At 61.4% G+C, this 225,038-nt stretch carries 211 protein-coding genes, 4 tRNA genes and 2 pseudogenes (2 of these 217 only partly in view); 111 read left to right on the top strand and 106 right to left on the bottom strand.

Annotated features, from left to right (window positions below; all coding sequences use genetic code 11):
- Positions 1-1,056: the beginning of a DEAD/DEAH box helicase gene (locus tag CKW24_RS06430; RefSeq protein ID WP_095166199.1), read on the bottom strand. 3,291 nt of this gene lie to the left of the window's left edge; 1,056 of the gene's 4,347 nt are visible here — the first part of the coding sequence; it begins with the start codon at positions 1,054-1,056; its stop codon lies beyond the left edge, outside the window.
- A gap of 221 nt (positions 1,057-1,277) precedes the next feature.
- Between CKW24_RS06430 and CKW24_RS06435 the strand changes: the two genes are divergently transcribed.
- On the top strand, positions 1,278-2,162 hold the full coding sequence (locus tag CKW24_RS06435; protein ID WP_095166201.1) for a sugar nucleotide-binding protein: 885 nt from the start codon (positions 1,278-1,280) through the stop codon (positions 2,160-2,162).
- Positions 2,155-3,084, top strand: a complete 930-nt coding sequence (locus tag CKW24_RS06440; protein WP_095166203.1) for an NAD-dependent epimerase/dehydratase family protein — start codon at positions 2,155-2,157, stop codon at positions 3,082-3,084. Before CKW24_RS06435 ends, CKW24_RS06440 begins: the two co-directional genes overlap by 8 nt.
- A 60-nt stretch (positions 3,085-3,144) precedes the next feature.
- On the opposite strand, the gene CKW24_RS06445 is transcribed toward CKW24_RS06440, so the two are convergent.
- The 5 genes from CKW24_RS06445 to CKW24_RS06465 form a co-directional block, all read right to left on the bottom strand.
- Positions 3,145-3,843: an OmpW family protein gene (locus CKW24_RS06445; RefSeq protein ID WP_095166205.1), complete on the bottom strand. Its 699-nt coding sequence runs from the start codon at positions 3,841-3,843 to the stop codon at positions 3,145-3,147.
- 184 nt (positions 3,844-4,027) lie between these two features.
- Entirely contained in the window at positions 4,028-4,546 is a 519-nt protein-coding gene (locus tag CKW24_RS06450) for a DUF3299 domain-containing protein (RefSeq protein WP_095166207.1), read from the bottom strand.
- Between the two features lie 9 nt (positions 4,547-4,555).
- Positions 4,556-5,821 (bottom strand): ABC transporter permease, encoded by a 1,266-nt coding sequence (locus CKW24_RS06455; RefSeq protein WP_095166209.1) that lies wholly within the window; start codon positions 5,819-5,821, stop codon positions 4,556-4,558.
- A 1-nt stretch (position 5,822) separates the two neighbouring features.
- Positions 5,823-6,533 carry an ABC transporter ATP-binding protein gene (locus CKW24_RS06460; RefSeq protein ID WP_095166211.1) on the bottom strand — a complete coding sequence of 237 codons (711 nt, stop codon included), beginning with the start codon at positions 6,531-6,533 and terminating at the stop codon, positions 5,823-5,825.
- A gap of 130 nt (positions 6,534-6,663) precedes the next feature.
- The gene (locus CKW24_RS06465; RefSeq protein ID WP_095166213.1) at positions 6,664-7,275 is read right to left on the bottom strand and encodes a DUF2796 domain-containing protein; all 612 of its coding nucleotides are present in this window, start codon (positions 7,273-7,275) and stop codon (positions 6,664-6,666) included.
- 133 nt (positions 7,276-7,408) lie between these two features.
- Here CKW24_RS06465 and CKW24_RS06470 point away from each other — a divergent pair, with 133 nt between their 5' ends.
- Positions 7,409-7,768: a hypothetical protein gene (locus CKW24_RS06470; RefSeq protein ID WP_095166215.1), complete on the top strand. Its 360-nt coding sequence runs from the start codon at positions 7,409-7,411 to the stop codon at positions 7,766-7,768.
- 55 nt (positions 7,769-7,823) lie between these two features.
- Here CKW24_RS06470 and trxA read toward each other — a convergent pair whose 3' ends face one another.
- The 3 genes from trxA to CKW24_RS06485 form a co-directional block, all read right to left on the bottom strand.
- Positions 7,824-8,696, bottom strand: a complete 873-nt coding sequence (trxA, locus tag CKW24_RS06475; RefSeq protein ID WP_095166217.1) for a thioredoxin — start codon at positions 8,694-8,696, stop codon at positions 7,824-7,826.
- 74 nt (positions 8,697-8,770) lie between these two features.
- The gene (locus tag CKW24_RS06480) at positions 8,771-9,436 is read right to left on the bottom strand and encodes a methyltransferase (protein ID WP_095166219.1); all 666 of its coding nucleotides are present in this window, start codon (positions 9,434-9,436) and stop codon (positions 8,771-8,773) included.
- Positions 9,433-9,897 carry a YbaY family lipoprotein gene (locus CKW24_RS06485; RefSeq protein WP_095166615.1) on the bottom strand — a complete coding sequence of 155 codons (465 nt, stop codon included), beginning with the start codon at positions 9,895-9,897 and terminating at the stop codon, positions 9,433-9,435. Before CKW24_RS06485 ends, CKW24_RS06480 begins: the two co-directional genes overlap by 4 nt.
- A 128-nt stretch (positions 9,898-10,025) precedes the next feature.
- Here CKW24_RS06485 and nrdR point away from each other — a divergent pair, with 128 nt between their 5' ends.
- The 12 genes from nrdR (at position 10,026) to CKW24_RS06545 (ending at position 18,724) form a co-directional block, all read left to right on the top strand.
- The gene (gene nrdR / locus CKW24_RS06490; RefSeq protein WP_162530215.1) at positions 10,026-10,490 is read left to right on the top strand and encodes a transcriptional regulator NrdR; all 465 of its coding nucleotides are present in this window, start codon (positions 10,026-10,028) and stop codon (positions 10,488-10,490) included.
- Positions 10,487-11,620 carry a bifunctional diaminohydroxyphosphoribosylaminopyrimidine deaminase/5-amino-6-(5-phosphoribosylamino)uracil reductase RibD gene (ribD, locus tag CKW24_RS06495; protein WP_095166221.1) on the top strand — a complete coding sequence of 378 codons (1,134 nt, stop codon included), beginning with the start codon at positions 10,487-10,489 and terminating at the stop codon, positions 11,618-11,620. Before nrdR ends, ribD begins: the two co-directional genes overlap by 4 nt.
- A gap of 44 nt (positions 11,621-11,664) precedes the next feature.
- On the top strand, positions 11,665-12,330 hold the full coding sequence (locus CKW24_RS06500) for a riboflavin synthase (protein ID WP_095166222.1): 666 nt from the start codon (positions 11,665-11,667) through the stop codon (positions 12,328-12,330).
- 31 nt (positions 12,331-12,361) lie between these two features.
- Positions 12,362-13,453 (top strand): bifunctional 3,4-dihydroxy-2-butanone-4-phosphate synthase/GTP cyclohydrolase II, encoded by a 1,092-nt coding sequence (gene ribBA / locus CKW24_RS06505; protein ID WP_095166224.1) that lies wholly within the window; start codon positions 12,362-12,364, stop codon positions 13,451-13,453.
- 91 nt (positions 13,454-13,544) lie between these two features.
- Positions 13,545-14,021 carry a 6,7-dimethyl-8-ribityllumazine synthase gene (ribE, locus tag CKW24_RS06510; RefSeq protein ID WP_003228649.1) on the top strand — a complete coding sequence of 159 codons (477 nt, stop codon included), beginning with the start codon at positions 13,545-13,547 and terminating at the stop codon, positions 14,019-14,021.
- Complete coding sequence (gene nusB, locus CKW24_RS06515; protein ID WP_056728930.1) at positions 14,018-14,518, top strand: transcription antitermination factor NusB; 501 nt, start codon at positions 14,018-14,020, stop codon at positions 14,516-14,518. The genes ribE and nusB overlap by 4 nt, the downstream gene beginning before the upstream one ends.
- 24 nt (positions 14,519-14,542) lie before the next feature.
- On the top strand, positions 14,543-15,508 hold the full coding sequence (gene thiL, locus CKW24_RS06520) for a thiamine-phosphate kinase (RefSeq protein WP_095166226.1): 966 nt from the start codon (positions 14,543-14,545) through the stop codon (positions 15,506-15,508).
- Positions 15,505-16,008 (top strand): phosphatidylglycerophosphatase A, encoded by a 504-nt coding sequence (locus tag CKW24_RS06525; protein ID WP_095166229.1) that lies wholly within the window; start codon positions 15,505-15,507, stop codon positions 16,006-16,008. The genes thiL and CKW24_RS06525 overlap by 4 nt, the downstream gene beginning before the upstream one ends.
- 23 nt (positions 16,009-16,031) lie before the next feature.
- Entirely contained in the window at positions 16,032-16,787 is a 756-nt protein-coding gene (locus CKW24_RS06530) for an ABC transporter substrate-binding protein (protein ID WP_095166231.1), read from the top strand.
- 109 nt (positions 16,788-16,896) lie between these two features.
- Entirely contained in the window at positions 16,897-17,514 is a 618-nt protein-coding gene (ribA, locus tag CKW24_RS06535; protein WP_027617724.1) for a GTP cyclohydrolase II, read from the top strand.
- The gene (locus CKW24_RS06540; protein WP_095166232.1) at positions 17,511-17,930 is read left to right on the top strand and encodes an MFS transporter; all 420 of its coding nucleotides are present in this window, start codon (positions 17,511-17,513) and stop codon (positions 17,928-17,930) included. Before ribA ends, CKW24_RS06540 begins: the two co-directional genes overlap by 4 nt.
- Positions 17,930-18,724 (top strand): cobalamin-binding protein, encoded by a 795-nt coding sequence (locus CKW24_RS06545; protein WP_095166234.1) that lies wholly within the window; start codon positions 17,930-17,932, stop codon positions 18,722-18,724. Before CKW24_RS06540 ends, CKW24_RS06545 begins: the two co-directional genes overlap by 1 nt.
- Before the next feature lie 41 nt (positions 18,725-18,765).
- Here CKW24_RS06545 and CKW24_RS06550 read toward each other — a convergent pair whose 3' ends face one another.
- The 6 genes from CKW24_RS06550 to CKW24_RS06575 all read right to left on the bottom strand — a co-directional run bounded on the left by CKW24_RS06550 (position 18,766) and on the right by CKW24_RS06575 (position 26,286).
- A complete protein-coding gene (locus tag CKW24_RS06550; RefSeq protein WP_095166236.1) occupies positions 18,766-20,664 on the bottom strand; it encodes a TonB-dependent receptor domain-containing protein in 1,899 nt (632 codons plus the stop codon).
- 159 nt (positions 20,665-20,823) lie between these two features.
- The gene (gene dxs / locus CKW24_RS06555; protein WP_095166238.1) at positions 20,824-22,722 is read right to left on the bottom strand and encodes a 1-deoxy-D-xylulose-5-phosphate synthase; all 1,899 of its coding nucleotides are present in this window, start codon (positions 22,720-22,722) and stop codon (positions 20,824-20,826) included.
- 99 nt (positions 22,723-22,821) lie between these two features.
- Positions 22,822-23,709 carry a (2E,6E)-farnesyl diphosphate synthase gene (ispA, locus tag CKW24_RS06560; protein WP_095166240.1) on the bottom strand — a complete coding sequence of 296 codons (888 nt, stop codon included), beginning with the start codon at positions 23,707-23,709 and terminating at the stop codon, positions 22,822-22,824.
- Positions 23,706-23,948, bottom strand: a complete 243-nt coding sequence (locus tag CKW24_RS06565; protein WP_095166242.1) for an exodeoxyribonuclease VII small subunit — start codon at positions 23,946-23,948, stop codon at positions 23,706-23,708. The genes ispA and CKW24_RS06565 overlap by 4 nt, the downstream gene beginning before the upstream one ends.
- 143 nt (positions 23,949-24,091) lie before the next feature.
- Complete coding sequence (locus CKW24_RS06570; protein WP_095166244.1) at positions 24,092-25,282, bottom strand: diguanylate cyclase; 1,191 nt, start codon at positions 25,280-25,282, stop codon at positions 24,092-24,094.
- Positions 25,283-25,344: 62 nt separating this feature from the next.
- Positions 25,345-26,286: a LysR family transcriptional regulator gene (locus CKW24_RS06575; protein ID WP_237234944.1), complete on the bottom strand. Its 942-nt coding sequence runs from the start codon at positions 26,284-26,286 to the stop codon at positions 25,345-25,347.
- 87 nt (positions 26,287-26,373) lie between these two features.
- Between CKW24_RS06575 and CKW24_RS06580 the strand changes: the two genes are divergently transcribed.
- The 4 genes from CKW24_RS06580 (at position 26,374) to CKW24_RS06595 (ending at position 36,174) form a co-directional block, all read left to right on the top strand.
- A complete protein-coding gene (locus CKW24_RS06580) occupies positions 26,374-27,699 on the top strand; it encodes an MFS transporter (RefSeq protein ID WP_095166248.1) in 1,326 nt (441 codons plus the stop codon).
- Positions 27,700-27,730: 31 nt separating this feature from the next.
- Entirely contained in the window at positions 27,731-28,714 is a 984-nt protein-coding gene (locus CKW24_RS06585; protein ID WP_095166250.1) for a carbon-nitrogen hydrolase family protein, read from the top strand.
- Between the two features lie 581 nt (positions 28,715-29,295).
- Positions 29,296-35,040, top strand: a complete 5,745-nt coding sequence (gene hhe, locus CKW24_RS06590) for a DUF4011 domain-containing anti-phage protein Hhe (protein ID WP_256585407.1) — start codon at positions 29,296-29,298, stop codon at positions 35,038-35,040.
- 45 nt (positions 35,041-35,085) lie between these two features.
- Positions 35,086-36,174, top strand: a complete 1,089-nt coding sequence (locus CKW24_RS06595) for a DUF4236 domain-containing protein (protein WP_095166252.1) — start codon at positions 35,086-35,088, stop codon at positions 36,172-36,174.
- A 448-nt stretch (positions 36,175-36,622) separates the two neighbouring features.
- Here the strand turns inward: CKW24_RS06595 and CKW24_RS06600 are convergent, their stop codons facing one another.
- From CKW24_RS06600 to CKW24_RS06640, 9 genes are all read right to left on the bottom strand, one after another.
- Positions 36,623-37,372, bottom strand: coding sequence for a S24 family peptidase (locus CKW24_RS06600; RefSeq protein WP_095166253.1), 750 nt, complete (start codon positions 37,370-37,372; stop codon positions 36,623-36,625).
- Between the two features lie 227 nt (positions 37,373-37,599).
- Complete coding sequence (gene ppa, locus CKW24_RS06605) at positions 37,600-38,127, bottom strand: inorganic diphosphatase (RefSeq protein WP_095166255.1); 528 nt, start codon at positions 38,125-38,127, stop codon at positions 37,600-37,602.
- Positions 38,128-38,238: 111 nt separating this feature from the next.
- A complete protein-coding gene (locus CKW24_RS06610; RefSeq protein ID WP_095166257.1) occupies positions 38,239-39,051 on the bottom strand; it encodes a zinc-dependent peptidase in 813 nt (270 codons plus the stop codon).
- 6 nt (positions 39,052-39,057) lie between these two features.
- Positions 39,058-39,714, bottom strand: coding sequence for a DedA family protein (locus CKW24_RS06615; protein WP_095166259.1), 657 nt, complete (start codon positions 39,712-39,714; stop codon positions 39,058-39,060).
- A gap of 284 nt (positions 39,715-39,998) precedes the next feature.
- On the bottom strand, positions 39,999-40,460 hold the full coding sequence (locus CKW24_RS06620) for an N-acetyltransferase (RefSeq protein ID WP_095166261.1): 462 nt from the start codon (positions 40,458-40,460) through the stop codon (positions 39,999-40,001).
- A gap of 130 nt (positions 40,461-40,590) precedes the next feature.
- Positions 40,591-41,415, bottom strand: a complete 825-nt coding sequence (gene eutC, locus CKW24_RS06625) for an ethanolamine ammonia-lyase subunit EutC (RefSeq protein WP_095166619.1) — start codon at positions 41,413-41,415, stop codon at positions 40,591-40,593.
- Positions 41,416-41,426: 11 nt separating this feature from the next.
- On the bottom strand, positions 41,427-42,821 hold the full coding sequence (locus CKW24_RS06630; protein WP_095166263.1) for an ethanolamine ammonia-lyase subunit EutB: 1,395 nt from the start codon (positions 42,819-42,821) through the stop codon (positions 41,427-41,429).
- 98 nt (positions 42,822-42,919) lie between these two features.
- Positions 42,920-44,200, bottom strand: a complete 1,281-nt coding sequence (gene eutH, locus CKW24_RS06635) for an ethanolamine utilization protein EutH (RefSeq protein ID WP_095166265.1) — start codon at positions 44,198-44,200, stop codon at positions 42,920-42,922.
- A gap of 187 nt (positions 44,201-44,387) precedes the next feature.
- Positions 44,388-45,908: an aldehyde dehydrogenase family protein gene (locus CKW24_RS06640; RefSeq protein WP_095166267.1), complete on the bottom strand. Its 1,521-nt coding sequence runs from the start codon at positions 45,906-45,908 to the stop codon at positions 44,388-44,390.
- Between the two features lie 358 nt (positions 45,909-46,266).
- Between CKW24_RS06640 and CKW24_RS06645 the strand changes: the two genes are divergently transcribed.
- Positions 46,267-48,177, top strand: coding sequence for a sigma-54-dependent Fis family transcriptional regulator (locus CKW24_RS06645; protein WP_095166269.1), 1,911 nt, complete (start codon positions 46,267-46,269; stop codon positions 48,175-48,177).
- 23 nt (positions 48,178-48,200) lie between these two features.
- Here the strand turns inward: CKW24_RS06645 and CKW24_RS06650 are convergent, their stop codons facing one another.
- Positions 48,201-49,325 (bottom strand): molecular chaperone DnaJ, encoded by a 1,125-nt coding sequence (locus CKW24_RS06650; protein ID WP_095166271.1) that lies wholly within the window; start codon positions 49,323-49,325, stop codon positions 48,201-48,203.
- Between the two features lie 190 nt (positions 49,326-49,515).
- On the opposite strand from CKW24_RS06650, the gene mpl reads away from it, so the two are divergent.
- From mpl to CKW24_RS06665, 3 genes are read left to right on the top strand one after another with little or no spacing between them, the layout of a single operon-like run.
- Positions 49,516-50,865 (top strand): UDP-N-acetylmuramate:L-alanyl-gamma-D-glutamyl-meso-diaminopimelate ligase, encoded by a 1,350-nt coding sequence (gene mpl, locus CKW24_RS06655; RefSeq protein ID WP_095166273.1) that lies wholly within the window; start codon positions 49,516-49,518, stop codon positions 50,863-50,865.
- Positions 50,862-51,494 carry a flavin prenyltransferase UbiX gene (ubiX, locus tag CKW24_RS06660; RefSeq protein ID WP_095166275.1) on the top strand — a complete coding sequence of 211 codons (633 nt, stop codon included), beginning with the start codon at positions 50,862-50,864 and terminating at the stop codon, positions 51,492-51,494. The genes mpl and ubiX overlap by 4 nt, the downstream gene beginning before the upstream one ends.
- Positions 51,487-51,771, top strand: coding sequence for a YceK/YidQ family lipoprotein (locus tag CKW24_RS06665; protein ID WP_095166277.1), 285 nt, complete (start codon positions 51,487-51,489; stop codon positions 51,769-51,771). Before ubiX ends, CKW24_RS06665 begins: the two co-directional genes overlap by 8 nt.
- A gap of 7 nt (positions 51,772-51,778) precedes the next feature.
- Here the strand turns inward: CKW24_RS06665 and CKW24_RS06670 are convergent, their stop codons facing one another.
- From CKW24_RS06670 to CKW24_RS06680, 3 genes are all read right to left on the bottom strand, one after another.
- The gene (locus tag CKW24_RS06670; RefSeq protein WP_095166279.1) at positions 51,779-52,420 is read right to left on the bottom strand and encodes an oxidoreductase; all 642 of its coding nucleotides are present in this window, start codon (positions 52,418-52,420) and stop codon (positions 51,779-51,781) included.
- Between the two features lie 27 nt (positions 52,421-52,447).
- A complete protein-coding gene (locus CKW24_RS06675; RefSeq protein WP_095166281.1) occupies positions 52,448-54,166 on the bottom strand; it encodes a C13 family peptidase in 1,719 nt (572 codons plus the stop codon).
- Positions 54,167-54,269: 103 nt separating this feature from the next.
- Positions 54,270-54,725, bottom strand: coding sequence for a MaoC family dehydratase (locus tag CKW24_RS06680; RefSeq protein WP_095166283.1), 456 nt, complete (start codon positions 54,723-54,725; stop codon positions 54,270-54,272).
- Between the two features lie 183 nt (positions 54,726-54,908).
- Here CKW24_RS06680 and CKW24_RS06685 point away from each other — a divergent pair, with 183 nt between their 5' ends.
- Genes CKW24_RS06685 through CKW24_RS06695 form a run of 3 tightly spaced genes read left to right on the top strand, consistent with a single transcriptional unit; the run spans position 54,909 to position 56,585 of the window.
- On the top strand, positions 54,909-55,271 hold the full coding sequence (locus tag CKW24_RS06685) for a CidA/LrgA family protein (RefSeq protein ID WP_095166285.1): 363 nt from the start codon (positions 54,909-54,911) through the stop codon (positions 55,269-55,271).
- Positions 55,268-55,984: an LrgB family protein gene (locus CKW24_RS06690; protein WP_095166287.1), complete on the top strand. Its 717-nt coding sequence runs from the start codon at positions 55,268-55,270 to the stop codon at positions 55,982-55,984. Before CKW24_RS06685 ends, CKW24_RS06690 begins: the two co-directional genes overlap by 4 nt.
- 10 nt (positions 55,985-55,994) lie before the next feature.
- Complete coding sequence (locus tag CKW24_RS06695; protein ID WP_095166289.1) at positions 55,995-56,585, top strand: LON peptidase substrate-binding domain-containing protein; 591 nt, start codon at positions 55,995-55,997, stop codon at positions 56,583-56,585.
- Positions 56,586-56,592: 7 nt separating this feature from the next.
- Here CKW24_RS06695 and CKW24_RS06700 read toward each other — a convergent pair whose 3' ends face one another.
- Both CKW24_RS06700 and CKW24_RS06705 read right to left on the bottom strand, forming a co-directional pair.
- Positions 56,593-57,909 carry a bifunctional DedA family/phosphatase PAP2 family protein gene (locus tag CKW24_RS06700; protein WP_095166290.1) on the bottom strand — a complete coding sequence of 439 codons (1,317 nt, stop codon included), beginning with the start codon at positions 57,907-57,909 and terminating at the stop codon, positions 56,593-56,595.
- Between the two features lie 43 nt (positions 57,910-57,952).
- Positions 57,953-58,636 carry a DNA-3-methyladenine glycosylase gene (locus CKW24_RS06705; protein WP_095166292.1) on the bottom strand — a complete coding sequence of 228 codons (684 nt, stop codon included), beginning with the start codon at positions 58,634-58,636 and terminating at the stop codon, positions 57,953-57,955.
- A 187-nt stretch (positions 58,637-58,823) separates the two neighbouring features.
- On the opposite strand from CKW24_RS06705, the gene CKW24_RS06710 reads away from it, so the two are divergent.
- From CKW24_RS06710 to CKW24_RS06770, 13 genes are all read left to right on the top strand, one after another.
- A complete protein-coding gene (locus CKW24_RS06710; RefSeq protein WP_095166294.1) occupies positions 58,824-60,095 on the top strand; it encodes a glutamate-5-semialdehyde dehydrogenase in 1,272 nt (423 codons plus the stop codon).
- Complete coding sequence (gene nadD, locus CKW24_RS06715) at positions 60,064-60,786, top strand: nicotinate-nucleotide adenylyltransferase (RefSeq protein WP_095166296.1); 723 nt, start codon at positions 60,064-60,066, stop codon at positions 60,784-60,786. The genes CKW24_RS06710 and nadD overlap by 32 nt, the downstream gene beginning before the upstream one ends.
- A 73-nt stretch (positions 60,787-60,859) precedes the next feature.
- A complete protein-coding gene (gene rsfS, locus CKW24_RS06720) occupies positions 60,860-61,354 on the top strand; it encodes a ribosome silencing factor (protein WP_095166298.1) in 495 nt (164 codons plus the stop codon).
- A gap of 9 nt (positions 61,355-61,363) precedes the next feature.
- Positions 61,364-61,831 (top strand): 23S rRNA (pseudouridine(1915)-N(3))-methyltransferase RlmH, encoded by a 468-nt coding sequence (gene rlmH, locus CKW24_RS06725; RefSeq protein WP_003185785.1) that lies wholly within the window; start codon positions 61,364-61,366, stop codon positions 61,829-61,831.
- 10 nt (positions 61,832-61,841) lie between these two features.
- Positions 61,842-63,737: a penicillin-binding protein 2 gene (gene mrdA, locus CKW24_RS06730; RefSeq protein WP_095166300.1), complete on the top strand. Its 1,896-nt coding sequence runs from the start codon at positions 61,842-61,844 to the stop codon at positions 63,735-63,737.
- Between the two features lie 31 nt (positions 63,738-63,768).
- Entirely contained in the window at positions 63,769-64,872 is a 1,104-nt protein-coding gene (gene rodA / locus CKW24_RS06735; protein ID WP_162530240.1) for a rod shape-determining protein RodA, read from the top strand.
- Positions 64,873-64,889: 17 nt separating this feature from the next.
- Positions 64,890-65,900, top strand: a complete 1,011-nt coding sequence (gene mltB, locus CKW24_RS06740) for a lytic murein transglycosylase B (RefSeq protein ID WP_095166304.1) — start codon at positions 64,890-64,892, stop codon at positions 65,898-65,900.
- A 56-nt stretch (positions 65,901-65,956) separates the two neighbouring features.
- Positions 65,957-66,913 carry a septal ring lytic transglycosylase RlpA family protein gene (locus CKW24_RS06745; protein ID WP_371917574.1) on the top strand — a complete coding sequence of 319 codons (957 nt, stop codon included), beginning with the start codon at positions 65,957-65,959 and terminating at the stop codon, positions 66,911-66,913.
- A 194-nt stretch (positions 66,914-67,107) separates the two neighbouring features.
- Positions 67,108-68,265, top strand: coding sequence for a D-alanyl-D-alanine carboxypeptidase family protein (locus CKW24_RS06750; RefSeq protein ID WP_095166309.1), 1,158 nt, complete (start codon positions 67,108-67,110; stop codon positions 68,263-68,265).
- Between the two features lie 80 nt (positions 68,266-68,345).
- A complete protein-coding gene (locus CKW24_RS06755; protein ID WP_008152827.1) occupies positions 68,346-68,621 on the top strand; it encodes a DUF493 domain-containing protein in 276 nt (91 codons plus the stop codon).
- Positions 68,621-69,268, top strand: a complete 648-nt coding sequence (gene lipB, locus CKW24_RS06760; protein ID WP_095166311.1) for a lipoyl(octanoyl) transferase LipB — start codon at positions 68,621-68,623, stop codon at positions 69,266-69,268. The genes CKW24_RS06755 and lipB overlap by 1 nt, the downstream gene beginning before the upstream one ends.
- 1 nt (position 69,269) lies before the next feature.
- Positions 69,270-70,292: a lipoyl synthase gene (gene lipA, locus CKW24_RS06765; protein ID WP_095166313.1), complete on the top strand. Its 1,023-nt coding sequence runs from the start codon at positions 69,270-69,272 to the stop codon at positions 70,290-70,292.
- A gap of 82 nt (positions 70,293-70,374) precedes the next feature.
- Positions 70,375-71,325: an LD-carboxypeptidase gene (locus tag CKW24_RS06770; protein WP_095166314.1), complete on the top strand. Its 951-nt coding sequence runs from the start codon at positions 70,375-70,377 to the stop codon at positions 71,323-71,325.
- A 115-nt stretch (positions 71,326-71,440) separates the two neighbouring features.
- On the opposite strand, the gene CKW24_RS06775 is transcribed toward CKW24_RS06770, so the two are convergent.
- From CKW24_RS06775 to leuS, 5 genes are all read right to left on the bottom strand, one after another.
- A complete protein-coding gene (locus tag CKW24_RS06775) occupies positions 71,441-72,763 on the bottom strand; it encodes a lytic murein transglycosylase (protein ID WP_095166316.1) in 1,323 nt (440 codons plus the stop codon).
- A gap of 61 nt (positions 72,764-72,824) precedes the next feature.
- The gene (gene arfA / locus CKW24_RS06780; protein ID WP_095166318.1) at positions 72,825-72,980 is read right to left on the bottom strand and encodes an alternative ribosome rescue factor ArfA; all 156 of its coding nucleotides are present in this window, start codon (positions 72,978-72,980) and stop codon (positions 72,825-72,827) included.
- A 142-nt stretch (positions 72,981-73,122) separates the two neighbouring features.
- The gene (gene holA / locus CKW24_RS06785) at positions 73,123-74,160 is read right to left on the bottom strand and encodes a DNA polymerase III subunit delta (protein ID WP_095166320.1); all 1,038 of its coding nucleotides are present in this window, start codon (positions 74,158-74,160) and stop codon (positions 73,123-73,125) included.
- Between the two features lie 39 nt (positions 74,161-74,199).
- Positions 74,200-74,805 carry an LPS assembly lipoprotein LptE gene (gene lptE, locus CKW24_RS06790; protein ID WP_095166322.1) on the bottom strand — a complete coding sequence of 202 codons (606 nt, stop codon included), beginning with the start codon at positions 74,803-74,805 and terminating at the stop codon, positions 74,200-74,202.
- 87 nt (positions 74,806-74,892) lie between these two features.
- On the bottom strand, positions 74,893-77,499 hold the full coding sequence (gene leuS, locus CKW24_RS06795) for a leucine--tRNA ligase (protein ID WP_095166324.1): 2,607 nt from the start codon (positions 77,497-77,499) through the stop codon (positions 74,893-74,895).
- 271 nt (positions 77,500-77,770) lie between these two features.
- Here leuS and CKW24_RS06800 point away from each other — a divergent pair, with 271 nt between their 5' ends.
- Both CKW24_RS06800 and CKW24_RS06805 read left to right on the top strand, forming a co-directional pair.
- The gene (locus CKW24_RS06800) at positions 77,771-78,091 is read left to right on the top strand and encodes a hypothetical protein (protein WP_095166326.1); all 321 of its coding nucleotides are present in this window, start codon (positions 77,771-77,773) and stop codon (positions 78,089-78,091) included.
- A 136-nt stretch (positions 78,092-78,227) separates the two neighbouring features.
- Entirely contained in the window at positions 78,228-78,995 is a 768-nt protein-coding gene (locus tag CKW24_RS06805) for a YdcF family protein (protein ID WP_095166328.1), read from the top strand.
- A 62-nt stretch (positions 78,996-79,057) separates the two neighbouring features.
- Here the strand turns inward: CKW24_RS06805 and lnt are convergent, their stop codons facing one another.
- From lnt to miaB, 5 genes are all read right to left on the bottom strand, one after another.
- Complete coding sequence (gene lnt, locus CKW24_RS06810) at positions 79,058-80,581, bottom strand: apolipoprotein N-acyltransferase (RefSeq protein ID WP_095166330.1); 1,524 nt, start codon at positions 80,579-80,581, stop codon at positions 79,058-79,060.
- A 15-nt stretch (positions 80,582-80,596) separates the two neighbouring features.
- On the bottom strand, positions 80,597-81,436 hold the full coding sequence (locus CKW24_RS06815) for an HlyC/CorC family transporter (protein ID WP_016773041.1): 840 nt from the start codon (positions 81,434-81,436) through the stop codon (positions 80,597-80,599).
- Between the two features lie 5 nt (positions 81,437-81,441).
- Positions 81,442-81,936 (bottom strand): rRNA maturation RNase YbeY, encoded by a 495-nt coding sequence (gene ybeY, locus CKW24_RS06820; protein ID WP_095166332.1) that lies wholly within the window; start codon positions 81,934-81,936, stop codon positions 81,442-81,444.
- Positions 81,929-82,933 carry a PhoH family protein gene (locus CKW24_RS06825; RefSeq protein ID WP_095166621.1) on the bottom strand — a complete coding sequence of 335 codons (1,005 nt, stop codon included), beginning with the start codon at positions 82,931-82,933 and terminating at the stop codon, positions 81,929-81,931. The genes ybeY and CKW24_RS06825 overlap by 8 nt, the downstream gene beginning before the upstream one ends.
- A gap of 222 nt (positions 82,934-83,155) precedes the next feature.
- Positions 83,156-84,484 carry a tRNA (N6-isopentenyl adenosine(37)-C2)-methylthiotransferase MiaB gene (gene miaB / locus CKW24_RS06830; protein WP_095166623.1) on the bottom strand — a complete coding sequence of 443 codons (1,329 nt, stop codon included), beginning with the start codon at positions 84,482-84,484 and terminating at the stop codon, positions 83,156-83,158.
- A 135-nt stretch (positions 84,485-84,619) separates the two neighbouring features.
- Here miaB and CKW24_RS06835 point away from each other — a divergent pair, with 135 nt between their 5' ends.
- Positions 84,620-84,949, top strand: coding sequence for a DUF1820 family protein (locus CKW24_RS06835; RefSeq protein WP_003185742.1), 330 nt, complete (start codon positions 84,620-84,622; stop codon positions 84,947-84,949).
- 118 nt (positions 84,950-85,067) lie between these two features.
- Here the strand turns inward: CKW24_RS06835 and CKW24_RS06840 are convergent, their stop codons facing one another.
- The 4 genes from CKW24_RS06840 to CKW24_RS06855 form a co-directional block, all read right to left on the bottom strand.
- Positions 85,068-85,622, bottom strand: coding sequence for a tetratricopeptide repeat protein (locus CKW24_RS06840; protein ID WP_095166334.1), 555 nt, complete (start codon positions 85,620-85,622; stop codon positions 85,068-85,070).
- Between the two features lie 224 nt (positions 85,623-85,846).
- Positions 85,847-87,130: a glutamate-1-semialdehyde 2,1-aminomutase gene (gene hemL / locus CKW24_RS06845; RefSeq protein ID WP_095166336.1), complete on the bottom strand. Its 1,284-nt coding sequence runs from the start codon at positions 87,128-87,130 to the stop codon at positions 85,847-85,849.
- A gap of 18 nt (positions 87,131-87,148) precedes the next feature.
- Entirely contained in the window at positions 87,149-87,772 is a 624-nt protein-coding gene (gene thiE / locus CKW24_RS06850) for a thiamine phosphate synthase (RefSeq protein WP_095166338.1), read from the bottom strand.
- 18 nt (positions 87,773-87,790) lie between these two features.
- Positions 87,791-88,588: a hydroxymethylpyrimidine/phosphomethylpyrimidine kinase gene (locus CKW24_RS06855; protein ID WP_095166340.1), complete on the bottom strand. Its 798-nt coding sequence runs from the start codon at positions 88,586-88,588 to the stop codon at positions 87,791-87,793.
- 325 nt (positions 88,589-88,913) lie between these two features.
- On the opposite strand from CKW24_RS06855, the gene CKW24_RS06860 reads away from it, so the two are divergent.
- The 4 genes from CKW24_RS06860 to CKW24_RS06880 all read left to right on the top strand — a co-directional run bounded on the left by CKW24_RS06860 (position 88,914) and on the right by CKW24_RS06880 (position 95,392).
- Positions 88,914-91,295, top strand: coding sequence for a hybrid sensor histidine kinase/response regulator (locus tag CKW24_RS06860; protein WP_095166353.1), 2,382 nt, complete (start codon positions 88,914-88,916; stop codon positions 91,293-91,295).
- A gap of 73 nt (positions 91,296-91,368) precedes the next feature.
- Positions 91,369-93,018, top strand: coding sequence for an acyl-CoA dehydrogenase family protein (locus CKW24_RS06865; protein ID WP_095166355.1), 1,650 nt, complete (start codon positions 91,369-91,371; stop codon positions 93,016-93,018).
- Between the two features lie 176 nt (positions 93,019-93,194).
- On the top strand, positions 93,195-94,694 hold the full coding sequence (gene amn / locus CKW24_RS06875; RefSeq protein ID WP_162530213.1) for an AMP nucleosidase: 1,500 nt from the start codon (positions 93,195-93,197) through the stop codon (positions 94,692-94,694).
- A gap of 131 nt (positions 94,695-94,825) precedes the next feature.
- Positions 94,826-95,392, top strand: coding sequence for a pseudouridine synthase (locus tag CKW24_RS06880; protein WP_177440606.1), 567 nt, complete (start codon positions 94,826-94,828; stop codon positions 95,390-95,392).
- Here CKW24_RS06880 and CKW24_RS06885 read toward each other — a convergent pair.
- The 4 genes from CKW24_RS06885 to CKW24_RS06900 all read right to left on the bottom strand — a co-directional run bounded on the left by CKW24_RS06885 (position 95,387) and on the right by CKW24_RS06900 (position 97,944).
- Positions 95,387-95,596, bottom strand: a complete 210-nt coding sequence (locus CKW24_RS06885; protein WP_095166363.1) for a DUF2788 domain-containing protein — start codon at positions 95,594-95,596, stop codon at positions 95,387-95,389. The genes CKW24_RS06880 and CKW24_RS06885 overlap by 6 nt on opposite strands.
- Positions 95,597-95,731: 135 nt before the next feature.
- Positions 95,732-96,211, bottom strand: coding sequence for an Lrp/AsnC family transcriptional regulator (locus tag CKW24_RS06890; RefSeq protein ID WP_095166364.1), 480 nt, complete (start codon positions 96,209-96,211; stop codon positions 95,732-95,734).
- A gap of 391 nt (positions 96,212-96,602) precedes the next feature.
- Positions 96,603-97,496, bottom strand: coding sequence for a cation diffusion facilitator family transporter (locus tag CKW24_RS06895; RefSeq protein WP_095166366.1), 894 nt, complete (start codon positions 97,494-97,496; stop codon positions 96,603-96,605).
- Positions 97,497-97,524: 28 nt separating this feature from the next.
- Positions 97,525-97,944 carry a polyribonucleotide nucleotidyltransferase gene (locus CKW24_RS06900; protein ID WP_095166375.1) on the bottom strand — a complete coding sequence of 140 codons (420 nt, stop codon included), beginning with the start codon at positions 97,942-97,944 and terminating at the stop codon, positions 97,525-97,527.
- A 109-nt stretch (positions 97,945-98,053) separates the two neighbouring features.
- Between CKW24_RS06900 and hrpB the strand changes: the two genes are divergently transcribed.
- On the top strand, positions 98,054-100,588 hold the full coding sequence (gene hrpB / locus CKW24_RS06905) for an ATP-dependent helicase HrpB (RefSeq protein WP_095166377.1): 2,535 nt from the start codon (positions 98,054-98,056) through the stop codon (positions 100,586-100,588).
- 147 nt (positions 100,589-100,735) lie between these two features.
- On the opposite strand, the gene CKW24_RS06910 is transcribed toward hrpB, so the two are convergent.
- The gene (locus CKW24_RS06910; RefSeq protein ID WP_095166379.1) at positions 100,736-101,815 is read right to left on the bottom strand and encodes an endonuclease/exonuclease/phosphatase family protein; all 1,080 of its coding nucleotides are present in this window, start codon (positions 101,813-101,815) and stop codon (positions 100,736-100,738) included.
- 75 nt (positions 101,816-101,890) lie between these two features.
- Positions 101,891-102,565, bottom strand: a complete 675-nt coding sequence (locus CKW24_RS06915) for a YciC family protein (protein ID WP_095166381.1) — start codon at positions 102,563-102,565, stop codon at positions 101,891-101,893.
- 178 nt (positions 102,566-102,743) lie between these two features.
- Between CKW24_RS06915 and CKW24_RS06920 the strand changes: the two genes are divergently transcribed.
- The 3 genes from CKW24_RS06920 to CKW24_RS06930 all read left to right on the top strand — a co-directional run bounded on the left by CKW24_RS06920 (position 102,744) and on the right by CKW24_RS06930 (position 104,760).
- On the top strand, positions 102,744-103,508 hold the full coding sequence (locus tag CKW24_RS06920; RefSeq protein ID WP_095166383.1) for a DUF2076 domain-containing protein: 765 nt from the start codon (positions 102,744-102,746) through the stop codon (positions 103,506-103,508).
- A 138-nt stretch (positions 103,509-103,646) separates the two neighbouring features.
- Complete coding sequence (locus CKW24_RS06925) at positions 103,647-104,126, top strand: NYN domain-containing protein (RefSeq protein WP_095166385.1); 480 nt, start codon at positions 103,647-103,649, stop codon at positions 104,124-104,126.
- 22 nt (positions 104,127-104,148) lie between these two features.
- Positions 104,149-104,760, top strand: a complete 612-nt coding sequence (locus CKW24_RS06930; RefSeq protein WP_095166387.1) for a PolC-type DNA polymerase III — start codon at positions 104,149-104,151, stop codon at positions 104,758-104,760.
- Between the two features lie 23 nt (positions 104,761-104,783).
- Here CKW24_RS06930 and CKW24_RS06935 read toward each other — a convergent pair whose 3' ends face one another.
- A complete protein-coding gene (locus CKW24_RS06935) occupies positions 104,784-105,245 on the bottom strand; it encodes an Lrp/AsnC family transcriptional regulator (protein WP_095166389.1) in 462 nt (153 codons plus the stop codon).
- Between the two features lie 160 nt (positions 105,246-105,405).
- Between CKW24_RS06935 and yedA the strand changes: the two genes are divergently transcribed.
- Entirely contained in the window at positions 105,406-106,296 is an 891-nt protein-coding gene (gene yedA, locus CKW24_RS06940) for a drug/metabolite exporter YedA (RefSeq protein ID WP_095166390.1), read from the top strand.
- A 58-nt stretch (positions 106,297-106,354) separates the two neighbouring features.
- Positions 106,355-107,683: a DEAD/DEAH box helicase gene (locus CKW24_RS06945; RefSeq protein ID WP_095166392.1), complete on the top strand. Its 1,329-nt coding sequence runs from the start codon at positions 106,355-106,357 to the stop codon at positions 107,681-107,683.
- 76 nt (positions 107,684-107,759) lie between these two features.
- On the opposite strand, the gene CKW24_RS06950 is transcribed toward CKW24_RS06945, so the two are convergent.
- Together CKW24_RS06950 and CKW24_RS06955 are read right to left on the bottom strand one after the other, a co-directional pair.
- Positions 107,760-109,007: a TIGR03862 family flavoprotein gene (locus CKW24_RS06950; RefSeq protein ID WP_095166394.1), complete on the bottom strand. Its 1,248-nt coding sequence runs from the start codon at positions 109,005-109,007 to the stop codon at positions 107,760-107,762.
- A gap of 312 nt (positions 109,008-109,319) precedes the next feature.
- Positions 109,320-110,240 carry a histone deacetylase gene (locus CKW24_RS06955; RefSeq protein ID WP_095166396.1) on the bottom strand — a complete coding sequence of 307 codons (921 nt, stop codon included), beginning with the start codon at positions 110,238-110,240 and terminating at the stop codon, positions 109,320-109,322.
- 81 nt (positions 110,241-110,321) lie between these two features.
- On the opposite strand from CKW24_RS06955, the gene CKW24_RS06960 reads away from it, so the two are divergent.
- The 3 genes from CKW24_RS06960 (at position 110,322) to CKW24_RS06970 (ending at position 112,457) form a co-directional block, all read left to right on the top strand.
- A complete protein-coding gene (locus CKW24_RS06960) occupies positions 110,322-110,891 on the top strand; it encodes a GNAT family N-acetyltransferase (protein ID WP_095166398.1) in 570 nt (189 codons plus the stop codon).
- Positions 110,892-110,997: 106 nt separating this feature from the next.
- A complete protein-coding gene (tesB, locus tag CKW24_RS06965; protein WP_095166400.1) occupies positions 110,998-111,867 on the top strand; it encodes an acyl-CoA thioesterase II in 870 nt (289 codons plus the stop codon).
- Positions 111,864-112,457: an HAD family hydrolase gene (locus tag CKW24_RS06970; protein WP_095166402.1), complete on the top strand. Its 594-nt coding sequence runs from the start codon at positions 111,864-111,866 to the stop codon at positions 112,455-112,457. Before tesB ends, CKW24_RS06970 begins: the two co-directional genes overlap by 4 nt.
- An 86-nt stretch (positions 112,458-112,543) precedes the next feature.
- Here CKW24_RS06970 and CKW24_RS06975 read toward each other — a convergent pair whose 3' ends face one another.
- Together CKW24_RS06975 and CKW24_RS06980 are read right to left on the bottom strand one after the other, a co-directional pair.
- On the bottom strand, positions 112,544-113,434 hold the full coding sequence (locus CKW24_RS06975) for a neutral zinc metallopeptidase (protein ID WP_095166404.1): 891 nt from the start codon (positions 113,432-113,434) through the stop codon (positions 112,544-112,546).
- Between the two features lie 121 nt (positions 113,435-113,555).
- Positions 113,556-114,407, bottom strand: coding sequence for a neutral zinc metallopeptidase (locus CKW24_RS06980; RefSeq protein WP_095166406.1), 852 nt, complete (start codon positions 114,405-114,407; stop codon positions 113,556-113,558).
- Positions 114,408-114,642: 235 nt separating this feature from the next.
- On the opposite strand from CKW24_RS06980, the gene CKW24_RS06985 reads away from it, so the two are divergent.
- The 3 genes from CKW24_RS06985 to CKW24_RS06995 all read left to right on the top strand — a co-directional run bounded on the left by CKW24_RS06985 (position 114,643) and on the right by CKW24_RS06995 (position 116,428).
- The gene (locus CKW24_RS06985; RefSeq protein WP_095166408.1) at positions 114,643-115,320 is read left to right on the top strand and encodes a TetR/AcrR family transcriptional regulator; all 678 of its coding nucleotides are present in this window, start codon (positions 114,643-114,645) and stop codon (positions 115,318-115,320) included.
- Between the two features lie 239 nt (positions 115,321-115,559).
- Complete coding sequence (locus CKW24_RS06990) at positions 115,560-115,988, top strand: DUF4160 domain-containing protein (RefSeq protein WP_095166410.1); 429 nt, start codon at positions 115,560-115,562, stop codon at positions 115,986-115,988.
- Entirely contained in the window at positions 115,985-116,428 is a 444-nt protein-coding gene (locus CKW24_RS06995) for a DUF2442 domain-containing protein (protein WP_095166412.1), read from the top strand. The genes CKW24_RS06990 and CKW24_RS06995 overlap by 4 nt, the downstream gene beginning before the upstream one ends.
- Positions 116,429-116,483: 55 nt before the next feature.
- Here CKW24_RS06995 and trmA read toward each other — a convergent pair whose 3' ends face one another.
- Together trmA and CKW24_RS07005 are read right to left on the bottom strand one after the other, a co-directional pair.
- The gene (gene trmA / locus CKW24_RS07000) at positions 116,484-117,563 is read right to left on the bottom strand and encodes a tRNA (uridine(54)-C5)-methyltransferase TrmA (protein ID WP_095166414.1); all 1,080 of its coding nucleotides are present in this window, start codon (positions 117,561-117,563) and stop codon (positions 116,484-116,486) included.
- Complete coding sequence (locus CKW24_RS07005) at positions 117,560-118,855, bottom strand: NCS2 family permease (protein ID WP_095166416.1); 1,296 nt, start codon at positions 118,853-118,855, stop codon at positions 117,560-117,562. Before CKW24_RS07005 ends, trmA begins: the two co-directional genes overlap by 4 nt.
- A 204-nt stretch (positions 118,856-119,059) precedes the next feature.
- Here CKW24_RS07005 and CKW24_RS07010 point away from each other — a divergent pair, with 204 nt between their 5' ends.
- Positions 119,060-119,518 carry a DUF4879 domain-containing protein gene (locus CKW24_RS07010; RefSeq protein ID WP_095166418.1) on the top strand — a complete coding sequence of 153 codons (459 nt, stop codon included), beginning with the start codon at positions 119,060-119,062 and terminating at the stop codon, positions 119,516-119,518.
- Between the two features lie 80 nt (positions 119,519-119,598).
- Positions 119,599-120,150, top strand: a complete 552-nt coding sequence (locus CKW24_RS07015) for a DJ-1 family glyoxalase III (protein WP_095166420.1) — start codon at positions 119,599-119,601, stop codon at positions 120,148-120,150.
- Here CKW24_RS07015 and CKW24_RS07020 read toward each other — a convergent pair.
- The gene (locus CKW24_RS07020; RefSeq protein ID WP_256585411.1) at positions 120,116-121,399 is read right to left on the bottom strand and encodes an MFS transporter; all 1,284 of its coding nucleotides are present in this window, start codon (positions 121,397-121,399) and stop codon (positions 120,116-120,118) included. The genes CKW24_RS07015 and CKW24_RS07020 overlap by 35 nt on opposite strands.
- 338 nt (positions 121,400-121,737) lie before the next feature.
- Between CKW24_RS07020 and CKW24_RS07025 the strand changes: the two genes are divergently transcribed.
- Genes CKW24_RS07025 through CKW24_RS07035 form a run of 3 tightly spaced genes read left to right on the top strand, consistent with a single transcriptional unit; the run spans position 121,738 to position 124,410 of the window.
- Positions 121,738-123,177 (top strand): cytochrome ubiquinol oxidase subunit I, encoded by a 1,440-nt coding sequence (locus CKW24_RS07025; protein WP_095166422.1) that lies wholly within the window; start codon positions 121,738-121,740, stop codon positions 123,175-123,177.
- Positions 123,178-123,180: 3 nt separating this feature from the next.
- Positions 123,181-124,188, top strand: coding sequence for a cytochrome d ubiquinol oxidase subunit II (gene cydB / locus CKW24_RS07030; protein WP_095166424.1), 1,008 nt, complete (start codon positions 123,181-123,183; stop codon positions 124,186-124,188).
- 54 nt (positions 124,189-124,242) lie between these two features.
- Positions 124,243-124,410 carry a DUF2474 domain-containing protein gene (locus CKW24_RS07035; RefSeq protein ID WP_095166426.1) on the top strand — a complete coding sequence of 56 codons (168 nt, stop codon included), beginning with the start codon at positions 124,243-124,245 and terminating at the stop codon, positions 124,408-124,410.
- Positions 124,411-124,483: 73 nt separating this feature from the next.
- Here the strand turns inward: CKW24_RS07035 and CKW24_RS07040 are convergent, their stop codons facing one another.
- On the bottom strand, positions 124,484-125,608 hold the full coding sequence (locus tag CKW24_RS07040; RefSeq protein WP_095166427.1) for a methyltransferase: 1,125 nt from the start codon (positions 125,606-125,608) through the stop codon (positions 124,484-124,486).
- Positions 125,609-125,808: 200 nt separating this feature from the next.
- Positions 125,809-126,525: an autoinducer binding domain-containing protein gene (locus tag CKW24_RS07045; RefSeq protein ID WP_095166429.1), complete on the bottom strand. Its 717-nt coding sequence runs from the start codon at positions 126,523-126,525 to the stop codon at positions 125,809-125,811.
- A 359-nt stretch (positions 126,526-126,884) separates the two neighbouring features.
- Here CKW24_RS07045 and CKW24_RS07050 point away from each other — a divergent pair, with 359 nt between their 5' ends.
- Positions 126,885-127,661 carry a ferredoxin--NADP reductase gene (locus tag CKW24_RS07050; RefSeq protein WP_095166431.1) on the top strand — a complete coding sequence of 259 codons (777 nt, stop codon included), beginning with the start codon at positions 126,885-126,887 and terminating at the stop codon, positions 127,659-127,661.
- A 46-nt stretch (positions 127,662-127,707) separates the two neighbouring features.
- Here CKW24_RS07050 and mscL read toward each other — a convergent pair whose 3' ends face one another.
- A complete protein-coding gene (mscL, locus tag CKW24_RS07055) occupies positions 127,708-128,121 on the bottom strand; it encodes a large-conductance mechanosensitive channel protein MscL (RefSeq protein ID WP_095166433.1) in 414 nt (137 codons plus the stop codon).
- Between the two features lie 694 nt (positions 128,122-128,815).
- Between mscL and radA the strand changes: the two genes are divergently transcribed.
- Positions 128,816-130,183 carry a DNA repair protein RadA gene (radA, locus tag CKW24_RS07060; RefSeq protein ID WP_095166434.1) on the top strand — a complete coding sequence of 456 codons (1,368 nt, stop codon included), beginning with the start codon at positions 128,816-128,818 and terminating at the stop codon, positions 130,181-130,183.
- A gap of 9 nt (positions 130,184-130,192) precedes the next feature.
- Here the strand turns inward: radA and CKW24_RS07065 are convergent, their stop codons facing one another.
- Complete coding sequence (locus CKW24_RS07065; protein ID WP_095166436.1) at positions 130,193-130,561, bottom strand: PilZ domain-containing protein; 369 nt, start codon at positions 130,559-130,561, stop codon at positions 130,193-130,195.
- A 159-nt stretch (positions 130,562-130,720) separates the two neighbouring features.
- Between CKW24_RS07065 and CKW24_RS07070 the strand changes: the two genes are divergently transcribed.
- The 3 genes from CKW24_RS07070 (at position 130,721) to yjiA (ending at position 134,076) form a co-directional block, all read left to right on the top strand.
- Positions 130,721-132,787 (top strand): carbon starvation CstA family protein, encoded by a 2,067-nt coding sequence (locus CKW24_RS07070; RefSeq protein ID WP_095166437.1) that lies wholly within the window; start codon positions 130,721-130,723, stop codon positions 132,785-132,787.
- Positions 132,788-132,802: 15 nt separating this feature from the next.
- Entirely contained in the window at positions 132,803-133,000 is a 198-nt protein-coding gene (locus tag CKW24_RS07075) for a YbdD/YjiX family protein (protein WP_028620750.1), read from the top strand.
- Positions 133,001-133,104: 104 nt separating this feature from the next.
- Positions 133,105-134,076: a GTPase gene (gene yjiA / locus CKW24_RS07080; protein WP_095166439.1), complete on the top strand. Its 972-nt coding sequence runs from the start codon at positions 133,105-133,107 to the stop codon at positions 134,074-134,076.
- Positions 134,077-134,103: 27 nt separating this feature from the next.
- On the opposite strand, the gene CKW24_RS07085 is transcribed toward yjiA, so the two are convergent.
- The 6 genes from CKW24_RS07085 to CKW24_RS07110 all read right to left on the bottom strand — a co-directional run bounded on the left by CKW24_RS07085 (position 134,104) and on the right by CKW24_RS07110 (position 143,356).
- Complete coding sequence (locus tag CKW24_RS07085) at positions 134,104-134,796, bottom strand: GntR family transcriptional regulator (protein ID WP_095166441.1); 693 nt, start codon at positions 134,794-134,796, stop codon at positions 134,104-134,106.
- 42 nt (positions 134,797-134,838) lie between these two features.
- Positions 134,839-135,543, bottom strand: a complete 705-nt coding sequence (locus CKW24_RS07090; RefSeq protein ID WP_095166443.1) for a FadR/GntR family transcriptional regulator — start codon at positions 135,541-135,543, stop codon at positions 134,839-134,841.
- Positions 135,544-135,610: 67 nt separating this feature from the next.
- Complete coding sequence (locus CKW24_RS07095) at positions 135,611-136,924, bottom strand: C4-dicarboxylate transporter DctA (protein ID WP_095166445.1); 1,314 nt, start codon at positions 136,922-136,924, stop codon at positions 135,611-135,613.
- A gap of 287 nt (positions 136,925-137,211) precedes the next feature.
- Positions 137,212-137,793 carry a hypothetical protein gene (locus tag CKW24_RS07100; protein WP_095166447.1) on the bottom strand — a complete coding sequence of 194 codons (582 nt, stop codon included), beginning with the start codon at positions 137,791-137,793 and terminating at the stop codon, positions 137,212-137,214.
- A 206-nt stretch (positions 137,794-137,999) separates the two neighbouring features.
- A complete protein-coding gene (gene glyA / locus CKW24_RS07105; protein WP_095166449.1) occupies positions 138,000-139,253 on the bottom strand; it encodes a serine hydroxymethyltransferase in 1,254 nt (417 codons plus the stop codon).
- A 254-nt stretch (positions 139,254-139,507) separates the two neighbouring features.
- The gene (locus CKW24_RS07110) at positions 139,508-143,356 is read right to left on the bottom strand and encodes a bifunctional diguanylate cyclase/phosphodiesterase (RefSeq protein ID WP_095166462.1); all 3,849 of its coding nucleotides are present in this window, start codon (positions 143,354-143,356) and stop codon (positions 139,508-139,510) included.
- Positions 143,357-143,639: 283 nt separating this feature from the next.
- On the opposite strand from CKW24_RS07110, the gene ettA reads away from it, so the two are divergent.
- Positions 143,640-145,304, top strand: coding sequence for an energy-dependent translational throttle protein EttA (gene ettA, locus CKW24_RS07115; protein WP_095166464.1), 1,665 nt, complete (start codon positions 143,640-143,642; stop codon positions 145,302-145,304).
- A 264-nt stretch (positions 145,305-145,568) separates the two neighbouring features.
- Positions 145,569-146,906, top strand: a complete 1,338-nt coding sequence (gene gdhA, locus CKW24_RS07120) for an NADP-specific glutamate dehydrogenase (protein WP_095166466.1) — start codon at positions 145,569-145,571, stop codon at positions 146,904-146,906.
- On the opposite strand, the gene CKW24_RS07125 is transcribed toward gdhA, so the two are convergent.
- The 4 genes from CKW24_RS07125 to CKW24_RS07140 all read right to left on the bottom strand — a co-directional run bounded on the left by CKW24_RS07125 (position 146,903) and on the right by CKW24_RS07140 (position 150,333).
- The gene (locus tag CKW24_RS07125) at positions 146,903-147,397 is read right to left on the bottom strand and encodes a GreA/GreB family elongation factor (RefSeq protein WP_095166468.1); all 495 of its coding nucleotides are present in this window, start codon (positions 147,395-147,397) and stop codon (positions 146,903-146,905) included. The genes gdhA and CKW24_RS07125 overlap by 4 nt on opposite strands.
- A gap of 135 nt (positions 147,398-147,532) precedes the next feature.
- Positions 147,533-147,838, bottom strand: a complete 306-nt coding sequence (locus tag CKW24_RS07130; RefSeq protein WP_095166470.1) for a chorismate mutase — start codon at positions 147,836-147,838, stop codon at positions 147,533-147,535.
- A gap of 60 nt (positions 147,839-147,898) precedes the next feature.
- Positions 147,899-149,752: a DUF4105 domain-containing protein gene (locus tag CKW24_RS07135; protein WP_095166472.1), complete on the bottom strand. Its 1,854-nt coding sequence runs from the start codon at positions 149,750-149,752 to the stop codon at positions 147,899-147,901.
- A 92-nt stretch (positions 149,753-149,844) separates the two neighbouring features.
- The gene (locus CKW24_RS07140; protein ID WP_095166474.1) at positions 149,845-150,333 is read right to left on the bottom strand and encodes a DUF3015 domain-containing protein; all 489 of its coding nucleotides are present in this window, start codon (positions 150,331-150,333) and stop codon (positions 149,845-149,847) included.
- 277 nt (positions 150,334-150,610) lie between these two features.
- Between CKW24_RS07140 and CKW24_RS07145 the strand changes: the two genes are divergently transcribed.
- Together CKW24_RS07145 and CKW24_RS07150 are read left to right on the top strand one after the other, a co-directional pair.
- The gene (locus CKW24_RS07145) at positions 150,611-153,049 is read left to right on the top strand and encodes a Lon protease family protein (RefSeq protein WP_095166476.1); all 2,439 of its coding nucleotides are present in this window, start codon (positions 150,611-150,613) and stop codon (positions 153,047-153,049) included.
- A 265-nt stretch (positions 153,050-153,314) separates the two neighbouring features.
- A complete protein-coding gene (locus CKW24_RS07150) occupies positions 153,315-153,656 on the top strand; it encodes a hypothetical protein (protein ID WP_095166481.1) in 342 nt (113 codons plus the stop codon).
- Positions 153,657-153,658: 2 nt separating this feature from the next.
- Here CKW24_RS07150 and CKW24_RS07155 read toward each other — a convergent pair whose 3' ends face one another.
- On the bottom strand, positions 153,659-155,488 hold the full coding sequence (locus CKW24_RS07155; RefSeq protein ID WP_095166483.1) for a hypothetical protein: 1,830 nt from the start codon (positions 155,486-155,488) through the stop codon (positions 153,659-153,661).
- A gap of 157 nt (positions 155,489-155,645) precedes the next feature.
- Between CKW24_RS07155 and CKW24_RS07160 the strand changes: the two genes are divergently transcribed.
- From CKW24_RS07160 to CKW24_RS07170, 3 genes are all read left to right on the top strand, one after another.
- Positions 155,646-156,134 (top strand): TIGR00645 family protein, encoded by a 489-nt coding sequence (locus CKW24_RS07160; protein WP_095166485.1) that lies wholly within the window; start codon positions 155,646-155,648, stop codon positions 156,132-156,134.
- Positions 156,135-156,244: 110 nt separating this feature from the next.
- Positions 156,245-156,547 (top strand): DUF6482 family protein, encoded by a 303-nt coding sequence (locus CKW24_RS07165; RefSeq protein WP_095166487.1) that lies wholly within the window; start codon positions 156,245-156,247, stop codon positions 156,545-156,547.
- Positions 156,548-156,676: 129 nt separating this feature from the next.
- Positions 156,677-157,294, top strand: a complete 618-nt coding sequence (locus CKW24_RS07170) for an FKBP-type peptidyl-prolyl cis-trans isomerase (protein WP_095166489.1) — start codon at positions 156,677-156,679, stop codon at positions 157,292-157,294.
- 83 nt (positions 157,295-157,377) lie between these two features.
- Here the strand turns inward: CKW24_RS07170 and CKW24_RS07175 are convergent, their stop codons facing one another.
- The 3 genes from CKW24_RS07175 to CKW24_RS07185 all read right to left on the bottom strand — a co-directional run bounded on the left by CKW24_RS07175 (position 157,378) and on the right by CKW24_RS07185 (position 159,335).
- Entirely contained in the window at positions 157,378-157,635 is a 258-nt protein-coding gene (locus CKW24_RS07175; RefSeq protein WP_095166625.1) for a hypothetical protein, read from the bottom strand.
- Between the two features lie 204 nt (positions 157,636-157,839).
- On the bottom strand, positions 157,840-158,181 hold the full coding sequence (locus tag CKW24_RS07180; RefSeq protein ID WP_027617845.1) for a zinc ribbon domain-containing protein YjdM: 342 nt from the start codon (positions 158,179-158,181) through the stop codon (positions 157,840-157,842).
- 185 nt (positions 158,182-158,366) lie between these two features.
- Positions 158,367-159,335, bottom strand: a complete 969-nt coding sequence (locus tag CKW24_RS07185; RefSeq protein ID WP_095166627.1) for a polyprenyl synthetase family protein — start codon at positions 159,333-159,335, stop codon at positions 158,367-158,369.
- A gap of 240 nt (positions 159,336-159,575) precedes the next feature.
- Here CKW24_RS07185 and rplU point away from each other — a divergent pair, with 240 nt between their 5' ends.
- The 5 genes from rplU (at position 159,576) to CKW24_RS07210 (ending at position 163,337) form a co-directional block, all read left to right on the top strand.
- A complete protein-coding gene (gene rplU / locus CKW24_RS07190; RefSeq protein WP_003176051.1) occupies positions 159,576-159,890 on the top strand; it encodes a 50S ribosomal protein L21 in 315 nt (104 codons plus the stop codon).
- A 35-nt stretch (positions 159,891-159,925) separates the two neighbouring features.
- Positions 159,926-160,201: a 50S ribosomal protein L27 gene (rpmA, locus tag CKW24_RS07195; RefSeq protein ID WP_093419745.1), complete on the top strand. Its 276-nt coding sequence runs from the start codon at positions 159,926-159,928 to the stop codon at positions 160,199-160,201.
- 193 nt (positions 160,202-160,394) lie between these two features.
- Positions 160,395-161,618: an Obg family GTPase CgtA gene (cgtA, locus tag CKW24_RS07200; protein WP_095166490.1), complete on the top strand. Its 1,224-nt coding sequence runs from the start codon at positions 160,395-160,397 to the stop codon at positions 161,616-161,618.
- 123 nt (positions 161,619-161,741) lie between these two features.
- A complete protein-coding gene (gene proB / locus CKW24_RS07205) occupies positions 161,742-162,860 on the top strand; it encodes a glutamate 5-kinase (RefSeq protein WP_095166492.1) in 1,119 nt (372 codons plus the stop codon).
- Between the two features lie 15 nt (positions 162,861-162,875).
- Positions 162,876-163,337: a CreA family protein gene (locus CKW24_RS07210; RefSeq protein WP_095166494.1), complete on the top strand. Its 462-nt coding sequence runs from the start codon at positions 162,876-162,878 to the stop codon at positions 163,335-163,337.
- A gap of 117 nt (positions 163,338-163,454) precedes the next feature.
- On the opposite strand, the gene rpsT is transcribed toward CKW24_RS07210, so the two are convergent.
- On the bottom strand, positions 163,455-163,733 hold the full coding sequence (gene rpsT / locus CKW24_RS07215) for a 30S ribosomal protein S20 (protein WP_003185593.1): 279 nt from the start codon (positions 163,731-163,733) through the stop codon (positions 163,455-163,457).
- 252 nt (positions 163,734-163,985) lie between these two features.
- Between rpsT and murJ the strand changes: the two genes are divergently transcribed.
- The 6 genes from murJ to ispH all read left to right on the top strand — a co-directional run bounded on the left by murJ (position 163,986) and on the right by ispH (position 171,487).
- Positions 163,986-165,524, top strand: coding sequence for a murein biosynthesis integral membrane protein MurJ (gene murJ, locus CKW24_RS07220; RefSeq protein ID WP_095166496.1), 1,539 nt, complete (start codon positions 163,986-163,988; stop codon positions 165,522-165,524).
- Positions 165,525-165,653: 129 nt separating this feature from the next.
- Complete coding sequence (gene ribF, locus CKW24_RS07225) at positions 165,654-166,592, top strand: bifunctional riboflavin kinase/FAD synthetase (RefSeq protein WP_095166498.1); 939 nt, start codon at positions 165,654-165,656, stop codon at positions 166,590-166,592.
- Positions 166,593-166,605: 13 nt separating this feature from the next.
- The gene (gene ileS, locus CKW24_RS07230; RefSeq protein ID WP_095166500.1) at positions 166,606-169,437 is read left to right on the top strand and encodes an isoleucine--tRNA ligase; all 2,832 of its coding nucleotides are present in this window, start codon (positions 166,606-166,608) and stop codon (positions 169,435-169,437) included.
- Positions 169,430-169,942, top strand: a complete 513-nt coding sequence (lspA, locus tag CKW24_RS07235) for a signal peptidase II (protein ID WP_095166502.1) — start codon at positions 169,430-169,432, stop codon at positions 169,940-169,942. Before ileS ends, lspA begins: the two co-directional genes overlap by 8 nt.
- A gap of 7 nt (positions 169,943-169,949) precedes the next feature.
- A complete protein-coding gene (fkpB, locus tag CKW24_RS07240) occupies positions 169,950-170,387 on the top strand; it encodes an FKBP-type peptidyl-prolyl cis-trans isomerase (RefSeq protein WP_174244638.1) in 438 nt (145 codons plus the stop codon).
- A 152-nt stretch (positions 170,388-170,539) separates the two neighbouring features.
- A complete protein-coding gene (gene ispH / locus CKW24_RS07245) occupies positions 170,540-171,487 on the top strand; it encodes a 4-hydroxy-3-methylbut-2-enyl diphosphate reductase (protein WP_095166506.1) in 948 nt (315 codons plus the stop codon).
- Here ispH and CKW24_RS07250 read toward each other — a convergent pair.
- On the bottom strand, positions 171,464-172,003 hold the full coding sequence (locus tag CKW24_RS07250) for a GspH/FimT family pseudopilin (RefSeq protein ID WP_095166507.1): 540 nt from the start codon (positions 172,001-172,003) through the stop codon (positions 171,464-171,466). The two genes, ispH and CKW24_RS07250, sit on opposite strands and share 24 nt — an antisense overlap.
- A 211-nt stretch (positions 172,004-172,214) precedes the next feature.
- On the opposite strand from CKW24_RS07250, the gene pilV reads away from it, so the two are divergent.
- The 5 genes and pseudogenes from pilV to thiO all read left to right on the top strand — a co-directional run bounded on the left by pilV (position 172,215) and on the right by thiO (position 175,558).
- Entirely contained in the window at positions 172,215-172,664 is a 450-nt protein-coding gene (gene pilV / locus CKW24_RS07255; RefSeq protein ID WP_371917573.1) for a type IV pilus modification protein PilV, read from the top strand.
- On the top strand, positions 172,661-173,365 hold the full coding sequence (locus CKW24_RS07260) for a PilW family protein (protein ID WP_095166511.1): 705 nt from the start codon (positions 172,661-172,663) through the stop codon (positions 173,363-173,365). The genes pilV and CKW24_RS07260 overlap by 4 nt, the downstream gene beginning before the upstream one ends.
- Positions 173,366-173,374: 9 nt before the next feature.
- Positions 173,375-173,842 (top strand): annotated as a pseudogene (locus tag CKW24_RS07265) (PilX N-terminal domain-containing pilus assembly protein); the annotation flags it as partial.
- Between the two features lie 156 nt (positions 173,843-173,998).
- Positions 173,999-174,400 (top strand): type IV pilin protein, encoded by a 402-nt coding sequence (locus tag CKW24_RS07270; protein WP_095166512.1) that lies wholly within the window; start codon positions 173,999-174,001, stop codon positions 174,398-174,400.
- A 57-nt stretch (positions 174,401-174,457) separates the two neighbouring features.
- The gene (gene thiO, locus CKW24_RS07275; RefSeq protein ID WP_095166514.1) at positions 174,458-175,558 is read left to right on the top strand and encodes a glycine oxidase ThiO; all 1,101 of its coding nucleotides are present in this window, start codon (positions 174,458-174,460) and stop codon (positions 175,556-175,558) included.
- A gap of 9 nt (positions 175,559-175,567) precedes the next feature.
- Here thiO and CKW24_RS07280 read toward each other — a convergent pair.
- From CKW24_RS07280 to CKW24_RS07290, 3 genes and pseudogenes are all read right to left on the bottom strand, one after another.
- Positions 175,568-176,521: pseudogene (locus CKW24_RS07280) on the bottom strand (sigma-54 interaction domain-containing protein); the annotation flags it as partial.
- Between the two features lie 103 nt (positions 176,522-176,624).
- Positions 176,625-176,861 (bottom strand): PP0621 family protein, encoded by a 237-nt coding sequence (locus CKW24_RS07285; protein ID WP_095166631.1) that lies wholly within the window; start codon positions 176,859-176,861, stop codon positions 176,625-176,627.
- Positions 176,862-176,985: 124 nt separating this feature from the next.
- On the bottom strand, positions 176,986-178,002 hold the full coding sequence (locus tag CKW24_RS07290; protein WP_095166515.1) for an outer membrane protein assembly factor BamD: 1,017 nt from the start codon (positions 178,000-178,002) through the stop codon (positions 176,986-176,988).
- 151 nt (positions 178,003-178,153) lie between these two features.
- Between CKW24_RS07290 and rluD the strand changes: the two genes are divergently transcribed.
- The 7 genes from rluD (at position 178,154) to CKW24_RS07325 (ending at position 183,248) form a co-directional block, all read left to right on the top strand.
- Entirely contained in the window at positions 178,154-179,116 is a 963-nt protein-coding gene (gene rluD / locus CKW24_RS07295; RefSeq protein ID WP_095166517.1) for a 23S rRNA pseudouridine(1911/1915/1917) synthase RluD, read from the top strand.
- Positions 179,113-179,838 carry a peptidoglycan editing factor PgeF gene (gene pgeF / locus CKW24_RS07300; RefSeq protein WP_095166519.1) on the top strand — a complete coding sequence of 242 codons (726 nt, stop codon included), beginning with the start codon at positions 179,113-179,115 and terminating at the stop codon, positions 179,836-179,838. Before rluD ends, pgeF begins: the two co-directional genes overlap by 4 nt.
- A gap of 130 nt (positions 179,839-179,968) precedes the next feature.
- On the top strand, positions 179,969-182,533 hold the full coding sequence (gene clpB / locus CKW24_RS07305; RefSeq protein WP_095166521.1) for an ATP-dependent chaperone ClpB: 2,565 nt from the start codon (positions 179,969-179,971) through the stop codon (positions 182,531-182,533).
- 299 nt (positions 182,534-182,832) lie between these two features.
- Positions 182,833-182,908 (top strand) — tRNA-Asn (locus CKW24_RS07310).
- A gap of 9 nt (positions 182,909-182,917) precedes the next feature.
- Positions 182,918-182,994, top strand: a tRNA-Pro gene (locus tag CKW24_RS07315).
- 5 nt (positions 182,995-182,999) lie between these two features.
- Positions 183,000-183,075 (top strand) — tRNA-Lys (locus tag CKW24_RS07320).
- 96 nt (positions 183,076-183,171) lie between these two features.
- Positions 183,172-183,248, top strand: a tRNA-Pro gene (locus CKW24_RS07325).
- Positions 183,249-183,418: 170 nt separating this feature from the next.
- Here CKW24_RS07325 and CKW24_RS07330 read toward each other — a convergent pair.
- The 5 genes from CKW24_RS07330 to CKW24_RS07350 all read right to left on the bottom strand — a co-directional run bounded on the left by CKW24_RS07330 (position 183,419) and on the right by CKW24_RS07350 (position 188,946).
- Complete coding sequence (locus CKW24_RS07330; RefSeq protein ID WP_095166523.1) at positions 183,419-184,717, bottom strand: NAD(P)/FAD-dependent oxidoreductase; 1,299 nt, start codon at positions 184,715-184,717, stop codon at positions 183,419-183,421.
- A gap of 60 nt (positions 184,718-184,777) precedes the next feature.
- Complete coding sequence (locus CKW24_RS07335; RefSeq protein WP_095166525.1) at positions 184,778-184,951, bottom strand: DUF3094 domain-containing protein; 174 nt, start codon at positions 184,949-184,951, stop codon at positions 184,778-184,780.
- A gap of 63 nt (positions 184,952-185,014) precedes the next feature.
- Complete coding sequence (locus tag CKW24_RS07340) at positions 185,015-185,545, bottom strand: MOSC domain-containing protein (protein WP_095166527.1); 531 nt, start codon at positions 185,543-185,545, stop codon at positions 185,015-185,017.
- On the bottom strand, positions 185,542-186,168 hold the full coding sequence (locus CKW24_RS07345) for a DUF1780 domain-containing protein (RefSeq protein ID WP_095166529.1): 627 nt from the start codon (positions 186,166-186,168) through the stop codon (positions 185,542-185,544). Before CKW24_RS07345 ends, CKW24_RS07340 begins: the two co-directional genes overlap by 4 nt.
- A gap of 126 nt (positions 186,169-186,294) precedes the next feature.
- Positions 186,295-188,946 (bottom strand): autotransporter outer membrane beta-barrel domain-containing protein, encoded by a 2,652-nt coding sequence (locus CKW24_RS07350; RefSeq protein WP_095166531.1) that lies wholly within the window; start codon positions 188,944-188,946, stop codon positions 186,295-186,297.
- Between the two features lie 352 nt (positions 188,947-189,298).
- On the opposite strand from CKW24_RS07350, the gene CKW24_RS07355 reads away from it, so the two are divergent.
- The 3 genes from CKW24_RS07355 to CKW24_RS07365 all read left to right on the top strand — a co-directional run bounded on the left by CKW24_RS07355 (position 189,299) and on the right by CKW24_RS07365 (position 193,227).
- Positions 189,299-190,642, top strand: coding sequence for an aromatic acid/H+ symport family MFS transporter (locus tag CKW24_RS07355; RefSeq protein ID WP_095166533.1), 1,344 nt, complete (start codon positions 189,299-189,301; stop codon positions 190,640-190,642).
- Positions 190,643-190,645: 3 nt separating this feature from the next.
- Positions 190,646-191,857 (top strand): benzoate/H(+) symporter BenE family transporter, encoded by a 1,212-nt coding sequence (locus tag CKW24_RS07360; RefSeq protein WP_095166535.1) that lies wholly within the window; start codon positions 190,646-190,648, stop codon positions 191,855-191,857.
- A 101-nt stretch (positions 191,858-191,958) separates the two neighbouring features.
- Positions 191,959-193,227 (top strand): OprD family porin, encoded by a 1,269-nt coding sequence (locus CKW24_RS07365; protein ID WP_095166537.1) that lies wholly within the window; start codon positions 191,959-191,961, stop codon positions 193,225-193,227.
- Here the strand turns inward: CKW24_RS07365 and CKW24_RS07370 are convergent.
- Positions 193,222-193,461 carry a DUF2790 domain-containing protein gene (locus tag CKW24_RS07370; RefSeq protein WP_095166538.1) on the bottom strand — a complete coding sequence of 80 codons (240 nt, stop codon included), beginning with the start codon at positions 193,459-193,461 and terminating at the stop codon, positions 193,222-193,224. The two genes, CKW24_RS07365 and CKW24_RS07370, sit on opposite strands and share 6 nt — an antisense overlap.
- Before the next feature lie 230 nt (positions 193,462-193,691).
- On the opposite strand from CKW24_RS07370, the gene CKW24_RS07375 reads away from it, so the two are divergent.
- Positions 193,692-194,378 (top strand): energy-coupling factor ABC transporter permease, encoded by a 687-nt coding sequence (locus tag CKW24_RS07375; protein ID WP_095166540.1) that lies wholly within the window; start codon positions 193,692-193,694, stop codon positions 194,376-194,378.
- Positions 194,379-194,441: 63 nt separating this feature from the next.
- The gene (locus CKW24_RS07380) at positions 194,442-194,657 is read left to right on the top strand and encodes a hypothetical protein (RefSeq protein ID WP_095166542.1); all 216 of its coding nucleotides are present in this window, start codon (positions 194,442-194,444) and stop codon (positions 194,655-194,657) included.
- Here CKW24_RS07380 and yacG read toward each other — a convergent pair.
- Genes yacG through CKW24_RS07400 form a run of 4 tightly spaced genes read right to left on the bottom strand, consistent with a single transcriptional unit; the run spans position 194,654 to position 197,563 of the window.
- Positions 194,654-194,854, bottom strand: a complete 201-nt coding sequence (yacG, locus tag CKW24_RS07385) for a DNA gyrase inhibitor YacG (protein WP_095166544.1) — start codon at positions 194,852-194,854, stop codon at positions 194,654-194,656. The two genes, CKW24_RS07380 and yacG, sit on opposite strands and share 4 nt — an antisense overlap.
- A complete protein-coding gene (coaE, locus tag CKW24_RS07390) occupies positions 194,851-195,474 on the bottom strand; it encodes a dephospho-CoA kinase (protein ID WP_095166546.1) in 624 nt (207 codons plus the stop codon). Before coaE ends, yacG begins: the two co-directional genes overlap by 4 nt.
- Positions 195,471-196,343 (bottom strand): A24 family peptidase, encoded by an 873-nt coding sequence (locus tag CKW24_RS07395; RefSeq protein WP_095166548.1) that lies wholly within the window; start codon positions 196,341-196,343, stop codon positions 195,471-195,473. Before CKW24_RS07395 ends, coaE begins: the two co-directional genes overlap by 4 nt.
- 2 nt (positions 196,344-196,345) lie before the next feature.
- Entirely contained in the window at positions 196,346-197,563 is a 1,218-nt protein-coding gene (locus tag CKW24_RS07400; RefSeq protein WP_095166550.1) for a type II secretion system F family protein, read from the bottom strand.
- A 266-nt stretch (positions 197,564-197,829) separates the two neighbouring features.
- Here CKW24_RS07400 and CKW24_RS07405 point away from each other — a divergent pair, with 266 nt between their 5' ends.
- Together CKW24_RS07405 and CKW24_RS07410 are read left to right on the top strand one after the other, a co-directional pair.
- Entirely contained in the window at positions 197,830-198,246 is a 417-nt protein-coding gene (locus CKW24_RS07405) for a pilin (RefSeq protein WP_095166551.1), read from the top strand.
- Positions 198,247-198,439: 193 nt separating this feature from the next.
- Positions 198,440-198,796, top strand: a complete 357-nt coding sequence (locus tag CKW24_RS07410; protein WP_095166553.1) for a BON domain-containing protein — start codon at positions 198,440-198,442, stop codon at positions 198,794-198,796.
- 172 nt (positions 198,797-198,968) lie between these two features.
- On the opposite strand, the gene CKW24_RS07415 is transcribed toward CKW24_RS07410, so the two are convergent.
- The 14 genes from CKW24_RS07415 to dksA form a co-directional block, all read right to left on the bottom strand.
- Positions 198,969-201,917, bottom strand: coding sequence for a DUF748 domain-containing protein (locus tag CKW24_RS07415; RefSeq protein ID WP_095166555.1), 2,949 nt, complete (start codon positions 201,915-201,917; stop codon positions 198,969-198,971).
- A 93-nt stretch (positions 201,918-202,010) separates the two neighbouring features.
- Positions 202,011-203,027 (bottom strand): class I SAM-dependent rRNA methyltransferase, encoded by a 1,017-nt coding sequence (locus CKW24_RS07420; RefSeq protein ID WP_095166557.1) that lies wholly within the window; start codon positions 203,025-203,027, stop codon positions 202,011-202,013.
- Positions 203,028-203,113: 86 nt separating this feature from the next.
- Positions 203,114-203,983 (bottom strand): oxygenase MpaB family protein, encoded by an 870-nt coding sequence (locus CKW24_RS07425; RefSeq protein ID WP_095166559.1) that lies wholly within the window; start codon positions 203,981-203,983, stop codon positions 203,114-203,116.
- A 54-nt stretch (positions 203,984-204,037) separates the two neighbouring features.
- Positions 204,038-205,975 carry an acetate--CoA ligase gene (gene acs / locus CKW24_RS07430; RefSeq protein ID WP_095166561.1) on the bottom strand — a complete coding sequence of 646 codons (1,938 nt, stop codon included), beginning with the start codon at positions 205,973-205,975 and terminating at the stop codon, positions 204,038-204,040.
- Positions 205,976-206,104: 129 nt separating this feature from the next.
- Positions 206,105-207,769: a glucose-6-phosphate isomerase gene (gene pgi / locus CKW24_RS07435; RefSeq protein WP_095166563.1), complete on the bottom strand. Its 1,665-nt coding sequence runs from the start codon at positions 207,767-207,769 to the stop codon at positions 206,105-206,107.
- A gap of 265 nt (positions 207,770-208,034) precedes the next feature.
- Positions 208,035-208,895, bottom strand: coding sequence for a pantoate--beta-alanine ligase (panC, locus tag CKW24_RS07440; protein WP_095166565.1), 861 nt, complete (start codon positions 208,893-208,895; stop codon positions 208,035-208,037).
- Complete coding sequence (panB, locus tag CKW24_RS07445) at positions 208,892-209,692, bottom strand: 3-methyl-2-oxobutanoate hydroxymethyltransferase (protein ID WP_095166567.1); 801 nt, start codon at positions 209,690-209,692, stop codon at positions 208,892-208,894. The genes panC and panB overlap by 4 nt, the downstream gene beginning before the upstream one ends.
- 245 nt (positions 209,693-209,937) lie before the next feature.
- Positions 209,938-210,426: a 2-amino-4-hydroxy-6-hydroxymethyldihydropteridine diphosphokinase gene (gene folK / locus CKW24_RS07450; RefSeq protein ID WP_095166569.1), complete on the bottom strand. Its 489-nt coding sequence runs from the start codon at positions 210,424-210,426 to the stop codon at positions 209,938-209,940.
- A 4-nt stretch (positions 210,427-210,430) separates the two neighbouring features.
- On the bottom strand, positions 210,431-211,834 hold the full coding sequence (locus CKW24_RS07455; protein WP_095166571.1) for a polynucleotide adenylyltransferase PcnB: 1,404 nt from the start codon (positions 211,832-211,834) through the stop codon (positions 210,431-210,433).
- A gap of 765 nt (positions 211,835-212,599) precedes the next feature.
- Positions 212,600-214,036 carry a sigma-54 dependent transcriptional regulator gene (locus CKW24_RS07460; RefSeq protein ID WP_095166573.1) on the bottom strand — a complete coding sequence of 479 codons (1,437 nt, stop codon included), beginning with the start codon at positions 214,034-214,036 and terminating at the stop codon, positions 212,600-212,602.
- A gap of 22 nt (positions 214,037-214,058) precedes the next feature.
- Positions 214,059-217,013, bottom strand: a complete 2,955-nt coding sequence (locus CKW24_RS07465; protein ID WP_162530212.1) for a sensor histidine kinase — start codon at positions 217,011-217,013, stop codon at positions 214,059-214,061.
- Entirely contained in the window at positions 216,997-217,173 is a 177-nt protein-coding gene (locus tag CKW24_RS07470; RefSeq protein ID WP_003176118.1) for a hypothetical protein, read from the bottom strand. The genes CKW24_RS07465 and CKW24_RS07470 overlap by 17 nt, the downstream gene beginning before the upstream one ends.
- Before the next feature lie 77 nt (positions 217,174-217,250).
- A complete protein-coding gene (gene gluQRS, locus CKW24_RS07475; RefSeq protein ID WP_095166577.1) occupies positions 217,251-218,147 on the bottom strand; it encodes a tRNA glutamyl-Q(34) synthetase GluQRS in 897 nt (298 codons plus the stop codon).
- A gap of 192 nt (positions 218,148-218,339) precedes the next feature.
- On the bottom strand, positions 218,340-218,783 hold the full coding sequence (gene dksA / locus CKW24_RS07480; RefSeq protein WP_095166579.1) for an RNA polymerase-binding protein DksA: 444 nt from the start codon (positions 218,781-218,783) through the stop codon (positions 218,340-218,342).
- Positions 218,784-219,116: 333 nt separating this feature from the next.
- On the opposite strand from dksA, the gene CKW24_RS07485 reads away from it, so the two are divergent.
- Positions 219,117-220,289 (top strand): pyridoxal phosphate-dependent aminotransferase, encoded by a 1,173-nt coding sequence (locus tag CKW24_RS07485; RefSeq protein WP_095166581.1) that lies wholly within the window; start codon positions 219,117-219,119, stop codon positions 220,287-220,289.
- Positions 220,289-221,002 carry a DNA/RNA nuclease SfsA gene (gene sfsA / locus CKW24_RS07490; protein ID WP_095166583.1) on the top strand — a complete coding sequence of 238 codons (714 nt, stop codon included), beginning with the start codon at positions 220,289-220,291 and terminating at the stop codon, positions 221,000-221,002. The genes CKW24_RS07485 and sfsA overlap by 1 nt, the downstream gene beginning before the upstream one ends.
- On the opposite strand, the gene CKW24_RS07495 is transcribed toward sfsA, so the two are convergent.
- A complete protein-coding gene (locus tag CKW24_RS07495; protein WP_095166585.1) occupies positions 220,999-221,316 on the bottom strand; it encodes a Rieske (2Fe-2S) protein in 318 nt (105 codons plus the stop codon). The genes sfsA and CKW24_RS07495 overlap by 4 nt on opposite strands.
- A 184-nt stretch (positions 221,317-221,500) precedes the next feature.
- On the opposite strand from CKW24_RS07495, the gene CKW24_RS07500 reads away from it, so the two are divergent.
- The 4 genes in view from CKW24_RS07500 to CKW24_RS07515 are tightly spaced (at most 50 nt apart) and all read left to right on the top strand, a layout consistent with a single transcriptional unit that may run on beyond the window.
- Entirely contained in the window at positions 221,501-222,388 is an 888-nt protein-coding gene (locus CKW24_RS07500; RefSeq protein ID WP_095166587.1) for a hemin ABC transporter substrate-binding protein, read from the top strand.
- Positions 222,389-222,438: 50 nt separating this feature from the next.
- Positions 222,439-223,422 carry an iron ABC transporter permease gene (locus tag CKW24_RS07505; protein ID WP_162530239.1) on the top strand — a complete coding sequence of 328 codons (984 nt, stop codon included), beginning with the start codon at positions 222,439-222,441 and terminating at the stop codon, positions 223,420-223,422.
- On the top strand, positions 223,422-224,189 hold the full coding sequence (locus CKW24_RS07510) for a heme ABC transporter ATP-binding protein (RefSeq protein WP_095166591.1): 768 nt from the start codon (positions 223,422-223,424) through the stop codon (positions 224,187-224,189). The genes CKW24_RS07505 and CKW24_RS07510 overlap by 1 nt, the downstream gene beginning before the upstream one ends.
- Before the next feature lie 9 nt (positions 224,190-224,198).
- Positions 224,199-225,038 carry the 5' portion of a ChaN family lipoprotein gene (locus CKW24_RS07515; RefSeq protein WP_095166594.1) on the top strand. It continues 12 nt past the right edge of the window, so 840 of the gene's 852 nt are visible here — the first part of the coding sequence; the start codon lies at positions 224,199-224,201; its stop codon lies off the right edge, out of view.

Consider the following 225,038-nt stretch of genomic DNA (forward strand, 5'->3'; position numbering starts at 1 on the left):
GCAGACCAGTTCGACGTCGCCGATGTCGATCCCCAGTTCCAGCGACGCAGTGGCGATCAGCACCTGCAGCTCGCCGCGCTTGAGTCGTTGCTCGGCATCCAGGCGAAACTCCTTGGCCAGGCTGCCGTGGTGCGCGGCCACCGCGTGCTTGCCCAGGCGTTCGCTGAGGTGGCGGCTCAAGCGTTCGGCCAGGCGCCGGGTGTTGACGAAGACCAGGGTGGTGCGGTGCTCGCGGGCGAGGGTGGCGATGCGCTCATAGACCAGCTCCCAGACATCGTTGGCCATCACTGCCGACAACGGCACGGGCGGCACTTCGATGTCCAGGTCCCGGGGGCGGGCGTGGCCGATGTCGACGATGTCACAGGGGCGTCCAGTGCCCACCAGGAATCGCGACACCGCGTCGATGGGCTTTTGCGTGGCAGACAGGCCGATGCGCAGCAGCGGCTCGCGGCACAACGCCTGCAAGCGCTCCAGGCTCAGGGCCAGGTGGCTGCCGCGCTTGCTGGCGGCCATGGCGTGGATTTCATCGACGATCACCGTGCGGGTGCTGGCGAGCATTCGTCGGCCCGAGTCGGAGCCGAGCAGCACGTAGAGCGATTCCGGGGTGGTCACCAGAATGTGCGGCGCGCTTTTACGCATCGCCGTGCGCTCCTTTTGCGGGGTATCGCCGGTGCGCACCGCGGTACTGATCTGCAATTCAGGCAGTCCCTGCTGTTGCAGTTGCGCAGTGATGCCGGCCAGCGGGGTCTGCAGGTTGAGCTGGATGTCGTTGGACAGCGCCTTGAGGGGCGAGACGTAGACCACCCGGGTTTCGTCAGGCAACTCGCCGGCCAGGGCCAGGCCTTGCCGGACCAGGTCGTCGATGACCGCCAGAAACGCGGTGAGGGTCTTGCCGGAGCCGGTGGGCGCGGCAATCAGGGTCGAGCGGCGCTGGCGGATCAAGGGCCACGCGCGCGCCTGGGCGGCAGTGACCGTCGCGAAGGTGCTGCTGAACCAGGCGCTGACGGCGGGGTGAAAGCCGTCGAGGACGCTGTCGGCGGACTCGGGGAGATTCATGGGCTCAGTTATGCGACGGCCCGGCCCAAGTTGCAAGTGCGCGCGCAGTGCGGCCCAGCGCTGCCCCTGGCTGCGACTGCAAAGGCTGCGGTTGGCAGTTTATAAGTGACGGTTGCGTATTAAACCCGCAAAATGTAACGATTCCGGCAACTCTCAACGACAACGCCTGCGGGCGCTGTCGCTACACTCATCGTTTCAAACAGACTGGGCCTGCTGACTCTATGCGAATGCGCCTTATGTTACTGGGTGGCGGAAATGCCCTTGGGCAGGCGCTGATTCGCCTCGGTGCGGAGGAAGACATCGGTTTCCTCGCCCCCCGTCCACCGCAAGACGGCTGGGATGCCGCGAGCCTGACCCAACTGCTCGACGACACTCGCCCGGACGCGCTGATCAACCTCGCCTACTACTTCGACTGGTTCCAGGCCGAGCAGGTGCCCGAGGCGCGCCTGGCCGGGCAGGAACGAGCAGTCGAGCGCCTGGCGGAATTGTGCCAGCACCACAACATCGTCCTGCTCCAGCCTTCCAGCTATCGAGTGTTCGATGGCTCGCGGGCCACTGCCTACAGTGAAAAGGACGAACCGGTGCCACTGGGCCTGCGTGGCCAGGCGTTGTGGCGCATCGAGCAGAGCGTGCGCGCAACCTGCCCGCAACACGTGATGCTGCGGTTTGGCTGGTTACTCGATGACAGTGCCGATGGCGCACTGGGACGCTTCCTGGCACGTGCCGAACAGCCTGAAGAGCTGCTGATGGCCGATGACCGACGGGGCAACCCAACCCCGGTGGACGACGCCGCACGGGTGATCATTTCGGTGCTCAAGCAACTCGATTGCGCGGCGCCGCTGTGGGGCACCTATCACTACGCCGGACACGAGGCGACCACGCCGCTGGCGCTGGGCCAGGCCATTTTGACCGAGGCCCGCAGCCTGCATCCGCTGGCCATCGAAGCACCGACTGCGCAGGCCCATGCCGCGCGCCCGGATGCCGCCGAAGAGCCGCAACACGCGGTCCTGGCCTGCAAGAAAATTCTGCACACCTTCGGGATCAAGCCGCGCGCCTGGCGTGCCGCGCTCCCGGGCTTACTGGATAGGTTTTATCGTCATGGCTGAAGGCCCTGTATTAATCACCGGCGGTGCCGGTTTCATTGGCTCGCACCTCGCCGACGCCCTGCTTGCCAAGGGCTACTCGGTGCGTGTGCTCGATGACCTGTCCACCGGCAAGCGCAGCAACCTGCAACTGGACGATCCACGTATCGAGTTGATCGAAGGCGACGTCGCCGATGCTGCCCTGGTGGCCAAGGTGATGGTCGGTTGTTGTGCCGTGGCGCACCTGGCTGCCGTGGCTTCCGTGCAGGCCTCGGTGGACGATCCGGTGCGTACGCACCAGAGCAATTTCATTGGCACCCTGAACGTCTGTGAAGCCATGCGCCAGGCTGGGATCAAGCGTGTGCTGTTTGCCTCGAGTGCGGCGATCTATGGCAACAATGGCGAAGGCCAGTCGATCGACGAAGACACCGCCAAGGCGCCGCTCACGCCCTACGCTTCGGACAAGCTGGCGGGTGAGTACTACCTCGATTTCTACCGCCGCCAGCATGGCCTGGAGCCCGCGGTGTTTCGCTTCTTCAACATCTTCGGCCCGCGCCAGGATCCGTCGTCGCCGTACTCCGGGGTGATCAGCATTTTCAGCGAGCGCGCGGTCAAGGGGCTGCCGATCACCGTGTTCGGCGATGGCGAGCAGACCCGTGATTTTGTCTATGTCGAAGACTTGGTAGACCTGCTGGTGCAGGCTATCGAAGCGCCTACGCTGGAAGTCGGTGCGGTCAACGTCGGCTGGAACCAGGCCACCACCCTCAAGCAAATGCTCCAGGCGTTGCGCGAAGTGGTTGGCGACTTGCCGCCGATCACCTACGGCCCGGCCCGTTCGGGCGATATCCGCCATTCGCGGGCGAACAACCAGCGCCTGCTGCAGCGCTTCACCTTCCCCGAGCAAACGCCAATGAGCGTCGGTCTGGCCCGCCTGCTGGGTCGCTAGGGGTTTTACGAGAACAAAAAAGGCGCCTGATTAGAGGCGCCTTTTTTTTGCGGGTGTGGCTTAGAACTTGTAGCCCAGGCCAACCATGTAGACCCATGGGTCCACATCGATGTCGACCTTGGCGCGGGTGCCTGGCGCGACAGCGTTGTTATCCACATAACCGGTGGTGTCGATGTCGATGTAGCGCACCTGGCCGTTGATCATGATGTTGTCGGTCAGCATGTAGTCGGCACCGACCTGCCATGCCACGCCCCAGGTGTTTTTCGCCCGGAAGTTGTCGAAGCCGTTGGCGCTGGCCTGGCTGCCGACGTGTTCGTCATAGATCCAGGTGTAGTTGATGCCCGCGCCCACGTAGGGTTGGAACACCGATTTGTGATCCAGCGGGTAGTACACCAGGCTCAGGGTCGGCGGCAGGTGCTTCAAGGAGCCGAGCTTGCCGTTGGCCGCAGGGAGTGCGGTGCCTTTGAGTTTGACGTCATGCTCGAACGGCGTTGCCGCCAGCAGCTCGATCCCCAGGTTGTTGGTGATCATGTACGCGAAGTTCAGGCCCAATTGCGTGTCGCTGCTCATTGTCGCCTTGCCGCCCAGGTCGGTACCCGCCAGCGGGCCGCGATCGACCTTGACGCTGGAGCTGTCGGCCTTCGGATTAACGGTGATGGCACCGGCCCGGACGATGATGTCGCCGGCTTCGTGGGCTTGGGCGGACGGGGCTGCAAGCGCGAATGCAATGAGGGAAGCGCTAAGCAATGACTTGTGCATGGGGGCTCCAAGGGACAATTTGAATTCTATATCCCATTTTATGGAGGGATCCGACCTGGGACGTTGACGCAGCTCAATGAAAGCGTGATGGCGCATTAAGATCGTTGCTCGGATGAGCGGTCGTCGTCAGCGCCGGCTTGAGCGTAGACGCAAGTTCAGGTCAGTCCATGAAAACTTCGCAGTTTCACTCCTGCAATTCGTACACGTAGATCTTCTGGGCATCCATCTGGTACCCGGCATCCGCCAGTTCGCTGGTGGAGGCTTTGACCTGCATTGCGCCTTCAATCCAGTACGGCTGGTACAACTCTTCGAGCTTGACCCCGATCTCGCTCCGGACATGCACGATCTGGTTCGACGGCGGTGGGGGCACGTGGATGCAGGCGCCGAAATACGGCACTAGCAAAAACTCGGTGGTGCGTCCTGCCTCATTGACCTCCAGCGGTACGATGTAGCCGGGCAACCGAATGGCCTGGCCGTCGAGGGTCTGCACCACCGGTGCGTTGGGCAGGTCCTGCCGGGCGGCCGGCGCTGACTCGGCCGACAAGGCGTCGCTCATCTGCGACAGGTCGTGCAGCGGTTTCATGTTCGGCACTTCGGCGGGCGCGTCCGGCGGAATCATCTCCGACCAGGTCAGGTCCCTGGGTTCGGCCGCCCACAGGGGCAGGGCGACCAGCATCAACAGCGCAAGCAGAGCGCGGGGCATTTTACGTCCTCATAAACGGATCGACAGACCGTCGGCCAGCGATTGCCGGTAGGCCCGCCAGGCAGGCACGCTGCCCATCAGCAGCGCGGCAAGCAGGATGCCACCGAGCAGCGTCCATTCATACTCGCTTGGCCAGGACAACGGCAGAAACAGGCCGTAGTTGGACTGCACGTAACCTTGCGCCAGGGCGATGCACAGGTACAGCAGGCCGAGGCCGGCGATCACCCCCGACAGCGCCAGCGCAAAGGCCTCCAGCACCAGCAGCGTGGCGATATGCCAGGGCCTGGCGCCGACCGAACGCAGGATCGCCATTTCTCGTCGGCGTTCGTTGAGGCTGGTGAGGATCGCCGTGAGCATGCCGATCAAGCCGGTCAGCACCACGAACAGTGACACCACGAACAGCGCTTTTTCAGCGGTGCCCATCAGGCTCCAGAGTTCCTGCAAGGCCACGCCCGGCAGGATCGCCAGCATTGGTTCGCCACGAAATTCATTGATCTCGCGTTGCAGGGAGAAGGTCGCGATCTTGCTGTTGAGGCCGAGCATGAACGCAGTGATGGCCTGGGGCGTGAGGTCCATGTTGCGCGCCTGGTCGGCGCTGATCCGGCCATCGCCACGCGCCGGCACGCCGTTGTGCCAATCGACATGGATCGCCTCCATGCCCCCGAGGCTGATGTGCAGCGTGCGGTCCACCGGGGTGCCAGTGCGCTTGAGGATGCCGACCACGGTGAAGGGCTTGTCGTCATGCTTGACCAGGCTGATCACCGCCACGCCGTGGGCCAGTACCAGTTGGTCGCCGAGTTTGTAGTGCAGCGCGTCGGCCACTTCCGCGCCCAGTACCACCTCGAACGGATCCGTGGCAAAGGCCCGGCCGCTGGCCAGTTGCAGGTGTTGCTGGCGCCCGTATTGGTAATGCTGGAAGTAGGCGTCAGTGGTGCCCATCACCCGATAGCCGCGATGGGAGTCGCCAAGGGAAATCGGGATTGCCCATTTCACCTTGGGGTTATTGGCGAAGTGCTCGAAGCTGTCCCAGCGGATGTTGTTGGTGGCATTGCCGATACGAAACACCGAGTACAGCAGCAGGTTCACCGAACCGGAGCGGGCGCCGACGATCAGGTCCGTGCCGCTGATGGTGCTGGCGAAACTGGCGCGGGCTTCGGTGCGCACGCGTTCCACGGCCAGCAGCAGGCAGACCGACAGGGCGATGGCGAGGGCCGTGAGGATGGCGGTGAAGCGGCGGTTAGCCAGGCTGGCCATGGCTAGACGGAACAGATACATCTCAGACCTCTGTGGGCGTGGCGGCGCGATTGAGTTCGGCCAGCGACAGGTGACGATCGAACAGCGGCGCCAGGCTCTGGTCGTGGCTGACGAACAACAGGCTGGAACCGGCTTCCCGGCATTCGGCGAACAGCAGGCGGATGAAGGCCTCGCGGGCATCGTAGTCGAGGGCCGAGGTCGGCTCGTCGGCGATCACCAGTTCCGGCTGGCCGATCAGTGCGCGGGCAGCGGCGACGCGTTGCTGTTGGCCAATCGACAGGGAGTCGGCCCGTCGACCAAGCAGGCCTGGATCCTTGAGCCCCAGGTGCGCCAGCAACGTCGCGGCGGCGCTGTCGACGCTGCCATGACGCTGGATCGCGCGGTTGGCACGCACGCTGGAGAAGTGGCAGGGCAACTCGACGTTTTCGCGCACCGAGAGAAACGGCAGCAGGTTGAACTGCTGGAAGATGTAGCCCGTGTGGTCGACCCGAAAACGATCCCGGGCACCGGCCGAGAGGTCCGTCAGTTCTTGCCCGAGCAAACGGATGCTGCCGCGATTGGGCTTCTGCACGCCGCCGAGCAGGCCCAGCAGGGTGGTCTTGCCGCTGCCACTGGGGCCTTTGAGAAACAGGGTTTCACCGGCCTCCAGGCGAAACGCCGGGATGTCCAGCAAGGGCGGGTGACCGGGCCAATGGAAGCCCAGGTCGGTCAGTTCGATGAGTGCTTGGGTCATGTGAAACCGGTCTGCTTGGTGGTGAACCCCTGTAGGAGCGAGCCTGCTCGCGATGGTGTATCAGTCGATACCAAAGTATCTGACACTCCATCGCGAGCAGGCTCGCTCCTACAGGGGATCTTCGGTGGATTCAGAATTTAAGCGCAGCCGCCTTGGCCGTCACCTCGACCCCTTGCTGGCCGTTGGGGCTGATGAGTTGTACCTGAATTTTCTGGGTGGCGGGGAAGGTCTTGAACACCTGGGCCAGGTCCAGGCTCTTCAGCGCATCCGGTTGGCTGCAGGTGAACTGGTAATGCGCGTGGATTTCGCTGTGGTCATGGTGGTGTTCATGACCCTCGGCGTCCTTGGCGTCTGCGTGGTCGTGGTCGTGGTCGTGGTCATCGTCGGCGTCCGGTTTGTCACCGAACAGCGGGCTGTTCAGCTCCTGCTGGCTGAGCACGCAGTTGGCGGCCTGCGGCAGGCTGAACAGCACCAGCGGCTGCTCCAGTTGTGCCCGTACCGCGGCAACCTTGGCCTTGTCTGCCGGCGTGCTGGCGGCGTGTTCGAAGCCCACCAGGTTCATCGCCGGGCTGTCCAGTTCCAGTTCCAGGGTTTGGCCATCCAGCGCCGCGTTCAAGCGCCCGACGCCATGTTCGTGGGCACCGAGGCTGGCGTGTTGATGATCATGATCATGTTCGTCGGCCGCCTGGGCGATGGCCAGCGGCAACAGGGCAAACGGCAAAGCGAGGAGCAGACGGCGCATGGAAAGTCTCCGGGGCGGAAGTTAACTGTTTTGTTATGTGATCTTATAACAATATCGGCGGGAGTTTGACTGCATGCTTGGCGTTGCGCAAGACGCGTGGGAGCATGTTCGTCATAAACCTGAGGAAAGCCCAATGTTGCGCATACGTGGAAGCATCGGCGACTGGCCGGTGGACTTGACCCTGGAGCTCGATGATGGCGATTGGGCGAAACTTGGCGCGCAGTTGCAGGTGAGCAAGGTCGACGGCGTAGAGCCCGCCGCCAGCGTTGCGGCGAAACCGGCCAATCCGGACGACGCCCAGTGGCAGTTGGCCAAGGCGTTACTGCGCAAGTCCGGGCAACTGAGTGGGCCGGATCTGCTCGAGCAACTGGAAGGACTGACCGGCAGCGCGGCGGCCGGCAAGCGCTTGTTGGTGCGCTTGCGCCACTGCGCCGAGGTCAAGGTGCTAAGCGGCGGCGATACACCGCTCTATAGCTGGATAGAACCGTCGTAGGCGCATGGTTTCCACGCGGCCAAGCTCGCTCCTACAGGGTTGCGCTTGATGCGGATCAGTACAGCGCAGCGAACAACTTGCGGCGGTAGGTGGTGACCAGCGGGTGATCGTTGCCCAGCAGCTCAAACACCTGTAGCAGGGTCTTGTGCGGCAAGCCTTCGCTGTAGCTGCGGTTGCGGATGAACAGCTTGAGCAGCGAGTCCAGCGCCGGGTCGTATTGCTGGCGGGCCAGTTGCTGGATTGCCAATTGATAGACCGCTTCGTCGTCCTGTGGATTCTGTGCCAGGCGCGCTTTCAGGTCGGCCACATCCGGCAGGTCCGCCGCCTGGCCGAGGAACTGGATCTGCGCCTTGGCGCCCGCCAGTGCGGCCTTGTGCTCATCGCTCTTGACCGCATCCAGCACGGCTTGGGCTTCGCCAAGCTCGCCGCGTTCGGTCAGGCAGCGGGCATACAGGATCAGTGCACCGGCGTGGCTGTTGTCTTCCCCCAGCAGCACTTTGAGCGCGGCCTCGGCCTCGGCAAAGCGGCCCTCGTCGAACAACCCCTGAGCCTGTTCGAACGGATCGGCCGCGGGTGGCGGTGGCATCTGTACATGGGGTTCGAGCAGTGCGCGCACCGCGGATTCGGGTTGCGCGCCGGCAAAGCCGTCCACCGGCTGACCGTCCTTGAACAGCACCACGGTCGGCAGGCTGCGAATGCCGAAGCGTGCCACGACGTCTGGCTCGGCATCACAATTGACCTTGGCCAGCAGCAACTCGCCCTGATAGCTCTCGGCGATGGTTTGCAGCATCGGCATCAGCGCCTTGCACGGTGCACACCATTCAGCCCAGAAATCCACCAGCACGGGCTTGTGGAACGAGTTCTCGATCACCGACTGCTCGAAATCAGCGGTGGTGGCGTCGAAGATGTACGGCGTGTCTTGACTCATGGGGTATCTCGAAAAAACGTGGATGGGGCAACTATAAAGCTTGGTGGGGTTGGCCGAAAGCGCAGGCAGCCGGGTCAATCCGTAACGCAGCGGGCAGTATGGTACAGGCTCACATGGCGAAACTCTTCAGGCTCGGCCAGGTCGGGCAAGGTCATGGCCTCGAGCATCTCCAGCCGCCGGTAGAGCGGATGCGAGAAGTCGCGCACCCGTGAGTCGGCGACCAGGGCTTCGCGGCCTCGGCTGAGGAATGCGTCGAGCAGCGGCAGGTTGGCGCGGTCATACAGCACGTCAGCCACCAGGATCAGGTCGAAACGATCGGCCTCGGCGAAAAAGTCCGTTGAATAGCTGAGTTCAACCCCATTGAGCCGGGCATTGGCCCGGCAGGCGGCGAGTGCCAGGGGATCGAGGTCGCAGGCCACCACTTCGAGGGCACCGGCCTTGACCGCCGCAATCCCCGCCACCCCGGAACCGGCACCGAAATCCAGCACCCGCTTGCCAGCGACCCACTGTGGGTGGGCGGCCAGGTAGCGCGCCACTGCCAGGCCGCTGGCCCAGCAGAAACTCCAGTACGGCGGTTCATGCAGGATCCGTCGGGTTTCTTCCGGGCTGAAGGCACGGTCCATGTTGTCGCCGTCGATCAGCCACAGTTGCAGCTCGGTATCCGGCAGCGGGCAGGGCACCAGTTGCGCATCGCCGAGCAGTTCACTCAGGGCGTGTTGCAGGTCGAGCGGTGCAGTCATGGTGCTTTGACGAATTGCAATTGCCCCAGAGCCTGGGAAGTCGGCTGGAAAATTCGTTGCGAGGGCAGGTGCAGGATCAGTTGTCCGGATTGGCTGGCGCGCCCGCGCAGCTCGACCCGCGCACCGGCGGGAAAGGCTTCGGGGTTGAAGCGCAGGTGAAACGGCAGGGCCTGGTTGTTGCCGACCAGATTGGCGCTGGCCAGCAACTGCTGCGGACGCGAACGCTCGTCGACCACCAGCAGCGCCAGTTCGACTTCGGCCCCCGCTGGCACACCCTGCAACGAACCGCTCAGTTCGCGCTGGTAAGCCGGCAGTGGACCCTGGTCGGCGGACGCCTGGGCCTTCTTCTGGGCCATCTGCGGCGCGGGGCCGGATGCCGGTTCTGCGGGCTTGGGCGCATCACTGCTACAGGCCACCAGCAGGCTGACGAAACTGAGTAAAACAAGCGGTCGTAGCGGCATTTGCGGCTCCAGCGAGGTGAAATCCATGGATCAAGCACTATAGCCCGTCTGTATACCGTAAACCCTATGGCTTGTCTTGCCACCGGGATGCGCTACCATGGCCCTCCCTTTTTTTGTTGCCTGCCACCATGCACTGTCCCTTCTGCGGTGCCAACGACACCAAGGTCATCGACTCCCGTCTGGTCGCCGAGGGCGAACAGGTGCGCCGCCGGCGTGAATGCCTGGCCTGCGGCGAACGTTTCACGACGTTCGAGACCGCCGAACTGGTGTTGCCGCGCCTGATCAAAACCGACGGCAGCCGCCAGCCGTTCGATGAAGAAAAACTTCGCGCCGGCATGCAGCGCGCCCTGGAAAAACGTCCAGTGAGCGTCGAGCGCCTGGAATCCTCCCTGGTGCACATCAAGCACAAACTGCGGGCAACCGGCGAGCGCGAAGTCAAATCGCTGGTGGTCGGTGAGCTGGTGATGGCCGAGCTGCAGAAGCTTGATGAAGTCGCCTACATTCGTTTCGCTTCGGTGTATCGCCGCTTTCAGGACCTCAACGAGTTCCGCGAAGAGATCGATCGCCTGGCCCGAGAACCGGTCAAACCATGACGATGTCCACTGAGCAAGCGATCCTCGACGCCCACTACATGGCGCGCGCGCTGGAACTGGCACGCAAGGGCCACTACAGCACCCACCCCAATCCGCGGGTCGGTTGCGTGATCGTGCGTGACGGGCAGGTCGTCGGCGAAGGCTGGCATGTGCGCACCGGCGAGCCGCATGCCGAAGTCCACGCCTTGCGCGCCGCCGGCGAGCAGGCGCGGGGCGCGACCGCCTACGTCACGCTCGAACCCTGCAGCCATCACGGCCGCACGCCACCGTGCGCCGATGGGTTGGTCACGGCGGGGGTAGCGCGCGTCGTTGCCGCCATGCAGGACCCCAACCCGGAAGTGGCCGGGCGTGGCCTGCAGCGCCTGGAACAGGCCGGCATCGCCACCACCTGCGGCGTGCTCGAAGGCGAGGCGCGCCAGCTCAACCAGGGTTTCCTCAAGCGCATGGAGCACGGCTTGCCGTTCGTGCGGGTCAAGTTGGCCATGAGCCTGGATGGGCGCACCGCCATGGCCAGCGGCGAAAGCCAATGGATTACCGGCCCGGCGGCGCGCTCCGCGGTCCAACGCCTGCGGGCGCAGGCCAGCGTGGTGTTGACGGGGGCCGACACGGTGCTGGCAGACGACGCGCGCCTGACTGTGCGCGCCGATGAGTTGGGGCTGGACGCCGAACAAAGCGCCCTGGCCATGAGCCGTCCACCGTTGCGGGTATTGATCGATGGTCGCCTGCGGGTGCCGCTCGATGCCCCGTTCTTCAAGGCCGGCCCGGCCCTGGTCGCCACCTGTGTAGCCGTGGAAGAGCAGTACGCCAATGGCCCCGAGTGCCTGATCGTGCCGGGTGAAGAGGGTCAGGTCGACCTGCGCAAGCTATTGCTCGAACTGGCCGCCCGCGGCGTCAACGAGGTGCTGGTGGAAGCCGGCCCAAGGCTGGCGGGCGCCTTTGCCCAGCAAGGCCTGGTGGACGAGTACCAGATCTTTGTCGCCGGAAAATTCCTCGGCTCCACGGCGCGGCCATTGCTCGACTGGCCACTGACGCAAATGAAGGATGCGCCGGCACTGAAAATCACTGACATTCGTGCGGTTGGCGATGACTGGCGAGTCACCGCCATTCCCGTGCCGGCCGCAAGCGTATAATTCCCGGCTGCGGCCAAGAAGGTTTTGTTCTCGAGGAGGACTTCATGTTTACCGGCATCATCGAATCCATCGGCAGTATTCGTGCATTGACCCCAAAAGGCGGAGATGTACGGGTTCACGTAGCCACCGGCAAGCTCGACCTGAGCGATGTCAAACTGGGCGACAGCATTGCGGTCAACGGCGTCTGCCTGACGGCCGTCGAGCTGCCAGGCGACGGTTTTGCAGCGGACGTCAGTCGCGAAACCCTCGACTGCACCGCCATGAATGACCTCAAGAGCGGCAGCCCGGTCAACCTGGAAAAAGCCCTGACTCCGACCACCCGCCTGGGTGGCCACCTGGTCAGCGGGCATGTCGACGGCGTCGGCGAAGTGGTCACCCGCACCGAAAACGCCCGGGCCGTGGAGTTCCGCATCCGTGCCCCGAAGGAACTGGCCAAGTACATCGCCCATAAAGGCTCGATCACCGTCGACGGCACCAGCCTGACGGTGAACGCGGTCGATGGCGCCGAATTCCTGCTGACGATCATTCCGCACACCTTGAGCGAAACCATCATGGCTGCCTATCAGCCGGGTCGCCGGGTGAACCTGGAAGTGGACCTGCTGGCCCGTTACCTGGAGCGACTTCTGCTGGGCGACAAGGCCGCGGAGTCGACTGCCGGCGGCACCATCACTGAAAGCTTTCTGGCCGCCAACGGCTACCTCAAATCCTGAAGCTCAAATTTCGAAAGAAGGGGGGTGCCGCGTGGCGCTCAATAGCATCGAAGAACTGGTTGAAGACATCCGCCAAGGCAAGATGGTCATCCTTATGGATGACGAAGACCGCGAGAACGAAGGCGACCTGATCATGGCCGCCGAGTGCTGCCAGGCTGAGCACATCAACTTCATGGCCAAGCACGCCCGTGGCCTGATCTGCATGCCGATGAGTCGCGAGCGCTGCGAACTGCTGAAGCTGCCCCTGATGGCGCCGCGCAACGGTTCCGGCTTTGGCACCAAGTTCACCGTGTCGATCGAAGCCGCCGAAGGCGTGACCACCGGCATCTCCGCCGCCGACCGTGCGCGTACCGTGCAGGCCGCTGCCGCCAAGGACGCCAAGGCTGAAGATATCGTCAGCCCGGGGCACATCTTCCCGCTGATGGCCCAGGCCGGTGGCACTCTGGCCCGTGCCGGCCACACTGAAGCCGCCTGCGACCTGGCGCGCATGGCCGGGTTCGAGCCGAGCGGGGTGATCTGCGAGGTGATGAACGACGACGGCACCATGTCCCGTCGTACCGAACTGGAAGCCTTTGCCGCTGAACACAACATCAAGATCGGCACCATCGCCGACCTGATCCACTACCGGATGATCCACGAACGTACCGTTCAGCGGATTGCCGAGCAGCCACTGGACAGCGAACTGGGCCAATTCAACCTGGTGACCTATCGTGATTCGGTGGAAGGCGACGTACACATGGCCCTGACCCTGGGCACCGTGTGCGCCGAAGAACCGACCCTGGTGCGGGTGCACAACATGGACCCGCTGCGCGACCTGTTGATGGTCAAGCAGCCGGGCCGCTGGAGCCTGCGCGCCGCCATGGCTGCGGTTGCCGAGGCGGGTAGCGGGGTGGTGTTGTTGCTCGGTCACCCGCTCGATGGCGACGTGTTGCTGGCGCATATCCGCGAAACCGCTGACCAGGCGGCGGTGAAAAAACCGACCACCTACAGCATCGTCGGTGCCGGTTCGCAGATCCTGCGCGACCTTGGCGTACGCAAAATGCGCCTGATGTCGGCGCCAATGAAATTTAATGCGATATCCGGTTTCGATCTGGAAGTTGTAGAATACGTGCCCTCCGAATAAAGGCCGGTGTTTTTCCACCCCTTGTTCGCGGTTCAAATATCACTGAGGGACGCGTACTGAACGCGTCCCGGCTCTTTAAGAGATTTGTCGAATGACCCTGAAGACCATCGAAGGTACCTTCATCGCCCCCAAAGGCCGCTACGCCCTGGTTGTTGGCCGTTTCAACAGCTTTGTTGTCGAAAGCCTGGTAAGCGGTGCGGTTGATGCCCTGGTTCGCCATGGCGTGAGCGAAAGCGACATCACCATCATCCGTGCCCCTGGCGCCTTCGAAATCCCGCTGGTTGCGCAGAAAGTCGCCCAGAAAGGCGAGTTCGCGGCAATCATCGCCCTGGGCGCGGTCATTCGTGGCGGTACTCCGCACTTCGAATACGTGGCAGGTGAATGCACCAAGGGCCTGGCCCAGGTGTCCATGGAGTTCGGCGTTCCAGTCGCTTTCGGCGTGCTGACCGTTGATTCCATCGAGCAAGCCATCGAACGTTCCGGCACCAAGGCCGGTAACAAAGGTGCCGAAGCTGCCCTGTCCGCTCTGGAAATGGTCAGCCTGCTGGCGCAGTTGGAGGCCAAGTGATTAGCGACGAAAGCGATCGTTTCAACCCGCGCGATCCAAAGCCTGCGGATGCTGGTAAACCATCGAAGAGCGTCAAGCGCCGCGAAGCCCGTCAGCTCGCGACCCAGGCCCTGTATCAATGGCACATGGCCAAGCAGTCTTTGAACGAGATCGAAGCGCAGTTCCGGGTCGATAACGATTTCAGTGATGTCGATGGCGCCTACTTCCGCGAAATCCTCCACGGGGTTCCGCAGTTCAAGACCGAAATCGACACCGCTCTCACGCCTTGCCTGGACCTGACCATCGACGAGCTCGACCCGGTTGAACTGGCGGTATTGCGCCTGTCCACCTGGGAACTGCTCAAGCGCGTCGACGTGCCGTACCGCGTGGTGATCAACGAAGGCATCGAGCTGGCTAAAGTCTTCGGTTCCACCGATGGCCACAAGTTCGTCAACGGTGTCCTCGACAAGCTGGCCCCGCGCCTGCGTGAAGCTGAAGTGAAGGCGTTCAAGCGCTGATACGCGCTTGAGACAGGATACCTGATGGGCGAGTTTGAGCTGATCCGCAACTACTTCGCCGCTGCGCCCTGTGCGCAGGCGGGCGATGGCGTTGCGCTGGGGATCGGCGACGACTGCGCCTTGCTCGCTGTTCCCGCAGGGGAACAGCTGGCGATCTCCACCGACACGCTGGTGACCGGTGTGCATTTCGCAGATCCCTGCGACCCGTTTTTGCTCGGTCAGCGTTCGCTGGCGGTGGCCGTCAGTGACCTGGCTGCCATGGGCGCCACCCCCGTAGCCTTTACCCTTGCCCTGACCTTGCCGACGGTAACCGCCGATTGGCTGGATGCCTATGCCCGTGGTTTGAACCAGATGGCGCAGAGCTGCGGCGTGCGGCTGGTGGGTGGCGATACCACGCGCGGCCCGCTGAGCCTGACCATGACCGTGTTCGGCCGCGTCCCGGCCGGCCAGGCCCTGACCCGCAGCGGTGCGCAGGTCGGCGACCTGCTGTGTGTTGGCGGCGAGCTGGGCAACGCCGCCGGGGCCTTGCCCCTGGTGCTCGGCCAGCGTACAGCGCCGGCCGCTATCGCCGAACCGTTGCTGGCGCATTACTGGTCGCCACAACCGCAGCTGGCGTTGGGCCAGGCGTTGCGCGGCAAGGCCAGCGCGGCGCTGGATATCTCCGATGGCTTGCTCGCCGACTGCGGGCATATTGCCAAGGCGTCGGCTGTCGGCTTGCTGGTGGAGAATCAGAAACTGCCGCTGTCGGCGGCACTGCTGGGGTTTCTCGGCGAGAATGCGGCCCGGGTGGCAGCGGTCAGCGGCGGTGACGACTACGTACTGGCGTTTACCTTGCCGCCGGCTCATCTGCCGACCCTGTTGGCCGAGGGCTGGCCGATCCACGTGGTCGGCCGGGTCGTGGCCGGGCAGGGCGTAACGCTGCTGGACGCCAATGGGCAGGACATCACCCCGAACATCCGGGGTTATCAACATTTCCAGGAGACACCGTGACAGATCATCCCAAACAGGTTCCGGCAGAGTTTGTGCCGCCATCGGTCTGGCGCAATCCCTGGCATTTCCTGGCCTTCGGCTTTGGCTCGGGCACCTTGCCCAAGGCACCCGGCACCTGGGGCTCGTTAGTTGCGCTACCCTTCATCCCGCTGTGGCAGATGCTGCCCGACTGGGGCTACTGGCTGATGCTGGGCATCACCATGCTGTTCGGCTTCTGGCTCTGCGGCAAGGTTGCCGACGACTTGCGCGTGCACGACCACGAGGGCATTGTCTGGGACGAAATGGTCGGGATGTGGATCACCCTGTGGCTGGTGCCGGAGGGATGGTACTGGTTGTTGGCGGGGTTCCTGATGTTCCGCTTTTTCGACATCCTCAAGCCATGGCCGATTCGCTGGATCGACCGGCATGTGCACGGCGGCATCGGGATCATGCTCGATGACGTGCTGGCGGGGGTCTTTGCCTGGCTGGGGATGCAGGGGCTGGTCTGGTATTTCACCTGAGGGACTGTTCGAGGGGCTAGGGAATGGTGCGGCGCGGTTGCTGGATCCTGCTGTTGGCTATGGTCTGCTCGGTCGCCCGTGCGGTGGAAGTGCCCGCTGTACCTGCGGTAATCCATCTGGCGAGCGAAGACTGGGAAGACTACACCGCTGCCGACGGGCACGGCCTGGCCTGGGACATCTTGCGTGAGGTGTTCGAGCCGGCCGGGGTCAAGCTGGATATCCGCACGGTGCCCTACACCCGCTCGATCGGCCTGGTGCAACTCAAGGAAGTCGATGCCCTGGTCGGGTCCTACCGGGACGAGGCCAAGGGCGTGCTGTACCCGCACTGGAATTTTGACTCCGACCACATCTATGCCCTCGGCCTGGCGAGCAGTCCGGCACCGACCCAGGCCACGCTGGGCAAGTACCGCCTGGCCTGGGTTCGCGGCTATCGCTACGAAAACTACCTGCCCAATGTGCGCCGCTATAACCAGATCGAGCGCCGCACCGGCATTCTGCCGATGCTCCAGCAGGGTCGTGCGGACTATTACATCGACGCCCAGACCGAGGTCGAGGCGGTGCTCAAAGGCGCCGTCGATTCGCAGCAGTTTCGCTATACCCATCTGGCCGAGCTGCCGCTGTTCCTCGGGTTTGCCGATACCTCCCAGGCCAGGTCGCTGATGAAGCTGTATGATCAGCGCATGACCCTGCTGGTCGGCAATGGCGGGCTGAAACCGATTTTCGAACGCTGGAAACAACCGTATCCGTTTGAGGGTAACCTGATGCCCGCCGGCCAGTGATCAAACTATTTGATCGTTATGGCCGATAATTCAGCCTAAGCGTGGTTCGGAACCTGCTGTTACAATGCCGCCTCTGCGAATCTCCAGTACATAGATCAGGAGCACACCGGTGCCTGTCGTTTTTGTTGCCGCTTCCAAGCTGCCAACGCCTTTTGCGCAATTCACCATGCATGGCTTTCTCGATGAGTCCACTGGCCGCGAGCACGTCGTGTTGAGCTTGGGTGATGTGGCCGATGGTGCCCCGGTACTCGGCCGGCTGCACTCCGAGTGCCTGACCGGCGATGCCTTGTTCAGCCAGCGTTGCGACTGCGGCTCACAATTGGAAGCCGCCTTGCAGGCCATCGCCCGCGAAGGCCGTGGCGTGTTGCTGTACTTGCGCCAGGAAGGCCGGGGTATTGGCCTGCTGAACAAAATCCGCGCCTATGAGTTGCAAGATGGCGGTGCCGATACCGTTGAAGCCAACGAGCGCCTGGGTTTTGCCGCTGACCAGCGTGACTACGCCATGTGCCTGCCGATGCTCGAGCACCTGGGCGTCAAATCCCTGCGCCTGATGACCAACAACCCGCGCAAGGTCAAGGCATTGACCGACATGGGCATCGTGGTTGCCGAGCGCGTGCCGTTGCACACCGGCCACAATCCGCACAACAAACTCTACCTGGCGACCAAGGCCAGCAAGCTCGACCACATGATGGGCAACGAGCACCAGGGCGAGGCGGACCGGGCGTGACCCGCGGCCAGGTTCGGCGGCGCCTGTCCGTCAATTGGTGGCAATACTTCGCGCTGGCCCTGCTGCCGTTGCTGGTGATCAATGGCCTGTTTGGCGAGGGTGAAGCCCTGGCTCCGATCCTGGCGATGCCGTTCTTCATCGCCGGCATGGCCTCGATGTTCGTCAGCCTGAAATTTTTCGGTGCCTACAAGCACGGCTTGATCGCCACCCAAAAAGCCCTGGACACCGCCGATGAACCGGCGGCCTGGATCGTCCTGGCCGCTCAGCGCCGCAGCGCCATGCTGGTCGCCTCCCTGCCGGCCTGGATCGGCGCGCTGGCGGTGTTCGTCGGCCTGGAGGCGGTGCCTCTGGTGCTGCTGGGGTTGGCCACTGGCGTGCTGTTCTACCTCTACCGTATTCCGCGTCAACTCGGCTGATGGGGCGCTGGCTGGCGCTGCTGTTGGTCCTCAGTGGCCCAGCGGCCGCCGTGGAGCGAGTAGTCAGCCTGGCACCGTCCCTGTCGGAAATCGTTGTCGAGCTGGACTCGGCCGACCTGCTGGTCGGCGTGCTCGATGCCGGCGAGCGTCCGCCAGCCCTTGAGTCCGTGCCATCGGTGGGCCGTTATGGCCAGTTGGACATGGAACGCCTGCTCAGCCTCAAGCCCGATCTGTTGCTGCTCTGGCCCGGTAGTGTCGGCCCGGCGCAGCGCGAACAACTGAGCCAGCTGGGCATCCCCACCTACGTCGCCGAACCCCACAGCCTCAACCAATTGACTACCCAGATCGAAGACATTGCCCGGCAACTGGGACGAGCCGAACGTGGGCAAGCACTGGCGGCCGACCTGCGTCGGCAATTGGATGGCTTGCGCCAGCGCTACCGGCGCGAGGTGCCGCTGCGGGTGTTCTATCAGGTCTGGGACCAGCCGCTATACACCGTGGGCGGCGGGCAGATCATCAGCGACGCGCTAGAGGTGTGTGGCGCGCGGAATGTGTTCGCCGACCTGCGCCTGCCGGCGCCGCAGGTCAGCATCGAGTCGGTACTGGCGCGTAATCCGCAGGTGATCCTCGCCAGCAGCCAGGCTCAGCTCGATGCCTGGAAAGCCTGGCCACAGGTCACGGCGGTGAGTAGTGGGCAATTACTGCGGGTGACCGACAAAGGCCTGGAGCGGCCGAGCGGGCAGATGATCGAAGCGACGGCGGCGTTGTGCCGGTTGATAGCGCCTGGTCGGTAAGACCGAGGTGCACCTATGGCTGCACCGCCGCTGATCTCAGTTCAGAGCTGCGGCATCCACGTCACTGCGAACATCAACGCCCGGCCTTCCTCGCGATAACCGTACTGCTCGCCTTGGTACTGGTACAGCGCGCGGCTGTAGTCCTTGTCCAGCAGGTTGTCGATTTTCATCTGCAGGGTGACTTGGTGGTTCACCGCCCAACTGCTGCGCAGGCTCAGCAGGCCATAGCCGCCCAGGGGCTGGAGGTTCTTCTCGTCGTCGTAGCTGCTGCTCACCGCTTGCCAGGTCGCCCCCAGTCCGAGCTGGTCGAACTGCCGGTCCAGGTCCAGGTTCAAGGTGCGGCGGGCACGGCGGGCGAGGGTGTGGCCGCTGTCGCGGTCCCGTGGGTCGATGATCGAGACGCCCAGGTTGCTCTGCCAGCCGAACAGCTCCTGCTTGAGGGCGGCCTCGAAGCCGTTGATCCGCGCCGAGGCGACGTTTTCCGGGCGGCTGCCATAGATGATCGCGTCTTCGAGGTCGGTGCGGTAGAGCGAGGCTTCCAGTCGGCTGCTGTCAGTCAGTTGGCTGCGCCATTGCAGTTCGTAGCTCTTTGAGGTTTCAGGCTTCAGGCCCGGGTTGTTGTAGTCCGGGTAGTAAAGGTCGTTGAAGGTCGGCGCCCGGAAACCTTCGCTGTAAGTCAGCAGCAAGTCATTGTCGGCGTTCAGCGGCAGGGTGAAGGTGCCGCTCCAGCTGTTCTGGCTGCCGAACTGTTGATTGTCGTCGCGGCGCAGGCCCAGTTCGGTGGAGAAGTGCTCGGCAGTGAAATGATGCTGAATGAACGCGGCGCGGTTCCAGCGGCTGTCTTCACCTAAAGCGGCGCGCGCGCCGTAGTAGTCAAAGTCGCTGTTGACCCGATCTTCGTACCAGTCACCCCCCAGGATCAGGCTGTTCTGCTCGTTGAGGGTCAGGTCGTTCTGCCAGTTCACGGAGTCGCGGTAGGTGTTGAACACCGAGTCTTCAGTGCTGAGCTTGTCGCGGGTTTGTTCGCGGTTCTCGCTGTGGCCCAGTTCGACGCGCGTCTTCCAGGCGTGGTTGACGCGGGCATCGAAATAGCCGCTGACGCTACTGACGTTGAAATCGCTGTAGGGCTTTTGTTGGTAGCTTTGCCCCGTGCTTGAGTCGTAGCGACCGAACGGGCTATCGAACTCGCTCTTGCCGCGGTTATCCAGCACGTTGAAACCGACTTCCAGGTCGTCACTGAAGCCATGGCTCAGGCTCAGGCTCAGCGCCTGGTTGCGGTAGGCGTCGTGATCGCCATCGCTGGGGTAGGACTGGTGGGTGCGGTCGATCCCGGCGGTTTCATCCAGGCTGGCGCCGAGGTTGAAGCGAGTGTTGGCATCGCCACCGGACAGGCCGAGGCTACGCTCCCAGGTCTGGTTGCTGCCCAACCCCATGTGCAGGCGTGGCTGCAGGCCGGGCTCGGCACTGCGCCGGGTGAAGATCTGAATCACCCCGCCAATCGCATCGCTGCCATAAATCACCGAGCGTGAGCCGCGCAACACTTCCACGCGCTCGACCTGTTCGATGTTGATGTGCTGCAGGTTGCTGTCGCCCGAGGTCGAATTGCCGATGCGCTGGCCGTCGACCAGCACCAGGCTTTGCGCGGATTTGGTGCCACGAATGGAAATCCCCGGCAGGCTGCCGCGCCCGCCCGCCTGGGTGACTTGCACCCCCGGCACCCGGCTCAGCAGGTCGGTGACGCTGGAGGGTTGCAGGCGGTCGATATCCTCGCGGGTGAACACCGTGTTGGCTGCGCTGCTGTCATTGCGGGCTTCGACCTGGCGATTGGCGCTGATCAGGACTTCGGGCAGCTTCAGTGCCTGGTCGCGTTCGAAGGTGTCGGCCAGCAGTGGGCCGGCCGGCAGCAGGGTCAGCGTCATGGCAAGGCGGGAGAGTTTCATTGGCAGTCCATCGGCGTTGGAGCGAGTATAGTTTTGAAAAGCATGAAACCAATGTGGGAGCGAGCTTGCTCGCGATGACGGTCTGTCAGTCAACGAATATGTCGACTGTCAGACCGTCATCGCGAGCAAGCTCGCTCCCACAGGGTTTTGTATGTGTCTTTAGATGTTAAGCAGTTGCAAGCGCTCGCGAATCGAAGCTTCGATTCCCGCCTCATCCAGCCCGCACTCGGCCAGCATTTGCGCCGGTTTGGCGTGTTCGACGTAGCTGTCCGGCAAGCCCAGGTGCAGCATCGACTTGAGGATGTTCTCGCGGGCGAGGAATTCGCTGACCGCACCACCGGCGCCGCCCATGATTGCGTTTTCTTCGATGGTCACCAGCAGCTCGTGGCTGGCGGCAATCTCACGCACCAGCGCTTCATCCAGCGGCTTGACGAAGCGCATGTCGACCACGGTCGCATCCAGGGTCTCGGCGACTTTCAGCGCTTCGGCCAGTTGCACGCCGAACACCAGCAGGGCGACGGTGCTGCCTTGGCGGCGCACCATGCCCTTGCCGATCTCGATCGGCTCCAGGTCTTTGTCGATCGTTGCGTTCGGGCCGTTGCCGCGTGGATACCGGACTGCCGCCGGGCCGTTGTACAGGTGGCCGGTGGTGAGCATCTTGCGCAGTTCGTTCTCGTCGCTTGGGGTCATCACCAGCATCCCGGGGATGCAGCGCAGGAACGACAGGTCGAAGCTGCCGGCGTGGGTCGGACCGTCTTCGCCCACCAGGCCGGCGCGGTCGATGGCGAACAGCACATCGAGGTTCTGCACCGCCACATCATGCACCAGTTGGTCGTAGCCACGCTGCAGGAAGGTCGAGTAGATCGCCACCACCGGTTTTGCGCCTTCGCAGGCCATGCCGGCGGCAAGGGTTACCGCGTGTTGCTCGGCGATCGCCACGTCGAAATAGCGCAGCGGGAAACGTTCGCTGAACGCCACCAGGTCGGAGCCTTCCTTCATCGCCGGGGTAATCCCCACCAGGCGCGGGTCGGCAGCGGCCATGTCGCACAGCCATTCGCCAAACACACCGGAATACTTCGGCCCGCTGGCTTTCTTCGGCGCGGCGGCCGGGGCATCCAGGGGTTCGAGCTTGGTGATGGCGTGGTAGCCGATCGGATCGACTTCCGCCGGGGCGAAACCTTTGCCTTTTTTGGTCACCACATGCAGGAACTGCGGCCCCTTGAGGTCACGCATGTTGCGCAGCGTGGCGATCAGGGTCGGCAGGTCGTGGCCGTCGATCGGCCCAATGTAGTTCCAGCCCAGCTCTTCGAACAGGGTGCCGGGGACCAGCATGCCCTTGGCGTACTCTTCGGTGCGACGGGCGATTTCCCAGGCGCCAGGCAGGCGCGACAGGACCTTTTTGCTGCCCTCGCGCATGCTCGCGTAAGTGCGGCTGGAAAGGATCTTGGCCAGGTAATTGGACAGCCCGCCAACATTGCGCGAGATCGACATGTCGTTGTCGTTGAGGATCACCAGCATGTTGGCGTCGACTTCGGGCGCATGGTTCAGCGCCTCGAAGGCCATGCCAGCGGTCAGGGCGCCGTCGCCGATCACCGCGATGGCCTTGCGATCACTGTTCTGCAGGCGGGCGGCAATGGCCATGCCCAGCGCTGCGCTGATCGAGGTGCTGGAGTGGCCGACGCCAAAGGTGTCGTATTCGCTTTCGGAGCGGCGCGGGAAGGCGGCGATCCCGTCTTTCTGGCGCAGGGTGCCCATGCGCTCACGACGACCGGTGAGAATCTTGTGCGGATAAGCCTGATGACCCACGTCCCACACCAGCCGGTCGTCCGGGGTGTCGAACACGTAATGCAGCGCGATGGTCAGCTCGATCACGCCCAGGCCAGCACCAAAATGCCCACCGGTCTGACCGACCGTGTAGAGCAATTCCAGGCGCAACTCATCGGCCAGGGTTTCCAGCTCGGCTTCGCCTAACCGGCGCAAGCCGTCCGGCGTGTTGGCACGGTCGAGCAGGGGCGTGGTCGGGCGCTTGCGGGGAATCTCATGAAACGTCGTGGGCATCAGGCGAATCGTTATAGGTATAAAAGATGCGGCAGTTTACCTGATGCAGCGCACGCTGCCCACGCAGAGCGCGGAACTTGCTGGGCAGCGTGCACCGGATCAGTTGCGACGGTCGACGATATAGCGGGCCAGATCGCGCAGCGGCTCGGCCGACGCGTCAAACGGTCGCAGCGCGTGCAGGGCCTGATCGCGCAGTTCCAGGGCATAGGCCTTGGCTGCTTCGAGGCCGAGCAGGGCCGGGTAGGTCGGTTTGTCCCGGGCAATATCGGCGCCCTGGCGTTTGCCCAGGGTCTGGGTATCGCTTTCGACGTCGAGAATGTCGTCCTGCACCTGGAACGCCAGGCCGATGGCCTGGGCATAGGTCTGCAGCGCCTTGAGCTCGCTCTTCTCGGCCCGACCACTGGCCAGGGCGCCGAGCTTGACGCTGGCCTCGATCAGCGCGCCGGTCTTGTGCCGATGCATGTATTCCAGGGCTTGCTGGTCGAGCTTGATGCCCACCGAACCGAGGTCGATGGCCTGGCCGCCGACCATGCCGGCCGGGCCTGCCGCCAACGCCAGGGCGCTGACCATTTGCAGGCGGATCTCGGCATCGGCGTTATTCAAGCGCGGGTCGAGCAGGGCGCTGAAAGCCAGGCTCTGCAGGCCGTCACCGGCGAGAATCGCGCAGGCTTCATCGAACTTCTTGTGCGTGGTGGGCTGGCCGCGACGCAGGTCGTCGTCGTCCATGGCCGGCAAATCGTCATGCACCAGCGAGTAAGCGTGGATCAATTCGACCGCACAGGCCGCGCCATTGGCTTGCTCAGCCTCGCCGCCCAAGGCCTGGCAGGCGGCGTAAGCCAGTAGCGGACGCACGCGCTTGCCACCGTTCATCACGCTGTAGCGCATGGCTTCGTACAAGCGCGCGAGCTCCGGGCTCGGCGCGACGAACAGGCTTTCCAACGCGGCGTTGACCCGGGCCTGACTGCTGGCCGAATACGCCGCGATCATTCTGGTTGATCCGCGTCGAAAGGCGCCTCGGCCAGTTCGCCATCGCGCTCCAGCAGCACCTGGACCTTCTGCTCGGCCTGTGCCAGTGCGGCCTGGCAATCGCGGGTCAGGCCGATGCCTTGTTCGAAGGCGGTCAGCGAGTCTTCCAGCGACAGCTCGCCGTTCTCCAGACGCTCAACCAGCGTTTGCAGGTCGGCGAGGGATTGTTCGAAATCCAGTGCAGCTTTTTTGCGGGCCATGGCGGCTATCCAGGTGACATTTGAACCGGCGCGACACTAGCAGATAGGGGGGGGATCAGCAACGCGGAGGCCATTGGAATGGCTTGATGCCGGCCGAGAGCAGGCATTGTCGCCTTCACCTCTAACATGCCTGCTGCGGTTCTTCATCCGGCGACACTTCCACCCTGCACTCGCGCCACGGCCGCCGGCCCCGCGACCTGCACTCGGTTGCGGCCCTTGGCCTTGGCCACGTACAGCGCTTCATCGGCCTGTGAAAGCAGGCGCACCAAGTTGTAGCCAGCCTCAACGCTGGTCACGACGCCAATACTGACGCTGAGCAGGCCCGGTTCAAGTAGCGTGAGCTCGGCAAATGCCTGGCGAATGCGTTCGGCGACCAGTACGGCGTGCTGCAAGTCTGAGTCGCGCAGCACACAGGCAAACTCTTCGCCGCCGATGCGGGCGAAGACATCTGGTTTGCGCAGGTTGGATTGGATGACCCGGGCGAACGCAATCAGGGCCTGGTCGCCGATGTGGTGGCCGAAGGTGTCGTTCAGGCGCTTGAAGTAGTCCAGGTCGCACAGCAGCAGGGCCGCAGGCTGCTCGCGTTGAGCGCAGTCCTTGAGCAGTTGCCCGCCATGCAACATGAAGGCGCGGCGGTTGCCGGCACCGGTGAGGGCATCGCACAGGGCGGCAGCCTTGAAGCGCAGTTCGGCGCGCTCCTTGACCATTGCCAGGGTCACGTAGCCGATGCCGATCACATACAGCATCGACTCGAACAGCATGAACGAGAAAAATCCCACCCCGGTGCCGGCCCCACGCAGTGCCTGATCCAGGGGCAGGCCCAGATCGGTCAGGCTGCGCACGGCATAGAACAGGGTGTGCAGAACGGTGAGGATCAGCGCTGGCAGGTAGGCGACTTCAAGGGTCTTGCGGCCGTGCACAAACTCCAGGATGGTCAATACCCCGTAGCCGGCCGCCAGCACCGAGTAGGCGAACACCCGAACGGGCAGGGAGGCATAGAACACCGGCACCAGGCACAGGCTCAGCCAGATGCCCGCCCCGGCGAGTATCCCCGGCACAGAAGGCGAACGCCCGGTGAACACTCGCATGGCGGTCCAGCTCATCGCTGCGCTCAGCAACAGCACCACATTGCCCAGCACGATGGGCACAGCATCGAAGCCCAGGTCCCGCAGGCTGACCAGCACCATGCCCAGGGCCGCCAGCAGCATCATGGACCCCAGGTAGGCCAGCGAGCGATCGCGGGTCTCGCGCAACCAGGCGTGCACGGTCAACAGCCCCATCAGGATGAATACAAACACCGAGACCACTAAGAGAGTCGGGATGTGCAAGGGCATGTGTGGGGTTCTCGTTGAGTGTTCGCGTGGCAGTGGGGGGGAAGGAGCGGTTGTCGCCAATTCTAAACCGGCGTCAACGACCCCCGCTGCAACTCCTGGGTGGTATCGATAATGAAATTACGCAGCCAGCGGTTGTGCGGGTCGTCGTTGTGTTCCACGTCCCAGACCATGAACACACGAAAGGCCGGGACAAAAATCGGCACCGGGCTGACCGTCAGTCGGGCAATCCGGGCGTAGGACAGCGCCGCAAAGGTCGGCAGGGTGGCGATCACATCGCTGTTGACCAGCGTCGCCAGGGCCCCGGAAAAGTGGGTAAAGGACGCTGAAACCCGGCGCGGGATGCCTTCACTTTCCAGCAGGTCATCGACGAATCCACGGCGGCCATCGAAGGACACTCGCACATGTTCATGGCGCAGGTATTCGTCGCGACTGATAGGACTCTGCAGGTTGAGACGTGGTCCGTCATACAGGCAGGAGTAGGACGAAGAGAACAGCACTTGAGAGGAGTAGTGCGAGGTGACTTCCTTGGGTTCGGAACACAAGACCATGTCGATGGCCGGGTCCGCCAGGGCGTTTTTCCACAGTGAGCTGTTGGTCTGGTGAAAGGCGAAACTCACTGACAGGCCGCGGGCCTTGGCCTCGTTGACCAGCCTGGGCGACAGGTAACTTTCGATGTCGTCCGACAGGGCGATGTTGAACACCCGGTTGGATGACTCGGCGGCAAACTGCGGCTGGCGATCGACAATCGCGCTGACGGCTGTCAGCGCTTCCATCACCTTGGGTGCGATCTCCAGTGCCCGAGGTGTCGGCACCATGCCGGTGCCGGTGCGCAGAAACAGTTCGTCGTGAAACTGTTCGCGCAACCGCTTGAGCGAAGAGCTCACCGCCCCTTGAGTCACGTGCAGCACGGCAGCCGTGCGGGTCACGCTGCGCTCGGTCATCAGGCACTGGAAGATGATTAACAGATTGAGGTCGACCCTACTGATATTAGAAATTCTAATCATGGGTATCTCTAGTATTCGTTTGATTAATTTACCTGCGGATTCTTAATCTCAACCCAGGCAAACACAACAACAATCGAGAACCTCAGCATGCAACAGACGATAGCGCGAACGGATCAACCTGATGGCATAGCGTCATCCAGCGCCGCGACGGAACTGCGCAAACGCGCAGTGGCCGTCGGTATCGGCAACTTCATGGAGTGGTTCGACTTTGCCATCTACGGCTACTTCGCCGCGGTGATCGGCCAGATCTTCTTCCCATCCACCCAGCCCGGCGTCTCGCTGCTGTCGTCGCTGGCGGTGTTCGCCGTGGGGTTTCTCGCCCGGCCATTGGGCGCCGTGGTGCTGGGGCCGATTGGCGACAAGCTGGGGCGACGCGCGGTGCTGATCATCACGGTGTTCGGCATGGGGCTGGCGACCACGCTGATCGGCCTGCTGCCGGACTACGCGAGCATCGGCATTGCCGCGCCGATATTGCTGGTGGCCCTGCGCTTCTTGCAGGGAATGATGGTCGGAGGTGAGTGGTCCAGCGCCGGGATCTACATCGTCGAAAGTGCCCCGGCCAATCGCCGCGCCACCGCTGCCAGCGTGATTACCGGTACGGCCGGCGCAGCATTTCTTTGCGGTACGGCGATTGCGGCGATCATCACCAGTTCAATGTCCGAGGAGGCAGTGGCTCAGTGGGGATGGCGAGTACCGTTCGTTGCCTCCATCGTCATGGCGGGCGTGGCCATGTACATCCGCCGCAAACTGGGTGACACCCCGGTCTACGAGGAGCTTGAACGCAAGCGGGCCAACAACACCCTGGAAACCGTATCCAGCCGGGCCAAATGGCGCGCGTTCGTGATTTCCTTCGCATTCTCTGCCTTGTTCGGCGTGTCGCTGTACTACTTCATCACCTACGCCAACACCCACCTGACGCAAACCGTCGGCCTGAGCAAATCCACGGCCCTGTGGCTGTGCAGCCTGACCCTGGTGATCTACACCTTGCTCAACCCGATTGTCGGGCGCCTCAGCGATCGTTTTGGTCGTCGTCCCTTTGTCCTCGGCGCTGCATTCGGCCTGACCGTGCTGGCCTACCCGGTGTTTCTGTTGATGAACACCGGCCACTACGGGGCAATCCTCCTGGGATTGCTGATCATGGCGCTGCTGGTGGCGATCACGGCGGTAATGGACGTGGTGCTGCTGGTGGAAGTGTTCCCAGCGTCGATCCGCTCTACCGGTGCCGCAGTCGGGCACAACGTGGCGTTGGCCCTGCTGGCTGGCCCGGGCCCGTTCATTGCGGTGGCACTGATCCAGGCCACCCACAACCCGAACATTCCTGCCGTGTACCTGGCCGCCGTGTCGCTGGCCTGCTTCATCGTGCTCTGGTTCCTGCTGCCGGAAACCAAGGACCGCGACATCACTCGTGGTTAATCCCATCTTCTTCTGACACAAGGCAAGGCTCATGTTTAAAGCAGCTGTAGTGCAAGCGTCTTCCATTCCGTTCGAGCCGCAACTGAGCGCCGAAAAAGCGGCCGGCCTGATCCGCCAGGCCGCCGCCCAGGGCGCCACGCTTGCGGTGTTCCCCGAGGCCTTCCTCGGCGGCTACCCCAAGGGCGCCGCCTTCGGCACCGTCATCGGCAGCCGCAATGCCACCGGCCGCGCGCACTTCGAGCGCTACATGGACGGCGCAGTCACCCTCGACGGCCCGGAACTGGCCCGTCTCAGCGAAGTGGCGAATGAAACCGGCCTGCATGTGGTCATGGGCATCATCGAGCGCCTGGGCCGCACGTTGTATTGCACCGCCGTGACCCTGGCCCCGGGCCAAGGCATTGCCGGGTATCACCGCAAACTGATGCCGACCGGCCAGGAGCGGATCATCTGGGGCTTCGGCGATGGCTCGACCATCGCCCCGGTGGACACCCCCTTCGGCCGCCTGGGCAGCGTCATCTGCTGGGAAAACTACATGCCCGCCCTGCGCCAGGCCATGTACGCCCAAGGCACTGAAATCTACTGCGCGCCCACCGCCGACGACCGCCCAACCTGGGCCTCATCGATGGTGCACATCGCCCTCGAAGGCCGGGTCCACGTCCTGTCCGCCTGCCAGGCCATCACCTTGGCCGAATACCCGGCCAGCTACCGCGAAGACTTCAACCTCCAGGCCCAGGACGCCGACTACATCATGCACGGCGGCAGCATGATCGTCAGCCCGACCGGCGAAGTGCTGGCAGGGCCAGTGTTTGACCAGGAAACCATCCTGTATGCGGACATCGATTTGTCCATTGGCCGGGCCAGTAATCTTGATTTTGATGTGTGCGGGCACTATTCGCGGCCGGAGGTGTTTCAGTTGAAGGTGAATACAGCGCCGATGCAGGCGGTGGTGTTTGGGGAAGGGGTGATTTGTGAAGAGAGGGGGGTAACGGGCATTAAAAAGCCGGCTTGTGGTTAGCTTCTTATGTAGTTAATTGAAAATTAATAAATTATATTTTGTATAAAATCTATTGTTCCCCCATTTGTTCACCCACTTTTTGAAGATTTATTTTGATTTTTTTCCGGTAAAGACCGGCCTTTTTGGTCGGTTTTTTTTGTTTGATTGTTGCCCGAATTGAGCTTTGATCGAGCATCGAGAAAACGGTCGAGGAGGTCGAATTGAGAAACGTACTTTCGTGCTTAACTCGAGTTTTGCATTCCGCCTCTGACGGAGCCGTAAGATCAAGGGTTTGGAAATGAGAATCATCCCTAGACCGAGTTTTTCTATAAGTGTAGGGGGATTTACTGACCAATCGTCGAGGAGACGGGGATTTGTGCGGCGTGAAGGCGCTTTGCCTTTACCTTGCTCCGAGTGCTGGATATTGTGACATCCATCAAACTCCAAGCAGACCGCTGTTTCCCAAGGATGGCATCTTGAGCGCACCGAGAAATCGGCAGCGCCCCTACAAAGCCTCTCTTGTTATCGCGGCCAGCTGAAGCTGAGCATCGGTTTACCGTGCCCGGAAAAAACCTATCAGGCAGTTGCCCCAAAAATTAGCGGTGATCGACGTGAACTCAGGCCCTGAATCATTGGCTGTCCAACGGTATGAACTTGTTCTGCAATGGATACTGGAACTGGTCCCCGCAGACGGGACGGCCGTTGGCAACAAGTCACTCAGGGACCGGATCGATCGGCGAGCTGAGCTTCTGAATTTCGCTGTCTCTGAGGAAGAATACTGGAGTCTTCGCGACGAGCTCATTTCCAAGGGACTGCTCAATAAAGGTAGCGGCCGGGGAGGGTCGGTTTATCGGTTCGATACCGAGTCCAAGGGTCATTCAAAGTCCATTGATCCAGCGCCTCTTACCGATTGGGATGACCTTGATACGCCTCCAAGCGAGATACCGGAAAGCCTGGAGAAGCTGAGAAGCAGGCTTCTCGACCTCAGCGCTCGCAATCGGCTGCTGAACTTTTCACATGCGCGCTCCAAACGTTTCGTACGGATTATTGATGAGTTGCCGGATCACCTGTTCGATACCTTGGCAGATGAAAAATCCATGCGATTTGCTGCTGTTCCTGAACCAACGGAAAGGCAGCTACTTACCCACGGCTTTTTGAAGCTGGACGAAAAGACAGGCGCAGTTGTTGAGTTAAAGAAACAGCCCACGGCAGAAGTCTGGGCGCAGATCCTCGGTATAGCGACCAGCTATGAGCTACCACTGCCCCCTGAAACCGGGCAAACAGGTAAGCATTCTGACGACGCGATTCAGACGCTTTATTACCCCGTGGAGATGGAGTCGCGGCTACAGATTCTGTATACCCAGTCGCGATCGGCACTCGAGGAAACGGGTGCGAACATTCTTTATCTCGCGCTCGGGTTCCTGGAGTGGGATGACTCAGTCGCAGGTAAAGACAGCACCCGCCTAGCGCCGCTGATGCTGGTGCCAGTGAATCTGGAGAAAGGCAAACTCAATCCTCAAACCGCGACGTTCGAATACCGCGTACATCCTACTGGCGAAGACATTCTTACCAACCTTTCATTACGGGAAAAGCTTCGCGTCGATTTTGGTATCGCGCTACCGCGGATAACCGACGACAGCACGCCCGAGGAATACTTCGAGCGCATTGTTGAAACGGTGCTGAAGGTTAAACCTGACTGGAAGGTTCATCGTTACGCATCGCTTGGCTTGTTCGAGTTTGGCAAGTTGATGATGTATCTCGACCTTGATCCAGGTCGTTGGAAAGACCAATCGTTGCTGGATCATGGCCTGGTTAAGCGGCTAACAGGGATGGACGGTTTACCGGCCGATTCGACAGGAAAGCAAGGCGCATTTTGCGTCGAGCATTCAATAGACGACATTGAGCAGATTCACCTGCAGTTTCCTCTAATTGATGACGCTGACAGCTCTCAGCACAGCGCATTGATAGACGTGATTCGCGGGGATGATCTTGTGATCGAGGGGCCACCCGGTACAGGGAAGTCTCAGACCATCACCAACATGATTGCTGCGGCACTGGCCCAAGGCAAAAAAGTGTTGTTTGTTGCGGAGAAGCGCGCAGCGCTTGAGGTGGTCAAAACCCGTCTGACAAGGGCAGGGTTAGGCGATTTTTGTCTGGAGCTGCATAGTCATAAGAGTCAAAAGAGCGCTGTTATCGATAGCATCCGGCAACGTATTCAGAACAGCGGTGGCTTTCGCTCGCCCAAGCAGCTGGCGGATCTGATTGCCAACTATGAGCGATTGAAGCAGCAGCTCAACAAGCACGTACATCATCTCCATGCTCAGTTCGAAGAGTCGGGAATGAGTGTTCATGAGGTGCTAATGCAGGCAACGCGCTTGCGTGAGGCGTTGTCGATTAAACCTTCCGACCTGCACCCGGAGTCGGAGGCGCGAATCGATAAAATGCATTTGCAAGAGCAGGCCGGCTTTTATGCACACATCTATCGCCAGACAGCTGAGGAATCTGGCCACGCGGGCAAACTTGAAACGCACCCGTGGTTTGGCAGCACAAAAACGCGTGTGACTGGTGCTGAGCGCTCGGCACTTCTAGAAAATCTCTCCCTGGCTCAGCAGGCGCTGAGTCGTCTAGCGACTCTTCGTCCTCAATTAGCAGAACAGCTACAGGTAGCTGTGCTGGAAACCTACAGCCCAGATCAGTTGCGAGATTTAGCCGCTTCAATTCCGGTACTTGCATTACCTAAAGGTGATGAGGATTGGGATCTGTTAGGACGACTGGATATCGAGTCCTGCGAGGCATTGAAGCTTTGGCTGCAAGGTATGGACTCCTTGTTGGACGAGCAGGGTGTACTAGCTCGATCATTGCGCGCTGATGTTATTGGCTCTGGGCAAGCGATAGCTGCTATCAAAAAAGCCTGCGCGGCCATACGTCTGCATAACGGTGATGAGACCCTGTCACTTAATGTCTTGCTGGATGTGATCGAAGAGGCTGAGGATTTACTGGAGCAGGCTCCACGCGTTCAAAGGCTGATTCAGTTGTTGGCGGAAGGGGCTGCGGTTCAAGGCTTGCGAAGCGATTTTATCGGCATTGAACAAGTGGTGCTCTTTCTACAAATGCTCGCGGCGATGCCCGAGGATTTGGCACCTCTTCGCCACAAACGCTTCGAAGACGAGACCTTGGACGGGTTGCTCGTAGAGTTGGACAGTGACATCCCGGTCATCAAGCAGTTGCAGGAGCAGGCTGCGAGTCATTTCACGCTGGAACGATTGCCTGGTCATACGCGACTGGAAGATTTGAGTCGCGTTCTGGCAGATAAATCACTTTTCCGCTGGTTCAAGGGGCAATGGCGCTCTGCTAAAGCCGAAATCTTGGCCATGGCGCGACCAGGGCTCAAGCTGAACCAGCTTCTGGTGGTCTTGCCTGATGTCATTGCCTATTTGAAAAAGCACAGTCAACTGAATGAAAACAAAGCGTTCACCGAAAAGCTGGGTGAGCATTTCCAAGGACTTGATACTCCGATCGACGCACTCAAGCGCTTGCGGGGTTGGTACAAGCTCTTGCGGGCTGAATGCGGACGTGGATTCGGTGCAAAGGTATGGGTTGCGGAGTACCTGCTTAAGGTCGAAGGGGAACTACTGGCCGGTGTTTCCGGCGATAGCGCGGAACTCGAAACCTACCTGATGGATGTTCTGGATCATCGGCTGGACCTGGAAGAGCTGTTGCCTTTTGACAGGCATGATTTGCGTTCGGAGGATTTGCTCGCTCCACAGGGACTGTATGTTCGCCTTATCAAGGATATCGGAACCCCTCTACGCTCTTTATTACCCGTAGTCAGCGAAGAGAAGCCCACAATGGGGCAACTGCTGCAGTTGATTCAGGCCGTGGAAAGTTGGCAGGCCCGCTCGGCGGCACTGCAAAGCGACACAGTGTTACAAACCTGCTTGCTAGGTGAAGAGCTCCCTCGGGTAGACAACCTTTCAGCGGCTCGACCTCGCTTGACGACCTGGCGGCATACAGTTGCCTTCGTTCAGCCCATTTTGGCGTTGCCGATTCGGGATATTCTCGTTCCGCAGTTGACTGCGTGCACACCAAAGGAAGCCGAGGAGCTGATACTCCATTGGCATCAACAAGGTACAGCGCTCGCGCAAACTGTAGATATCTGGGAGCAGGCACTGGAAGCGTTTTTCCAAAGCGCTGCGGTTATTGCTGATCAGTGGTGGCAGTCCATTGAGAAAGCAGATTTCGAGCCCATGGCCAGTCGTCTGTCCTGGGCCGCTCAGAACCCCGATCTGCTCGACCATTGGTTCGAGTACCGCCGCTTGCGTATGCACCTGGTCGAGGTAGGGTTTGAGAGCGTCGTCGAAGCAATCGAGACGCAAAAGCTGGTTTCTGAGCGTTGCATTGATGCCTGTCTGCTCGGGCTTCTTGACAGCTGGGCATTGAAAATCCTTGAGCTTGACCCCTCTTTGGGTCAGTTTTCGGGCAAAGAACAGGAGGCCATCCGCGCTCGGTTTGCTGATATCGATGAGCAGCTCAAGCATCTTCAACGTGAGCAGGTTTCTTCACGTATTAGTCAGAACAATATTCCTGCCGGAAATAGTCATGGAGCGGTCAGAGACTTTACGCAACTGGCTTTGCTGCAGCGCGAGGCTGAGAAAAAGACACGGCATGTTCCGATCCGCAGCCTGATGAACCGTGCAGCTGAAGCGCTACAAGGCCTCAAACCCTGCTTCATGATGTCGCCAATGGCCGTTGCTCAGTATTTACCAGCTGGGCACGTCGAGTTCGATTTGGTTGTCATGGATGAAGCCTCTCAAATGCGCCCGGAGGAAGCATTGGGTAGCATCGCCCGAGGTAAACAGCTAGTGGTCGTGGGTGACCCGAAACAGCTGCCACCGACGAATTTCTTTTCCCGCAATGGTGGCGATTCTGATACCGATGAAACAGATGCATCATTGGCCGAGGACTCGGAAAGCATTTTGGAAGCAGCCATGCCGCTGTTCAAGCTGCGACGTCTACGTTGGCACTACCGTTCCCGTCACGAGAGCCTGATTGCTTTCTCCAACAAAGCCTTCTATGAAAGCAATTTGGTGGTGTACCCATCACCGCACCGTGAATCAACCGAATTTGGCGTCAAGTTTGTCAGAGTGCCTCGCGGGCGTTTTGTCGAGCAACGCAATATCGAAGAGGCCGAGGTTGTCGCCAAAGCCATCGAGCACCACGTTATTCACCGCCCCGATGAGTCGTTAGGTGTGGTGGCTATGAACGTCAAACAGGCTGATCAAATCGAGCGGATGCTTGAGCATCTGGCCAAACAAAGCCCGCAACTGCAAGTCGCATTGGACCGTAATCAAAGTCAGGATGAGCCACTGTTTATCAAGAACCTGGAAAACGTCCAGGGTGATGAGCGAGATGTTATTTACATCTCCGGCACCTACGGCCCTTTGGAGGTAGGCGGAACCGTCCCTCAGCGCTTTGGCCCGATTAACGGTGCCAGCGGATGGCGACGTTTGAACGTGCTGTATACCCGCTCCAAGAAGCGCATGCAGGTGTTCTCCTCGTTTAGCTCGACCGATGTAGTGGTGACCGGTACTTCCAGCAGAGGCGTGCAGGCACTGCGTGATTTTCTGCATTTCGCTGAGTCCGGTCGCATGCCGCACATCAAAGAGTCTGAACGTGCTCCCGACAGTGATTTCGAAGTGGCTGTCATTGAGATGCTGTCTCGTAATGGCTATCAATGCGAGCCCCAGGTTGGTGTTGCTGGTTTCTTCATTGATCTGGCGGTACGTGATCCAGGGCAGCCCGGTCGCTACCTGATGGGGATTGAATGCGACGGAGCGGCATATCATTCGGCTAAGTCAGCGCGTGACCGTGATCGTCTGCGTCAAAGCGTGTTGGAGCAATTGGGCTGGAATATTCGCCGCATTTGGTCGGTGGACTGGTTCCGTAATGCCCGTGTGCAAATCGAACCCATCCTTCAGGAGCTTGCGCGGTTGCGAACCGAGCCAGCTTTAGAGGTCGAGGGGGGGAGTACGGAATCTGAAGAGGTTTCGATCCAGCAAGTGGCAGATGAGCAGAGCGAGCACGCTGAGCGTATTACCCTTGAGGGTAACTACAGCCTGCGAGAGAAGTTGGTCTGGCTTGAAGAGAATGTGATCCGGCCGAATTTGCCAGAGGTTCCTGTTAACCAGCGGCTATTGAGACCAGCAATGTTGGAAGCATTGCTTGAGTTTCTTCCTGCAGACCGTATCGAATTTCAGCAGATGATTCCTGGGTATTTGCGTAATGGTACCCATGGTGCGGAAGGGCGGTACATCGACGATGTATTGCTTGTGATTGGCGAGCAGTGAGTCAGCGCCTAACAGTGGATGTTCAAGCTGTATCAAGGAATGGTGATGGGATTCTATATTCGTAAGAGCGTCAGAGTAGGGCTGTTTCGTTTCAATCTGTCCCAGCAGGGTGTGGGCGTTTCGGTGGGATTGAAGGGCCTACGCATTGGGACCGGACCTCGAGGCAATTACGTTCATATGGGGAGGGGAGGCCTGTACTACCGGGCTACCGTACCAAGGACCAACGATAAGCCGCCTTTTTTGCCTCACGTTGAAACTACGGTAATACCTGAGGGCACTCACGCCCCTTTAGTCGAGATCGAGTCCGCGGATGCTTCGCAAATCGTGGATTCATCCTCACGTGATTTGCTCGATGAAATGAATGCGAAGCAGGCAAGATGGCGGCTTTGGCCATGGGTTGGTGTCCTAGGAATCTTCGTAGTATTTCTTGGCCTGCGTAATGGTTGGTCCATTGGGACTATGTGGGGTGCGCTTATCCTCGGTTCAGCCCTAACAATTGCCTCTGCAGTACGCGATACGATGGCTAAGACGGTTGTACTGTTTTACGATTTTGACGCCGAGTTGGAAGAAGCTTACGAAGCACTGCACAGCAGTGGCCAGCAGGTTTCGGCAGCAGATGCGGCCTGGCATATCGAGGCCGAAGGCGCCGTTCATGATCGTAAGTATCACGCTGGTGCGAGCAATCTTGTACGTCGGAAAAAAACGACTATTGCTCGGTCTTCACCACCTTATGTAAAAACCAATATAGAAACTATCTCCATGGTTGTTGGGCGCCAAACGCTGCATTTCTTCCCTGACCGTGTATTGATTTATGACGAGAAAAGTGTGGGCGCGGTTAGCTATCGAGAGCTGCAGTTGCAGGTCAATGCGAAGCGGTTTATTGAAAGTGCTTCGCTTCCCAAGGATGCCACGGTAGTCGACAGGACGTGGCAATTTGTTAACAAGAAGGGCGGCCCTGATCGTAGATTCAAAAACAATCGTGAACTCCCTGTTTGTCTTTACGATGAATTGAAGTTGTCTAGCACCACGGGTCTGAATGAGGTCGTACAAATCTCGCGAAATGGTGTGGGAGAGGCTTTTGCCAAGGCGATTCTCGACCTTGCACGGGTTATGCCTTCTGAGCGAGTGAGCTGAGGCAACCTAGTTCCTCGTATTCGTACTCGAGTTTCACGCATGTATGGAATGTTGATTTGGTCAGTAGCTCGCTAACTAATTCCCCCGCTTACGCGTGGAACGCCTCGGATAAAAACGGAAGTCACAGGAACGAAAATAGGCTTAAACCCTTGATCTAGCAAGGCTCTCGCGGTTCTCAGTAGATGAGAATGGCTTTCAAAAAGACATTAAAAAGCCGGCTTGTGGCCGGCTTCTCGGGGACTGGCTTGGTTTATTTTTGGTAAACCGTACCAGCCTTCAAAACGTACACCCGGATCTTGCGTCCGGCTGTGGGACTTGGCGAGAAAGTCATCTGCCTTGTCGGTGCGATCGGACCGGCGCGGGGCGGGTCGATACAAATGTGGGGCGCAGCATACTGATTTTTTTGGGGAATTCCCAGTGCGATGTGTATTGCAGGGCGTTGCGGTGGTCATGCAAAGGGTACTGGCGGGCGCTGTTTGTTGAGGGTGGACCACCAGAACACCCAGCCGAGGACGTCGATATCCTGTTTTTTGATTTGTTCGGCGCTGAAGATTTCGTCCGGATAGCCGCTGCTGTTGTGGCTGCGCAAGCGCAGGGCGCCGCCGGGGAGGCGGTGCAGGTATTTGATGCGCAGCATGCCGGCGTGCTGGAGGGCGTAGATCTGGCCGTCGATGATCTGGGTCAGGCTGCGGTCGATGGCCAGGGTCGAGCCGTCTTCGATTCTCTCCGACATGCTGTCGCCGACCATGGGCACGCAGATGGCGTGGATGGGTTTGACTTCCAGGTTCTCCAGGTAGTGGCGGGGCAGGCGAACGGCTTCGCCGGGGATTGCGACGACATGGGTGTCGCTGGAGCCGAGGGTTTTGGGCAGTTCTTTGTAGAGCGGGAGTTCGATGTCTGGGGAGTCGGCACAGACGTGGTACTGCCCGCGCGACTCTTGGGTGTCCAGTTGGGTGGCAATCGGTTCGCAGGCTTGGCCGATGACGGGATGCTTGGGGCCTTCGCCGTTGATCAGCCATTGGCTGTTGACGCTCAGCAGGCGGGCGATTTCTTCGACGCGGGGGTAGGGCACGCCGCGGATGTACCAGTTGTTGATGTGCTGGGGCTCGACGTTGCAGAAGGTAGCAAACTCCGAGGGGGTGATTTTCACCTCCTTGAGGAGTGCCTTGAAGCGTGGGCCGCATTTGTGTTTTTTCATAAACGCGGATTTTACTCAGTCAACTAACGGTATTGAATAAACAAACCGATCAATTTACGCAGGAATATCTGCTTGTTTTGCAAGAGCTTGTAAGTGAGCGCTAAACGCAACTAAACAACCTTCCAAATTGTATTGATTGGACTGTTATTTGAAGTTTCTATAGATATAAAAAAACCCCGGATAACCGGGGTTTTTCAAGCCGTCAGTGGCGCCAGGCCAATGCCGTCTCAGCCTTTGTAGGCGGCAACCGACTTCATGATTTCAGCGCGCGCAGCTTCGGCGTCGCCCCAACCGTCGATCTTCACCCATTTGCCTTTTTCGAGATCCTTGTAGTTCTCGAAGAAGTGCTTGATCTGTTCCAGCAGCAGGGCTGGCAGGTCGGTGTATTCTTTGATGTCGACATACAGCTGGGACAGCTTGTCGTGTGGCACCGCGATAACTTTGGCATCGCCGCCGCCGTCGTCGGTCATGTGCAGGATGCCAACTGGACGTGCGCGGATGACCGAGCCTGGAGCAACCGGATAAGGGGTTACAACCAGCACGTCGAGGGGGTCGCCATCGTCAGCCAGGGTGTTGGGGATGAAACCGTAGTTGGCCGGGTAGAACATTGGGGTGGCCATGAAACGGTCAACGAACAGGCAATCGCTGTCTTTGTCGATTTCGTATTTGATCGGCGCGTGGTTAGCCGGGATCTCGATCGCGACGTAGATGTCGTTCGGCAGGTCTTTGCCAGCCGGAATCTTGCTGTAGCTCATTGGGCGGTGCCCCCGTTAGTGGCCAAATGACTTGGCCGGATTGACCAAAAAGTGGCGGCGATTATAGGCATATTCCTGAGCCTGTGCCACGTACCAGAAGTCGCGTAGACCTTAGTCGTGTGGTTGATACGCCGGATGTTCGGCTTGCAAATGCGCAAGCCTTGCCAGGGGATCCTGGCGGTAGAACAGCTGCAGTTGCTGATAGACCTGTGGATAACTGCCGTGCAGCAAATCCGGGGCGCTGAAGAAGTATTCGCTGGTGACGGCGAAGAACTCGGCGGGGTTTTCCGCGGCGTAGGGGTCGATCGGCGTGTCGGCATCGGGATTGTGGTCGAGCTGGCGGTTGAGGTCGTCGTAGGCGTGTTGCATCACCTGCGCCCAGTCCGAGACCCGCATGTCACTGTGCAGCGGCGGCAGGCCGTTGGCGTCACCGTTGAGCATGTCGAGCTTGTGCGCCAGTTCGTGGATCACCAGGTTGTAACCTTCCCAGCCACCACTGGCCATCACTCCCGGCCAGGCCAGGATGATCGGCCCTTGCTGCCAGGCTTCACCGCTGTGTTCGCCGTCCCACTCATGCTCCACGCCACTGGCATCGCGATGGCGCTGCGGGCTGAGGAAGTCGTCGGGGTACAGCACGATCTCATGGAAACCCTGGTACCAGTTCAGATCGCCCAGGTGCAGCAGTGGCAACTGGGCCTGGGCGGCAAGCAGCAGGCGTTGTTCCTGGTGCAGTTCGACGCCGGGCAGGCAGGTCAGGTGTTTGTCCTGCAGGAACAGCACGGCCGACTCGCGCAGCCATTGGTCCTCGGCCTCGCTCAGGCCGTCGAGAAAACTCAGGTGCTGACGGACCCGCTGCCAGGTTTCATCGGCAACGGGGTGCTTGGCCAAGGTGCGTTGGCGACGCCAGGTGCTGAGTAGGCCCATGGGCGATCAGCGCGACTGGGCTTTGGAGCTCGAGCCACCGAAGCGGCTGCGGACCAAGCCAATGATCATCGGCACCAGCGACAACAGGATGATGCCTACCACCAGCAGCGACAGGTTCTTCTTGATGAAGGGCACGTTGCCGAAGAAGTAACCCAGGGTCACCAGGCCGCCGACCCAGAGGATGGTGCCGAACACACTGAAGGCGAAAAAACGCGGATAGGGCATCTTGGCGACACCGGCGACGAAGGGCGCAAAGGTCCGGATGATCGGCAGGAAGCGCGCCAGCGTCACGGTCTTGCCGCCGTGCTTTTCATAGAAGTCGTGGGTTTGTTGCAGGTAGTCGCGGCGGAAGATTTTCGAGTTGGGATTACTGAACAGTTTTTCCCCGGCCGTTCGACCGACCACATAGTTGGTACTGTCTCCGAGTATCGCCGCCAGCATCAGCAGGCCTCCCAGCAGCACCGGGTCCATGCCGCCACCGGCGGCGACGGCACCGGCGATGAACAGCAGCGAGTCGCCCGGCAGGAAGGGCATGACCACCAGGCCGGTCTCGCAGAAGATCACCAGGAAAAGAATGGCGTAGATCCATGGCCCGTAGTTGGTGACCAGCATATCGAGGTACACGTCGAGATGCAGGACAAGGTCGATCGGGTTGAAATCCATGGAGGGCACCTGTGTGGCGGCTCGACTCGGCAAGCCTGTGCGGAAAGTCTGAAAAATATGACTACAAGGCCGCGGGCTATTTCTTACGGCCGATAAAGATCGCGATTATACGGACAGCAAAGTGAAAAGCGTGTGGGTTTTGTAGCGAGGGATTACGAAGGCGATGGTGTGAGGATTGCCGGGGGAATTAAGTGCATCGGGTTCAGCCTGGGTTCAGGTTTCAGGGGCGCAACGCACCCCCCGGCGGGAGCTTGCGCCCGCGCCACCTGGAAACGTCACAAATGTCAGAGTTCGTCGCTGATCGGCAAAATGTAGTTCTTGAACTCGCTGTCTTCACGAAAGCCCATGGACTCGTAGGTTTTTTGCGCCACCAGGTTGTCGCTGCTGGTGGACACGCGCATGCGCACGGCCTGGGTTTCCTTGGCCATTTTTTTCGCGGTGCGCATCAGGTTGTCGGCGACCAGTTGGCGGCGGGCGTCTTCGGCGACGTAGATGTCGTTGAGGATCCATACCCGCTTGAGCGACAGGGACGAGAAGCTCGGGTACAGCTGGCAAAAGCCCAGCAGTCGGCCATCGTCGTCATCTGGCAAGGCCAGGTAAATCACCGACTCCTTGCGGCGCAGGCGTTTTTCCAGGAACGCGCGGGAGGAATCCGGATAAGGCAGCGAGCCGTAAAACTCGCGGTACTTGACGAACAGAGGCGTCAGCAGGTCCAGGTGCTCGAGAGTAGCTTGAATAATCCGCATGCTAGAGGCCTCAACTTCAAGTAGATATGACGGCAGTTTCCAGTGGATTTGACGGCAATTGATCCATCACTCGGGCAGCCGTTCGTCGACTCTGCCTCAAAGCGCGACTAAAACGCAATGCGCAGTAGACTCAGGGTTTCTGCGGACCGAGCAGGAAATTGGAGCTGGTTTGTGCGTCGTTTTCTGACTCGATAGTCTGCAGTTGCGCCTCATCTTTCAGGTTGACGCCCGATAGCTGCCGGCGACAGGCCTCGCGCATCAGGTACAGCAGGCGGTGGGCGGCCATGCCGTAGCTCAGGCCCTCGAGGCGGACATTGGAGATGCAGTTGCGGTAGGCGTCCGTCAGGCCGACCTTGGGGTTGTAGGTGAAATACAGGCCGAGGCTGTCGGGCGAGCTGAGGCCGGGGCGTTCGCCGATCAGGATCACCACCATTTTGGCTCCCAGCAACTGGCCGATTTCGTCGGCCACGGCGACCCGACCTTGTTCCACCAGAATCACCGGCGACAGGGACCAACCCTCGGCCTCGGTCTGTTCTTCCATGCGCGCCAGGAAGGGCAGGGTGTGCCGATGTACCGCCAGTGCCGACAGGCCGTCTGCCACCACCACGGCCAGGTCGACCCCGCCTGGGTGGGCCTCGGCATATTCACGCAGGGTTTGCGCCGAGTGCTCGGAGAGTTTACGCCCCAGGTCCGGGCGCTGCAGGTAGCTATGCCGATCGCTGGCGGCGCTGTGCAGCAGCAGGCTGGCGCGTCCGGCTGTGGCCAACTGCGTGCTCAGCCCGGCGTGATCGAAGGGCAGGTGCACGGCGTCACGGGCCTGGGCGTGGGCGTACTGGAAATCCAGTTGGGCACCGGTCGGCATGCTGGTGCCGGAGCGGCCCAGGGCGATGCGCGCGGGGGTCAGGCGGCGCAGTTCCAGCCAGGGGTTCTGCGGGTCGATCGGTGGTTGTTCCATGAGCACCTCTTTCATCCCAGTTGCGCCAGGGCCTGGCGGAAGGCCGGCGGCAGGTTGTTGCCGAACCGGACCTTGCCGTCACCCTGCGTGAAAATACCCATGTTCGCCAACCATGCCTCGAATTCCGGAGCCGGTTTCAGGCCTAGGGTCTGGCGCGCGTAGAGGGCGTCATGGAATGAGGTGGTCTGGTAGTTGAGCATGATGTCGTCGGAGCCGGGGATGCCCATGATGAAGTTGATCCCGGCCACGCCCAGCAGGGTCAGCAGGGTGTCCATGTCGTCCTGGTCGGCTTCGGCGTGGTTGGTGTAGCAGATGTCGCAGCCCATGGGCACGCCGAGCAACTTGCCGCAGAAGTGGTCTTCCAGGCCGGCGCGGATGATCTGCTTGCCGTTGTACAGGTACTCCGGGCCGATGAAGCCGACCACGGTGTTGACCAGGAATGGCTTGAAATGCCGTGCCACGGCATAGGCCCGGGTCTCGCAGGTTTGCTGGTCGAGGCCGAAGTGGGCGTTGGCCGACAGCGCGCTGCCCTGGCCGGTCTCGAAATACATCAGGTTTTGCCCCAGCGTGCCGCGGTTGAGGCTCAGTCCGGCGTCGTAGCCTTCCTGGAGCACGCTCAGGCTAATGCCAAAGCTGGCATTGGCGGCTTCGGTGCCGGCAATCGACTGGAACACCAGGTCCAGGGGCACGCCACGGTTGATCGCCTCGATGGAGGTGGTGACGTGGGTCAGGACGCAGGCCTGGGTCGGTATTTCGTAGCGCTGGATCACCGCGTCGAGCATTTCCAGCATGGCGCAGATCGAGGCGATGCTGTCCGTGGCCGGGTTGATGCCGATCATCGCGTCGCCATTGCCGTACAGCAGGCCGTCGAGAATGCTCGCCGCGATACCGGCCGGCTCGTCGGTGGGGTGGTTGGGTTGCAGCCGGGTCGACAAGCGACCGCGTAGGCCCAGGGTCCCGCGAAAGCGGGTGACTACGCGAATTTTCTGCGCCACCAGCACCAGGTCTTGCACGCGCATGATTTTCGACACGGCCGCGGCCATTTCTGGCGTCAGGCCGGGGGCCAGCGCACGCAGACTGTGTTCGTCGGCGGCGTCGCTGAGCAGCCAGTCGCGAAAGCCGCCGACGGTCAGGTGGCTGACGGTGGCAAAGGCGTTGGCGTCGTGGGTGTCGATGATCAACCGGGTGACTTCATCGGTCTCGTAGGGGATCAGCGCTTCTTGCAGAAAGTGCTTGAGCGGGATATCCGCCAGGGCCATTTGCGCCGCTACCCGCTCACCGTCGTTCTGCGCGGCGACACCGGCCAGGAAGTCTCCGGAGCGTGCCGGGCTGGCTTTGGCCATGACGTCCTTGAGGTCGTCGAAGCGGTAGGTCTGGGCGCCCACGCTATGGGAAAAACTTGCCATTTCAGTCTCCGTTTCAAATAGGACAGTGCGCTGCCCGGGGCCGGCCGTGGCTGAGCATGCCACGCTCGGCGTGGGCAGCGCACTTCAATGCAGCAGACTCAGGCCGTTGCCTTGGTGCCATCGGGGTGCAGGGTTTCCGGCAGCGGCAGGCCCAGGTATTCGCCCTTGGCAATGATCCCGGCGGCGCGGTCCTCGGCTTCCAGTTGCAAGGCCTTGGGTACCGACAGCCAATACGCCAAGCCCACGGCAATGAAACCTGCACTTATCTTGCCAATCAGCACCGGAAGAATAATGGTGGGCTGGAAGTTGGCAGTGAAGGACAGGTGGTCGCCCAGCAGGAAGGCCGCGCACACGCCAAAGGCAATGTTGATCACTTTGTCCTTCGGCGGCATGAAACGCACCAGGCGGAACATGGCCAGGATGTTGGCGATGGTCGCCAGCATGCCGGCACTGCCAACGGCGCTCAGGCCGATCTTGCTGCCCAGGCTTTCCAGTGGCTTGCCCAGGTACTTGCGCAGCAGATAGACCATCGGGAAGGCACCGGCCAGCATGATGCCGATGTAGCCAGCGGTTTCCAGGGCGCGGGTCTGGTCTTCAGCGTCGGCGATGATCGGGTGGAACCCCCAACTGCCGAACACCAGGGTGAATACACCGGTGAAGTACTCGACGATGGAGAACACCAGGACCAGCTTGATCGCTGCATCCAGGGTGCGCCCGAAGATGATGAAGCCCTTGATCATCAGGTCGGGCAGAAAACGCAGGCCCAGGGCCAGGGCCACGACGAAGATCAGGATCGGCAGCAGGTTGGCGAAGATGCTGCCCAGGCCCAGGGCCAATTGATAGGTGGCTTCGCCGTTGGTCGACACCAGGTCGCGCACCAGCGGGTTGCTGAACGCGAGGATGACACTGGCAATCAGCACGCCCAGCGGGATAGTCAGGATGCCCGACATGATGCCCAGGGCCATGTACTTGTGGTCGCGCTTGTCGAGCATCGCCAGGCCCATGGGAATGGAGAACACGATGGTCGCGCCGCCCATGAAACCGGTGATCAGCGCCATGACCAGTGCTTCTTTACTGGCCGCCAGGGCCGAGGCCAGGTGATAACCGCCCATGTCCGAGGCGATGATCATGGTCGCCGCCAGTGCCGGGTCAGCGCCCAGGGAGCTGAAGAACGGGCCGAAGGCTTTTTCGATGACCACTGTCAGGTAGGGGATGGAAGCCATGATCCCCGCCGCCGGCACGAAGATGTGCCCGGTGGCGTGGATGCCTTCCATGAATTCTTTACCAAGTCCTTCATCGCTGTTGTAGATCGCCGCGAAGGCGCCGAGTACGGCGCAGAACATGATGAGATAGAGCACGTAGTTGCCGATCTGATCCATTGCGGTTTCCTTTCTTATTGTTGTTTTCCAGCGCGGACGCTGTGTTTCACCAAAGGCGCGCGGGCTTTTGCGATTTTCTGCTTGCAGCTGTGCGTCCGGCCGCCGAGGGGGGCCGAATGCACTGCATGAAAAAAGAGTCTTGCCGGTACAGGTGAGTCCCGGCGACCGAAGTCGCCGGGAGGTTGGATCAGAAGAAGCCCAGCGGGTTGATGTCGTAGCTCACCAGCAGGTTTTTGGTCTGTTGGTAGTGATCGAGCATCATCTTGTGGGTTTCACGGCCGACGCCGGACTTCTTGTAGCCACCGAACGCGGCGTGTGCCGGGTACAGGTGGTAGCAGTTGGTCCAGACGCGACCGGCCTTGATCGCCCGGCCCATGCGGTAGGCGCGGTTGATGTCGCGGGTCCAGAGACCGGCGCCGAGGCCGAACTCGGTGTCGTTGGCAATGGCCAGGGCTTCGGCTTCATCCTTGAAGGTGGTGATGCTCACCACTGGACCGAAAATTTCTTCCTGGAACACGCGCATTTTGTTGGTGCCCTTGAGCAGGGTCGGCTGGATGTAATAGCCGGTCGCCAGGTTGCCCTCGAGTTTTTCCACCTTGCCACCGGTCAGCAGCTCGGCCCCTTCACCCTTGGCGATTTCCAGGTAGGAGAGAATCTTGTCGAATTGCTGCTCGGACGCCTGGGCGCCGACCATGGTGTCGGTGTCGAGCGGGTCGCCGCGCTTGATTTGCAGGACCTTCTTCATCACGACTTTCATGAAGTCGTCGTAGATCGACTCTTGCACCAGGGCGCGAGACGGGCAGGTGCAGACTTCACCCTGGTTGAAGAACGCCAGCACCAGGCCTTCGGCGGCTTTTTCGATGAACGATTCTTCAGCTTGCATGATGTCGGCGAAGAAGATGTTCGGCGACTTGCCGCCCAGTTCCACGGTCGACGGAATGATGTTTTCGGCGGCGCATTTCATGATGTGCGAGCCGACCGGGGTCGAGCCGGTGAATGCGATCTTGGCGATGCGTTTGCTGGTGGCCAGGGCTTCGCCGGCTTCTTTGCCGAACCCTTGCACCACGTTCAGCACGCCCGGTGGCAGCAGGTCGCCGATCAGTTCCAGCAGCACGCTGATGCCCAGCGGCGTTTGTTCGGCCGGCTTGAGCACCACGCAGTTACCGGCAGCCAGGGCCGGCGCGAGTTTCCAGGCGGCCATCAGGATCGGGAAGTTCCACGGGATGATCTGGCCGACCACGCCCAGCGGTTCGTGGAAGTGATAGGCCGCGGTGTGTTCGTTGATTTCCGCAGAGCTGCCTTCCTGCGCGCGGATGCAGCCGGCGTAGTAGCGGAAGTGATCAGCCGCCAGCGGGATGTCGGCGTTCAGGGTTTCGCGCACGGCCTTGCCGTTGTCCCAGGATTCGGTGATTGCCAGGACTTCGAGGTTTTGCTCGATGCGATCGGCGATTTTCAACAGCACCAGGGAGCGGTCCTGGACCGAGGTCTTGCCCCAGGCATCGGCCGCGGCGTGGGCAGCGTCCAGGGCTTTTTCGATGTCTTCGGCCGTGGAGCGGGGGAATTCGGCAATCGGTTGGCCGTTGACCGGGGAGGTGTTGGTGAAGTACTGGCCTTTGACAGGCGCGACGAACTCGCCGCCGATGTAGTTACCGTATTTGCTTTTGAACGAAACGATAGCGCCTTCAGTACCGGGGTGAGCGTAACGCATGATGAGTGTCTCCTTGGCTTTTGTGCTTATAGGGGAGTACGCGCAATAAGCGCTGGTACAAGCCTAGAGCAAAGGTCGGGCCAGTGCCTTTTGGTGCCTGTAAATCAAGGGTTTGCGCAGTCGGCGGCGGGGCCTTGCTTGCAGGCTGTGCCAGATTCGATACGGGTCGTGTGACACTTTGTACCGTTTGTGGCACAGCGCGTGACCGGTCGGTCTCGCTGGCATTGCAATGCGCGCCGGGCTGGAGGATGCTCGGCTGCATGAGAGGGCGAAGCACTCGCCTGAACCAGGCACAAGATAGGGGACACGGGGGTTACGACCGTTCTGCGGACCTGGCCCTCGGGGAGAACAATAAGAAATGCACAGCAACCATTTAAGTCGCCATGCCCAACAGGTCTTGACCGTCACCCAGGGCAAGAACCAGTTGCACGGTCCGGGCAGCGATCCGTCCATCGCCCGTTCCTGGCTGCGATGCCTGGAGGACTATCATCTCGATCCGGCATTGGCCATCGCGCCCACGGTGCTGGAGCATGGTCGGGTGCTGGAAAGTCGCGAGCGCCTGCAGCAGGTGCTGCAGATTGCCGGCGGAGAAATGAACAGCCTGCATCAGCAACTCAGCGGTGCCGGGCATGCGGTGTTGTTGACCGACGCCCGTGGGGTGATTCTCAACTGTGTCACGGCGTCCACCGAGCGCAAGATCTTCGAGCGCGCCGGCCTGTGGCTCGGCGCCGATTGGAGTGAGGCCTGCGAAGGCACCAACGGAATCGGCACTTGTTTAGTGGAACGCCAGGCGCTGACCATCCACCAGGATGAACACTTTCGCGGCCGCCACACGGGCCTGACCTGTTCGGCCAGCCCGGTGTTCGACCCCCATGGCGAGTTGCTGGCGGTGCTCGACGTTTCCTCGGCGCGCCATGACGTTTCGCGCCAGAGCCAGTTCCACACCATGGCGCTGGTCAATCTCTCGGCGAAAATGATCGAGAGCTGCTACTTCCTGCGCCACTTCGACAACCAGTGGTTGCTGCGCTTTCACCTGCAGGCCGAGTCGGTCGGGTTGTTCAGCGAAGGGCTGTTGGCATTTGACGGGGAAGGGCGCATCAGTGCGGTCAACCAGAGCGCGTTGAACCTGCTGGGGCATATTCGCGGCGGCCTGGTGGGCAAGCCGGTGGAGGCCTTTTTCGACTGTTCGCTGGATCAACTGATGTCTCGCGCCAGCGTCAACGCCAGCGCCAGTTGGCCACTGCGCACCCGCGACGGCCGGGCCTTGTTTGCCCTGTTGCGCGGTCAGCCGCGCAGTGTGCCCGCCCCGGTTGCGCAGGCGCAGAGGGTTGCCGAGCGGCCGCGGTTGGCCGGTATTTGCCTGGGCGATGAAGGTTTGCAGGCGGATTTTCGCAAAGCCCTGCGGGTGTTCGAACGTGATGTGCCGCTGTTGATCAATGGCGAGACCGGTTCAGGCAAAGAGGCCTTTGCCAAGGCCGTGCACCAGGCCAGCCAGCGTGCCGACAAAGCCTTTGTCGCGCTCAATTGCGCGGCCATTCCTGAGAGCCTGATCGAGAGCGAGCTGTTCGGCTATCGCGGCGGCAGTTTCACCGGCGCGCGCAAGGAAGGCATGCGCGGCAAGCTGCAGCAGGCCGATGGCGGGACCTTGTTCCTGGATGAAATCGGCGACATGCCCCTGGCCCTGCAAACCCGCTTGTTACGGGTACTTGAGGACCGGCTGGTGGTGCCGATTGGTGGCGAGCCGCAGGCGGTCAACGTGCGGATCATCAGCGCCACCCACCGTGACTTGCTGGAGCGGGTGCAGGATGGCAGCTTTCGCGAAGACCTGTATTACCGGCTCAATGGCCTGGAGGTAGGCTTGCCGCCCCTGCGTGAGCGCAGTGATAAATCCCAGTTGCTGGACTTTTTGTTGGCCGAAGAGGCGGGTGGCGAGGCGGTGTTGATTGATGCTCCGGCGCGCCAGGCGTTGCTCGGGTTTGCCTGGCCAGGCAACGTGCGGCAGTTGCGCACGGTGCTGCGGACCTTGGCAGCCTTGTGTGAAGAGGGGCGTATTGGTGTCGAAGACTTGCCTGCGATGATTCGCCAGGCTCGTCCGGCATCGAGCAGTGCACCGGCGCCGGTCGAGTTTCCACTCGACGATGCCGAGCGCCTGGCCTTGCTCAATGCCCTGGAACAACAGCGCTGGCACATGACCCATGCGGCCGAACAGTTGGGGGTCAGTCGCAATACCCTCTATAGAAAGCTGCGCAAGCACGGGATAACCCGTTAGGTGTTGGCTGAAGTGACGGCTGTTCAGCGAAAGAACGGGTCGTCGAAAAACAGGTCGTCGTTGAGTGATTTTTCCATTTCGCGCTCATAGTCCCTCTGTGCCTTGAGCCAGGCTTTCAGGTTCTTGGGATCATTCAGCTCTTCGCCGAGCAGAATAAGTTCCTGAATATCACCCAGGACCGAGTCGAGTTGCTGCTGGTAAAAACCAGGCAGGTTCGCCAGTGTCAGTTTGTCGAACGGGTCGAGATTAAGCTGCAGTTTGAATCCTTGCTCCTGATCGAATACTTCCTGTTTTAGTTCATCGAGTTGCTCGGTCAATACGCGGTTGTAATGTTTCAGTCGATCAGCAGTCAGCGTGTTGAGGGTGCTTGCATCGATGTGCTCCAACTCCAGCTGTAGTTGCAGCAGCTCAAGCAGATTGCGCTGGCCATAGGCATGGTTGACGCGCTGCATCAACACGGTTTTGCGCTCGCGCTCGTCGGGGTCGGTTTCTCGGTCTGGGTGCAGGGCGCTGGCCAGTTTGCGGTACACCTCGCGCACGGACTGGCTGGCCTCGGCGGCGGCTGCTTCCTGGCGTAGCTGGTGGGCGTTTTTCTTGCCAGGTTTGTTTGGCTCAGGTTGTTCGCTCTGCAAGCGCTCATTTATTTTTTGCGCGATGTCGTCGGGAGATAGCCCCTGGATATCGTCGTCGAGCTCGACCCCGAACATCTCCTGCAGTCCCAGTTTGAGAAACTCGTTGTCTTCTTCCTCATCGGTATCGAAGTCGCGGCCACTGTGCTGGTTGTACAGCGCTTTCAAGCGCACTTGCTCCTCTTCGCTGCAATTGCCGCTATCAAGCAGGGTGTAGGCTTGGCCGCAAACTTCCTGCGTCAGCGTCTTGCGATCAGTTTTCGAGAGTTTGATTCGCTCGCCCAGGTCGCTCAGAAGTTGCACGAACCCGACCGTGTGTTGATGCAGGATGTCGAGCTGGGGCACGAACTCACTGTGCCAGCGCTGCTCATACAGCGCGGTGGCCGCTTCCCACGCTTGCAGGATCTGCCGTTGTTTGTCGATTTTTTTCACCAGCTCATTGAATTTTCGCTGCCCGGCAGACAATTTTTTGGGACCTTTGTCTGGGGAGATACTCAGGTCGTAGGTGGTTTTGCTCATGGGCGGTCTCCGGCGATCACTCAAGCGTGAGGGATGCCAAGGTTATCAGCGGCATCGGTGTTGTACAGGGTCGCAGGCAGATTCTGAATGTTCAGTCGTTTAATAGGGTGCAGTGACTCGCCCGTTTAAACATCAGGTGCGATTTTTCCCACCCTAGGCTAACCTGCCTCGATGTTTTACGAGGTTGACTATGCACATTCATATCCTGGGTATCTGCGGCACTTTCATGGGCTCGATGGCGGTTCTGGCCAAAGAGCTGGGCCATCGCGTGACCGGCTCCGACGCGAATGTCTATCCGCCGATGAGCACCCAACTGGAGGCTCAGGGCATTGAACTGACGCAGGGTTATGACCCGGCCCAGCTCGACCCGGCCCCGGACCTGGTGGTGATCGGCAATGCCATGTCCCGCGGTAACCCGGCGGTCGAGTACGTCTTGAACAAAGGTTTGCCGTACGTCTCGGGCCCGCAGTGGCTGGCCGACCATGTGCTGCAAGGGCGCTGGGTGCTGGCGGTTGCCGGCACCCATGGCAAGACTACCACCAGCAGCATGCTCGCCTGGGTGCTGGAGCACGCGGGCATGAGCCCGGGCTTCCTGATCGGCGGCGTGCCGCAGAATTTCTCGGTCTCGGCGCGCCTGGGCGACACGCCGTTTTTTGTGATCGAGGCTGACGAATACGACAGCGCCTTCTTCGACAAGCGTTCGAAGTTCGTCCACTACCGCCCGCGCACTGCGATCCTCAACAACCTTGAGTTTGATCACGCAGACATCTTCCCCGATCTGCCAGCGATCGAGCGCCAGTTCCACCACTTGGTGCGCACCATCCCGAGCGAAGGCCTGGTGATTCATCCGACCACTGAGCCGGCGTTGCAGCGGGTCGTCGAGATGGGCTGCTGGACCCCGGTGCAAACCACCGGTGCCGGCGGGCAATGGCAGGTCAAATTGCTCAGCGAAGACGGTTCGAAGTTCGAAGTGCTGTTCGAGGGCGTCGCGCAGGGCGTGGTCGACTGGGACATGACCGGTCAGCACAACGTCGCCAACGCCTTGGCGACCCTGGCGGCAGCACGCCATGTCGGCGTGGTCCCGGCCATGGGCATTGCGGCGCTGAGCGCGTTCAAGAGTGTCAAACGGCGCATGGAAGTCGTGGCCCAGGTCAACGGCATCACCATCTACGACGACTTTGCCCACCATCCGACGGCGATCGCTACCACCCTGGACGGCCTGCGCAAGCGCATTGGCGACGCACCGCTGATTGCCATCATCGAGCCGCGTTCCAACTCCATGAAGCTCGGCGCGCACCGTGACGGACTGCCGGAAAGCGTGGTCGATGCCGACCAGGTGATCTGGTACGCTCCGGCCAACCTGGGCTGGGACCTGGCGGGCACCGTGGCGCTGTGTACGGTGCCGTCGATCGTCAGCGATTCGCTGGACGGCATCATTGCGCGGGTCCAGAGCCAGGCTCAACCGGGCACGCACGTGGTGATCATGAGCAATGGCGGCTTCGGCGGCCTGCACGGCAAGCTGGCCGAGGCGCTTAAATGAACAACGGTCCGGATCGCATCACGCTGGCCATGACGGGCGCTTCAGGCGCCCAGTATGGCTTGCGCCTGCTCGATTGCCTGGTGCGCGAAGACCGTGAGGTGCATTTCCTGATCTCCAAGGCCGCGCAGTTGGTGCTGGCCACCGAGACTGACGTCACGCTGCCGCCCAAGCCGCAGATGATGCAGGCCTTTCTCACCGAATACACCGGTGCGGTCGCCGGGCAGATTCGGGTGTATGGCAAGGAAGACTGGATGTCGCCGGTGGCCTCGGGCTCCGGCTCACCGGCCGCGATGGTGGTGGTGCCCTGTTCGACCGGGACCTTGTCCGCCATCGCCATGGGCGCCTGCAACAACCTGATCGAACGTGCCGCCGACGTGACGTTGAAAGAGCGCCGGCAGTTGATTGTGGTGCCGCGCGAGGCGCCGTATTCGAGCATTCACCTGGAAAACATGCTCAAGCTGTCGAACATGGGCGTGACTATCCTGCCGGCGTCGCCGGGTTTCTATCATCAGCCGCAGACCATCGATGACCTGGTGGATTTTGTCGTGGCGCGGATTCTCAATGTGTTGAACATCCCGCAGGACATGCTGCCGCGCTGGGGCGAACACCATCTGAGCAGTGATGAGTAAGCTGCTGCTGGTGCTGCTGGCCTTGCAACTGGTCGGTTGCGCCAGTGTGCGCACCCTGGATGCGGCGCAACCGGGCGCTCCGGTGGTGTATTCCGGGGCGCGCCTGGACTGGTATGCGCTACAGGGTGGTTGTTGTGCCAAGGATCGATTTGGTGCCGAAGCCCCGAGTTATCCAGGCCTCGACCTGCCGGCCAGTGCCTTGCTCGACACGCTGTTGCTGCCGTTGTCGGTGTTGACGGTGCTTGGGGTCGGGTTTCAGGCGACGGGCGGGTTGTAGCGCAGGGCTACTTGCCCAGCTTGCGCAGTTCGTCCGATTCCACCACCCGTATCCCGTCCTGCTCCTCCAACGCCAGGCGCCACATGGCGCGGGCCAGTTGGCAGGCTTCGATGCCGCGGTATTTACCCGGGATCAGCCTGGACAGCGGGCCGGCGAGTTGCTCGGCCAGGCGTGGCTCAAGACGTTCGCCCAGCAGCAGGGAGGGCCGGCAGATGGTCAGCTGCGGCCAGTCTTGCGCGCGCAGGGCCTGCTCCATTTCCCCTTTGACGCGGTTGTAGAACACCGAGGATTTTGGGTCCGCGCCGATGGCGCTGATTACGATCAGGTGCCGTGCACCCATTTCGCGCGCCCGTTTGGCGAAGGCCACCACCATGTCCAGGTCGACCGCGCGAAATGCCGGTTCCGAACCGGCCTGCTTGATCGTGGTGCCCAGGCAGCAGTAGGCGATGTCTACCCGGCCATTGAGTTGAGGCAGGAACACGGTAGGGTCGCCGACTGGGTTTTCCAGGTGCGGGTGTTCCGCCAGCGGTCGGCGAGAGGGCGCCAGTACGCGACTGATGGTGGGCTCGTTGAGCAACCGGTCGAGCAAATGTTCACCGGTCAGGCCGGTGGCTCCAGCGAGCAGTACGTGCTGAGGCGTCAAGTACATAGTGTTTCTCCCTTGATACTGTTCAGCTTAGTTGCTCTTTGCATCCGTGTTGTTCAACGCCGCATTTTGCAGCGCTTTTCGTGCTTGCTGCTTGCGCAGTGCCTGCCAGCGCGCCAGAACCCCCTTGGGTGCCCAGATCTGTGGTTCAGAAGCTTCGAAGTTGTCTGCCAGTTCCCGTTCGGCAACCGTGGCCTTGGCCAGCTTGAAGGCTTGCTCGAGGTCGTCGGTCTGGTTCAGTGCCTGGGCGAACAGGGCATCGCCGAAGTAAGTGAAGTCCGCTTCCTCGGAGCAGCCGAACGACACCCGGTCAGCCCGCGAGGCGGTCATGACGAGCGTGCGCTCGTCTTTGAGGGCAGGTAGGAAACCTCCGGAGTAGCAGGCGGAAATCACGATGATCTTGTCGCGGTTTTTCAGCGGTGCCAAGACGGCGGCCAACTCATCGGCGGGCAGGTCGGCCAGCTCCATGCGCGGCTGATCGAGTACCAGTTCGTGTTCGTGGGTGCCGTGGCTGGTCAGGTAGATGAACAGCAAGTCTTCCGGACCGCTGCGCTCGGCCAGGGTCAGGGCGGCGCGGCGCAGGTTTTCGCGGGTGGCCATGGGCCGGTCGCCGAGGTGGTCGCGGTGGTTGACCAGGCGGATCTGGCCATAGGCGCCGAAACGGCTGGCCAGCATGTTGCTGACGTAGTCGGACTCGCGCAGGAATACGCTCTGCTTGCCGTCGCCGCCGAGCGTCAGGCTGTACAGCTCGATCGCGGGAGTTGAGGCAGGCACATTGGCCAGCGCTTCATCGAGCAGGCGGCCCTGGGCCAGCAGGCCCAGCTCCAGGGTGTCGGGCAGCAATTTGCCGTCGGCATCACGCACGCGCTGGCCATTGATCCAGTCGCCGCTCTGCACCGTGCCGTCGGTCAGTACCAGCGTGCCGTGGCCCTGATAGCTGTCGTTGTCGAACTGGCCGACGTAGAAGCTGCCATCGGGCAGGTTCAGGCGCCCCTGGCCGGTGAAGCGCCAGTCGCTGAAGTGCCCGAGGTAGTGACTGTTGTCAGCGCCGATCAGTTCGCCCTTGCCGCTGAGCGCGCCTTCCTTGAACTGGCCGATCCACACGTCGCCGTCGGCGTTTTCGTAGCGGCCCTTGCCGTGCAGTTGATTCTGTTTGAAGCCGCCGACATAGCTGTCGCCTTCGGCGCTGTTGAAGCTGCCAATGCCGTCCAGTTGGCTGTTGATGAAGTGGCCGCTGAACTGATTGCCGCTGACATCGCTGCGCTGGCCTTGGCCATTGGGTTTGCCGTGGGCGAACTGGCCCTGGTATTGGCTGCCGTCTTCGAGTTCCAGGCGACCGAGTCCGGAGTACTGGTCGGCCTTGAATTCGCCCCGGTAGGTCATGCCGTTTTCCTTGAGCGTGCCCTCGCCGTCGCGCCGCCCCAGCTTGAAGCCGCCGGTGTAGCTGCTGTCGCTGGTGGTCAGGGCGCCCTGGCCATGGAACAGCCCTTGCTGGAAGGCGCCGCGGTAGACCTCGCCATTGCTGCCGTGCCACTCGCCCTGCCCATGCCATTGGCCTTTGTCGAACTGGCCGGCGTACCAACTGCCGTTCGGGTAGTCGATGCGACCCTGGCCTTGCAGCAGCCCGTCGACCAGGTCGCCCCGATAGCGTCCGCCGTCGGGCAGGCGCGCGTCCGGCGGCAACAGCGATTCGCCGTCGCCACAGGCGGTGAGCAACAGGGTCAATGCGAGGGGTGCAAGTAAGCGCATAGCAGGATCCGGGTGATTAGGCGACCGAGTATGCCGCAGCTATGTGCCTGATAAATAGAGACGCGGTGCGAAACAGCAGTAACTGTTCCGCATCCGGCAGGGGTTACACGAACGCCAGTGACAGGGGTTCGGCGATATAGGCCGGTTTTTCCTGGCCTTCGATTTCCAGGGTGGCGGTGGCCTTGAGCAGCCATTGGCCGGGTTTTTTCTCGGTGACGTCGGTCAGTTCGACCTTGAGCCGGACCCGCGAATCGACTTTCACCGGCTGGATGAAGCGCACGCTGTCGAGGCCGTAGTTGACGACCATTTTCAAGTCCTGGGGCAGGACCATGATGTCTTCCATCAGTTTGGGAATCAGCGACAGCGACAGGAAACCGTGGGCGATGGTGCTACCGAATGGTGTCTGTGCGGCTTTTACCGGGTCAACGTGGATGAACTGAAAGTCGCCCGTGGCTTCAGCGAACAGGTTGATGCGCTCCTGGTCGATGGTGAGCCATTCGGAACGTCCGAGTTCCTTGCCGACATAATTCTTGAGCTCTGCAACGGGTACATAGGGCATTGAGACTCTCCTTGGGTTCATCGGTTTTATAGTTTTTTTGAGGGATCAGGAACCACCTTAGATCATCATGGCCACGGGTGCCGGTCAAGCTTGCATACCATTGGCGAATACCCATGCATAGCAGATGCCATGCTTATAATGGCAGGCCCGTTTTGGGGGGCGAGTTTTGTGGGGGGATGATTCATGTTGCTTCGCGGCCTGACCTGGCTGGTGCTGTTTCAATTGCTCGGCACGGCCATCAACCATTTGTTGTTGCCGGTACTGCCGGGGCCGATTATCGGCCTGCTGCTGTTGCTGGTGTACCTGATCATGCGCGGCGAAGTCGGCGAGCCACTGAGCCTGGCTGCCGGCAGCTTGTTGCGCTATCTACCGTTGCTGCTGGTCCCGCCTGCGGTGGGGGTGATGGTGTATGCCGCGGATATCGCGGCTGACTTCTGGGCGATCGCCGGCGCATTGGTGCTGTCGTTGCTGCTGTCCATGGCCTTTGCCGGGGTGCTGATGCAATGGCTGGTCAAGCGCCAGGCTCGACGGGAGGAGCGCTCATGATGTTTGACTGGCAGGGCGCGGTGGCGGCAGTGATCCATCACCCGTTGTTCGGGATCGGCATTACCCTGGGGGCTTATCAGTTGGTGCTGGCGGCGTTCGAGAAAACCCGCTGGATCTTCCTGCAGCCGGTGCTGGTGTCCATGCTGCTGGTGATTGGCGTATTGCTCACCTGTGGCCTGACCTATGCCGAGTACCGTAAAAGCACGGAAATCCTCAGCATCCTGCTGGGGCCGGCGACGGTGGCCCTGGCGGTGCCGCTGTACCTCAACCTGCGGCGCATTCGCCAACTGTTCTGGCCGATTTTTACTACGCTGGTGGTAGGTGGGGTGGTCGCTACCGGCCTGTGCGTGTTGCTGGGCTGGTGGTTTGGCGCCGAACACATGATTCTGATGACTATGGCACCGAAGTCGGTGACCTCGCCCATTGCCATGCTGGTGGCCGAGCAGATCGGTGGCGTGGCGGCGTTGGCGGCGGTGTTTGTGCTGATCACCGGGGTGATCGGGGCGATTTTCGGCCCGGCGCTGCTCGATCGTCTCGGCGTCCATGGCCCCGAGGCCCGCGGCATGGCCCTGGGCATGACCGCTCATGCGGTGGGCACTTCAGTAGCCCTGCAGGAAAGTGAAGAGTGCGGTGCGTTTGCCGCGTTGGCGATGAGCCTGATGGGTGTGGCCACGGCGGTGTTGTTGCCGTTGGCGGTGTCGATGGTGGTGTAAGGACATGTCTATGAGTCTGGCGCTTTTCCCGCTGAATACGGTGCTGTTTCCCGGCTGTTTCCTTGATCTGCAGATTTTCGAGGCGCGCTACCTGGACATGATCAGCCGCTGCATGAAGCAGGGGGCAGGGTTTGGCGTGGTGTGCATTCTTGAGGGCGAAGAGGTCGGCCTGGCCCCGCAGGGGTATGCACTGGTCGGCTGCGAAGCGCGGATCACCGATTTCAAGCAGCAGGACAACGGCCTGCTGGGAATTCGAGTGCAGGGCGCACGCCGCTTCAATGTGTTGCGCAGCGAAGTGCAGCGCGATCAGCTGACTGTCGCCGAAGTCGAGTGGCTGGACGAGTTGCCCGAGCAGCCCCTGCAGGAAGAAGACGCCGACTTGATGGCCTTGCTCAAGGCGCTGGCCGAGCACCCGATGGTCGAGGCGTTGAACATGGGCACCGACGCCGCAGGCCAGCAGTCACTGGCCAACCAGTTGGCCTACTTGTTGCCATTTTCCGAGCTGGACAAGATCGGGCTGCTGCAGGTCGATGATCCGCAACAACGCCTGGATGCGATCCAGGCGTTGTTGGATGAGCTGCAGGGTGAGTTGTTCGCCTGATATTGCCTCAGTACGCGTAACGCATCATCGCGTGCGGCAGATTCTGCAGGGCGTAGAAGCCGAACAGCGCCACCATCACGGGTAGGATCAACCACCAGATTTTCGCCGGTAGCGGATTGAGCGGCGCCTGGCGCTGGCTCAGCCACAGGCTGGCGGCACACACGCAGGCTGCGAGCATGGCTCCGGCCACCACATCGGTCGGCCAGTGAGCCCCCAGGTAAACCCGCGACAGGGCAATGGCCAGGGCCGGCAGGCAACCGAGCAGCAGCCAGGTCAGGCGCATGCGCTGGGGTTGTCCGCGACCCGCCAGCACGGCCAGGGTTAGGAACAGCGCAAACGAACCTGAGGCATGACCGCTGGGCATGCTGTAGCTGGTCAGTGGGTCGGTCAGGACTTCCGGGCGCATCCGCGCGAACAACTGCTTGGTGGCGGTATTGGCCAGCGCAGTCACCAGCAAGGTGCCGCCGGCGAACAGCAAGTGCCGCCATTGTCGCGTGGCCAGCAGCACCAGGGTCAGCGCCGCGCTGATCACCAGCATGTGCTTGAACTCACCGAGTTGGGTCAGCATCACCGCGAACTCGTCGAGCAGCGGTTTGCGGTGTTCCTGCACCAGGGTCATCAGGCCTTGATCGAAGGCGCCGAGGTGCGAGTAGCCGATAAACAGCCCGCCCAGTATCAACAGGCTCAGGCCGGCGATCAGCAGGGTAGAGCGCCGATGTCCGCGCAGGCCGCTGTTGATACCCAGGCCTACCAGCACCGCGATGCTGCCCACTACCAGCCCGGCCTGGGGCCAGAAACCCTCGGGCAATGGCAAGCGGATAGCCGCCCCGGTGGCCCAGCCCGGCAGCAGATAGGCTACGGCCCAGCCGGCACCTGCCAGCAGGCTGACGGCAAAAAAGCGCGGGAAGGGCATGTCGAACATCCCGGCGACCATTGGCAGCATCGGGCGCAACGGACCGATAAAACGCCCCACCAGCAAGCTGGCGATGCCATAGCGCTGGAAATAGGCTTCGGCACTGCCGATCCACTCTGGGTGGTGGCGCAAGCCCGGCAAGCGCCGGATGTTCTGATGGAAGTGCCGGCCGACGAAATACGACACCACGTCCCCCAGCACACCGCCGAGAAAGCCCAGCAGTAGGGTTTCCCCCAGCGACAGGGCGCCGCTGCCCGCCAGTACCGCAACGGCAAACAACAGGACGGTGCCGGGGACAATCAGGCCGGCAATCGCCAGGCACTCAATGCAGGCCACGATAAATACGGCGGCCGCCAGCCATTGCGGGTTTGCCGTTAACCAAGCGGTCAGGCTATCGAGCCATGGGCCCATAGGTACAACTCCAGGATTGCTGTTGGCCCATCGAGGGCAGGGATCAGATCAGTAAATAGTCGCGGCCTTCGACCTGGCCGCGGCGTAGAGGGTTCCGTGTGCAATAGGGTGCGTAGGCACTGTCGACAAAGCGGTACATCAGGTGCTCATCGCGGCCGTGGGGGATGCCCAGGCGGGTGGTCTGGATCACATGGGTGGGCGGTCGGCCAAGGTCTTCGACAAACAGCACCTCATGGTCAAAGCGCTTGGCGTCCCAGGTCGGTACTTTCAGCCCCAGGGCCTTGCACAGTAGGGTTTGGCCGGCGCAGAGCTTCTGCGAGGGGCGCGGCCGGCCATTCGCATCGGGGTTGTTGAGCAGCATCTGGGCCAGGCTCGCTGGCCCCGAGACCTCGTCGACCCAAGGATAGGCGGACTTGATCAGTACCGCATTGCCGGGCCCGTGGGCGCTGAAGTTCAGGGAGTCGCCACCACGGGCGTAATACATATAGATGTGCCCGCCATCCAGAAACAAAGCCTTACGCTTTTCTGTGTAGCCGAGGGAGGCGTGACTGCCTTTTTCGTCGCAGTAATAGGCTTCTGTTTCAATAATCCGCGCCGAAAGCCACAAATCTCCGATCCGATGGCGGATCACCTTGCCCAGCAATTCGCACGCGAGCAATTGTGCGTCGCGGTTGAAAAAGCTGTCAGGCAGGGCCTTTGGCTGCGTGGGATGGGTCACAATGGTCATGGGCGGCAGCATTCAGAGAGCAAATGTGACGTTATGATAACAACCAGGGCCTTAATCCAGGCTGAAGACTGACTATTTGCTGTCCATTTCGACCATCCGCCCGTCACCGCTGTTAGTCGAGTGACGCGACAGCTATAATCTGCCGCTTTACTCTTTACCACGACCATAGCAAAGACCACTCCAGACTATGACTGAGTCCGTTCTTGACTACATGACCCGCTTGGGTCGCGCTGCGCGCGATGCTTCCCGCGTGATCGGCCGTGCCAGCACTGGGCAGAAAAACCGCGCCCTGCTGGCCGCCGCCAACGCCCTGGATGCCGCGCGTGCCGAGTTGACTGCCGCCAATGAGCTGGACCTGGCCGCTGGCCGGGCCAATGGCCTGGAGCCGGCAATGCTCGAGCGTCTGGCCCTGACCCCCGCACGCATCGATGGCATGATCGTCGGTTTGCGTCAGGTGGCGGCGCTGCCGGACCCGGTAGGCGCGATCCGCGACATGAGTTATCGGCCGTCGGGTATCCAGGTGGGCAAGATGCGCGTCCCCCTGGGCGTGGTCGGGATCATCTACGAATCGCGGCCCAACGTGACCATCGACGCCGCCAGCCTGTGCCTGAAGTCGGGCAATGCGACCATCCTGCGCGGTGGCTCGGAGGCGATTCATTCCAACCGTGCCATTGCCGCCTGCATCCAGCGCGGCCTGGCCGAGGCCGGTCTGCCGGCTGCCGTGGTGCAAGTGGTCGAGACGACGGACCGTGCCGCAGTGGGCGCGCTGATCACCATGCCGGAATACGTCGACGTGATCGTGCCGCGTGGCGGCAAAGGCCTGATCGAACGGGTCAGTCGCGACGCCCGGGTGCCAGTCATCAAGCACCTGGACGGCATTTGCCACGTCTACGTCAGTGCCCACGCCGATTTGGCCAAGGCGCAGCGGATTGCGTTCAACGCCAAGACCTACCGCTACGGCATCTGTGGCGCGATGGAAACCCTGTTGGTCGACCAGGCGGTCGCCAAGGACTTCCTGCCGGCCATGGCTGCCCAGTTCCGCGAAAAAGGCGTCGAACTGCGTGGCTGCGAGCGGACCCGCGCAATCATCGAGGCCGAAGCGGCCACCGAGCAAGACTGGAGCACCGAGTACCTGGCGCCGATCCTGTCGATCCTGGTGGTCGATGGCCTGGACCAGGCCATCGAACACATCAATCATTACGGCTCGCACCATACCGACTCGATCGTCAGCGAACACCAGGGCGACGCCCGGCGTTTTGTGGCTGAAGTCGACTCGGCGTCGGTGATGATCAACACCCCGACCTGCTTTGCCGATGGCTTCGAATACGGATTGGGTGCCGAGATCGGCATTTCTACTGATAAGCTGCACGCCCGCGGCCCGGTGGGTCTCGAAGGTCTGACCTGCGAGAAGTACATCGTGGTCGGTGATGGCCAGTTGCGCGGTCAGGAGCCGGTCTGACTTGGGCGACCTCGAGCCGTCAGCTACAGTGACCCGCCAGGAACCCTGTCCCCGGCGCATTGGCGTACTGGGCGGGACCTTCGACCCGGTGCACATCGGCCATTTGCGCGGTGCGCTGGAAGTGGCCGAGTCGCTGGACCTCGATGAGTTGCGCCTGACGCCCAGCGCCAGGCCACCCCATCGGGGTACGCCGCAGGTGTCGGCGCTCGACCGTCTGGCGATGGTTGAGTGCGCGGTGGCTGGAGTTGCACCCCTGGTGGTGGACGACCGCGAACTCAAACGCGACAAGCCGTCCTACACTATTGACACCCTGGAGCTGATGCGCGCGGAACTCGCCGCCGATGACCAGGTATTTTTACTTTTGGGCTGGGACGCATTTTGCGGCCTGCCCACTTGGCATCGCTGGGAAGAGTTGCTCCAGCATTGCCACATCCTGGTGCTGCAACGCCCGGATGCCGACAGCGAACCGCCGGATGCCTTGCGCAACCTGCTGGCCGCGCGCTCGGTGAGCGACCCGCTGGCCCTCAAAGGGCCGAGTGGACAGATTGCATTCGTCTGGCAGACACCGCTCGCGGTATCCGCCACCCAGATCCGTCAACTGCTGGCCAGCGGTAAGTCGGTACGTTTCCTGGTGCCCGACGCGGTCCTGGCCTACATCGATGCGCATGGACTTTACCGTGCGCCGAACTGAATAGGAGTGCCTCAAGGCACGTGGCAACAACGTGTATTGATGCGCCCGAACATACGAGCAAAACGAGTTTTATATGACTGACAAAGACCAAACCAAAGTAAAGCGTAAAGGCACGTTCAAGAGCGCCCCGCTGCCAGTAGAGGCACACACTGGCGTGATCCTGGCCGGCGAAGAGCTGGTCAAGGTTGCCGTAGCTGCCCTGGAAGACGTCAAGGCCCAGGACATCCAGGTGATCGACGTTCGTGAAAAGCAGAGCATCACCGACTTCATGATCATCGCCACCGGTACCTCCAACCGCCAGATCGGCGCGATGCTGGACAAGGTCCGCGAAGCGGTCAAGGCACAGGGCGTCAAGCCGCTGGGCGAAGAAGGCAAGGGCGACAGCGACTGGGTCCTGCTGGACATGGACGATGTCATCGTGCACATGATGACCGCCTCGGCACGCCAGTTCTACGACCTGGAGCGCCTGTGGGCCGGTGCCGAGCAAAGCCGTTCGGCCAGCGCCGCGCACCACAGCCCGGAAAACACCCATGAGCACTTCACCAAGCTCAACAAAGACCAGCTATAAGGGATCGCTGTGCGACTGCGACTGATCGCCGTCGGTTCACGCATGCCCAAATGGGTGGAAGAAGGTTGGCATGAATATGCCAAGCGTCTTCCGTCCGAGCTGGCGCTGGAACTGGTGGAAATACCGCTCAACACCCGGGGCAAGAATGCTGACGTGGCGCGTTTCATTCGCCAGGAAGGCGAAGCCATGCTGGCCAAGGTCGGGCCGAACGAGCGCATCGTCACCCTCGAAGTCCATGGCAAGCCGTGGAGCACTGAGCAACTGGCGGTAGAGCTCGATCGCTGGCGCCTGGATTCGCGCACGGTGAACTTCATGGTCGGCGGCCCCGAGGGGCTGGCGCCGGAAGTCTGTGCGCGGGCCGACCAGCGCTGGTCGTTATCGCCCTTGACCTTGCCGCACCCGCTGGTGCGGATCCTGATCGGCGAACAGCTGTACCGTGCCTGGACTGTTCTGTCCGGCCACCCTTACCACAAGTAGCTCTGCCCTCATGTCCCAGCCGATCCGCATCAAGGACCACGAAAAAGACGCCCGTCTGGTGCGTGGCCGCGTCGTGTTCGGGGCAATTGCAGTGGTGGTGCTGATCGGCGTGCTGATTGCGCGGCTGTATTTCCTGCAGGTGATCCAGTACGAGTACCACTCGACCCTGTCGGAAAACAACCGTGTCCACGTTCAGCCGATTCCGCCGACGCGCGGCCTGATCTTCGACCGTAATGGCGTGGTGATTGCCGACAACCGGCCCAGCTTCAGCCTGAGCATGACCCGCGAACGTTCCGGCGACTGGCAGCAGGTACTCGATGTAATCGTCGAGGTGCTGCAGCTGACGCCCGAGGACCGGGTGATCTTTGAAAAACGCATGCGCCAGGGACGTCGGCCGTTCGAGCCGGTGCCGATCCTCTTCGAACTGACGGAGGAGCAGATTGCCCGTATTGCGGTCAATCAGTTCCGCCTGCCAGGCGTCGAAGTGGTTGCGCAGTTGGTGCGCCATTACCCCCAGGGCGCGCACTTTGCGCACTCGGTGGGCTACATGGGGCGGATCAACGAAAAAGAGCTCAAGACCCTCGATCCGGTGAACTACAGCGGCACCCATCATATCGGCAAGACCGGTATCGAACGTTTCTACGAACCCCAGTTGCACGGCCAGGTCGGCTACGAAGAAGTCGAGACCAACGCTCGAGGCCGGGTGCTGCGGGTGCTCAAGCGCACCGATCCGATTCCCGGCAAGGACATCGTCCTGAGCCTGGACATCAAGCTGCAAGAGGCGGCGGAAGCGGCGTTGGGTGGCCGTCGTGGTGCGGTGGTGGCGCTGGACCCGAACACTGGCGAAGTACTGGCGATGGTCAGTCAGCCGAGTTTCGACCCGAACCTGTTCGTCACCGGTATCAGCTTCAAGGCCTATGCCGAGTTGCGTGACTCCATCGACCGGCCGCTGTTCAACCGCGTGCTGCGTGGCCTGTATCCACCGGGTTCGACCATCAAGCCGGCGGTGGCGATTGCCGGCCTGGACTCCGGGGTGGTGACGGCCTCCTCGCGGGTGTTCGACCCGGGCTATTACCAGTTGCCCAACTACGATCACAAATACCGTAACTGGAACCGCTCCGGCGACGGTTTTGTCGACCTCGACACGGCGATCATGCGTTCCAACGACACCTATTTCTATGACCTGGCCCACAAGCTGGGGATCGATCGGTTGTCGACCTACATGGGCAAGTTCGGCATCGGCCAGAAGGTCTCGCTGGACATGTTTGAAGAATCGCCGGGGCTGATGCCGTCCCGCGAGTGGAAACGCGCCACCCGCCGCCAGGCCTGGTTCCCGGGGGAAACCCTGATCCTGGGGATTGGCCAGGGTTATATGCAGTCCACCCCGTTGCAGCTGGCCCAGGCCACGGCACTGGTAGCCAGCAAGGGCAAGTGGATTCGTCCGCACCTGGCCAAGACCATCGAAGGCGAAAAGCCGGTGGACGACAACCCGATGCCGGACATCATCCTGCGTGATCCGCTGGACTGGAACCGGGTCAACCATGGCATGCAGCAGGTGATGCACGGTGCTCGCGGCACGGCGCGCAAAGCAGCGATCGGCGCGCAATACCGGATCGCCGGCAAGTCGGGTACCGCCCAGGTGGTCGCGATCAAGCAGGGTGAGAAGTACGACCGCTCCAAGGTGCAGGAGCGCCACCGCGACCACGCCTTGTTTGTCGGGTTCGCGCCAGCCGACAACCCGAAAATCACCGTGTCGGTGATGGTCGAGAACGGCGAGTCCGGCTCCGGCGTCGCTGCGCCGGTGGTCCGTCAAATCATGGACGCCTGGCTCCTGGACCAGGACGGCCGGCTCAAATCCGAGTTCGCCAGCCCCAATACCGCGGAGGCTACGGCCCGTGAAGAGTAATTTTGATCGCATTCTCTCCAGCGAGGATGTGATGCGTCGCCGCGCGACGCTGTTGCAACGCATGCACATCGACGGTCCGCTGCTGATCCTGCTGCTGATTCTCGCGGCCGGCAGCCTGTTCGTACTGTATTCGGCCAGCGGCAAGAGCTGGGACCTGCTGGCCAAGCAGGCCACCTCGTTCGGCATCGGCCTGGTGTCGATGGTCATCATCGCCCAGTTCGAGCCACGTTTCATGGCGCGCTGGGTGCCGCTGGGCTATGTGCTCGGCGTGGTGCTGTTGATCGTGGTCGACATCATGGGCCACAACGCCATGGGGGCGACGCGCTGGATCAACATTCCCGGGGTGATTCGCTTCCAGCCCTCGGAGTTCATGAAGATCATCATGCCGGCGACCATCGCCTGGTACCTGGCCAAGCGCACACTGCCGCCGCAGCTCAAGCACGTCGGGGTCAGCCTGATCCTGATCGGCATCCCGTTCATCCTGATCGTGCGCCAGCCGGACCTTGGTACCTCGCTGCTGATCCTTGCCGGTGGCGCCTTCGTACTGTTCATGGGTGGCCTGCGCTGGCGCTGGATCATCAGCGTGCTGGCGGCCACGGTCCCGGTGGCGATCGCCATGTGGTTCTTTGTCATGCACGACTACCAGAAGCAGCGCGTGCTGACCTTCCTCGACCCGGAGAGCGATCCGCTGGGCACTGGCTGGAACATCATCCAGTCCAAGGCCGCCATCGGCTCCGGCGGAGTATTTGGCAAGGGTTGGCTGCTGGGCACCCAGTCGCACCTGGACTTCCTGCCGGAAAGCCACACCGACTTCATCATCGCGGTGATGGGCGAAGAGTTCGGCCTGGTGGGCATTTGCGCCCTGTTGCTGATCTATCTGCTACTGATTGGCCGCGGCCTGGTGATTACCGCCCAGGCCCAGACACTGTTTGGCAAATTGCTGGCTGGCGCGCTGACCATGACGTTTTTTGTTTACGTTTTCGTCAACATCGGTATGGTCAGTGGCCTGTTGCCGGTGGTGGGGGTGCCGTTGCCGTTCATTAGCTACGGCGGAACTTCGCTGGTGACGCTGCTGTCAGCGTTTGGGGTTTTGATGTCGATCCATACCCATCGTAAGTGGATCGCGCAGGTTTGAATAAGGTGAAGAGTTCAATGCAAGTAATGCGTGGCTGGGCGACTCGATACGCTCCGTGGGTCGGCCTGGTAAGCATCCTTGGCACGGCGCCCATGGCGTTGGCCGGCGAATATGAAGGCTCGCCCCAAGTGGCCGAATTTGTCGGTGAGATGACCCGCGACTATGGTTTTGCCGGCGAACAGCTGATGGGAGTGTTCCGTGAAGCCCAGCGCAAGCAGGCGATTCTCGATGCCATCTCGCGGCCTGCCGAGCGGGTCAAGCAATGGAAGGAATATCGCCCGATGTTCCTCACCGATGCACGAATTGCCCGCGGCGTGGACTTCTGGCGTCAGCATGAGGCAGTGCTGGCCCGTGCCGAGCAGGAATACGGCGTGCCGGCCCAGGTGATTGTCTCGATCATTGGGGTCGAAACCTTCTTTGGCCGCAATACCGGCAACTATCGGGTAATCGATGCCTTGTCGACCTTGGGTTTCGACTACCCTCCACGTGCCGAATTCTTCCGCAAGGAGTTGCGTGAGTTCTTGTTGCTGGCGCGCGAAGAGCAGGTCGATCCACTGACGCTCAAAGGCTCATACGCCGGCGCCATGGGCTTGCCGCAATTCATGCCAAGCAGCTTTCGGGCTTATGCGGTGGATTTCGACGGCGACGGCCACATCAATATCTGGACCAACGCCGACGATGCCATCGGCAGCGTCGCCAGCTATTTCAAGCGTCACGGCTGGGAAGCCGGGCAGCCGGTGGTCAGTCTCGCCGAAGTGCGGGGCGATCAGGTCGACCAGGGCCTGACCACCGGGATCGAACCGACGAAAACCGTCGGGGAGTTGCGAGCGCTGGGCTGGTCGAGTCATGATGCGCTGCGCGACGATATGCCGGTCACCGCGTTTCGTCTGGAAGGCGACAATGGCCCTGAATACTGGATGGGCCTGAAGAATTTTTACGCGATCACGCGTTATAACCGCAGCGTGATGTACGCCATGGCCGTACATCAGTTGTCTGAACAGCTGGTCCAAGCACGGGGCGTCAAGTAATGCCGGCATTGCCAATCCGCAAACCCCTGAAGCTGGTGGCCTTCACCGCGTTGTCGATGCTCATGGTCAGTTGTTCGACCAGCCGTGCGCCGCAACCGCAGAAAGCCCCGCCCGCTGTCCGCGCCACGCCGGGACTGGACATCAACCGGGCTCACAAGGACGGCGCGCCGTGGTGGGATGTCGATGTGTCGCGCATTCCCGACGCCACGCCAACCCTGCACACCGGGTCCTACAAGGCCAACCCCTACACAGTGCTGGGCAAGACTTACTACCCGATGCCCGAGTCCAAGCGTTATGTCGAGACAGGGACGGCGTCCTGGTACGGCACCAAGTTCCATGGCCAGAACACCGCCAATGGCGAGGTCTATGACCTGTACGGCATGAGTGCCGCGCATAAGACCCTGCCGTTGCCTGCCTACGTTCGCGTGACCAACCTGGACAACAAGCGCACGGTGGTGCTGCGGGTCAACGACCGTGGGCCGTTCTATTCCGACCGCATCATCGACCTGTCCTACGCCGCCGCGAAGAAACTCGGTTATGCCGAAACCGGTACCGCGCGGGTCAAGGTCGAAGGCATCGACCCGCAAGAGTGGTGGGCGGCCAAGGGCCGGCCAGCACCGTTGATGCTCAATGAGCCACAGGTCGCGCAAAACAGCGGGCCGGTGATCACCGCATCGACCGGCAAGGTCGAGCAATGGACCCCGCCGCCACAGCAGCACGCGGCAGCGGTCGTGCCGATGCAGATCAACGCTAAAAAAAACGCTTCTGTACCAGCCTCTGGCCAGTATCTGCAGGTGGGCGCGTTCGCCAACCCGGACGCTGCAGAGCTCCTGAGATCGAAGCTCAGCGGGATGGTGAGCGCTCCGGTGTTCATCAGCTCTATCGTGCGCAATCAGCAGACCCTGCACCGGGTTCGCCTGGGGCCTATCGGTTCGCCGGGTGAGATTACGCAAGTGCAAAACAGCGTGCGCCTGGCCAATCTCGGTTCGCCGAGCCTGGTCACGGCCGAGTAAGTAACACCTGATTCAAGGTTCGCTTGCGGTATTGGGGGGTGAACCTGAGTTGTTGGCTCGTAGTACAACAAAAGCCCGGCAAGGGTCAGTGAGTGAACAACTGAACACGCGACAACCCCAAGGCCCGTGCCGCGAAGGTTGTCAGATTAGTTTTGCCCGCGAGGGCAGTTTCCATTAGCGATTTCGAGAGACGGATGAACATCACCACCTTTGCCAAACGCCTGTGCCTGCTAGTCCCGCTGCTCCTCTCGCCGTCCGCTTTCGCGGCCGAGATGATGCCGTCGTCACCACAACTGGCCGCCAAGGCCTACGTGCTCATGGACGCCAGCAGCGGCAACGTGCTGGTCGAGAACAACGGTGACCAGCGTCTGCCGCCAGCCAGCCTGACCAAGCTGATGACCGCGTACATCGCGACCCTGGAAATCCGTCGTGGCCAGATCGGTGAAAACGATCCGGTGACCGTCAGCGAAAACGCCTGGCGTACCGGCGGTTCGCGGATGTTCATCAAGGTCGGTTCGCAGGTGTCGGTCAGCGACCTGCTGCACGGCATCATCATCCAGTCGGGCAACGACGCCAGTGTTGCGCTCGCCGAGCACATCGCCGGCAGCGAAGACGCGTTCGCCGACATGATGAACAAGACTGCCGCTGACCTGGGCATGACCAACAGCCACTTCATGAACCCGACCGGCCTGCCAAACCCAGAGCACTACTCGTCGGCTCATGACATGGCCATCCTGGCACGCGCGATCATCCACGAAGACCCGGCTCACTACGCGATCTACTCGCAGAAAGAGTTCTTCTGGAACGGCATCAAGCAACCTAACCGCAACCTGCTGCTGTGGCGCGACAAGACCGTCGACGGTCTGAAGACCGGTCACACCGACGAAGCCGGCTACTGCCTGGTGTCCTCGGCGGTACGTGATGGAATGCGCCTGGTCTCCGTGGTGTTCGGCACCAACAGCGACACCGCGCGTGCAGCCGAAACCCAGAAGCTGCTGACCTACGGCTTCCGCTTCTTCGAAACCCAGACGTTCTACCAAAAAGGCGCCGAGCTGGCCCAGGCTCCTGTCTGGAAGGGCACCACCAACCAGGTCAAGGCTGGCCTGGCCCAAGACCTGACCATGACTCTGCCGAAAGGCCAGCTGAAGAAGCTCGCTGCCAGCATGACCATGAACCCACAACTGATCGCGCCAATCGCCAAGGGCGACGTGATCGGTAAAGTCGAAGTCAAGCTGGACGACAAGGTGGTGCACAGCGCCGACCTGATCGCGCTGGACGCCGTCGAGGAGGGTGGTATCTTGCGCCGCATGTGGGATAGCATCCGTCTATTCTTCTTCGGCTTGTTCAACTGATTTAGTGTGGACCTGCATGGCCCCGTTCCGACCTGGAGCGGGGCCATGTCCGTTGCCACGGCTTACGAGGCCGTTACGCCATGACAGATACAGAAGTAAAGGCGCCAAAGATCGAATTCCCTTGCGCGGATTACCCGATTAAGGTGATCGGCGATACCGGAGTGGGCTTCAAGGACAAGATCATTGCGATCCTGGAAAAGCACGCCACCGTAGACCACAAGACCCTGGCCGAGCGCCAGAGTACCAATGGCAAGTACACGACCATCCAGCTGCACATCATTGCCACCGGTCAGGAACAGCTCTACGACATCAATAGCGAGCTGCGGGCTACCGGTTTCGTGCACATGGTGCTGTGATGACCGCACCGCTGGGCTTTCGCGAGCTCGGCCAGCTGGCTTACGAGCCGGTCTGGCAGGCCATGCAGCGTTTCACCAACGAGCGTGGCAGCGAGCGTGCCGACGAGATCTGGCTGGTCGAGCATCCGCCGGTGTTCACCCAGGGCCAGGCCGGCAAGGCCGAACACCTGCTGCTGCCGGGGGAAATCCCGGTAGTGCAGGTCGACCGCGGTGGCCAGGTTACCTACCACGGCCCGGGGCAGTTGGTCGCGTACCTGCTGCTGGATGTGCGCAAGCTGGGGTTTGGCGTGCGGGACCTGGTCAGCCGGATGGAGCGCTGCCTGATCGAGTTGCTGGCCAGCTATGGTGTTAGCGCCGTGGCCAAGCCGGATGCACCGGGGGTCTACGTCAACGGTGCAAAGATCGCCTCGCTGGGACTGCGGATCCGCCACGGTTGTTCCTTTCATGGCCTGGCCCTGAACGTGGATATGGACCTTGAGCCGTTCCGACGGATTAACCCCTGTGGCTACGCCGGGCTGGCAATGACTCAGCTGCGTGACCATACAGGGCCGATAGAATTTGCCGAGGTAAGTGCCCGGCTGCGCGCGCAGCTCGTCAAACACCTCGACTATGCTGAGCAGACGACCCTAACGGGCGGAATCGACTGATATGACTACTGATGCAGTGCAAACCATGATCCCGACGCTGGATGTCACCGAGCGTCCGGCCCCGCGTGCCAAGGTTGAAGCCGGCGTTAAGCTGCGCGGCGCCGAGAAGGTTGCACGCATCCCGGTAAAGATCATTCCGACCACCGAACTGCCCAAGAAGCCAGACTGGATTCGCGTGCGTATCCCGGTTTCCCCGGAAGTCGACCGCATCAAGGCCCTGCTGCGCAAACACAAGCTGCACAGTGTCTGTGAAGAGGCCTCCTGCCCGAACCTGGGCGAGTGCTTCTCGGGTGGTACCGCGACCTTCATGATCATGGGCGACATCTGCACCCGTCGTTGCCCGTTCTGCGACGTCGGTCACGGCCGTCCGAAACCACTGGACGTCAATGAGCCGGAAAGCCTGGCCATCGCCATCGCCGACCTGAAACTCAAGTACGTGGTGATCACCTCGGTCGACCGCGACGACTTGCGCGACGGCGGTGCCCAGCACTTTGCCGACTGCATCCGCGAGATCCGCAAGCTGTCGCCGAACGTGCAGCTCGAAACCCTGGTCCCCGACTACCGTGGGCGCATGGACGTGGCGCTGGCCATCACTGCCGCCGAGCCGCCAGATGTGTTCAACCACAACCTGGAAACCGTGCCGCGCCTGTACAAGGCCGCGCGCCCGGGTTCGGACTACCAGTGGTCGTTGACCCTGCTGCAGAAATTCAAGCAGATGATGCCGCACATTCCGACCAAGTCCGGCTTGATGCTGGGCCTGGGCGAAACCGACGAAGAAGTCATCGAAGTCATGAAGCGCATGCGCGAACACGACATCGACATGCTGACCCTGGGCCAGTACCTGCAACCGTCGCGCAGCCACTTGCCGGTGCAGCGTTTTGTGCACCCGGACACCTTCGCCTGGTTCGCCGAGGAAGGTTACAAGATGGGCTTCAAGAACGTCGCTTCCGGCCCGCTGGTGCGTTCCTCGTACCACGCGGACGAGCAGGCCAAGTTGGTCAAGGCCGAGCTGATGTCGTCCTGATCGCTGTGTGAAAGACCAAGGGCCCGCAAGGTTTAGCGCTTTGCGGGCTTTTTTTTAATCGGGTCATAGGGAGGAATCACGGATGACCACTCGCTCTACCGCCATTGTTGCGCCACATACCGCCGTACCGGCGTTACCCGCTGCGGGCCGCATCGCAGTGATTGCGCCAGCAGGTCCGGCGGCCCTGGATACCGAACAGGCGCTGCTCTGGATGCGCACGCGCGGCTACTCGCTGAAGATCTACCCCGGGGTCCTGGAGAAGGACGGTTACCTGGCCGGCAGCGATGAGGTGCGCCTCAATGACCTGCACCAGGCGTTCAGTGACCCGGACATCGACGCGATCCTGTGCCTGCGCGGCGGTTATGGCAGCCCGCGCCTGCTCGACCGGATCGACTACGAGCTGCTGCGCCGGCATGCCAAGCCGTTTGTCGGCTACAGCGACATCACCGCCTTGCACCTGGCGATCAGCCGCTATGCCGGGTTCGTCACCTTTCACGGGCCAATGCTCAATGCCGACCTGCTGGGGGGCAAACAAGCGCCGACCGAGGCGTCGTTGTTCAGCCTGCTCCGAGGGCAACTGACGGCCGGCAGTCGGCTGGCGCACCCGGTGGCCTACCCATTGACGACCATCGAGCCAGGCATCGCCCAGGGGCGACTGCTGGGCGGTAACCTGTCGATGATCGCCGCCACCATGGGTACGCCGTTCGAAATCGACGCCGACGGGATCATTCTGTTCATCGAAGACATCAACGAGCCGCTGTATCGCATCGATCGGTTGCTGACGCACCTGCGCCTGGCCGGCAAACTCAGCCGCTTGCGCGGGGTGCTGGTGGGGGATGTGGCGGGAGTTGAAAGCGATGCCCTGGCACGCCTGGTCAAGCAGACTTTCGCGCCGTTCGCGATTCCGGTACTGGCCGGCTGGCGCAGCGGCCATTGCGACCCGAATCTGAGCTTGCCGATGGGCGCCCTGGTGACGCTGGATGCGGGGGGCAAGAGCCTGGTGCTGGAACAGGATGTGGTGTTCAGGTTGTAGGAGCGAGCTTGCTCGCGATGGGGCCGGTACATTCAGCATCGCTGGCGCCTGACCCACCGCTATCCCTGGCAAGCGGAGCGCCGCCCGGCCCGCTTGCGGCTTGCTCGCGATGTTCTTAACGGCTGCGCAAGGCGTCCAGCAGCTTGTGCGTCGGGTAGCCATCAGCCGGCCAGCCAAACGACTGTTGTGCCGCGCGGATAGCCTTGCGGGTATTGGCGCCGATGATGCCGTCGGGGTTGCCGGCGTCGTAGTTGTGGGTGCTCAGTAGATTCTGCAATTCAATGCGCTCGGAACGGCTCAGCGGCAGGTCATCCTTGGGCCATTCGCCATTGATCCGGCCGCCACCGCTGAAGCGCTGGGACAACAGGTTGACCGCCAGGGCGTAGGACGACGAGTTGTTGTACTTGAGCACTGCGCGGAAGTTATCGAGGATCAGGAACGCCGGGCCACGGTAACCGGCCGGCAGCAGCAAGGCGGCGGACAGTTGCTCGGAGCCGGCTGGCACGCTGGCGCCGGTGGGCAACTTGACGCCCAGCTGTGTCCATTCGGCGACGGTTTTGCGAATCGCTCCGTCAGCCAGCGAGTAGTTGAAGCTGCTCGGCACCTCGACTTCAAAGCCCCACGGCTGGCCTTTCTGCCAGCCAGAGCTTTGCAGGTAGTGAGCGGTGGAGGCCAGCGCATCGGCCGGGCTACCCCAGATGTCGCGGCGCCCGTCGCCATCGAAGTCCACGGCGTGGGTGTTGTAGGTGGTCGGGATGAACTGGGTCTGGCCCATGGCGCCGGCCCAGGAACCGAGCATCTTCTCGGGGGCGATATCACCTTGTTGCAGAATCTGCAGCGCGGCCAGCAATTGCGCGTGGGCAAAGCCCGGGCGCCGGCCTTCGTAGGCCAGGGTCGCGAGCGAGCGGATTACCGACTTGTCGCCCTGGAAGCTGCCGAAGTTGCTTTCCATACCCCAGACGGAAACCAGTACCTGGCGATCGACGCCGTAGCGCTGTTCGATCGCGCCCAGGGTCTCGGCGTATTGCTCCAGCAGCGCCTGGCCGCGGCGCACGCGCAAGGCTGACAGCGCGCCATCGAGGTATTCCCACACCGGGCGAGAGAACTCTGGCTGGCTGCGGTCGGCGCGGATCACGCTCATGTCCGGGGTGACGCCGGCAAAGGCGCGGTCGAACAGGCTCGGGCTGACACCGGCGGCGAGCGCGTCCTTGCGGAAGTTGGCCTGCCATTGCTCGAAGGTCTGGGTCGGCTGGATCTCGAGATTGTCGCCGGTCGGTACCACGGGCGGGACAATGGCCGGGGCAGTCGGGACAGGAACGGTCTGAAGCGGTTGGGCGTCGGCGGCGGTTGGTTTTTCCGCGCAGGCGACAAGCAGAACGAGGCTTGTGGCAGCGATCAGTTGGCGCAGGTGCCAACGACGGGAAATACTAAAGGGCATGCACAGGTCCAGAGAATACGAATCAGGTGCCGACCTTAACATGTCGAGGGGGTGCTGCGCTTCAAGCGGCCAGAAAGTAAGAAGCCTCCCAGCTTTTAGACTGGAAGGCTTCGCGGCGGTAGCTGCCTTTGCCCTTGGCCGGTTGTTCCTGGCGGCTGCGGAACAATGGCTGGGCGACGATGGATTTGGCCTTGTTGGGCCGCTGTTTTCTGCTCATAGGTGGTGTACTCCTGGGGTGGGTGGTGCGGGGCGAATCATCGGCTGAAGTGAGGGAGCTGTCTAGCCCCTACATTATGTAGGACCTTTCGCGCCCGGACGATTTGTAGCCGCTGGCGAAGCCTGCGGCAGCTACTACAAGATTACTCGGCGGGTAGCATCAGGCGCTGGCCGGCCATCAGCAAGGACAGGCGGCTGAGGCTCATCCATGGTGAGCCCGCGGCCTGGCCCTTGATCTGCGCGTCGATGCGTTGCGCTTCGAGCAGCAGTTGCGCCCAACGGGGCGCCGAGTAGCGTTGCAGGGCCTTGCTCATCAGCGGTTTGCGTTTGTCCCAGACCGGTGGTCGGGCCTGGCTGAAGGCTTTGTCCAGCGGCACGCCCTGGCTGTATTGCAGCGACAGGTTGGCCAGCAGGCGTAGCTCGCGGGCCAGGGCCCAGAGAATCACCGGTGGTTCCACGCCCTCACCACGCAAGCCTTCGAGCATGCGCAGGGCGTGGGCGGCTTCACCGTTGAGAATCGCATCGGTGAGCCCGAACACATCGAAGCGCGCGCTATCGGCCACGGCCGCTTGCACCGTTTCGACCGTGATCTGCCCGCCCTCAGCCATCAGCTTGAGCTTTTCGATCTCTTGGGCGGCTGCCAGCAGGTTGCCTTCGACGCGGGCGGCAATCAGTTCAACGGCATCCTGGCTGGCGCTGAGTCCGGCCTGGGACAGGCGTTGACGAATCCACTGCGGCAACTGGTTGGCGTCCACCGGCCAGATCTGCACGAACTGGGTCTGCGCGCCTTCGACCAGGGCCTTGCCCCATTTGGTTTTCTGCGCACTGCCGTCGAGCTTGGGTAGGCTGATCAGCAGCAAGGTGTCTTCGGCCGGACGCGAGCAGTACTCCATCAGGGCCGCGGCACCCTTGTCCCCCGGTTTGCCGGACGGCAAGCGCAGCTCCAGCAGGCGTTTTTCGGCGAACAACGACATGCTGGCGCCGGCTTGCAGCAGCGTGCCCCAGTCAAAGCTGGCATCGGCGCTGAAGACTTGGCGTTCATCAAAACCTTGCTGGCGGGCAGACGAGCGAATGGCGTCGGCGGCTTCCTGGCAGAGCAGCGGGTCATCGCCGCTGATGATGTAGACCGGCGCGAGGGCGCCTTGCAGGTGTTTGGCGAGTTGGGCGGGGGCGAGTTTCATAGGGCGGGGCAAACGGGGCGCACAGGCGCCCCGTAAGACTTACTCGGCAGGGACTTGCAGCGGCGACTGGCGCGGGGTGTTCGCTTCAGTCTGTTGCGCCGCTTCCAGCGCATCGGCTTCGGCCTTGGCGCGGGCGTCTGCGGTCTGCTGCAGTTGATCCAGCTGGGCCGGGGTCAGTTGCTGCAGGCGCAACATCATGCGCTGCACCAGGTCGCGACGTATTTCCTTGCGGGCTTCGTCTTCTTCCTGGACGGAGCCGGTGATGTTGCTGCCATCGTGCATGACAACCTTCTGCACCTGCAGTTTGTCGCTGATCAGCGACAGGTTGTTCTGGCCAACGATCTGGTAGTTCAGCACCGTGGTCAGTTCGTTCTCGGCGGTCCGCCCGGCACCGGAGTAGCTCAGGCTGCGCTGGGTGGTCTGTTCGTCGGTGAACACCAGTTTGTACGGTGCGCCGGCAACCACGTTGACGCCGCTGCTTTGCAATACCTGGCGCATCATGACCACGGTTTCGCCATAGGCGTTACGTGCGCTCAGGTCGAGTTCCTTGATTGCCAGTGCGGTAGTACCGGTGCCGCGCAGCTGGAAACCGCAGGCGCTCAGCAGGACAGCGAGGCCCATCACCAGCAGATTGCGTTTGATCATCTTGTTGCTCCCCTTGAAACCATGTGGGCCGCTATGGCGCCCGAAAGGTTTTGTTCGGTGCCAGGCCGGGCCTGGCACCTGCTCCAATTAGCTGGCGACGATGTTGACCAGTTTCCCGGGTACCACGATCACTTTACGAATGGTCAGGCCGTCGACGAAACGCAGTACGTTTTCGTTGGCGCGCGCCGCAGCTTCGACCTCTTCGCGGGTGGCGCTGGCCGGCATTTCGATCTGGCCACGCAGCTTGCCGTTGACCTGGATAACCAGGGTCAAGCTGTCCTGGACCAGAGCGCTGTCATCCTGCACTGGCCAGCCGGCGTCGATCACAGGATCGGCGTGGCCCAGTTGATGCCACAGCTCGTGGCTGATATGCGGGGTGATCGGAGCCAACAGCAAGGTCACGGTTTCCAGGCCTTCGTGAACCAGGGCGCGATCTTGTGCGGTGCCTTGCGGGGCTTTTTCCAGCACGTTCATCAGCGTCATCACCTGGGCAATGGCAGTGTTGAATTTGTGGTTCTGGCCGACGTCGTGGCTGGCCTGCTTGATGGCCAGGTGGATCGAGCGGCGAATGGCTTTCTGCTCGTCGTTCAGGCTGGCGACGTCCACTTTGCCCGGCAGACCCTGGGTGATGTGCGCTTGCGCCAGGCGCCAGACGCGCTTGAGGAAGCGGTGCGAACCTTCGACGCCGGAGTCGGACCATTCCGCGCTCATGTCCGGTGGCGAGGCAAACATCATGAACAGGCGGCAGGTGTCTGCGCCGAACTGGTCAATCATCGACTGTGGGTCAACGCCGTTGTTCTTCGACTTGGCCATCTTCTCGGTGCCACCGATTTCCACCGGCAGGCCGTCGGCAATCAGCTTGGCGCTGATCACTTTGGCCTTGCTGTCGCGTTCCAGCTCGACGTCCGCCGGGTTGAACCAGGTGTAGGCGCCGTTGGCTTCGCGACGGTAGTACGTCTCGGCGATCACCATGCCCTGGGTCAGCAGGTTCTTGAACGGCTCGTTGGAGCTCACCAGGCCTTCGTCACGCATCAGCTTGTGGAAGAAGCGCGCGTACAGCAGGTGCAGAATGGCGTGTTCGATACCGCCGATGTACTGGTCAACCGGCAACCAGTGGTCGGCCGCGGATTTTTCTACCAGGCCGCCTTCAAAGTGCGGCGAGGCGTAGCGGGCGTAGTACCACGACGACTCGACGAAGGTGTCCATGGTGTCGGTTTCGCGCTTGGCCGGTGCGCCGCATTTCGGGCAGCTGCACTCGTAGAACTCAGGCATGCGCGCCAATGGCGAACCGGCGCCGTCCGGTACCACGTCTTCGGGCAGTACGACCGGCAGTTGATCTTGCGGCACTGGCACGTCACCGCAGGTTTCGCAGTGGATGATCGGGATCGGGCAGCCCCAGTAGCGCTGGCGGCTGATGCCCCAGTCGCGCAGGCGGAACTGGGTGCGCGAGGCGCCCAGTTCTTTCTTGATCAGGGCCACTTCCATGGCGTCGAACGCGCCCTGGAAATCCAGGCCGTCGAATTCGCCAGAGTTGATCAGCGTACCGTGCTCGCCGTAGGCGTCTTGCCACGGGGCCGGGTTGGTTTCGCCGGCGCTGGTACGCACCACCGATTTGACCGGCAGGTTGTACTTGTGGGCGAATTCGAAATCACGCTCGTCGTGGGCCGGCACCGCCATTACCGCGCCATCGCCGTAGTGCATCAGCACATAGTTGGCGACCCAAACCGGGAGTTTTTCACCGGTCAGCGGGTGCTCGACGAACAGGCCGGTCGGCAGGCCCTTTTTCTCCTGGGTGGCGACGTCGGCTTCGGCCACGCTGCCGCCTTTGCATTCAGCGATGAACGCTTGCAGCTCAGGATTGTTTTTTGCAGCCAGCGAAGCCAGGTGGTGCTCGGCGGCCACGGCGACGTAAGTCGCTCCCATCAAAGTGTCCGGACGGGTGGTGAACACTTTCAGGGTGCCGGCTTCGCCGATCGAGTCGACGTTGTACGGGAACTGCACTTCCATCCCGCGGGATTTGCCGATCCAGTTGCGCTGCATGGTCTTGACCTGTTCCGGCCAGCCAGTCAGTTCGTCGAGGCTCTCCAGCAGCTCATCCGCGTAGGCAGTGATCTTGAAGTAGTACATCGGGATTTCGCGCTTTTCGATCAGCGCGCCGGAACGCCAGCCGCGCCCGTCGATTACCTGTTCGTTGGCCAGGACGGTCTGGTCGATCGGGTCCCAGTTCACGGTGCCGTTTTTACGATAGATCACGCCTTTTTCGAACAGGCGAGTGAACAGCCATTGTTCCCAGCGGTAGTAATCGGGCTTGCAGGTGGTCACTTCGCGCGACCAGTCCACCGCCAGGCCCAGGCTGCGCAGCTGGGTCTTCATGTAGGCGATGTTTTCGTAGGTCCACTTGGCCGGTGCGACGTTGTTCTTCATCGCGGCGTTTTCCGCCGGCATGCCGAAGGCGTCCCAACCCATGGGTTGCAGGACGTTCTTGCCGAGCATGCGCTGGTAGCGGGAGATCACATCGCCGATGGTGTAGTTGCGCACGTGCCCCATGTGTAGCTTGCCGCTGGGGTAAGGGAACATCGATAGGCAATAGAAAGTCTCCTTGCCTGGCTGTTCACTGACTTCAAAGGACTTTTGCTCGTCCCAGAATGATTGGGCGGCGGCTTCGATTTCACGGGGCTGATATTGTTCGTGCATGGCTACTTTTTAACTGACTAGGGGTGGCCTAATCCTCTTCAATGCAACGCTGGACCTGGATTGCGCCACATGTGGCGTTTTCGATGCCCAGCCGAGCTGGAAGTGGAGTTACAGGAAGCGCCGTAGCATACATGACCGTACTCGGCCTAGGGAAACCCTGATTGCGCCGCGTTAACCACAGCTGGGGCCGTTGGTCGCGGCGCACAGCCGGTTTGTGCGACGAAGCTAAGCTCTAGTTGGGGAGTAGGTCTTATCTTCAATGAGGTGAGGGATGGTTGAGTCGCAAACAAAAGTTACGCAACCCGAGTTGTACGAAAAACTGATAGATCGTCTGGGGATGGCCCTGGACGCGGTAAAGACCGCCGGGCGGTTGCGTGATGAGCGTCCGCTGGAACTGGAACTTCGCGGGTTGAGCCGCGCAGAGTTCGATCTGATCAAGGCTTATCTGGACCGTAGTGAACGCGAGGCGCATGGAATCTTGTCAACAGCAGTGAAGCACAACGATGCCCCTCGTTCGGCCAAAGTCATCTGGTTGAAAGACAAGGCACCTGGCAGCGACGCGGTAAAGGTCCGGTCCCTGCAGGTCAAGTAAGTGATCAGGTACGTGTTTGTCGCCCCGAGCGGGCACATGAAGTCACCGGTGATGGTTTTTTGATGAAAAGGTCCGTCACCTTGGTTGTCGCTTTACTTCAACCCACTTAGGCTTCGGGCATCTTTGGAGATGCTCGATGCCTTTTCGTTACTTGGTCAAACAACTGCTCATGCCGCCCGGCATTCTTTTGCTGCTGCTGGCGCTAGCCTGGTGGTTTCGCCGTTCCCGGCCGCGTCTGGCAACCCTGTGTTTTGTCCTGGGTGCCGGTGGATTCTGGCTGATGAGCTTGCCGGTAATGGTGCAATGGGGCGCCAAGGCTCTTGAGCGTGAACCGGCGCTGGCGCGCAGTGAGTGGGCGAGCCTGGCCGAGCGCGCGGATGTGATCGTGGTGTTGGGCGCTGGCCGTGAGCGGGGCGACCCGGCCTGGGGTTCCGACCAGCCCACGGGCGTGGCGTTGGAGCGTGAACGCTATGCGGCGCGCCTGGCCAAGGCTTCGGGTTTGCCGGTACTGACCAGTGGCGGCCTGCATTACGGCACGCCGCCGACCGAGGCCAAGCTGATGGCCGATTCGCTGCAGGAAGATTTCGGGGTCACGGTGCGCTGGCAGGAAGGGCGCAGCCGCACGACCTGGGAAAACGCCCAGTTCACCGCCGAACTGCTGCAACCGCTGGGCTTGAAGCGCGTAGTGGTGGTGACCCAGGCCTGGCACATGCCGCGCAGTGTCTGGAGTTTTGAGGCCGCGGGATTGAGCGTGGTGCCGGCGCCAATGGGCTTTTTGGGCAGCGATAACGCCAATGCCGAGCCACTGGGTGGCTGGCTACCGACCTTCAAGTCGATCTGGCGCTCCGGGCAGTTGTTGAATGAGGCGGCGGGGCAGGCGGGGTATGCGTTGTTTTATCGATGACCCGTTGCACCCCTTGCAGGCGTTCGCTGGCAAGCCAGCACCTACAAGGGGCGGGTTCGGTTCTAGACGGTCTTGGCCATTCGGCTGGCCAGCAGTGCCCAGCCAAACAGCAACAGGCAGAGGACGATCAGCGGCCACGAGCGCCATTGCAGGTACGGTGTCAGGTTGTGCATCGGCACCACCTCGCCGTAGAGGATGCCGCGCTCGAATTGCGGGATCTGCACGGTGATCTTGCCGAATGGGTCGATCAGCCCGGTGACGCCATTGTTGGTCGCCCGAATCATCCAGCGCCCGGCTTCCAGCGCGCGCATCTGCGCCATCTGCAGGTGCTGCAGCGGGCCGATGGAGGTGCCGAACCAGGTGTCGTTGCTGATGGTCAGCAGCAGGTCGCTGCGCGCTGACAGGCTCGCGGCAAACTCCGGGTAGACCACTTCGTAGCAGATGAACGGGGCTATCTGGTAGCCCTTGGCTTGCAGCATCGGCTGGTCGGCCGGGCCACGGGCAAAGTCCGACATCGGCAGGTCGAAGAAGGCGATCAGGCCACGCAGCACGTCCTGCAGAGGCACGTATTCACCAAACGGCACCAGCTTTTGCTTGAGGTAGGTGCCGTCACCTTCACCGACCACGGTAATGCCGTTGTAGAAGCGTTTTTCCTGGTGCACCACCTGGCGAATCGGCACACCGGTGATCAGCGCCGAATTCCGCTCGGCAGCAAAGGTGCCCATCATGCTCAGGTAGCCCTCGGCGGACTCCTTGAGTACCGGCACCGCGGTTTCCGGCCAGATCAGCAGGTCGACGCGCTTGGAGCTCAGACTCATGTCGCGGTACAGCGCCAACTGCGAGTTGAGCTGCGCCGGGTCCCACTTCATGCTTTGTTCGACATTGCCTTGAATGGCCGCCACGCTCAGCGGCTCGCCGGACGGGCTGGTCCAGGCGTGGCCCTTGAGTGCGATGCCCGCGGCCCATGGGCCGAACAGCAGCACCACGCCGGCGGCGATGAAACCTGGGCGGCGGTTGCGTAGCAGGCGTGGCGCGTTGCACAGCAGCGCTGCGGTCAGGGCGATGGTGAACGACACCAGCCACATCCCACCCACTGGCGCCAGGCCGGACAGCGGGCCATCGAGCTGGCTGTAGCCGGAATAGAGCCAGGGGAAACCGGTAAGGAACCAGCCGCGGAATGCTTCCTGGGCCACCCACAAGGCAGCAAAGGCCAGGGCATCGGCCAGCGGCGCTTCGTTACGGCGTAGCCAGCGCGCCCAGACCCAGGCGGGCAGGGCGAAGAACCAGGCGATCGCCGCGGTGAACAGCAGCATCAGGAAGCCGGCGAGCAGCATCGAGGCGCCGCCGAAGTGGTGGATGCTGTAGTAGATCCAACTGGTACCGGCGCCGAACAGGCCGAAACCGAAGCACCAGCCGCGCCCCAGTGCCTGGCGCGGGGTCAGATGGCGCAGGCCGGCATAAAACAACCCAGCCGCCAGCAGTGCCAGCGGCCAGATATCGAACGGCGCCAGCGCCAGGGTGGTGATTGCACCGGCCGCCACGGCCAGCAGGTTACCGGGCCAGCCGGGGCGGGTTATCCAGCGCATTTCGATCCTTAGGGGTTACCGGGCGATAGGTGTCAGGCGCAGCAAGTGGATACGACGGCTGTCGGCATTGAGGATGCGAAAGCGATAGGCGCCGATTTCCGTGATTTCGTTGCGTTTTGGCAGATGCCCGAACGCGCTCATCACCAGGCCGCCCACGGTATCGAACTCATCGTCGGAGAATTCGCTGTCGAAGAACTCATTGAAGTTCTCGATCGGCGTCAGGGCCTTGATCAGGAAGTCGCCGCTGGGCAGGGGCTTGATGTAGCTGTCTTCTTCGACATCGTGCTCGTCCTCGATATCGCCGACGATCTGTTCCAGCACGTCTTCGATGGTCACCAGGCCCGCCACTCCGCCGTATTCGTCGATGACGATGGCCATGTGGTTATGGTTGGCGCGGAACTCACGCAGCAGCACATTCAGGCGCTTGGACTCCGGCACGAAAGTGGCCGGGCGCAGCAGGTCCTTGATGTTGAAGCTGTCGCCGTTTTCCTTGAGGATCAACGGCAGCAAGTCCTTGGCCAGCAATACGCCCATCACGTCATCGTGGCTTTCGCCGATCACCGGATAGCGCGAGTGAGCCGAGTCGACCACGGCTGGCAGGAACTCACGGGGAGTCTGGGTCGCCTTGATGCTGACCATCTGCGAGCGCGGCACCATGATGTCGCGCACTTGCAGGTCAGCCACCTGGATGGCGCCTTCGACGATGGCCAGCGCTTCGCTGTCCAGCAACTTGTTCTGATGGGCATCGCGCAGCAGCTCCAGGAGCTCCTGACGGTTCTTCGGCTCGTGGGCAAAAGCCTGGGTGAGCTTACCCAGCCATGACTTCTGCCCGTTGCTCGATCGATCTTCGCTCATAGCGATTACTCTGAATCCTTTGTTGTAACAGTAGGGGATAGTTCGGTTTCGTCGTCTGCGTAAGGGTCCGGATGACCCAGTTCGGCAAGCAACGTTCGTTCCAGTGCTTCCATTTCCTCGGCTTCCTCGTCATCTATATGGTCGTAACCAAGCAGATGCAAGCAGCCGTGAATCACCAGGTGAGCCCAATGGGCGTCCAGCGCCTTGCCTTGCTCGGCGGCTTCACGCTCGACCACGGCCACGCAGATCACCAGATCGCCCAGCAGTGGGATGTCGAGAAACTCGTCGGGCACGTCGGCCGGGAACGACAGGACGTTGGTTGCGTAATCTTTCTGACGCCAGGTGTGATTGAGCTCACGGCCTTCGGCTTCATCGACCAGGCGAATGGTCATTTCCGAGTCGGCCGTGCGCTGGCGCAGGGCCAGCTCGCACCATTGGCGGAATTGGGCTTCGCTGGGGGCGTTGCCCTCGGTGGCAAGCTGCAGGTCAAGCTCAAGCATCGCGGCGGTTGTCCTTCGGGGAGTCGGGTGCAACGCGATTCTCGAAGCGCTCATAGGCTTCGACTATGCGCTGCACCAGCGGATGGCGCACGACGTCTTTGGGCTTGAAGTGGGTAAAGCTGATACCCGGTACGTCCTCGAGCACTTCAATCACGTGGTTGAGCCCGGACTTGGTGCCCTTGGGCAGGTCGACCTGGGTGATGTCACCGGTGATGACCGCCGTGGAGCCGAAGCCGATCCGGGTCAGGAACATCTTCATCTGTTCCACGGTGGTGTTCTGGCTTTCGTCGAGGATGATGAAGCTGTTGTTCAGGGTGCGACCACGCATGTAGGCCAGCGGTGCGACCTCGATGACCTGGCGTTCGATCAGCTTGGCCACGTATTCGAAGCCGAGCATTTCATACAGGGCGTCGTACAGGGGGCGCAGGTACGGGTCGATCTTTTGCGACAGGTCACCCGGCAGGAAACCAAGTTTCTCGCCAGCTTCGACCGCCGGGCGCACCAACAGGATGCGGCGAATCTGCTCGCGCTCCAGGGCATCTACCGCGCAGGCGACAGCCAGGTAGGTCTTGCCGGTACCGGCTGGGCCGATCCCGAAGTTGATATCGTTACCGAGGATTTCCTTCACGTAGCGCTGCTGATTCAAGCCGCGAGGGCGAATCATGCCTTTTTTGGTGCGCAAGGCTACGGCGGGTTCGGCAGGGGCGTGGTTTTCCAGCTCTTCGACGGCCGATTCCTGCAGGAACAGGTGAACCATGTCCGGCGACAGCTCACTACCCTTGGTTTCACGGTAGAGGCGGCGCAGCAGGTTTTCCGCCCAGGTGGTGTGCTTGAGCTCGCCGATCAGTTCGAACTGATTGCCGCGGTTGCGGATCACGATCGCCAGGCGCTGTTCGATCAAGCGCAAATGCTCGTCGAATTGCCCGCACAGATTGGCGAAGCGGTGAGCCTCAAAGGGCTCGAGGATGAAACGATGCGGTTCTATGGGTGCGTTCAAGGTTGTTTTCAGCCGCCCTTGGGCAATTAAGATGAAATCAAGGATAACGCCAGTGGCCTGGGTGCGAAAGCTCTTAAATATCCCAATGTCGAACACCGGACCTTGTAGGAGCCGAGCTTGCTCGCGATGGCGGTCTGGCATTCAACATCTAAGTTGTCTGACCGGGCGCCATCGTCGGAACGCCGCCCGGAGCAAGCTCGGCTCCTACAGTGATCTGCGGTGTTATTGGATCAGCGAACCCCGCAGCGAGTGCGGCTGTGCGGCGTCGATGTGCACGTCGGCGAACTGGCCGATCAGGGTTGGCGTGTCGCAGCGGAAGTTGACGATACGGTTGTTCTCGGTGCGCCCCTGCAGTTCGCCAGGGTCTTTTTTCGAGTAATCGGTGACCAGGATCCGCTGGATCGATCCGACCATTTGTCGGCTAATTTCGAAGCCTTGCTGGTTGAGGCGATGCTGCAGGGCGTTCAGGCGCTGTTTTTTCAGCTCTTCCGGCGTCTCGTCGGCGAGGTCGGCGGCCGGGGTGCCTGGGCGCTGGCTGTAGACGAACGAGTAGGAGAAATCGAAGCCAACGTCTTCGATCAGCTTCATGGTCTGTTCGAAGTCTTTCTCGGTTTCGCCCGGGAAGCCGACGATGAAGTCCGAGCTGATGCAGATGCCCGGTACGGCGGCGCGTAACTTGCGCAGCTTGGACTTGTACTCAAGCGCAGTGTGGTTGCGCTTCATGGCCGAGAGGATCCGGTCCGAACCCGATTGCACCGGCAGGTGCAGGTGCTTGACCAACTCCGGCACGTCGGCGTGGGCCTGGATCAGGCTGTCGGAAAATTCCAGCGGATGGGACGTGGTGTAGCGGATGCGGTCGATGCCATCGACCGCGGCAACCACCCGGATCAACTCGGCCAGGTCTGCCAGGCGCCCATCGTGGGTGGTGCCGCGATAACCGTTGACGTTCTGCCCCAGCAGGGTCACTTCACGCACGCCGTTCTCGGCCAGGTGAATGATCTCGGCGATCACGTCATCGAACGGCCGGCTGACTTCTTCGCCACGGGTATAGGGCACCACGCAGAATGTGCAGTACTTGCTGCAGCCTTCCATCACCGAGACATAGGCGCTCGGGCCGTCGATGCGCGGTTCGGGCAGGTGATCGAATTTTTCGATTTCCGGGAACGAGACATCGACCTGCGGCAGTTTGGTGATCCGCGCGGCGTCGATCATTTCCGGCAGGCGGTGCAGGGTCTGCGGGCCGAAGACCACGTCGACATAGGGCGCGCGGTCGCGGATGGCGGCGCCTTCCTGGCTGGCCACGCAGCCGCCGACGGCGATCACCATCTCCGGGTTGGCCAGCTTCAGCTCACGCCAGCGGCCCAACTGGGAGTACACCCGGTCCTGGGCACGTTCGCGGATCGAGCAGGTGTTGAGCAGAATCACGTCCGCGTCTTCGGCGCGGGCAGTCACTTCCAGGGCCTGGTGTTCACCCAGCAGATCAACCATGCGCGAGCTGTCGTACTCGTTCATCTGGCAACCGTGGGTTTCGATGTAAAGCTTCTTGGCCATGGACGGGGTCATCACGTGATTCAAAGAACCGCGCATTATAGGGAACAAGTCCTCAGGTTCCTACCGTCGTGCGTCCAGCGGCTATGCTATAGTTCGCGCCCTCATTTTTATCCCTCGATGTGTTACCCGCCCACCATGACCAAACGTGAAGCTCCAATCTACAAGGTGATTTTCCTCAACCAGGGCCAGGTGTTCGAAATGTACGCCAAGCAGATCTATCAAAGCGATCTGTGGGGCTTCCTGGAAGTGGAAGAGTTCGTCTTTGGCGAGCGCACGCAAGTGGTCGTCGATCCGAGCGAAGAGAAGCTCAAGGCGCAGTTCGAAGGCGTGGTGCGCAGTTTTGTGCCGATGCATTCGATTGTGCGCATCGACGAGGTCGAGCGCCTGGGCACGCCAAAAATCAGCGAAGCCCGTGGCGCGGTCGGCAATGTCATGCCGTTTCCGATGCCGATGCCTGAGAAGTAAGCCTTAACACCGCGTCGTCTTCATCGCTAGCAGGCTAGCTCCCACAGTGGGTCTTCTGTGAACACACTGTTTGTGAGAGCGAGCCTGCTCGCGATGGGCCAGACAGGTCAGTGAAGGCTTACGGCAGCGGCGAGAACGGCGTACGCCCATCCGCGCTTTGCAGCTCCATCAGGTATTTGCGGAAAATCTGCCCCAGCACCTGGGTGGCGACTTCCAGTTCATCGCGTTGCATGTGCTCGGCGACTTCGTCGGCAGTGTCCAGCGCATCTTCGGCGCCGTTGACCGCAGCCATTTTCAGCACGATATAGGCCTGGACGTTATTGGCGGGCACGCCTTCGCCGTGGAAGAACATGGTGCCGAGTTTGAATTGCGCCTGGGCGTGGCCTTGCAGGGAGGCCTTTTCGAAGTAGCTCAGGGCTTGATTGAGGTCGCGCGGTGCATTTTTACCGTCGTAGTAGAACTCGCCCAACTCGTATTGCGCTTCCGCATCCCCGGCGTCCGACGCTTTCTGGCAGGCTTCAAGGGCCTCCTTCAGGTCTTCAGGCTGGGTATTGAGGGTGCAACGACCCATTGCCGGGATCAACAACGAGTTGCCGCCTGCTTGTGCGTGCGCGAGCAGCGGCTGAAGGAGCAACAGGCAGCCCAATGCAAGGGTGCGGCCGGTGCGGTTCATGGGAATCGACTTACCTCTGAAGGGCGCGCGGACCCATCGAGGGATCCAATAAGCGCGCATTATGAAATAAGCAGGACCTTCCTTACAAAGTCTTTACTCGTTTTTCTGCCGCGCGGGAACTATATCTACCGCTTTTAGCGGCAACTTGGATAGTCGTAGCAGCAAAAAGACAGCAATGTAGGATAAAGCTGACGTCGACCGAGGTCGACGTCAGCGGTTTTGGCTTACTTCAGCGCGGCAAATGCTCGCTCGGCCGCGTCCAGGGTCAACTGCAACTCGGCGTCGCCGTGGGCGATCGAGGTGAAGCCTGCCTCGAAGGCGCTTGGCGCCAGGTACACGCCGCCTTCGAGCATCAGGTGGAAGAAACGCTTGAACAGGTTGGCATCGCTGGCCATGACGTCGTCAAAGGTCACGATGTCGTCGGCGCCACTGAAGTACAGGCCGAACATGCCACCCGCCTGGGTCGTGACGAATGGGATGCCCGCGGCATCGGCACGCTGTTGCAGGCCATCGAGCAGGCGGCTGGTGTAGTCGCTGAGTTCGGCGTGGAAGCCCGGACGGCTGATGAGGCGCAGGGTGGTCAGGCCGGCCGCCATGGCCAGCGGGTTACCCGACAGGGTGCCAGCCTGGTAGACCGGACCCAGCGGGGCAATGTGCGACATGATTTCGCGCTTGCCGCCGAAGCAACCCACCGGCATGCCGCCGCCGATGATCTTGCCGAAGGTGCTCAGGTCTGGAGTCACGCCGTAGTGCGCTTGGGCGCCACCCAATGCCACGCGGAAACCGGTCATCACTTCGTCGAAAATCAGCACCACGCCGTGCTGGTCGCACAGGCTGCGCAGGCCTTCGAGGAAACCCGGAGCCGGCGGTACGCAGTTCATGTTGCCGGCTACCGGCTCGACGATGATGCACGCCACTTCCTGGCCGACTTCGCCGAGCATCTTGGCCACCGCATCGATGTCGTTGAACGGCAGGGTCAGCGTGTGCTTGGCAAAGGCGGCGGGTACACCAGCGGAACTTGGCACGCCTTGGGTCAGCAGGCCCGAGCCGGCCTTGACCAGCAGGCTGTCGGAGTGGCCGTGGTAGCAGCCTTCGAACTTGATGATGCTGTCACGGCCGGTGAAACCACGGGCCAGGCGAATTGCGCTCATGGTCGCTTCGGTGCCGGAGCTGACCATGCGCACCATTTCCATCGACGGCACGATCGAGCAGACCAGGTCGGCCATTTCGGTTTCCATCGCCGTTGGGGCGCCGTAGGACAGGCCGTGTTCCAGTTGCTTGCGCACAGCGTCCAGCACTTCTGGGTGGCTGTGGCCGAGAATCATCGGGCCCCAGGAGCCGACGTAGTCGACATAGCGCTTGTCGTCTTCGTCCGTCACGTAGGCGCCTTCAGCGTGCTTGAAGAACAGCGGGGTGCCGCCCACGCTCTTGAATGCACGTACGGGCGAATTCACGCCGCCGGGAATGTGTTTCTGGGCGTTGGCAAACAGGGTTTCGGAACGAGACATGGTAGGGCTCTCAAAAATTCAGGAATTGAACAATGCGTTGAAGGCGCGCGCGCGGCGGGTCACTTCGCTCGTGCTGTCGGCGCCGAACAGGCCATGCACTACGGCCAGCAGGTCGACCCCATGGGCCACCAGCGGGGCGGCGTTGTCCAGGGTGATACCGCCGATCGCACAGATCGGCAGGTGCAGCCGGGCGCGGGCCTGGTCGAGCAGTTCGAGGCTGCAGGTCGGTGCGCCGGGTTTGGTGTTGGAGTTGAAAAAGCGGCCGAAGGCGACATAACTGGCGCCTTCCTTGGCCGCTTGTTCGGCCAGCTCGATCTGCGCGTGACAGGTCGAGCCGATGATCGCCTGGCGACCCAGCAGTGCCCGGGCCGGGGTCAGCGGGCCATCGGTTTGCCCCAGGTGCACGCCGACGCCCAGGCGTGCGGCCAGTTCGGCGTCGTCGTTGATGATCAACTGGGTCTTGTAGCGCTCGCACAGGCCGCGCAGGGCTTCGGCTTCGCGCAGGCGGCGCGCCTCGTCGGTGCTTTTGTCGCGGTACTGCAGCAAGGTCACGCCACCCTCCAGTGCCGCTTGCACATAGGGCAGGAACTTGCCGGCCAGTAACTGACTGTCGGTAATGGCGTACAGACCACGTAATTTCATCGGGCAAGCCTCATGGCGTTACGAGCAAAAATCCAGCGGCAGGCGGCGCGGAACAAACTGGCCTTTACCCAGTTGTTCGGCGTCACGCAGGGTGCGCCACGTGTAGTCCAGTGCCGACTTCACCGCGCTGGCGAGGTGTTCGCCCTGGGCCAGGCGACCGGCCAGGGCGCTGGCCAGGGTGCATCCGGATCCGTGGTAGCTGCCGGGCAGGCGCTGGCAGGTAAAGGTTTCGCGGTGACCGTCGCGGCTGTAGAGGCGATTGTGTACTTGATGTTCGTCGCCATGCCCACCGGTAATCAGCAAGTGTTTGACGTAGGGCAGGAGTTTTTCTGCGCACTGGTCGGCGCTGCCGTCTGGCAGTTCAGCCAGGATCCGGGCTTCAGGAAGGTTAGGGGTGGCGATGATCGCCAATGGCAGCAGGCGCTCGCGCATGGCGTAGCCGACTTCGTCCTTGCCCAGGCGTCCGCCGCCGCCGGCGCGCAGCACCGGGTCGCAGACCACGGGCAGGTGCGGATGCGCCTGGAGCAGTTCGACCACGGTGTCGACCATTTCCAGTGAGCCGAGCATGCCCAGCTTGACCGCCGCAACCTGCGAGTCGTTGAGGACGGCATTGGCCTGGGCCAGTACCCACTCACGATCGAGGACGCGGAAATCACTGACATTGACGGTGTCTTGCACGGTCAGGGCAGTGACGGCCGGGGCCGCATGACAACCCTGAGCCAGCAGGGCTTCGATATCTGCCTGCAAGCCGGCGCCACCACTTGGGTCGTGGCCGGAGAGACAGAGGACAACGGGGCGAGAGCTGTAGATATTCATGGTGCGCGAGCTTACCACCAAACACGTTTTTTCGGTGCGCCTGGCAGCACGCCAGGACTTGCTGCCAGCCGCGTGGGCTCGTGGCAGCGGCGGGCGGTTAGGGATGATCCTCATAATCTGACTGGATCTTCAGGTATTGACCGCTCTGTTCCGCCGAAAGGCCCGTTCTAGAGCCTTCAAACTAAAAATTTCAATGGTGTTCAAACGCCGCCAGCGGCTATGCTAGAGTGGATCCAAACCAATAACAGGTTGTATCGGTTCGACGTCTGCTCAAAAGGAAATGGGGGGGCTTCCTGACGCACCGGACAGGCCATGCTGGGGCTTTATGCGCTATTTGCTGATGTTGCTGTTGAGTTTGCCCATGTTGGCGAGCGCAGCGGACTTTGATGAGTTCACCCAAAAGCTCCCCTTGGGTCGGATCATGCAGGTGTACGAGGATGTCGCCGGCACTGCGAGCATCAAAGACGTCCAGGCCCAAGCGGCGGCCGGTCATTTCAGCCCCCACCACAAAGCCACCCTGAATGCCGGTTACTCCCGTTCGGTGTTCTGGCTGAAGATCGACCTGCATTACCGCCCGAGCAATCCCGAGGTCCTGCGTACCTGGCTGCTGGAGTTGGCGTACCCACCCCTGGATCACGTCGACCTGTACCTGCCCGATGGCACTGGGAATTATCAGCTCAAGCAGCGCACCGGTGACGCCTTGCCGTTCGCCACCCGGGAAATTCGCCAGAACAACTACCTGTTTGACTTGCCCTTCGTGGCCAATGAACAGAAGACCGTCTACCTGCGCCTGCAAAGCCAGGGTTCGATCCAGGCGCCGCTGGCACTGTGGTCGAGTACGGCCTATCTGGAAGACCAGCCGGTGCGCCTGTATATCCTCGGGCTGATTTACGGGGTCCTGCTGGGGATGCTGGTCTATAACCTGTTCATCTACCTCAGCGTGCGCGACACCAGCTACCTCTATTACATCTTCTATATCGCCTCGTTCGGCCTGTACCAGCTCTCGGTGAACGGTGCGGCGGTGGAGTACTTCTGGCCGAACAACCCTTGGTGGGCCAACGCCTCGACACCGTTTTTCATCGGCTGCGCGGCGCTGTTCGGCAGCCAGTTCGCCCGCAGTTTCCTGCAAACCTCCAGTCACAGTCGCTGGTTCGATCGCCTGCTATTGACGCTGGTGGCCTGCAGCGCGGTGGTGGTCGGCCTGTCGTTGATGACCAGCTATGCCCTGGCCCTGCGCCTGGCCACGGCATTGGCGCTGATCTTCACCGTGGTGATTTTCTCGGCGGGGATTTTCGCCTGGTGGCGCGGCCTGCGGGTAGCACGCTATTTCATCATCGCCTGGTCGGCGTTCCTGCTCGGCGGCATCGTCAATACGCTGATGGTGCTGGGCTACCTGCCTAACGTGTTCCTGACCATGTACGCCAGCCAGATCGGTTCGGCGATTGAGGTCGCATTGCTGTCCCTGGCCCTGGCTGACCGCATCAACACCATGCGCGAGCAGCAGGCACAGACATTGTTCGATGCCGGGCAGAAGCTGGAAGTGTTGAACCAGCAACTGGCCCACAGTAACCAGCTCAAGGATGAGTTCCTGGCGACCCTGACCCACGAACTGCGCACGCCGATGAATGGGGTGATCGGTTCGCTGGAGTTGATGCAGACCGTCGAGATGGATCCGGAGCTGGAGCAGTATCAGCAGACCGCCGCCGGTTCGGCGCGGGACATGATGCGCATGGTCAACGGCATCCTGACCCTGACCGAGCTGCAGGCCGGGCGCCTCAAGGCCTACCCGGAGTCGTTCAGCCTGCGTTCGGTGGTCGATGGCCTGCACCAGCAGTTCGCCGCCAATGCCGCGAGCAAGGCCCTGGATTTCAAGGTTGAGCTGGCCCAGGGCTTGCCCGATCGCCTGCACGGTGACAGCGCCAAGCTGGTGCAGTGCCTGGAGTGCCTGCTGGACAACTCGATCAAGTTCACCCACGTCGGCGGGTTGGCGTTGCGGGTCAGCGGCAAGCCGGCTGAAGCCGGGCGCCAGGCGTTGTCCTTTGCCGTAATCGACACCGGCATCGGCTTTACTGACCTGGGCGAGGCGACCATGTATCAGCGCTTTTTCCAGCTCGACGGTTCCATGACCCGCGAGTACGGCGGCCTGGGAGTGGGGTTGGCGATCTGTCGGCAATTGGTCGAGTTGATCGGCGGGCGCCTGACCCACCGCTCTGAACCTGGGCGTGGCAGCCGGTTTCAGCTGGATGTCGAGTTCGAGGTGGTGACGCTGCCGCCGAGCACCGCTACCGTGCGTCACGGCCAGGACCTGGTGAGCGTGCGCGACCCCCAGGATTGCCGGGTGTTGTTGGTCGACGACGACAGTATCAATCAACTGGTGGTGCGCGGCATGTTGCTCAAGCTCGGCTATCGGGTGCGCAGTGTCGACAGCGCCCCCGCCGCGCTGGAGTGCTTGCGCCGGGAATATTTTGATGCGGTGCTGCTGGACAGTCCGATGCCCGCGCTGGCGGGGCAGACGATGTGCGAGCAGATCCGTGCGCTGCCGGGCTACGCCAATGTTGCGGTGCTGGCTGCGGTGTCCACCACCAGCCTGGACTTCGAGGCCGGGCTGACTGATTGCCTGAGCAAACCGGTGAAATTCGAAGAGTTGCAGGCGGTGCTGCATCGTCGGTTACTTTGCCAGCAGCAAGGTGAAAGCGCCGGTATTTAGGCGTATATGCCACTTTGTCAGGGGGTGGCAGGGTGCTTAACTGAGGGTCTTCGCTGACCCAAGGAGGCCCGCCATGAACCTGCACCAGTTCGCCGAAACCCACGAAGTCACCAATCAGCCACCCTCCCTGGACGGGGTCAACCTGTACCGCGTCGACCTGCCGCTGCAAGAGTGGTCGCGGCGTTTCGGGGCGGGTTGGGCCGAGTCGCGAATCGACGCCTATGGTGCCTTGGCCGGTGGTCCGTTGATGGCCGCGGGGTTCTTGGCCAACCAGAACAAGCCGCTGTTCTGCAGCCATGATCGGTATGGTCATCGCATCGACCTGGTGGAGTTTCACCCGGCTTACCATGAACTGATGCGGGCTGCGGTCGAGCACGGGCTGACGTCCTTGCCCTGGACCGATCCACAGGCCGGCGCCCATGTTGCCCGGGCCTCCATGACGTACCTGCACAGCCAGGCCGAAGCCGGCAGTGGCTGCCCGCTGACCATGACGTTCGCCAGCGTGCCCGCCTTGCGTCTGCAGCCGGACATCGCCCGGCAATGGCTGCCGAAAATCCTCGCCCGCGAGTATGACCCGCGCAATGTCGGCATGGCCCACAAGGCCGGCGTCACGATCGGCATGGCGATGACCGAGAAGCAGGGCGGCACCGACGTGCGGGCCAATACCACCAAGGCGTATCCAGTCGGTGCGGCCGGTCCGGGCCAGGCGTATGAACTGGTGGGCCATAAATGGTTCTGCTCGGCACCGATGTGCGACGCCTTCCTGACCCTGGCCCAGACCGACAAGGGCCTGACCTGCTTCCTGCTGCCGCGCCATCGACCAGATGACACGCGGAACCAGTTCTACATCCAGCGCCTGAAAAACAAACTGGGCAATTGCTCCAATGCGTCCAGTGAAGTCGAGTTTCGTGGGGCGCTGGCGTGGATGATCGGCGAGGAGGGGCGTGGCGTACCGACCATTATCGAAATGGTCGCCATGACCCGTTTTGATTGCATGGTCGGCTCCAGTGCCTTGATGCGCCAGGCGCTGACTCAGGCCAGCCATCACTGCGCCCACCGCCAGGTGGGTGGCAAGTTTCTCAGCGAACAGCCGCTGATGCAGAACGTGCTCGCCGACCTGGCGCTGGAAAGCGAGGCCGCCCTGGCCTTGAGCCTGCGCATGGGGCAGGCGCTGGATCAACTGGATGACTCCCAGGAAGCCAAGTTCGCCCGGCTGGTGACAGCGGTGGGCAAGTACTGGATCTGCAAGCGCGCCCCGGCCATGATCAATGAAGCTGCCGAGTGCATGGGCGGCGCCGGTTATGTCGAGGAAAGCATCCTGCCGCGCCTGTACCGTGAGGCGCCGGTGAACTCGACGTGGGAAGGTTCCGGTAACGTGCAGTGCCTGGACGTGCTGCGTGCCCTGTCCAAAGAGCCCGGAGTGCTCGATGCACTGTTCAGCGAACTGGGCGACGGGCATGGCGACAAACGCCTGGCCACGCACATCCAGCAGTTGCAGGCGGCGTTCAAGGACACCAGCGACATCCAATACCGCGCCCGCCAACTGACCGAGGACATTGCCCTGGGCCTGCAGGCCAAGTTGTTGCTCGAGGCGGGCAATGCCAGCGTCAGCGACGCCTTTATCGCCAGTCGCCTGAACGGTGGAGGCCGGGTTTACGGTGCGTTGCCGCGAGGTGTGGATGTGGAAGCCATCGTCGCCCGTTCGACCCCGCAGCGCTACTGACCACAACAAAGCCCTGTGGGAGCGAGCTTGCTCGCGATTGCGATCAAACATTCAACATCAATGTTGCCTGACACACCGCAATCGCGGGCAAGCCCGCTCCCACAGGATTTCCAGTGTTCCGGAATTGAAGCGTAACCAACACGCCACTGTTCCCGTGAAGCAACGTTGCAGGCAAGATGAAGGCCTGCAAGCCAGAACACAGGAAGCTGATCGTGACCGAAGCCTTTATTGTCGTTCAAACCGCTGAACAAGCCGTGGACCGGCTCGCCGCGCTGCACGAGCGAGCCACTACGGCGTTGAACCAGGCGCTCAAGCGTTATCTGAAAGACCGCATCGAACCCGATGCCGAACAGCGTGCGATGTTCCGCTACCCGGAATTGCGCCTGACCTACCTGTGCCAGGGCGAAGTCCCACAGACCACCCGGGCTTACGCCAAGGTGCAGTTGCCGGGGACCTACAGCGTCACCGTCACCCATCCGGCGGCGTTTCGTAAGTACTTGCTGGAGCAACTGGTGCCCTTGATGCACGACTTCACCGTGACGGTGGAAGTGGGTGTCAGCCAGCAGAATATCCCGTACCCCTATGTGGTCGAGCAGGGCGATGAACTGGCCGGCTCCGGCGTGACCGCCGCGGTGCTGGCGCGGGTGTTCCCGAGCACCGACCTGTCAGCGGCCACCGATGGCATCGCCGACGGCCTGTACGATTGGGAAAATACCGATCCGCTGCCACTGGCCCTGTTCGACGCCGCGCGGGTCGACTTCTCCCTGCGCCGCCTGGTGCACTACACCGGCAGCGACTGGCGGCATGTGCAGCCGTGGATCCTGCTGACCAACTACCATCGTTATGTCGACCAGTTCATCGTCCATGGCCTGGAGCAATTGCGCAGCGACCCGCGCTTTGTGCGCATGGTGCTGCCGGGCAACGTGATCATCGAAAAGAGCATGGATCACGGCGAAGCCTCGGCCATTGCCGCAGGTGTGGTCTGGCACCGTTACCAGATGCCGGCCTACCACTTGCTGGCGTCCGACGGGCATGGCGTGACCCTGGTCAACATTGGTGTCGGTCCGTCCAACGCGAAGAACATCACCGACCACCTGGCTGTGCTGCGTCCGCACTGCTGGCTGATGATCGGGCACTGCGGTGGCCTGCGCCAATCGCAGACGATCGGCGACTACGTGCTGGCCCACGCCTACATGCGGCGCGATGGGATTCTCGACCGGGTGGTGCCGCCGAACATTCCGATCCCGGCGCTGGCCGAAGTGCAAATGGCGCTGCAACAGGCGGCTGCCAACGTCACGGGCGAGAAGGGCGATGACCTGAAAAAACGCCTGCGCACCGGTACCGTGCTGACCTACGACGACCGTAACTGGGAATTGCGTTGGGCCCAGGAACGACCGTTGATCAACCTGTCACGGGCCGTGGCGGTGGACATGGAAAGCGGCACCATCGCCGCCCAGGGTTATCGTCTGCGGGTGCCATATGGCACGTTGCTGTGTGTCTCGGACAAGCCGCTACACAGTGAAATCAAGCTGCCGGGTTCGGCCAACGCTTTTTATGAGCGTGCGGTCAGCCAGCACTTGAAAATCGGCATCGCCGCGGTGGATTTGCTGCGCACCGAGCTCAACTCATTGCACTCGCGCAAACTGCGCAGCTTTGACGAGCCGCCGTTCCGCTGATTGTTATCGTGGTCATTTGACGGTCGGGGCACTAGCATGGGCAGCCCTGACCGTTAGATGTTGTGTTTGCCATGTCCCGTCCTCGTCCTCCTTCCCGTCGCCCAGGTGCTGCCCCTGCAGGCCCGCGCCGCGTGGCCAAAGCGCCGCCGGCTGAACCGAAACTGATTCTGTTCAACAAACCCTTCGATGTGCTGACGCAATTCAGTGATGGCGAAGGGCGGGCGACGCTCAAGGATTACCTCGAGATTCCCGGGATCTACCCGGCCGGCCGCCTGGACCGTGACAGCGAAGGGCTGCTGTTGCTGACCAACGATGGCCAGTTGCAGGCGCGGATTGCCGATCCCAAGCACAAGTTGGCCAAGACCTATTGGGTGCAGGTCGAAGGCGAGCCGACGGCCGAGCAGTTGCAGCGCTTGCGTGACGGTGTCGAGCTAAATGACGGCATGACCTTGCCCGCTGAGGCGCGCCAGCTGGAAGAGCCCGAGTTGTGGCCACGCAACCCGCCGGTACGCTTTCGTAAAAGCGTGCCGACCAGTTGGCTGGAGTTGGTGATTCGGGAGGGGCGTAACCGCCAGGTGCGGCGCATGACCGCGGCAGTGGGCTTGCCGACCTTGCGCCTGGTGCGCGTGCGAATCGGCGACTGGACGCTCGAGGGGCTCGACCAGGGCCAGTGGAAGGAAGTGCCGGCGCGCTTATAAAGTGCCGGATTCGATCAGGCCAATTACCACGCTCTTGATGATGAATGCCGCCACACCCAGGCCCAGCACAAAGAACAGGATGAACGAGCCGAAACGTCCGGCCTTGGATTTCTTTGCCAGGTCCCAGACGATGAAACCCATGAAAATGATCAGGATGCTGACCAGGCCGGTCATCATCCACTCTTCCAACAGTGCAGGATCCATCGAACATCTCCAGCGTGCGCAGGGCAAAAAAGGCCGGGGGAGTATACGCCAAGGGCACGCGGCGGGGCATTGACCTGCGTCGGTGTGCCGCAGCCTTGCGCCCCGTAGGTGCAAGGCTTGCCCGCGATGGCGTACTTAGCCGCGCAAATGGGTCAACGGCAACTCGGTACTGTTCAATACCTGGTTGAGCACGAAGCTGGAGCGCACACTGGTCACCCCTTCAATCCGGGTCAGGTGGCCGAGCAGCAGTTTCTGGTAATGGTCCATGTCCGGCACCACCACCTTGAGCTGGTAGTCGGCGTCCATCCCGGTCACCAGGCTGCACTCCAGTACCTGGGGCAGGGTACGAATGGCGGCCTCGAAATTTTCGAAGCGCTCGGGAGTGTGGCGGTCCATGCCGATCAACACGTAGGCCGTCAGGCTCAAGCCGAGCAGCTTGCGGTCGAGCAAGGCGACCTGGCGGCTGATGTAGCCATCGTCCTCCAGCTGTTTGACCCGCCGCGAACAAGGCGAGGGCGAAAGGCCGATGCGCTCGGCCAGCTCCTGATTGGAGATGCGTGCGTCGCGCTGCAATTCCGCCAAAATGCTCAAGTCGTATCGGTCGAGTTTGCTCATGAAACAGGCCTTTGTCTTAACAATTGCGGTGGATTATCTATCAGGGGTGAAAAATTGCGCAAGTCATGTTTATTTGAGCAATATTCGCAATCCTCTGCCGTGGCCTCAGGCCTATTCTTATTACCAGAATCACTGCCCGGACAAACAGTCCACAGCGGCCCGCCGAATCAGGCCAGCCGCGGCCACCCCTCCCACAGGAGGCGAGTTGGCCCCCGGGCTACACACTGTCCAGAAGACGGAGTGAGGTGAGCCGGCGTCAAAAGCGTCGAGCACGGACTAAGTTCTCAAGGGGAGGCCGACGGGCCTCCCTTTTTTATGTGCGCGAAATAAGGCCAGGCCCGGACAATTGCCTGGGCTCGCGGGACTATCAGGTTCAGTGGTAGCTGTGAGCTTAAAGCTTGCCGCTTGCGGCTGAGCCAATCGGGTCAGCGTGCACCAGCACTTCGGCTCGTGGGTAGGCGGCGTGAATGGCATCGGCCGCCTGGTCGCTGATGCCATGGGCGACGGATAAGGTCAGGTCCCCTGGCAGTTCCAGGTGCAGTTGCACAAACCAGTGGTTGCCCGAGACCCGGGTGCGCAAGTCGTGGGCGCCCAGGACGCCGGGCACGCCACAGGCCAGTTCGAGCATGTGCTGGCTGATCTCGGGCGGCAGTTCCTCGTCCATCAGCACGGTAAAGCTTTCCCGGGCGATCTGTATCGCACTCCACAGGATGTAGGCGGCAATGGCCAGGCCGAACCAGGCGTCCAGTTGATGCCAGCCAAACCCAGCCAGCACCAGGGCAAGCAGGATGCTGCCATTGAGCAGCAGGTCGGAGCGGTAGTGCAGTGAGTCGGCGCGCACCGCATTGGACCCGGTTTCGCGGATAACCCGGTGTTGCAACAGCAGCAATGCCGCCGTCAGGCCGAGGGAAAACACAATCACCCCGATACTGATCCAGGGCGCACCGACCGGCTCCGGATGCTTGAGCCGGTCGAAAGCCTGGAAGGCGATCAGTAACGCACTGCCGCCGATGAACAGCGCCTGGGCCATACCCGCCAGGGACTCGGCCTTGCCATGCCCATAGCGGTGATCGTCGTCCGCCGGGCGCAGGGCGTAGTGCACCGCCAGCAGATTGAGCAGCGAGGTCACGCCGTCGAGTGCCGAGTCCGTCAAGCCGGCGAGCATGCTCACCGACCCGCTTAACCACCAGGCAATGGCCTTGGCGATAATCAGGATGCTGGCCACCGCCACCGAGGCGCGGGTGGCCAGGCGTAACAGGCGAGCGTGTTCCGGGCTGCTGGTCATAGGTGCATCGTTCCTTCGGTGCGCGTCATCAAGCGGCGGGTTGCAACCCTAACGATGCCAGTTGCTGGGCACTGCCCTTGTGCTGGATCAGGCGTGGATCGTCCAGCGGGAAGCTGCGGCCCAACTCGGTTTGCAGGATGGTCTGCAGCTTGGCGTTGTCGACCTGGCCGTCGGCGCCGATCGCTTGCTGGAGTTTTTCCGGGGCCACTTGGGCGGTCTTGCCTGGCTCGAAATAAATCGCCCCGGTAGTGAAGTCCACGGCAAAGGCGATCAGCCCGGGGATCACATAAAACAGCAGGCCCACGGCATCGAGCACGGCAATTGCCGGGTCGATCTTGCCGTCGATCTGGCCACGGCGATCGGGGTAGAAAATCGACCCGCACGCGGTCAGTTGGGTCAGCAGGGTCGCTACCAGCACACCACCAATCAGACGAAACGGAACACGCATAAGAATTCTCCTCGGCAAACTTGAAACGAAACGTCGTCGCTATGAATTAGGACCGTGACGAACGCAAAGCAGTTCGCCGTTATACTCGCCGCTCTGTTTTGGAGCCAGCATGATTTCTTTGCCGATAGATGAAGTTTTACCCGCGCTGCGTGAAGCCCTGGCGACACGCCATGAAGCCGTGCTCGAAGCACCGCCCGGCGCCGGTAAGACCACCCGCGTGCCTTTGGCGCTGCTCAACGAGCCGTGGCTGGCCGGGCAAACCATCCTGATGCTGGAACCGCGCCGGCTGGCGGCGCGCGCAGCGGCCGAGCGCCTGGCCAGTGAGCTGGGGGAGAAAGTCGGGGAAACCGTCGGCTACCGGATCCGCCTGGACAGCAAGGTCGGTCCCACCACCCGTATCGAAGTGGTCACCGAAGGCATCCTCACCCGCCGCTTGCAGGAAGATCCGGCGCTGGAGGGGGTTGGCCTGCTGATTTTCGATGAGTACCACGAGCGCAGCCTGGATGCCGACCTGGCCCTGGCCCTGAGCCTCAATGGCCGGGAGCTGTTTCGCGACGAGCAGCCACTGAAGATTCTGCTGATGTCGGCCACTCTCGAAGGCGAGCGCCTGGCCAGCTTGCTGAATGATGCGCCGATCCTGCGCAGCGAAGGCCGCATGTACCCGGTGGCGATGCGCTGGGGCCGGCCGTTTCAGCCGGGCGAGTTCATCGAGCCACGGTTGGTGCAGACCGTGCTCGAAGCCTTGAATGATGAGGCCGGCAGCCTGTTGGTATTCCTACCCGGACAAGCGGAAATCCGTCGGGTGCACCAGCAATTGGCCGATGCCCTGGGGGAGCGCTCCACGGTGTTGTTGTGCCCGTTGCACGGCGAACTCGACCTGGCAGCGCAGCGGGCGGCCATCGATCCGGCGCCGGCGGGGCAACGCAAAGTGGTGCTGGCGACCAACATCGCCGAGACCAGCCTGACCATTGACGGCGTGCGGGTAGTAATCGATGCCGGGCTGGCGCGGGTGCCGCGTTTCGACCCTGGCAGCGGCATGACACGCCTCGATACCCAGCGGATCTCCCGCGCCAGCGCCACCCAACGTGCCGGTCGTGCCGGACGCCTGGAGCCGGGGGTGTGTTATCGGCTGTGGTCCCAGGACCAGCATGAACAATTGGCAGCCTATGCCAGTGCCGAAATACTCTCGGCGGACCTCGCCGGCCTGGCGTTGCAGTTGGGGCGTTGGGGTGTGACTCCGGGGCAACTGGTGTGGCTCGATGTGCCGCCGGCGGCGGCGTATGCCCAGGCCCAGGACCTGCTCGAACGCTTGGGGGCCCTGCAAGGCTCCTCGCCGCAAGATTGGCAACTGACCCGGCATGGCCAGGCTATGGCCGAACTGCCGGCCCACCCGCGGATTGCCCATTTGTTGCTGCGCGGCCAGGCGCTGGGCCTGGCGAACATGGCCTGCGATGTCGCGGCGTTGCTCGGCGAGCGGGATATTTTGCGCGGCGCCGGTGCCGACCTGCACAGTCGCCTGGTGCTGCTGTCCGGTGAGGAACGGGCTGCCCGGGGCGCCCAGGGTGGTGTGCAGCGGGCTCGGCAACTGGCGCGGCAGTATCGCGGCTATCTGCGTGGCAAACCCGAGCAACCGGTGCCGGACCCGCAACATCCGCGCTGGCTTGGCGCGTTGCTGGCCCTGGCCTACCCGGACCGCGTGGCCCAGCAGCGCCGTGCGGGCGGGGCGGAATATCGCTTGGCCAACGGACGCGCGGCGTTGTTTGCCGAGGCGGACAGCCTGATGAAACAGGGCTGGCTGGTCGTCGCCGATTTGGGCAGTCGCCAGGGGCAACGGGAAGAACGGATCTACCTGGCGGCGGATTTTGACCCGGCGCTGTTCGACTCGGTATTGGCCGAGCAAGTACGCTGCGTCGATCAACTGGATTGGGACGAGCGCGAAGGCGTGCTGCGCGCTGAGCGCCAGCGCAAGGTCGGCGAGTTGGTATTGAGTCGTGAGCCGTTGACCGGCCTGGATGAAGCGGCGCGCAGCCAGGCGCTGGTCAACCTGGTGCGGCGCAAGGGCCTGGAGCTGTTGCCCTGGACCCCGGAGCTGCGGCAATGGCAGGCCCGTGTGGCGCTCTTGCGCCAGCTCGACCTCGATCAGCAGGGCGACAGCAGTTGGCCGGATGTCAGCGACGGCGCGCTGCTCAAGAGCCTGGAACACTGGCTGATGCCTTATCTGGGGCGGGTTTCGCGGCTCAGCCACTTTGCCAACCTGGACCTGTCGAGCATTGTGCATAACTTGCTGCCCTGGCCGTTGCCGCAACGCCTGGATGAGCTGGCGCCCCATCACCTGAGCGTGCCTTCGGGGTCGTCGATCCGCCTGGACTACAGTGAACAGCCACCGATTCTCGCGGTGCGCCTGCAGGAATTGTTTGGCCTGGCCGAGACCCCACGCATTGCCGGTGGCCGGCAGGTGGTCAAGCTGCACCTGCTGTCACCGGCCCGCCGCCCGGTGCAGGTGACCCAGGACCTGGCAAATTTCTGGCGCAGTACCTACGCCGAAGTGAAGAAGGACCTGAAGGGCCGATACCCCAAGCACTACTGGCCCGATGACCCTCTGGTGGCAGAAGCCACGGCGCGGGCCAAACCGCGCAAGTCCTGATGGTTGGGTGGCCGTATGCAACATCTGCGAGCACCCCAACTCACTGTAGGAGCGAGCCTGCTCGCGATGAGGCCGGTCCATTCAACATCGAGAGTGCCTGACAGACCGCCATCGCGAGCAAGCTCGCTCCTACAAAAAAAACCGTGCTTACGGTGTTGCCGGTAGCAGAAACCGCGCAATCACCGGCAAGTGATCGGAAATGCGCAGCGTATCGTCCTGCCGGACCTCGGCTTGCACTCGCTTGAGCCTGGGGCTGTAGAACAGGTAGTCGACCGTCCGGTCCGGGCCGTTGAGGCCAGGGTCGTTGGGATAGTGGGTCAGCCAGCGGGCGCGGTCGATGCCGCTGGCTTCGTTATTGGTCGGGATCATCGGGTACTTGTCCCACAGCGTGTGCAGGGCACTGTCGGCGGTGTAGGGCGTGCGCTGTTCGGGGGGCAGGCGCTGGAACTGGCCCAGGGGCAGCAGGTTGAAATCACCACCGATCAGCCACGGGGTGCCGCGCGCCTCGAACTTGTCCAACACCTTGGCGACCGCCGCGACCTTGTTCTGCAGGCTGTCGTCCGGCTGGCGCACCCAGTCCAGGTGAGTATTGAGCAGCGCCAACTGGCCGCCGTCTCTGAGGGGCAGGTAGCCCACCAGCAAGGCGTTTTTCGGTTGGAACTGGCGACTGATGAAGTTCTGCGGCGGCTCGGGCAGTTGCTGGCGTTCGGCGTGTTCGATCTGGTAGCGGCTCAAGGTCGCCAGTTGCCGGCCGACACTGCCGAAAATATGCAGGTCCGGCACGAAGTCAGCCTTCCAGTCGAACGCCCAGGTACTGCAGGGATAAAGGTCCGCCAGGCGTTCGCGGAGCAGTTTGAGCTGGTCCTGATAGTCGCTGGCCTTGGCCCCGTCATCCAGCTCCTGCAACAGCACTACATCCGGCTGCTCATCGCGGATTACCCGCGCCACTTCATCGAGGCTGAAGGCCATGTCTTCCGGGGTCGGGGATTCGTCGCTGCCCTGGGCCAGGTCGTTCCAGAACACATAACGCTTGCCCGCCAGGTATTGCACGTTCCAGGTCATGACCTTCAGCGCCTGGCCAGGCACCAGCGAGGGCGCCGGGGCGCTGCACTGCACCGTCAGGGGTTCCTTGGCCTCGGGGCGCCAGGTCAGGCTGTAGGTCGAGGCCAGCAACAGGCCTGCCAGAATCAGCAGGCCTAAGAGGGTGTAGCGCAGTAGGCGGGTCATGGGCTCGGCTTATGGCGTTACAAAGTTGGTCCCGAGCATAACTGAGAGCAGGGCCCGAGCCCAAGGGTGCTGCGGTCAGGCATTGCCCTGGGTTTTGTCAGGCGCTTCGCTGATCAGCATGAACAGGCGAAACAGCACCACGCTGGTGAACAGTTGCAGGAAGCTATGGCCACTTTCGATAAGGACCGACAGCACCGGGTTCTGTGGCGACGGATAGAGCGAGACGCTCACCCCCTTGAGCAGCCACAGTGGCCCCATCACACAGAGAATGCACACCAGGATGCGCAGGAAATTGCCTCGGGCCAGGCGCATGCTTTCGCGGATCGCGGCCAACGGCGCCAGGTTGCGCAGTACCAGCAGGTATTCGGCGAACGCCAGCACCACCATCAGCCAAATGCCCGGCAGGAAGTACAGCGACAGCCCCACCAGAATCATCAGGGTGTTGACGGCCGTCAGCAAGGCGAAGCGTGGCCATAGGCTGGCCGAGGCTGCCCACAGGTCGCGGGTGCGCGGTGACTCGCCACGGCTGCGGGCATCGAGAAACAAAATCAGCGCGGCGGTGTACAACGGGTAGACCAGCAGCCCGACAATCACGCTGTAGCCGGGAAACGCCGCGGGTCCCTGGGTGTGGTCGACCAATTGTTGCAGCAGGGCCTCGATCACCACCAGCGGCAGGCACAACGAGACGATGCCGCCCAGGTTGCGCTTGAAGAAATACAAGGAGTCGCGGAGTACGTCTAACGGATTCATCGGTCGCTTTCGCAGGTTGCAAAGTATGGCGACACTGTAACCGATGGGAGCCTTACCTGAACAAAGGTAAACGTTAGGTAAAGCGCATTGAAACAGCTGGCGTCGGCCCCATTACTGCCGGGCACCTGATCCACACGGGATGAGGGCAAAGATTTTTCCGGCAATCTATGAGGTCGCCATGAACAGCGAAGAGCAAACCCTGATCGATGACCTGTTTGCACGGCTGCAACAGGCGCAAACCCAGGCCGAACCGCGCGACGCCCTGGCGCAAGCGCGAATCAACCAGCACCTGGGCCGCCAGCCCGATGCCGGTTATTTCATGACCCAGGCGATCCTGGTGCAAGAGGCGGCGCTCAAGCGCCTCGACGAGCAAAACCAAGCGCTCGCGCAACAGGTTGAGCAATTGCGCAACCAGGTGTTGCAGGCTCAGGCGCAGACCCCGGCAGCGACGCCGAGCGGCAGTGGCGGGTTCCTGTCCAGCCTGTTTGGTGGGCCGCGTGAGCCACAGCCTGGTGCATCCCGCGTAGCGCCGACATCCAGCGGCAATGGTTGGCGTGAGCCCGGACGCTCGGCGCCCAATGCCCAGTCCGGCGCGCAAAATTTCACGGCTGCGGCGCAGAACCCAGGCGCTGCGGCGCAACAGGCGCCGGCGGCTGGCGGCAGCTTCCTCGGTGGCGCCCTGAAGACCGCTGCCGGGGTAGCGGGCGGGGTGATGCTGGCGCAGGGCATCAGCAGCCTGTTCCACAGTAACCAGGCGCCCCAGGAAGTCGTCGAGGTGATCAATCCAGAGCCCGCGCCAGTCAATGACACCGGCACCGGCTGGAGTGACGAACCGCGCATGGCCGGTAACGACAGCTACGGCAACGACCAGGGCGGGTTTGCCGACGCCGGCTACAGCGATGACGGCTCGTCGTTGTTCGGCGACGACGATAGCTTCGTCTGATCCGCCATTCGTCCGGGGCGTTGCGCCGTCCCGGACTGATGATTCGCCCAACCTTCCTTGCGACTGGCATACTGGGCGACTTTTCGGGCCCGGGGTCCGAACAATCGCCTGCGCCTGTGCGCGCCAAGAGGATGTGCGGTGAAGAAGATCGCAGTGTTCGCCGATGTCCAGAACCTCTATTACACCGTGCGCCAGGCCTACGGCTGTCATTTCAACTATGCCGCCTTGTGGGCTGACATCAGCCAGCACGGGCAGATCGTCGAGGCCTATGCCTACGCCATCGATCGCGGTGACAGCAAGCAGCAGCAGTTCCAGCAGATCCTGCGTAACCTCGGTTTCATCGTGAAGCTCAAGCCCTACATCCAGCGTAGCGACGGCTCGGCCAAGGGCGACTGGGACGTGGGTATTACCCTGGATATCATGGACGCCGCCGACCACGTCGACGAAGTGGTGCTGGCCTCCGGTGACGGCGATTTCGACATGCTGCTCGATCGCATCATCAACAAGCACGGGGTGGCCGCCGTTGCCTATGGCGTGCCGGGTCTCACCGCCAATTCGCTGATTCGCGCGGCCACACGCTACGTGCCGATCGAAGGCGCGTTGTTGCTCAAAAACTGATTATTGAACGCAAGGAACAGGTTTGGAACGCATAGCCGTCATCGACTTTGAAACCACCGGAATCTCCCCCAGCAGCAGTTGCCGGGCCACGGAAATCGCCGTGGTGATTCTAGAACAGGGGCGCATCGTCGAGCGTTACCAGAGCCTGATGAATGCCGGCGTGCGCGTGCCGGCATTTATCGAACAACTGACCGGCATCAGCAACGCCATGCTGCGCACCGCACCCAGTGCGCAGCAGGTGATGAACGAGGTCAACGAGTTTGTCGGGACCACGCCACTGCTGGCGCACAACGCAGCATTCGACCAGAAGTTCTGGGACTTCGAGCTGCGGCAGATCAAGCGCACGCGCTTGCAGCACTTTGCCTGCTCGCTGTTGCTGGCCCGCCGCCTGATGCCGGCGGCGCCCAACCACAAGTTGGGTACCCTCACCCGTTTCGCCGGGTTGCCCAACACCGGCCAGGCTCACCGGGCCATGGCCGACGCCGAGATGGCGGCCAACCTTACCGCGCACCTGGCGCAGGAGTTGCGGCACACGCACGGCTTGCGCGAGCTGTCCCATGACCTGCTGCGCAGCTTGCAGAAGGTTCCGGCGGCGAAGATCAACGAGCATCTCAAGCGCCATCGCGGGTTCTGACCTTCCGGGCCACCCCCTAGACCTCATGCGCCGTTTTTCGCGTTGCCTTCCAGTTGCCCCAGGGGGACGCGTTTTTCGAAGGCGCTGGAGAGCACGATCGAGGTCTTGCTGGAGCCGAACCGGGCGACACGATTGATCAAGTCCTCCAACTCGATCATCGAGGCCACCGCGCCACGCATGATCACGCAGGAGTCGCCGGTGACGCGATGGCACTCGGTGAGCTGGGGGATCCTGATCATTTCGTCATAGGCTTTCTGGTTGCCGTGCTGGGTCAGGCGCAACTCGATCAGGCACTGGATCGGCAGGCCGACCTTGGCCAGGTCGACGGTGGCCTGGTAACCGGTGATCACACCGCTGGACTCCAGCTTGGCGACCCGCTCGGCGACGGCGGGCGCCGACAGGTTCACCTTGCGCGCCAATTCGGCGTAGGACGCTCGCCCATTTTCCATGAGGGCACTGAGCAGCATTCGGTCGTATTTATCCATAAACAGGCTCCCTGAACCGCTGACTTTCGAAAGTACGGCTTATAGCTGTTATCTCCGTGTTTTGAAAAGTGTACGGGCCTTATAAACAGGTTTTGTAACTTAAGTTCCGTCCGTCGGCTTTCTAGAATAACGCTCCACTTGTCCTGCCTCAGAGCGTCCCATGCCTGGTCTTCGCCGTTTCCCGTTACCGCTGATTGGAGCCTTTTTTGCGCTGTATGTGATCTGGGGGTCGACCTACCTGGTGATCCGCATCGGCGTCGAGTACTGGCCACCGCTGATGCTGGGGGGCGTGCGCTTTATCATTGCCGGGACCCTGCTGTATGCCTTTCTGCGCTGGCGCGGGGTGCCGGCGCCCACGTGGCAGCAGTGGAAGGCGGCCGCAGCGATCGGGGTGCTGTTGCTCAGTTGTGGTAACGGCGCGGTGACGGTTGCCGAGCATGCGGGCGTGGCCTCGGGCGTGGCGGCATTGGCGGTGGCCACGGTGCCGCTGTTCACCTTGCTCTGCGGCTATTTCTGGGGCGCGCGTAATACCCGCCTGGAGTGGGCGGGGATTGTGCTGGGCCTGATCGGGATCGCCATGCTCAACCTCGGTTCCAATCTGCAGTCCAGCCCCTTGGGTGCGGCGTTGCTGATCTTTGCCGCGGCGGCCTGGGCCTTTGGTTCGGTGTGGAGCAAGCATTTGCCGTTGCCCCATGGAGCGATGGCCAGTGCCGCCGAGATGCTGGTGGGGGGCGTAGTACTGATGATCGCCAGCGCACTGTCCGGCGAACGCCTGCACAGCCTGCCGCCGATCGAAGGTTGGGCAGCGCTGATGTACCTGGTGCTGCTCGGTTCGATCGTCGCGTTCAACGCCTACATGTACCTGCTCAAGCACGTGCGCCCGGCTGCCGCCACCAGCTATGCCTACGTCAACCCGGCCGTGGCGGTGTTGCTGGGGATCGTTTTTGCCGGTGAAACCATTGGCATGGAAGAAGCCCTGGCGATGACGGTGATCATCAGTGCCGTGGTGTTGATCGGCTTGCCGCAGTGGCGTAAGCAGAAACCGCAGTGATTTAAGGTAAACTGCCGCGCATTGCCCACGTGCGCTGATTTTTTCCTACGGTATCCCAATGACTTTCGCCACTCTTGGCCTGATCGAACCCTTGCTGCGCGCCCTTGAGACGCTCGGTTACCAGACCCCGACCCCGGTTCAGGCGCAAGCCATTCCGGCGGTGCTGGCCGGTCGCGACCTGATGGCCGCGGCCCAGACCGGCACCGGCAAGACCGCCGGCTTTGCCGTGCCGCTGTTGCAGTTGCTGGCCATGGAGGGGCCGAAAGTCACCAGTAACTCGGTGCGTGCGCTGATCCTGGTGCCAACTCGCGAGCTGGCCGAACAGGTGCATGAAAGCGTGCGCCAGTACGCCGAGCATCTGCCGTTGAGCACCTACGCGGTGTACGGCGGCGTCAGCATCAACCCGCAGATGATGAAGCTGCGCAAAGGCGTCGACCTGCTGGTGGCGACTCCCGGTCGCCTGCTCGACCTATTCCGCCAGAACGCGCTGAAATTCAATCAGCTGCAGACCCTGGTGCTCGACGAAGCCGACCGCATGCTCGACCTGGGCTTCTCCGAAGAACTGTCGAATATCTACCGGGTGCTGCCGAAAAAGCGCCAGACCTTGCTGTTCTCCGCGACCTTCTCGGATCAGATCCGCCTGCTGGCCGGGCAAATGCTCAATGATCCGCTGAGCATCGAAGTCAGCCCGCGCAACGTTGCTGCCAACACGGTCAAGCAATGGCTCTACACCGTCGACAAGAAGCGCAAGCCAGAGCTGTTCGTGCATTTGCTGCGCAAACAAAAGTGGAAGCAGGTGCTGGTGTTCGCCAAGACCCGTAACGGCGTGGACGCGCTGGTGGAGAAACTCCAGGGCCTGGGCGTCAATGCCGACGGTATTCATGGCGACAAACCCCAGGCGACCCGCCAACGGGCGCTGGATCGTTTCAAGGCCAGCGAAATCCAGATCCTGGTGGCTACTGACGTCGCGGCCCGTGGCCTGGACATCGAAGACCTGCCGCTGGTGGTGAACTTTGATTTGCCGATCGTGGCCGAGGACTACATCCACCGGATCGGCCGTACCGGTCGTGCCGGGGCCACCGGCGAGGCGATTTCGCTGGTGTGTGCCGATGAAGTGAACCTGTTGTCGGCGATCGAGACGCTGACCCGTCAGGCCCTGACTCGCCATATGGAGCAGGACTTCGAACCGGAGCACCGGGTGCCGGACACCGACGCCAGCGGCCAGGTGATCAAGAAGCCGAAAAAGCCGAAGAAGCCCAAGGCTTCCGGTGGTGGCAAACGTAACCTGGGTAAATGGGTGGATAGCGGTGAGACCGTGGCCGATGTGCCGGTCAAGCCGGTGCGCAAAGTGCCGGTATTCAACACCGGGCCGCGCAAGAAGAAGTGAGACGACACTAAGCGGCAAGCTACGAGCTACGAGCTACGAGCTACGAGCCTCGAGCTTCAAGCTCGAAGCTCGAAGCTCACGGCTTGTAGCTGCTCCTCAGCCACTGCACCATCCCCAACCCGGCCGCACGCCCACTGGCGAAACAGGCGGTCAGCAGATAGCCGCCGGTCGGCGCTTCCCAATCGAGCATTTCGCCTGCGCAGAACACGCCGGGCAATGCCTTGAGCATCAATTGTTCATCCATCGCTTCGAACGTCACGCCGCCGGCGCTGCTGATGGCTTCGTCCAAGGGCCTGGCCTTGACCAGTGTCAGCGGCAGCGCCTTGATGGCGTTTGCCAGCGCCAACGGATCGGCGAATGACTCGCTCGGTGTCAGCTCGCGCAGCAGCGCGGCCTTGACGCCATCCAGGCCCAACTGACTGTGTAGATGTTTGGCCATGGAACGGGAGCCGCGCGGCTTGCTCAGCGCTGCGTGGATTTTATCCACAGGGCGCCCGGGCAGTAGATCCAGGTGCACAGTGGCCGACCCCTGCTGCTCAATGGCATCGCGGATCGGCGCGGACAAGGCATAGATCAGGCTGCCCTCAACCCCGGTAGCGGTGATCACGCATTCCCCCAGGCGCGGGACATCGTCATTCAAGCCGATGGCGATGTTTTTCAGCGGCGCGCCGGCAAATTTGCTGAGCATCAACTCACTCCAGGCGGTCACCTCGAACCCGCAGTTGCTCGGTCTCAAAGGCGCCAGGGCGACTCCGCGTTGTTCCAGGGGCAACATCCAGGCGCCATCGGAGCCCAGTCGCGCCCAACTGCCGCCACCGAGTGCCAGTAACAGGGCGTCGGGATTGATCTTCTGTTCGCCGTCCGGATTGGCAATGCGCAGGCTGCCGTCCGGATTCCAGCCTAGCCAGCGATGGCGGGTGTGGATAACTACTCCGCCATCGCGCAGGCGCTTGAGCCAGGCACGCAGCAGCGGGGCGGCTTTCATGTCGGTGGGAAAGACCCGGCCGGAACTGCCGACGAACGTTTCTATCCCCAGGCCGTGAATCCAATCACACAGCGCGGGGGCATCGAAGCCGCGCAACAGCGGGGCGATGTGCGGGGCGCGTGCGGCGTAGCGTGCAAGGAACGCCGGGTAGGCTTCGGAGTGGGTGATGTTCATGCCGCCGACACCGGCCAGCAGGAACTTGCGGCCCACCGACGGCATGGCGTCGTAGAGGTCGACCCTGGCCCCGGCCTGGCTCAGCACCTCGGCGGCCATCAAGCCGGCAGGGCCGCCACCGATGATGGCGACGTGCTGGGGAGGGTGGGCGACGGGTTGGCTCATGGCATGCACTGCGATTCGGCTCGAAAGGCCGCGTATTCTAGCAGCACCACAAGCCCCCCGTAGCAGCTGTCGAGCCCCGCGAGGCTGCGTTCGAGGAGGCAGTCCTCGCCGGGTGCGTTGAGTCTGGCGGCTGCTGCGCAGCCGAACGCAGCCTCGCGGGCTCGGCAGCTGCTACAGGGGCTCGGCGGTTCTAGGGCGTTGGTTGAAAAATGATCAGTGGCTTGTAGGCCATAGTGGACAGGGCTTGCAGGTCCTTTCACTCAGGTTATCCACAGGCCGTTCCACAGGCATTGTGGGTAAAGCATCCACAACTCAATGACAGCCTGATGACTGCCAGACCCGTTGCGCACTGTGATGGAGGATGCCGTGACGCCGAGCCAGGGCCTCACGGTCTTTGCTGTAGCCGCCGCCAATCACGCCCATCACCGCGATGTCGCGGCCCAGGCAGTGGCGCAATACGGCCTCATCGCGGGCGGCGACCCCGGCATCGGTCAGCTTCAGATATCCCAGGGCGTCGTCCTTGTGTACATCGACCCCGGCGTCGTACAGCACCAGGTCCGGCTGGTAGAGCGGCAGCAGGTAGTTGAGCGCGTCATCGACCACCTTGAGGTACTCGGCATCGCCCATGCCCATGGGCAGCGGAATGTCCCAGTCGCTGTCGGCCTTGCGTGCGGGAAAATTCTTTTCGCAATGCAGGGAAACCGTCACCGCGTCCGGGGTATGTTGCAGAATCCGCGCCGTGCCGTCGCCCTGATGCACGTCACAGTCGAAGATCAACACCCGTGAAACCCGTCCGCTTGCCAGCAGGTAATGGCTGATTACCGCCAGGTCGTTGAAGATGCAGAAGCCGGCGGGGTGATCGTAGTGGGCGTGGTGGGTACCGCCCGCCAGGTGGCAGGCCATGCCATGTGCCAGCGCCTGTTCGGCGGCCAGCAGGGAGCCGCCGACCGCCCGCACGGTGCGCCGGGCCAGGGCTTCGTTCCAGGGCAGGCCGAGGCGCCGTTGGTCTTCGCGGGACAACTCGCCGCTCATGTAGCGTTCGATATAGCCGGGGTCGTGGGCCAGGGCCAGTACGTCTGCCGGGCAAATCTGTGGACGCAGCAGGTGCTGGTCCTCGGTCAGGCCACTGTCCACCAAGTGATCGCGCAGCAGTCGGAACTTGTCCATGGGGAAACGATGTTCCGCTGGAAACTCGGGGCTGTAGTCTTCGTGGTAAATCAGCGGCAGGGGCATGGTCGGTTCGTGGCGTGGAGTGACGAAGTGAAGGATCCTACCAGCGATCTAGACTTGTATGCAGGGAAACGGAGGGGAGCGATGGAGCCGATACTGGAACTTGAGAGCGCGCGGCTGCTGATGCGCCAGTGGCGTGATGAGGACTTGCCGGAATTTGCCGCGATGTGCGCCGACCCGCAAGTCATGCGCTACTTCCCGGCACCCTTGAGTCGCCTGGAAAGCGCTGCATTGATCGGGCGAATCCGCGGACATTTTGCTGAGCACGGTTTTGGTCCGTGGGCGCTGCAGCGCAAGGACAATGGTGCATTCATCGGATTTACCGGCTTGGGGGTGGTCGGGTTTGACGCCCCGTTCACCCCAGCCACCGAAATCGCTTGGCGCCTGGCCCGCGAACACTGGGGCCTTGGGTATGCCAGCGAAGCGGCCTGGACCGCTCTGCGCTGCGGCTTTGACCGCTTGCTGCTGGATCAGGTGGTGGCCTTTACCACCGAGGCCAACCTGCCGTCTCAGAAAGTCATGCAGGCCATTGGCATGCACCCTGACCCGGCAGGCGATTTCCAGCATCCCACGCTGCAAGCCGGTCATCCGCTGCGCAGCCACGTGTTGTACCGCATCACCCGTGAGCAATGGTTGGAAACCTTGCATGGATAAGCTGGCCGGGATGTTTACAATGTGCGCAATGTTGGCCCGGGCCAAAACCTGAATCGACCGCCGCAGCCAAGACTGCGCGGCATTGCTCTGTGTGAGGAGAGTCTGAATGAGCCAAGTGCTGGAAGATCTGGTCGACTTGCTGACCCTGGAACCGATCGAAGAGAACCTGTTTCGCGGCCGTAGCCAGGACTTGGGTTTTCGTCAGTTGTTCGGCGGCCAGGTGCTGGGCCAGTCCCTGTCGGCGGCCAGCCAGACCGTTGAAGAAGCGCGTCACGTGCATTCGCTGCACGGTTATTTCCTGCGTCCGGGCGACGCCGGTTTGCCGGTGGTCTACCAGGTGGACCGGGTCCGCGACGGCGGTAGCTTCAGCACCCGCCGGGTGACCGCGATCCAGAAGGGCCAGCCGATCTTCACCTGCAGCGCGTCGTTCCAGTACGACGAAGAGGGCTTCGACCATCAGAGCGCGATGCCCCAGGTGGTCGGTCCGGAAAACCTGCCCTCGGAGCTGGAACTGACCCAGCAACGCGCGCACCTGATCCCCGAACACATGCGCGAAAAACTGCTGTGCGCCAAGCCGATCGAGTTCCGTCCGGTAACCGACAGTGATCCCTACAATCCGCAGCCGGCCGACCCGGTCAAGTACGTCTGGTTTCGCGCCGACGGTGCGCTGGCCGACTCGCCGGCGCTGCACAAGTATCTGCTGGCCTACGCCTCCGACTTCGGCCTGCTGGTCACTTCATTGCTGCCCCACGGCAAATCGGTCTGGCAAAAAGACATGCAGGTTGCCAGCCTCGACCACGCATTGTGGTTCCACGCCGACGTGCGTGCCGATGATTGGCTGCTGTACGCCATGGACAGCCCGTGGGCCGGCAACTCCCGGGGCTTTACTCGCGGCAGCGTGTTCAACCGCGCCGGCAAACTGGTGGCCTCGGTGACCCAGGAAGGCCTGATTCGCCACCGTAAGGATTGGGCATGAGCCTGGCGCAGGTACGCCACTGGGTGTTCGACATGGACGGCACCCTGACGGTGGCCGTGCATGATTTTGCGGCGATTCGCCAGGCCTTGGCGATTCCCCCCGAGCACGACATCCTGACCCATCTCGCGGCGTTGCCCGCCGCCGAAGCCGCGGCCAAGCATGCCTGGCTGCTGGAACACGAACGGGACCTGGCGCTGGGTTCGCAGCCGGCCCCTGGCGCCGTCGAGCTGGTGCGTGAGTTGGCCGGGCGTGGTTATCGCCTGGGCATCCTCACCCGCAATGCGCGGGAACTGGCCCATATCACGCTCCAGGCGATTGGCTTGGCGGACTGCTTTGCGGTCGAGGATGTCCTGGGCCGCGACGATGCGCCGCCCAAGCCCGATCCCGGTGGATTGCTGAAACTGGCCCAGGCCTGGGATGTTGCACCTGGCAATATGGTGATGGTCGGTGACTACCGGTTTGACCTCGATTGCGGTCGTGCGGCGGGCACGCGCACGGTGCTGGTGAATCTACCGGACAATCCATGGCCGGAATTGACCGACTGGCACGCCGTCGACTGTGTGGCGTTGCGCAATTTGCTTGCAGCCTGATCCTCTACGGGCGTTGTGCAAACCTCCATGGAGGATGATCAGCACCCCAGTGACAGAACAAATACCGCCAGCCAGGGTTTTGCCATTCAGAGACTCTTCGCGGCAAAGGTGTCGCATTGATTGATCTGGCCTTGGGCGAAGCCAGTCTTGAACCAGCGCACGCGTTGCGCCGAAGTACCATGGGTAAATGAATCCGGGACCACGCGACCTTGACCCTGTTGCTGCAAACGGTCGTCGCCGATCGCGTTGGCGGCGTTCATCGCTTCTTCTATGTCCCCCGGCTCAAGCCAGTTCAAACGTTTCTGCGCATGGTTGGCCCAGACCCCGGCCAGGCAGTCGGCCTGTAATTCCTGGCGCACCAGCAGCCCGCCATCACCTTCCATGCGTTGTCCTTGCTGGCGCGCAGCCTGGATCTTGGCGGATACCCCGAGCAGGGTCTGCACGTGGTGGCCAACTTCGTGAGCGATGACATACGCCTGGGCGAAGTCGCCGGCCGCGCCGAAACGCTGGGACATTTCCTGGAAGAAGCTCATGTCCAGGTACACCCTTTGATCCGCCGGGCAGTAGAACGGCCCGGTCGCCGCCGAAGCACCGCCGCAGGCCGAGTTGACCCGACCGCTGAACAGCATCAGCTTGGGCGCCGCGTACTGGCGCCCGGCTTGTTGAAAGATCTGGCCCCAGGTGTCTTCGGTGTCACCGAGGATTCGCGCCACAAATTCCGCCTGCTCGTCATTGGCCGGCGGCGCCTTGCGGGTTTGGGTGGTGGCAGGGGCTGACTGTTGGTCCATTTGCCCGGCCAGTTGCCCGAGAATCTGCATCGGGTCCTGCCCGGTGATCCAGCCGATCCCGACGATCAGCACGATGGCCGTCAGGCTCAGCCCCTTGCCCCCGCCAAAACGCATGCCTCCGCCACCACCACCACCCTCACCCCGGGCATCCACCACGTTGTCACTGCGGCGGCCTTTTTTCCATAACATGTGGGAATCCTCTGATTACGCGTGGTGTGAGTGTTGCTGGTGAGTGGGATAGTCGCCAGTCCGGTCGTCAGACGATGTCGGACGAAAGGTAGTATGGCATTCGATGTGCGACGCTGCCGTGCTACAGCGGATTGGCCGAGAAGGTGTCGCACTGTTCGATGCGACCTTGCTCGAAACCGCGCTCGAACCAGCGCACGCGCTGCACAGACGTCCCGTGAGTGAAAGTCTCAGGCATCGGGCCGGTCGTTTGGTTCCCGCGCTGGTAATCGTCGCCGAACACCGCAGCCGCTTCCAGCGCGGCTTGCATATCGCCTGGCTCCAGCCAGTTCAGGCGTTGCTGGGCATGGTGCGCCCAGACGCCCGCCAGGCAGTCGGCCTGCAGTTCGGCGCGCACTTCCAGGCCGTTGTCACCGGCGGTGAGTTGGCCGGCAGCCAGGGCTTCGTCGAAGGGCCGGGATAACCCCAGGCGGGTCTGCACGTGATGCCCGATTTCGTGGGCGATCACATAGGCCTGGGCAAACTCGCCGAAGTTGGGCATCTGCTGGGCCATTTTGCGGAAAAATCCCAAGTCCAGGTACAGCACCTGACTGTCAGGGCAATAGAACGGCCCGACCGCCGACGAGGCGTAACCGCAGGCGGAAGCCACACCCTGCTCGAAGAGGATCATGGTGGGTTCAGGGTAGGGCTGGTCCAGGGTTAGAAACTGGGCTCTCCATGTGTCCTCGGTATCCCCGAGCACGGCGCGCACGAACGCCAGGTCGGGGTCATCGGTGTGTACCGGCGTGACTTCGGTCACGGGGGGCTCTGGCGGGTCAGCCTCCTGGGTGGAAATCAGGCTGCCCAACGCCACAACCCCCGAGAGGGCGACAGCACCGAAGGCGATCCCGAGTTTCTTGCCGGGGGGGAAGCGCTTGGAGGAGGATTTGCGGGTATCCGTAACGTTATCGCTGGGACGGGCTTTGTTCCATAACATGTCGACATTCCTTGTGAGTTGAGCGGCATTCATTGCCTGGTGTCTGCATACACCAGCTATGGCACGGAGGGTGACGGGCAATGTGTAAACGCAGGTGAGCGACAGCGCGGGGGTGCGCCGGGGCAAGTTGTATTGAAATCGTAAGCGGGGGGGCTATAGGTGGTAGCGATGCTTCCTTCGCTGCATCGAGCGGCCCATAATCGCCAGCCTCTGCAGCGTCGGCCACGAGCCCGGAATGAGAATGACCACAGACCTTACCGTAGCGCCCGAAGCGGCAGCGCTCGAGCCGCGCAAGAGTCGCAAGAACAATCCGGAAAAGACCCGCGAGAACATCCTTCAAGAAGCCATTGTCGAGTTCGTCCAGCAGGGGCTGTCCGGGGCGCGAGTGGATGCCATCGCGGAACGAATCCATACCTCCAAGCGCATGATCTATTACTACTTCGGGAGTAAGGAGCAGCTCTACGTCGAGGTGCTGGAGAAACTCTACGGGGATATCCGCAGTACCGAGAATCGCTTGCAACTCGCCGAGCTCGCGCCGCGTGAAGCCATCCAGCGGCTGGTGGAGTTCACCTTCGATCACCATGATCGTAATGTCGATTTCGTGCGCATTGTCAGCATCGAGAATATTCACAACGCCGAGTACGTGAAGCACTCCGAGGCGATCAAGGCGATGAACAGCACCATCCTCGATGCACTGGGGGGGATACTGCGGCGCGGGGTCGTGGAGGGAGTGTTCCGTGACGGACTCAACCCGTTGGACGTGCATCTGCTGATCACCTCGTTCTGTTTCTACCGAGTGTCGAACCGCCACACCGTCGGTGAGATCTTCCAGATCGACCTGCCCGATGCGGCGATCAAGCAGCGTCATCGGCAGATGATCTGTGAGTCGGTGTTGCGCTACCTGCAGGCCTGAGCTGTGGTGAGGGGCTTTGGCTCCGGTATCCGCCCAGGACACCGTTTACCCGAGCGCTGTCCAAGCCCCTGGTGGGCGCAGCAAAGATTGCTTACCCATTTCTCCCCTGCATGGCAGGTGTTATCGCCTAGGCAGAACTAGCCTGAGGTGGGATTTGCCGCGGGTGAAAGATTGCCTTCGGTCGGGATCTCAAGGAGCGGTGGGAAACTTCAGCTCAAAAACCTAACGGATGGGTTAGCATGAAGATATGCAGCTACAAAGGACTGTCGCTGGTGATCATGTTGCGCGATGAGCACTGTCCGCCCCACGTACATGTCGATGGTGGCGCCTGGGGTGCGCGCTTTGTGTTCAGCTTCTGGCACAACGGCGTAGAGCTCCTGGATGTCACCCCGCTATCGCGAAGGCCGCCGCTGGCGGTGTTGGAGGGCCTGCGCCAGACACTCAAACAAGCTGCTCATTTGCGCCGAGCGCGTTGTGTCTGGTGGGTGAAGCTGCATACGACCTGTCTGCGCAATCAGCTGTGGGATAGTCAGGCCAATGAAATGGTGCTGATCAACCGTAACCCCAAGGTGATCCGGCGTATTGCTTCGGCGCGTTATGACCTCAAGGGCAATACAACCCTGATGGAGTTAGTGGGCGCCTGTGAAGGCGTGGAGATTGAATTATGAAAAGGATACAAGCCAAGACCCCTGCGGACCGGCCGCTGACAGAGACGGTCGTGGACGAAGCCATCGAGCGCGGCGAGGTGCGTCGTAGCGGCATTTGCGCCCAGTGCGTGAGCCTTGTGGGGCAACACCTGTCGATCGGCTTCGAGGATGGCAGTGCCGTGCTGCTGCCCGTGCACAATTACCCCGAGTTCACTGGCTTGGACAGCAGCGACTTCGCGGATTTGCAGGTCGGGTTCGGCGGTACGGCGCTCTGCCATGAGCGCAAGGACCTGCAGGTGTCCATCGCCGGACTGATTCTGGCAAGCAAACCGCTGATGGACATGGCCGCCTCGCTCATCGCCAGCCGCAATGGTCGCCAGAGCAGCGCCGCCAAGGCCGACGCTGCCCGTGCCAATGGCCGCAAGGGTGGGCGGCCGCGCAAGGTCGATACGACGCTGTGAGCAGGCACAAAAAAACCGTCCTCGGGACGGCTTTTTTGTGGAGCGTGATCAGCGATCAACGACGGGTCAGCAAGACCCCGGATTCCATGTGGTGGGTCCACGGGAATTGATCGAACAGCGCGCAGCGGGTGATGCGATGAGTGTCGTGCAACTGGGCGATGTTGGCTGCCAAGGTCTCTGGGTTACATGAGATGTACAGGATGTTGTCGAAGCGTCGGGTCAGCTCGCAGGTGTCCGGGTCCATGCCCGCGCGCGGTGGATCGACGAACACGCTGCCGAACGCGTAGCTCTTCAAGTCGATACCGTGCAGGCGACGGAACGGGCGCACTTCGTTCAAGGCTTCGGTCAACTCTTCAGCGGATAGGCGTACCAGGGTGACGTTGTCCACCGCATTTTCGCTGAGGTTGCTCAGCGCAGCATTGACCGAGGTCTTGCTGATTTCGGTTGCCAGCACTTTGCCTACGCGGGTCGCCAGGGGCAGGGTGAAGTTGCCATTGCCGCAATACAGTTCCAGCAGATCGTCCGGGCGCTCGCCCAGGGCGTCATACGCCCAGTTGAGCATCTTCTGGTTCACCGTGCCGTTGGGCTGGGTGAATGCCCCCTCGGGTTGGCGATAGCTGAAGGTACGCCCACCGACTTCGAGTTTCTCGACCACATAATCCTGGCCGATCACTTCGCGCTTACCCTTGGAGCGACCGATCACGCTGACATTCAAGTCGGCAGCCAACTGGCTGGCCGCCGCATGCCAGTGCTCATCGAGCGGGCGGTGGTAGCACAGGGTGATCATCGCGTCGCCCGCCAGGGTGGTCAGGAACTCCACCTGGAACAGCTTGTGGCTCAAGGCTGCGCTGGCTTGCCAGGCGGCCTTGAGCTGCGGCATCAACTGGTTGATGCGCAGGCTGGCGATCGGGAACTCTTCGATCAGGATCGGCGTGCGCTTGTCTTCCTGGGAAAACATTGCGTAGTGCCGCTCGCCGGCTTCGCGCCACAGGCGGAATTCGGCGCGCAGGCGGAAGTTGGCCAGCGGCGAGTCGAACACCGCAGGTTGCGGGGCATCGAACGGGGCCAGCAGGTCGCGCAGGCGCGTGACCTTGTCTTCGAGCTGAGCGGCGTAAGCCTGGGAATCGAATGTCATGCGTTGAACCAACCCAACTTGATCACGAACAGAATGGAGAGAATCACCAGCGCCGGGTTCAGCTCACGGCCACGACCGGACAGCAGTTTGATTGCGGTCCAGGCGATGAAACCGAAGGCAATGCCGTTGGCGATGGAGTAAGTGAAAGGCATCGCCAGGGCGGTGATCACCACGGGCGCAGCCACGGTGATGTCATCCCAGTCTATTTCCGCCAGGCCGGAAGTCATCAGCACGGCGACGAACAGCAGGGCCGGCGCGGTGGCGAAGGCCGGAACGCTGGCAGCCAGTGGCGAGAAGAACAGCGCCAGCAGGAACAGGATGGCCACGACCACGGCGGTGAGGCCGGTCCGGCCGCCGGCGCTGACGCCCGCTGCCGATTCGATGTAGCTGGTGGTGGTCGAGGTGCCCAGCAGGGAACCGGCCATGGCCGCCGTACTGTCGGCGATCAGCGCCCGGCCCATTTTCGGCATGTGGCCGTCCTTGCCCATCAGGCCGGCGCGCTTGGCGACGCCGATCAGGGTGCCGGAGTTGTCGAACAGGTCGACGAACAGGAAGGCGAAGATCACGCTGACCAGACCGATGTCCAGGGCGCCCTTGATGTCCAGTTGCAGGAAGGTCGGCGCCAGGGAGGGTGGCATCGACACTACGCCGCCGAACGGGGTGAACCCCAGGGCGATGGAGGCGATGGTCACGGTCAGGATGCCGATCAGCACTGCACCGCGTACTTTCAGGGCTTCAAGGGCCACGATCAGGGCAAAGCCCAGGGTCGCGAGGATCGGAGCCGGTTGCTTCAAGTCACCGAGGCCGACCATGGTCGCCGGGTTGCTGACCACAATGCCTGCGTTGTGCAGGGCAATCAGGGCCAGGAACAGGCCGATACCGGCGGCAATCGCCGAACGCAGCGGCAGCGGGATACTGTTGATGATCCATTCGCGGATGCGGAAGATCGACAGCAGGAAGAACAGCACCGCCGAAATGAATACCGCACCCAGCGCCACTTGCCAGGTGTGGCCCATGTGCAGGACCACGGTGTAGGTGAAGAAGGCGTTCAGGCCCATGCCCGGTGCCAGCGCGATCGGGTAGTTGGCGATCAGGCCCATCACGGTGGAGCCGATGGCGGCCGCCAGGCAGGTCGCGACAAACACTGCGCCCTTGTCCATGCCTGTCTCGCCGAGGATGCTCGGGTTGACGAACAAAATGTAGGCCATGGCCAGGAAGGTCGTGACGCCCGCAAGAATCTCGGTGCGCACGTTGGTGTTGTGTGCCTTGAGTTGAAACAGCCTTTCCAGCATGTCTGCTCCCCGTGGCGCATCTTGCGCCGTGAATGTATCGACTTGAACAGCAAAGCACAGACCACAGCAGGCGCCCGGGATTTTTCTGTCGGTCGGAAAAAGCCGCGCATCATACCAGCAGCTTGGGGCTATGGCTGCGATCGTCGGCGATGTTTTGCCTTTGAGACGGGTGGGGCATACTGCGCGCTGGTTTCGGGAGTGGTCATGTCTTCTAAAAAACGCGGGTTGGCTCTGGTGGTGGGCGTGTTTGGCGCCTTGTTGTCCGGCATGCAGATGGCCGAGGCGGCTTCCGCACCGCCGTTGAGCGAAATCAAGGTGCTTAAGGTCCAGTCGCCGTCCTGCGGCATGGAGGACATCAGTCCTGGGCAGGCACAAACCAGCTGTGATCACGAAGGGCCGAACATCAAGATCTACGTGCTGGAGGTCGGTTATGGCCGTTCACCCCAGGCCGGGCTGGATGGCGCGGACATCGATGGCGTGCGCACCCGGGTATGTGCCTTTGATAATGGCGACCTGACGGAATGCGCCGGCATGGTCAGCAAGATCGTCGGCTACCTCTATATCTTCGATATGGCCGGCAAGCAGCGTGGCACTTTCACGTTCCGCAATTCATCGATCAACGCGCCGGCCAACACCCTGTCGACCCAGATCTACATCAAGTAATGGGCGCTGGCGTGCGGGGGACTTGAACGCCTGTCAGTAAAGGTGACTACGCTTTAAGGATCACCCTGTGGACACCGACCATGACCTTTAGAGCCCTGATTACCCTTGCCGAGGGCATCGACGACCTGCAAAGCGTCACCCTGATCGACGTGCTGCGCCGGGCGAACGTCGAAGTGGTAGTGGCCAGCATCGAGGCGCGGCGCATGCTGACGTGCGCCCGGGGCACACGCCTGACCGCCGATGCGATGCTGGTGGACGTGCTGGCGCAACCCTTCGACCTGATTGTCCTGCCTGGCGGCGCCGTCGGCGGCAAGCACCTGGCCGCCCATCAGCCGCTGCAGCAATTGCTCAAGGACCAGGCCGCCGCCGGCCGACTGTTCGCCGCCATCGCCGAATCGCCGGCGCTTGCCCTGCAGGCCTTCGGCGTATTGCGCCAACGCCGCATGACCTGCCTGCCGGCCGTCAGTCAGCAACTGCTGGGCTGCACCTTCGTCGATCAGCCGGTGGTGGTCGACGGCAACTGCATTACCGCCCAGGGTTCGGCGGCGGCCCTCCCATTTGCCCTGCAATTGCTGGAGCAACTGTGCGGCAGGGCAGTCAAGCTGGCGGTGGCGCGGGAGTTGCTGGCTTAGCTACGGTCGGCGAATTCTCGGGGGCAGCCACCGGCACATGCATGCGATCACGCTGGGCCAGGGTCGGGAACAGCTTGATCCAGGTGCCGGTGACCAACAGCGTGCCAACTCCGCCCATGACCACCGCTGGCACAGTGCCGAACCAGTGCGCCGTCAGGCCGGATTCGAATTCACCCAACTGGTTCGAAGCGCCGATGAACAAGCCGTTCACGGCGCTGACCCGGCCGCGCATTTCATCCGGGGTTTCCAGTTGCACAAAAGAGGCGCGGATCACCATGCTGATCATGTCCGCCGCCCCCAGCACCACCAGCACCGCCAACGAGAACCAGAATGAGGTCGACAGGCCAAAGGCAATGGTCGCCACGCCGAACACGCCGACGGCGGTAAACATCACCCGTCCGACTTTGCGCTCCACGGCAAACCGCGCCAGCCAGAGTGACATCAGCAGGGCGCCCACTGCCGGTGCCGAGCGCAGCAGCCCCAGGCCCCATGGCCCGGTCAGCAGGATGTCCTTGGCGAACACCGGCAACAGCGCGGTGGCGCCGCCCAGCAGTACCGCGAACAGGTCCAGGGAAATCGCCCCGAGAATGTCCGGGCGACTGCGGATGAAGCGAACGCCGGCCAGCAGTGAATCCAGGGTGGCCTTGCCTTTGTTCAGCGGGGTTTGCCGCGCTGGCAGGTTGAGCATCAGGGTGCAGGCGATGACGTACAAGAGCACCGTCGGCCCATAGACCCAGACGCTGCCAAAGGCGTAGAGCAGGCCGCCCAAGGCCGGGGCGATGATGGTGGCCGACTGTTGCGCCGACTGTGCCGCCGCCACCGCACGCGGGAACAAGGCCGTGGGCACGATGCTGGGGAGCAGGGCCTGGGTGGTGGGCATCTCGAACGAGCGGGCAGCGCCCAGCAGGAAGGCGAGGATGAAGATCAGCTCGCGGGTCACCTGGTCGGTGGCGCTGCCGATGGTCAGGGCCAGGGCGATCAAAGCCTGCAAGGACTGGCAGAGGGCCGCGACCTTGCGCCGGTCATAGCGGTCAGCCACATGCCCGGTGTGCAGCATGAACAGTACCCGCGGAGCGAACTCCACCAGCCCGACCAACCCCAGGTCCAGCACGTTGCCAGTGAGCTGGTAGAGGTTCCAGCCAATGGCCACTGTGAGCATCTGGAAACCGCTGGCGGTGAAAATCCGCGCCAGCCAGAACGCAAGGAAAGGGCGGTGATAGCGTAACAGCAGGGGCTCTGGGCTGGGCATCGGTGGACAGGTCTGGTGGGGAAAAAGCTGAGCCTATCATCAAGTTGTAACTAAAGGTTGCGGCGATCGCCTGGATTGGCGCGCCAGGGTCCTGAGGCAACCTGTCACGCGGCAATAGACCACACGCTCTGTCGCTGAAAATGCGACTACTCTTTGATCGTTGCTTGATCCAGATCAAAGCCCTTGGGGGATTTGTTCTGACGGCCAGATGGCCAGACTCCCTGCGTTGTGATGATTGTAAAAAAAGAACGAATTCGAATTCGCCACACTCCATACCCGTGGGGGCGGTGGGTGCAGGCCACAAGCCTGTAGCCGTTTTACCTGACAGAGGAAGACTTATGTTCGGTTTGGAGGCACTTGATCTCGCCCGAATTCAGTTCGCGTTCACCATCTCATTCCACATTCTGTTCCCGGCGATCACCATCGGCCTGGCGAGTTACCTGGCGGTGCTTGAAGGCCTGTGGCTGAAAACCAACAACAACACCTACCGTGACCTCTACCATTTCTGGTCGAAGATCTTTGCCGTCAACTTCGGCATGGGAGTCGTTTCCGGCCTGGTCATGGCCTACCAGTTCGGTACCAACTGGAGCCGTTTCTCGGACTTCGCGGGCTCCGTCACTGGGCCATTGCTGACCTATGAAGTGCTCACGGCATTCTTCCTCGAAGCCGGTTTCCTCGGCGTCATGCTGTTTGGCTGGAACAAGGTGGGGCGCAAGCTGCACTTCTTCGCCACGATCATGGTGGCGATCGGCACGCTGATCTCGACGTTCTGGATTCTCGCCTCCAACAGCTGGATGCAGACCCCCCAGGGTTACGAAATCATCAACGGCCAGGTCATCCCGGTGGACTGGATTGCGGTGATTTTCAACCCGTCGTTCCCCTATCGCCTGATGCACATGGCCACCGCTGCCTTTGTCGCGACCGCATTCTTCGTCGGTTCGTCGGCAGCCTGGCACCTGCTGCGCGGTCGCGACAACCCGGCGATCCGCACCATGCTGTCGATGGCCATGTGGATGGCGTTGATCGTCGCGCCGATCCAGGCCGTGATCGGTGACTTCCACGGGCTCAACACCCTCAAGCACCAACCGGCGAAAATCGCCGCGATCGAAGGTCACTGGGAAAACCACGGCGACGAACCGACGCCGCTGATCCTGTTCGGCTGGCCGGACATGAAGGAAGAACGGACCAAGTACGCGGTGGAAATTCCGTACCTGGGCAGCCTGATCCTGACCCACTCGCTGGACAAACAGGTGCCGGCGCTCAAGGAATTCCCGCCGGAAGACCGGGCGAACTCGACCATCGTGTTCTGGTCGTTCCGGATCATGGTCGGCCTGGGCATGCTGATGATCTTCACCGGCCTGTGGAGCCTGTGGCTGCGCAAGCGTGACCGGCTGTATTCGAACCGCGCGTTCCTGTACCTGACCCTGTGGATGGGGCCTTCTGGCCTGATCGCAATTCTCGCGGGCTGGTTCACCACGGAAGTCGGGCGCCAACCGTGGGTGATCTACGGGGTGATGCGCACCGCTGATGCCTCCTCCGGGCACAGCGTGGTGCAGATGAGCATTACCCTGGCGCTGTTTGTGGTGGTGTATTTCTCGCTGTTCGGTGTGGGCCTGGGCTACATGATGCGCCTGGTGCGCAAGGGGCCCAAGCTCAATGAAGGGGCCGAACCGAGCCACGGTGGTCCTGGTCAGCAACGCACGCCGGCCCGTCCGCTTTCCGCTGCCGATGACGGCACCGAAGGTGACCACAGCGACAGCCTGAACAAGGGGAATTGAGTCATGGGTATTGATCTTCCACTGATCTGGGCCGTGATTATCATCTTCGGCATCATGATGTACGTGGTCATGGACGGCTTTGACCTGGGGATCGGGATTCTTTTCCCGTTCATCAAGGGCAAAAGCGACCGTGACGTGATGATGAACACCGTCGCCCCGGTCTGGGACGGTAACGAAACCTGGCTGGTACTGGGGGGCGCCGCGTTGTTCGGGGCCTTCCCGCTGGCCTACTCGGTGGTCCTTTCGGCCTTGTACCTGCCGTTGATCCTGATGCTGATCGGGCTGATCTTTCGCGGGGTGGCCTTCGAGTTCCGCTTCAAGGCCAAGGACGACAAGGTGCACGTCTGGGACAAGGCGTTTATCGGTGGCTCGATCACCGCGACCTTCTTCCAGGGCGTGGCCCTCGGTGCGTTTATCGATGGCTTCAAAGTGGTTGACCGACAGTTCGCCGGCGGCTCGCTGGACTGGCTGACGCCTTTCACCCTGTTCTGCGGTGCGGCACTGGTGGTGGCGTACGCGCTGCTGGGGTGCACCTGGTTGATCATGAAGACCGAAGGCAAGCTGCAGGAGCAAATGCACAACCTGGCGCGGCCGCTGGCGTTCGTGGTGTTGGCGGTGATCGGTATCGTCAGTATCTGGACGCCGCTGGCCCATGCCGAGATCGCTGCGCGCTGGTTCACCCTGCCTAACCTGTTCTGGTTCCTGCCGGTGCCGATCCTGGTATTGGTGACCATGTACGGATTACTGCGTGCGGTGGCCCGCAATGCCCACTACACCCCGTTCCTGTTGACCCTGGTGCTGATCTTCCTGGGCTACAGCGGGCTGGGCATCAGCCTGTGGCCGTACATCGTGCCACCGTCGATCACCATCTGGGACGCTGCCGCACCGCCGCAAAGTCAGGGCTTCATGCTGGTCGGCACGCTGTTCATCATTCCGTTCATCCTGGGCTACACCTTCTGGAGCTACTACGTGTTCCGCGGCAAGGTGACCCACGAAGACGGCTACCACTAGGTGCATGACGGCGCCTTGAACGGCGCCGTCTCCCCCCAACCGAGGACCTGTGCAATGGCAGATAAACAATCTTTGCGGGAAATCGAAGAGGCTGAAAAGAAGCCGCTGTGGCATCGGCTTGGCTGGCTGGCCGGGATCTGGGTCGGCAGCGTGCTGGCGCTGTTCGTGGTCGCCAGCCTGATGCGCCTGTTCATGAACGCCGCAGGCTTGAGTACCCACTGAGCACTGAACTTCCCATCCCGTTGCCTTGCGGCGCGGATTTATAACCCTCCGCTGGAGGGTTTTTTTTGGCCGGTTACTTACGTGCTTTGAGGATCACGAATTTTGGCGTGGCTGCGACTTGCTCGACGCCTCGGAACAGCCGCGCCAGTTTGCTGTGATAGCCCAGGTGCCGGTTGCCGACGATGTACAGCGCACCGCCCACTACCAAGGCTTCACGCGCCTGCTGGAACATGCGCCAGGCAAGGAAGTCGCCCACCACCTGTTGCTGGTGGAACGGTGGATTGCACAGCACCACGTCCAGCGACTGCGGCTCTTGCCCGGCCAGGCCATCGCCGGCGCGCACTGTCACCTCGCGCTGACCCAGCGCGGCCTGCCAGTTCTGCTCGGCCGACTGCACGGCCATGAACGACTCGTCGACCAGGGTGTAGTGGGCTTCGGGGTTGTTCAGGGCGCTGGCGATGGCCAGTACGCCGTTGCCGCAACCGAGGTCGGCGACCCGCGCCTGGCCGAGGTTGCTTGGCAGGTGGGGGAGAAACGCGCGAGTCCCGATGTCCAGGCCTTCGCGGCAAAATACGTTGGCGTGATTGAGCAGTTCGATCGCCGGTTGATCGAGGCGATAGCGGGTTGGGTAGGGCGACGCTATCGCCGGCCGGGCGTCCGGGGTTGCGATCAGCAACCGGGCCTTCTTCACCGCCAGCGAGGCCTGCATCGGGCCGACATAACGTTCCAGCAGTTCGCCCGCAGCCCGCGGCAGATGCTTGATCATGGCGGCCGCGATCACTTGCGCGCCGGGCGCGAGTTGCCCCTGCAGGCGAATCAACTGCTCCTCCAGCAAGGCCAGCGTCTTGGGCACACGAATCAGCACCCGATCAAACGGGCCAAGCAAGGGCGCGCTGGCGGGCAACACCGTGACCGCGTCAAACGGCAGGCCATTGCGCACCAGGTTCTTTTCCAGGCCCAGGGCGGCGAGAAACGAGTCACCGCTGCTAGTGAGCAGCACCTTGCCCACCAGGCTTGCCGCCAAGGCGCCAAAGCTGTCGTTGAGCACCAGCACCCGAGTGTTCGCGGCGGGCTGCTGTTCGGCCAGATGATTGAGCAGGTACTCATCCGCGGCATCGAAAGCCTGCAGCGGTTCGTTAGGCTGTTCCGGTTGGCGAATCAGGTCGAGTTGAGCGAAGGGGCTTTCGAGCAGGGGCATGGGGCGGGGACTCTGGATAATCAACGAATGTCCCGCAGGTCTGCAGGGGGTGAGGCTGGCGGGACCGTCTGAGTGGACCGCGGCGCTTGGTTTGGGCGCAGTCACTCAGAACGGAGCAAATGGTACGTTTTTTTCGATGGGAATACTCGTCGGTTTTCCTCGTTGGGCATGGCTCATCCCCGGTACGGTTCGTTCAAGGCTCAGATCATGTGTGATTTGGTGGCCTTCACCACGGCCGAGATTTTGTTGTTCACCCCCAGTTTCTTGATCGAACTGCTGACATGGAAATTTACCGTGCGCTCACTGAGGCTCAGGATGGTGGCAATGTCCGAGGCGGTCTTGCCATCTGCCGACCATTTCAAGACTTCGATCTCGCGCGGCGACAGGTGGGTCACGCTTATGCACGGAGGGTGTTGGCTGGAGAGTTTATGCATCGCCAGGGCGTGCAGCGTGTGACTGATGAAAACCGCATAGCCGAGGTGCTCGTAAAGCTCGAAAGAGCTGACTTGGCAATGACTGCGAGCCAGGCTGAGCATGCTGATGGCTGGGCCGTTTGCGTCATGTGCCGGTTGTGACCAGCCATGCTGCAAACCTTGCTCCTGCAGTGCGCTCCAGAGGGCGGGGGCTTTGGCGAACGTCTTGCGGTTCCAGACAATGGGCAGGATTGAATGGTGGCAATGGGCAACTATCGGATCAATCGAGCTGTAGTGGTTTTTTTCATACTGGGTATTCCAGTCATGGGGGTAGTTGTTCAGGTTGACGCTGTCAAAACGTTGAGCTGTTGTGTGGGAAGTAATTGAAAATGCGCAATATTCATAACCCATGTTATTGAACAGGTTCAGAGCGATTTTGTAGGCGATTTCGATGTTTGATTCGGTTGCCAGTTTTCTGAGTTGTGTTTCCTTCCAGATCTCCATTGAACACTCTCCTGATACCTAACTGCGAAAGTGCTGGGTACGTCCAAAAAACAGCACTTGCTGAGTGTAGGAGATATCCTACCGTAAGCGTGCGACTTTTTTGCTCTTGTAGGGGGTCGCGAAATAATTAATTAGTTATGTGTTGCGCAATCTGGCTTATATTCGGCTGCGTCTGTCTGCTATTTGATATTTAAGTGACTGGATTTGAATGGTTTATTTGTATGTTAAACATAATTGTTTAAGTTATTAACTATCTAGTGGGTAATGTCTAGCTCGTGGGCTAATAACACTACAAATCAACGGTGTTTCTTCCCTTGGCTTTGCGGGACACTGGGGGCATCAGACCTGCGGAGTCCCTCATGAGCGCCAGTGAAGAGAAATTCACCCGTCAGACCTTGCTCGATGTACAGCCATTGACCCCCAGCTTGTTTACCTTGCGCACCACTCGTGACGCGGGTTTTCGGTTTCGGGCGGGGCAGTTTGCGCGCCTGGGTGTAACCAGGGCCGACGGCAGCACGGTGTGGCGAGCCTATTCCATGGTGTCTTCACCCCATGATGAGTATCTCGAGTTCTTCTCAATTGTCGTGCCGGGTGGTGAGTTCACCAGCGAGCTGAGTCGCCTCAACGTCGGCGATACCTTGCTGGTCGACCGGCAGGCTTTTGGGTATCTGACGCTTGATCGTTTTGTCGATGGACGTGATCTGTGGTTGCTGTCCACTGGCACCGGGATCGCGCCATTTCTATCGATCTTGCAGGACTTCGAGGCCTGGGAAAAATTCCAGCGGATCATTCTGGTGTACAGCGTGCGTGAGGCCCGCGAGCTGGCGTATCAGGCATTGATCGCCGGCTTGGCAGAGCGTGAGTATCTGGCGGAGTACGCCCACAAGCTGCAGTTTATTGCCACGGTGACACGTGAACAGCACCCGGGGGCGTTGCAGGGGCGAATCACTCACCTGCTTGAAAATGGTGAGCTGGAGCGGGCCGCGGGGGTGCCGATCACTGCCGAGCATTCGCGGGTGATGCTGTGTGGCAACCCGCAGATGATCGACGAGACGCGTAACCTGTTGAAACGGCGTGACCTGCAATTGAGCCTGAGTCGACGTCCTGGCCAGGTCGCGGTAGAAAACTACTGGTAGAAAAAAACGGCGCCATTGGGCGCCGTTCTGGTTTTCTTCACAGCCCTCAGGGCTTGCTGTTCTGCACCTTGAGCAGGTCGCGGATCTCTCCCAGCAGCTCTTCTTCCTTGGTCGGAACAGGCGGCAGGCTTGGTGCCACGGCCTCTTCGCGCTTCAGGCGGTTGATGGCCTTGACGCCCATGAAGATCGCGAATGCGACGATCACGAAGTCGATGATGCTCTGGATGAATTTACCGTAGGCCAGCACCACGGCCGGAGCGTCGCCCTGTGCCGCTTTCAGGGTGATTGCCAGGTCCCCGAAGTCCACCCCACCGATCAGCAGGCCGATTGGCGGCATGATCAGGTCCCCGACAAACGACGTTACGATCTTGCCGAACGCCGCACCGATGATGATGCCCACGGCCATGTCGACCACATTCCCTTTGACCGCGAAGGCCTTGAACTCACTTATCACGCCCATAGGTTATTCCTTGTTACAGATGAGGTTGGTGAACGCAGTGTAATTCACCAAAACGGGTCTTGCTCGACACAAGTGCTTGCGTTTCACGTCACTATCGACCTGAAAGGTGGCAAGAAGTTTACAAAATGCCATCAACTCCGCACCTGGATGGGCATCGGTGGCCGCTCTGCGTGGTCTTTTGTGCACTGAGATGCGTGGGTCAGTTGGACCTTCTGCCTGTCTTCGACATTGGTCAGTGACTAAGGGGGCTGGTGATAAGGTCGGCCTGAGATTGAGCGGTTAATTGAACTCACTTTTTGAATATTTTTGGTCTGCCTTTGTAAGTTTTGTGTTCCTGGTTGTTAGGTAAATACCCGAATCAAACAAGTGATATCAAGATGAAGGTTTTTTGATATTTGAGTTGTACAAGTGCTGTACTTATTTGAAGGGTTGTACAAGTTTTGGGGTTTGATTGCTTGAGAGAGCTTGTCGAAAAAGGTGTGGTGGTTCTAACTCGGTGACAGCCAAGTAATACGTTTATCACGTTGCTGAAACTTGAGATTGGCGGGTCGTGGTGTTAAACGGGGAATTGAATGGTGGATAGTTTTAACCTTTCTGGTCACGGTGCCTAAGTTGTACATAATAACCATCAGCCTTCTGCCGTACCGAACCTTTCCAGCTGGGTTATCATCGCGGTTTTTTCCCGGGAGTTCAGATGGCCAAGGCAAAACGCATGTACGGCTGCACCGAGTGCGGTTCGACCTTCCCCAAATGGGCGGGCCAATGCGGTGAGTGCGGGGCCTGGAACACCCTGACCGAAACCATGGTCGAGAGTGGCGGTGCCGCCGCTCCCAGCGGGCGTACTGGCTGGGCCGGGCAGCAGGCACAGATCAAGACCCTGGCCGAAGTCAGCGTCGAAGAGATTCCGCGTTTCTCCACCGCTTCCGGTGAGCTCGACCGAGTGCTGGGCGGTGGCCTGGTCGACGGTTCCGTGGTGTTGATCGGCGGTGATCCGGGGATCGGCAAGTCAACCATTCTCCTGCAAACCCTGTGCAACCTGGCCACCCGGATGCCGGCCCTCTATGTCACCGGTGAGGAGTCACAGCAGCAAGTGGCCATGCGTGCCCGACGCCTGGGCTTGCCCCAGGATCAACTGCGGGTCATGACCGAAACCTGTATCGAAACCATCATCGCCACGGCGCGGGTGGAAAAACCCAAGGTCATGGTGATCGACTCGATCCAGACGATTTTCACTGAACAACTGCAGTCGGCACCCGGCGGCGTGTCCCAGGTGCGCGAAAGTGCGGCGCTGTTGGTGCGTTACGCGAAACAAAGCGGCACGGCGATTTTCCTGGTCGGTCATGTGACCAAGGAAGGCGCGCTGGCGGGGCCTAGGGTCCTGGAGCACATGGTCGACACCGTGCTGTATTTCGAAGGCGAGTCCGATGGTCGCCTGCGCCTGTTGCGAGCGGTGAAAAACCGTTTTGGCGCGGTTAACGAACTGGGTGTTTTCGGCATGACCGACAAGGGGCTGAAAGAAGTCTCCAATCCGTCGGCGATTTTCCTTACCCGGGCCCAGGAAGAAGTGCCGGGCAGTGTGGTCATGGCTACGTGGGAAGGTACCCGTCCCATGTTGGTGGAAGTTCAGGCGCTGGTGGACGACAGCCACCTGGCCAATCCGCGCCGGGTGACCCTGGGCCTGGATCAGAACCGGCTGGCCATGTTGCTGGCAGTCCTGCACCGGCATGGTGGTATTCCGACCCACGACCAGGATGTATTCCTCAACGTGGTGGGCGGGGTCAAGGTATTGGAAACCGCTTCGGACCTGGCATTGATGGCCGCCGTGATGTCCAGCCTGCGTAACCGGCCGTTGCCCCACGATCTGCTGGTGTTTGGTGAAGTCGGTTTGTCCGGGGAAGTGCGCCCGGTGCCCAGCGGCCAGGAACGCTTGAAAGAAGCCGCCAAGCACGGCTTCAAGCGCGCGATCGTGCCCAAAGGCAATGCCCCGAAGGAAGCCCCGGCAGGGTTGCGGATCATCGCGGTGACGCGCCTGGAACAAGCCCTCGACGCATTGTTCGAGTAACCCCGGCGCTCAGGTTTCGATCAGGGCACCCAGTTCGCGCTCCAGCTCCTGCGGGTCACCGAGATTGAGTTCGATCAGCCGGCGCAAGCTGCTGACGGACTCCAGGCTGATGTAGCGACAGACAAATCCAAGTTGGTCGTGCTCTTCGTGGGTCAATTGCACGTCCATGCGGATTTCGGTTTCTTCACTCAAGTGAATGTCCACCGAAAAGATCCGGTTGCGATCGCCCAGCCAGGGATCCGGGCGTTGCACCAGCAAGCCCTTGAGCGACAGGTCGAGTAGTTTCACCGGCCAGCGGTGATTGCCCTGGCTCAGTTCGGTTCGGGCGTCGAATGCGATTCGCCGGAAACGACGGCGATTGCCAGCGTGGGTGCTCATGGTGCAGTTCCTCCGCGAATGGGCTGACTATAGACCCGCATCCGTAGGCGCTGCCACTCAAGGCAAGGCTCTAGACCAATGTCGGGGTATGGCCTTTGGCGAAATCGGCGCTAAACTCGGGGTGGCTGTCTCTCAAGTCCACCTGGCTGGAATAAAAAAATGAAAAATAATAATAGCCTGCTACGCCACTTACCCTGGCTGCTGCTGGCAATCGTAGGAGCGTGCGCCCTCGGCGTAGTGGCATTGCGACGGGGTGAGGCGATCAACGCCTTGTGGATTGTGGTCGCGGCAGTGGCCATTTATCTGGTCGCATATCGTTACTACAGCCTGTTCATCGCAACCCATGTGATGCAACTCGACCCACGGCGGGCCACCCCCGCAGTGCTCAACAATGATGGTCTGGACTATGTGCCGACCAACAAACACATTCTGTTCGGTCACCACTTTGCCGCTATTGCCGGTGCTGGCCCGCTGGTCGGCCCGGTGCTGGCAGCGCAGATGGGCTATTTGCCCGGCACGCTGTGGCTGATCGCGGGCGTGGTGCTGGCGGGTGCCGTCCAGGACTTCATGGTCCTGTTCATGTCCACCCGCCGCAACGGCCGTTCCCTGGGTGACATCGTCCGTGAAGAAATGGGCCGCGTCCCTGGCACCATCGCGCTGTTTGGCTGCTTCCTGATCATGATCATCATCCTTGCGGTGCTGGCGCTGATCGTGGTCAAGGCCCTGGCCGAAAGCCCTTGGGGCATTTTCACGGTGATGGCGACCATCCCGATCGCGATGTTCATGGGCCTCTACATGCGCTACGTCCGCCCGGGTCGCATTGGCGAGATCTCGGTGATCGGCGTGTTGCTGCTGCTGGGCTCCATCTGGCTGGGCGGGCAGATTGCCGCGGATCCGGTCTGGGCCAAGGCTTTCACCTTCACCGGGATCGAGATTACCTGGATGCTGGTGGGCTATGGCTTTGTCGCGGCGTCGTTGCCGGTGTGGCTGATTCTGGCGCCTCGTGACTACCTGTCTACCTTCCTCAAGATCGGCACCATCATTGCCCTGGCCATTGGCATCCTGGTGACCATGCCTGAGCTGAAAATGCCGGCGCTGACTCAGTTCATTGATGGCACGGGCCCGGTGTGGAAGGGCGGTCTGTTCCCGTTCCTGTTCATTACCATTGCCTGTGGTGCGGTTTCCGGCTTCCATGCGCTGATCTCTTCGGGCACTACGCCCAAGCTGCTGGATAACGAAACCAACGCCCGCTATATCGGTTACGGCGGCATGCTGATGGAGTCTTTCGTGGCCATCATGGCCATGGTTGCCGCCTCGGTGATCGAGCCAGGCGTGTACTTCGCCATGAATAGCCCGGCAGCCGTGGTTGGCAGTGATGTGGTCAGCGTGGCGCAAACCGTCAGCAGTTGGGGCTTCGCGATTACCCCGGAAGCCCTGCAGGCGGTGGCCAATGACATCGGCGAAACCACCATCCTGGCGCGTGCCGGCGGTGCACCGACCCTGGCGGTCGGTATCGCGCAGATCCTGCACAGTGTCCTGCCTGGTGAAAACACCATGGCATTCTGGTACCACTTTGCCATTCTGTTCGAAGCGCTGTTCATCTTGACGGCGGTGGACGCCGGTACCCGTGCTGGACGATTCATGCTGCAGGACCTGCTCGGGTCTTTTGTTCCGGCCCTCAAGCGTACCGAGTCCTGGACTGCCAACCTGATCGCGACAGCCGGTTGTGTGGCGATGTGGGGCTGGTTGCTGTACCAGGGCGTGGTCGATCCGCTGGGTGGGATCAATACCTTGTGGCCGCTGTTCGGTATCTCCAACCAGATGCTGGCCGGTATTGCGCTGATGCTTGCCACGGTCGTGCTGATCAAAATGAAGCGCCAGCGCTACATCTGGGTCACCATGCTGCCGGCGGTTTGGCTGCTGATCTGCACCACCACCGCAGGCTTCATCAAGCTGTTCGACGCCAACCCGGCGATCGGCTTCCTGTCCCTGGCCAAGAAGTACAGCGATGCCTTGGCTAATGGCCAGGTTCTCGCTCCGGCCAAGAACATTGCGCAGATGGAGCACGTGATCTTCAACGCCTACACCAACGCAACGCTCACCGCGCTGTTCCTGTTCGTGGTCTTCAGTATCCTGTTCTATGCGCTCAAGGTCGGTATTGCCGCCTGGGGCAGCAAGGAACGTACGGATAAAGAATCGCCCTACCAGGCCCTGCCGGATGCGTAAGAGAGGATTGCACCTGTGTTCAATGACCTGAGTCGCCTCGGTAAATACCTCGGTCAGGCCGCGCGCCTGATGGTCGGCATGCCCGACTACGACAATTACGTCGAGCATATGCAAACCAACCACCCGGACAAGCCGGTGATGAGCTACGAGATGTTCTTTCGCGAACGCCAGGAAGCTCGTTACGGCGGCAAGGGTGGGCCCAAGTGCTGTTGAGGCACGAGATGTAGGAGCATGGCTGGCCCGCGATGGCGATCTTTTGAACGCCATCGCGGGCCAGCCTTGCTCCTACAGTTTTATCCGCGTACGGAGATTTTCTTTTGCCTGCCCCCATTCCAGTCACCATCCTCAGCGGCTTTCTTGGCGCGGGTAAAACCACGCTGCTGCGCCACCTGCTCAAGGCCGAGCATGGCCTGAAGATCGCGGTAATCGAAAACGAATTCAGTGATGCCGGTATCGACACCCAATTGTTGGGAGACGAGCCGGTGCAAGTGATGACGCTGTCCAATGGCTGCGTCTGCTGCACTATTCACACCGACCTGACCAAAGCCCTGTACCTGCTGCTCGAGCGCCTGGACAGTGGCGAGCTCACTTTTGATCGCCTGGTGATCGAATGCACCGGCCTGGCCGACCCGGCTCCCGTGGCCCAGACGTTCTTTATCGATGAAGAGTTGCGCGAGCGCTATATCCTCGACGGCATCATCACCCTGGTAGACGCGGCGCACGCCGACGTGCACCTGACCCAGACCATTGCCCAGGCCCAGATCGGTTTTGCCGATCGCCTGCTGGTCAGCAAACGTGATCTGGTGGACGAGGCGACATTCACCGCACTGAGTGAGCGCCTGACCCGGATCAATCGCCGCGCACCGATCCGCCTGGTCGAACACGGCAAGATCGACCTGGCCGAGTTGCTTGATGTGCGCGGCTTCAATCTCAATGCCGACCTCGGTGGCGGAGTCAGCTTGCGCCCGGTGAGCAAGGCACCATCAATCGACCGCATCTCCAGCCTGGTGCTGCGCAGCGATCAGGCGCTGGATATCGACCGGCTCAGCGAGTTCATGAACGAGCTGCTGGAAGCGCACGGCAAACAACTGCTGCGCTACAAAGGCGTGCTGAGTATTGCCGGGGAATCGCGACGCATGGTGTTTCAGGGCGTGCTGAAGCTGTATGGCTTCGATTGGGACACTGAGTGGGCCGAAGGTGAAGCGCGCGAAAGCGTGATCGTGTTCATTGCCGATGATTTGCCGGAAGACAAGATCCGCGCAGGCTTTGCCCGGGTGGCCGCTGCCTGAAGTTGTCAGCCTTGCCCGGGCTGCCGATCACGGGTTGAGCAATAACGCTTGCAGATGATCCAGGTGACGGTTGATCAGGGTTTCAGCCATCCGTGCATCCCCGCGCTCGACGGCCTCGACGAGGGCCAGGTGCGCCTGCCAGGTACCGTCGGCAAGGATCGGCGCCTGCCCCTGAGCCAATGCCAGCGAGGTCAGCGGCACCAGGCGCTCGAGAAACTGTGCCAGGGGGGCATTGCCCGCCACGTCCGCCAATTGCAGGTGAAACTCGCCAGACAGGCGAATGGCTGCCGCCCGCTGGTTCTGCTCCAGACATTGGCGTTCACGTTCGACCCATTGGCGTAACTGCGGCAGGTGCCGGGAGGCTGGCTGCTGGCACGCCAGGCGCACCAGGGTCGTTTCCGCCAATCGCCGGGCGTGGAAGATCTGCCGGGTCTGTTCGGCATCGGGCGCGGCCACCTGGGGGCGATGATTGGGTCGCAGAATCACCACCTGCTGACGGGCCAGGCGCTCCAGGACCTGGCGTATGACACTGCGGCTGACTCCGAAGCGCTGGCCCAGGCTCTCCTCGGTAAAGCGCGGGGCTGGAGCGATGGGGTGTTCGAGAATGGCGTCGAACACCTGGGGATAGACATCGTCGATGCAGCGCAATTGTTCCCGCTGGCGGCGGGGCAGGGTGACAGAAATCGAGAAAGCGGGATTCTTCAAGGCGCAGGAAGTCATGGCCTGTCTCCAGTCCGGTTGCCGATAAGGGGTCTACTGCCGTTATTTGCCCAGGTTGTCGTCCGGGATATTCAATTCAATGCCCATCCGCTGGCCTTCACGAAGGATGTGCCGGCGCATTTCGGCGCTGGCCAGGGCACTGTTCTTGTTGCGGATGGCGCGTACCACCGCTTCGTTTTCCTGCAGTCGCTCGGCCAGGTGTTCGGGTGAGTTGCGCAGCATCTCGGCGCTCTCCTTGAGGGCGTTGCTGGTCTGCTGCACGACGTTCTGGAAGATCGGGTTGCAAGTCAGGGTGAACAGTTCTTCGTGGAACGCGATGTAGGCGTTCATTCCGGCTTCGCTGTCGTTGGCGTCGAGGGCTTCGCGCATGTCCATCAGCGTCAGGCGCAGTTGGCCGATTTCCTTGCTGCTGATGGACTGGGCGACCAGGCCGACAATGAACGGCTCAAGGGTGTAGCGCAGTTGCAGGACATCCTCGAGGCTGGCGCTGGCCACGCCGTTGTCGCTGATGGGCGCCTCGCTGAGGTTGGCTTCCAGTACCACCACGCCTTTGCCGGGCATGGAGCGCACCAGGCCGAGGGTTTCCAGGACGATCACCGCTTCGCGCAGGCTGGGGCGACTGATTCCCAGCTGTTCAGCCAGTTCGCGTTGCCCGGGCAACATCTCGCCCGAGCGCCACTGCCCGCGCGCCAGGGCGCTGCGAAGCTTTTCAACCACTGAATTTACCACTGTCGACGAGGTGATCACTGTTCGCTCCATGAGATTGGCTTGGGTGCTGATTGTTGTGCCTGTCCGGGACAGGCACAAGGCTCGGTCAAAATTCTTGTTGCTGCGCGGTGGTCGCTGATTTGCGTGTCTGGAAGCTGTAGCCCTGCTGGCCGGCCAGGACTTTGTTGGCACGCTGGATATCGATGTCTTTTTCCCAGCGTGCAATGGCCACGGTAGCGACGCAGTTGCCGATCAGGTTGGTCAGTGCCCGGCCGATGCCCATGAACCAGTCGACCGCCAGGACCAGCACCAGGCCGACCACCGGAATGGCCGGGATCGCGGTCAGAGTGGCCGCGAGGATCACCAGCGCCGAGCCGGGAATACCGTGGGCACCCTTGGAGGTGATCAGCGAGACCAGCAGGATGGTCAGCAAATCACTCATGGCCAGCGGAGTACCGGTGGCGTTGGCAATAAATACAATGGCCAGGGTCAGGTAGATCGAGAAGCCGTCGAGGTTGAACGAGTATCCCGTGGGAATCACCAGGCCAACCGTCGAGCTGCCGATGCCCAGGTGCTCGAGCTTGCGCATGATTTGTGGCAGCACGGCGTCGGAAGAGGCCGTGCCCAGGACAATCAGCAGCTCTTCGCGCAGGTACTTGAGGAACGGCATCATCCGCAGGCCGCTCAGGCGCATCACCAGGCCCAGGATCAACGACACGAACGCGAAACAGGTGAGGTAGAACAGGCCGATCAGGCTGCCAAGGTGCTGCAGTGAGTCCAGGCCATATTTACTGGTGGTGAAGGCAATCGCGCCGAACACGCCGATTGGTGCCAGGCGCACGATCATGCCCATGATGCGAAAGATCACATGGCTGAGTTCGTTGATCAGGCGCGAGATCCCTGACGCTGACTCGCCGACCAGGTTCAGCGCACTGCCGAACAGCACCGAGAACAACAGCACCTGCAGGATGTTGTTGTCGGCAAACGCGCCAATCACCGAGGTCGGGATCAGGTCCATGAGGAACTGGGTGGTGGTATGAATGTGCTCGCCGCGCTGGGCGATGTCACCCATATCACTGGCGGAAAGCTGATCCAGATGAATATTCGCGCCGCTGCCGATCCCGGTGCTGAAGGCGAAGACCAGGCCGATCACCAGGGCGATGGTGGTCAGCACTTCGAAGTAGATCACCGATTTCAGGCCAATGCGTCCGACCTTCTTCAGGTCGCCGGCACCGCTGATACCGCTGACCACCACGCAGAACACAATCAGGCCAATGAGCATCTTGATCAGCTTGATGAAACCATCGCCAAGCGGCTTGAGCTGGGCCGAGTATTCGGGAAGGGTAAGCCCGCAGACGATGCCGAGCACCAGTCCGAGAACCACTTGGAGGAAGATTGAACGCGAGCACCATCTGAGCATGGGAGGGATCCTGATCGGTGTCCTGGCTGCCGTGCGCTGTGCGCATCAGATTCAGGACTTAATTATTGTGGTCTTACCGGTATGTCCAGTGCAGGCGCAGTCTAGGCGCTGATTTTGGTAGGTCGCAAGCGAAATTTGCGAAATTGGCATGACCGGTCTTACCAGTTGGGCGCAATACCCCGGCCTTGAGCGGTTACCGGAAATGTTTTTTTTGCAGAGGTTGAGGCTGCCCTGAAAGGCAGCCTGCGGGCCACATGATAAACGTCGCGCTTTCGCTTTGATGTTTTTTAGATGTTGATGTGCGGCTCAAAGGGCGCTTGAGGGACTTTTCTTTCGAGGATGCTGAGGATGAAAGTTATCTTCGAGCGCTCTTCTGTCTTGCCAAGATAAACATAGGGCGAGCCGTTTAACTTAAGTCCACCTACGTAATGCTTTTCTTTTGTCTTGAGTGAGATCGGCGAGTGAGTGTCCGGAAAGTTATCCAGTGTCACGGGTTCGCCTTGAGGGTTGAGCAGTATAAAAGTGGTGGGCTCGTCAGTGTATGTGTTCATGCCTTCGAAAGTATCCAGCGCGTTCTCGGTGATGATCCGATTGTAATACGCTCCGTTATTTTTGATTGTAAGTACGTAGCCGTCAGGGGTATACAGAAAGTGCAGTTTCAAGCTCGTTACCTCACCGATCTGCTCGTTGGGCCGTATGCCGAGTACGTGGGAGTGGTCCAGGGTCTGCGGTTTGCCTGTGTAAAAGCCGCCGCTGAACAGGCGTATCGTGGCCAGCGCCGGTTTGCCATGGAGCACTTCAAGAATATTCACTTTATGGTCAAACATTCTCAGTGTTGCGATAAAGGATTTTTCTATATTGCCATTCATAATCTAGCCCGTTGGTAATTTTATTGGTTGAAGCGGGTTTTAGATTAGGGGGTTTTGTCGATGGCTGGGGGGGTGTGAGTGTTGCAAGAGTTTGGGTGGGTAATGGGTTGATGTGTCTTGCTGGTGTTTGTCGCTCATTAAACTCCAGGCAATAAAAAACCGGTCATCTCTGACCGGTTTTTATGACTGCGATTTAGCGGGGCTGATTAAGCGCCGTATACCGGCAGCTTCTTGCAGATAGCTTTTACTTTTTCACGAACAGCGTCGATTACCGCTTCGTTGTTCAGGTCTGCCAGGATGTCGCAGATCCAGCCGGCCAGTTCCTTGCACTCGGCTTCCTTGAAGCCACGAGTGGTCACAGCCGGGGTGCCGAAGCGCAGGCCGGAGGTGACGAACGGGGAGCGTGGATCGTTCGGTACCGAGTTCTTGTTGACGGTGATGAACGCTTTGCCCAGAGCGGCGTCGGCGTCTTTACCGGAGATTTCCTGCTTGATCAGCGACAGCAGGAACAGGTGGTTTTCAGTACCGCCGGAGACCACGTCAAAACCACGCTCGATGAACACGCTGGCCATGGCCTGGGCGTTTTTCACCACTTGTTGCTGGTAGGTCTTGAACTCAGGCTGCAGTGCTTCCTTGAAGCAGATCGCTTTAGCGGCGATCACGTGCTCCAGCGGACCACCCTGGGCGCCCGGGAATACTGCGGAGTTCAGCTTCTTCTCGATGTCGGCGTTGGCGCGAGCCAGGATCAGGCCGCCACGTGGACCGCGCAGGGTCTTGTGGGTAGTGGTGGTCACTACGTCAGCGAATGGCACCGGGTTCGGGTACACGCCTGCAGCGACCAGACCGGCTACGTGAGCCATGTCGACGAACAGGTAGGCGCCAACCTTGTCAGCGATTTCGCGGAAGCGCGGGAAGTCGAGGATCTGCGAGTAGGCAGAGAAACCGGCGACGATCATTTTTGGCTTGTGCTCGACCGCCAGGCGCTCGACTTCGTCGTAGTCGATCAGGCCGTTGGCGTCGATGCCGTACTGGATGGCGTTGTACAGCTTGCCGGAGGACGAAACGCTGGCACCGTGGGTCAGGTGACCACCGTGGGCCAGGCTCATGCCCAGGATGGTGTCGCCAGCCGACAGCAGGGCCAGGTAAACGGCGCTGTTGGCTTGGGAGCCGGCGTGCGGCTGAACGTTGGCGTAATCGGCGCCGAACAGTTCCTTGGCGCGATCAATTGCCAGTTGCTCAACCACGTCGACGAACTCGCAACCGCCGTAGTAGCGCTTGCCCGGGTAACCTTCGGCGTACTTGTTGGTCAGTACCGAGCCTTGAGCTTCCATCACCGCTGGGCTGGTGTAGTTCTCCGAAGCGATCAGCTCGATGTGTTCTTCCTGGCGCTGAGCTTCTTGCTCCATGGCGGCAAAAAGGTCGGCGTCGTACTTGGCAATGGTCAAATCACGGCTGAACATGGCGGTCCTCAAGGATCGGGTGGGGGCAGAAAAGGGAGGCATTCTAACTCAATGGCTTTTGTCTGGCATATGAAACGACATCATGTCGCAGACAAGTGGGCTTCATGACGGGATCAGCGGTGATCATGCTGGCCCCATCGCGAGCAAGCTCGCTCCCACAGGGGAATTTCGGGGTCCACAAATTTTATGTGCCTCCCCAAATCCTGTGGGAGCGAGCTTGCTCGCGATGAGGCCATCAGCCTCTGTGCAGGACGTCAATCGAGCATGAACAACGCATCATTGCTGAACTGCGCTTCAAACCGCGCCGCCGGCATCGGCCTGCCGAACAGATAACCCTGCACCTCGTCGCAATCATGCTCACGCAGGAATTCCAGTTGCTCATGGGTTTCCACGCCCTCGGCGATCACCGCCAGGTTCAAGCTGTGGGCCATGGCAATGATCGCCCGGGCAATCTGTGCATCCTGCTCGCCAGACGGCAGGCCGTCGACAAAGGTGCGGTCGATTTTCAGTACGTCGATCGGGAACTGCTTGAGGTAGTTAAGCGATGAATAACCGGTGCCGAAGTCGTCGACCGCGATGCTCAGGCCGAGGTTCTTCAGGCCGGCGAGGATCTGCATGGCCTCGCTGACTTCGCGCATCAGGATGCTTTCGGTCAGCTCCAGCTCCAGGCAGGCCGGCGCCAGGCCCGTGTCCTTGAGGATGGTGGCGATGCGGGTGCCGAGCTGGCCATCGGAGAACTGCCGCGCGGAAATGTTCACCGAGACCTTCGGCACGCGCACCTGCGCCTGGTGCCAGCGCTTGAGTTGCTGACAGGCCTCGCGGATCACCCAGTCACCAACGTCCACCACCAGCCCGAGCTCTTCCAGCACCGGAATGAAGTCCCCCGGTGGCACCAGCCCGCGCCGCGGATGCTGCCAGCGCAGCAGGGCTTCAGCCCCGGTCAGGCGCTTGCCATCGCCGCTGAACTGCGGCTGGTAATACAGCACGAATTCATTCTGTTCGAGGGCGTGGCGCAGGTCGCTTTCCAGTTCCAGGCGTTCCAGGGCGCTGGCGTTCATCTCCGCCTGGTAGAACTGGAAGTTGTTCTTGCCGCGCTCCTTGGCGTGGTACATCGCCGTGTCGGCGTTTTTCATCAACTGGCTCAGTTCGTTGCCGTCCTGCGGGCTCAAGGCGATGCCGATACTGGCGGTCACAAAGAACTCACGGCCTTCGAGGACAAACGGCTTCACCAGGCTGGCGAGAATCTGCTCGGCGACATGAATCGCCCGGTTCAGCGCCAGTTCGCGGGTGGTGCGCGGTTGCAGCAGCAGGGTGAACTCGTCGCCACCCATGCGGGCCACGGTGTCATCGTCGTCGACGCAGCCGAGCAGGCGGGTGGCCATGTCCTTGAGCATGCGATCGCCGGCGGCGTGGCCCAGGGAGTCGTTGATCGGCTTGAAGCGGTCCAGGTCAAGGAACATCAGCACCACCCAGGACTTGTGCCGCTGCGCCGTTTGCAAGGCCGTGTGCAGGCGGTCCTGGAACAGGGTGCGGTTGGGCAGGTGGGTCAGGGCATCGTAGTAGGCGAGGCGGTGAATCCGTTGCTCGCTGGCCTTACGCTCGCTGATGTCGCTGAAAAAGCACACGTAGCTGGCCAGGTCGCCCTCGTCATCGAGCACCGCGGTGATGCCGACCCAGGCCGGGTAATGCTCGCCGTTGCGGCGCTTGAGCCAGATTTCACCTTCCCAGCTGCGGTGCTGGTGCAGTTGCTTGAGGATGTAGCCCAGGTGCGCTTCCTGCTGTTCATCGACGGTCAACATGTTCGGCAGTTGATCGAGGACCTGGGACACCGCGTAGCCACTGACCCGGCTGAAGGCGTCGTTGGCCTGGACGATGTAGCCGGCGGGGTCGGTGATCAGGATCGCCGACGTCGAGTGTTCGAAAACCGTGGCGGCCATGCGCAGGTCTTTCTCTGCGCGCCGTTGCTGGCTGATGTCGCGACCGACTCCCAGCACGCCTTCGAAGGCGTCGTGCTCGTCCCACACCAGCACCAGCCGCAACTCGATCGGGATCTTGCGGCCATCGGCGCGCAGGCAGTCGAACAGGAATAGCTGGGTCTGCACCTGGCTGCGCAGTTGTACCAGTTGTTCGGATTGGTTCAGGGCCCGGCTGACGCGGTCCATCAGGCTGTAGATGCCGGTCAGTTGCTGCGGGTTGGCGACGATGGACTGCCAGCCGTTCTGGAAGATCCAGTTCGCGTCATAGCCGAGCACGGCCTGCACCGATGGGCTGACGTAGTTCAGCGCGAGTGTGTTGTTGGTGGAGAAGATCACGTCGCTGATGCTTTCAGCGAGCATGCGGTAGCGCTGCTCACTGTCGCGCAGGGATTCGCTGGCTTCGATCTGATCGGTGATGTCCTTGGCGACGCCGATGATCCGCGTGACCTGCTCGTCGGCATCCCGCGCCAACGCCTGCTCGCGCACTTCGAAGCAGCGCCACTGGCCGTCGCGGTGGCGAAAGCGCAGCGGGCACTGGCGCAACTGGCGATAACCGGCCTGGCGTTGCTCCTCGCGCAGGCGGTGGTAGAGCTCGGCGTCTTCCGGGTGCAGGAGGATTTCCCAGAAGTACTCGCCCATCTGTTGCAGTTCGGACTTGTTGTAGCCCAGGGTCTGCCCCAGGTGGTGGTTGCTGTAGATCATGCGCTGGCTGAGCACATCCTGGACGTACAGGTGATCGGGCACGGTGCGCACCACGTCGGACCAGAAGCTTTCACGCTCCTGTAGCGACAGTTCCACCAGCTTGCGGCTGGTGATGTCGTTGATGCTCAGGATCACCGCGCGGTAGTCCGGTTGTTCCTGGGGCAGGTGCAGGACCAGCCACAGGTGTTGATCCTGGCCCTGGTCATCCTTGAGCTTGATTTCCAGTTCCAACTGGCCCTGCTGGTTGAGCACGGCCTCCAGCAGCGCGGCGCCAATGCTGTTGTCGTCCAGTGGCCGGCCTTCGATCAGCAGTTGCCAGGCCTGCGCGCAGGACTCGACACCGAGCAGGTGCAAGGCCACCTGGTTGACTTCGGTGATGCGCAGTTCCTGCAGCAGTGACTGACGTTGTTCGTGACTGTCCAGGGCGGCACGCAGGGTTTCGCTGTCGTGCACCCGGGTTTTATCGAAGGCGCTGTGGAGTCCCGACAGATCCAGTACGCACAGCGCAACACCGGTGCCATCGAAAATGTCCTGGTAACGCCTGCGGCCCTCATGCAACTGGTGTTGGCGGCGGCGCATGCTCAACAGGGCGATGAACGGCAACAGGGACAGTGCCAGCCCCAGCAGGCATTTACCGATGAAGGCCGGCAGCAGCTCCTCGATCACCCGCTGGCGGTCGAACAGGCCGCGCAGTTGCCAGTCGCTGCTGCTCAGCGGCACGGTCAGCACGGTGTTGGCCTGGTCCTGCGCGGTCAGCAGGCTCGGCTGGGCCGAGGGTCGCAGGTCTTCACGGCTGATGATTTGATGATTGATGCGGTTTTCCACCAGCCACAGCGGACGTAGGGTGCCTTCGCTCTGCTTGGCCAGGCCGGCGAAAAAATTCGGTCGCAGGCGCAGGGCCCAGTAGCCGCGAGTGTTGCCGCTGGCCTGATGCAGCAGCAGGTGCACCACCGAACCGTCATTGGCGTTGCTGAAATAGTGCGCCTGGGCGTGACTGCGCCTGACCAGTTCGTTCAGGTAGTCGGCATCCGGGGTGGTGTTGGCGCTGTCCTTGAGCACTTTGCCCGAGGGGCTGAGCAGCCCCACGCTGAGCAGATCCGGCAGCGACTGCTGCAATTTGCGCAGCAGGGCCTGTTGCTGCTCAGCAGTTTGCGGTTGTTCGACGATCGGTAGCAGATTGAGTGCGATCTGCGCATTCAGCGCCATGTTCAGGCTGACTTGGGCGGCCAGGTCAGCGGTGTAGTCGATGGTGTGCTGGCGCTGGTCTTTCTGGGTTTCGTGCAACTGATCGAGCAACTGCCAGAACAACAGTCCGAGCAACAGCAGCACCAGCATCGCCAAGGCGCCTTTGAGCGTCCCGCGCAGGGGCGATCCGGTCGCAGGGTTCAGTGCGCGCGCGGAGGAAGGCGGAGTGGCATTGGACAATCTGTAATCCTGCGGTGGGGCTGGACTGGCGCGACGTGCACTATAAGCCTGACGCCCGAAGGGCGGCTAGCATGCCTTGAGTTGTGGCAAAGTGCCAGCCCCGTCCGGCTGGACGGGTATGCCACATTGAGGTAGCTTTGCCGGTTACGCAGGGCGTTCCAGCCCCAGACATTCAGGCTTTTTTACGCAAGCAGGCATCGACCCCCGGTCCATGTCCGCGCCGCGCATGGCCTGACACGGGCTTGGCCCGCTTTATTCCACCGTTACTGACGCTAGGTTCTCCATGGCTCAATACGTCTTCACCATGCATCGGCTGGGCAAAGTTGTTCCGCCGAAGCGGGAAATCCTGAAAAACATTTCGCTGTCGTTCTTCCCTGGCGCGAAGATCGGCGTTCTCGGCCTCAACGGTTCGGGTAAGTCCACGCTGCTGAAAATCATGGCCGGCGTCGACACCGAGTTCGAGGGCGAGGCTCGTCCGATGCCGGACCTGAACATCGGCTACCTGCCGCAGGAACCTATCCTGGATCCGACCAAGACCGTGCGTGAAGTGGTCGAGGAAGCAGTCAGCGTGATCAAGAACGCCCAGGCACGCCTGGACGAGGTCTACGCGGCGTACGCTGAAGAAGACGCCGACTTCGACAAACTGGCTGCTGAACAGGCCAAGCTCGAAGCCATCCTGCAAGCCAGCGATGGCCATAACCTGGAACGCCAACTGGAAGTCGCCGCCGATGCGCTGCGCCTGCCGGCCTGGGATGCCAAGGTCGAATTCCTTTCCGGTGGTGAGAAGCGTCGTGTGGCCCTGTGCCGCCTGCTGCTGTCCGCCCCGGACATGTTGCTGCTCGACGAACCAACCAACCACTTGGACGCCGATTCCGTGGCCTGGCTGGAGCACTTCCTGCACGACTTCCCGGGTACCGTGGTAGCGATTACGCACGACCGGTACTTCCTGGACAACGTTGCCGGCTGGATTCTGGAACTTGACCGCGGTGCGGGCATTCCTTACGAAGGCAACTATTCGGGCTGGCTGGAAGCCAAGTCCGATCGTCTGGCGGCCGAATCCAAGCAGCAGTCGGCCCACGAAAAGGCCATGAAAGAAGAACTGGAATGGGTGCGCAAAGGCGCCAAGGCCCGTCAGTCGAAATCCAAGGCTCGCCTGCAACGCTTCGAAGAAATGCAGTCGCAGGAATTCCAGAAGCGCAGCGAAACCAACGAGATCTACATCCCGGCCGGTCCGCGCCTGGGCGACAAGGTCATCGAGTTCAAGAACGTCACCAAGGGCTACGGCGATCGCGTGCTGATCGACAACCTGTCGTTCTCCATGCCTAAAGGCGCCATCGTTGGCGTGATCGGCGGTAACGGTGCGGGTAAATCCACCCTGTTCCGCATGCTGATGGGCAAGGAACAGCCGGATTCGGGCAGCATCGAAGTCGGTGAAACCGTGCAACTGGCGTGTGTGGACCAGAGCCGCGAAGACCTGGACGGCAGCAAGACTGTGTTCCAGCAGATCTCCGACGGTTCCGACCAGATCCGCATCGGCAACTATGAGATCCCGTCGCGCACCTACGTGGGCCGTTTCAACTTCAAGGGCGGCGATCAGCAGAAGTTCGTCAAGGACCTGTCCGGTGGTGAGCGTGGTCGCTTGCACCTGGCCCTGACCCTGAAAGAGGGCGGCAACGTGCTGCTGCTCGACGAACCGTCCAACGACCTCGACGTCGAAACCCTGCGTTCCCTGGAAGAAGCCTTGCTGGACTTCCCGGGCGCCGCCATTGTGATCTCTCACGATCGGTGGTTCCTTGACCGCGTGGCGACGCACATCCTGGCGTACGAAGACGACTCGCAAGCGATCTTCTTCGAAGGTAACTACACCGAGTACGAAGCCGACCGCAAAAAGCGTCTTGGCGAAGCGGCCGCCCAGCCACACCGGGTACGCCACAAAAAACTGGCCTGATTGGTTGGTGGCATGAAATAACGGAGCCTGCGGGCTCCGTTTTTTATGGCGGTCGGTTCGCCAGGGCGCTGTCACTGATGGTGCGAAATGCTGATCTTGGGTCCCTGTTTCTGTGCACAAACGGCGCAAAAATTGGCTTAAGTTATATCCATTGCACCATTTAATTTCATAACTGCGACATTTTGCGCTGTTCCGGTGCTCCTCTCGTTTGTTACAGTCCGGCTCAATCTCTCCCAACGACAATAAATTTGCCGAGACTTTTCCATGATCGAATCCGTCGAATCCTTCCTTGCGCGCCTGAAAAAACGTGACCCTGACCAACCTGAATTCCATCAGGCCGTCGAAGAGGTCCTACGCAGCCTGTGGCCCTTTCTCGAAGCCAATCCCCACTACCTGACTTCCGGCATCCTGGAGCGCATCTGTGAGCCGGAGCGGGCCGTGGTGTTTCGCGTTTCCTGGGTCGACGATCACGGCGCGGTGCAGGTCAATCGCGGATTCCGGATCCAGATGAACAGCGCCATCGGCCCGTACAAGGGCGGCCTGCGTTTCCACCCGTCGGTGAACATGGGCGTGCTGAAGTTCCTGGCCTTCGAGCAAACGTTCAAGAACTCCCTGACTTCACTGCCGATGGGCGGTGGCAAGGGCGGTTCGGACTTCGATCCGAAGGGCAAGAGCGATGCTGAAGTGATGCGCTTCTGCCAGGCCTTCATGAGCGAGCTGTATCGCCATATCGGCTCGGACGTTGACGTTCCAGCCGGCGACATCGGCGTGGGCGCGCGGGAAATCGGCTTCCTGTTCGGCCAATACAAGCGCCTGAGCAACCAGTTCACCAGCGTGTTGACCGGCAAGGGCATGAGCTATGGCGGCAGCCTGATTCGCCCGGAGGCCACCGGTTTTGGTTGCGTGTACTTTGCCGAGGAAATGCTCAAGCGCCGCGGTGAAAAGGTGCAGGGCAAGCGTGTGGCAATCTCCGGCTCCGGCAACGTCGCGCAGTACGCAGCGCGCAAGGTCATGGACCTGGGCGGCCAGGTGATTTCCCTCTCCGACTCCGAAGGTACGCTGTACTGCGAGGGTGGGCTGAGCGAGGAGCAATGGTCGGCGCTGCTGGAGCTGAAAAACGTCAAGCGCGGCCGCATCAGCGAACTGGCCGCACGGTTCGGCCTGGAGTTTCGTGCCGGACAAAGCCCGTGGGACTTGGCGTGTGACATCGCGCTGCCGTGTGCCACGCAGAACGAACTGGACGCCGAGGCTGCGCGCACCTTGCTGCGCAATGGCTGCATCTGTGTCGCCGAAGGGGCGAACATGCCGACTACCCTGGCGGCCGTGGATATCTTCATCGAGGCTGGAATCCTGTTCGCCCCGGGCAAGGCGTCGAACGCCGGCGGTGTCGCGGTCAGTGGCCTGGAAATGTCGCAGAACGCCATGCGCCTGCTGTGGACTGCCGGTGAAGTCGACAGCAAGTTGCACAACATCATGCAGTCGATCCACCACGCATGCGTGCACTACGGCGAAGAAAACGGGCAGATCAACTACGTCAAGGGCGCGAACATCGCCGGTTTCGTCAAAGTCGCCGACGCAATGCTCGCCCAGGGCGTGGTTTAAGCGGCTTCGATGCGGATCACTTCGATCAGTTGATCGCCGGCGGGGCGTTGCCAGAGCACTTCATCATTGAGTTGCGCGCCCAGCAATGCCCGGCCCAGTGGTGAGCTCCAGTTGATCAGGCCCTGGGCGGCAACAGCCTGGTCTTCACCGACCAGTTGCACGCGCCGCTCAGTGCCTTGCTCATCGGCATAGGTCACCCAACTGCCGATCTGCACCTTGTCGGTCGAGGTGGCCGGGGGCACGACCTGAGCGCTTTGCAGGCGTTGGTGGTAGTAGCGCAGGTCGCGCTGCAGATCCGCCAGGCGCTGCTGGTCGGCTAACTCACCGAGGGCCGACTGCGCGCTGTGCAGGGTCTGCAGTTCGGCGACCTTGTCCTGCAACTGGCGCAGGCCGTCGGGGGTGACGTAATTGGGTTGGCTGCTGACCTGGCGCTCGACGGGCTGGTCGGCTTGGGCGGCGGCGTTATCTTCATTGACGAAAGCGCGGCTCATGGCGGTTCTCCCTGTATGGGGTTTAGGCCATGCTCGCAGGCTTTTAGTTTCCTGGGTTGTTCAAAAGCGACCGCACCTCGCCATATTCCAGACTCCGGGCCGCTAAATCTGCAGGGATCCGTAAGAAGCCTGTGATTATTGTGTTGGCGCGCCTGCCAGGCGACTGTGCTCGGTCAGTTCCTGATCGATGAACGCGGCGATCATGGCTCGGTATACCTGTTCGGTCACATTGGGGTGGGCGCCGACTTGCTCGGATAACGCGCGCACCTTGGCGATGACCTGTTCCACCCGTTGCGGCGCTTTGACCGCATCAACGTCTTTCTTGAAGCGGGCCGCCTGCGCCACATAGGCACCACGTTCGGCCAGCAGGGTGACGATCTGCCGGTCCAGGCGATCGATATGGGTGCGTACTTCTTCGAGAGTGTGGCAGTGGACGTCCATGTATTTTCCGTTCGTGTTTTTTGGGGGGCTGGTCAGCGAAGGCATGCGCCTGAAGGCCGCTCAATAGTGATACCACTTCAGCTCCAGCATCACCTCGTTCTGCGCCGATGCGAGGTGGCTGAATTCGCGCTGGGCGCTCAGGCGCAGGCCGAGGTTGCGCGACAGTCCCCACTGCTGGTTCAGGCTCAGGCTACGGCGCACCTCGCCGTTGGTGAAGAAATCGCCGCGGGTTTCCAGGCTCAGGTTGCCCAGCGGGTTGCGCCACAGCAGGCCACTGTTGAATCCGGCCGCCGGCGAGATGAACTCGGCGAAGTCATTGTTGTGTTCGACCCGCACCGTGCCAAGGGCAAACCCCAGCACATCCTCGCCCAATTGCCAGGTACCGCCGGCACCGCCGTTGACATGGCTGACCAGGGTCTCGTCATCGTGCTTGCCCGGCACCCGTTCCAGGCCGCCGGTAACTTGCCAGGACCAGGGTTGCAGGAGCTCGTTGCGTGGCGTCAGGGAGCGGATGGTGGCCAGGTCCAGCTGTTGCAACTGCCACTGGTTGCCCTCGTACTGGCGCAATTTCATCTGCAGGATCTCAATCTGTGCGCCCAGCGGGAAGCTCTCGGCATTGTCGTTGAGGTCGTGATACGCCATGCGCAGGCCATATTCACCGAACGCCTGGTCGCCGCGGGTACCGATACCCGCCTGCCAGGTGCGTGATTGGTGCCCGTCTTCCGGCAGCCCCGGGCGCTCGATGGCTAGCTCCGGTGGTGGATTCTGGTTGATCGCCCGCAGCAGTTCGAAACTGCGTTGCGCTCGTGCCGGGTCGCGCTCCTGGCCATTGGCGCGGTAGCGTTCCAGGCGGTAGGCGGCATCGATGATCAGTGCCTGGCGGTCCCGTGGCAGGGCCTTGCAGGCGGGTGCCTGCAATTGTTGCGGGTCGGCGCTGACCTTCAGCACCCACTGCTGCTCTTCGTCAGACAGTGTTTCGGCGCGGCTGAGCAACTCGCGCTCGCGGGACGGCCGATAGTCGATTTTTTCCACCAGCCCGGCATCTTTCACCGCTTTGACGGTGTCGGTGGGAATGGCCGTCAGCGGGAATTGTTCGGTCAGCTTGAGCCCCGGTCGTGCCACCTGCAGCAGCTCCAGCAGGCGGTAAGAGCAGTTTTCATCGAAGAAGAAATAGTCGAACTGGATCTGCTTCAGTTCCCAGACGTGCTCGACCATGCGCTCGGTTTCGACCTGGGTCAGGTTCAGCCGGTACTCCCACAGGTCGCGGTTCTCCAGGCTGCGGTATTCCGAGAGTTTTTCCTGGTAGGGGACCAGGGCGAACAAGCCCGGGTAGCCGCCCATCAGACCCTTCCAGGCATACAGGATGCTGTTGTCCGAGCCCTCAATGTAGGCACCGAAGTTGATCGCATAGCTGAGCAGGGCAGTGTTGTCGCTTTGTACGCCGGCCTGGTCGATCCGCAACAGCGTGTGGCCGAACATAGAAGACGGGCTGTTGAGGTAGGCCGCAGGGAAAATCATCACCGCACTGTGGGGCGAGACATCCTTGAACCATTGCTTGAATTCGCTGCAGTCCACCGCGGGCAGGTCGTTGAGCTGCAGTTGTGCCTGCAGCCAGCGGGTACGCGCCGGGTAAACGCATTGTGCATGTTGCTGACCGAGGCTGGCCGGGGCATACAGCGCCTGTACGGTGGCCGCCAGTTCGGCATCCGGGTGTTCGGCACCGTCGCGGGCCAGGAAAAATTTGTGGTCGCTGATGTAGCTGCGCCAGCCGCCCAGCTTGGCGGTTTCGTAGTGACCCAGGGAAATCCAGAACGGGTCGTTGGCCAGTTGCTGCAGGCGTTGGTTGTCGAGGTGGGGCGCGGCGGACAGCGGGGCGCAGACAAACAGCGCCAGACAGGCAAGGCGTTTGAGCATGGTGGGCAACTTAAGTCGAAAAAATAAAGACCAAATGCAGTCAGGTCCAAAAAACAAAACCCGCCCCGGTGAGAGGGCGGGTGAGGTCGAGCTTAAGCTGGGGTGGCGTATTTGGCCAGGCGAGTATCGGCCTTGAGTACGGCCAGGGTATTGGTATGCACATCTTCAGCGGTCACGTCAGCCTTGCTGAAGATCTGCTGGAAATGTTCGTGGGTAACGGCGGCGAAGTGCGCACGGTCTTCCGGTGCGACGCCCAGGACCACAGCGTAAGTGGTCAGTGCTTCACCCTGACCCTTGGCCATGTCTTCGGACAGCTCGTTTATCATGCCGTTCATGGCGAACCAGGACTTGCCACCATAGGTCAGCGCAGCGTTGGTCGCGCAGCCGTTGGTGCCGGAGGTCATGCCGAACGTGGCGTTGCCGGAGGTGCCGTTGGTGGTGGAAGCCAGGAAGTGAGCCGGGGTGCCACGCTGACCTTCAAACAGCATGTTGCCCCAACCGCAATCCGGACCGCCTGGCGCCTGCGCCATGGCGTTGAGGGATACAGCGGTGAAGAGAGTACCAAGAAGAATCCGTTTCATAGCTTTGTTCTCTTTATGTGCGTACCAATGGACAGGAGTTCTGAGGCCAATTTGGCATCAGTGGGCCGGTTATTAGTCCAGCCGCGCAGTTTGGAGTTTAGGCAGGTTCCGTGGGTTCCGTGGTTTTTTGGAAAAATATTCCTCAAACCAGTGATTTAGCCGGCGCCTGGGTAGGGTTCGGCGTTTGACTATGCTTTTACCCAAGGCGCGCCTTGCCAGTCAGGTGCAGGCAGCGCCAGAATGCCTCCAACTGCCCCGCCTGATGTAAGGAAGCCCGATGCCTGATCCTGTTGCTGCCAGCTTGCGTCTAGCGCCCGAAGCGCTGACCCGTCCGTTTTCCGCTGAACAGTTCAGCTTCTCTACCACCAATGATCTGGAGCCTTTTCGCGGTGTGCTCGGCCAGGAACGCGCGGTCGAAGCCTTGCAGTTCGGTGTGGCCATGCCACGCCCCGGTTACAACGTGTTTGTCATGGGTGAGCCTGGCACTGGTCGGTTCTCGTTCGTCAAACGCTACCTCAAGGCCGAAGGCAAGCGCCTGCAGACCCCGGCGGACTGGGTCTACGTCAACAATTTCGATGAGCCACGCGAACCCCGCGCCCTGGAGTTGCCCTCGGGCACGGCCGGTGCATTCATCGCCGATATCAATGGCCTGATCGACAACTTACTCGCGACCTTTCCTGCGGTCTTTGAACACCCGTCCTACCAGCAAAAGAAAAGCGCTATCGACCGCGCGTTCAACCAGCGCTACGACCGTGCACTGGATGTGATCGAGCGTCTGGCACTGGAGAAAGAAGTCGCGCTGTACCGCGACAGCACCAATATTGCCTTCACTCCGATGAGTGAGGGCAAGGCGCTGGATGAGGCTGAGTTCGCCCAGTTGCCGGAAGCGGTGCGTGAGCAGTTCCACGAAGATATTTCCGGGCTTGAAGAGCGACTCAACGAGGAGCTCGCCAGCCTGCCGCAGTGGAAGCGTGAATCCAGCAATCAGATGCGTCACCTGAACGAAGAAACCATCACCCTGGCCTTGCAGCCATTGCTTGCGCCGCTGTCGGAAAAGTACGCGGAAAATGCAGCGGTGTGCGGTTACCTGCAGGCGATGCAGGTGTACTTGCTCAAGACCGTGGTCGAGCAACTGGTCGACGACAGCAAGACCGACGCCGTCGCCCGTAAACTGCTGGAGGAGCAATACGCGCCGAGCCTGGTGGTGGGGCATTCGGTCAGTGGCGGTGCGCCGGTGGTGTTTGAACCGCACCCGACCTACGAAAACCTGTTCGGCCGCATCGAGTACAGCACCGATCAGGGCGCGCTCTATACCACCTATCGTCAACTGCGACCCGGTGCCTTGCACCGGGCCAATGGTGGGTTCCTGATCCTGGAAGCGGAAAAAATGCTCAGTGAGCCGTTCGTGTGGGATGCGCTCAAGCGTGCCCTGCAGTCGCGCAAGCTGAAAATGGAATCGCCACTCGGGGAGATGGGCCGCCTGGCCACGGTGACGCTGACGCCGCAACACATTCCGTTGCAGGTCAAGGTGGTCATCATTGGCGCCCGCCAGCTGTACTACACGCTGCAGGACCTGGATCCGGACTTCCAGGAGATGTTCCGGGTGCTGGTGGATTTCGACGAAGACATTCCAATGGTCGACGAGAGCCTGGAGCAGTTCGCCCAGTTGCTCAAGACTCGCACTTCGGAAGAAGGCATGGCCCCGCTGACCGCCGATGCGGTGGCGCGCCTGGCGACTTACAGTGCGCGCCTGGCCGAGCACCAGGGGCGTTTGTCGGCACGCATCGGCGACCTGTTCCAGTTGGTCAGCGAGGCGGACTTCATCCGGCACCTGGCCGGCGACGAAATGACCGACGCCGGGCATATCGAGCGTGCACTCAAGGCCAAGGCCACCCGTACCGGGCGCGTCTCGGCACGGATTCTCGATGACATGCTGGCGGGGATCATCCTGATCGACACCGCTGGCGCGGCCGTGGGCAAGTGCAACGGGCTGACGGTGCTGGAAGTGGGTGACTCGGCCTTCGGCGTTCCGGCGCGGATTTCCGCGACGGTCTACCCGGGTGGCAGTGGCATCGTCGACATTGAGCGTGAGGTCAACCTCGGGCAGCCGATTCACTCCAAGGGCGTGATGATCCTCACCGGTTACCTGGGCAGTCGTTATGCCCAGGAATTCCCGTTGGCGATCTCGGCGAGTATTGCCCTGGAGCAGTCCTACGGTTATGTCGACGGCGACAGTGCGTCGTTGGGCGAGGCATGTACGCTGATCTCGGCCTTGTCGAAGACGCCGCTCAAGCAGTGCTTCGCCATCACCGGCTCGATCAACCAGTTCGGCGAAGTACAGGCAGTGGGTGGGGTCAACGAGAAAATCGAAGGCTTCTTCCGGCTGTGCGAAGCTCGCGGACTGACCGGTGAGCAGGGCGCAATCATCCCGCAGGCCAACGTGGCCACGCTGATGCTCGATGAGAAGGTCCTGGCGGCGGTGCGGGCCGGGCAGTTCCATGTGTATGCGGTGCGCCAGGCCGACGAGGCATTGAGCCTGCTGGTTGGCGAGCCGGCCGGTGAGCCGGACGAGGAGGGCCAGTTCCCTGAGGGCAGCGTCAACGCACGGGTGGTCGAGCGTTTGCGAGTGATCGCGGAAATGATCAGCGAAGAGGACTTGAAGGAGGCCGAGAAAGAACTGGCGCAGGAGGCGCTGGCCGAAGCCAAGCCGGCTTGATCCCAGTCATCTACCCGCTGTAGGAGCAAGGCTTACCCGCGAATGCGTACGAAATGACGCCTTCGTGGGTAAGCCTTGCTCCTTTTTTATGGCGCAGCGAATGACGTCAAAAAACCAACAGCGACCATTCGGCGCTTCGTTACCCTCGGCAACTTGCTGATTCGACTTTTCTTCTATGCTCAGGTCTAGGATATCGACAGCTATCACTGGATCGAGACAGCCTTCGCGTGGAGGCTGAATACCGGATCTATCGAGGGTCGCCGCCATGTCGCGCAACCTCTGCCTTACCCGCCAATGCCTGGGTCTCGTGACCCGGATCGAATGCAGTGTGCGCCCGCTCGCCGGCGATACTGGCATGTGGACCTTGCTGTTTGCTGCCGGCATGGCAGGCGAACAGCCTTCGGCGATCAAGGCCCAAGGCCCGTTTCATGGCCCTTTTGTGGCTGAATCGATACTCGATACCATCGTTGAAAGCCTGACCCTGCATGGTTATCAACTGGCCGACGACCCGCAGATCTGGTGCTTGCACCTGCAAGCCCAGCTACGGGAAATCAACGGCGGCCGGTACCGCAACCAGGATGGTTTCGATTCGACTCCAAGGCATTGACCTCACTCGGCAGGGGTGGGGTTCTGCACCTTGTCGAGCTTGACCTCAAAGCCATACTCGATGGTTTCCAGGTCGGTGCGCTGGTAGCTTTCCAATTGGCTCGGCTGACCATAGAAGTAGTGCACGTCCAGCACTGCGGGGCCCTCTGTGTTGGCGTCATGACTGACCAGCAAAATCTCCTTCAGGTAGTTGCCGCTCGCGTCCTTGGCGAAGAAGCGCCAGTCCTGCGCGGGGAATACTTTCTGGTCGACCAGCAGGGCGTTACCCCTGAGCTCCAGGCCTTTGGGTAATTTGCTGGCGTCGAGGCTGTGCTTTTCAATATCGGCGAGAAACAGTGGCATGGAGCCCACGGCGTAGGCCGGGGTTTCGGGGAACAGGGTCAGGTCGTAGGTGATGGTGGCGTGTAATGGATCGATTTCGAAGGCTTCGGCTGGCAACTCGATGGGAGTGCCACGCAGGCCATTGTCATCCTGGGTGAAGAAGGTCAACGGAGTCGGGCCGGGGCTGAATGAGCTACCGAGCAGTTCATCGTTGAAGCTGCTGGGGTGGTCGAACTGAATGCGCGCGGCACTGGCGTCCTCCACCGACTGGGTGATGCGAATGCTGTTTTTCAGTTGCTGCGCGTCCAGGCTCGCGCCTTTGAGCCAGTTGCCGGCCTGGTCGTCATAGACCACCACGGGCGGGGTGAGGCTTTGAATGGTTTTGTCGGTGGTGTTGCGGTCAAAACGCCTGACGGGCAGATCCAGTTCCTTGCGGGTCACGGTGGCGGCGGAAAAATCCAGCACGTTGACTTCCAGGCTGTCGATGGGGCCATTGAAGTAGACCTTGGTGTAATGATGGCTCTGCTGGCGCTCGAAGGCTTGCAGTTCGTCATTAAGCTGCTTTTCCAGTGCCTCGCTCCAGGCGGTCTGTTTTTGCATCTCGGCCAGTTGGTTTTGATAGAAGGCTATTTGTGCTGAGTCTTCGTTGATCGAGCCGGCGCGTGCGAGGAACTGCCCGGTCTGGTCCCGGGCCTGGACGATCAGTGGATTGAGCGGGGTGTCGCCGACCTCTGGGGCCAGCGCTGCGCGGTTGTCGACCGTGATTTCGGCGTAGTTGTTCTCGAGGCTGTGCAGGGTGACGCTGAGGTTGGCCTCGGTCCGTGTAAGCCCGATGTCCTTTTTGCTCAGGTTGAAGGTCGCGACCTTGTGCGGTGCGATCACTTCGACCTTGCCTTGCAGGGTCAGGGGTTGTGGCTGGCTGCTGTTGGCCACCTCCAGTCCCTCGACAAAGGGGTAGGCGAGGGTCAGGTCATCCGGGGCGGTCAAGCTCGAGCTTGAAGGGCTCAGCTGGATGCCGGGGTCGGTTTCCGACCATTCGGCCTGGAAGGGGATGACCTGCTTGTTGCTAAGAGTGACCGATTGCCATTCCAGGCCGTGGGGGAAGGGAAACTCCGAGGGCATGTTGAAGTTGAACGGGAACACCGGTTGCAGGTCGGTCAGGTAGTCGGAGCTGGCATCCTTGCGCAGGACGATCAGGCCATTGATGTAGGTGTCGACCAGCGCCTGCGGGCTTGCGTAGTGCCGGAGCAACGCCATGGCGTCGTCACCGTACTCGGTTTCGACCGGCTTGGCGGCCAGCTTCTGTTGGGCGCGTTCGAGCAGCAGCAGGGAGCCGCCGAGACTGGATACGGCATCCTTGAGCTTGGGGTCGGTGATGGCGTCCAGTGACTTTTCGAACTGGACGGTCTTGTCTTCAAGGCTTTGCGCAGGCTTTTCGTCCGCGGGCGAGCAGCCGCTGAGCAGCGCCACCAGGCACAGGCCGATCGTCGTCAAGGGTAAGCGCACATCCATTTTCCAGTATTCCCGTACGACGCACGTGGGTGCGAACGCTTTGGACACTAGCAGAAAACCCTCGGTCAGACTTCCAGGTTATGGATTTGCCAGCGGTTTATGGGTGTTTGAGCGGCTGGTATACTCGCCGCCATTTCCAGCCTTGGTGTGAGATTTAATGGAACGCTTTATCGAAAACACAATGTACGCTTCGCGCTGGTTGCTGGCCCCTATCTACTTCGGCCTGTCCCTGGGTTTGCTGGCCCTGGCCCTGAAGTTCTTTCAGGAAGTCTTCCACGTTATCCCCAACGTCTTCTCGATGGCCGAGTCGGACCTGATCCTGGTCCTGCTGTCGCTGATCGACATGGCCCTGGTGGGCGGCCTGCTGGTGATGGTGATGATCTCCGGCTATGAAAACTTCGTGTCCCAGCTGGATATCGATGAATCCAAGGAAAAGCTCAACTGGCTGGGCACCATGGATTCGTCTTCGCTGAAGATGAAAGTCGCGGCCTCGATCGTGGCGATTTCCTCGATCCACTTGCTGCGCATTTTCATGGACGCCAAGAACGTCGATCCCGAGCACCTGAAGTGGTACGTGATCATTCACATGACGTTCGTGATTTCGGCGTTCGCCATGGGCTACCTGGACAAACTGACCAAGCACTGATTACCCCGCAGGTGGTAAACGGACGGGCGGCAGCGTTGTCGGCTTGTGCTTTGGTGCGTCGAGGCTTATCCCTGTAAGGGTCCTGGCTCGCCAATGCACGGGGTGTGCACATGAACCTGCAAGAGTTGAACGCCTATGCCATCGCCGGCAAGGTCGATGAGCTGAACCTGATCTCCATGGAAGGCGGGATCTATCTCCTCGAGGCGCGGATGCACGGCGCGGCCTACCCGCTGAGCGACACCCATGGCCAGATGATGCACCTGCGCTCGGTGGAGCATGCGCGGCAAATGCTCCACGCCTTTCCCAAGTTACCGTTCAATCTGGTTCACACCTCGGTCCACGACGAGATGTGCGGATTGGGCGCCAGTAGCGAGGACAGCCTGAAAGTGCCGATCGCCTTCCGTTCGGCTTGAGGACGCTGGCCCCCTGATCACGGCACGGGCATCTGTGCTAGTCTGCTCGCCCTTTTGGTTCCGGGCGCTCCGGGATGCGCTGTGCACGCACGGCAATGTCTCGGGCCGTCCGCACAGCGGAGCAGTGTCATGTCCGAAGTAAATCTGTCCACCGACGAAACCCGCGTCAGCTACGGCATCGGCCGTCAGCTGGGCGACCAGCTGCGCGACAACCCGCCACCGGGCGTTAGCCTGGACGCAATCCTGGCAGGTCTGACCGACGCTTTCGCCGGTAAGGAAAGCCGCGTTGGCCAGGAAGCCATGTCGGCCAGCTTCAAGGTCATCCGTGAAATCATGCAAGCCGAAGCGGCAGCCAAGGCTGAAGCAGCGGCGGGTGAAGGCCTGGCATTCCTGGCTGAAAACGCCAAGCGTGACGGCATCACCACCCTGGCTTCCGGTCTGCAATTTGAAGTCCTGACTGCCGGTGAAGGCGCCAAGCCATCCCGCGAAGACACCGTGCGTACTCACTACCACGGCACCCTGATCGACGGCACTGTGTTCGACAGCTCCTACGATCGTGGTCAACCTGCAGAATTCCCGGTTGGCGGCGTGATCGCTGGCTGGACCGAAGCCCTGCAACTGATGAACGCAGGCAGCAAATGGCGTCTGTACGTGCCGAGCGAATTGGCTTACGGCGCTCAAGGCGTTGGCAGCATCCCGCCGCACAGCGTTCTGGTATTTGACGTCGAGCTGCTGGACGTTCTGTAATACCCGGCCCGATATGACATCGGGCTAATGTGGGAGCGAGCGCTCGCTTGCGGGCGCTAGCTCCCACAGTTTTTTGTGCTGCATCATATTTCGATCTTGTGCGTCAGATCATGCGTCGGGCGCAATGCCCGGGCATAGCAGAACAGAAACAGGTTGCGCACCAGCTCCTTGAGCACCACCGGTTCGCTGGAGCTCAGGCCATTGAGGTCGAGGTCGCCCTGGTCCTGCAGTTCGCTCAAGGCTTCTTCTTCCAGTACAGCGCAGACTTCCCCGGTTTCCCGATGCAGGATCCTGAGGTAAGGGTGTGGGCGGTCCAGCCATGCATCGATCAAGTAAGTCATGATGCTCATCTCCTTTCTAGTGGTTTGATGAGAATAATTCTTATTCAATTAATAGCAAGTGCCTATTGGCGGTTTCTGCGGATTTTGTGCGCGGGGATTGCTCAGGATCAAAACGGCTGGCGTTTTGCTATTGGGGCGGGAGGAAGGCTTGCGAGGGGGGGGGAGCAGCCATCCCGCGCGGACGCGCGATGGCTTGCAGCAGGCTCAGACTTTTCTGACGAACTCGGATTTGAGTTTCATCGGGCCGATGCCATCGATCTTGCAGTCGATGTCGTGGTCGCCATCGCACAGGCGGATGTTCTTGACCTTGGTGCCGACCTTGACCACCAGCGAGGTGCCCTTGACCTTGAGGTCCTTGATCACGGTGATGGTGTCGCCATCTTGCAGGACGTTGCCGACCGAATCCTTTTTCACAGTTTCATCGGACGCCGCCTCGGCCTCGCCGTTGGCGGACCATTCGTGGGCGCACTCCGGGCAGATCAGTTGGGCGCCGTCTTCGTAGGTGTATTCGCTATTGCATTTCGGGCAGGGTGGCAACGTGCTCACTAAAGCTCCTTGAGTTCAGGATGGCTAAAAAGCGCACATTATATAGGGTTTTAAGCGGGAGAGGGCGATGCAACACCTGTAGGAGCGAGCTTGCTCGCGAAGAACTCAATGACACCACGTTCATTCAGGATGCACGCGTTATCGTTGGCGACCTTCGCGAGCAAGCTCGCTCCTACAGATATCCCTTAGTGCGTGCGGGCGACCGCGAACTCGCTCAGCTCAACCAGGGCATCGCGGTACTCGCTGGCCGGCAGCATTTCCAGGCACTTGATCGCGCGGGCTACATAGTCGCGCGCCAATTGCGCGGTGTATTCCAGCGAGCCTGAGGCCTCCACAGCGGCGCGGATGCTCTCCAGGTCTTCGATGCCGCCTTTCTGGATCGCCTTGCGCACCAGGGCTGCCTGTTCTGGCGTGCCTTCGCGCATGGTGTAGATCAGCGGCAGGGTCGGCTTGCCTTCGGCCAGGTCGTCGCCGACGTTCTTGCCCAGGGTCTCGGCATCGCCGCGATAGTCGAGCAGGTCGTCGACCAGTTGGAATGCCACACCCAGGTGATCACCAAAGGTGCGCAGGGCTTCGCTCTGCTCCGGGGTTGCACCCGCGAGGGCAGCAGCGCTGTGGGTCGAGGCTTCGAAGAGCATCGCGGTCTTGCCGCGAATGACTTCCATGTAGGTTTCTTCGGTGGTGCTGGCGTCGCGCACCTTGGACAGCTGCAGGACTTCGCCTTCGGCGATGATCCGCGTGGCCTGGGAGAGGATCTTCATCACCGGCATGGAGCCCAGTTCGACCATCATCTCGAACGAGCGCGAATACAGGAAGTCGCCGACCAACACGCTCGGGGCATTGCCCCACATGGCGTTGGCAGTCGAGCGGCCACGGCGCATACCGGACATGTCGACCACGTCGTCGTGCAGCAGGGTGGCGGTGTGCAGGAACTCGATAGTGGCTGCCAGCAGGCGCATGTCATCGCCTTCGCGACCCAGGGCCTTGCCGCACAGTAGCACTAATAAAGGACGCAGGCGTTTGCCGCCAGCCGAGGTGATGTAGTCGCCGATTTTCGATACCAGCGGCACTCGGGAAGTCAGCTGCTTCTTGATGATGCCGTCGACGGCGCTAAAATCGTCCGCCACCGCGCGGTAGAAAGCTTGGGGTTGCATCAGCGACAGGTGCTCCATAAGGGTTGCGCGGCATGCTAGGACCCACGCCAGCGGGTGTCAAGGCACGATGGACGGCCCCTTGCAACGCGCTCGTGGCTTGCGTACAATCGCGCACCCTGAACTTCCTGGGCAGCACCTGCCTTACGCAATTGCAAACCGGCCTTCCAGCCTTATGCAGCCATGCCAGCCAATACCTCTTCTTATAAAGAGCTGGGTGAGCAGGATTATCGGAGAAATACCATGTCTTATGCAGTAATCGTTACTGGTGGCAAGCAGTACAAAGTTGCTCCAGGTGAATACCTGAAGATCGAAAAACTGGAAATCGCTACCGGCGAATCCGTTACTTTTGATCGCGTTCTGTTGGTTGCCAATGGCGACGACGTGAATATCGGCGCTCCAGTTGTTGCTGGCGCTACCGTTGTGGCTGAAGTGATCTCCCAAGGTCGTCACGATAAAGTCCGCATCATCAAGTTCCGTCGTCGTAAGCACCACATGAAGCGTATGGGCCACCGCCAGTGGTACACCGAGATCAAAATCACCGGTATTCAGGCTTAATTTCAGCCTAATTCCTCACTAGGAGAATTGAACTCATGGCACACAAAAAAGCTGGTGGTAGTACCCGTAACGGTCGCGACTCAGAAGCCAAACGCCTTGGCGTGAAGATGTATGGCGGCCAGGTTATCATTCCGGGCAACATCATCGTGCGTCAGCGCGGCACCCAATTCCACGCTGGCTACGGCGTTGGCATGGGCAAAGATCACACTCTGTTCGCTAAAATCGACGGCGTGATCAAGTTCGAAGTAAAAGGCGCTTTCAACCGCCGTTACGTGAGCATTGTCCCGAAGACTCCAGTCGTCGCGGCATAATTACGTAGTTGCTGGAAAAGCCCTGTCTTGCGACGGGGCTTTTTCGTTTGTGGGGTGAGTCTCTTGCAAAGCTGTTTGTGATGGGCGAAAGCAGTGGGTTTGCGGTCGTTGCTTGAGGTCGCTGCGCTCATTTTTGCAAGAGTCTTATGTCTTGGTTTTTTCGGCTCGTCCGTATGGCGAGAGGCGTTTTGTTATGAAGTTTGTTGATGAAGTATCGATTCGAGTAAAAGCTGGCGATGGCGGCAATGGTTGCATGAGCTTCCGTCGGGAAAAATTCATCGAAAACGGTGGTCCGAACGGTGGTGATGGGGGTGATGGCGGCTCGGTCTACATGATCGCCGACGAAAACCTCAATACCCTGGTGGACTACCGTTACACCCGGCACTTCGATGCCGAGCGTGGCGCCAACGGCGGCAGCACCGACTGCACCGGCAAGAAGGGTGAGGAGTTGGTGTTGCGGGTTCCGGTGGGTACCACGGTGATCGATTCGGCAACCCAGGAAGTTATCGGCGACCTGACCAAGGCTGGTCAGCGGTTGTTGGTGGCGCATGGTGGTTGGCACGGTCTGGGTAACACCCGTTTCAAATCCAGTACCAACCGGGCGCCACGCCAGACTACGCCGGGCAAGCCGGGCGAGCAGCGTGACCTCAAGCTGGAAATGAAAGTGTTGGCGGACGTCGGCCTGCTGGGCTTGCCTAACGCCGGTAAAAGTACCTTTATCCGTTCGGTGTCGGCTGCCAAGCCGAAAGTTGCCGATTACCCGTTCACCACCCTGGTGCCAAACCTGGGCGTGGTCAGTGTCGATCGCTGGAAAAGCTTTGTCATTGCCGACATCCCGGGTCTGATCGAGGGTGCTTCGGATGGCGCCGGCCTGGGGATTCGTTTCCTCAAGCACTTATCGCGTACCCGCCTGCTGTTGCACCTCGTCGACATGGCGCCGCTGGATGAAACCAGTGCAGCCGATGCCGCTGAAGTGATCGTCAGCGAGCTGACCAAGTTCAGCCCGTCCCTGGCTGAGCGTGATCGTTGGCTGGTGCTGAACAAGTGCGACCAGATTCTTGAGGAAGAGCACGAAGAGCGCGTCAAGGAGATCGTCGATCGCCTGGAGTGGACCGGTCCGGTCTACGTCATCTCGGCTATCGCCAAAGAAGGCACCGAGCGCCTGACTCGCGACATCATGCGTTACCTGGAAGATCGTGCTGATCGCCTGGCCAACGATCCGGCGTACCGCGAAGAGCTGGCCGATCTTGACCAGCGCATCGAAGATGAAGCGCGTGCCCAGCTGCAGGCCCTGGATGACCAGCGTGCCCTGCGCCGCAGCGGCGTGAAGTCGGTCCATGACATCGGTGACGATGACTGGGATGAAGAAGATGTGGATGACGAAGATGGTCCGGAAATCATTTACGTGCGTGACTGATACGTTGCGATAAACTTAAGCGCCGCTCCCTGGAGCGGCGTTTTAGTATCTGGAAATCGGTAGTCACGAATAACGTTATGGGCAGCACTGGGTCGTGCTGTCCTCAAGCTAAGGTTGAAGATCATGCGGAGCAAGGTGACAGGTGCGCAGCGTTGGGTCGTGAAGATCGGCAGCGCTTTGCTGACGGCTGACGGCAAGGGTCTGGATCGCGCGGCAATGGGCGTCTGGGTTGAGCAGATGGTGGCGCTGCACGAGGCGGGCGTCGAGTTGGTGCTGGTGTCCTCGGGGGCGGTGGCGGCGGGCATGAGTCGTCTGGGCTGGACTGCACGACCCAGTGCAATGCATGAGTTGCAGGCGGCGGCCGCTATTGGCCAGATGGGCCTGGTGCAGGCTTGGGAGTCGAGCTTCGCCGAGCATGGCCGGCACACTGCGCAGATCCTGCTGACGCATGATGACTTGTCCGATCGCAAGCGTTACCTCAATGCTCGCAGCACCCTGCGCGCGCTGGTCGATCTCAAGGTCATCCCGGTGATCAACGAGAACGATACGGTGGTCACCGACGAAATCCGCTTCGGCGACAACGATACCCTGGCGGCACTGGTGGCCAACCTGGTCGAGGCTGACCTGTTGGTGATTCTCACGGACCGTGATGGCATGTTCGACGCTGATCCGCGGAATAACCCCGATGCCCAGCTGATTTACGAGGCGCGTGCCGATGATCCGGCGCTGGATGCGGTGGCTGGCGGTACGGGCGGCGCGCTGGGGCGTGGCGGTATGCAGACCAAGCTGCGTGCGGCGCGGCTGGCGGCGCGTTCCGGTGCGCACACGATCATCGTGGGCGGGCGCCTGGAGCGGGTGCTGGATCGCCTGAAGGCGGGCGAGCGTATCGGCACCTTGCTGTCGCCTGAGCGTGGCCTGCTGGCGGCGCGCAAGCAGTGGTTGGCGGGGCACTTGCAGACGCGCGGCACGCTGGTGCTGGATGCGGGCGCGGTTTCGGCCTTGTCCCAGGGTAACAAGAGCTTGCTGCCAGTCGGCGTCAAGCTGGTCCAGGGCAGCTTCCGCCGTGGCGAAATGGTGGTGTGCGTGGCGCCGGACGGTCGCGAGATTGCCCGTGGCCTGGCTAACTACAGCGCCCTGGAGGCGCAAAAAATCATCGGTCAATCGTCCGAGGCGATTGTCGGTTTGCTGGGTTACATGGCGGAGCCGGAACTGGTTCACCGCGATAACCTGATTCTGGTTTGAGTGAAGGAAAAGCGCATGCGCATGGCAAAGGGCTTGTTGGGGTTGTTGCTGGCGATGCCGCTATTGGCTTCGGCCGAAGAGATTGGTCAGGTATCGACCGTGTTCAAGTTTGTCGGGCCCAATGACCGTATTGTGGTCGAGGCCTTTGATGATCCGAAGGTCGATGGTGTGACCTGCTACCTGTCGCGCGCCAAGACCGGCGGAGTGAAGGGTGGCCTGGGGTTGGCCGAGGATCGTGCCGAGGCGTCCATTGCCTGTCGTCAGGTCGGGCCGATCAGCTTCAGGGGTGAGCTCAAGGATGGTGACGAGGTGTTCAAGGAGCGCACGTCCCTGGTGTTCAAGACCATGCAGGTGGTGCGATTTCTCGACAAGAAGCGCAATACCCTGGTGTACCTGGTCTATAGCGACCGCCTGATCGAAGGCAGTCCGCAGAATGCGGTGACGGCGATTCCGATTTTGCCGTGGGCTCAGCATTGATTTGATTCGAGGCTCGTAGGGGCGGGCAGCCACCCCTACAGTTTTTTGTATTGGTTTGATCAAATCGCAGGCAATAAAAAACCGACCCTGAGGTCGGTTTTTTAATGAGCGTGTCGCTTAGGCAGCAGCGGCAACGTTCAGAGCCTTTACGTGGCCATTCAGGCGGCTCTTATGGCGAGCAGCTTTGTTCTTGTGGATGATGCCTTTATCGGCCATACGGTCGATAACTGGCACGGCCAGAACGTAAGCAGCTTGCGCTTTTTCAGCGTCTTTTGCGTCGATGGCTTTAACTACATTCTTGATGTAGGTACGAACCATGGAACGCAGGCTGGCGTTGTGGCTGCGACGCTTCTCAGCCTGTTTTGCACGTTTTTTGGCGGAAGGTGTGTTGGCCACCGTCGAGCTCCTCGAAAGACTTTTTGGGAAATAGCAAACAAAATAGGCCGCGAATCATGCCGATGAGTTGAAGTCTTGTCAAGGGCGGTTGAGACGTTCCGCTAAGTGGTAGGTATAAAGCACCGGGATATTTCATTCCGGCGTACGACCTGTAAACTCGCGAGCTTTGGCTCTGTGCTGTTGCGGCGCGGAGTATCGCATAAGTAGGCGCATTGTTCGCCTGCTGTTTATCGACAGGCAAAAAACTCTTCCATGAACCTGCTTAAATCCTTGGCCGCCGTCAGCTCTATCACGATGATCTCCCGGGTTCTGGGGTTCGTGCGTGACACCCTCGTCGCCCGTATATTTGGCGCCGGCATGGCCACGGACGCCTTCTTCATTGCCTTCAAACTGCCCAACCTGTTGCGGCGGATCTTCGCCGAGGGCGCGTTTTCCCAGGCGTTCGTACCGATCCTGGCAGAATACAAAAGTCAGCAAGGCGAGGAGGCGACCCGCACCTTCGTGGCTTATGTTTCGGGTTTGCTGACGCTGGTGCTGGCGCTGGTGACGATCATCGGGATGATCTTCGCGCCCTGGGTGATCTGGGCCACGGCCCCGGGTTTTACCGATACCCCGGAAAAGTTCGAGCTGACGTCCAGCCTGCTGCGGGTCACGTTCCCTTATATATTGCTGATCTCCCTGTCTTCGCTGGCTGGGGCGATTCTCAATACCTATAACCGGTTCTCGGTGCCGGCGTTCGTGCCGACCCTGCTCAACGTCAGCATGATCATCTTCGCGCTGTTCCTCACCCCCTACTTCGATCCGCCGGTGATGGCGCTGGGTTGGGCGGTACTGGCTGGCGGCCTGGCGCAGTTGCTCTATCAGCTGCCACACCTGAAAAAGATCGGCATGCTGGTGCTGCCACGGCTGAACCTGCGCGATAGCGGGGTCTGGCGCGTGATGAAGCAAATGCTGCCGGCGATCCTCGGGGTTTCGGTCAGCCAGATTTCGTTGATCATCAACACCATTTTTGCATCCTTCCTGGTGGCCGGCTCCGTGTCCTGGATGTACTACGCCGATCGGCTGATGGAGTTGCCATCAGGAGTGTTGGGCGTGGCCTTGGGCACCATTCTCCTGCCGACCCTGGCCAAGACCTATGCCAGCAAGGACCGCCACGAATACTCGCGCATTCTCGACTGGGGCCTGCGCCTGTGCTTCGTGCTGGTGCTGCCCTGTGCGCTGGCCCTGGGGATCCTCGCGGAGCCGTTGACGGTGTCGCTGTTCCAGTACGGTCAGTTCAGTGCCTTTGATGCGTCGATGACCCAGCGCGCGTTGGTGGCGTATTCGGTCGGATTACTGGGGATTATCGTGATCAAGGTGCTGGCTCCCGGCTTTTACGCGCAACAGAACATCCGCACTCCGGTAAAAATCGCAATTTTCACCCTGATAGTCACCCAGCTGTTCAACCTGGCCTTGGTCGGCCCGCTGAAGCACGCGGGCCTAGCGCTGGCCATCAGTGGTGGGGCGTGCCTGAACGCCGGCCTGTTGTTCTATCAACTGCGCAAGCAGAATATGTATCAACCGCAGCCGGGCTGGGGCAAGTTTGCCCTTAAGCTGTTGCTGGCGGTGGCCGTGATGTCCGCAGTACTGCTGGGGATAATGCATTTCATGCCGGCCTGGAGCGACGGTCACATGCTCGAGCGTTTCCTGCGTCTGGGCGTGCTGGTTGGTGCTGGGGTGGTAACGTATTTCGGCATGCTGGCGCTGCTGGGCTTCCGTCTGCGGGACTTCAATCGCAAGGCGTTGAGCTGACGCCAATGCTGGAATAATCGCGAGCCAGGCGTCGGTTTTGTCGGTTCGATCACTTTGGGTTACGGTGTTGCCTGTCGTCGGCCGCCGGGTGTGGTTATAATCGACCACTTTATGAGCAAGAAGCGCGTTATGCAGCTGGTTCGAGGCCTCCACAATCTGCGCCCCCAGCATCGGGGCTGCGTCGCCACTATTGGCAACTTTGACGGTGTTCACCGTGGTCACCAGGCTATCCTGGGCCGGCTGCGTGAACGTGCGCTTGAGTTGGGCGTACCCAGCTGCGTGGTGATTTTCGAGCCCCAGCCCCGCGAGTTTTTTGCGCCCGACACCGCGCCCGCGCGTCTTGCTCGCCTGCGCGACAAGCTGCAACTGCTGGCAGACGAAGGCGTTGACCGGGTGTTATGCCTGGCGTTCAACCAGCGCTTGAGCAAGCTCAGCGCCGCCGAATTCGTCGACACCATCCTGGTCGATGGCCTGGGCGTCCAGCATCTGGAGGTCGGTGACGATTTCCGCTTCGGCTGTGACCGGGTAGGGGATTTCGATTTCCTGCAGCAGGCGGGTAGCGTCCAGGGTTTTACCGTGGAAGCGGCGCAGACGGTCGAGCTGGACGGTCTGCGGGTCAGCAGCACCCAGGTGCGAAACGCCCTGGCCGCCGCTGATTTCGAGTTGGCTGAGCGTTTGCTCGGGCGGCCGTTCCGGATTGCCGGGCGGGTCCTGCACGGGCAGAAGCTGGCGCGCCAGTTGGGTACGCCAACGGCCAACGTGCAACTCAAGCGCCGTCGCGTGCCGCTGACCGGGGTGTACCTGGTGAGTGTCGACCTCGACGGCAAGACCTGGCCAGGCGTCGCCAATATCGGCGTCCGGCCAACGGTCGCAGGTGACGGCAAAGCCCACCTTGAAGTCCATATACTCGATTTTGCCGGCGATCTGTATGACCGGCGTTTGACGGTGGTTTTCCACCACAAGCTGCGTGATGAGCAGCGTTTCGCCTCTCTGGAGGCGCTTAAGACGGCGATCAATGCGGATGTCGCCGCCGCCCGTGCCTATGCCGCACCTAGCGCCAATCGCTAATGAAGAGCCTTAAATGACCGACTATAAAGCCACGCTAAACCTTCCGGACACCGCCTTCCCAATGAAGGCCGGCCTGCCTCAGCGCGAACCGCAGATTCTGCAGCGCTGGGACAGCATTGGGCTGTACCAGAAGTTGCGTGAGATTGGTAAGGATCGTCCGAAGTTCGTGCTGCACGACGGTCCTCCGTACGCCAACGGCACCATTCATATCGGTCACGCGCTCAACAAGATTCTCAAGGACATGATCATTCGTTCGAAGACCCTGTCGGGCTTCGACGCACCTTATGTCCCGGGCTGGGACTGCCACGGCCTGCCGATCGAGCACAAAGTCGAAGTGACCCACGGCAAGAACCTGGGCGCGGACAAGACCCGCGAACTGTGCCGTGCCTACGCCACCGAGCAGATCGAAGGGCAGAAGTCCGAGTTCATCCGCCTGGGTGTGCTGGGCGACTTCGCCAACCCGTACAAGACCATGGATTTCAAGAACGAGGCCGGCGAAATCCGCGCCTTGGCTGAAATCGTCAAGGGTGGTTTCGTGTTCAAGGGCCTCAAGCCCGTGAACTGGTGCTTTGACTGCGGTTCGGCCCTGGCCGAAGCGGAAGTCGAATACGAGAACAAGAAGTCCTCGACCATCGACGTTGCCTTCCCGATTGCCGATGAAGCCAAACTGGCTACGGCTTTCGGCCTGGCATCGCTGGGCAAGCCGGCTTCGATCGTGATCTGGACCACCACCCCGTGGACCATCCCGGCCAACCAGGCGCTCAACGTTCACCCGGAATTCAACTACGCCCTGGTCGACGTCGGTGACCAGCTGCTGGTGCTGGCTGAAGAGCTGGTGGAATCGTGCCTGGCCCGCTATAGCCTGGAAGGTTCGGTCATCGCGACCACCACCGGTAAAGAGCTGGAGCTGATCAACTTCCGTCACCCGTTCTACGATCGCCTGTCGCCGGTTTACCTGGCGGACTACGTCGAACTGGGCGCTGGTACCGGTGTGGTTCACTCCGCCCCGGCCTACGGCGTGGACGACTTCGTGACCTGCAAGAAGTACGGCATGGTCAACGACGACATCCTCAACCCAGTGCAAAGCAACGGTGTGTACGCGACGTCGCTGGAGTTCTTCGGTGGCCAGTTCATCTGGAAAGCCAACCCGGCCATCGTCGACAAGCTGACTGAAGTGGGTGCGCTGCTGCACACCACCATCATCGAACACAGCTACATGCACTGCTGGCGTCACAAGACCCCGCTGATCTACCGCGCCACCGCGCAGTGGTTCATCGGCATGGACAAAGAGCCGGCAACTGGCGAGACCCTGCGCAAGCGTGCGATCAAGGCCATTGAAGAGACCAAGTTCGTTCCGGCCTGGGGCCAGGCACGCCTGCACTCGATGATCGCCAACCGTCCTGACTGGTGCATCTCCCGCCAGCGCAACTGGGGTGTGCCGATCCCGTTCTTCCTGAACAAGGAAAGCGGCGAACTGCACCCGCGTACCGTTGAGCTGATGGAACTGGTGGCCCAGCGCGTCGAAGTCGAAGGCATCGAAGCCTGGTTCAAGATGGACGCTGCCGAGCTGCTGGGCGATGAAGCGCCACAGTACGACAAAATCAGCGACACCCTCGACGTCTGGTTCGACTCGGGCACCACGCACTGGCACGTCCTGCGCGGTTCGCACCCGATGGGCCACGAAAGCGGTCCGCGTGCCGACCTGTACCTGGAAGGTTCGGACCAGCACCGTGGCTGGTTCCATTCGTCCCTGCTGACCGGTTGCGCCATCGACAACCACGCGCCGTACCGCGAGCTGCTGACCCACGGCTTCACTGTCGATGAGTCCGGCCGCAAGATGTCCAAGTCCCTGGGCAACGTGATTGCGCCACAGAAGGTTAACGACACCCTGGGCGCCGACATCATGCGTCTGTGGGTGGCTTCGACCGATTATTCGGGTGAAATGGCGGTTTCCGAGCAGATCCTGCAACGCAGTGCGGACGCCTACCGGCGGATCCGTAACACCGCGCGCTTCCTGCTTTCCAACCTGAGCGGTTTCAACCCGGCCACTGACATCCTGCCGGCCGACGAAATGCTCGCCCTGGACCGTTGGGCCGTGGACCGCACCTTGCTGCTGCAACGCGAGTTGCAAGAGCACTACGGTGAATACCGCTTCTGGAACGTCTACTCCAAGATCCACAACTTCTGCGTGCAGGAGCTGGGCGGTTTCTACCTGGACATCATCAAGGATCGCCAGTACACCACCGGCGCCAACAGCAAGGCCCGCCGTTCGGCGCAAACCGCGCTGTACCACATCTCTGAAGCGCTGGTGCGCTGGATCGCGCCGATCCTGGCCTTCACCGCCGACGAGCTGTGGCAGTACCTGCCGGGCGAGCGTAACGAATCGGTAATGCTCAACACCTGGTACGAAGGCCTCAGCGAACTGCCGGAAGGCTTCGAGCTGGACCGCGCCTACTGGGAGCGGATCATGGCGGTCAAGGTGGCGGTCAACAAGGAAATGGAAATCCAGCGCGCTGCCAAGGCGGTGGGTGGCAACCTGCAAGCCGAAGTCACGCTGTACGCCGAAGAGGCGCTGAGCGCCGACCTGGCCAAGCTGAGCAACGAGCTGCGCTTCGTCCTGATCACCTCGACCGCGAGCATTGCCCCGTTCGTGCAGGCACCGGCCGACGCAGTCGCGACCGAAGTCAGCGGCCTGAAACTCAAGGTGGTCAAGTCGGGCTTCGCCAAGTGCGCCCGTTGCTGGCACTGCCGCGAGGACGTCGGGGTGAACCCGGAGCATCCGGAAATCTGCGGTCGTTGCGTTGACAACATCAGCGGCGCAGGCGAGGTTCGTCACTATGCCTGATGCTGCTAGCCGTTTCGGACGGTTGAGCTGGCTGTGGTTGAGCCTGCTGGTCCTGGTCATCGACCAGGCCAGCAAGTTCTACTTCGAAGGTTCGTTGACGATGTACCAGCAGATCGTGGTGATCCCCGATTACTTCAGCTGGACCCTGGCCTACAACACGGGTGCGGCCTTCAGCTTCCTGGCTGATGGCGGTGGTTGGCAGCGTTGGCTGTTCGCCTTGATCGCGATCGTGGTCAGTGGCGTGCTGGTGGTCTGGCTCAAGCGCCTGGGGCGCAACGACACTTGGCTGGCCGTCGCCCTGGCGCTGGTGCTGGGCGGGGCGCTGGGCAACCTGTACGACCGCATTGCCCTGGGCCATGTAATCGACTTCATTCTGGTGCATTGGCAGAACCGCTGGTATTTCCCAGCGTTCAACTTTGCCGATAGCGCCATCAGCGTCGGCGCCGTGATGCTTGCGCTGGATATGTTCAAAAGCAAGAAAACCGGAGAAACCGTTCATGACTGAACAGGTATTGGCTGAGCAACGCATCGGTCAGAACACGGAAGTCACTTTGCATTTCGCATTGCGCCTGGAGAACGGCGACACCGTCGACAGCACCTTCGACAAAGCCCCGGCGACCTTCAAGGTCGGCGATGGCAACCTGTTGCCAGGTTTCGAAGCCGCCTTGTTCGGCTTCAAGGCGGGCGACAAGCGTACACTGAGCATCGAGCCAGAGCGTGCGTTTGGCCAGCCCAACCCGCAGAACGTACAGATCATCCCGCGCTCGCAGTTCCAGGACATGGAGCTGTCCCCGGGTTTGCTGGTGATCTTCAACGATGCGGCCAACACCGAGCTGCCGGGTGTGGTCAAGGAATTCGATGACACGCAAGTGACCATCGACTTCAACCACCCGCTGGCGGGCAAGACCTTGACCTTTGACGTCGAGATTATCGACGTCAAAGCGCTCTAACCGACTAAGCCGGCCTTTTGTAGGAGCGAGCTTGCTCGCGATGATCGTTAACGATGACGCGTATATCCTGGATAAACGCGGTGTCTTTGAGTTTTTCGCGAGCAAGCCGCAAGCGGGCACCCGCTCCTACAGGGCAAGACACGAGGCACAGCATGCAAATCAAACTCGCCAATCCCCGTGGCTTCTGCGCCGGTGTGGACCGGGCGATCGAAATCGTCAACCGCGCCCTGGAAGTCTTCGGGCCGCCGATCTATGTGCGCCACGAAGTGGTCCATAACAAGTTCGTGGTTGAAGACCTGCGTGCACGAGGAGCGATTTTCGTCGAGGAGCTGGATCAGGTGCCGGATGACGTCATCGTGATTTTCAGCGCCCACGGGGTTTCCCAGGCTGTTCGCAGCGAAGCCGCAGGCCGTGGCCTGAAGGTGTTCGACGCAACGTGCCCGTTGGTGACCAAGGTGCATATCGAAGTCGCGCGCTATAGCCGTGACGGTCGCGAGTGCATCCTGATCGGGCATGCCGGTCACCCGGAAGTCGAAGGCACCATGGGCCAGTACGATGCCAGCAACGGCGGTGCGATCTACCTCGTCGAAGACGAAAAAGATGTTGCCGCCTTGCAGGTGCATAACCCGGACAAGCTCGCCTTCGTCACCCAGACCACCTTGTCGATGGATGACACCAGTCGGGTGATCGACGCCTTGCGCACGCGTTTCCCGGCCATTGGCGGTCCACGCAAGGACGACATCTGCTACGCCACGCAAAACCGTCAGGATGCGGTCAAGCAACTGGCCGACGAATGCGATGTGGTGTTGGTGGTGGGCAGCCCCAACAGCTCCAACTCCAACCGCCTGCGTGAACTAGCCGAGCGCATGGCTACCCCGGCCTACCTGATCGACGGCGCCGAAGATTTGCAGCGCAGCTGGTTCGATGGCGTCGAGCGGATCGGCATCACCGCCGGGGCTTCGGCACCGGAAGTGCTGGTTCGTGGGGTAATCCAGCAGCTGCACGCCTGGGGTGCCACCGGTGCCGATGAACTGGCCGGTCGCGAGGAGAACATCACCTTCTCCATGCCCAAGGAACTACGGGTTCGCTCCCTGCTTTGATCCCGCGCACAAGGCCTGCTCGGCCTTGTCGTGGCGCAGGCTGACGCGGCCGCTTCTGGACAGCACCACCTGATGGTGGCTGATCGGCTGGCGGCTCGCGCAGATGTGCAACGTCCCTACCTGAAAAGTACCTGCGGGCAATAACGGCTCGCCCAGGCTGCTGAATCGTACAAAACGCCTGACCCATTGATTGCCGACGATCCGCAGCGGTCCGCCAGTCTGGTGCTGGCGCAACAGTGGGTTGCTGCTGTCCTCCTGGCCGCGACCACTGAGGTCCAGGATGATTCGCCAGCCCTGGCTCCAGTCATCGTTCAAGCCATGCACCACCACCGCCTGATTGCGCAGCAGCGCCTCGCTGCGCGCATTGCGCAGGCCGCTGGCAAGGCTCAGGGCCGCGCTTTCCCGGCGCACTGACTGCGCGTATTGACTGAGCGCCGGCACGCTGAGGTGCAGCGCCATGGCGGCAATGGCCAGGCCCACCAGCAACTCGATCAAGCCCAGGCCTTTTTGATCCATGACGGCTCCTTCCCTGGAGTTACGAGGTATCCCTAGGTGTAGCTGTTGGCGGCCCAGGATGGTGGTCAATCATTGTGCAAAAGGTTTCGCTGCGTAGGGCCGCACTGGCGCAGTCGCGAATGTATTGCGCCTTGTTCCGGCGGCGAGCAGCGACGCGCAGCCGGCGCTAACCTTCCTGGTGATCAGGATCGATCACAGGGAGGTAGGAACCGTGCGGATGACGGTAGCGGGTGCACAGGGCGGTGTGACTTTGATTGAAGTGATGGTGGCCTTGCTGATTCTGACTGCAGGGTTGCTAGGGGCGGCGGCGGTTCAGCTCAATGCCTTGAAATACACCGACAGCTCGCTGATGAGCAGCCAGGCGAGTTTTATTGCCTACGACATGCTGGACCGGATTCGCGCCAATGTGGCGGCTGACTACAGTCTCCCTGCGCCGATATCGGGCCCTGTGGTGTCGGCGCGGAATCAAGACCTGGCGGATTTCCACAGCTATATCCGCGAGTTCGGTGGCTCTAGCGCCCGCGGCAGTATCAGCCACGCCCAAGGGCTGTACAGCATCACCATTACCTGGGATGACGCACGCGCCGCCGGTATTGCGGATACCCGGCGTAGCCTGGTCTTGAGCAGTCGTGTCGCGGTCGAACCGCTGGGGGCGCCATGAGCTGCAGGTGCCGGGGGTTCAGCCTGATCGAGCTGCTACTAGCGTTAGCCATCAGCCTGGCGGTAGTGCTGGGTGTGACGCAGATCTTCATGGCGGCGAACAACACCTACCGCGCGCAGAACGCAGCGGCCGGCATGCAGGAAGATGCGCGTTTTGTCTTGAGCAAGTTGCTGCAGGAGATTCGCATGGTCGGTGTGTTCGGTTGCCTGCAAAACATCACCGATGCCAGTGAAAGCGGGGATTTCAGTGCTGGCCGCAACGCACCGATCAAATGGGACAACACCTTGAAAAAGCTCAGCCTGGTCACCGCGGACGTTGGCGGCAATGGCGGCGTGCCGACCTGGACGGTAGTGTCGGACTGTCGCACCCGGGCCACTGCCTACAGCAAGCGACAGAGCCCGGCAGCGGGAGAAATTGCCTTAGCGATTCGCCGCCTGGATTACCGCCTGCGTGATGACGAAATCCTGCTGACGGCAGGTGACAGCACGCAGGCCCTGGTCAGCAACGTCAAGGCCTTTGCCGTGAGTTTCGGTCTGGCCGACAGTGCCAGCGGTACAGCAGTTTCCAGTTACAGCTCGAACCCCGGCGACCCGGCGCGGATCCGCAGCGTACGCTTGACCCTGACTCTGGCAGATCCCGGCCAGCGCGTGCGCGATCAAACCTTCAATGTCGTGGCCAGCTTGCGTAACCGCTTGCCTTAGGAGGCGCTGATGACGTCTCTCAAGGCAAGAGCCCAGTCGGGCATGGCGCTGTTGCTGAGCCTGGTATTCCTCTCGCTGTTGACTCTGATCGGGGTTGCGGCGATGCAGAACGCCACACTCCAGGAAAAACTGGCGGCAAGCCTGGTCGCGCGCAATCAGTCATTCCAGGGGGCGGAGGCGGCCCTGCGGATTGGCGAGAGTGCCGTGCAGCGTAGCAGCTACTTATTGCCGGAGTGCGCTGGGGGGATACGCTGCGGGCCGCCGGCCGAATCCTCGGTAGTCACCTCGGCCGGGTTCAACGCCACGTCCGGGGTGACCTGGATCGCCGCCGCCAATGGCGTTTATGGGGTGCAGAGCCTGGGCAGTATCACGGGGGCGGTGCGGGTTCCGGTGGATACCAGGGCCACGCTGTATCGGGTCAGCGCAGTGGGGCTGGGTGGCCATTCACGTACGGTGGTGGAGAGTATTTATGCCAAGATCGAGAGCGAAGCCGCTGCGATCGGCGGTAAGATGCTCGGCACCTGCTTGGCTGGGGAGACCCTCGGCGACGGCAGGTCCTGCGCGGTTGAAAACAGCGATGGCGGCAGCCGTCGAATCATGTGGCGACAAATACAGTAAGTGAGACTTGAGGCAATGCGTAGATTCAACCAAGGCTTTACCCTGATCGAAATCATGATTGTGATCGCGATCATCGGCATTGTGGTGACCATATCCGCTCCGCTGCTCACCGAGTACGTGAAAAAGACCCACCGTAGCGAGATCGCAGGGCTGCTGTCAGAGCAGGCGCAGTTGCTTGAGCGGTTCCACTCCCAAAACAATGTCTACAGCAATGCCACGGGACTGAGTGCCGGTAACGAGTACTACAGCATCGTCCCGACCCTGGCGGATCAAAGCTTCCTGCTGACGGCCGTGCGTAAGTCTGACGCCAGCATGGCCAGCGACAAATGTGGCGATCTCACGCTGAGCAACACCGGTGTGATGGGCATGAACAATGCGGCAGCCGAGCTGACCAGCAAAGATTGCTGGGGCCGCTGAGGCGCTTTTTCGGGGTGCGGCTTGCACCCCCTGTCTTTTTTACTGTTGGATCAGATGATGGCCAAGCAAGAGCAAGTGGTGATTGTCGGCGGCGGAGTGATCGGCCTGCTGACGGCGTTTAATCTGGCGCCCCATGTAGAGCGGGTGATCCTGCTGGATCGTTCCAGTCTTGGCCAGGAATCTTCCTGGGCGGGCGGCGGTATCGTTTCGCCGCTGTATCCATGGCGCTACAGTCCGGCAGTCACGGCCTTGGCTCATTGGTCCCAGGACTTTTATCCACAGTTGGCCGAGCGCTTGTTCGCCGCCACCGGGGTCGACCCTGAGGTTCATACCACGGGCTTGTACTGGCTGGACCTGGAGGACGAAGCCGAGGCGCTGGCCTGGGCGCAGCGGGAGAATCGCCCGCTCAGTGCTGTGGATATCTCGGCCGCTCACGACCACGTGTCCGTGTTGGGGTCAGGTTTTTCTCGGGCGATCTACATGGCAGATGTGGCCAACGTGCGTAACCCGCGCCTGGTCAAATCACTCAAGGCGGCATTGCTGGCGCTGCCCAACGTGACCGTTCACGAACAGTGCGAGGTCAGCGGCTTCATTCGCCAGGGTGAGCGAGTGCTGGGAGTCGAGAGTTCCAGCGGCCCGATCCTGGGTGATCAGGTGGTGCTGACCGCAGGTGCCTGGAGTGGAGATCTGCTCAAGACCCTGGGCCTGGTTTTGCCGGTGGAACCGGTGAAAGGCCAGATGATTCTCTACAAGTGTGAAGCGGACTTTCTCTCGAGCATGGTTCTGGCCAAGGGCCGTTACGCCATTCCACGTCGCGACGGCCACATTCTGATCGGCAGCACCCTGGAGCACGAAGGGTTCGACAAGACGCCGACCGAGACTGCGCTGGAAAGCCTCAAGGCTTCGGCAGTGGAGTTGATTCCAGCGCTCGCACGGGCCGAAGTGGTTGGGCATTGGGCGGGCCTGCGTCCCGGTTCACCAGAGGGTGTTCCCTATATTGGTGCGGTGCCGGGGGTTGGCGGGTTGTGGCTCAACTGTGGGCACTACCGCAATGGCCTGGTACTCGCGCCCGCTTCCTGCCAGCTGTTCGCCGATGTGTTGCTGGGACGCGAGCCAGTGATCGATCCGGCCCCCTATGCGCCGGCCGGCCGAATCTGAGGCTGCGCTTCACTCCAGGCCGAGCTTTTTCAACCGGTAACGCAGGGAGCGAAACGACAGGCCCAAGCGCTGGGCGGCTGCCGTGCGGTTCCAGCGGGTTTGTTCCAGGGCCAGGAGAATCACCCGGCGCTCGATCTCCTCCAGGTAATGCTGGAGGTTGTCGACCTGCTTCAGGTCGCAGAGAGGGGCGTCCTCACTGGCACTAGCGCTGCCATCGGCTTGGATCAGCCGCAAGTCAGTGGTTCCTATCTGCTGGTTTTCACACAGTGTGTGGGCGCGTTCGAGCATGTTTTCCAGTTCGCGGACGTTACCCGGAAAACCATAGCCCTTGAGGGCCTCCAGGGCTTGCGGCAGCAGGTGTGCGAGGGGCGCGCCCGTGTCGGCGGCCAGGCGTTTGAGCATCTGGGTGGCCAGCAGCTCTATGTCACCGCGGCACTCGCGTAACGGCGGCACGCGCAGCTCGATCACGTTCAGCCGATAGTACAGGTCCTGACGAAAACGTCCGGCGCTGACTTCTGCGTCCAGGTTCTTGTGCGTGGCACAGAGTATTCGCGTATCAATCAGGCTTTCGTGCAACTGACCGATGCTGCGCACGGCCTTTTCCTGGATGGCCCTGAGCAGTTTGACCTGCATGCCCAGGGGCAGGTCCGCGACTTCATCAAGGAACAGGGTCCCTGCATTCGCTGCCTGGAATAACCCGGGTTTGTCTTCGATGGCGCCGCTGAAGCTGCCTTTGCGGTGACCGAAAAATTCGCTTTCCATCAGGTCCGTCGGGATGGCCCCGCAGTTGACGGGGATGAAAGGCTGGCTGGCGCGTGGGCCTTGATCGTGAATCAGCCGGGCAACCAGCTCTTTGCCACTACCTGATTCGCCGCTGATGTACACCGCAGCCTGGCTTTGGGCCAGTTTGTCGATCTGCTGGCGCAGGCTACGGATGGGCAGCGAATCACCCAGCAGGCGCCGGAGCCGGCAGGGGGGAGCCGGAATATGCTGGGAAGTCTTCAACGTCGTGTCCGTCCGTGGGCTAACGTTTGTCGCCGCTACTTGAGTAGCGGCAGGTAATGCCTCAACGATCCCGCGAGCTTGGGCCTTGCTCAAGGTGGCCCTGGCTGCAATACCACTGTTGCTGCAGGCTCAGGGCGCGGTCGCGTGGCAGGTGAACACCGCAGTGGGCGCAACGGACCATGGGTGGGGCATTTTGCTCGCTGGGTGTCGGGCGGGAGGCGTCGGCGGGGCGCTTGAACTTGCGCCAGAACCATACCGCAGCAGCAATCAGGGCAATCCAGAACAGTAAACGAAGCATGGTCAGCGGCTTTTTGGGAGGATGATTGGGCAGTTTAGCCAAGGTCTCATCCAGCGCACAGCGCTATAAAATCCGGAAATAAAAAAGGAGACTCGAAAGTCTCCTTTTGTGTACCTGGCGGGTATCAGTCGAACACGCCGAAGGTCATGTAGCTGAACCAGGAGCGGTCGTCGTTGCTGCCTTCCGCTTCGTGTTGCTCTTCTTCGACAGCATCGCCGTCTTGTGGCTTGAGCTCGGCCGGGATGGAGTCCTTGGCATCCTGATACTGCTTCATGATGTCCTGGTTGGCGCGGGTTTCACCCGGCGGCAGCGGCGGACGGGACTCGATCAGGCCCAAGGTGGCCTTGCTGGCCCACGAACGGTTGTCGGCTTCGGCAACCCGTGGCACGAACTGACCGTCCACCAGGCTTGAGTGATTCGGGTAGTTCAGCTTCAGGGTTTCCAGGCTGGTATTGGCCAACTCGTCCAGGTGCAGGCGCTGGTAGGCTTCGACCATCACGGCCAAGCCATCACCGACCGACGGTGTTTCCTGGAAGTTTTCCACCACGTAGCGACCGCGGTTGGCCGCTGCGACATAGGCCTGACGGGTCAGGTAGTAGTCGGCAACGTGGATTTCGTAGGAGGCCAGCAGGTTGCGCAGGTAGATCATGCGCTGCTTGGCGTCCGGCGCGTAGCGGCTGTTGGGGTAGCGGCTGGTGAGCTGGGCGAATTCGTTGTACGAGTCGCGGGCTGCACCTGGGTCACGCTTGGTCATGTCCAGCGGCAGGAAGCGCGCCAGCAGGCCAACATCCTGGTCAAACGAGGTCAGGCCCTTGAGGTAATAGGCATAGTCGACGTTCGGGTGCTGGGGGTGCAGGCGGATGAAGCGCTCGGCAGCCGACTTGGCAGCCTCGGGCTCGGCGTTCTTGTAGTTCGCATAAATCAGTTCGAGTTGAGCCTGGTCCGCATAGCGACCGAAGGGATAACGCGACTCCAGGGCCTTCAGCTTGGCTGTGGCCGCGGTGTAGCTGTTGTTGTCCAGATCGGTCTGAGCCTGCTGGTACAGCTCGACTTCGCTGAGGTTTTCGTCTACGACTTCCTTCGACGAGCAAGCAGCGGTCAATGCGAGGATGGCGATCAGCAGCAGGTGTTTCACTTGCATGGCGGCTTGCGTCCCTATGACGGCCGCTGTCTTGGGCGGGGCCGTCCTGTTATGATGAGTGCCCCGTTGAATAGCCTCGGGGCAAAAGACGCCGTATTTAACCACAAGCGCGCAGCCGAAACCAAAGGCTGTGCCGACGCCTAGTCTGAGCATGTCCGATAAAATTGAACTTCGCGCAGAGGTGCCGTCCGAATTGGGCGGCCAACGCCTCGATCAAGTCGCCGCACAATTATTCGCTGAGCACTCGCGCTCGCGCCTTTCCGCCTGGATCAAAGACGGCCGCCTGACTGTGGATGGGGCGGTTATCCGCCCGCGAGACATTGTCCATGGTGGCGCCATCCTTGAGTTGACCGCCGAGCAGGAAGCTCAGGGCGAATGGATCGCTCAAGACATCGCCCTGGACATCGTCTATGAAGATGACGACATCCTGGTGATCAACAAGCCTGCCGGCCTGGTGGTGCATCCTGCCGCCGGTCACGCCGACGGCACGTTGCTCAACGCCTTGCTGCACCACGTGCCGGACATCATCAATGTTCCGCGCGCTGGTATCGTGCACCGTCTGGACAAGGACACCACCGGTTTGATGGTGGTGGCCAAGACCATTCAGGCGCAGACGCAACTGGTTACACAGTTGCAGAGCCGCAGTGTCAGCCGGATCTACGAGTGCATCGTGATTGGTGTGGTCACCGCCGGCGGCAAGATCAACGCGCCGATCGGTCGTCACGGCCAGCAGCGCCAGCGCATGGCGGTGATGGAAGGCGGCAAGCAGGCGGTCAGCCACTACCGTGTGCTCGAGCGTTTCCGCTCCCACACCCACGTGCGGGTCAAGCTGGAAACCGGTCGAACCCACCAGATTCGGGTGCACATGGCCCACATCAACTTCCCGTTGGTCGGAGACCCTGCCTACGGCGGTCGCTTCCGTATCCCGCCGGCTGCCAGTGTGACCATGGTCGAGTCGCTGAAACACTTCCCGCGTCAGGCGCTGCATGCGCGTTTCCTGGAACTGGATCATCCGACCACCGGCAAGCGCATGAGCTGGGAATCGCCACTACCGGAAGATTTCGTCTGGTTGCTGACGCTGCTCAAGCAGGACCGTGAGGCGTTCATCGGATGAGTGACTGGCTGATTCCTGACTGGCCGCTGCCTGCCGGGGTCAAAGCCTGTGTCACCACCCGTGCGGGCGGCGTCAGCCTGACGCCGTTCGACAGCCTCAACCTGGGCGATCATGTCGATGACAGCCCTGCGGCAGTGGCCGAGAATCGCCGGCGCCTGACGGATCACTTTGCGATACAACCGGCCTGGTTACAGCAGGTGCACGGTGTTGCCGTGGCTCACGCTGACCCGGCCCTGGTCGCGACCGCGGACGCCAGCTGGACGGCCACGCCTGGCATCGCCTGCACGGTGATGACGGCCGATTGCCTGCCTGTGTTGTTCTGTGATCGTGCCGGTAGCCGTGTTGCGGCAGCTCATGCCGGCTGGCGCGGATTAGCCGCAGGCGTGCTGGAGGCGACGCTCGACAGCCTCGCCGTGGATCCGGCGCAAGTGCTGGTCTGGCTCGGTCCGGCCATTGGCCCGAGGGCCTTTGAAGTGGGTCCGGAAGTTCGCGAAGTGTTCATCGCGCAACTTGCAGAAACACATCAGGCTTTTGTGCCCAGTCATAATGCTGGCAAGTACCTGGCCGACATCTACCTGCTGGCGCGCTTGCGCCTCAAAGCCCGCGGCGTCAACGCCGTGTACGGTGGCGGCTGGTGTACCGTGACCGACCCACGCTTCTTTTCCTACCGCCGTGCGCCACGCACCGGCCGGTTTGCCTCCCTGATCTGGCTCGAACGCTAGACTCTCCTGACCTGCATCAACTGCACGACGCTTGAATCTTCCAGAATCGACCGCATCTAGTGGGGTATCTGGCAGGTTTCTCTATTTAGGTGTGTCCATCGCTCCGGCCTGCTCAAAAGGAAGGTGACCAATGCGTATAGACCGTTTAACCAGCAAATTGCAGTTAGCCTTATCCGATGCCCAATCCCTGGCCGTTGGCCTCGATCATCCGGGCATTGAACCTGCGCACCTGATGCAAGCACTGCTTGAACAGCAGGGTGGCTCGATCAAGCCGCTGCTGATGCAAGTGGGCTTCGACGTCAACAGCCTGCGCAGCGCGTTGAGCAAAGAGCTCGACCAATTGCCAAAAATCCAGAATCCGACTGGCGACGTGAACATGTCGCAGGACCTCGCGCGCCTGCTCAACCAGGCCGATCGCCTGGCCCAGCAAAAAGGTGATCAGTTCATCTCCAGCGAGCTGGTGCTGCTCGCCGCCATGGACGAGAACAGCAAACTCGGCAAGTTGCTGCTCGGCCAGGGCGTGAGCAAGAAAGCCCTGGAGAATGCGATCACCAACCTGCGTGGTGGTGAAGCAGTGAACGACCCGAATGCCGAGGAATCGCGCCAGGCGCTGGATAAATACACGGTCGACCTGACCAAGCGCGCCGAAGACGGCAAGCTCGATCCGGTGATCGGTCGTGATGACGAAATTCGCCGGACCATCCAGGTCCTGCAGCGCCGGACCAAAAACAACCCGGTGCTGATCGGTGAGCCGGGTGTGGGTAAAACCGCGATTGCCGAAGGCCTGGCCCAGCGCATCATCAATGGTGAGGTGCCAGACGGCCTGCGTGGCAAGCGCCTGCTGTCGCTGGATATGGGCGCGCTGATTGCCGGTGCCAAGTACCGTGGCGAGTTTGAAGAACGCCTCAAAGGCCTGCTCAACGAACTGTCGAAGCAGGAAGGGCAGATCATTCTTTTCATCGACGAACTGCACACCATGGTCGGCGCCGGTAAAGGCGAAGGCTCGATGGATGCCGGTAACATGCTCAAGCCGGCCCTCGCCCGGGGTGAGCTGCACTGCGTCGGCGCGACCACGCTCAACGAGTACCGTCAATATATAGAGAAGGACGCGGCCCTGGAGCGACGCTTCCAGAAAGTCCTGGTGGATGAGCCAAGCGAGGAAGACACCATCGCTATCCTGCGTGGCCTGAAAGAGCGCTACGAGGTTCACCACAAGGTGGCGATCACGGACGGTGCGATCATTGCGGCGGCCAAGCTGAGCCATCGCTATATCACCGACCGGCAGTTGCCGGACAAGGCCATCGACCTGATCGACGAAGCGGCCAGCCGCATTCGCATGGAAATCGACTCCAAGCCCGAAGTGCTGGATCGCCTGGAGCGGCGCCTGATTCAACTCAAGGTCGAATCCCAGGCCCTGAAGAAAGAAGATGACGAAGCGGCGATCAAGCGCCTGGAAAAACTCCAGGAAGAGATTGTCCGGTTGGAACGCGAGTATTCCGACCTGGAGGAAATCTGGACCTCGGAGAAAGCGGAAGTGCAGGGTTCTGCGCAGATCCAGCAGAAAATCGAGCAGTCGCGCCAGGAACTGGAAACTGCCCGCCGCAAAGGTGACCTGAATCGCATGGCCGAGTTGCAGTACGGGGTGATCCCGGACCTGGAGCGCAGCCTGCAAATGGTCGACCAGCATGGCAAGAGCGAAAACCAGTTGCTGCGCAGCAAGGTGACTGAAGAAGAAATTGCCGAAGTCGTGTCGAAATGGACCGGTATCCCGGTGTCGAAAATGCTCGAGGGTGAGCGCGACAAGCTGATGAAGATGGAAAGCCTGTTGCACCAACGTGTGATCGGCCAGAACGAAGCCGTGGTGGCTGTGGCCAACGCGGTGCGGCGTTCGCGCGCCGGGTTGTCCGACCCTAACCGCCCAAGTGGTTCGTTCATGTTCCTCGGCCCGACTGGCGTGGGCAAGACCGAGCTGTGCAAGGCGCTGGCCGAGTTCCTGTTTGATACGGAAGAGTCGATGGTGCGCATCGACATGTCCGAGTTCATGGAGAAACATTCCGTGGCGCGGCTGATCGGGGCACCACCAGGCTACGTGGGTTACGAGGAGGGCGGTTACCTGACCGAAGCGGTACGTCGCAAGCCGTACTCGGTGATCCTCCTGGACGAGGTCGAGAAGGCCCACCCGGATGTGTTCAACGTATTGCTGCAAGTGCTGGAAGACGGTCGCCTGACCGACAGTCACGGACGCACCGTGGATTTCCGTAATACGGTGATCGTCATGACGTCGAACCTGGGCTCGGTACAGATCCAGGAACTGGTGGGTGATCGTGAGGCGCAACGTGCCGCGGTGATGGATGCGGTGTCGACACACTTCCGTCCGGAGTTCATCAACCGGATCGACGAAGTGGTGATCTTCGAGCCTCTGGCCCGTGATCAGATTGCCGGCATCACTGAAATCCAGTTGGGCCGCCTGGGCAGCCGTCTGGCTGAGCGTGAGCTGAAGCTGGAACTGAGCAGCGAAGCGTTGGATAAGTTGATCGCGGTGGGTTACGACCCGGTCTATGGCGCACGGCCGCTCAAACGAGCGATCCAGCGCTGGATCGAAAACCCGCTGGCCCAGCTAATTCTGTCGGGCAGCTTCCTGCCAGGCACCAGCGTAACGGCCACCGTGGTGAACGACGAAATCGTGTTCAACTGAGGCGTAATTGCCGTAAAAGAGCAGAGGCCCCGCATTGCGGGGCCTTTTTTTTCACAGGGTGTTGAACTGTAAGGAAAAGGCTTGTAAAGTGCGCCCCGCAGTAAGTCGCCCCAAGGGTTTCCACTCCCCAAGTAGAAATCTGAAATAAGTTGCAAATCATTGTCTTGAAAGCAATTTAGGGGGTTGACAGAGGTGTTTAAGGTTGTAGAATAGCGCGCCTCAGACACACGAACGCAGCAATGCGAACGGGTCGAAGAGAACGCAGTAAAGCTTCAAATGTTGTGATTGAAATATGTAGTTCCGTGATAGCTCAGTCGGTAGAGCAAATGACTGTTAATCATTGGGTCCCAGGTTCGAGTCCTGGTCACGGAGCCAATTTCAAACCGGGGTATAGCGCAGTCCGGTAGCGCGCCTGCTTTGGGAGCAGGATGTCAGGAGTTCGAATCCCCTTACCCCGACCATTTTTGGGTCGTTAGCTCAGTTGGTAGAGCAGTTGGCTTTTAACCAATTGGTCGTAGGTTCGAATCCCACACGACCCACCATTTTTGAAACCAGTTAACGCTGGAATCGAATCTTAAGATCAGAGGCCAAAAGCGCTGATCGAAGAAGGCGACTTGTAAAGGTCGCCTTTTTTTTACCGGGGTATAGCGCAGTCCGGTAGCGCGCCTGCTTTGGGAGCAGGATGTCAGGAGTTCGAATCCCCTTACCCCGACCATATTAAAAATCCTCGTATCGAAAGATACGGGGATTTTTTTTGCCTGCACAAAATCCCGACGTGCCGCAGACCTCTAATGTGGGAGCGGGCTTGCCCGCGAAAGCGGTATATCAGTCACAGTCGATGTTGAATGTGCTGCCGTTATCGCGAGCAAGCGTTACATCGGGTCCTCAGTGCAATTTCAGGCGGGGCTCGGTGCCGCGTCCAATCTTGCTGCCCAGCATCAGCATCGCCGTGCGGAACGGCCCGTACAGCGCTACTTGGTGCATGCGGTACAGCGACACGTAGAACATCCGCGCCAGCCAGCCCTCCAGCATCACGCTGCCCGTCAGGTTGCCCATCAAGTTACCCACAGCCGAAAACCGCGACAGCGAGATCAACGATCCGTAATCGGTGTACTTGTAGGACGGCAGTGGTTTGCCTTCGATCCGCAGTTTCAACGATTTGGCCAGTAGCGAAGCCTGCTGGTGCGCAGCCTGGGCACGCGGCGGCACGTTGCGATCAGTCCCGGGTTGCGGGCAGGCGGCGCAATCACCGAAGGCGAAGATGTTCTCGTCGCGGGTGGTCTGCAGGGTCGGCAATACCTGCAGCTGGTTGATGCGGTTGGTTTCCAGGCCGTCGATATCCTTGAGGAAACCCGGGGCGCGGATCCCGGCCGCCCAGACTTTCAGGCTGGCTTTGATTACATTGCCATCGGCGGTGATCAGGCTATCGGCCGTCACTTCGCTGACCGCCGCGTTGGTCATGACATTGACCCCAAGTTTCTCCAGGGTTTTATGCACAGGACCGCCGATCCGGTCCGGCAGGGCCGGCAGCACTCGGGGACCAGCCTCGATCAGGGTGATGTGCATGTTTTCCGGCTTGATCCGGTCCAGGCCGTAGGCGGCCAGTTCATGGGCCGCGTTGTGCAGTTCGGCGGCCAACTCGACACCGGTGGCGCCAGCGCCGACGATGGCCACGCTGATTTGCTCGACCTTATCGGTCTGTCCGGCATGGGCACGCAGGTAATGGTTGAGCAGTTGCTGGTGGAAACGCTCGGCCTGTTTGCGGGTGTCGAGGAACAGGCAGTGCTGGGCCGCGCCCAGGGTGCCGAAGTCGTTGGTGGTGCTGCCTACCGAGATTACCAGCGAGTCGTAGGACACTTCACGAGCCGGTACCAGCTCCAGGCCGGCTTCGTCGTAGGTAGCGGCCAGCTGGATTTTCTTCTGCGCGCGATCGAGCCCGCTCATGCGCCCCAGTTGGAACTCGAAGTGGTTCCATTTGGCCTGGGCGACATAGTTGAGTTCGTCTTCGGAAGAGTTCAGCGAACCGGCGGCCACTTCATGCAGCAGCGGTTTCCAGATGTGGGTCAGGTTGGCGTCGACCAGCATCACACTGGCCGTGCCACGCTTGCCCAGAGTCTTACCCAGACGGGTAGCCAACTCCAGACCGCCGGCGCCGCCGCCAACGATGACAATACGATGAGTCATGGGGATATCTCGCAAGGCTAAAGGAAATCGGTGCAGTTAACCGAGCGAGCGCCACGCAGCTCATAGCGTCAGGTAACTGATAAAACGGCTCAGCAGGCCCAGGCCAATGGTCACCGCCAGGACTATCACCAGGAGCATCCACGGCCGAAAAGGCCGGCGCTCGACTTGGTGCTGGGACAGGTGCAGGTACTCTTCGACATGCTGTTGGTCGTCTGGGTTCAGGCGGCTGGTCATATCAAGGCCTCGTCAGGTAGATAGACGTTGCTAAAGGTGTAGAAGCTACAGCGCACGGCCAAGTCAGCCGCCAGTATTGAAGGGAGCATAGCCGCTCACTGGCACGGGCTCGACACACAGCCTGTCATCCAGGCGAATGATGCCACTTTGTATCACCCGCGCGGTAATCCCGCCATGGCCGCGCACGGCCTGGAAAGTCCCTGGGCCGAGGTTCTGTTCGAGCCTGGCGCAGGGCTGGCACCAGCCCGTGGTTTCGAAGATGGCCTGGCCAATTCGGAAGCGCCGGCCCTTGAGGCTGAACAGATTGATCCCGCTGACCACAATATTGCGGCGCAAGTCCTGGGGTTGGATCGGCTGGTCTGCAGGGCGTTCCATCAAGGAACTGATCACGGCCAGGTGTTCCCACTGGATCAGCGTGACCTGCCGCGCATTGCGCACCCCGGGCCGCGCATGATCGCCCGTCAGGCCGGCCTCCAGGCGTGCTTCCACGGCATCGAGCGCGAGCATCGGCCCGCGCGATTGCGGGCGCACGCCCAGCCAACGCACGCGGCCTTGCTGGGGTACCGCGGCAATCAGCTCCTGCAACGGGCTCACAGGCTGATCCCGACGTCGAAGACGATACTGCGCCCCAGGTTACTGCGCAGGAAGTCCGGCGCGTCGGGATGGGCGAAGAGCACGCGGGCGAAGGTCGGGCCTACCAGTGAGAGCGAGCGCCAGCCCTGGCGCAGGTATTCGGTGGGGGGTGGGAAATGGCTGTTGAGGTCCAGCACTTCACGCTTGAGGCTGGCGAAAGCGATGATGTCCAGTTCACCCAGGTCCATGCCACGTTCTTTGTAGTTGTGCGCTTTTTTGCGCAGGGTCGGCGCCAGCCTGAGTAAAAACTCGTTGGCCGGAATCCGCTTGGGCTTGGCCTCGCGGCGCACCAACTGGCTCAGGGAGAACGCGCTGCGTCGGCGCTGCAGTTCATCGCGCCACTCGTCATTGAGCCGCCGACCTTCGTCGAGAACGAAGAACACTTCGAAATTGGCCTCGCGAAACAGCACGTCGGGCGGCTCGCCGGCGGGGCTGAACTCGTCGGCGCGGTAAGGAATGTTCAAGCCCTGCAACAGGCGCTGGCACACCCAACGCTCACGCTCCCATTTGCGGGCATTGGAGAGGAACGCGTTGGCCTGCTCGGCCGCGATGGTCAGCAGGCGTAAATAATCTGAATCATCCATAGGCCAAGCTTAGCGTTCAAATGCGTTCACAAAGAACACAATTTGTCGGACAGGCGCAAACTTTTGCATTCCCGTAAGCCTGGCTGGCGGGATGTCCTGGCGCGGCCGTGACTATGCGCGGGGCGGCTACCAGCTCATGCGCATGCCCAGATTGCCGGAGACGCCGTCCAGGTCGTTGCTGTCCAGATGGGTGTTGTAGTCGGCCCCCATGTAAACGCTGACACTCGAAGACAGCTTCGCCACCAGGCCCACGCCCAGATCCGCAGATGAAGACTCATGCTCGCTCTTGATCCGATCGATGTCGTCATAGGTGACGGTGTCGTAACCGCCGAAAGTTTTCCACAGGTTGGCCCGCAGATAGGGCTCGAGCGGGATGTCCTGTGCCACGAACCGCCCCTTGAGGCGGGCACCGAGGCGGCCGGTCCAGTAGTCCTGGGAGTCGAATGCGACATTGGAGATGCCATCGTTCTGCGAGTCCAGGTCAATTTGCTGGTTGATCACCTGCACCTGGGGCTCCAGCACCCAGTCTTGCGCGACGGCGATCGGGTATCCAGCCTCCACGGACAGCGCCAGCGCATGGCCATCGGTGTCGATCTTGACACCGCGATCGGAGCGGTTGTCGCCGTCCAGGCTCGACCACATCGCTACGGTATCGAGGTACCAGCCGCTGGGGTCGACCAGGGTCCAGTAGGCGCCTACCTGATCGCCGTCGAGCTTGACCCGGCCCGAGCGTCGATCCTCGAAGCCTTCGGCAAACCCATCGACGTCGCCTTGCAGATGACTGTGGCCGACAAAAAAACCGAAGCGTTGCAACTGTCCGCCGCTGGTCTGCGAGGCATACAGGTCATGGCCAATCTGAAAGCCCTGGAGCGAGCCGTCAAAGCTCGGGGCCACAGTGCCGGACCAGCTTTTTTGCAGATTACTGCCATACATACGGCCCCAGCCAGCAGGGACGGCGCCGGTTTCGCTCAGCAGGTTTTGCTCGCCCTGACGATCATGGAAGGTGCCCAAGGCTTGCATCGTCAGCAACTGGGCGGCGGGGAGGACCACGGAATACACCGGGACTTCCAGGCGATACAGGGGAATCGGATCGGCGCCGGCCACGGCCGTGGGGATCGGCGGCGTGCTGATGGCCGGTGTCGGCGAGGTCTGGGCCAGGGTTTGTGGCGGCGGCACCGGGTTCGGCTCGACGGGGGCTACTGGCCGCGCGGTCGGCGGTTCGACGGCGGGCTCATCCGGGTCAACCTCGGGCGCAGGCTGCTCGATCGGTGGCGGGGCCGGTGGCACCACCGGTGGGACAACTACGGGTGGAACGGTCGGCGGCGGCACTGCCACCACCGATGAGCGCAGGTACCAGTTGTTCTCGGAGCCTGCGGTGACCCCGCCCTTGAACAGGTAGTACTGATAGGCACCGGCAGACAGCGAGCCCTTCAAGGCAAAGGCATCGCTGCTGCTGGTGGCGCCGTTCTGGGCCTGCACCACCGCGATCCCGTTCTGGCGGGTCAAACCGCCCAGGCCACCGAGGTTGGTGATGCCCAGTTGGGTGTTACCACTGAGGGTGCCTTGGGACACCACCAGCTTGTCACTGGCAGAGTTGTCGGTACCCAGCACGGTTTGCAGCAACAGTTGCCCGTTGTTGCCAACGTAGTTGCCATGGACGGTCAGTGCATCGCTGGCACTGCTGCTGCCGTTGGTCATGTCGATGATTCCGGCGTTGCTCAGTGTCGTCCGTTGGCCGGCGGTGTAGGGGCGGATAGCGCCTTGGGTCACGGCTAGGGTACTGCTGCCGTCAATGGCAAATATGCCCGTGGCGCTGGCGCTGTCTCCGAGGAAAAAATCCCCCGCCAGGGTAAAGTGCGAGCGGTTGCCCAGGCTCACTGACTCCCAGCCGACATAACGTGCGGCGCCTGCTGAGGTGCTGTTGTCGAAGCTCAGGCGGTCAGTGCCCAGCCCACCGTCCACGGAGGGGGTGGAGGCGAGTGTGTTCTCGGAGAGATTGCTCAACAGGGCACTGTCGTCGCCGTCACCCATGAGGATGGCGGAGTTGATCTGTCCGCCGTTGCCCCAGGTGAAGCGGTCGTTGCCAGCGCTGGCGCGGATCTGCCCGGCAATCACCCCGCCAGAAACGCTGATGATGTCATCGCCGCCGCTGGTGCTGATGTTGCCGCCGATCGAGCCCGCTGACACGGTGATGGTATCCCGGCCAAACGCGGTGACCAGGTTGCCGATAATCCGCCCCCCCGACATATCAAAAATGTTGTTATCGAGTTTCATGTCGACGCGGCCGATGGTGCCCCCGGTCATCGTCGCCACATCGCCATCCTCGAAGGCCCCGACGATGGTGCCCGCGGTCATCAGAAAACGATCTCGACCGTCGCCCTGGGCCAGCGACTGGATCTGCCCGCCGGTCATTTTGAACTCATCGATGCCGTTGCCCTGGTAGACCGCGCCAGTGATCTGTCCGGCGTTGATCTCCAGGGAGTCGCTGCCATCGCCCTGGTCCAGCGAGCCGGCAATGGTGCCGGAATCCATCAACACCCGGTCCGCTCCGGCGCCGAACGTGACGTCGCCATTGATCGCGCCGGAGCCGTTGGCCGGGAAGGTCAGGGAGTTGTTGCCCAGGGTGTCGGTGAGTGGACCGCTGGCGCCACTGGCGCACGTATGGCCGGTATCACCGGTGCCGGGGAGCAGGGTACAAGCCGCCTCGACGACGGGACTGGCGAGCAGCAAGAGGGAGGTGCACGACAGGAGCGTGCTAAGCCTTGGATGAAGGTGCATGACAGTGTCCCTACTGAAGGAGTGATGGCATCGTCCTGATGGTTTAAGGCCTGGCTTCACCCATGTTCACGCTTCACTGCAGCCGTTGCCCTAACGCGCTGAAAACTGATTCATCAGTCAGGTACAAGGTGTAGACGGTTAATTTCGCCAGTGTGGCTTTTTTCGACCAGCGGGCTGTCACTGCTCCCGGCCTTGATCCCTGGGATGTTCTGCAATCCACTCGCTGCACAAAATGGATAGCGATCTGCGCAAAGCGGATATTGCCGCGCCACTGGCCTCTCTACCCTCGGTGATACGCACGCTTACCCCGTGACCGATGCTCTTAAAAAAACAACAACAAGAGACAGATGCCATGCGCAAGATCGACGTACATGAGCTGATCGACAACGCTCGTTTCAACCGCTTCCACTGGATGGTGCTGTTCTGGTGTGCCCTGATCATCATCTTCGATGGCTACGATCTGGTGATCTACGGCGTGGTCCTGCCGATGCTGATGAAAGAGTGGGGGCTGAGTCCTTTGCAGGCCGGTGCCCTGGGCAGTTACGCGCTGTTCGGGATGATGTTCGGCGCGCTGTTTTTCGGCCCGCTGTCGGACCGGATCGGCCGCAAGAAAGCCATTACCCTGTGTGTGATCCTGTTCAGCGGTTTCACCGTGCTCAACGGGTTTGCCCGCAACCCGACGGAGTTCGGGATCTGCCGGTTCATCGCTGGGCTGGGCATCGGCGGGGTCATGCCCAACGTGGTGGCGCTGATGAACGAATACGCGCCGAAAAAAATCCGCAGCACCCTGGTGGCGATCATGTTCAGCGGCTACTCGGTCGGCGGCATGCTGTCGGCCGGGCTGGGGATTGTGTTGATCCCGAGTTTTGGCTGGCAGTCGGTGTTCTACGTCGCGGTGCTGCCGTTGTTGATGCTGCCGCTGATCATGTACTTCTTGCCTGAGTCGGTGGGTTTCATGCTGCGCCAGGGGCGCAATGAAGAGGCACGCAAGGTCCTCGAGCGAGTGGAGCCGACGTACGTTGGGCACAGCAGCGATCAACTGCAGATGAGCGAAGTGAAGGGCACGGGAACCCCGGTGCTGCAGTTGTTTCGCGAAGGTCGGGCGCTGCGCACGCTGATGCTGTGGCTGGCATTTTTCTGCTGCCTGTTGATGGTTTATGCCTTGAGTTCCTGGCTGCCGAAGCTGATGGCCAACGCTGGCTATAGTCTGGGCTCGAGCCTGTCGTTCCTGCTGGTGCTGAACTTCGGCGCAATCTTCGGCGCCGTCGGTGGCGGCGTGCTGGGCGACAAGCTGAACCTGCCGCGGGTGTTGGCGGTGTTCTTCGCCATGGCGGCGGTGTCGATCACCTTGCTCGGTTTCAACAGCCCGATGCCTTTGCTGTACCTGCTGATCGCCATTGCCGGTGCCACCACCATCGGTTCGCAGATCCTGCTGTACGCCTGCGCCGCACAGTTCTACTCCATGACGATCCGCTCCACCGGCTTGGGCTGGGCCTCCGGTATCGGTCGCAACGGTGCTATTGTCGGTCCATTGCTCGGTGGTGCCCTGCTGGGGATCAACTTGCCGTTGCAACTCAACTTCATGGCGTTTGCCCTGCCGGGTGCGGTAGCTGCCATTGCCATGACCGTGTTTGCCATCAGTAACCAGCGCAGCGCATCGAGCGCTACCAGCGCGCTGTCGCCATCGGGTGCCTGAAGCATGAAAGGGCTATTGCGGGACTTTTCGCTGTCGGCGGCAGTCGCCGGTTTTATTGCCACGGTGATTTCCTATGCCGGCCCCCTGGTGATCATTTTCCAGGCGGCCGACGCCGCCCATCTGTCGCGCGAGGTGCTGTCGTCCTGGGTCTGGGCGATTTCCATTGGCAGTGCGCTGTTGGGCATCGGCTTGAGTCTGCGCTACCGCGTGCCGGTGATCATCGCCTGGTCGGCGCCGGGATCGGCGCTGCTGGTGGCGCTGTTACCGGGGATCAGCATGCCGGAAGCGGTGGGGGCGTATCTGGTCAGCAGCCTGATCATCTTTTTGATCGGGGTCTCGGGCGCGTTCGACCGGATCATCAGCAAGCTGCCGGCCGCCATTGCCGCAGCCATGCTGGCGGGGATTCTGTTCAGCTTCGGCACCGGTCTGTTCGTGTCGTTGCAGGGCAAGCCGTGGCTGGTGCTGGCGATGTTTGCCACCTACCTGATGTGCAAGCGCCTGATGCCGCGTTACGCGGTGTTGATGGTGCTGCTGGTGGGTTGCTCCATGGCCTTGCTCGCCGGGGACCTGCGGGTCGACGCACTGGTGATCGGCCTGGCTACGCCGGTCTGGATAACCCCGCAATTCAGCCTGAGCGCGACCTTGAACATCGCGTTGCCGCTGGTGATGGTGGCACTGACGGGGCAGTTTGTCCCCGGCATGGCGGTGCTGCGAGCCAGCGGTTATTCGACCCCCGCCAGCCCGATCATCGCCAGCAGCGCGTTGGGTACGGCGTTGCTCGCACCCTTTGGCTGCCACGGTTTGAACCTGGCGGCGATCACCGCGGCGATCTGCACCGGCCGTGAATCTCACGAGGACCCAGGCAAGCGGTATGTCGCCGGGGTCGTCGGCGGCTTGTGTTACCTGGTGCTGGGGATCTTCGGCGCAACCCTGGTCTCGCTGTTTTCGGCCTTTCCCAAAGAGCTGATCGCGGCCCTCGCCGGGCTGGCGCTGTTCGGGGCGATTGCCGGGGCATTGGCGGGTGCGATGGCGGTGCCCAACGATCGCGAAGCGGCGCTGGTGACCTTTCTGGCGACGGCCTCGGGGATGTCGCTGTTCGGTTTGTCCGCCGCGTTCTGGGGACTGATCTTCGGCATGCTCACCCACCTGCTGTTGAACGCGCGCCGCGCCGCTCCAGGGGCCAAGGCAACGCCCGCCCCGGAGTCTGTGCGCTGACCGCACTGGACTGATTCCTACCCGCTTGACCTTCCCCCGCAGCGCCAGTGCTGCGGGCGGATCACTGCACCCTGTCGATCAATAACAATAAGAGCAAAACGATGAAACAGACTCTCGCCACAACCGCTTCGCTGTTGTCCCTGACGCTCGTCTCGGGTTTTTCCGACCGTGCGCTGGCCGCCGACAATAGCTTGGTAAAAGACACCACTGCGACCTTGCAGGCGCGCAATTATTATTTCAGCCGCGACTTCTCGGACATCGTCGGCGCCAATCAGCAGTCCAAGGCCGAGGAGTGGGCCCAGGGCTTCATTTTCAACCTCAAGTCCGGCTACACCCCGGGTACCCTCGGGGTGGGCGTGGATGTCATCGGCCTACTGGGCCTCAAGCTCGACAGCAGCCCGGACCGGGTTAACACTGGCCTGCTACCGGTGCAGGACGATGGCCGCGCGGCCAATGACTACAGTCGCCTGGGCGCGGCGCTGAAAGTGCGTTACTCGAAAACCGAATTCAAGGTCGGCGAGCTGCAACCCAACCTGCCGGTGCTGGCCTTCAGCGACATCCGCTTGCTGCCACCCAGTTACCAGGGGGCGAGCATCAGCTCCAGCGAACTCAATGGCCTGACCGTACAGGGCGGTCACCTGAACTCCACCAGCCTGCGCAACGAGTCCGGCGATGAAAAGATGCAGGCCATGCTGGGGCATGTGCCACAGCGCCAGGTCAGCAGCGACGGCTTCAACTTTGCCGGGGCCGACTACGCGTTCAATGACAAGCGCAGCTCGCTCAGTGCCTGGTACGGGCAACTGGAAGATATCTACAACCAACGCTTTCTCGGGCTCAAACACAGTGAGCCGCTAGGGGACTGGACCTTGGGCGCGAACCTGGGCTACTACGATTCGAAGCAAGACGGCAAACAGCTGCTGGGCAATATCGACAACCAGGCGTTCTTCTCCCTGCTGTCGGCCAAACGTGGTGGCCACACCTTCTACCTCGGTTACCAGGGCATGTTTGGTGACAGTGCCTTCCCACGCGTCTTTGCCAATATCTCGCCACTGGGCAACGAGGTGCCCACCTACGAGTTTGCCTACACCGACGAACGGTCCTGGCAGGTACGTTACGACTATGACTTTGCGGCGCTCGGTGTGCCCGGGCTGACCAGTACCGTGCGTTACATCACCGGCAATAATGTCGACACCGGCAAAGGCTATGAAGGCAAGGATCGCGAGCGCGACCTGGATCTGGGTTACGTGCTGCAGAGCGGCAGCCTCAAGGGCCTGGGGATTCGAGTGCGCAATGCGATGGCGCGGTCCAACTACCGCAGTGACATCGACGAAAACCGCCTGATCCTCAGTTACACCTGGACCCTGTTATGAGCCGCTGCAGTCGCCCATGACCTGGTAAGACACCCGGTGGGTCTGGCCCTGGTGGTCGACATAGACCATGCTCGCCGGCACCACGCCGCAACCGCTGGCAGTGTCGGAGACTGAAACCACCTTGGCAATGTCCAGCGGCTGCGCGGGGTCGTAGGGAGTGGCAGGCGGTTCGTTACCGGCGGCCATGGCCGAGGTGGCAACCAGGGCCAGCAACAGGCTGATCAGGCTTTTCATCTTGCGGTACTCCGTGTGGATCTCGATACCTGAAGTTTAGTCTTCGCCGGCCGCTGAAAAAGGGGGTAAAACCGGATGCAGTGTTGCAGGAAACGTAACAGTCGCCGCCCTGGCAGGGCCCTTGGCTTTACGCCAGGGGGCAGCAGGGCGGTGTAGACTGATGGCCTGTTCGGTTTCGCCAAGGAGTCTGACGTGAAGGTCTGTGCAATAGGGTGGATGGAGGCCGCGGCATGATCGGTGCCGAACTGCTGTCACCGTTCACCCTCACGGTAGGGTGGTTGCTCTACGTGCCGGTGTTGCTCTGGGCCATCGCGCGCGCGCCCTGGGTCGAACTGTTCAGCGACAGCCGACGCCAGCACCTGCTGTTCGGCACGGTGTTCGCATTGTTCCTGCTCTGGCTGGTGCGGCGCGACTTCGACACCGGTGTGTCCTATCACTTCATCGGCATGACCGCCGTGACCCTGCTGCTCGACTGGCCGCTGGCGATCGTCGGCGGGCTGGTCGCCCAGGTCGGCCTGGTGTTGCTGGGGCGCCAGGACCTGGCGGCGATGGGGGTCAACGGTGCCTTGCTGATCCTGCTGCCGGTGCTGGTCACCGAAGGCTGCGCATTGCTGGTGGAGCGCGCGCAACCGCGTAATCCGTTTGTGTATATCTTTTGCTCGGGGTTTTTTGCCGCCGCCTTGTCTGCGCTGCTCTGCCTGTTGCTGGCGTTGGGCGTGCTGTGGTTCGACGAGCGTTTTGCACTGCCGGAATGGCTCGAGGATTTTGTCGGCTACCTGTGGCTGATCATCTTTCCCGAAGCCTTTATCAACGGCATGGTGATCAGCGCCCTGGTGGTGTTCTGCCCCGAGTGGCTGGAGACCTTCAACCGCACCCGTTACCTGTCGGCGCCGTGGAAGGACGATGACAAGTCTTGATCCTTATCAACAGGTCGCTGGACAGACGCACCTATGCTCCGAGAAATCCTCAGGAGCAGCGGCATGAGCGTTTACCAGTGGGCGAGGCAAGAGTTGCGCGACAGTCTGGCGTCGGCGGAGGCGGCCGGTTTTGAGCCGGGGTTGAGCCTGCGCGCCTTGCTCAGCGCGGTGGTCGAGGAGAGCAAGGGGGTGCGCAGTGTCGAGGACCTGGCCGATGAACTGCAGTTCCTGGCCGAGAACCTCGATGACAGTGCCGACTACAGCTTCATGCGGCCTTAGTGGCGCGGTTCGAAGTCTTCGCTGAACAGATCGTCTTCCGCGTCCGGGCTAACCGGGATCTTGTGTTCTTCCGAGGCCCAGGCGCCGAGGTCGATGAGTTTGCAGCGGTCCGAGCAAAACGGCCGGAAGGTGCTGCTGGCGCTCCATTCCACGGGGGCGCCGCAGGTTGGGCAGGTGACGACAGGGGGTTGGCTCATGACTGGCCTCCACGCAAAGTTAGGTAAAAGTGATGCAGGCGTTCGACTTCGCTGTGCAGCCAGGCGAGGTCGCGGTCATTGACCAGCACATCGTCGGCATGGCGGATGCGCTCCTGACGGCTGGACTGCGCCTTGAGAATCGCCTGGACCTGCTGTTCGCTGGTCTGGTCGCGCTGCAAGGTGCGTTCGATCTGCAGTTGTTCGGGGGCATCGATCACCAACACCCGTTGGGTCATGGCGTACTGCCCGGACTCGATCAGCAAGGGTGATACCAGAATCGCATACGGCGATTTTGCGCGTGCCAGGTGCGCGGCAATTTCCTCGGCGATCAATGGATGCAGGAGCTTTTCCAGCCAGCGGCGCTCCTCGGGGATTTCGAAGATCAGCTTGCGCAGTGCTGCCCGATCCAGTTGGCCGTCTGCCTGCAACACACCGTCACCGAAGTGCTCGGCGATCTGCGCCAGTGCCGGGCGGCCGGGCTCGACCACCCAGCGCGCAGCATGATCGGCATCCACCGCATGGATACCGAGGTCGATGAAATGCTGGGCCGCCGCGCTTTTGCCACTACCGATGCCACCGGTGAGGCCGAGAATCCAGGGTTGTTCCACAGGGATATTCATTGCAAACCGACAAACTGCCAATAGAAGTCGGTTATTTGACCACCCCAGAGCATGGCAATCCAGCCGGCAATTGCCAGATAGGGACCGAAGGGGATCGGCGTCGAGGTTTTCGCCCGTTTCCAGCGCAGCCAGAGCAGTCCGCTGACCGCCCCCACCAGCGAGGCCAGCAGGATCGTCAGCGGCAAGATCTGCCAGCCACCCCAGGCCCCCAGTAGTGCCAGGAGCTTGAAGTCGCCATGGCCGATGCCTTCCTTGCCGGTGATCAACTTGAACAGCCAATACACCGTCCACAAGCTCAGGTAGCCGGCTACGGCGCCCCACACGGCGTCCTGGAGTGGCACGAACAGTTCGAACGCGTTGACGATCACCCCCAGCCACAGCAACGGCATGACCAGTACGTCGGGCAGTAACTGATGGTCGGCGTCGATCAGGCACAGGGCCAACAAGCCCCAGCTCAACACCAGTAGCCCCGCGGCCTGCCAGCCAAACCCCAGGTGCCAGGCGATAAAGCCCGAGAGCAGCGCGCAACTGAGTTCGATCAGCGGGTAACGGGCACTGATCGGGGTTTTGCAGCTAGCGCAGCGCCCGCGCAGCATCAGGTAGCTGAGCAGTGGAATATTCTCCCAGGCGCGCAGTGGATGGCTGCAGTGGGGGCAATGGGAGTGGGGCAGCATCAGGTTGTAGGTGGGGCCTGGGGCCTCGCCAGGCAACTCGAGGATCTCCCGGGCCTGCTGGCGCCAATCTCGAGCGAGCATGCTTGGCAGGCGCCAGACCAGGACGTTGAGAAAGCTGCCGACCACCAGCCCCAGCCCGAGGGCCAGGATCACGAAGGCCGTCGGGGAGCTGGCGAGAAATTCATTCAAGGGCATGTTCAGATCGCCGTACCAAGTTGGAAAATGGGCAGGTACATAGCAATCACCAGCCCGCCGACGATTACCCCAAGTACAGCCATGATAAGGGGTTCCAGCAGGCTGGTCAGGTGATCGACCAGGGTCTCGACGTCGTCTTCATAGTAGCTCGCGACGTTGCCGAGCATGTCGTCCAGCGCCCCAGATTCTTCGCCAATCGCGGTCATCTGGATCGCCAGGTTGGGAAATACCCCGCTGTTGCGCATCGCCACATGCAACTGCATGCCGCTACACACGTCCTCGCGGATCGCCAGCACTGCCTGTTTGAAAACCCGATTGCCCGTGGCCCCGGCCACCGAATTCAAAGCCTCCAGCAGCGGCACCCCGGCGGCGAAGGTAGTCGATAACGTGCGCGCATAGCGGGCGACCGCCGACTTGCGCAGCAGGGGGCCGACCACCGGCAGATCCAGCCAGCGCGTCTGTAGCCAGTCGCGAAACCTCGGGGAGCGGCGTTGGGTCTGGTGCACCCCCAACGCGGCAGCGAGCAGCCCACCTAGCAGCAGCCAGCCGCTGTGCCGGAGGAATTCGGCAAGCCCGATCACACCGCGGGTCAGTGCCGGAAGCTCGGCACCAAAACCCTGGAACATCACTTCGAACTGCGGCACCACCTTGAGCAACAGGATAGCGCTGACGATCACCGCGACCAGGAGCACCGCCAGCGGGTAGGTCATGGCTTTACGCACCCGCGCCTTGAGCCGTTGAGTTTTTTCCCGGTAACTCGCCACCCGCTCCAGCAAGGTGTCGAGGGCGCCGGCCTGCTCGCCGGCGTCAATCAGGTTGCAGTAGAGCTCGTCGAAGTGTTGCGGCTTTTTGCGCAGGGCGGTGGTCAGGCTGCTGCCGGCCATCACGTCCTGTCTCAAGTCCTCCAGCAGGCCCCGCATGCGTGGGTTGTCGAAGCCTTCGGCGATGATGTCGAAGGCCTGCAGCAGCGGCACACCGGCCTTGAGCATGGTCGCCATTTGCCTAGTGAAGAGCGCGATATCCTGGGCAGTAACCCGTTGGCCAGCGCTGAACAGGGGGGCGAATTTTTTGCGTACCTTGTCCGGGATGATGCCGCGCTGGCGCAACTGGGCCTTGATCAGGGCCGGAGTCTGCGCGCTCGATTCGCCGGACATTTTGCGGCCTGTTCTATCGGTGCCTTGCCAGGCGTACAGGCTGACCTTTGCTGCTTTGACCGCCATGACTCAATCCTTGATGACCTGTCGGGTGTTTGCCGGCGGACGCCGCGGCAAATCTGGCTTGCGCTGCAAAGCCTAGCCAAGGCCGGACGCTGTGGGCGCGCGCTGCAGTGACAAATAGTGTCAGTTAGTGCGGTTTTGCAAAGCCTTGGATGCGCGAAACCAGGTTTTGCTGCCCGGTTTGCAAGGGCTGGCGGACTTGGCATGGGCTGTGCGTTATCTGCTGCCGAGCATGAGCCTTCGCCTCATGCAGAAAGGGAGTTGTAGCGGTGAAGGGACAAAGGGGATTCAGCCTGATCGAACTGCTGGTCGTGGTGGCGATCATTGGCATTCTGGTCACGGTGGCGTTGCCGCTGTATTCCAAATATCAGGCGCGGGCCAAGGTCACGGCCGGACTGGCCGAGATCTCGGCGCTCAAGGTGCCATTCGAAGACGTCATCAACCAGGGGGCTGATCCGACCCTGGAACGACTCGGCGCCAGTGAGATCACCAGCCATTGCACCGTCTCGGCGGCGGGCAGTGGTGCTTCCGGGCTAGGCAGCCTCGGCTGCACCCTGGTGAATGCGCCAGGCCCGGTGCTCAACCGCACCCTCACCCTTTCACGCACCGAGGCGGGCGGCTGGAGTTGCGCGACCACGGTAGCTGCGGACTACTCCCCCAAAGGCTGTACCACCAGCGAGGGCTGATTCCGGCAACTTGCATGTCGAGAATGTCCGGGTCATGCAAATTGCATGATTCCGGGTTTTTGATTATTTTTTAAGTTATTGATAATTAAGGAGTTATTCCGAAGGTCAAAGTTGGCACAGCGTTCGCACTATTACCGGTAACCCTGCTGAGAAGGCAAACAGCAGACTTTCTGGAAAAACAGGAGTTACCCGTATGAAGAAGTTCGCTATCGCTACCGCAACTGCTACCGCTCTGACCCTGACTCTGGCCAACGCAGCTTTTGCGCAGACCACCCAAAACACCCAGTCGCCAATGGTGCTGGCTGCCGGTGAAGTGACCGAGGCGAAGGAAGCGACTTCCGACACCTGGATCACCACCAAAGTGAAGGCTGACCTGGTCACCGAGAAAGGCATTCCGGGTACCGATATCAAAGTCGAAACCAACAAAGGTGTGGTATCGCTGTCTTCCACCACTGCGGTGACCGAGTCGCAGAAAGCCACTGCGGTGAAAATCGCGAAAAACATCAAGGGCGTCACTGCCGTATCGGCTGACGGTCTGAAAGCCGAGTAAGGCGCAGGCTTCTCGCCTGGACTGGGAGAAGAAGCGGCAGGTGAGCCGAGTCATGCACCTGTCGCGACTCTAGTGTTCATGCGACCGACCACAGGGATGTGGTCTCCACAGGCCCCGACATTCGTGTCGGGGCCTGTTTTATTGGGCTGCGATAAAGTTGCGCGAGCCTTGGTTACTCAGCGTCCAGGTGCAGCGGCGTGATGACCCGGCCGTCACTTTCGGCCTGACCCAGGTTGGCATCGATGAAGTACACCCGGTCATCGGCCAGTTGGCCCTTGTCCACCAGGTAGTCCTTGATGCTGCTGGCGCGGTCCTGGCCCAGTTGACGCAACAGCACATCGCTGCCCGCCCAGAACGTGATGACCCCTTCACGCATTTTTGCGGCGCGCTCTTCCTTGCCCAGGTCCTTCCATTCAGCCGGTGGTTGGGTTTTCAGGCGAGTGCGGTAGATCCCTTCGAGCAACGGAGTTTTTTCCCCTTCCGGGACTTCCAGCAATGAAGCCTGGGCCGGTACCTTGTCGCCGCGACGCTGGAGAATCTTGTAGTAGTTGTACTGGTACTCGCGCTCCAGGCGCTGCTCGGCAATCAACGGGCCGTCACTGCTTTGCGCGGCGGTGCCTTCGATTTCCAGGCGCAGGGCCGGGCGCTCCTTGAGGGCGCTGGCCAGTTTGACCAATGCGCCCTCGGCATCCTTGCTCAGTTCGCTGGAGCCCGGTGCGAAGGACACGGTACCCAGGTCTTCGGAACCGCCGCCGGCGACCAACCCGCCGATCAGTTTGAATGGCGCAGCCGCCGCTTTTACGATCAGGTTGCGCAGGGTTTGCCAGACAATCGGCATCACACTGAACTGGGGGTTGTTGAGGTCGCCAGTGACCGGCAGTTCGATGGAAATCTTGCCGTCGACGTCCTTGAGCAAGGCCACGGCCAGTTTCAGCGGCAGGCTGACCGCATCCGGGCTGTCGACTTTCTCGCCCAGCTCCAACTGCTCGACCACCACTTTGTTATCCGCCTTGAGCTGGCCCTTGGTGATCCGGTAATGCAGGTCGAGATTGAGGCGACCCTTACGGATCCGGTAGCCGGCGAATTTGCCGGAGTAAGGGGTCAGGGTCGTCAGCTCGACTCGTTTGAAGCTGGTGGCGATATCCAGTGCTGCCATTGGGTCGAACGGATTGACGCTGCCCTTGATGGTCACCGGGGCGTAACGGTCGACCTTGCCTTTGACGTCCACCGAGGCCGGCTTGGCCTGGCGACTGTCGATGGTGCCGATCTGGCCATTGAGTTGTTGGATCGCGGTGGCGAAGTTCGGCGTCAGGCTGAAGTCGGCAAAGTTCGCCGAGCCGTCGTTGATCGCAATGCCACCGATGTGAATGCCCAGCGGCTTGTCCTGGCTGGTGGCAGGTTTGCCTGCCGTGGTTTTCGCCGTGCTGTCGGCTGGTTGCGGGATCAACAGGTCGTCGACGTTGGTGGTCCGATCATCATTGATCATGAACCGCACGTAGGGCTGCTGCAGGTTGATTCGATTGATCGACAGGCTGTCGCCGTGCTGATAGTTCAGCCCTTCGACCATGACCTTCTGCCACTTGAGGAAGTCACGGGATTTGAGGGTGTCGAGGGTGTGCAACTGGTCGACCTGGGCCTTGCCGGTGACGTTGAAGGCCAGGGGTTCAGTGCTCTTGAGATTGACGGCCAGGTCGCTGCCGAGCATCCCGGAGCGTAGTTCCAGAAGAATGAACGGGCTGATGTAGGACTGGGCGACCCGCAGGTCGATGTCCCGGGTCTGTACGTTGAGCCGGGCGCTGACCGGGGCCAGGTTGACTTCGCCGTCGGCCATCAGCTTGCCTTGCTTGCCCACGCCGGTATCGAGCTTGAGGGTAAAGGGCGAGCCATTGAGACTGTCGAAATTTTTCAGGTCCAGGTTCAGCGGGCCGACCTCCAGCGCCACCGCCGGTTTGACTTGGCGATCGGCCAGGTGCACCTGGTAATTGCGCAGCTCGACATCCTTGAGCAGCACCTGCCAGGGTTTGCTCGGCGCAGCGGGCTCGGGTTTAGGTGAGTCGGCCGCCGCCGGTGCATCCACCGCTTCGGCCTTGACCGCCGGCTTGGCTGGCTGGCTGGCGAACAGCTTCTGCCAGTCGAGTTGGCCATCGGCTTCGCGGGCGGCCCAAGTCTCCAGTTTCTGGCTGCGGATCTTGCCGACAATCACTTGTTGTTTAGCCAGGTCGATGCTGGTTTCGCTGATGTCCAGGCGTTCGAGACGGGCGAGTGGTCGGCCATCCGGGGCCTTGATGGCAAAGGGGGCGATGCTGGCCGAGGTGTTGCTCAGCAGCAGTTCGGTTTCCTTGGACAGGTTGAGCTTGTAGTCGGTGCTGAGGCTGACCGTGCCTTCTTCAAGTACCAGTGGCAGCGCGTCGCGCACATAGGGCCAAAAGGCTTTCATCTTGCCATCGGTGATTTTCAAGCTGCCTTCGGACGTGATGGGCACCAGGCTGATCTTGCCGCTCCAGTCGATCTGGCCACCGGCCGGACCAATCGCCACCAGGTTCATTTCGGCATTGTCTTCCGGCAAGGTGCTCAGGTTCTTGAGCTCGAAATCCAGTTTGTCGTAGAGGAATTCGATGGGTTCGCTCGGCCGCAAGTCCTGGAAGTGGATGTAGCCACGGGCCAGGTCGATACGGTCGATGCGCAGCGGGAAGGGCTTGGCCTCGGGGTCGGCCGGCGTCGGTTCACTGGCCGGCAGCTTGAACAGCTGGGTGAGGTTCAGGGTGCCGTCCTTGCTGAACAGCACCGAGGTTTTTGGCTTGTCCAGTTGCACATCGGCCAGGTGCAAGGCACGGGTCCAGAGGCTGTCGATCTGCAGGTCGGCGTATAAACGCTCGAAGCCGACGTGCTCCTTGCCAGGCTCGCCGATGTTCAGGCCCCACAAGGTCAGCTCCAGGCTGAACGGGTTGAACTCGATGCGTTGGATGCTGGCTGGCACCGCTGCGTAATTGGCCAATTGTTGATTGGCGATCCGCAAGGCGATACCCGGCAGAATCAGAAAGCCCAGCAAGCTGTAGAGGGCCAGAGCAGTCAACAAGGCGCCGATGGCGCGAATCAATCCTTTGGGCATGTGTGGCTTCATCTGTTTGAATCGGAGTGCCTTGGAGTATGGCATGCGATTCTGGTTCCGAAGCAATGACCTCGATCAGGATTATTCAGATTCCGGCGCCGCGACTCAGAGCTGCAGGATCAGGGTCTTGAGTGGTGGTTGCTGATCCATCGACGGGAAATCGGCGGCTGGCGGCAACACTGTGCATTCGCGCACCGGGCGCCCGGCCTTCTCCGCGCACCGCAGGACCTGCTCGCGCCAGTCGTCCATGCTGACTTTCGCCAGGTTGTTGCAGCAGATCAGTACACCATTGTCCGCGGTGCTGAGCAGCGCCGGTTTCAGCAGGCTCTGGTAGTCGCGCAGCAGGTCGACGGTGCCGAACGCGCTTTTCGCCCAGGCCGGTGGGTCGAGCAACACCAGATCGTACTGGCGCTGTTCCAGGCGTGGATAGCTGGGCAGCTTTTGCCCGCGGCGCTGGCTGATCGGCAGGCCGGCCAATTGACGGATTGCCGGGAAATAGTCGGACTGGACGAACTGCATGCTCGGCAACTGCGGATTGAGCTGGCCGTTTTCCCGGCCTACCGCCAGGTTGCCCTCGGCGAAATCCAGGTTGCACACTTCGCGCGCGCCACCGGCGGCGGCACTCAGGCCGACCCCACAGGTGTAGGCGAACAGGTTCAGCACACTCTTGCCCTGGCTGTGTTGCTTGACCCAGCCACGGGCATTGCGCAGGTCGAGAAACAGCAGCGGATCCTGCCCAGCGTGGCGCCCGCGCACCCGATAGTTCAGGCCCCACTCGTGGCCGACCATGTCTGCCAGTGCGGCCTCGTCGGCGCGGTACACGGTGTCTTCCCGGTCGATGCGCGAATTGCCCCGGGAGCGATCGTTGTAGACCAGCAGGGTGTCGAGGCCCAGCTGTTGATTGACCGTGGCGTGCAACGCCAGCAGGTCGTCGCGCTCCAGCGCCTGGTGAAAGCTCTGCACCAGCAACTGCGGACCGTAACGGTCGACGGTCAGGCCGCCGGCGCCTTCCTGGCTGCCATGGAACAGGCGGTAGCAGTCGGTGCCTTGCTGGTGAAGCTCGGCGAGCAAGTCTTGGCGATGATCGAGGGCGGCGCGCAGCGCCTGATTCAAGGAAGACATGCGTAGCGCCTTGCAGGGGGAATTGGGCGCGAGAGTTTAACAGCTATGGGGCTTCTCTGGAGGTGCGAGCACGTTTGCTCCCGGACCTACAACAGCCCCATACGTCGCTTGGCGCGCTGCACCGAGCCATTACGCACCGCCCAGCGCAGCATCGGCGCACTGCGGTTGATGCTGGCGCGGATCAGTTGGCGTTGCAGTGCGCTCTGGCTGACGTCGAGCATGGCGCTGGCCCAGTCCGGCAGCAGGTCGATCCCCGCCTGCATCATCAGCCCGCCGAAAGGTTTGGCGAGACGACTGGGGGCGGGGGCGTTCAGCAGCAGGCGCAATACTTCCCGACTGCGTTCGTCGCACAGCAGTTGTGGACGGATCCGTTGCAGGTAGTCGGCGACTTGCTGGCGCGAACGCGGCACCTCACGGGCGCCCAGGCGCTCAGCGACCAGCGCGATCTCGGCGTAGTAGCGGTCCTGGTCGGCGCCTGAGAGATGCGGATTGCGGTAGCGCAGGTGAGCGGCGAGAAAGTTGCTGACTTCGGCCACGTGCACCCAGGTCAGCAGGTCCGGGTCGCTGGCGGCGTAGGCTCGGCCATCGGGGGCGGTGCCGACCACTTGCAGATGGATGGTGCGGACTTTTTCGATCAGCCACTCGGCGTCCTGCCGTGAGCCGAAGGTGGTGCCGGAGATGAACTGCCCGGTGCGGCGCAGGCGCCCGAGCATGTCCTGGCGAAAGTTCGAATGGTCCCAGACCCCGGCCAGCGCCAGCGGGTGCAAGGCTTGCAGCATCAAGGCACTGATGCCGCCGATGAGCATGCTGCTGAAGTCCCCGTGGACCTGCCAGCTCACCGAGTCGGGGCCGAACAGGCCGGGATCGCCCTTGGGGTTCTCCAGGTCGAGCTTGCCCAGGGACAGTCCGCTCAGGCTCATGATCTGGGTTTCAATGCGGGTACGGATGAATTCCATGACAACTCGTTGGCGACAGCAGAAAAAGGCTGCGGCCCACAGGCCGCAGCGGACTCATTGATTCAGGCGCTTGTCGATCAGCCCCGCGACCACACTCGGGTCAGCCAGGGTCGAGGTGTCGCCGAGGCTGTCGAGCTCATTGCAGGCGATCTTGCGCAAGATGCGTCGCATGATCTTGCCTGAGCGGGTTTTCGGCAAGGCCGGCGCCCACTGGATCAGGTCCGGCTTGGCGAAGCTGCCGATTTCCTTGCTGACATGGGCCAGCAATTGTTGTTTCAGGGCTGCGTCGGGCTCGATGCCGTTCATCGGGGTAACGAAGGCGTAGATGCCCTGGCCTTTGACGTCGTGGGGGTAACCGACCACCGCCGCCTCGGCAATGCTGTCGTGCAGCACCAGGGCGCTTTCGACTTCGGCGGTGCCGATCCGGTGCCCGGAAACGTTGATCACATCGTCGATGCGCCCGGTGATCCAGTAATCGCCGTCCTCATCCCGGCGAGCGCCGTCACCGGTGAAGTAGTAGCCGGGGTAGGGCTTGAAGTAGGTATCGAGCATTCGCTGCGGGTCGCCGTAAACGCTGCGGATCTGCGCCGGCCAGCTGGACTTGAGCGCCAGCACGCCACTGCCGGGGCCGCTGATTTCCTGGCCTTGCTCATCGAGCAGCACCGGCTGTACACCGAACATTGGTTGTGTGGCGCAACCGGGTTTGATCCGTTGTGCGCTGACCAGCGGGCTGAGCATGATGCCGCCGGTTTCGGTCTGCCACCAGGTGTCGACGATCGGGCAGCGTTGTTCGCCGACGGCATTGAAATACCATTCCCAGGCTTCCGGGTTGATCGGTTCGCCGACGCTGCCCAGCAAGCGCAGGCTGCTGCGCGAGCTGTCCTGCAAGGGCACGGAGCCTTCACGCATCAGGGCGCGCAACGCGGTGGGGGCGGTGTAGAAGATGTTGACCTGGTGTTTGTCGATGACGTGCCAGAAGCGCGAGCTGTTGGGGTAGTTGGGCACGCCTTCGAAGATCAGGGTGGTGGCGCCGTTGGCCAGCGGGCCATAGACGATGTAGCTGTGGCCGGTGACCCAGCCGACGTCGGCGGTGCACCAGAATACTTCGCCGTCGCGGTAGTCGAGCACGTACTTGAAGGTCATCGCTGCTTGCAGCAGATAGCCCCCGGTGGTGTGCAGCACGCCCTTGGGTTTACCGGTGCTGCCGGAGGTGTAGAGAATGAATAGCGGGTCCTCGGCGTCCATCGGCTGGGGCGCGCACTGTGCGCTGGCATCGTGCACGGCCTGGTGATACCAGAGGTCGCGGCCCTCCTGCCAATTGACCTGGCCCTGGGTGCGCTGGACCACGATCACCGTACTGACAGCGGGGCAACTGAGCAGGGCCTGGTCGACGTTGTGTTTGAGTGGCACGTTCTTGCCGCCGCGCACGCCTTCGTTGGCGGTGATGACTGTGCGGCAGTCGGCATCGAGGATGCGGTCGCGCAGCGAGTCCGGGGAAAATCCGCCGAACACCACCGAATGCACGGCACCGATGCGCGAGCAGGCGAGCATCGCATAGGCGGCTTCAGGGATCATCGGCATGTAGATGCACACCCGGTCGCCTTTTTTCACGCCGCGGCTTTTCAGCACGTTGGCCAGGCGGCAGACGTGGTCATGCAGTTGTTGGTAGGTGATCTGTTGCGAGTCAGCGGGGTCGTCGCCTTCCCAGATGATCGCGGTCTGTTGACTGCGTGTGGCCAGGTGACGGTCGATGCAGTTGTAGCTGACGTTGAGCTGGCCGCCGACGAACCATTGGGCTTGGCCAGTCTTGATATCGCAGCGCTGGACGGTCTGCCAGGGCTGGGACCAGTCGAGAAATTGTCTGGCCTGTTCGGCCCAGAAGCTATCGGGATGATCGATGGACTGGCGGTACAGGCGTTGATAGTCGTCCTGACTTAATTGCCCAGCCCGGCGGACGGCATCGGCTTTGGGGAATGTGCTGATATCGAACATGACGGTTCCTTATTCTTGTCTTGGCCACAAGAGATAAAGATGCGCCGAGTGATCAATGGGTTCAAGTCATGCGCTAAAACGCCTGTGGGAGCAAGCTCGCTCCCACAGGGGTAGTAGCGGGGCTTCAGATCAGCCGCGGTGACGCCCGCGGAAGTAGTTGATCAAGCCCTGGGTCGAGGCATCGTCGGCGGGGGCTTCTTCGCTGCCCACCAGACGGTTGTAGACGCCTTTGCCCAGTTCCTTGCCCAGCTCCACGCCCCATTGGTCGAACGCGTTGATGCCCCAGATAACGCTCTGCACGAAGACCTTGTGTTCGTACATCGCGACCAGTGCGCCGAGGCGTCGTGGGCTGATGCGCTCGACCACCAGGGTGTTGCTCGGACGGTTGCCCGGGATCACCTTGTGCGGCGCGAGTTTCTCGATCTGCTCTTCGCTCATGCCCTTGTCACGCAGCTCGGCTTGCGCTTCGCCCAGGGTCTTGCCGAGCATCAGCGCCTGGCTTTGCGACAGGCAGTTGGCGTACAGCCACTGATGGTGGTCCGCTACCGGGTTGAAGCTGACGATCGGCACGATGAAATCGGCCGGGATCAGTTGGGTGCCCTGGTGCAGCAACTGGTGGTAGGCGTGCTGACCGTTGCAACCTACGCCGCCCCAGATCACTGGACCGGTATCGGTGGACACGGGCGTACCGTCCTGGCGCACGCTCTTGCCGTTGGATTCCATGTCCAGTTGTTGCAGGTGCTTGGTGATGTTGCGCAGGTAGTGGTCGTACGGCAGGATCGCGTGGCTCTGTGCGCCCCAGAAGTTGCCGTACCACACGCCCAGCAAGGCCAGCAGCACCGGCATGTTCTGTTCGAACGGTGCGCTCTGGAAGTGCTGGTCCATGGTGTAGGCACCGGACAGCAGTTCCTTGAAGTTGGACATGCCGATCGCCAGGGCAATCGGCAGGCCGATGGCCGACCACAGCGAGTAACGACCGCCAACCCAGTCCCACATCGGGAAGATGTTTTCTTCGCGAATGCCGAAAGCCACGGCGGCCGCGTTGTTGCTCGAGACCGCGATGAAGTGGCGATACAGCTCGGCTTCCGAGCCACCCTGGGCCAAGTACCAGGCGCGAGCGGCCTGGGCGTTTTTCAGGGTTTCGAGGGTGTTGAAGGATTTCGAAGAAACGATGAACAGCGTGGTCTCGGCGCGCAGCTTCTGGGCCAGTTCGTGGAACTCACTGCCGTCGATGTTTGCCAGGTAGTGGCAGCGCACGCCTTTCTGGGCGTAGGACAGCAGGGCTTCGGAGACCAGCTCCGGACCGAGGAACGAGCCACCGATACCGATGTTCACCACGTCGGTGATCGGTTTTTCAGTGTAGCCGCGCCACAGGCCGTCATGGATACGCCCGACCATGTCGGTGATCTGGTTCAGCACCTTGTGCACTTCCGGCATCACGTTGACGCCGTTGACCGACAGCTTGTCGCCCACCGGACGACGCAGGGCAGTGTGCAGCGCTGGGCGGCCTTCGGAAGCGTTGACGATTTCGCCGCTGAACAAGGCCTTGATGGCGTCCTGCAGGCCGGCTTCATTCGCCAGGCCCACCAGCAGGTTGCGGGTTTGCTCGTTGATCAGGTTTTTCGAGTAGTCGAGGAACAGTCCACAGCTGCTCAGGGTGAACTGGGTGAAACGCTGCGGGTCGGCATTAAACGCTTCACGCATGCTGAAATCCTGCATGGCTTGGCGGTGATCATTCAGCGCCTGCCAGGCTGGCAGAGCGGTAACGTCTTGAGGGTTGCGGTAGTACGCCATCGCTGCGGGTTTCCTTTTACTTGAACTGCCTTTAGGACACTGAAAAGCCCGGAACATCCTGCCGGGCGGCAGATATTATCCGGTAAAACTACGAAGACATGATTAAAAAACGCAGGCCGACAACAGTAAACCTTGAGGGGGGTATCTGTCTTGGCTTTGTGGTGGGAGCGAGCTTGCTCGCGATGAGGCCGTCAGATTCTACATCTCATTGACTGACATGCCGTCATCGCGAGCAGGCTCGCTCCTACAAGGGGAAGTGCGGGGTTTAGGCGGGGGTATCGAGGTTCAGGTGCAGGTTGTCGATCAGGCGGGTGGTGCCGAGGAAGGCAGCCACCAGGATCACCAGGTCGCGATCTTCGGGGGTCGCCGGGCGCAGGTTTTGTGCGTGGCGAATCTCCAGGTAATCAGGCCGCAATCCAGCCGCTTCAAGTTGCTGGAGCTGCGCCTGGAGCAACGCCGGATAATCGCGTCGACCCTGCTCGATGGCGTCGGCAATGCCTTTCAGGGTGCGATACACCACGGGTGCCACGGCCCGTTGTTGCTCATCGAGGAAGCCATTGCGCGACGATAGGGCCAGGCCATCGGCGGCGCGTACAGTCGGCTCGCCAATGATCTGGATCGGCATGTTGAGGTCATGCACCAGTGCGCGGATCACCGCCAGTTGCTGGAAGTCTTTCTGGCCGAACACTGCGAGGTCCGGCTGGACCATGTTGAACAGCTTGCTGACTACCGTCGCCACGCCTTCGAAATGCCCGGGACGGCTGGCGCCGCACAAGCCTTCTGCCAGGTTGGGGACACTGACGCGGGTCTGGCCGGACATGCCGTCGGGGTACATTTCCTCGACGGTCGGCGCAAACAGCAAGTGGCAACCGGCTTGCAGCAGTTGTTCCTGATCGCCGGCCAGGGTCCGCGGGTACTTATCCAGGTCTTCGCCCGCACCGAACTGCAGCGGGTTGACAAAGATACTCGCGACTACGAAATCCACCTGCTGGGCGGCCTTGGTGACCAGGGCCATGTGGCCGCTGTGCAGGTTGCCCATGGTCGGGACGAAGCCGATGCGCTTGCCTTCGCTGCGCGCGCGGGCGACCGCGGCACGCAGTTCAAGTACGGTGTTGACGGTGATCATGCAGAAAATCCGTGTTCAGCACCCGGGAAGGTCACGGCTTTGACTTGCGTGACGTAAGCGCTGAGGGCCGACTGGATGCTCTCTTGGCCGGCCATGAAGTTCTTCACGAACTTGGGTGCGCGGCCGGTCAGCGACAGGCCGAGCATGTCGTGCAGCACCAACACCTGGCCGTCGGTACCGCTGCCGGCACCGATGCCGATCACCGGGATCTTCACCGCCTGGGAGATTTCCAGGGCCAGTTCGCTTGGCACACATTCGAGCAACAGCATCGAGACACCGGCCTGTTCCAGGGCAATGGCGTCGGCACGCATCTGCCGTGCCTGGTTCTCGTTGCGACCCTGGACCTTATAGCCGCCCAGGATGTTCACCGCCTGCGGTGTCAGGCCCATGTGCGCGCACACCGGAACCCCGCGCTCGGCCAGCAAGCGAATCGAATCGGCCAGCCACAGTGCGCCCTCGACCTTGACCATGTGCGCGCCGGCCTGCATCAGCTGGGCGCTGTTGATCATGGTTTGCTCGGTCGTCGCATTGGCCATGAACGGCAGGTCGGCGAGGATCAGTGCATCAGTGTTGCCGCGCTTGACGCAGGCCACGTGGTACGCCATCTCGGCCGTCGTGACGGGTAGGGTGCTGTCATGGCCTTGCAACACCATACCAAGGGAGTCGCCCACCAGTAACACTTCAACACCGGCCTCATTGCAGGCGTGGGCAAAAGTAGCGTCGTAGCAGGTCAGCATGGTGATCTTTTCACCTTTCTGCTTCAGGGACTGCAGGGTGGTGAGAGTAATAGCTGGCATGAAAAGGATCCTCGTTCAGGCGCTTGGAAAACTACTGCGAGTAACGCGCGTGATTCTTCATGGACTCAGGCGCACGGTCTTTTGTCGTGCTTGAAAAGCCTGGATTGCGCCCTTGGTGCCGGGTTGGCGGCAGCGGGACGCCTATAGTCGTGATGAGAACTCGGGAAGTCAATTGGATGTGTTACCGCCTGGGTGTTACCGGCGTTACTGATGCGATTCAGCAGAGTGCGGTGCGCTCTGTAGGATTAATCGCCGGTGGCCAGGCGATCCAGGCCGACAAACGGGCAGGCTGCCAGCAGGTCGCTCAAGCGACGGCCGTCCGCCAGTTCCAGTTGGGCGGGGGCCAGCTCAGCCAGGGGGTAGAGCACAAAGGCCCGTTCCTGCATCTGGTAGTGGGGGACCTTGAGGCGTGGCTCGTCGATGAGGCGGTCGCCGAACAGCAGGATGTCCAGGTCGAGGGTGCGCGGGCCCCAGCGCTCAAGGCGTTCGCGGCCTTGCTGGTTTTCGATGGCTTGCAGCGCATCGAGCAGCTCGAGGGGCGCGAGGGCACTCTCCAGCGCCGCTACGGCGTTGGTGTAGCGAGGCTGGCCTGGCAGCAGGGAGTCGCTTTGATAGAAGGCCGAGACCCCGGTCAGTTGAGTCTTGGGCAACTGCGTCAACGCCTGTACAGCGTTGCGCAGTTGCTCTTGCGGGGCCGCGAGGTTGCTGCCCATGCCGATGTAGATGCGTTCCATCGACTTACTCGCCTGAAGCGCTCGTGCCGTCAGCGGCACGTTTGCGCTTGGCACCACCGGTGCGGCGACGTTTGCGTGGGGCTGCGCCGGCACTTTCATCCTTGCCGCTGAGGTCGCGAATCATGTCCCGGCGTTCGCTGTCGTTGGCGTCCTGATAGTCCGTCCACCATTCGCCCAGGCCGTTGGTCTGTTCGCCGGCGCTTTCGCGCAGCAGCAGGAAGTCGTAGCCGGCACGGAAGCGTGGGTTGTCCAGCAGCAGGTCGGCGCGTTTGCCGCTGCGGCGGGGCAGGCGTTCCTGCATGTCCCAGATCTCGCGGATCGGCATGGTGAAACGTTTGGGAATGGCAATCCGTTGGCACTGCTCGGCGATCAGTTCGTGAGCGGCTTCCTGCATGGCCGGGATCGGCGGCATGCCACGGTCCTGCAAGCGCAGGACCCGGGCCGGCAGCGCGGGCCACAGCAGGGCGGCGAACAGGAAGGCTGGGGTCACCGGCTTGTTCTGCTTGATCCGCAGGTCGGTGTTGATCAGCGCTTCACTGATCAGGGTGTGGGTATAGGTCGGGTTGTGCTCCAGTGCATCGGCGCTGGCCGGGAACAATGGATCGAACAATTGCAGGTCGACCAGCATTTCAAAGGTGTCAGCGGCATGCCCCGAGAGGAACAGCTTCAACACTTCTTCGAACAGGCGTGCCGACGGGATTTCCCGCAGCATGGGGGCCAGGTCGCGGATCGGTGCGGCCGTGTGCTTCTCGATACCGAAGTTCAGCTTGGCGGCAAAACGCACCGCTCGCAGCATGCGTACCGGGTCTTCCTGGTAGCGCTGGGTCGGGTCGCCGATCAGGCGGATCAGGTGGTTGCGAATGTCGTGTACGCCGTTGGCGTAGTCGAGGATGCGCTCACTGACCGGATCGTAGTACAGGGCATTGATGGTGAAGTCGCGACGTTGCGCGTCTTCTTCCAGGGTGCCGTAGACGTTGTCGCGCAAAATGCGCCCGCTTTCGTTACGCGAGGACTGGTTGCTGTCTTCCTCTTCGTCGTTTTGCGGGTGATTGGCGCGGAAGGTCGCCACTTCGATGATTTCGCGGCCAAAGTGGATGTGCACCAACTTGAAGCGACGGCCAATGATGCGCGCGTTACGAAACTCGGCGCGAACCTGTTCTGGTGTAGCACTGGTGGCGACGTCGAAATCTTTGGGCGTGATGCCAAGCAACATGTCACGCACACAGCCACCGACCAGGTAAGCCTGGTAACCGGCGTTCTGCAGGCGCTCGACGATATTCACTGCGTAACGGCTGAATTGGCCCTTTTGCAGCGAATGTTGGCCGCTGTTGAGCACTTCAGGCGTGCTGCGAATGTGTTGCGTATGACGCTTGGGAGAACGGAATGACTGGAACAGCTTCTTCAGCATGGGATGCACTGTTTGAAGGAATGTTCGGCCATAACCAAGAATGACCGCATGATGGGCCGGGATTCTAGCATTTAGTCGAGGGATGGTGTAGGAAGCTGCGCGGTTCTCTGTAGCAGCTGTCGAGCCATGCGAAGCAGCGTTCGCCGGCGAAGCCGTCGTGAAGGCGGGAATTGTGCAGTGTCAGTCGGCTAAACGGCAGAAACTACAAGGGGAGCCGAAGCTCCCCAAGAAGTAGTTGCGTGCTCTATTTTTATTATGGGTTTTGGGCTTCTTGTTTTTGTGTCGCGCCCACGTCATGAGGTTTTCCCTGCATGACCCTCCCAATCGGGAGCCAAGAGCAAACGGATTGCTTTGATCGCTGTGTTGCAATGATCTATCGATCCAACCAGTTCAGGCTCTGCCTTAGGGCAGTTTTTGTTGTTCTCGGCCTGGTTGTGGGGCAAGCCCCAAATACAACGCCTCTCCAAAAGAATCAGTTAGCTACGCCTCTCGCCGTCTTGTTTTTATTGTGCGTGAGTCGATTCGTCTTATTTTTATTGTCTTGTGCATTGCTTGTTATTGTTCTTGTACCAAACATATAGCAGAAGCCGTGCCAACTTTTGCGATCCCCAGTAAAACAAGGGGTTAGCCAGGCAGAGGGCTTTATTCGAGGCGAAAAAAAACCGGGGCTTCGTTACCTTAAGCCCCGGCTTTTGTTACGAAAAAAGCTGCGGTAACAGTTTTTTCACATTTTCAGCTGTTACCTGCACAGTCGACAGGTAACGTTCAGCCCTCGCTGGTTACCCCGGTCTTGCGCCGCGGGATACCCAGGCGTTGGCGGCGTTCCCACAGGCATTTACGGCTGACCCCCAGCTTGCGGGCCAGTTCGGTTTCCGTCATGTGGTCCTGGTGTTCGAGGACGAAGTGCTGGAAGTAGTCTTCCAGGGACAGGTCTTCGGTCGGCTCGTGGCTGGCGTTGCTGGTGCTGCCCTGATGCGGTGCCAGGCCAATGAATTCGTCTTCTTCCAGGTCACTGAGCTCGATGTCGATGCCCAGCAGCTCGGCAGAGATTTCCGGGCTCTCGCACAGGATCACGGCACGCTCGACGGCGTTTTCCAGTTCGCGCACGTTGCCCGGCCAGCTGTAATGACGAATCGCCTGCTCGGCGTCAGGGGCGAACTTCAGGTCGGTACGATTGACCCGCGCACTCTGGCGTGCAAGGAAGGCATTGGCGATTTCGTTGACGTCTGCACCGCGTTCGCGCAATGCCGGCAGTTTCAGGGCGATCACGTGGAGGCGGTAAAACAGGTCTTCACGGAACTGGCCGATTTTCGCCAGGCTCTTGAGGTCGCGGTGAGTGGCCGCAATCAGGCGCACGTCGACTTTTTGCGACTGCACCGAGCCGACACGGCGGATCTCGCCTTCCTGCAATACGCGCAGCAGGCGCGCCTGGGCTTCCAGTGGCAGTTCGCCGATCTCGTCGAGGAACAGGGTCCCGCCGTCCGCCGCTTCCACCAGGCCGGCACGTCCGGCGCTGGCACCGGTAAAGGCGCCTTTCTCGTGGCCGAACAGTTCGGACTCGATCAGGCTTTCCGGAATGGCCGCGCAGTTCACCGAGATCATCGGCGCCTTGGCACGCTTGGACAGGTTGTGCAGGGCGCGGGCCACCAGCTCCTTGCCGGTCCCGGACTCACCCTGGATCAGCACATTGGAATCGGTTGGCGCGACTTTGCGGATCTTGCTGTAGAGGTCCTGCATCGGTGGGCAGGAGCCGATGATGCCGATCTCGCCGTTGCTGTTGTCGAGCCCTGGCTTGTCGCTGCCATTGGCGACCTTGCCGGCCGGTCGCTCATTGGCGGTGCTCTGTGCCGTCTGTCGGTCACGCAGGATGCGTGCGACGGCCTGGAGCATTTCGTCGTGGTCGAAAGGCTTGGCGATGTAGTCCACCGCGCCCATCTTCATCGAGTCCACCGCCGAGCGCAGGCTGGCGTAGCTGGTCATGATCAGCACCGGCGTGCCCTGGCCGAGCTTGATCAGTTCAGTCCCCGGAGCGCCGGGCAGGCGCAGGTCGCTGACAATCAGGTCGAACGTGGGAATGCTGAAGCGTTCTTGTGCTTCCTGCACTGAACCGGCTTCGCTGACCTGGTACTGGTTACGTTCCAGCAGGCGGCGCAAGGCGGAGCGGATAATGGTTTCGTCTTCGACGATCAAAATGTGCGGCATTGATTCGATTCTCTCGACGGTCTCAGTTCACAGCGGACGTCGCTTCGACATGACGCGGTAAGGTCACCCGGATACGGGTGCCGCGTTGGCTTTGGATGTCAGCCGGGCTGTCGATGGTGATTTGTCCATAATGCTCTTCAACGATGGAATAGACCAGTGCAAGGCCCAGACCGGTGCCTTCGCCAGGATCCTTGGTGGTAAAGAAGGGTTCGAACAAGCGGTCCTTGATGTTCGCCGGGATGCCACTGCCTTCGTCTTCCACGATCAGGTCGACCGTGTGTTCGCTGGCTTCGCTTTTTACCCGCACCGCACTGCCGGCCGGTGTTGCATCGCGGGCGTTGGACAGCAGGTTGATCAGGACCTGGGCGAGCCTCTGTGGGTCACCCACGACCCAATGCTCGGGATCGCACAGGTTGAAGAACTGCACTTCGAAGTTGCGTCGGTTCAGCGCCAGCAGACCAATGGCATCCTGCGCCACCTCGGCCAGGCACACCGGCTCGTCATTGTGCTGGTGGCTGCCGGCGTGGGCAAAGCTCATCAGCGACTGCACGATGCGTGACACCCGCTTGGTCTGCTCGAGAATCTGTCCGCTGATTTCGGTCAGTTCGCCATCTTCTTCCCGCTCTTCGCGCAGGTTCTGCGCCAGGCAGGCGATGCCGGTGATCGGGTTGCCAATTTCGTGGGCCACGCCGGCCGCCAGGCGACCGATGCTCGCCAGGCGTTCGGAGTGCACCAGTTTGTCTTCGAGCATCTGGGTTTCGGTCAGGTCCTCGACCAGCAACACCAGGCCACTGTTACCCGGCGCCAGCGGTTCGTCGATGGCCGCCTTGTGCAGGTTCAGCCAGCGGGTCTGGCCGTCGAGGGCCAGGTGCTGTTTGTGCAAGTGTTCGTCGGGCAGGTTGATGAAACCTTGCAGCAGTTCCTTCCACGGCTCGCCCAGGGTGCTCAGGCGTGAACCCACCACGCGCTGCGCGGCAATGCCCGTCAGCTCTTCCATGGCTTTGTTCCACATGAGGATTTCCTGGTCCTTGGCCAGCGAACAGACGCCCATCGGCAATTCTTGCAGGGTCTGGCGGTGGTAGCGGCGCAGGGCGTCGAGTTCGGCGGCAAGGCCGGTGAGGCGCGAGTGATAGTCCTCGAGCCGGCTTTCGATGAAGTGAATGTCTTCGGTGACATAGTTTTCGCCGCCGGCCTTGTAGGGCAGGAAGGTCTCGACCATGTCTTGCGCCACGCTGGGGCCCATCAGGCCGGAGAGGTTGGCTTCGATGCGGTCGCGCAGGCGGCGCAGGGCATAGGGCCGCCGTTCATCGAACGGCAGGTACAGATCGCGCAGGGCTTGCTCGACTTCCTTTTGCGCGGCCTTGGCACCCAGTGGCTTGGCCAGTTGGGTGGCGAATTCCTGGGGGGAGGCGGCATGCAGCTCGCGTCGTTGCGGGCGTCGCACGTTGTCCACGGCGCAGGCTTCTGCAGCGCTGGCTTCCTCGGTGCTGGCATTGGTGAATAGCGAGATCAGGGTGAACATCAGCACGTTGGCCGCCAGCGAGGCGATGGCCGCCATGTGCCAACTGGTGTCGTCGAGCACGTAGATCATGTTCAGCAGCGGGATATAGAACCCCTGCAGATTGCCCACCAACGGCAGCAGCATGGTCACCAGCCAGACCAGGATGCCTGCCAGCAACCCGGCGATGAAGCCGCGTCGGTTGGCGGTCGGCCAGTACAGCACCGACAACACGCCCGGCAGGAACTGCAAGGTGGCGACAAAGGCCACGATGCCCAGGTTGGCCAGGTCCTGCTCGGCGCCCAGCAGCAGGTAGAAGCCATAACCGGCCATGATGATCGCGACGATCAGCGCGCGGCGGGTCCATTTCAGCCAGCGGTAGATGTTGCCTTCGGCGGGCGGCTGGTACAGCGGCAGCACCAGGTGGTTCAAGGCCATCCCGGACAGCGCCAGGGTGGTGACGATGATCAGGCCGCTGGCAGCGGAGAGCCCGCCGACATAGGCCAGCAGGGCCAGGGCCTTGCTGTTGGCGGCGATGCCGATCCCGAGGGTGAAGTATTCCGGGTTGGTGGTGGCGCCCAGTTTCAGCCCGGCCCAGAGAATCAGTGGCACGGCCAGGCTCATCAACAGCAGGAACAGCGGCAGGCCCCAGCTGGCACTGACCAGGGAGCGCGGGTTGAGGTTTTCGGTGAAGGTCATGTGGTACATGTGCGGCATCACGATCGCCGAGGCGAAGAACACCAGCAACAGCGTGCGCCATGGACCTTCTTGCAGTGGCGTGTGCAGGGCGGCGAGGGCGGTCTGGTTCTGCAGTAGCCACAACTCAAGCTGTTGCGGACCGTCGAACACACCGTACAGCGCGTACAGGCCGACGCCACCAATGGCGATCAGCTTGATCACTGACTCGAAGGCAATGGCGAACACCAGGCCCTCGTGTTTCTCCCGGGTGGCAATGTGTCGCGAGCCAAAGAAAATCGTGAACAGGGTGATCAGCGCGCAGAAGCTCAACGCCACGCGATGCTGCACCGGCTCGCGAGTGAGGATGCCGATGGAGTCGGCCACGGCCTGGATCTGCAGGGCCAATAACGGCAACACGCCGATCAGCATGAATATGGTGGTCAGCGCGCCAGCCCAGGTACTGCGAAAGCGAAAGGCAAACAGGTCGGCCAGGGACGACAACTGATAGGTGCGGGTGATCTTCAGGATCGGGTACAGCAGCACCGGTGCCAGCAGGAACGCGCCGGACACTCCCAGGTAACTGGACAGGAAACCATAGCCGTACTGATAGGCCAGGCCGACCGTGCCGTAGAACGCCCAGGCGCTGGCATAGACCCCAAGCGACAGGGTGTAGGTCAGCGGGTGGCGAATGATCGCCCGTGGGATCATTCCACGTTCGCTGATCCAGGCAACGCCGAACAGCACCGCCAGGTAGGCGGCGCTGATCAGGATCATCTGGGTCAGGCTAAAGCTCATCGGCATCTTTTTGGCTCTGCAGGATGAAGGTCACGACGATCAGGATCAGCCACAGCAGATACGGGCGATACCAGGCGCCAGTGGCGTCGATCCACCAGTCCATGATGGCGGGGGAGAACAGATAGATCCCCACTACCAGCAGCAGGACCAAGCGATAGATGTACATCCCGGCCTCTCTTTATTGTGTGCGTGCCCGAAAACGTGCGGCGATGGTAACGGATGGGCGCCAACCTGCAAGCTTAGTCAGCGTAATAACGCTTCGGGCAGGCTCGGCGTACGCGGGATCCGCGTCGCGTCCCAGTGGATGCTGCCCCACTTGAGCACTTCGGCCGGCGTCGCATCGTCCAGGTCGGCAGGCGGCGTTTGCCCCAGGGCTCGCAATGCGCGCAGCAGCAAGGGCGTGGCCTGGTCTGCGCGCAGCGGAGGCGAACGGTAGGATTTGCCCAGCTTGTTGCCATCGGGTTGGGTAATCAGGGGCAGGTGCAGGTAGCGCGGTTGGCGCAAGCCGAGCAGTTCCTGCAGGTACAGCTGGCGCGGGGTGGAGTCGAGCAGGTCGGCACCGCGCACGATGTCGGTGATGCCTTGCCAGGCATCGTCGAGCACCACGGCCAATTGATAGGCGTAGAGCCCGTCGCGGCGACGTATCACAAAATCGCCGACCTCGCGACCCAGGTGCTGGCGGTATTCGCCTTGCACACGGTCATTAAAATGGTATTCCAGCTCTGGCACACGCAGGCGGATCGCCGCGTTTTCACTCGGGTGGCCGGCGTTGCGGCACAGGCCCGGGTAGATGCCGTGATAGGGCTCCAGCTGTTTGCGCGAGCAGGTGCAGGCGTAGGCCAGGCCGTGATTGAACAGGCGGTTGAGCACCTCGACGTAGGCCTCGTGCCGGTCGCTCTGTCGGACCATTTCCCCGTCCCACTCGAAACCGTAACTTTCCAGGGCCTTGAGAATCGCCACCTGGGCGCCGGGTTCTTCCCGGGGCGGGTCAAGGTCTTCCATGCGCAGCAGCCAGCGCCCACCGACCGAGCGGGCGTCGAGGTAGGAGGCCAGCGCGGCGACCAGGGAACCGAAGTGCAGGTGGCCACTGGGCGTGGGGGCGAAGCGCCCGATGTAGTCGGGGGGTGTTTTGGCAGTCATGGAGACGAAGCTACTTTTCAGGCTATACGCAGGTCAACCTGTAGGAGTGAGCCTGCTCGCGATAGCGGTGTGACATTCAACACCGATATTGACCGACCCACCGCTATCGCGAGCAGGCTCACTCCTACAAAAGGCAAAAGGCAGAAACAAAAACGGAGCGTTCGCACGCTCCGTTTTTCGTTCAGGTCGAGATTACTTGCCGACCTGCTTTTCCTTGATTTCCGCAAGGGTCTTGCAGTCGACGCACATGTCGGCGGTAGGACGTGCTTCCAGACGGCGAATGCCGATTTCGACGCCGCACGACTCGCACCAACCGTATTCTTCGTCTTCGATCAGTTGCAGGGTCTTGTCGATTTTCTTGATCAGCTTGCGCTCGCGGTCGCGGGCGCGCAGTTCGAGGCTGAATTCTTCTTCCTGGCTGGCACGGTCGGCCGGGTCAGGGAAGTTGGCCGCTTCGTCTTTCATGTGGTCAACCGTACGGTCGACTTCCTGCATCAAGTCCTGTTTCCACTTGTTCAGGATCTTGGTGAAGTGAGCGCGCATGGGCTTGCCCATGTACTCCTCGCCCTTGGACTCAACGTAGGGTTCGAAGCCGCTGATCGACTGATTTGCCTGTTGCTTTGCTTGGGTGGGCATGAAATGGACCGCCTCTACTCTTGTAATCCATTGCGCAGGATTGCTCCATCACCGACACCTGCCGGCCCTGCGGCTGCAAGCGGGCGAACTTACCAGATCAAATCAGGCCGCGCTACTCCCTCATGTCGAGGCTGCGGCCCATAAGGCTTGCAAAGGGTTGCAAAGCCTGGTCTGGCGGCTCTGGAGACCTGATCAAATATTGATTTTAGTCAATCCTGCGCCTTGCGTATGGGCTCTATGACACATGAACCTTGGTCTTGTGACCGCATTAGCTTCTCGCTCGTTCCTGGCCTTGGGTAGAATCGTTTCTTTTACCCCGTTGAAGGAAGGCTAATGGCTCAGCCCTACAGTGCGCGCAGCCGCGCTATCGAACCTTTCCACGTCATGGCCCTGCTGGCGCGCGCCAACGAGCTGCAAGCAGCCGGGCACGACGTCATTCACCTGGAAATCGGCGAACCGGACTTCACCACTGCCGAACCGATCATCCAGGCTGGCCAGGCAGCGCTGACGGCGGGGAAAACCCGATACACCGCGGCGCGCGGCATACCTGAACTGCGTGAAGCCATCAGCGGCTTCTACGAGCAACGCTACGGCTTGAACATCGATCCGCAACGCATCCTGATCACCCCAGGTGGCTCCGGCGCGCTGTTGCTCGCCAGTGCCTTGCTGGTGGACCCAGGCAAGCACTGGTTGCTGGCCGACCCCGGTTACCCGTGCAACCGCCACTTCCTGCGGTTGGTGGAGGGTGCGGCGCAACTGGTGCCGGTAGGGCCGGAGGTGCGTTACCAACTGACTCCGGACCTGGTGCAGCGCTATTGGGACCAGGACAGCGTCGGCGCACTGGTGGCATCTCCGGCCAACCCGACCGGGACCATTCTGACCCGCGACGAACTGGCTGGGCTGTCGACGGCGATCAAGGGGCGCAACGGCCACCTGGTGGTGGACGAGATCTACCATGGCCTGACCTACGGCACCGATGCCGCCAGCGTGCTGGAAGTAGATGACAGTGCCTTTGTCCTGAATAGTTTTTCCAAATATTTCGGCATGACCGGCTGGCGCCTGGGCTGGCTAGTGGCGCCGCAAGGGGCGGTCAGCGAGTTGGAGAAGCTCGCGCAGAACCTCTATATCAGCGCACCGAGCATGGCCCAGTACGCGGCATTGGCCTGTTTCGAGCCGCAAACCTTGAGCATTCTGGAAGAGCGCCGCGCCGAATTCGGCCGGCGCCGCGATTTCCTCCTGCCGGCGTTGCGTGAGCTGGGCTTTGGCATTGCGGTAGAGCCCGAAGGCGCGTTCTATCTGTATGCGGACATCAGCGCCTTTGGTGGCGATGCCTTTGCGTTCTGTCGGCATTTCCTGGAAACCGAACACATCGCCTTTACCCCGGGGCTGGACTTCGGCCGGCACCAGGCCGGGCATCACGTGCGGTTTGCCTACACCCAGAGCCTGCCGCGGTTGCAGGAAGCGGTGGAGCGAATTGCCCGTGGCTTGCGGAGCTGGCAAGGCTGATGCGCTTCGATCCCCCTCTGGAAGAAGGTCGGCTGATCCGACGATACAAGCGTTTTCTCGCCGATATCGAAACTGTTAGCGGCGAGATGCTCACCATTCACTGCCCTAACACCGGCTCGATGTTCAATTGCATGGTCGAAGGCGGGCAGGTCTGGTTCAGCCGCTCCAACGACCCCAAGCGCAAATTACCCGGCACCTGGGAAATCAGCGAAACCCCGCAAGGACGCCTGGCGTGTGTCAACACGGCGCGGGCCAACCCGTTGATCGAGGAAGCGCTGCGCGCCGGGCTGATCAGCGAGCTGGCCGGCTTTACCGGGCTCAAGCGGGAAGTGCCGTACGGGCAGGAGAACAGCCGGATCGATTTCCGCCTCGATTACCCCCACGGACCGGCCTTCGTCGAAGTCAAAAGTGTCACCCTGGGGTTCGACGGCTCGGCGGTCGCGGCTTTTCCCGATGCGGTGACTCAGCGCGGTGCCAAGCATTTGCGCGAGCTGGCGTGCCTGGCCCGGGACGGGGTTCGCGCTGTGCAGTTGTATTGCGTGAACCTGACCGGTATCGAGGCAGTGCGCCCGGCGGTGGAGATCGATCCGGGCTACGCCGCCGCCCTGGCGCAGGCCAAAGCGTCCGGGGTTGAAGTGTTGGCCTACGGCGTGAGCCTGAGCGCCGAGGAAATCAGGGTCGATCGGCGTCTTCAGGTGCTGCTCGGCGTTTAGCCTTGGACCCAGATGCCTTGGGCGTCTTCGCGGCACTGCAGGGCCTTGAGTGATTGGCCGGCGCAAGGCCCAGCCACACATTCACCGCTCTCGATCAGGAACAGTGCGCCATGGGTGGCGCACTGGATCAGGCTGGCGCTGGGGTCGAGGAATTGGTCCGGCTGCCATTCCAGGCCGACGCCACGGTGCGGGCAACGGTTCTGGTAAGCGTAGACCCGGCCTTTGCGGCGCACGGCAAAGATCTTTTGCCCGGCAATCTCGAAGCCACGGCTGCTGGCATCGACCAGTTCGGCGCTGGTACAAAGAAACTTCATGACTATCCTCAGGTGCCGAAGACCCTGGCCTGCGGCGGTTATGTGCTGCGTGCGCTGGTTAGCAAATATGTCCGTGCTTGACGCGCAAATGCTAACAATTATCAAATGCCGGCTTCGCCCGCGAAGGTGCGTTAGCTATAGCGCCTGGGATTGTGCGGGAAAACTCCTGAAAGGAAACCCTGTTATGCGCCTGAGTACCAGCGCTATCGCGCTCTGTGTCGGACTTCTGGTTACCCATGGGGCCGCAGCGGCCGAATTGCCGCAACGCTGGGTCAGTGCCGGGGGCGCGCTGTCGGAGTGGGTCAGTGCCTTGGGCGCGCAGGCCAAGCTGGTGGGAGTGGACACCACCAGCCAGCACCCGGAGTCACTCAAGAGCTTGCCGAGTATCGGTTATCAACGCCAACTGTCGGCGGAAGGCATTTTGAGCCTGCGTCCGCAGATCCTGATCGGCACCGAAGAAATGGGCCCGCCGCCGGTGTTGTCGCAGATTCGCAGTGCCGGGGTCCAGGTCGAGCTGTTCTCGGCTCAGCCGGACTTGCCCACCCTGCAGAACAATTTGCAGCATCTGGGGCGCTTGCTGGGCAGCGAGGCGCAGGCCACGGCACTGTTCGACGGTTATCAACAGCAAATTGCGCAGCAGCAGGCCTGGGTCAGCCAGGCCCAGTCCAGCGCCAAGGCACCGGGTGTGCTGCTGTTGCTGGGCCACGCCGGGGGCAAGCCGTTGATTGCGGGTAAAGACACCGCGGCCGATTGGCTACTGCAACAGGCCGGCGGGCATAACCTGGCGACCCACAGTGGCTATAAGCCGTTTTCGGTGGAGTCCCTGGCGGGGCTAACGCCGGATGTCCTGGTGTTCTCGGACCGGGCATTGACCGGCGATGCCGCACGTGAAGCGTTGTTCAAGCAGAACCCGATCCTCGCCTCGACGCCGGCGGCCAAGGCCGGTCGCGTCCTGGAGCTCGACCCGACGCTGTTGGTCGGCGGCCTGGGACCGCGTTTGCCGCAAAGCCTGGTCAAGCTGTCTGCCGGGTTCTATCCGGCTGAGTCCGCCAAGGCCACTGCCGCCCAATGAGTACTCTGGTAAAACCGCGTTCGTTGTTCATTGGCCTGGGTCTGCTGTGTGTGCTGGCGACCTGGCTGTCCCTGGCCCTGGGCCCCGTCAGCTTGCCGTTGCTGGACACCTTGCGGGCGGCCCTGCGTATGCTCGGGTTGCCGATTGCGGGTGATGGTCTGGAGCAGGCCGAGCTGATACTCGGGCAGATCCGTTTGCCGCGTACCTTGCTCGGGCTGGCGGTGGGTGGCGTCCTAGCCCTGTCTGGGGTGGCGATGCAGGGGCTGTTCCGCAACCCGCTGGCGGACCCGGGTCTGGTGGGGGTTTCCAGTGGCGCGGCCCTCGGCGCGGCGATCGCGATTGTCGGTGGTTCGTTGTTTGGCGGAATGCCGGAGGCGATCGGTCCGTACTTGTTGTCGATCTGTGCCTTCCTCGGCGGCCTGGGGGTGACGGCGCTGGTTTATCGTCTGGGCCGGCGCAACGGCCAGACCAACGTCGCGACCATGTTGCTGGCGGGCATCGCCCTGACGGCGTTGGCGGGGTCGGCGGTGGGCTTGTTCACTTATCTGGCCGACGATGCGACCTTGCGCACCCTGACGTTCTGGAACCTGGGCAGTCTCAATGGCGCCAGCTACGCGCGGCTCTGGCCCTTGCTGCTGGTGACGGTGGTGGTGGCGCTATGGTTGCCGCGCCGGGCCAAGGCATTGAATGCGCTGCTGCTTGGCGAGTCCGAGGCCAGTCATCTGGGGATCAATGTCGAGCGGCTCAAGCGCGAACTGGTGTTCTGCACTGCGCTAGGGGTGGGTGCGGCTGTCGCGGCGGCGGGGATGATCGGCTTTGTCGGCCTGGTGGTGCCGCACCTGGTGCGGTTGCTGGCCGGACCCGATCACCGGGTGTTGCTGCCGGCCTCGATCCTGGCGGGCGCCAGCCTGTTATTGCTGGCCGACCTGGTGGCGCGCCTGGCGCTGGCACCGGCGGAATTACCAATCGGCATCGTCACCGCGTTCATTGGTGCACCGTTCTTTCTGTTTCTGTTGTTGCGAGGTCGTGCCTGATGCTGCGCGTGGAAAACCTGCAGATCCGTCGAGGCGGCAACATCGTCCTGGCGGACATCGACCTTGCGCTCAACCCAGGCGAGGTGCTTGGTGTGCTGGGCCCCAACGGTGCTGGCAAAAGCACCTTGCTGGCAGCCCTGTGCGGGGAACTGCGTGCCGATCATGGCCACGTCTGGCTGGACCAGCGCCCATTGAGTGAGTGGGACGGCGCCCAGCGCGCGCAGCGCCTGGCCGTGCTGCCGCAGAGTTCGACCCTGGATTTCGCCTTCCGCGTCGAGGAGGTGGTCGGCATGGGCCGCTTGCCGCATCAGACCGGCCGCCAGCGAGATGACGAAATTGTCGCCGCGGCCTTGCAAGCAGCTGACGTTGCCCACTTGAGCGGGCGCAGCTACACCGCACTCTCGGGTGGTGAGCGCCAGCGGGTGCACCTGGCGCGGGTGCTGGCGCAGCTATGGCCGGGTGAAGCAGGGCAGACCTTGCTGCTCGATGAGCCAACCTCGATGCTCGACCCCTTGCATCAACACACGACGTTGCAGGCCGTGCGCCAGTTTGCCGATCGCGGTGCGGCGGTGCTGGTGATCCTGCATGACCTCAATCTGGCCGCGCGCTACTGTGACCGCATTCTGCTCCTGGAAAACGGTCGCCCCCACGCCTTGGACACCCCGCAACAGGTACTGCGCCCCGAGTCCCTGCAGGCGGTGTTCGGCCTGGAGGTGTTGGTGCAGCCGCACCCGGAGCGTGGGCATCCGCTGATCATTGCCCGTTGAGGTGAGCTCATGGGTCGAATCCTGATTCTGTTGTGCCTGCTGCTGGCGGCCTGCCAGAGCGGGGTGCCGACAGGCGTAGGTCAGCCTGCTGGCGAGATTGTCGATCTGCGCAGCGGGCAGACACTGACGGCCCAGGCGCTGGTCGAGCGTTTGGCCGCAGCGCCCCGGGTGATCGTCGGCGAGCAGCATGACAACCCTGATCACCACCAGGTCCAACTATGGCTGTTGCACGCGTTGGCCCAGCGCCGGGTGCAAGGCAGTCTGTTGCTGGAAATGCTCACCCCCGGGCAACAGGCCGCGGTCGATCAACTGCGCGCACGCAGTCCGGGGCAATGGCCGGCTGATCTGCCGGCCGCGCTGGCCTGGCAGCCGGGTTGGGACTGGAGTCTGTATGGCCCGATTGTGCGTTATGCCTTGGCCCAGCCTTATCCCTTGCTGGCAGCCAATCTCGATGGGCCTGAGGTGCGGCGTCTCTACAAAGAGGCACCAGCCCTGAGCGGTGGGCGCTCGAATGCGGCCTCGGTCAGGGCGTCGTTGCTGGCGCAAATTGCGTTATCCCATTGCGGCCTGCTACCCGAGAGCCAGATGCCGGCGATGCTGGCCGTGCAGCAACACCGCGATCGGCGAATGGTCGAGCGCCTGATGATTGCACCGACGCCCGCCATGCTATTGGCCGGTGGTTATCACGCTCGCCTGGATCTCGGGGTGCCGGTGCGCATGGCAGATCTCGACGCGCGCCCGCCAGCGGTGGTGTTGATGCTGGCGGAGAAAGGTCAGCCAGTGGCAACGGCCTCGGCGGATTACGCCTGGTACACGGCCGTCCGGCCGGTGCAGGATTATTGCGCCTCA

It is taken from the genome of Pseudomonas sp. Irchel 3H3 (genome assembly GCF_900187635.1).
Lineage (GTDB): Bacteria > Pseudomonadota > Gammaproteobacteria > Pseudomonadales > Pseudomonadaceae > Aquipseudomonas.

Bases quoted from the DNA above. Each gene is read 5' to 3' on its own strand.
- CKW24_RS06435 (WP_095166201.1), top strand. From the start codon at position 1,278: ATGCGAATGCGCCTTATGTTACTGGGTGGCGGAAATGCCCTTGGGCAG.
- CKW24_RS06440 (WP_095166203.1), top strand. From the start codon at position 2,155: ATGGCTGAAGGCCCTGTATTAATCACCGGCGGTGCCGGTTTCATTGGC.
- CKW24_RS06445 (WP_095166205.1), bottom strand. From the start codon at position 3,843: ATGCACAAGTCATTGCTTAGCGCTTCCCTCATTGCATTCGCGCTTGCA.
- CKW24_RS06450 (WP_095166207.1), bottom strand. From the start codon at position 4,546: ATGCCCCGCGCTCTGCTTGCGCTGTTGATGCTGGTCGCCCTGCCCCTG.
- CKW24_RS06455 (WP_095166209.1), bottom strand. From the start codon at position 5,821: ATGTATCTGTTCCGTCTAGCCATGGCCAGCCTGGCTAACCGCCGCTTC.
- CKW24_RS06460 (WP_095166211.1), bottom strand. From the start codon at position 6,533: ATGACCCAAGCACTCATCGAACTGACCGACCTGGGCTTCCATTGGCCC.
- CKW24_RS06465 (WP_095166213.1), bottom strand. From the start codon at position 7,275: ATGCGCCGTCTGCTCCTCGCTTTGCCGTTTGCCCTGTTGCCGCTGGCC.
- CKW24_RS06470 (WP_095166215.1), top strand. From the start codon at position 7,409: ATGTTGCGCATACGTGGAAGCATCGGCGACTGGCCGGTGGACTTGACC.
- trxA (WP_095166217.1), bottom strand. From the start codon at position 8,696: ATGAGTCAAGACACGCCGTACATCTTCGACGCCACCACCGCTGATTTC.
- CKW24_RS06480 (WP_095166219.1), bottom strand. From the start codon at position 9,436: ATGACTGCACCGCTCGACCTGCAACACGCCCTGAGTGAACTGCTCGGC.
- CKW24_RS06485 (WP_095166615.1), bottom strand. From the start codon at position 9,897: ATGCCGCTACGACCGCTTGTTTTACTCAGTTTCGTCAGCCTGCTGGTG.
- nrdR (WP_162530215.1), top strand. From the start codon at position 10,026: ATGCACTGTCCCTTCTGCGGTGCCAACGACACCAAGGTCATCGACTCC.
- ribD (WP_095166221.1), top strand. From the start codon at position 10,487: ATGACGATGTCCACTGAGCAAGCGATCCTCGACGCCCACTACATGGCG.
- CKW24_RS06500 (WP_095166222.1), top strand. From the start codon at position 11,665: ATGTTTACCGGCATCATCGAATCCATCGGCAGTATTCGTGCATTGACC.
- ribE (WP_003228649.1), top strand. From the start codon at position 13,545: ATGACCCTGAAGACCATCGAAGGTACCTTCATCGCCCCCAAAGGCCGC.
- thiL (WP_095166226.1), top strand. From the start codon at position 14,543: ATGGGCGAGTTTGAGCTGATCCGCAACTACTTCGCCGCTGCGCCCTGT.
- CKW24_RS06530 (WP_095166231.1), top strand. From the start codon at position 16,032: ATGGTGCGGCGCGGTTGCTGGATCCTGCTGTTGGCTATGGTCTGCTCG.
- CKW24_RS06545 (WP_095166234.1), top strand. From the start codon at position 17,930: ATGGGGCGCTGGCTGGCGCTGCTGTTGGTCCTCAGTGGCCCAGCGGCC.
- CKW24_RS06550 (WP_095166236.1), bottom strand. From the start codon at position 20,664: ATGAAACTCTCCCGCCTTGCCATGACGCTGACCCTGCTGCCGGCCGGC.
- dxs (WP_095166238.1), bottom strand. From the start codon at position 22,722: ATGCCCACGACGTTTCATGAGATTCCCCGCAAGCGCCCGACCACGCCC.
- ispA (WP_095166240.1), bottom strand. From the start codon at position 23,709: ATGATCGCGGCGTATTCGGCCAGCAGTCAGGCCCGGGTCAACGCCGCG.
- CKW24_RS06565 (WP_095166242.1), bottom strand. From the start codon at position 23,948: ATGGCCCGCAAAAAAGCTGCACTGGATTTCGAACAATCCCTCGCCGAC.
- CKW24_RS06570 (WP_095166244.1), bottom strand. From the start codon at position 25,282: ATGCCCTTGCACATCCCGACTCTCTTAGTGGTCTCGGTGTTTGTATTC.
- CKW24_RS06575 (WP_237234944.1), bottom strand. From the start codon at position 26,286: ATGATTAGAATTTCTAATATCAGTAGGGTCGACCTCAATCTGTTAATC.
- CKW24_RS06580 (WP_095166248.1), top strand. From the start codon at position 26,374: ATGCAACAGACGATAGCGCGAACGGATCAACCTGATGGCATAGCGTCA.
- CKW24_RS06585 (WP_095166250.1), top strand. From the start codon at position 27,731: ATGTTTAAAGCAGCTGTAGTGCAAGCGTCTTCCATTCCGTTCGAGCCG.
- CKW24_RS06595 (WP_095166252.1), top strand. From the start codon at position 35,086: ATGGGATTCTATATTCGTAAGAGCGTCAGAGTAGGGCTGTTTCGTTTC.
- CKW24_RS06600 (WP_095166253.1), bottom strand. From the start codon at position 37,372: ATGAAAAAACACAAATGCGGCCCACGCTTCAAGGCACTCCTCAAGGAG.
- ppa (WP_095166255.1), bottom strand. From the start codon at position 38,127: ATGAGCTACAGCAAGATTCCGGCTGGCAAAGACCTGCCGAACGACATC.
- CKW24_RS06610 (WP_095166257.1), bottom strand. From the start codon at position 39,051: ATGGGCCTACTCAGCACCTGGCGTCGCCAACGCACCTTGGCCAAGCAC.
- CKW24_RS06615 (WP_095166259.1), bottom strand. From the start codon at position 39,714: ATGGATTTCAACCCGATCGACCTTGTCCTGCATCTCGACGTGTACCTC.
- CKW24_RS06620 (WP_095166261.1), bottom strand. From the start codon at position 40,460: ATGCGGATTATTCAAGCTACTCTCGAGCACCTGGACCTGCTGACGCCT.
- eutC (WP_095166619.1), bottom strand. From the start codon at position 41,415: ATGGAACAACCACCGATCGACCCGCAGAACCCCTGGCTGGAACTGCGC.
- CKW24_RS06630 (WP_095166263.1), bottom strand. From the start codon at position 42,821: ATGGCAAGTTTTTCCCATAGCGTGGGCGCCCAGACCTACCGCTTCGAC.
- eutH (WP_095166265.1), bottom strand. From the start codon at position 44,200: ATGGATCAGATCGGCAACTACGTGCTCTATCTCATCATGTTCTGCGCC.
- CKW24_RS06640 (WP_095166267.1), bottom strand. From the start codon at position 45,908: ATGCGTTACGCTCACCCCGGTACTGAAGGCGCTATCGTTTCGTTCAAA.
- CKW24_RS06645 (WP_095166269.1), top strand. From the start codon at position 46,267: ATGCACAGCAACCATTTAAGTCGCCATGCCCAACAGGTCTTGACCGTC.
- CKW24_RS06650 (WP_095166271.1), bottom strand. From the start codon at position 49,325: ATGAGCAAAACCACCTACGACCTGAGTATCTCCCCAGACAAAGGTCCC.
- mpl (WP_095166273.1), top strand. From the start codon at position 49,516: ATGCACATTCATATCCTGGGTATCTGCGGCACTTTCATGGGCTCGATG.
- ubiX (WP_095166275.1), top strand. From the start codon at position 50,862: ATGAACAACGGTCCGGATCGCATCACGCTGGCCATGACGGGCGCTTCA.
- CKW24_RS06665 (WP_095166277.1), top strand. From the start codon at position 51,487: ATGAGTAAGCTGCTGCTGGTGCTGCTGGCCTTGCAACTGGTCGGTTGC.
- CKW24_RS06670 (WP_095166279.1), bottom strand. From the start codon at position 52,420: ATGTACTTGACGCCTCAGCACGTACTGCTCGCTGGAGCCACCGGCCTG.
- CKW24_RS06675 (WP_095166281.1), bottom strand. From the start codon at position 54,166: ATGCGCTTACTTGCACCCCTCGCATTGACCCTGTTGCTCACCGCCTGT.
- CKW24_RS06680 (WP_095166283.1), bottom strand. From the start codon at position 54,725: ATGCCCTATGTACCCGTTGCAGAGCTCAAGAATTATGTCGGCAAGGAA.
- CKW24_RS06685 (WP_095166285.1), top strand. From the start codon at position 54,909: ATGTTGCTTCGCGGCCTGACCTGGCTGGTGCTGTTTCAATTGCTCGGC.
- CKW24_RS06690 (WP_095166287.1), top strand. From the start codon at position 55,268: ATGATGTTTGACTGGCAGGGCGCGGTGGCGGCAGTGATCCATCACCCG.
- CKW24_RS06695 (WP_095166289.1), top strand. From the start codon at position 55,995: ATGAGTCTGGCGCTTTTCCCGCTGAATACGGTGCTGTTTCCCGGCTGT.
- CKW24_RS06700 (WP_095166290.1), bottom strand. From the start codon at position 57,909: ATGGGCCCATGGCTCGATAGCCTGACCGCTTGGTTAACGGCAAACCCG.
- CKW24_RS06705 (WP_095166292.1), bottom strand. From the start codon at position 58,636: ATGACCATTGTGACCCATCCCACGCAGCCAAAGGCCCTGCCTGACAGC.
- CKW24_RS06710 (WP_095166294.1), top strand. From the start codon at position 58,824: ATGACTGAGTCCGTTCTTGACTACATGACCCGCTTGGGTCGCGCTGCG.
- nadD (WP_095166296.1), top strand. From the start codon at position 60,064: ATGGCCAGTTGCGCGGTCAGGAGCCGGTCTGACTTGGGCGACCTCGAG.
- rsfS (WP_095166298.1), top strand. From the start codon at position 60,860: ATGACTGACAAAGACCAAACCAAAGTAAAGCGTAAAGGCACGTTCAAG.
- mrdA (WP_095166300.1), top strand. From the start codon at position 61,842: ATGTCCCAGCCGATCCGCATCAAGGACCACGAAAAAGACGCCCGTCTG.
- rodA (WP_162530240.1), top strand. From the start codon at position 63,769: ATGCGTCGCCGCGCGACGCTGTTGCAACGCATGCACATCGACGGTCCG.
- mltB (WP_095166304.1), top strand. From the start codon at position 64,890: ATGCAAGTAATGCGTGGCTGGGCGACTCGATACGCTCCGTGGGTCGGC.
- CKW24_RS06745 (WP_371917574.1), top strand. From the start codon at position 65,957: ATGCTCATGGTCAGTTGTTCGACCAGCCGTGCGCCGCAACCGCAGAAA.
- CKW24_RS06750 (WP_095166309.1), top strand. From the start codon at position 67,108: ATGAACATCACCACCTTTGCCAAACGCCTGTGCCTGCTAGTCCCGCTG.
- CKW24_RS06755 (WP_008152827.1), top strand. From the start codon at position 68,346: ATGACAGATACAGAAGTAAAGGCGCCAAAGATCGAATTCCCTTGCGCG.
- lipB (WP_095166311.1), top strand. From the start codon at position 68,621: ATGACCGCACCGCTGGGCTTTCGCGAGCTCGGCCAGCTGGCTTACGAG.
- lipA (WP_095166313.1), top strand. From the start codon at position 69,270: ATGACTACTGATGCAGTGCAAACCATGATCCCGACGCTGGATGTCACC.
- CKW24_RS06770 (WP_095166314.1), top strand. From the start codon at position 70,375: ATGACCACTCGCTCTACCGCCATTGTTGCGCCACATACCGCCGTACCG.
- CKW24_RS06775 (WP_095166316.1), bottom strand. From the start codon at position 72,763: ATGCCCTTTAGTATTTCCCGTCGTTGGCACCTGCGCCAACTGATCGCT.
- arfA (WP_095166318.1), bottom strand. From the start codon at position 72,980: ATGAGCAGAAAACAGCGGCCCAACAAGGCCAAATCCATCGTCGCCCAG.
- holA (WP_095166320.1), bottom strand. From the start codon at position 74,160: ATGAAACTCGCCCCCGCCCAACTCGCCAAACACCTGCAAGGCGCCCTC.
- lptE (WP_095166322.1), bottom strand. From the start codon at position 74,805: ATGATCAAACGCAATCTGCTGGTGATGGGCCTCGCTGTCCTGCTGAGC.
- leuS (WP_095166324.1), bottom strand. From the start codon at position 77,499: ATGCACGAACAATATCAGCCCCGTGAAATCGAAGCCGCCGCCCAATCA.
- CKW24_RS06800 (WP_095166326.1), top strand. From the start codon at position 77,771: ATGGTTGAGTCGCAAACAAAAGTTACGCAACCCGAGTTGTACGAAAAA.
- CKW24_RS06805 (WP_095166328.1), top strand. From the start codon at position 78,228: ATGCCTTTTCGTTACTTGGTCAAACAACTGCTCATGCCGCCCGGCATT.
- lnt (WP_095166330.1), bottom strand. From the start codon at position 80,581: ATGCGCTGGATAACCCGCCCCGGCTGGCCCGGTAACCTGCTGGCCGTG.
- CKW24_RS06815 (WP_016773041.1), bottom strand. From the start codon at position 81,436: ATGAGCGAAGATCGATCGAGCAACGGGCAGAAGTCATGGCTGGGTAAG.
- ybeY (WP_095166332.1), bottom strand. From the start codon at position 81,936: ATGCTTGAGCTTGACCTGCAGCTTGCCACCGAGGGCAACGCCCCCAGC.
- miaB (WP_095166623.1), bottom strand. From the start codon at position 84,484: ATGGCCAAGAAGCTTTACATCGAAACCCACGGTTGCCAGATGAACGAG.
- CKW24_RS06835 (WP_003185742.1), top strand. From the start codon at position 84,620: ATGACCAAACGTGAAGCTCCAATCTACAAGGTGATTTTCCTCAACCAG.
- CKW24_RS06840 (WP_095166334.1), bottom strand. From the start codon at position 85,622: ATGAACCGCACCGGCCGCACCCTTGCATTGGGCTGCCTGTTGCTCCTT.
- hemL (WP_095166336.1), bottom strand. From the start codon at position 87,130: ATGTCTCGTTCCGAAACCCTGTTTGCCAACGCCCAGAAACACATTCCC.
- thiE (WP_095166338.1), bottom strand. From the start codon at position 87,772: ATGAAATTACGTGGTCTGTACGCCATTACCGACAGTCAGTTACTGGCC.
- CKW24_RS06855 (WP_095166340.1), bottom strand. From the start codon at position 88,588: ATGAATATCTACAGCTCTCGCCCCGTTGTCCTCTGTCTCTCCGGCCAC.
- CKW24_RS06860 (WP_095166353.1), top strand. From the start codon at position 88,914: ATGCGCTATTTGCTGATGTTGCTGTTGAGTTTGCCCATGTTGGCGAGC.
- CKW24_RS06865 (WP_095166355.1), top strand. From the start codon at position 91,369: ATGAACCTGCACCAGTTCGCCGAAACCCACGAAGTCACCAATCAGCCA.
- amn (WP_162530213.1), top strand. From the start codon at position 93,195: ATGAAGGCCTGCAAGCCAGAACACAGGAAGCTGATCGTGACCGAAGCC.
- CKW24_RS06885 (WP_095166363.1), bottom strand. From the start codon at position 95,596: ATGGATCCTGCACTGTTGGAAGAGTGGATGATGACCGGCCTGGTCAGC.
- CKW24_RS06890 (WP_095166364.1), bottom strand. From the start codon at position 96,211: ATGAGCAAACTCGACCGATACGACTTGAGCATTTTGGCGGAATTGCAG.
- CKW24_RS06895 (WP_095166366.1), bottom strand. From the start codon at position 97,496: ATGACCAGCAGCCCGGAACACGCTCGCCTGTTACGCCTGGCCACCCGC.
- CKW24_RS06900 (WP_095166375.1), bottom strand. From the start codon at position 97,944: ATGCGTGTTCCGTTTCGTCTGATTGGTGGTGTGCTGGTAGCGACCCTG.
- hrpB (WP_095166377.1), top strand. From the start codon at position 98,054: ATGATTTCTTTGCCGATAGATGAAGTTTTACCCGCGCTGCGTGAAGCC.
- CKW24_RS06910 (WP_095166379.1), bottom strand. From the start codon at position 101,815: ATGACCCGCCTACTGCGCTACACCCTCTTAGGCCTGCTGATTCTGGCA.
- CKW24_RS06915 (WP_095166381.1), bottom strand. From the start codon at position 102,565: ATGAATCCGTTAGACGTACTCCGCGACTCCTTGTATTTCTTCAAGCGC.
- CKW24_RS06920 (WP_095166383.1), top strand. From the start codon at position 102,744: ATGAACAGCGAAGAGCAAACCCTGATCGATGACCTGTTTGCACGGCTG.
- CKW24_RS06935 (WP_095166389.1), bottom strand. From the start codon at position 105,245: ATGGATAAATACGACCGAATGCTGCTCAGTGCCCTCATGGAAAATGGG.
- yedA (WP_095166390.1), top strand. From the start codon at position 105,406: ATGCCTGGTCTTCGCCGTTTCCCGTTACCGCTGATTGGAGCCTTTTTT.
- CKW24_RS06945 (WP_095166392.1), top strand. From the start codon at position 106,355: ATGACTTTCGCCACTCTTGGCCTGATCGAACCCTTGCTGCGCGCCCTT.
- CKW24_RS06950 (WP_095166394.1), bottom strand. From the start codon at position 109,007: ATGAGCCAACCCGTCGCCCACCCTCCCCAGCACGTCGCCATCATCGGT.
- CKW24_RS06955 (WP_095166396.1), bottom strand. From the start codon at position 110,240: ATGCCCCTGCCGCTGATTTACCACGAAGACTACAGCCCCGAGTTTCCA.
- CKW24_RS06960 (WP_095166398.1), top strand. From the start codon at position 110,322: ATGGAGCCGATACTGGAACTTGAGAGCGCGCGGCTGCTGATGCGCCAG.
- tesB (WP_095166400.1), top strand. From the start codon at position 110,998: ATGAGCCAAGTGCTGGAAGATCTGGTCGACTTGCTGACCCTGGAACCG.
- CKW24_RS06970 (WP_095166402.1), top strand. From the start codon at position 111,864: ATGAGCCTGGCGCAGGTACGCCACTGGGTGTTCGACATGGACGGCACC.
- CKW24_RS06975 (WP_095166404.1), bottom strand. From the start codon at position 113,434: ATGTTATGGAAAAAAGGCCGCCGCAGTGACAACGTGGTGGATGCCCGG.
- CKW24_RS06980 (WP_095166406.1), bottom strand. From the start codon at position 114,407: ATGTTATGGAACAAAGCCCGTCCCAGCGATAACGTTACGGATACCCGC.
- CKW24_RS06985 (WP_095166408.1), top strand. From the start codon at position 114,643: ATGAGAATGACCACAGACCTTACCGTAGCGCCCGAAGCGGCAGCGCTC.
- CKW24_RS06990 (WP_095166410.1), top strand. From the start codon at position 115,560: ATGAAGATATGCAGCTACAAAGGACTGTCGCTGGTGATCATGTTGCGC.
- CKW24_RS06995 (WP_095166412.1), top strand. From the start codon at position 115,985: ATGAAAAGGATACAAGCCAAGACCCCTGCGGACCGGCCGCTGACAGAG.
- trmA (WP_095166414.1), bottom strand. From the start codon at position 117,563: ATGACATTCGATTCCCAGGCTTACGCCGCTCAGCTCGAAGACAAGGTC.
- CKW24_RS07005 (WP_095166416.1), bottom strand. From the start codon at position 118,855: ATGCTGGAAAGGCTGTTTCAACTCAAGGCACACAACACCAACGTGCGC.
- CKW24_RS07010 (WP_095166418.1), top strand. From the start codon at position 119,060: ATGTCTTCTAAAAAACGCGGGTTGGCTCTGGTGGTGGGCGTGTTTGGC.
- CKW24_RS07015 (WP_095166420.1), top strand. From the start codon at position 119,599: ATGACCTTTAGAGCCCTGATTACCCTTGCCGAGGGCATCGACGACCTG.
- CKW24_RS07020 (WP_256585411.1), bottom strand. From the start codon at position 121,399: ATGCCCAGCCCAGAGCCCCTGCTGTTACGCTATCACCGCCCTTTCCTT.
- CKW24_RS07025 (WP_095166422.1), top strand. From the start codon at position 121,738: ATGTTCGGTTTGGAGGCACTTGATCTCGCCCGAATTCAGTTCGCGTTC.
- cydB (WP_095166424.1), top strand. From the start codon at position 123,181: ATGGGTATTGATCTTCCACTGATCTGGGCCGTGATTATCATCTTCGGC.
- CKW24_RS07035 (WP_095166426.1), top strand. From the start codon at position 124,243: ATGGCAGATAAACAATCTTTGCGGGAAATCGAAGAGGCTGAAAAGAAG.
- CKW24_RS07040 (WP_095166427.1), bottom strand. From the start codon at position 125,608: ATGCCCCTGCTCGAAAGCCCCTTCGCTCAACTCGACCTGATTCGCCAA.
- CKW24_RS07045 (WP_095166429.1), bottom strand. From the start codon at position 126,525: ATGGAGATCTGGAAGGAAACACAACTCAGAAAACTGGCAACCGAATCA.
- CKW24_RS07050 (WP_095166431.1), top strand. From the start codon at position 126,885: ATGAGCGCCAGTGAAGAGAAATTCACCCGTCAGACCTTGCTCGATGTA.
- mscL (WP_095166433.1), bottom strand. From the start codon at position 128,121: ATGGGCGTGATAAGTGAGTTCAAGGCCTTCGCGGTCAAAGGGAATGTG.
- radA (WP_095166434.1), top strand. From the start codon at position 128,816: ATGGCCAAGGCAAAACGCATGTACGGCTGCACCGAGTGCGGTTCGACC.
- CKW24_RS07065 (WP_095166436.1), bottom strand. From the start codon at position 130,561: ATGAGCACCCACGCTGGCAATCGCCGTCGTTTCCGGCGAATCGCATTC.
- CKW24_RS07070 (WP_095166437.1), top strand. From the start codon at position 130,721: ATGAAAAATAATAATAGCCTGCTACGCCACTTACCCTGGCTGCTGCTG.
- CKW24_RS07085 (WP_095166441.1), bottom strand. From the start codon at position 134,796: ATGACTTCCTGCGCCTTGAAGAATCCCGCTTTCTCGATTTCTGTCACC.
- CKW24_RS07095 (WP_095166445.1), bottom strand. From the start codon at position 136,924: ATGCTCAGATGGTGCTCGCGTTCAATCTTCCTCCAAGTGGTTCTCGGA.
- CKW24_RS07100 (WP_095166447.1), bottom strand. From the start codon at position 137,793: ATGAATGGCAATATAGAAAAATCCTTTATCGCAACACTGAGAATGTTT.
- glyA (WP_095166449.1), bottom strand. From the start codon at position 139,253: ATGTTCAGCCGTGATTTGACCATTGCCAAGTACGACGCCGACCTTTTT.
- ettA (WP_095166464.1), top strand. From the start codon at position 143,640: ATGGCTCAATACGTCTTCACCATGCATCGGCTGGGCAAAGTTGTTCCG.
- gdhA (WP_095166466.1), top strand. From the start codon at position 145,569: ATGATCGAATCCGTCGAATCCTTCCTTGCGCGCCTGAAAAAACGTGAC.
- CKW24_RS07125 (WP_095166468.1), bottom strand. From the start codon at position 147,397: ATGAGCCGCGCTTTCGTCAATGAAGATAACGCCGCCGCCCAAGCCGAC.
- CKW24_RS07130 (WP_095166470.1), bottom strand. From the start codon at position 147,838: ATGGACGTCCACTGCCACACTCTCGAAGAAGTACGCACCCATATCGAT.
- CKW24_RS07135 (WP_095166472.1), bottom strand. From the start codon at position 149,752: ATGCTCAAACGCCTTGCCTGTCTGGCGCTGTTTGTCTGCGCCCCGCTG.
- CKW24_RS07140 (WP_095166474.1), bottom strand. From the start codon at position 150,333: ATGAAACGGATTCTTCTTGGTACTCTCTTCACCGCTGTATCCCTCAAC.
- CKW24_RS07145 (WP_095166476.1), top strand. From the start codon at position 150,611: ATGCCTGATCCTGTTGCTGCCAGCTTGCGTCTAGCGCCCGAAGCGCTG.
- CKW24_RS07150 (WP_095166481.1), top strand. From the start codon at position 153,315: ATGTCGCGCAACCTCTGCCTTACCCGCCAATGCCTGGGTCTCGTGACC.
- CKW24_RS07155 (WP_095166483.1), bottom strand. From the start codon at position 155,488: ATGGATGTGCGCTTACCCTTGACGACGATCGGCCTGTGCCTGGTGGCG.
- CKW24_RS07160 (WP_095166485.1), top strand. From the start codon at position 155,646: ATGGAACGCTTTATCGAAAACACAATGTACGCTTCGCGCTGGTTGCTG.
- CKW24_RS07165 (WP_095166487.1), top strand. From the start codon at position 156,245: ATGAACCTGCAAGAGTTGAACGCCTATGCCATCGCCGGCAAGGTCGAT.
- CKW24_RS07170 (WP_095166489.1), top strand. From the start codon at position 156,677: ATGTCCGAAGTAAATCTGTCCACCGACGAAACCCGCGTCAGCTACGGC.
- CKW24_RS07175 (WP_095166625.1), bottom strand. From the start codon at position 157,635: ATGACTTACTTGATCGATGCATGGCTGGACCGCCCACACCCTTACCTC.
- CKW24_RS07185 (WP_095166627.1), bottom strand. From the start codon at position 159,335: ATGCAACCCCAAGCTTTCTACCGCGCGGTGGCGGACGATTTTAGCGCC.
- rplU (WP_003176051.1), top strand. From the start codon at position 159,576: ATGTCTTATGCAGTAATCGTTACTGGTGGCAAGCAGTACAAAGTTGCT.
- rpmA (WP_093419745.1), top strand. From the start codon at position 159,926: ATGGCACACAAAAAAGCTGGTGGTAGTACCCGTAACGGTCGCGACTCA.
- cgtA (WP_095166490.1), top strand. From the start codon at position 160,395: ATGAAGTTTGTTGATGAAGTATCGATTCGAGTAAAAGCTGGCGATGGC.
- proB (WP_095166492.1), top strand. From the start codon at position 161,742: ATGCGGAGCAAGGTGACAGGTGCGCAGCGTTGGGTCGTGAAGATCGGC.
- CKW24_RS07210 (WP_095166494.1), top strand. From the start codon at position 162,876: ATGCGCATGGCAAAGGGCTTGTTGGGGTTGTTGCTGGCGATGCCGCTA.
- murJ (WP_095166496.1), top strand. From the start codon at position 163,986: ATGAACCTGCTTAAATCCTTGGCCGCCGTCAGCTCTATCACGATGATC.
- ribF (WP_095166498.1), top strand. From the start codon at position 165,654: ATGCAGCTGGTTCGAGGCCTCCACAATCTGCGCCCCCAGCATCGGGGC.
- ileS (WP_095166500.1), top strand. From the start codon at position 166,606: ATGACCGACTATAAAGCCACGCTAAACCTTCCGGACACCGCCTTCCCA.
- lspA (WP_095166502.1), top strand. From the start codon at position 169,430: ATGCCTGATGCTGCTAGCCGTTTCGGACGGTTGAGCTGGCTGTGGTTG.
- ispH (WP_095166506.1), top strand. From the start codon at position 170,540: ATGCAAATCAAACTCGCCAATCCCCGTGGCTTCTGCGCCGGTGTGGAC.
- CKW24_RS07250 (WP_095166507.1), bottom strand. From the start codon at position 172,003: ATGGATCAAAAAGGCCTGGGCTTGATCGAGTTGCTGGTGGGCCTGGCC.
- CKW24_RS07260 (WP_095166511.1), top strand. From the start codon at position 172,661: ATGAGCTGCAGGTGCCGGGGGTTCAGCCTGATCGAGCTGCTACTAGCG.
- CKW24_RS07270 (WP_095166512.1), top strand. From the start codon at position 173,999: ATGCGTAGATTCAACCAAGGCTTTACCCTGATCGAAATCATGATTGTG.
- thiO (WP_095166514.1), top strand. From the start codon at position 174,458: ATGGCCAAGCAAGAGCAAGTGGTGATTGTCGGCGGCGGAGTGATCGGC.
- CKW24_RS07285 (WP_095166631.1), bottom strand. From the start codon at position 176,861: ATGCTTCGTTTACTGTTCTGGATTGCCCTGATTGCTGCTGCGGTATGG.
- CKW24_RS07290 (WP_095166515.1), bottom strand. From the start codon at position 178,002: ATGCAAGTGAAACACCTGCTGCTGATCGCCATCCTCGCATTGACCGCT.
- rluD (WP_095166517.1), top strand. From the start codon at position 178,154: ATGTCCGATAAAATTGAACTTCGCGCAGAGGTGCCGTCCGAATTGGGC.
- pgeF (WP_095166519.1), top strand. From the start codon at position 179,113: ATGAGTGACTGGCTGATTCCTGACTGGCCGCTGCCTGCCGGGGTCAAA.
- clpB (WP_095166521.1), top strand. From the start codon at position 179,969: ATGCGTATAGACCGTTTAACCAGCAAATTGCAGTTAGCCTTATCCGAT.
- CKW24_RS07330 (WP_095166523.1), bottom strand. From the start codon at position 184,717: ATGACTCATCGTATTGTCATCGTTGGCGGCGGCGCCGGCGGTCTGGAG.
- CKW24_RS07335 (WP_095166525.1), bottom strand. From the start codon at position 184,951: ATGACCAGCCGCCTGAACCCAGACGACCAACAGCATGTCGAAGAGTAC.
- CKW24_RS07345 (WP_095166529.1), bottom strand. From the start codon at position 186,168: ATGGATGATTCAGATTATTTACGCCTGCTGACCATCGCGGCCGAGCAG.
- CKW24_RS07350 (WP_095166531.1), bottom strand. From the start codon at position 188,946: ATGCACCTTCATCCAAGGCTTAGCACGCTCCTGTCGTGCACCTCCCTC.
- CKW24_RS07355 (WP_095166533.1), top strand. From the start codon at position 189,299: ATGCGCAAGATCGACGTACATGAGCTGATCGACAACGCTCGTTTCAAC.
- CKW24_RS07360 (WP_095166535.1), top strand. From the start codon at position 190,646: ATGAAAGGGCTATTGCGGGACTTTTCGCTGTCGGCGGCAGTCGCCGGT.
- CKW24_RS07365 (WP_095166537.1), top strand. From the start codon at position 191,959: ATGAAACAGACTCTCGCCACAACCGCTTCGCTGTTGTCCCTGACGCTC.
- CKW24_RS07370 (WP_095166538.1), bottom strand. From the start codon at position 193,461: ATGAAAAGCCTGATCAGCCTGTTGCTGGCCCTGGTTGCCACCTCGGCC.
- CKW24_RS07375 (WP_095166540.1), top strand. From the start codon at position 193,692: ATGATCGGTGCCGAACTGCTGTCACCGTTCACCCTCACGGTAGGGTGG.
- CKW24_RS07380 (WP_095166542.1), top strand. From the start codon at position 194,442: ATGAGCGTTTACCAGTGGGCGAGGCAAGAGTTGCGCGACAGTCTGGCG.
- yacG (WP_095166544.1), bottom strand. From the start codon at position 194,854: ATGAGCCAACCCCCTGTCGTCACCTGCCCAACCTGCGGCGCCCCCGTG.
- coaE (WP_095166546.1), bottom strand. From the start codon at position 195,474: ATGAATATCCCTGTGGAACAACCCTGGATTCTCGGCCTCACCGGTGGC.
- CKW24_RS07395 (WP_095166548.1), bottom strand. From the start codon at position 196,343: ATGCCCTTGAATGAATTTCTCGCCAGCTCCCCGACGGCCTTCGTGATC.
- CKW24_RS07400 (WP_095166550.1), bottom strand. From the start codon at position 197,563: ATGGCGGTCAAAGCAGCAAAGGTCAGCCTGTACGCCTGGCAAGGCACC.
- CKW24_RS07410 (WP_095166553.1), top strand. From the start codon at position 198,440: ATGAAGAAGTTCGCTATCGCTACCGCAACTGCTACCGCTCTGACCCTG.
- CKW24_RS07415 (WP_095166555.1), bottom strand. From the start codon at position 201,917: ATGAAGCCACACATGCCCAAAGGATTGATTCGCGCCATCGGCGCCTTG.
- CKW24_RS07420 (WP_095166557.1), bottom strand. From the start codon at position 203,027: ATGTCTTCCTTGAATCAGGCGCTGCGCGCCGCCCTCGATCATCGCCAA.
- CKW24_RS07425 (WP_095166559.1), bottom strand. From the start codon at position 203,983: ATGGAATTCATCCGTACCCGCATTGAAACCCAGATCATGAGCCTGAGC.
- acs (WP_095166561.1), bottom strand. From the start codon at position 205,975: ATGTTCGATATCAGCACATTCCCCAAAGCCGATGCCGTCCGCCGGGCT.
- pgi (WP_095166563.1), bottom strand. From the start codon at position 207,769: ATGGCGTACTACCGCAACCCTCAAGACGTTACCGCTCTGCCAGCCTGG.
- panC (WP_095166565.1), bottom strand. From the start codon at position 208,895: ATGATCACCGTCAACACCGTACTTGAACTGCGTGCCGCGGTCGCCCGC.
- panB (WP_095166567.1), bottom strand. From the start codon at position 209,692: ATGCCAGCTATTACTCTCACCACCCTGCAGTCCCTGAAGCAGAAAGGT.
- folK (WP_095166569.1), bottom strand. From the start codon at position 210,426: ATGGAACGCATCTACATCGGCATGGGCAGCAACCTCGCGGCCCCGCAA.
- CKW24_RS07455 (WP_095166571.1), bottom strand. From the start codon at position 211,834: ATGCTGAAGAAGCTGTTCCAGTCATTCCGTTCTCCCAAGCGTCATACG.
- CKW24_RS07460 (WP_095166573.1), bottom strand. From the start codon at position 214,036: ATGCCGCACATTTTGATCGTCGAAGACGAAACCATTATCCGCTCCGCC.
- CKW24_RS07465 (WP_162530212.1), bottom strand. From the start codon at position 217,013: ATGCCGATGAGCTTTAGCCTGACCCAGATGATCCTGATCAGCGCCGCC.
- CKW24_RS07470 (WP_003176118.1), bottom strand. From the start codon at position 217,173: ATGTACATCTATCGCTTGGTCCTGCTGCTGGTAGTGGGGATCTATCTG.
- gluQRS (WP_095166577.1), bottom strand. From the start codon at position 218,147: ATGACTGCCAAAACACCCCCCGACTACATCGGGCGCTTCGCCCCCACG.
- dksA (WP_095166579.1), bottom strand. From the start codon at position 218,783: ATGCCCACCCAAGCAAAGCAACAGGCAAATCAGTCGATCAGCGGCTTC.
- CKW24_RS07485 (WP_095166581.1), top strand. From the start codon at position 219,117: ATGGCTCAGCCCTACAGTGCGCGCAGCCGCGCTATCGAACCTTTCCAC.
- sfsA (WP_095166583.1), top strand. From the start codon at position 220,289: ATGCGCTTCGATCCCCCTCTGGAAGAAGGTCGGCTGATCCGACGATAC.
- CKW24_RS07495 (WP_095166585.1), bottom strand. From the start codon at position 221,316: ATGAAGTTTCTTTGTACCAGCGCCGAACTGGTCGATGCCAGCAGCCGT.
- CKW24_RS07500 (WP_095166587.1), top strand. From the start codon at position 221,501: ATGCGCCTGAGTACCAGCGCTATCGCGCTCTGTGTCGGACTTCTGGTT.
- CKW24_RS07510 (WP_095166591.1), top strand. From the start codon at position 223,422: ATGCTGCGCGTGGAAAACCTGCAGATCCGTCGAGGCGGCAACATCGTC.